This window comes from Sulfitobacter sp. JL08, from assembly GCF_003352045.1.
Taxonomy (GTDB): Bacteria; Pseudomonadota; Alphaproteobacteria; order Rhodobacterales; family Rhodobacteraceae; genus JL08.
In genome coordinates this window covers 4,098,889-4,323,690 of record NZ_CP025815.1, presented here as the reverse complement: position 1 = coordinate 4,323,690, position 224,802 = coordinate 4,098,889, and the positions used below count along the sequence as shown (strand labels likewise).

Genomic DNA, 224,802 nt, shown 5'->3' with positions numbered 1-224,802 from the left:
AAAGTCGCCCGTCCAAGCCCTTCTATTCTAATCGTTGCCATCAATGAGCCCCCAAACAGACCGTCCCAATCGGCCTTACCCATTACCCAACACCACGCGATGCGACGCACCCCGCAGAAGGAGCACGATCACCAACAGGTGCCGAACCAAATCATCACTGCTTGACGCCGGTTTCTGGTGTTCCGGTTCGCCCGGTTTGTACACCAATCCACCGCACGCCGCGCGCGCACAACAATTTTGACAGGACCGAAAAGCTGGTTCTTCAACCAGAAATCCGGCAGGGTGTGGTTATGCAATCGGGTTGCACCGCCGACACATCCGCACCCTTACGCGATCCGTGCAAATAGGATCTATCCGGTGTGGAGCCTGTCCCCCCAAGGCGAAGTGAATCGCTGTACTGTTGGTAGCAACTTCGGAACGGCAGCGGCAACTGAACTCTAAACTTGACTCATCTTTTTGTGAAAAGAATCTGTCAGCCGGGCAGACCCATGTCACGATCGGGTCTGCGAAAACCGCACAACAAAAAAAGGCGCCCCGGTCGGGACACCTTTATCGGTCAATCGCTTAGTCGGTGCGGCTTAGGCTTGGCCCAGCGCTTTTACCCGAGAAGACAAGCGTGACATTTTTCTCGCAGCTGTGTTTTTGTGAAACACGCCTTTGGAGACACCGCGCATCAGTTCTGGCTGTGCTTCTCGCAATGCGTTCACAGCAACCGACTGGTCGCCCGATGCGATCGCTTCTTCCACTTTGCGCAGGAAGGTGCGGATACGCGAACGACGCGCTTTGTTGACTTGAAAGCGGGCCTCGTTCTGGCGCGCGCGTTTTTTTGATTGAGGCGTATTGGCCATGTTATGTCGTCCCACGGTTTGGGTAGGGTGTAATCTGAATTCGCGTCTTTAGGCCCGAGTCGCCGCCCTGTCAACAGGGTGCGCCCGATGAATGGGCCGCAAATCGCATTCTGGCCCGATATTCCCCGGAAAACTGTCGTGTCTGCCTATTTGTCGCGGAACTGCGCAGTTCTTTTTTCCAGAAACGCCGCCATACCTTCGGATTGATCTTCAGTGGCGAACATCGCATGAAACATGCGCCGTTCGTACAAGATGCCTTCGCTCAGCGTGGTTTCATAGCTGCGGTTGACCGCCTCTTTCACGGCCATGGCTGTCAGAACCGATTTCTCGGCAATCTTGCCAGCAGCGCCCATTGCCTCTTCCATCAATTTCTTGGCGGGAACGACGCGGCTTACCAGCCCGGCGCGTTCCGCTTCGGCTGCGTCCATGAAACGACCGGTCAGGTTCATATCCATTGCTTTGGACTTGCCCACAAAACGTGTCAGCCGCTGGGTTCCGCCAATACCGGCCACGACGCCCAGATTGATTTCGGGCTGTCCGAATTTGGCGGTGTCGGCTGCGATGATGAAATCACACATCATGGCAAGTTCGCATCCCCCGCCCAGCGCATAGCCTGCAACGGCTGCGATAACAGGTTTTCTGGTCTTGGTGATACGCGTGCCTTCGGAGCCGAACAGGTCTTTCAGAAAGACTTCGACATAGGACATCTCGGACATTTCCTTGATGTCGGCACCCGCAGCGAACGCCTTGTCCGATCCGGTGATCACGATACACCGGACCTTGTCGTTCTGGTCTGCGTCTTCCAGCGCCGTGCACAGTTCGCCCAATAGTTTGGTGTTCAGGGCATTCATTGCGTCGGGGCGGTTCAGCCTGATCAAGGCAACGTGGTCTTCAACTTCGACGATGATCGTCTCAAAGGCCATAATTCTGCTTTCTCTTGTTCCGGTCAGGCGCAAAGGATTAGCACGACACGCGGCGGGTTCAAGTCATCTTTGGCATTGCGGACAATAGAAAGACGAGCGCCCCGATTGCACAAGTCGCGCGATGGTTCCGGTACAATCCGGTGTCCGGCACGGGGCGCCTTCGCGGCCGTAAACATCAAAGGAATGCTGAAAATATCCCAGTTCCCCATCAGCTTGGCGGAAATCGCGCAATGAAGATCCGCCCGCTTTTATCGCATCGGCAAGAACCTGGCGGATGACAGGAACCAGTGATGCGACTCGCCGCGCCGAAAGCTGGCCGGCGCGGCGTTTGGGCGAGATGTGGGCGCGAAACAGGGCTTCGCAGACGTATATATTACCCAGACCCGCAACGATTCTCTGATCCAACAAGGCGGATTTGACGGGTGTATTCTTTCCTTTGAACGCTGCGACCAGATAAGGTTCGTTAAAATCATTACCCAAAGGTTCGGGTCCCAAAACCGCCAAAAGCCGGTGAGAGTCGGCGGTTGCGGTATCCAGCAGGTCCATTGCACCAAAGCGGCGTGGATCATTGAAGGTGATGCGCGCACCGTTTTGCATGTGCAAAACAACATGGTCGTGTTTTTCCGCTGCGGGGTGGTCATGTACGAATTGCCCAAGCGGATCGCCGGAAATCAGCATGCGCCCGGACATACCCAGATGGATCAGCAGCGTTTCGCCACTTTTCAGATCAGCCAGAATATATTTCGAGCGGCGTCGCAACGCGACAATTTTCTGCCCCGTCAAACGCTGCGCCATATTTTCGGGAAAGGGCCAGCGCAGATCTGGGCGGTTGACGTCTGCACGCGCGATCGTTTGCCCTTCAATCACCGGAAGCAGCCCACGGCGCACAGTTTCAACTTCGGGGAGTTCAGGCATCATATGTCCTTTGTGCAAAAGGGGCGCATTGTGCATGGCGACATGCGCCCTATAACAAGGGCGATGTAACACAGCGGTCAGGCCAGATGACAGACAGCGACGACAAAACAACCCATTTCGGTTTTGAAACAGTGCCCGAGTCCGAAAAGGCCGGACGGGTGAAGGGCGTTTTCAGCTCTGTAGCCACAAAATATGATGTCATGAACGATGTGATGTCAGCAGGGGTTCACCGGATCTGGAAGGACGCAATGATGGATTGGCTGGCCCCGCGTGCCGGACAAAAACTGCTGGACGTGGCCGGCGGCACTGGTGACATCGCCTTTCGATTTCTGAAACGGGCCGGTTCCGGGCATGCAACGGTGCTGGACCTAACAGAATCGATGCTGGTCGAAGGGCGCAAACGGGCAGAAGCGGAACAAATGGCCGATAGCCTGGATTGGGTTGTCGGTGATGCGATGGCGCTGCCGTTTCCTGATAACAGCTTTGATGTCTATACAATAAGTTTTGGCATCCGCAACGTGACCCGTCCGCAAGAGGCCCTGAACGAGGCCTATCGTGTCTTGCGCCCGGGCGGGCGGTTGATGGTGCTGGAGTTTTCGCAATTGCCGAACGACGCACTGCAAAAGGCCTATGACCTTTACAGTTTCAACGTGATCCCCCGCATGGGCAAGCTGATCGCCAATGACAGCGAAAGCTATAAATATCTGGTCGAATCGATCCGGAACTTTCCGGATCAGGAGACGTTTCTGAATATGGTTCGGCAGGCCAGATTCGAAAACGCGAAGTATCGCAACCTGACAATGGGTGTTGCCGCGCTTCATTCCGGATGGAAGATCTAGACCATGCGAGGACCGCACAACATCTGGCGGCTGGTCCGCACCGGTGCAACGCTGGAACGAACAGGTGCAATGAATGTCGTTCTGGATGCGTTCGAAGCCCCCAAATCACTGCGGTTTGTAGCCCGTGCGCTGGGCTGGCCGTTTAAATGGCTGGGTCTGAAAGGTGATGTTACGATGCCGCCCGCGACCCGCGCGCTGACAGCTTTGGGACCCGCCTATATCAAATTCGGACAGGTTCTTTCGACCCGCCCGGATGTGGTGGGGGATGAGCTGGCTGTTCAATTGCGGGTCTTGCAAGACAAGCTGCCGCCGTTTCCAACCGACAAGGCTCGCACCGAGGTTGAAAAAGAGCTGGGCCAACCCGTAGACAGCGTGTTTTCCGAGTTCAGCGAGCCGGTGGCGGCCGCTTCGATTGCGCAGGTGCACAAGGCACGGCTGATCAGCAATGGCGAGGCCGTGGCCGTTAAAGTGCTGCGCCCCGGAATTGAACGCGCCTTTCGCAAGGATATCGACGCATTCTATCTTGCGGCACGCATGGTCGAAGTGTTTTCGCCGGGGTCACGGCGTTTGCGCCCGATGGAGGTTGTCGAGCATTTTGACGGTGTGGTGCGTGGTGAACTGGACCTGCGACTGGAAAGCTCCGCAGCGTCGGAATTTGCGGCAAATACAAAGAACGATGCGGGTTTCCAGCTGCCCCCGATCAAATGGGACCTGTCGGCGCGGCGGGTGATGACACTGGGCTGGGCCGATGGTGTCCCGATGGGGGACAATGCGGCAATTGATGCTGCGGGGCACGATCGAAAAGCACTGAGCGAGCGGGTGTTGCAATTGTTTTTGCAGCACGCCTTACGCGACGGTTATTTTCATGCGGACATGCATCAGGGCAATCTGAAAGTTGCGCCAAACGGCAACATCATCGCCTATGATTTCGGGATCATGGGCCATATCGATGAATATACCCGCCGGGTTTATGCCGAAATTCTGTTCGGCTTTATCCGGAAAGATTACAAACGTGTCGCAGAGGTGCATTTCGAAGCCGGGTATGTGCCCGCAGACAAGGATGTCGATGAATTTGCCCGCGCCCTGCGCGCTGTTGGCGAGCCTATTTTCGGAATGGACGCAACGCAGATTTCCATGGGGCGTTTGTTGAACTATCTGTTTGAGGTGACAGAACGGTTTGGTATGGAAACCCGCACCGAACTGATCCTTTTGCAGCGCACCATGGTGGTGGTGGAAGGGGTTGCCCGTTCGCTGAACCCACATATCAATATCTGGCAGGTCGCGCGCCCGACAGTGGAAGATTACATCAAGCAATCAATCGGTCCGAAGGCCATTGTGAGTGATCTTGCCAAGACCGCGCGGGTGATGGCGCGTTTCGGCCCACGATTGCCCGGATTGGTCGAAGCGGCGTTGATCCGGCAATCGAACGAGGCCATGGCGCCCGCGGAGGCGAAATGGCCCGCAGCCGTGTTTTGGGCGCTGCTGGGCGGCGGGCTGGGTGCACTGTTGTTCTGGGTTTTGCAGAATTGGACGCATTTGCCGGATTTCTGATCGGTAGCGGCCCGGAACGGACTTACTGGTTTGTTGTACTTGGCGTGCTTGTACCGCCGGTGCCAGCCAGCGCGCCGGCGACGGCCAGGCCGATCAACGGCGTCAAAAGCGGTATGAGGTTTGTCGGGTTCCCCAAGGCAGGATCGGGCGGGACGCCAAGGCATTCATCATTTCCCAGATTGTCCGGATTCTGGCAGTCAAGCGTTTGCGCGCTTGTCGTTATCGGCCAGATTGCAAGCAGAGTTGCGCCAATCAGGCCGGACCTGAAGGCCGAACCGACCCTGTAATACAGGTTTGATCCCGATGGTACGGGCAAGTGTTGTGTCCTGTCAGCATTGATGCGCATGAACATCACCTTTCTTAATCTGGCGTTAACCCAATCGTTGCAATTTGAACGAACCAAATTTCAAACCGATTGGTCTGAGTATTCGCGACATGACACAACACGAACCGCGGTTCCTGCCGGACCCGAATGGCCCTGCCGAACAAACGACCGCACCTTTCCGGGCCGATTTTCGAACGCTGCTGCTGACACTGTGGCGGGGCAAGATGATCATATCGGCCGCAAGTGTAGTCGCGGTTTTATTAACAACTTATTACGTTTTTGCCGTTGCAACGGCACTTTACACATCAAGCGTTGTGGTGATTTTCGATACCCGCCAAACCAGCGTTGTGGCATTGCCCAGTGTCATCGCAGCCGTATCCGGTGAACCGTCATCCGTAACGTCAGAAGTGGAAGTTTTGCGCGCGCGCACCCTCATGACAGACGTTGCGCGCCACTTGCACCTGATGTCCGATCCGGAATTCAACGCCGATCTGCGCGAACCAGGGCTGAAAACGCGTTTGCGCAGCGGAATTGAATCCGTCCTCGGTGGCGGCCAAAGTTTTGGTCCGCCGGCAACGGATGATGACAGGACGGGGCGCGATCTGGACAGGATCGTAAACGTTTTGCTGTCCAAGGTTTCGGTGCGCAATATTCCGGGAAGTCATGTCTTCAGGATTTCCGTGACGACCCAATCGCCTGAAAAATCGGCGATAATCGCCGATACCATCGCCAGATTGTACATCGACAACCAGATGAATGAAAAACAACACGCCACCGAGCACGCGGCGAAATGGCTGGCAAGCCGCGTTGCTGAACTGCAATCGCAACTGGAAGATGCAGAAGCGCAGGTGGCGCAGTTTACCGCCGCAACTGCGTTGATTTCTGCCCCTGCCCTTCAGGTTCTTGAGCGGCAGTTGAAGGAATTGCGGGCGCGCATTGCTGCGGCGCATACGCGGAAGGCAAAAATGCAGGGACTGTTGGGCAAGATGGTGGATGCGCAAACGCCACATGACAAGGTCGCAGTGGCAGATGATGTTTTGTTGACGCAAATGTTGTCATCAGGGCGCCTAACCCCCGATCGTATTGCCGAATTCGATGACCGGTACCGCGATATCCTGTCACGTGTCCGGATTGAAGCTGACCGGGCAACGCTACAGCTTGCGGCTTTGCAAGCGTCCGAAACCAAGCTTGACCTGCAGATCGATCAACAAGGTCAGGACCTTATCGCTTTGCAGCAATTGACCCGCGAAGCCGCCGCAACGCGCCTTTTGTACGAGCATTTTCTAAGCCGTCTGAAGGAAACATCAGCGCAAAAAGGTATTCAGCAGGCGGATAGTCGGGTGTTGTCGCATGCCGTTGTCCCAAGCTTTGCGCATAGCCCGCGAAAATCGTTGATCATCACGATGGCGGCCCTTTTCGGTCTCACCTGCGGAGCGCTTTACGTGCTGGTGCAAGAAGCCGCCAATACGTCATTTCGCACGGCTGCGGCATTAGAGACGTTTTCCGGCCTGCCTGTTCTGGGGCAAATACCTGCACTTGATGTGGGGCGCGTTCAGCCTGCCCGTTTGAACCTAGCCTGTGATGCACGCCGCATGGAAGCCATGCGGGGCCTGCGCACATCTATTCTTCTGTCCCAGAAAGAAAGTCAAAAACAGGTCATTCTGGTCACTTCCGCAATGCCCGGCGAAGGAAAAACCACAATCGCGTTGAGCATGGGCGAAGTATTGAGCGGTTTGGACAAGAAAGTGCTGGTTGTCGAAGGCGATGTCAGACGGGGCAGACTGCGCCAACAATTCAAAGATCTTCCTGAGGCGGGAATCGTGTCTATCCTGAACGAAACGGCACAGATCGGGGAGGGAATCCATCGCCCCGAAGGGTATGGCGCGGACATTTTGGCGGCGAATTCAACACGCAAGAACCCGGCGGATCTGTTTTCTTCACGGCGCTTTCGCGATCTGGTGCAAACGCTTCGCGCGCAATACGACTACATTATCATTGATACGCCACCGGTTCTGGCGACCCCCGATGCGTGCATTCTGGCGAAACAGGCCGATACCGTTCTTCTGACTGTGAAATGGGACAGCACATCTGATGTGCAAATCCGTGAAACGCTGAGGCTGTTCCGAAGTACCGGTGTGAACGTTTCCGGGCTGGTGCTGACCCAAATCAGTCTGAAAGGCATGAAAAGATACGGTTTAGGCGGCAAACACAGTTGTTATGCCGATTATGCGGCACGGGGTGCGCCCGTATCTTAAAAACTTGGCCGTGATCAGGAAAAACGACCGTCCAACGCCTGATAGGTTTGTTCAATACCATCGCGCAGGGAACGCACGTTGTTCCATCCAAGGGCGTGCAGTTGCGAAGAATCCATAAGCTTTCTTGGTGTGCCATCGGGTTTTGACGGATCAAAAACCAGTTCGGCCTTGTAGCCGACAACATCGGCAATCGTTTCGGCCAGTTCGCGAATGGTGACCTCGGAACCTGATCCCACATTCAGAGGGACATCGCCGGAGTAGGATTTCAGCAAGAACACAAGCGCATCCGCAAGATCATCGACATGCAGGAATTCGCGCAACGGTGTTCCGCTTCCCCACAGCGTTACGGATTTGGCGCCGCTTTCCTTTGCTTCGTGAAACTTTCTGAGAAGTGCGGGCAAGACGTGGCTTGTTTCAAGATTATAGTTATCGCCCGGTCCGTAAAGGTTGGTTGGTTGTGCGGAAATGAAATCACAGCCGTATTGCTTGCGATACGCCTGACACATCTTGATACCCGCGATCTTGGCGATCGCGTACCATTCGTTCGTGGGTTCAAGAGGGCCTGTCAAAAGAGCATCTTCGCTGATCGGCTGTGGCGCCAATTTGGGGTAGATGCAGGACGACCCCAGAAACAAAAGTTTTTCGACCCCGCATTGATAGGCGGCATGAATAACGTTTGTTTCAAGTACCAGATTATCGCGCAGGAATTCCGCCGGCATCGTATTGTTGGCATGAATTCCGCCAACTTTCGCCGCCGCCAGAACGATGGCATCCGGGCGGGTTTTTTCCATCCAGCGATCAACGCCAGCCTGATCCGTCAGATCGACAACATCGCGCCCGGCCGTGATTATTTCACAATCTTCACTTGCAAGGCGACGGACAACAGCGCCACCAACCATGCCGCGATGCCCAGCGACCCAAACACGTTTGCCGGACAGATCAAACATCATCCTTCGCGGTCCTTGCGCGATTTTTCACGCGCCACGACTTTCAGATCGCTTTCAACCATTTCACGCACCATTTCCGACAGGGTGGTTGTATAGGTCCATCCCAGTTTTTCACGCGCCTTGGTCGGATCGCCAATCAACAGGTCAACTTCGGTCGGACGGAAATACCGGGCATCCACTTCGACCAGAACCTGACCGGTTTTTTCATCGATGCCTTTTTCGTCAACGCCCGTACCGCTCCATCCTATGGAAATACCAACGGCTGCAAACGCGGCGTCAACAAAACTGCGCACGCTTTGGGTTTCCCCTGTTGCCAGAACGAAATCTTCCGCTGTCTCCTGCTGAACGATGCGCCACATGCCTTCCACGTAGTCACGTGCGTGGCCCCAATCGCGCTTGGCATCCAGATTGCCAAGATAAAGTTTGTCTTGCAGTCCAAGGCTGATCGCTGCAGCAGCGCGGGTGATTTTGCGGGTTACAAAGGTTTCTCCGCGCAACGGGCTTTCATGATTGAACAAGATACCATTGGACGCGTGCATCCCGTATGCCTCGCGGTAGTTGACGGTGATCCAGTAGGCATAAAGCTTTGCCGCTGCATAGGGCGAGCGCGGGTAAAAGGGTGTTGTTTCGCTTTGCGGGACTTCCTGAACCAGACCGTAAAGTTCGGATGTAGACGCCTGATAGAACCGGCAGGTTTTTTCCATGCCCAGAATCCGGATTGATTCAAGCAGACGCAGGGTGCCCATACCATCGGCATTGGCTGTGTATTCCGGGGTATCAAAACTGACCTGAACGTGGCTTTGGGCCGCAAGGTTGTAAATCTCGTCAGGTTTGATTTCCTGCACGAGACGGATCAGGTTTGTGCTGTCGGTCATATCGCCATAGTGGAGCTTGAATTTGACTTCGCGGTCATGCGGATCCTGATACAGGTGATCGATACGCGACGTATTAAAAGACGAGGACCGGCGTTTGACCCCGTGTACCTCGTAGCCTTTTTTAAGCAAAAGTTCTGCCAGATACGCACCATCCTGTCCGGTGACGCCCGTTATCATTGCACGTTTTGTCATCAAATTTTCCATTCTTTCAGGCGCAAAAATCTGTTTGAAGCCTGTGCTAAACCGCGAGTGCCCGGATGTGAAGGCGGCAATTCATTCGCGTCATTCGCGCGCGTAGACGTCCTCATACCGCACAATGTCGTCTTCACCGACATAGGCACCGGTCTGAACTTCGATCAGGACCATCGGAACCTTGCCGGGGTTTTCCATACGGTGAACAGCGCCCAGCGGAATGTAGACCGACTGGTTTTCTGTCACCAGTTGCACCTTATCGTCAATCGTGACCTTTGCAGTGCCTTCCACAACGATCCAGTGTTCGGACCGGTGAACATGCGATTGCAGCGACAACGCCGCGCCCGGATGGACAACGATACGCTTTACCTGAAACCGGTCACCGACCACCAGACTTTCGAACCATCCCCAGGGGCGGTGATCCTTGGGAAAGGCCACAGCCTGCGTCGCACCCTTGGCCGAGAGCGCCGAAACAGCAAGTTTTACATCCTGCGCCCGGTTCATATCTGCGACCAGAACGGCATCATTCATGGCAATTGCCATTATGTTCTTCAGGCCGATACCGACCACTTCCAAGGTTTCGCTTTCGGATCGCAAAAGCGTATTTTCACAATCAATGGCTGTTGCCGGACCGCTGGTAGACACACCATCCTTGTCGGGATTGGTTTCGCGCCAGACGGCATCCCAGCCGCCAAGATCAGACCAGGCACTGGTGAAGGGAACAACCGAGAGGTTGTCGGCCCGCTCCATCACGGCATAGTCGATCGAAATGTCATTGCAGTTTGACCAGTCATCCGGTGCAAGCCGCAAAAAACCCAGATCTGTTTTGGCGTTGTTTATCGAGGCCTGAACAGGGTCGATCAGGTCAGGTGAATGGGCTTTGAAGGCAGCGATGATTTCGCTTGCCCGACACAGGAAAATGCCGCCGTTCCAAAGAAAGTTTCCGGCTTTCAACATCTTTTTTGCGGTGGTGGCATCTGGTTTTTCGACGAATTTCGACAGGGCAATCGGGGCACCGGACCCGTCTGGCTTTTTGGACAGTTCCAGATAGCCATAGCCGGTTTCGGGACGATCCGGTGTGATACCAAAGGTAACAAGCTGGCCTTTTTCCACAGCGGCCAATCCCTGTTCAACGACCCCGTGAAATGCGCCCGCGTCAGGCACCACATGGTCTGACGGCGCGATAAGCATGATTGCATCGGGATCGGATTTTGACAGGTAAAGCGCCGCCGCAAGGATGGCCGGGGCCGTGTTTCTGCCTTGTGGTTCGATCAGAATTGCACCGGGGTCAATGCCGACTTCGGTCAATTGTTCTGTCACGATAAAGCGGAAATCCGAATTTGTAAGAATGACGGGTGCATTGAAAGACAATGACTGCGTCTTTCCCGACATGCGCACGGCCGATGCCTGAAACAAGGATTGCGCGTCGATCAATGGTGAAAATTGTTTGGGATAGCTTTTGCGCGACAATGGCCAAAGACGGGTTCCAGACCCACCGCATAACAGAACCGGATAAATTGATTGCATGTTCTAACCCTGACAAATCCGTCTATTTCAAAAACGTCCGCCTTCGTGATCGTACGCCTATTCCGAATAGCAGATTGGCACCGATTTGAAAGGTATCGACAGGCGCAATGCTGGCTGCGGTGCATCGAAAATACAACGCAACGCCCACCGTCACGGTCCGGTTATGTTTTGGACAGGTTCGCACTGCATGTTTGGCGCTGATTTTGCAGGAGTTAGAAATGCCAATCCTTGACCACTTTTCAAGTTTCCAGCCCGGATTATCCGCCCCTGCGACCGGCGGTTTTTCGATTGTACCGGATGATAACACTGATCTTGGCGTCTTGCCGCGGGCCATCATGGTTGCCGCAGGAGGTGACGTAGGCGCAATTCTGATGGATGGCAGTACCGTTGTCTTGCCGGGGCTTGCCGCCGGCGTCGTCTATCCTTTTCGGGTAAGGCGTGTTCTTGGCAGTGCAGGCGGTACAACCGCGTCCGGCATTATCGGGTTATACTAATGATTGGCCTGGGGTTTGATTGTACGTCGCGCGCGCGCCAGCAGTCTTTTTTCGGTCCGCCGGACGGATTGGGATGGGACGGTTCTGTTCTTGCGCTGGATGTGCGCATGTCCGCCGGTGGTGCCTTTCGGTTGAATACGGACCCACGTCAACTGGTTGATCCCTTGATCTGGGACGGTGCGGCCCTGCATGTGGACGGCGTTGATGGCGATGATGGCAACAGCGGCTTTGGCAGCATGGATGGCGATTTCACAAATGCAAAACGTTCCATTCATGCCGCTTTCAGCGCGGGCAATGCAACAGGCGCGGCGTATCGCATTCTGATCAAATCAGGTGAATTCGAGGGCAGCGCCTTTACCAAAAACGGACAGATCGAACCTGCCTATCCGGTTGCCGTGATCGGTTGGAATGGCCCGGTTTGGTACCGCACAGGCCCGTTTGAAGCCGAATGGAGCGATGCAGGCGGCACATATTCCGCCGGAATTACATCCTTGAACAGGGTGTTTCGCACCGATGTGCGAACCGAAAACGGGCTTTATTCTGAACTGGTGCAAGCCAACGATCTGGTGGCCTGTCAAGCGACGGTCAACACCTGGTTCAAGGACGGATCCGTTTTGCACGTGAACATCGGTCGCGCACCCGGCCCGCGCGATATTGCTGCAATCCGAAACTTCAACGGGGCGCGATTTCTGGATCATTCCGATGATCTTTATCTGGAGAATATCCACATCGAAGGTGGCATTACAGGGGCTTTGCACTGCGATGCAGCGGCAGATCGCAACGTTGTTGGTGTGTCCTGTTCCTTTCGGTATTCATCGCCTTCAAATACAGCGTCGCCTCTGGATGCGGTGCGGATACGACGGACAAACGGATTAATCGCGTTTTTTGATTGTGATGCATCATGCGGAGCGAAAGACGGGTGGAGCTTTCATCAGGATGACGCCAACGCGATGCAGGTGGTCCTATCCAATTGCACAAGCTTTGAAAACGGCGCGTTTTCGGCAACGTCCTGCAATGCCGTGACAGCGCATGACAGCGTTATCGCGGCCATTGTTGGCGGCCGTTTCGGGTATTCGCGCAACGGAGCCGAGGTGCATGTGGTGCAAAACGCCAGAATGTGGGTGATCGGAGCCTATGTGACGGCGCGGGATCCGGATGGCAGTTGCGTGACGTTCAAATCTTCAAACGAAACAAACCTTTGGCTGGAACAAACGCGGGCCGATGCCGCGGGAGGCGCGATCGAAAATCTGGATATCGAAGCAAATGGCGGCAGCGTCTTTGTCAGGGGCCACATTGCCGAAGCGGGCGTGAACGCGATTTATGGCGGCGGGTCAATTTTGGCGTTCTGACAGCCACGGCCCGGTCTTTTCCGGGTCGACACAATGGAAAGGTAAAGATCGTGCCAGTCGGGCAACGGGTCCGAACATACACGCTTGTGCATTTCGGCCTTTGTCAGGGTCGATTCCAATGTCTGATCTGAGATGTCGGAATATCCGTATATCGACGGAACAGAAGGATGACACAATCGTTGCGGGCCTATGATGGGCAGGCCGAAATACCTGTATTGCAAAATTCTGTTGCTTTGGTGCGTCTGGTATTCAACCCCCGGCCTGTCAAGATAAGGGGCAAGCCCGATGTCGGCGTGCCGGATATATCCGGCGGTCAATTCAAAGGGTTGTTCATGATGAAAGATCAGGTTTTCCGGACAATCCGGGGGCGGATCGCCCCGCAAGCGGCCCAGTATGTGCAAGCGCCAGCCGGGCCTTAATCGAGCGATGGCCAGAACCGCCCCGATATCGAATTGCGTGGTGCCCGCACATACCGCTTCATAGCTTGCGCGATTTGGCCCGTACGGGTTTGGCATATCAGTGTCGTAGAGTTTCTTGGGAATTCCGATCGGATCAATCGCGACCGTTTCATGGGTTGGAAACTTCCGCGCCAGGATCGGGCTTGCCATACTAATCCGATCAAACAGGTGGGCATGGCGCACTTCGGCCTGTCGCACAAAAGGCGGAAGCCCCAGCAGATCGACATCGTCGCTGACCCGATAGACAAGGGCCGCGTGCGGCGCATAGCGGGAAACAATATCTGCCAGGACAATGGGTGGCCCGCTTTCAACGATAACAAGATCGGCACCGGGCAAGGATGCGCGCAACCGTGACCGCCAATAGGTATGAAACGCCCGGTGCAGGGGGCGCGCAATTCTGTCCAGCCGGACATTGCGCAGGCTGAACGGGTGGATCGGCGCGTAGCGGAATATTTGTGTCAGAGTGTCGTCAATGATCTGTGTTCCGGTTTTTGGCGGCGCATAAAGCGATTGAAACCGCCGGTCCCCGCGCAGACGCGAAACCCAACTGTACCCGGTGGTGATGATCGTGACATGCCAGCCGTGCGCACGCAGTTCATCTGACAGCCACAGAATATTCGCGCGTCTTTTCTGAACCGCGAAATGGCCGGTCAGAATGACAGCTTTCTTTTTTGGCACCGTCATGGGCGGCTTTCCTGCGATTTAAAGACAAACGCCAAATCCGTGATGGATTCCTTGGCCATCAAGCGGATCAGAATTGCGTAGATCGAAAGGCCCACCACCACGAGCAACCCCAATTGCAAAGGGTCCGAGAGGTTTTGCAGCGCCGGTGTCCGGGCCAGCGCATGTATCATGAACCCCATGGATAAGGCCGCCATCACGGGCCATGCAGCGGCGCGCGCTGTTGGTTTGACCGGAACGTCTATTTTGGGCGGTACGGTGCAGAACATGCAAATTGAAATGCACATGCCTGCCACAGCGGCACTGCCCGCGACAGCCGTTGCAGAATATCCCAATGCCGGCCAAGCCAGAACAGCAGACAAGATCAACAATCCAAGACTGCGCCACAGCGCGACATCGGCCCGACCCGCTGCAACAGACGCCTGAAGCAGTATCATCGACACGGCATTTGCCAAACCCAGGAAACACAAAAACTGAAACATGGCGGCGCTGGATCGGGCATGATCGGGCCCCACAAATACCGCCAGTATCAGCGGCGCGGTGCATGCAGCACCCAAATAGACGGGCGCCGAAACAAGCGCAGACAGGCGCACAGCGCGGGGAACCGTGCGTTCAAACCAGCCGTTGCCACGACCGGACCCCGACAAAAGCGGCAAGGCCAGATACCGCGCCGGAGCCACGGCAATTGCATCCAGCAACCCCAGAAACCGCATTGCGATCTGAAACGCACCCGCGTCTGCCAGACCTAACCAGTAGCCAACGGACAATTGCAGCAGGGGTTGCAACGCATTGGACACCAATGCCTGCCCCGACAAAACAAGAACCGAACGCGCAGGGCCAAAAAGATGCTTTGGCCGTGGCAGGCATGACGGACGCCATCGTGCAATGAATAGGGCACTCACTGCCCCCAGAACTGCATTTGCAATCAAAAACAGGACCAGCGACCAGGGGCCAAGGCCATGGCTGGCCGCAACAAACGTCAATCCGGCGGAAACCGATTGAACGGCCATGGTACGCAGCGCCAATGCCCTGACCCGCAGAGAATGGCGCAAGATACCTTCTGGCACTGCAGCCAATCCATTGAACAGCGGAACGATTGCAAGTGATGCCATCATCGGGCCAACGGGCAGTTCACTTTCAGAGAGAAAACCGACCATCCGGGATGCAAAATAAAGCAAAGCTGCCAGTGCAAATGCAACACAGATCGAGATAACAAAAAGCGCATCGGTTTCCTTGCCATGTGCAAGGTTCGAACGTGCGACAATGTCAGCATCCGTTATGCCCGTCCGGTGCACCACCTGAAGAAACCGCAGCGGCGCGGCGGCCACGGCAAAGGCCCCGATTTCAGCCAGCGACAACCAGTTGGCGATACAAATGAAAACGAGGGCCGCAATGGCGAACCTGCTCCACTGCAGAACGATCGACCACAGACCAAGCGATATGTTGGAACGGTTCACCGCCACTGCTCTGCCCATCGCAACATTGGCTTTTCGATCCTATAATAGACACAAACACTGGCCAAAATCGCTGCCCCACAGACCAGAACAGTGAACAGCAAGGCAGCGAGCGGCGAAGCCGGTAGAAAGGGAAGCAGTATCAAGGTGGCGGCACGCAGCACAAAACGATGCGACAGGTAGAGGGCATAAGACGCATCGCCCAACACGATGCCAATGCGCGGCGCCCATGTCTGTTCACTGAAAAGAACCGGAGCAGCAACAATGAATGCGGCGGGTATCCCGCTGCTGATGAACCTCGGCAGACCGGATACCATTGTGTTCAGAACCACCAACCCGCCCAATCCGATGGCAAAGACAACCACGCCGCCTTTTTTGCGCGTCAGTCCCGCAATCTGGGCGCGGGCGATCAGTATGCCAAACACAAAAGTCAGAATGATCGGATTGGTCCAAAACGCCAGCATCGTTTGATCCGGTCGAATGATCAGGCCGATCACGCTCAGGCCGGAAAGAACGCCAAGGGCAGCAACAAAAGCCGCACCGCGCGGCAACGCCAGAGCAAGCGCCATGATCCCGTAAAAGAACATCTCGTAATTCAGGGTCCAGCCCAGCGACAGGATCGGGGCGATACGACCGTCATACCGTTCATAGGGAACGAACAAATAGGACGAGATGACCTGTGCAGGATCAAGAACAGTGTCTTTTACGCCCCCCGGAACAAAGACAAGCGCAGCAAGCATGAGCGTTGTGAAGAGATAATAAAGTGGCACGACACGCAGAATCCGGTGCCAGATAAAACGCAGCGAAGCGTGCCGTGTTCCCCAGATCCGCGATGCCGAAAGGGTTATGATGAACCCGCTGATGACAAAGAAGATATCTACGCCGCGCGTCCAGGGCAGACCGCTCAACGCAAAGCTTTGATCGAAATAGTGTTCCGCCTCGGCCAGAACATGGCCGACCAGCACCATGATCGCGGCAAGAGCACGCAGCACTTGAATGCCCGGATGCCTAGACATGGTGTTGCGCACCATACCGGGGGCCGTGCCGTGCCTGTCGCGACAGATGACAGAGGGAGGCCAGAATGATCAGTGAGAAAAAGAAATTGTGATGGGTAAAGTAAGTTCCATGCATGGAGAACAACAAGGATGCCGCGATTTGTCCGTATACCAGCGCGCCAAGCGGGCTTTGCGATCCGGCCCAATAGGCATAGCGGAACACGGCCGCCATCAGGGCCACGCAAAGAACACCGATGACCGGGCCGAAATCAACGTAAGGTGCGGTGAAAATCGAAAAATCGCCGCCGCCGCGCACGTCTTCAATTGCGATCAGACGGTCGGACAGAAGCGTGGTAAAATACCCGTCGGTAAATGAAAAAAACAACAGACCGCGTAACGAGAACATACCGAATGTGTGGCTGATCTCGGATTTCAGGGGACGGTACGAGTTCCACAAATCATTGACGAAGTAGAACGCAAGCTTTTGCAGCCCGATATCAAAGGCAGAGCGATCAAGGCTTGGGTTGGTGATGGCTTCGCGCAGGACCCATGTGGCCAGAAACAGGAAAAGACCCAAAGGCAGGTAGGCCAAGCCCACAAACCGGCCGCGCACCATGCAAACACCGATATAGGCCGACAGCAGGAACTGTAGCAAAAGCAACCGCTGCGACATCACGATGGGGAGCACCAGTAGCGCAATCAGATTGATGGCGAAGGTGATCTGGCACAGGCGTCTGCTTTTTTGGCTTAGCGGGCAACGGGCCTGCAACGCCAGCAATATGGCCGCCATGGCACCGGTCGCCGGCAAAGCCGCATAGAACAGCCGCATCCCGGTGAAGAGTTTATTTTGCAGCAGAAGATCGCGCGCGCCCAGCGAGTCTAAATAGACAAGGGCGGCCAGCGCCCTGATCCCGCCGACAGACTGCGCCGTGGTTGCGATCCAGATGGCCGTGACCCCCAAAAGCAGCAGATTGGTGCGAAAACACAATAAGGCTGCACGGTCTACATCAAGCGGGACATGGGCCGTTGGATTTGGCGAAAGAACGGTTTTGACAGCAAAATCAACCGTCAGGTAAACAAACAGGCATAGCGCGATCCAAACACTGCCCAGAACCGAAAACCCGTCTGTAGACAGGTCTTCGCGCGCCATGAAAACCGGCAGCAGATCAAACACATCCGGTAAAAGCAGGGCGCATCCCGCCACGAAAAAAGTAAGCGTCCAACAAAAGCAGATAAGCGCAGGCGGCGACAACAGGGATACGTTCTTGCGCATCAGGCGCAGTGCCTCAGCGTCTGGGCATGTTCATAAATCGCGATGTCGGGGCTGCAAATGGCGCACAGACGGCGCAGCAGATCACCATCTGGCAGGTGCCCGGGCCTTGGTGCCCTGTTGCGATGAAGCGCCGGAACTGGAATGCCTGATAACGCGTTCAGCGCCTTGTGAAAGGATCGCGCACGCGACAGATCGCCGATCAGCGTAAACTGCCCCAATGCGGATTTTGCGGTTTCGATGGCCTGATCCAGATCATTGGTTTCAAAAGGAAGGGTTCGGCCAAAGTAGAACAGGTACTGTGCGCCCAGCCGGGCCGCATCCGGACTGTCCAGAAACGCATCAAGTGTTGCCGCGCGATCCGCGCTTGGGTGATGGCGCTGCAAGTAATGGTAATGCGACAGGAACCGGTCCACCGGATGGCGCAGCAGCGTCACGTATGCGCTGGAGCCACGGTATCTGTCATGCAGATCCGGATGATAGCGCGCATGAACACTGATGCATCGGTAATTCTGCGCCAGTAAATGTGCCAGCATCACATCACGCACGGCGTATTCCGCCTTGATCCGGGCCAGCCCGTGCGCTGCGGGATAAAGCGCGCTTTGCACCGCACGGCTTTCGCCCAGCGCAATGGTCGCCTGCGAATAAAAGAACCGCAATCGCAACGCAGACCCGAAACTGGTTCCGCCGCATTTGGGCACATGAATGTAAACGAGGCTATGCAACAACAGGCACCCTTTGACAGACCAAAGCGGTCTTGGATGAACCCGGTTTAGCCTCGGGATCGTTAATCATCAGTTAACCAAAGTGACCGTAGGGTTTTTTTGACGCAAACTGGCGCGGGCCCATTGAATGCATCTGGTTCATGTTGTGACGCGCCTGTTGCAGGCCGGATCCGAAGAGAACACGATCGCCACCTGCTTGTGGCAGGCGCGGGCTAGGCACCGCGTGACGTTGCTTTACGGACGTGACTTTGATCCGGTCTGGAAGCACAGACCACTGCCGGGTGTCACGCTTGTTTGCGTACCGGATATGGTACATCCGATCAGCCCGGTTCAGGATGCCCGTGCCATTTTCGCATTGCGCCGACTCTATGCGCATTTGCAACCTGATGTCATTCACACCCATCAAAGCAAGGCTGGTATTCTTGGCCGGATTGCTGCGCGGGCGGTTCCAAAAGCGCGCGTGGTGCACGGCATTCATATCGTGCCTTTCCAAGATGCGAACTGGTTCAAGCGAAAGGCCTTTGTAATGGCCGAACGGATCGCAGCGCGAAATACCGATCTGTTTATCGCCGTGTCACAAAACACCGCTCAGCAATATGTTTCGGCAGGAATCTGCGAAAACAAATCCGCGCATTGCGTCTATTCGGGCATGGCACTGAACGCATTTCAAAACCCGAGCATCCCAGCGGACTGGCGCGAAATCTTGGGGCAGAAAAACCGTCCACCCGTTGTTTTGATGATGGCCGCGTTCGAGAAACGCAAACAGCATATCGCTTTTCTCAACGCCTTTCGCATCGTGTTAGAGCGCTCGCCGAATGCGAAATTGTTGCTGGCGGGGGCTGGCCCGCTGGAAGGTGCAGTGCGCAGCGCTGTCGTTGATTTAGGATTGTCGGACAGCGTTGTTTTCTGCGGGCACCGCCCTGATCCACATGCGCTTTTCGCCTTGGCAGATGTCAGTGTTCTGACCTCTCTGCGGGAAGGTTTGCCGCGGGTTGCGGTACAATCTGTTGCTGCGAACTGTCCGATCGTCATCAGCGCCTTGCCCGGGATCGAGGAAATCGTGAAGCATGACGTGAACGGGTTGATTACACCGGCATCCGATGTTGTGGCTGCGGCACAGGCCGTTTCACGGATATTGACCAATGCGCAGTTGCGGCACCACCTGCAAGACGGTGCACGCGCCACGGATGTCAGCCACTGGGATATGGACAGGTTGGGTGAACGCACAACGGCGCTTTATGGCCTTACGCAATGACACCGGTGTTCGTGAACGCGCGATTTCTGACACAACCGCTTTCCGGTGTTCAACGCTACGCCCTTGAAATCTGCCGGGCGCTTGACGGGCTTGCCGCGCAACGGTCCGTCGGACCCATCGTTGCGCTTTATCCCGCCCGACAGAAAGTGGTTGATCCCGGATGGCAGAATATCGAACTGAGGCGCGTGCAGGGCGGGCGCGGTCATTTCTGGGAACAGACCGCGTTGTGGCAGGCCAGCCGCACCGGGCGGCTGATCAGTCTTTGCAATTCGGGCCCCTTGCGGCATGACAACCAGATTGTGGCGCTGCAGATGCCAATATTTACGCCATTCCCGGCGCATTTTCACATTCATACCGGATTTTTCACAGCTGGATGCGGCCCCGTTTGGCACGGCGGGCCCGTCGATTGATCACGGTCAGCGCGTTTTCCGCCCAGGAACTGGCGCGCTATTGCGGCCTGTCTGCAACTGATTTCAGGGTCATTCCCAACAGCGCGGATCATCTGGCAGGCACTGCACCCGATCTGGCCCGTCTCCATCGGTTCAACCTGAAACCCGATCAGTACCTGCTGGCCGTGGGCAATCAAAGCCCGAACAAGAACATTGCGCGTTTGATTGCGGCCCATGCCCAATGCCCCGACGCCCCTGTTTTGGTCATTGCCGGGGGCGGGGCAAACGGATTGACACATGCGGACATCAAGGTCAATGACCGCATCCGCAATCTGGGACGGATACCGGACAATGATCTTGTCGCTTTGTATAAAGGCGCAAAAGGGTTCGTGTGGCCGTCCCTCTACGAAGGTTTCGGTATCCCGCCCCTTGAAGCGATGGCACTGGGCACGCCCGTTCTGTCATCATCCAGCAGCGCGATGCCAGACGTGTTGGGCGACGCTGCAATGTATTTTGATCCGTCCGACACAAATGACATTTTGCGGTGTTTGCGCGCGTTTCAAAACCTTGATCCCGTCAAACTGGACCAGATAACGGCATCCGGCTGTGCACAGGCGCGGCGCTATTCATGGATGGACAGTGCCAACACCCTGCTGGACATCGTGGAAGAGATGCCGATACCGGCATCATCTGCCCGTGCCCAAAAATTGATCAGCTTCCGGTCATCTTCAGAACACTGAATGCCGTTTGCCCGATCAATGCCAGATCGCGGCGCAGGCTCAGGTCTTCTACGTAGGACCGGTCCAGCGCGACGCGGTTCACATAACAGCCCGTGGTTCGCCCGTGGATTTGCCATGCCCCTGTCACCCCTGGCCGCACGGAAAGATAGGCCGCTTTGTGGGGTCCATACATGCCCAGTTCCGGCGCGGTTACAGGGCGCGGCCCCACGAATGACATATCCCCCCGCAAAACGTTCCAGATTTGGGGCAATTCATCCAAACCTGTGCGGCGCAGAAACAGGCCGACCGATGTGATCCGCGGATCATCTGTTAACTTGAACCGCATTTCCCATTCACGCGCCGCATGTATGTTCGCTGCTAGATACGATTTCAGTACGGTTTCCGCATCCGGCACCATCGATCGTATTTTCAGACAGTTGAACCGCGCTCCGTTTCGCCCGATCCGTTCGTGCGCAAAGAACACAGGGCCACCATCCATCCGGATCAGCGCACTCAGGACAAGGATAACCGGAGCGAGAACCGGCAAAAGCAGCAGCGCCAGTACAATATCAAAAAGCCGCTTTCCCGCACGCCCATAGAGATGGGCCGATGCTGTGCGTTCGGTGGCTTCAGGCCGCAGGTATCCGCCGGCGAAAGTGTGAATGTCGCGCATGGTAAAAATCCAGAATTCGGTGATTTGGCAATCACGGTTACTGGCAGATTAACGGTGCGCAGGGTTAATGAAGCGTAAATGGAAGAGCTAAAAATTTCGTTAATACTTATTAATAACAGTGGGATAGATCGAATGATCTACGCAGAACGGGCATCCGGATTTGCGATGACGGGTAGGAGGGTGTTTTCGTGTTTGTTGTATTTCTACCCCAGAATTAGCTAAATTCGTCAACAACCATGGGTTGTTAACCATTTGGCCGAATCGCCCATGTTAAGGCTTTGCCGTTGTGTCAACGAAAGGCCGCCCTTTATCGCAATGCCGTGCCTCATACCCCGATATGTTCTGGTTCTGGCCGGTGTTTTCGTCTTGCCTGCGTCCGGTTCAAACGCGCAGCAGATGTCACTTTTCGGGACGCCCGGATTGATTGACATGCCAACTGCGCGGACCGCGCAGGATGGGATCATAGGGATAGGTACCGCACAATTTCGCAACACTGGCCGCAATACACTGACGTTTCAGATCACGCCCCGTATTCAGGGGGCGTTTCACTATTCCACGCTGAACGGCTATGATGCCGATGGCGGTACACGATACGATCGCAGCTTTGACATTCACATGCTACTGGCCGAGGAAACCGACGCGCGCCCCGCCATTGCGCTTGGGCTGCGTGATTTTGGCGGAACCGGAATTTACAGCGGTGAATATGTTGTCGCGACCAAGGAAATCAGTCACGGGATCAGCCTGACCGGCGGGATCGGATGGGGACGGTTGGCGACCCGCAACAGTTTCGGATCGCCGTTTGCCTTCATCTCGGACAGCTTCAAAACGCGCCCAAAGCAGGGCAGCGGCGGTGGTGTACAAACCGGGCAGCCGGATTTTGACAGCTGGTTTCGCGGGGATGCCGCGTTCTTCGGAGGCATCCACTGGCAGGCAACGGACCAATGGTCCTTCGCGGCAGAGTATTCAAGCGATGCCTATCTGGACGAAGCGGCAAAAGGGGTGACACAGCAGGAAAGCCCATTCAACCTGAGCGCCCAGTACAAATGGGGCAATGGCGTTACGCTGGGCGCCTATTATTTATACGGAACTGAAGCGGGCGTTTCGCTCAGCTACACACTCGACCCGGCTTTGCCCCCAATCCCCGGTGGCATCGGGCCCGCCCCGCCCGCGATACTGCCACAACACCACGTTGCCGCAGCAAGCTGGAACATGCCCGAAGCCAAGACTGGGCCGCGCGAACACCTGACCCGCATTCTGGCGCAGGACGGTCTGATCCTGCACCGGTTTCACGTAGATGCCAAAACCGCCCGGATCGCGGTTGCAAACACACGCTTTGACGCCGGGGCACAAGCCATCAGCCGCACAGCGCGGGCAATGGCGAACACGCTTCCGCCCCACATCGCCATATTCGAAATCACCCTGATCACCCAAGGCATTGAAGTGACTAAAATCACGATTGACCGGACCAATCTGGGCGCATTGGAATTTTCACCCGATGCCGCGTGGCAATCTTATGCACGCAGCCGGATCAAAGATGCGTTCGGCGCAGATCAGGGCGATCCCGTTCCTGATCTTTACCCGATTTTTGACGCAGGATTGGGCGGGTATCTGGAAGTCGCCTTTTTTGATCCAGACAACCCTGTCCGCATCGAATTCGGGATCGAGGCCGAAGCGGAATACAGCCCAGCGCCGGGGTGGTTTTTGTCAGGCCGTATCCGACAACCGGTTGCCGGAAACCTTGATAACGCAACAAGGGTGTCCAATTCGGAATTGCCCCCTGTGCGATCAGACGTTTTTCGCTATGCGCAAGAATCCGACCTCAGGCTGTCCTATCTGACCGGCGAACATTTTTCCCGCCCGGCCAAGGATGTTTTTGCGCGTATGACGGTCGGGTATCTTGAACCGATGTTTGGTGGTGTTTCCGGTGAAATCCTGTGGAATCCGGTAAACAGCGCTTTTGCCTATGGCGCAGAAATCAATTACGCCGTGCAGCGCGATTTTGATATGCAATTCGGCTTTCAGGATTATGGCGTCGTCACCGGGCATGCATCAACTTATTATGATTTCGGAAACGGATTTCTGGGCCAATTGGACGTGGGCCGCTATCTGGCCAAGGATTGGGGCGCCACGTTCACGCTGGACCGTGAATTCAAGAACGGTTTCAAGCTGGGCGGTTTCGTTACGCTGACCGATGTGCCGTTCGACACCTTCGGCGAAGGATCGTTCGACAAAGGCATACGGCTGGAAATTCCGGTGTCGTGGCTGACCGGGCGGCCGTCAAAAGACACTGTCTCGCAAACCATTCGCCCTGTGTATCGCGATGGCGGTGCGCGGCTGGATGTGCGCAACCGCCTTTATGATGTGACGCGCGACTTACGACAACCGGCTCTTGCAAATCAGTGCGGGCGGTTCTGGCGATGATCGGGCGGATGGTACTTGTACTCTTTCATGTTTTCATGCTGACGGCGTGCACGCCCGGCCAATATGTTTTGGTTGACGCCATGCTGCCCGGCGACCAATCCGTCGCGCCGCCATCGCCACGTTTTTCGCAATTGGTCCGCGATGATGCACCTGCCCTTCAGGTAGGGATTGAAGCGTTGGACGTGGCCGGGGTGATGCGCCGCGATGCCATACGGGACGGATTTGAAACCTGGATCAGCCAGGACAGTGCAACCGTAACGCTGGCCCAGGGGATGCTGGTCGCAACACGCGGCTTTGGTGGCGATTTGATGGGATCGGATGTGTCGATGTCTGCCGCACTTGTTAAAGATGTTCGCGCCGGGCAGGCCACGCGATTTCACAGTTTTCTGGGTGGGAACGATCAGGTCGAAACGCGCAGCTATATTTGCACCGTTTCGTCGCGCGGGTGGCGCAGTTTGCGCATCGGCGATGCCGCATTTGACACCCGTCTGATGCAAGAGGACTGCGGCAATCCGGATCAAACCTTCATCAACCTTTATTGGGTCGATCCCGCGTCCGGTGACATTGTGCAATCCCGTCAATGGGCCGGTTCCTTTATCGGGCCGCTGGCGTTGCGGATGGTTCCAAAATGAGTCTGGAGAATTGAAAATGCGAAATTCGATAGTGTTTGGCGTGCTCCTCGCGCTTGGCGGATGTGGGGCGATCTACAAAAGCCCTTCGATATCCACACAGACGGCTTCGCAAACCCCTGTGCGTGTCCTGGCCATTTCGGGGGAAAACCTGTTGCTGGCGAATTCATCACCCTACAGGCCCAAAACCCTGCCTGCGGTTTTCAGCCAGACGGCCGGCACCGGCTCGGGCTTTGCAGGGGTGCAGACATATCCCCAGGGTGCGATAAGTGCTCAACCGCGGCCCGGTTCGATCGAAACACGTTTGCCGCCACAGGTGAAACACAGCCCCTACCGGTTCGGAATTGGCGATGTCGTTGTTGTGGCGACGCAAGGCGGATTTCTGTCAGAGGGTGGCGCATCGGATCCCGGTGTAATGCAAAATATCCGGCGCGGGCATACCGTTCAGGATGACGGCGCGGTTGCGATCCCCAATGTGGGCCGCGTCAGAATTGCGCATATGACCGTGGATCAGGCCGAAGCGACGCTGTTTCAGGCGTTTGTGGGAAACCAGATTGACCCGACATTCAGTCTTGAGGTTGCAGAGTTCAATGCGCACCGCGTTTCCATCGGCGGGGCCGTCGCCAATCCGGCAATCGCGGCGATCAAACTGACGCCCCTCTATCTGGACGAGGTCATTGCCGCCGCAGGCGGTATCACTGCAAGCGATCAGGATCACGCTTCGGTGCGGCTCTACCGCGACGGAAGCCTGTACCAGATTCCGTTGCAGCGCCTTTATTCCGATCCCAAATTGATGAAAACGCCACTGCTGGCAAATGATTCCATTTTTGTTGATACCGAATACGATCTGGCCAGAGCGCAGGCTTACTTTGAACAGCAGATATTGCTGGATGATGCGCGCCGCCAGTCCCGAGAACTTGCTGTACAGGAATTGCTGACGGAAGTGTCTTTGCGCAGGGCCAATCTGGAAGAGGCGCGATCAAATTTTCAGGTGCGCAGTGATTTCGGCGCAAATGATCAGGATCACGTTTATCTGACGGGCGAAGTGAAATCCCAGATGCGGTTTACACTGCCTTACGAACAACGCGCATCGCTGGCGGATGCGCTTTATGGCGCCGGCGACGGCGTTCTTGTCCGGACCGGCGATATCTCCGAAATCTATGTGTTGCGCGCATCGCCCGACCCGCGCGAATTCGGCGCGGTCACAGCCTGGCATCTGGATGCCCGAAATGCGGCCAATCTTACACTGGCAACGCGGTTCGAATTGCGCCCCGACGATATCATCTTTGTCGCCGAACAGCCGGTTACCCGCTGGAACAGGGTGATCCAGCAAATCACGCCATCGCTGCTGACCACTTCCATGGTGGCGGCCATCAACTAAGGTTTTCGCCCGGTCCTGAGCAGTTTAATCAAACCGACCGTATTTCGCGGGGCCGGGTCAATTTCCTGTTAGTTCTTGTCTGTTGTGCTGTCCGGGCGTCGTGGGGGCGCGGGCATTCGGCGTGCGTTTTAACGCCGGTCAATGGTGAGGTGATGTATGATGGGCAATGGGTGCGCCGGCACAACGCGCTGCGTGCGCAAATTTGGCCAGTGGATGCGGTGTTTCGCAGCCTGCCTTTTGTGTCTTGTCGGTCCGTCGTTTACGGGATCGGGACTGATCCGGGCGCAAGAGATTTCGGCGCGAGAGACGGTTGTCATCGGCAATGACCGAGGCGGGAAAATCCGGACCAAACTGGCCAAGCTGGCTGTGATCCGTGCCAACGGTCAAAAAATCGAACTGCGGGGGCGGGTCTGTTATTCAACCTGCACATTGTATCTGGGTCTGCCGCAGACCTGCGTATTGCCGGACACCAGTTTCGGGTTTCACGGGCCTTCGAATTACGGGGTTCGCCTGCGTCCGGAGGCGTTTGAATACTGGTCCCATCTGATTGCGGCGCATTATCCGGAACCATTGCGCGGATGGTACCTGAAAACCGGGCGGGCGCGGATCAATACCTACTACCGGATATCCGGAACAGAACTGATCCGCATGGGGCTGGCGCAATGCGCACCAACCCCGAAACAGTCTTAGGTTGATATCAAAGCCGCTCGATCGCCAGCGCGATGCCTTGCCCGCCACCAATGCACATCGTGATCAGCGCCCTTTTCCCGCCGATACGTTCCAGTTCGTACAGCGCCTTGATCGTGATGATCGCTCCGGTTGCGCCAACCGGATGGCCCAGCGCGATCGCGCCACCGTTGGGGTTTACCTTGGCTGGGTCCAGACCCAAGCCCTTGTTCACGGCACAGGCCTGAGCAGCGAACGCTTCGTTGCTTTCGATCACATCGAAATCCGCAACCGACAATCCTGTGCGCGCCAGCAGGTTTTCCACAGCAGGCACCGGCCCGATCCCCATCACCTCGGGGCGAACACCGGCGTGGGCATAGCCCAAAACGCGTGCTTTGGGTTTCAGACCTGCCTTGGCTGCCGCATCGGCTGTGGCCAGTACAATTGCTGCCGCGCCGTCATTGATACCGGATGCGTTGCCCGCCGTGACAGTCCCGTCTTTCTGGAACACGGTGCGCAATCCGGCCAGTGCGTCAGCGGTTGTGGCTTTGGGGTGCTCGTCAACTTCGAACGGCACGGTATCGCGTTTTACGCGTACTTCGACCGGCGTGATTTGCGATTTGAAATATCCGTTCTGCAATGCATTGGCCGCCCGGTTCTGGCTTTCCAAGGCAAAGGCATCCTGTGCGGCACGCGAAATATCATGTTCGGCGGCCACATTTTCGGCCGTCACACCCATGTGGCCGGTGCCGAACGGGCAGTTCAGCGCGCCCAGCATCATATCCAGCGTTCGGATATCCCCCATTTTCGCGCCCCAGCGCTGATCCGGGATGATGAACGGAGAACGCGACATGTTTTCCGCCCCGCCCGCCAGCGCAAATTCCGCATCCCCCAACATCAGGGATTGCACCGCCGACACGATCGCTTGCGCGCCGGACCCGCAAAGGCGGTTCACGTTCATCGCCGGGGTTGTGTCCGGAATTCCGGCCTGCATTGCGGCGACCCGCGACAGATACATGTCACGTGGTTCAGTATTGATCACATGGCCAAAAACGACATGGCCGATCTGGCCACCTTCGACACCGGACCGGCTCATCGCCGCTTTGGCCGCCGCGGCGCCAAGATCAATTGGGGGCGTTCCGGCCAACGCACCGCCAAAAGTGCCGATTGCAGTGCGGGCGCCGTCAAGAATTACGATATCGGTCATTTCGGGATTCCTTTGAAAGTTTTCAAAGCCAATAATAAGCAACGCAAGCCGGATGTCAGCCCAAAGATGCCAACTGAGCATTTTGCCACATTCGACCCACATCAGGCGACGTTGACAGCGCGGGTGGAACCGGCCAAGTTTCCGCCATGACGGAGAAAAGCGACGCTATCTTGACGAAACTGCCCGCCCGCCTGAAAGAAGCGCGGCGCGCACAAGGCCTTTCGCTGGACGCGGTGGCCAAACTGTCCGGCGTGTCGCGATCCATGGTCAGCCAGATCGAACGGGGCGAAAGCAGCCCGACCATCGCAACATTATGGAACCTGACACGCGCATTGCAGGTCGATTTCGCGGGCCTTCTGGATGCGAATCCCCTAAGCGACCAAATTGAAATCTTGCGTGCGGACCAGGTGCCTACGATCGACAATATGGGCGAAGGATGCCGTATTCTGATCCTGTCCCCACCCGATCAGGCTGGCCGGAATGAGGTTTACGAACTTCGCCTGGCACCCGGCGGCGTTCTGGACAGCCAACCGCACACGCGCGGTGCGCGCGAACATATTTCGGTGATCGAAGGGTATATCGTGGTGACATCCGGGGACGCCACCGAAGAACTGGGCGCTGGCGATACCGCCTATTACGCGGCAGATGTTGTCCACCGGATCACCGCGCCGACCGGTCCGGCCCGTGCGTTTTTGTTGGTCCAGAACGCCTGATTCCGGTATTACGGATTTTTTCCGTGATACTGTATTCTTTCGTTTGGGAATCGGTTCCGTCATGTTAGGATGACCGAAAGGAGCCTTTCATGACCGATGCCTTTCTTTCCCATATCCGCGACAGCCTGACCCAGATTGAAACTGACGGCATGACCAAGCGCGAGCGTTTGATCACGTCCCCTCAAGGTGGAAAGATCGCGGTTGGCGGGCGGCAGGTCATCAATCTTTGCGCCAACAACTATCTTGGGCTTGCCGATCATCCTGACCTGATCAAGACGGCGAAATCCACGATGGATACAAAAGGGTTCGGGATGGCCAGCGTACGGTTCATCTGCGGCACGCAGGATATCCATCGCGATCTGGAACAGGCACTGGCCAGATTTCTGAACAAGGATGACACGATCCTGTTTGCAGCATGTTTTGATGCCAATGGCGGTTTGTTCGAACCGCTTTTGGGTCCGGAGGACGCGGTTGTTTCCGACAGCCTGAACCACGCGTCGATCATTGACGGTATCCGGCTGTGCAAGGCAAAACGCTATCGGTACCGGAACAACGATATGGCAGATCTGGGGGCGCAGCTTGAAAAGGCGCGCGCAGATGGTGCGCGCCACATCATGATTGCAACCGACGGTGTGTTTTCCATGGATGGAACACTGGCCAATCTGCCGGAAATCACCACAATTGCAAAGAAATCCGGCGCACTGGTCATGGTGGATGATTGCCACGCAACAGGGTTCATGGGCCCGCGCGGGGCAGGAACGCCTGATCACTTCGGTCTGGATGTCGATATTCTGACAGGCACTTTGGGCAAGGCGCTGGGCGGGTCTATCGGCGGTTACATCGCAGGCCCGCAGCCTGTGATTGATCTGCTGCGCCAACGGGCGCGGCCCTATCTGTTTTCCAATTCGTTGCCGCCCGCAATTGTAGCCGCAGCGATTGAGGCGATTCACCTGGTGCAAGACGGGGCAGATTTGCGCCGGCAATTGTTCGAAAACACAGCCTATTGGCGCGCCGGGCTGGAACGGCTGGGGTTTGATCTGTTGCCCGGGCAGCACCCGATCGTGCCAGTGATGCTGGGTGAAGCAAGGTTGGCACAGGACATGGCTGCGCGATTGTTCGACGAAGGCGTCTATGTTTCCGGGTTCTTTTTTCCAGTGGTCCCGCGCGGTCAGGCGCGGATCAGAACGCAGATGAATGCGGCTCTGACTCGGGCGGATCTGGATCATGCGCTGACAGCATTCGAAGTTGCCGGCAAGGCGGTGGGGGTTCTGACATGAGCAACGAAATGAAAGCGCTGGTCAAAGCGCACCCGCGTGAAGGACTGTGGATGCAGCGTGCGCCAGTTCCCGAGATCGGACCGGATGATGTTCTGATCCGCATCAAGAAAACCGGGATTTGCGGCACTGATATCCACATCTGGAACTGGGATGAATGGGCCCGGAAAACCGTACCTGTTCCACTGATCACCGGCCACGAATTCGCTGGTGAGATCGTCGAACTGGGTCGTGATGTGGAAGGGTTGGACATCGGGCAACGGTGCAGCGGGGAAGGCCATCTGATCGGCAAAAACTCTCGTCAAAGTCGCGCTGGCAAGTTTCATCTTGATCCGCAAACACGCGGAATCGGGGTGAATGAACAGGGGGCGTTTGCCGAATACCTGCGCCTGCCCGCATTCAATGTCGTGCCCTTGCCCGATGAGATTTCCGACGATATCGGCGCTATTCTGGATCCGTTGGGCAATGCGGTTCACACCGCGCTCAGCTTTGATCTGGTGGGCGAGGATGTGTTGGTGACCGGGGCAGGCCCGATCGGGATCATGGCCGCGGCAGTGGCCCGCCATGTGGGTGCGCGCCATGTGGTCATTACAGACGTCAATCAGGATCGGCTGGATCTGGCCGCGCGGGTTGCCGATGTTGTGACAGTCAACGTGGCGACACAGGAACTGGCCGAAACAGTGTCGAAACTGAAGATGCGCGAAGGGTTTGACGTGGGTCTGGAAATGTCCGGCAACCAGCGCGCGCTGGATCAGATGGTCGAAGCGCTGGTGATGGGCGGGCGCATTGCGTTACTGGGCATTCCGCCCGGCAAATCACCTGTGGATTGGTCACGCATCGTGTTCAAGGCCATCACCATCAAGGGCGTCTACGGGCGCGAGATTTTCGAAACGTGGTACAAGATGATCGCAATGCTGCAAAACGGACTGGACGTTTCAGCCGTTATCACACACCGGTTTGGGGTTGATGATTTCGAACAGGGCTTTGCCGCGATGAAATCGGGCCAAAGTGGCAAGGTTGTTCTGGACTGGACCTAGACAGGTTGTGCGCGACAGTCACGGCCCAAACGCAATACGACCCTTTGGTGTCAGCAACCAGCAATCCCGCCCCTCGAACACCGCAGTGGTAAGGGGCCGCCCAAAGCCCGCGCCACTGTCAAGATTGACCCTGTTGCCATAGTGCTGCGGCGCATCCAGCGCGGTGTGGCCATGCACGATCAGATATCCGTGGTCCCGCGGATCGCTTAAAAACGGCTCTCTTATCCAGATCAGATCGTCTTCGACCTGATCGGCCAATGGCACGCCGGGGCGAATTCCGGCGTGAACAAACAGCAGCTTGTCGTGGGTGTGGGTCAGATCAAGATCGTTCAGAAAATCAAGATGCGATTGGGGAACGGCTGACAAAGCGGCGGTATGTGTATTGCTGACCGATGCGCCATCCTTTGCGTAAACGCCATAAGACAGCATTGTCTTGTCACCCCCCAGGATCGGGTTGAACCACATCAAGTCAGGCCGGGTCCGGCTGTCATGCACATTCTTGTCGCTCATGAACCGCAGCAGATAGCGATCGTGGTTGCCCTTGAGGGCCCTCCAGTTGCGGCCCTGTGCGTAGCCTTCGATCAGCGTCTGCACGACGGCACAACTGTCCGGCCCGCGATCAATATAGTCCCCCAGAAACACCACCTTGGCATCAGGCCCGCCATCGGATTCGATCAAAGCCAGCGCGGCCTTCAACATGTCGATCTGGCCGTGGATATCGCCGATGGCGTAAACTGGTTTTGTCATTCCGGCGCTCCTTTGGGGTGTTGGATGTTCCATAAAACAAATAACGCCGCCCCGACAGGGCGACGTTTTGGGTTTCGGCGGTTAAACTAAGTCAGGCAACGTCAAACTCCAGTGGTTTGACCTGAGTGAATTTTCCTGTGTCCGACAGCTTCTTGAGGATCGGGGCAGGCACAGCGGCATCCACATAAAGCAATGCAATCGCCTCGCCGCCCGCTGCCGATCGACCCAGGGTAAAATTGGCGATGTTCACGCCGTTTTCACCCATGGTTTGCCCCAAAAGACCGATAATTCCGGGAACGTCTTCATTCGTGGTGTAAAGCATATGCGATCCGATTTCGGCGTCGATATTGATGCCCTTGATCTGGATAAAGCGCGGCTTTCCATCGCTGAACACAGTGCCCGCGATTGATCTTTCGCGTTTTTCAGTGACGACCGTCACTTTGATATAGCCATCGAAACTGCCGGATTTGTCCTGATTGGTGGTACTGATCTGAATACCGCGATCTTTCGCAATCACAGGCGCGCTGACCATGTTCACATCCGGGTTTACCTTTTTCATAATGCCCGCAATCACCGAACAGTTCAGCGCCTCCAGGTTCATCGCCGCGACCGATCCGTCGTAAAGGATGTTGATCGCCTTGATCGGTTCGTCTGTCATCTGGCCGATAAAGGCACCAAGATGCGCGGCCAGTTTCACCCATGGCCCCATCACTTTGGCCTCTTCCGCAGTCACGGACGGCATGTTCAGCGCGTTGGTTACTGCGCCGGTCAGCAAATAGTCGGACATTTGTTCCGCCACCTGCAATGCAACGTTTTCCTGCGCTTCGGTGGTTGCGGCCCCAAGATGCGGTGTGCAAACGACATTGGGCAGATTGAATAACGGGTTTTCAATCGCAGGTTCGGTTTTGAACACATCAAACGCCGCGCCGGCAACGTGGCCCGATTTCAGTGCATCTGCCAGCGCTGCTTCGTCCACCAATCCGCCACGGGCACAATTGATGATACGCACTCCCTTTTTCATCTTCGCAATAGCCTCGGCAGACAGGATATTTGCGGTCTGATCGGTAAAGGGAACGTGCAGGGTGATGAAATCAGCGCGCTTCAGCAGATCATCCAGTTCCACCTTTTCAACGCCCATCTTGTCGGCTTTTTCCTGACTTAGGAACGGATCATAGGCGACAACCTTCATTTTAAGACCGCGCGCGCGATCACAGACGATACCGCCGATGTTGCCCGCGCCGATCACACCCAGCGTTTTGCCTGTCAACTCTACGCCCATGAATTTGGATTTCTCCCATTTGCCCGCGTGGGTCGATGCGCTGGCCTCGGGAATCTGGCGCGCGACGGCAAACATCATTGCAATTGCGTGTTCGGCCGTTGTGATCATGTTGCCGAAAGGTGTGTTCATGACGATCACACCCTTTTTCGAAGCAGCCTCGCGATCGACATTGTCCACGCCGATCCCGGCGCGTCCTATGACCTTCAGGTTGGTCGCTGCGTCCAGTATTTTTTGGGTCACTTTTGTAGCGGACCGGATCGCAAGCCCGTCATACTGGCCGATCATCGCCTCAAGCTTTTCCTTGTCCTTGCCCAGATCAGGCATGAAATCCACTTCGATGCCCCGGTCACGGAAAATTTGTACGGCGGCGTCTGACAGCTTGTCAGAAATAAGAACTTTGGGGGCCATTTCGGCGCTCCTTGATGATATTAATTGTGGGAACGGGGGGCGCAACGTGGCGCACCCCAATGGTGTTCGATTCCGGGATTGCTCGGTTATGCAGCTTCCATTTGCGCATCTATTTCCGCGTCAAATGCCCAGGACAACCAAGGCAGCATGGCTGATATGTCGGACGTTTCTACCGTTCCGCCACACCAGATGCGCAGGCCGGGGGGGGCATCGCGATAGGCCCCGATATCATAGGCGACACCTTCGGCATCCAGCCGTTTCGCAACGGCCTTGGCGAAAGCCGCGCCATCAACGATACGGGCGTCGGTGAATTTCAGGCAAACGGATGTATTGGACCGCGTCGCCGGATCTTCTGCCAGATAGGCGATCCAGTCATTGGCATTCACGAAGGCCTCGATCGCGGCGGCGTTTGCGTTGGCACGGTTGATCAATCCGGTCAGTCCACCAACCGAACGCGCCCAGTCCAGGGCAACCAGATAATCTTCCACCGCCATCATCGACGGTGTATTGATGGTTTCCCCCCTGAAGATGCCATCAATCAGTTTGCCGCCTTTTGTCAGGCGGAAAATCTTGGGCAATGGCCAGGCCGGTGCATAGTTTTCCAACCGGGCGACCGCGCGGGGCGACAGGATCAGCATGCCATGTGCACCTTCGCCGCCCAGAACCTTTTGCCAGCTGAATGTGGTTACATCCAGTTTATCCCAAGGCAGGTCCATCGCGAACGCGGCCGACGTGGCATCACACAGCGTCAGACCTGCGCGATCCGATGGGATAACATCCCCGTTCGGCATCCGCACGCCCGAGGTTGTGCCGTTCCAGGTAAAGCAAACATCGTGATCGTAGTTCAATGCCGCCATGTCCACGATCCGCCCGTAATCGGCTGTGTGAACCGTCGCGTCGATTTTCAACTGTTTGACAGCATCGGTGACCCAGCCAGCGCCAAAACTTTCCCATGCGACCATTTCAACCGGGCGTTCCCCCAACAGGTTCCACATCGCCATTTCAAAGGCGCCGGTATCCGATGCCGGCACGATACCGATGCGATAATCGGCAGGTATGCCAAGCAGGTCGCGGGTCTCTTCGATTGCGGCCAGCAATTTGGCCTTGCCAACTGCGGCACGATGGCTGCGCCCGAACGGGGCGTCAGACAGTTTTTGCAATTCGAATGTAGGGATTTTGGCACAAGGGCCAGACGAAAACCGCGGATTAGCCGGCCGCGATGCCGGTTGTTTAATAGCCATTTCTGCTATCCTTCCAGATAAGCGCCCTTCGTTGGGGAAGGGTGTCCCACCGCTGGAAATACGGGCGCAATCGGGGTGGTGCAAGCGCCAAAACGCCGCTATAGCGCCGCTTGATGAATTAAATGCGACCTTTTTGAAGTGGATCGGAAACTTGGCAGGCCCGTTTGTTGCCACACTCCTTACCTCGCCCCAAGGCCGGAAACTGGATCCAAGCCTTGTCGACTCATTGCGCAATGCGTGGGGCGGCGGGGGTGCCCTGTGGCTCGCCGCGGATGAAGCAGCAGAATTCACCTTTCCGGTGATGCCTGACAATCACCCGCAGGTCTGGGATGATCTGCAAAAGCTGGGCGTCGATCTGGTGGTACAGCAAGCTGACAATCGCAAAAAGAAAATGCTGCTGGCCGATATGGACAGCACCATGATCCAGCAGGAATGCATTGACGAACTGGCAGACGAGGCGGGTGTGGGTGCGCATGTGGCGGACATCACCGCGCGGGCGATGAACGGAGAGCTGGATTTCAACGCAGCGCTGGTTGAACGTGTCGGTCTGCTGGCTGGGCTGGACGCAAATGTGATCCATCACGTTCTGGCGACACGCATAACGTATATGCCGGGCGGGGCCGAACTTGTCGCGACGATGAAGGCCAATGGCGCTTACACGACACTTGTTTCGGGCGGGTTTACGACGTTTACGCATCAGGTTGCCCGGCATCTGGGCTTTGACGAAAATCGCGCCAATTCCCTGATGATCGACGCCGGCAAACTGACCGGGCATGTCGCCCTGCCGATCCTTGGGCGGCAGGCCAAGGTTGATGCTTTGGTGGATATTTCGAACAGGCTGGGATTGCCGGAAACAGACGTTATGGCGGTGGGCGACGGCGCCAACGATCTGGGGATGCTGACACGGGCCGGAACCGGGGTCGCGTTGCATGCCAAGCCAGCGGTTGCCGCGCAATGTGATGTCCGGATCAATCACGGTGACCTGACTGCGCTTTTGTACATTCAGGGATACAGCAAAGCTGAATTCATACGAAATAATTAACGTTGCATTTAATTAACATTTACGTTAATTATTGTACATGTCGAACCTGATCAAGATATTTGCAGCCCTTTCGGATGAAACCCGTTTCACGCTGGTTACCCGATTGATGGAGAAAGGCGAACAACCTGCCGGTGCGCTGGTGGCCACGGCAGACATGACAGCGCCCGCCATTTCAAGACACCTGAAAGTACTGCGCGAAGCCGGCGTGATCCGGCAACGCGCCGAGGGAACCAAACGCTATTATTCCGTGCGGCCCGAAGCCATACAGGCGATTTCGGGATGGACACTGGACCACAAGGCATTCTGGGAGGCTGGCCTTGACCGGCTTGATGCCTTTCTGGCCGCAGAGGGAGAAAACGAAGATGGCTGATATCCGTCTGGAACGCAAATTCAAGGTAACAGCCGAACGACTGTTCCGGGTGGTCACCGAACACGCGCAGCTTTTGCAATGGTGGGGTCACGACGGGATGGTTGTTCAGAAAGAACATATCGATTTCTCGAAAACCGGGCCGTGGTTTTTTGATATGTCGGATCAGAACGGCCAGCGGTTCAAGATGTCAGGTCAGGTCACCCATGTGGATTCACCCAGATCCGTCGGGTTCACGTGGGGCTGGCACGACGATACCGACCAACGCGGCAAGGAAAGCCATGTCACGTTCACCATCGTTCCAACGGCATCTGGGGCACGATTGATTGTGGATCACCGGGAGCTGCCCGACAGCGAGATTGCGACCCGCCACGAAGCCGGTTGGAGCGCGACTCTGGTACGGCTTGGCCGGATATTGAATTAACCAAAGCAACCACAAAGGGAGAGTATTATGACAGATTTCATTTTCGCCTATCATGGCGGCAAAATGCCGGAAACACCGGAAGAGGGCGCCAAGGAAATGGCCAAGTGGCAGGCGTGGTTCGAAAATCTGGGTGACGCAGTCGTAAATCCGGGGAATCCCGTGGGTATGTCAAAAACCGTAAGTGCCGCAGGGGTCGCAGATGATGGCGGCGCAAATCCGCTTTCGGGGTTCACCATTGTCCGTGCGAAAGACATTGATGCTGCTGTCGCCATGGCCAAAGGCTGCCCGATGGTCAGCAGCGGTAATGGCAGTGTCGAAGTTGCGCCAGTGGTCGAAATGTAAACGTCAAAGTAAAGTCGCAGCGGGTTTGATTGAACCCGCTTCGATCCCCCGCCGGTTCAGAATCGGGGCAAAACGCCGTTTGCGTGTCGCGGGGTGTTCCGCGTCCAGCACACCCAATTTGACCAGAATGGATGCAATCGCGCATTCACTGGCGCGCGTGGTGCCGTCAACGATCTTTAGCGCGACACCCAGTTTCTTTTCGGGAATGATGGCCACAAAGAACGCTTCGGCACCGGTTTTGATCGCAACCTTGCCGTTCATCGCGCGCATCAGTTCCGTACAGGCACGGCCTTCGCCAGCCACCAGATCAGGATGCAGCATCATGGCTTGCGACAATCTTACAGCGGCCTGACTTGTCGTGTCGGTCCGCTCGTGCGCAGAGGCGAAAAAGGCCATCGCGCGGGCCATTCCGTGCAGGGTTGTTGCAAAATTGGGGGCAGAACAGCCATCTACCCCGAAACCCGGACTGGCCTGTTGCGTGGTTTGTTCAAACGCTTCCAGACAGGCGGTTTGAACCGGATGATCGGGATCAACATAATCCGGCCCGGCACCAAGATGCTGGGACAGGGTCAGAAACCCCGCATGTTTGCCCGAGCAGTTGTTGTGCATCTGACACGGCTTTTCATATGCCCTGATCAGGGCGTGATTTGCCGGCTTGTCATCCGGCCATTGGGGGCCGCACCGGAAATCGTCATCGCCAAGTTCAAGGTCTTTCAGCCACGCCGCCACACGGTCGGTGTGAATGGCCGCGCCGTTGTGGGATGCGCACGCCAAAGCCAGTTGTTCCGTCGTCAAACCGGCCTGATCTGCGGCACCTGATGTGATCAGCGGCAGGCCCTGAATCATCTTGGCGGAACTGCGCGGCAGCACGACGGCTTCGGGATCACCCCATGCCTGAACGATCTGTCCTGCTTCGTCACAGATCACGGCGTGGCCGGCATGAATACTTTCCAGAAAAGGACCGCGCCAGATTTCCACCATGGGAACGGGTGCGGATGCGGAATTGTTCATTATTTTATACTCACGGTTGCGCGAATTCCTGCCAATCGGGCTTTCGCCTGTGGCAGGTTTCAGGCTAGTGTGCTTCTGTCGAAAAGAAAACGGGTTGATACGATCAGACAGCCGGAACAAGGCTGCAAAAACGCGTTTGAAGTTGAGGATTAGGACGGCTGGAGGCTGGACAAATGGGAATTAAGTTAGCGGGCGCAATTTCGGGGCTGTGTTTGGCGGTACTGGGCAGCAGTGCCTGGGCGCAAGAGCAAAGCACAAACCGCGTCGCGGCCAAAACGGACTGGAGCGTTTTTGTAGAAAGCGACCCAAAGGAATGCTGGGGCGTGTCATCCCCCAAGGAAACGGTCAATACGCGCGATGGCCGCATTGTTGCTGTACGCCGTGGCGATATCCTGTTGTTCGTGTTCTATCGTCCGGGTGCCGAAGTGAAGGGCCAGGTTACATTCACGGGCGGATATCCGTTCAAACCCGGTTCCACGGTCAATCTTGATATCGGTGGCACCGAATTCGAACTGTTCACCGAAGATGAATGGGCATGGCCGGCATCAACGGCGGATGACGCGAAAATCATCACGGCGATGAAGCGTGGCGCACAGGCTGTTGTCACGGCCGTATCGTCAAAAGGCACCCAGACCAAGGACACCTTTTCGCTTTTGGGTTTCACCGCCGCACTGGAAGATGCTGAAAAGCGGTGCGAGGGCTGATCCAGCCCGGCTACCAAAAGCTATGACCAGTCTAGCAAAAAATGAACGCGGCTGATGCCGCGTTTTCTTTTGATATTTCAGTCTGACCCTATATAGAGGCACATTGCTGAAAACGGAGAGTCCCGATGTCTGTAAAGGCGCCGATCACACAGGATGTACATACGATCCCGCGGAAACTGCCCGAGGGGCCGATAAACCTTGTCGGGCTGACCCGCGCGGCATTGGCGGACACACTGGTGGCCCACGGCACGCCGGAAAAACAGGCCCGGATGCGCACGCGCCAGATCTGGCAGTGGATTTACGAAAAGGGCGTGCGTGATTTTGACCAGATGACCAATCTGGCAAAGCCCTATCGTTCAGAACTGGCCCAGCATTTTGTTATTGAAGTTCCCGAGGTGGTAACCCGTCAGGTCAGCAGTGACGGCACCCGCAAATATCTGGTGCGCATTGCCGGCGGTCACGAGGTCGAGGTTGTGTACATTCCCGAAGAAGGGCGCGGCACGTTGTGCATCAGCTCTCAGGTCGGGTGTACGCTGACCTGTTCGTTCTGCCATACCGGCACGCAGAAACTGGTGCGCAACCTGACTGCCGGGGAAATAATCGGCCAGGTGATGATCGCACGCGATGATCTGGGCGAATGGCCCGAGCCGGGCAAAAGCCCCAATGTCGAGGCGCGGTTGCTGTCCAACATCGTTCTGATGGGCATGGGCGAACCGCTTTACAACTTTGAAAACGTGCGCGACGCGATGAAAATCGCCATGGATCCCGAAGGCATTCAACTGTCGCGCCGCCGCATTACACTGTCGACTTCGGGTGTGGTGCCGGAAATCGCCCGCACCGCGCAGGAAATCGGCTGCCAGTTGGCGGTGTCCTTTCATGCAACAACGGATGAAGTGCGTGACACGCTGGTTCCGATCAATAAACGCTGGAACATCGCCGAGTTGCTGGATGCATTGCGCACCTATCCCAAGGTCAGCAATTCGGAACGGATCACGTTTGAATACGTCATGCTGCATGGCGTGAATGACAGCGATGAAGACGCACACCGTCTGGTCAAACTGATCGAGGGCATTCCTGCCAAGATCAACCTGATCCCGTTCAACGAATGGCCCGGCGCGCCCTATAAACGATCCTCGAACAACCGGATCCGGGCGTTTTCGGAAATCGTGTATCGGGCGGGCTATGCCAGCCCCGTACGCACGCCGCGCGGCGAAGACATCATGGCCGCCTGCGGACAATTGAAATCCGCCACCGAACGGGAACGCAAATCGCGCAAGCAGATCGAGGCCGAGGCCGGGCTTTGACCGGTGGCGCTGCGCAGACGGGATATTCTGGGGTCCACTGCGGTTCTGCTGGCAGTTTTTGGCATACCGCCATTGTGGCGACGCGCATTTCCGTCTTTTGATTTTGTACCGCTGGACGGGTTTCCCGGATTTCGGAAACTGGATCAGGGGCCGGTTTCATCAGGGCCGGTTGCCCTGATCGGGCTGGATGCACCGGACCCATCGATTGCAGCGGAACGGGCCGAATTGCTTCAGACGCCCTGCGCCGCGCTGTACGAAAATCACACTCCGGAAGACGGTCTGCCGATTGCCGTGTTTTCGGATTACAACTGCCCCTATTGTTTTGTGCTAAGCGAACGATTGATCCGACTTGAGGAAAGCGGAGCACCAATCCGGCTGGTCTGGTACGAACTTCCATTGCTCGGGGACCGTTCCGACAGGTCGGCCAAAGCTGCGCTTGCGGCGGCTGAGCAGGGGCAATACATCGCCGCGCACCGTTACCTGATGCGCAAGGTGTTACCGCCCGGTCCTTTTGGTTTGCGCCAAATGGCGCAAGAGCTTGATCTGGACCCCGATAAACTGCTGCGCGATGTCGGCGGTGAACCTGTTGCAAGCAGCCTGCGTAAATCCAAGGCGCTTGCCAGTGCCCTGGGCGTGATCGGAACACCGGCAACCGTGATTGGCCGGACACTGGTTCTGGGTTCGATCAGTCCCACAAATCTGGATCAGTTGATTACACTGGAAGCGCAAGACGGCCCGTTTCGTTGCCTTAATTGATTGCAGGATGCCCCTGAATTGCCCTGTTCGCGGACGATAAAGGCCATTGTGAACCGCAATGCTGTGCCCAGTAAAAGGTAATCAAAGGACCAAACCTTATGTCGATGGTAAACAAAAACGAATCGTTCGAAGCCGAAAAAATCCTGAGCCTTGTCACGCAGGAACGCTCCAAGGCCCTGTCGCCCCGCGAATGGCGCCACCGTTTGGCCGGCTATGGATATGGCATCGAAAACACCACCGAGGGCATGATCGTTACCAAACTGCCCTTCGGAAACGCGCTTTGCATGGTGCCGCACGCCGCCGCAGCCTGATCTGGCCTAACGACCGGGCAGGTTGTCGCGCGCGGGCGCTGGCTCCCAGTTCTCGATGAGGTCTACCGCTTCGGTCGCGGTTTCCACAAAACGGAACAGATCAAGATCTTCGGCGGAAATCGTGCCGGCGTCAGCCAGCGCTTCCCAGTTGATGATCTTTTCCCAGAATGCGCGGCCAAACAGCAGAAACGGCACGCGCTCCATACGCCCGGTTTGGATCAGCGTCAGGGATTCGAACATTTCGTCCAAAGTTCCGAATCCGCCCGGAAAAATGCAGATTGCCTTGGCCCGCATGAGAAAGTGCATCTTGCGGATCGCAAAATAATGGAAATTAAAGCACAGATCCGGCGTCACATATTCATTCGGGGCCTGTTCGTGTGGAAGCACGATGTTCAACCCGATTGATGCGCCGCCTGCGTCGATGGCACCACGGTTTCCGGCTTCCATCACACCGGGGCCACCACCGGTGACAATCACATCCTCCCGGCCATAGCTCTGGACAGATTTCAGCGTCATCAACCGCGCGAATTCGCGTGCTTCGTCATAGAATTTCGAAAGATCGGCAAGCGTTTTGGTGCGGGCGCGGTCCTTGTGCGCAGGTTCGGGAATGCGCGCGCCCCCGAACAGTACAACTGTGCTTTCGATCCCGCGTTCATCAAGGATCATCTGGGGTTTGAGCAGTTCCAGTTGCAAGCGGACCGGGCGCAATTCATCCCGACACAGAAAATCGGCATCCGCAAATGCCAGTTTGTACGCCGGAGCACGCGTTTGCGGGGTATTGGGAATACCTTCGGCCGTTTCAATATCGGTATGCGCGTCCCGAAACGGGCTGTGGCGGTCTTCTTTCATTCTGTGCACCTATGTTTTCCAGCCTGAGAACCTATCGCGAAAGAGGTGAATTGCCCAGAGTGTGATTGCAAGGTTTCACATGATGGTGTCTAAGCCGTTCGCAGCACAACAAGGGGTTAACCATGTCCAACGCTCAACTGGAAACCGCAATCGAAGCCGCATGGGATGCGCGCGATACAATTACGCCGACAACAGGCGGTGAAACGCGTGAAGCGATCGAAGACACGCTGAACGCCCTGGACAGCGGCGCGTTGCGTGTCGCCGAACGCGGGACAGACGGCAACTGGCACGTCAACCAGTGGGCCAAAAAGGCCGTGTTGCTTGGGTTCCGGATCAAGGACATGGAACAGCAGGATGGCGGCCCGCAGGCCGGCGGCTGGTGGGACAAGGTAGACAGTAAATTCAAAGGCTGGGGCGACAACCAATGGAAAGCCGCAGGATTTCGGGCCGTTCCGAACTGCGTTGTCCGCAAAAGCGCTTATATCGCGCCGGGCGTCGTGTTGATGCCGTCCTTTGTAAACCTTGGGGCCTACGTGGACAGCGGTACAATGGTGGACACATGGGCCACAGTGGGGTCATGCGCCCAGATCGGCAAGAACGTGCATTTGTCGGGCGGCGTGGGCATTGGTGGTGTACTTGAGCCGATGCAGGCCGGACCAACCATCATCGAAGACAACTGTTTCATTGGCGCACGATCCGAAGTTGTCGAAGGGTGTATTGTGCGCGAAGGATCGGTTCTGGGCATGGGTGTGTTTATCGGGCAGTCCACCAAGATCGTAGATCGCGAAACCGGCACCGTCACTTATGGCGAGGTGCCGCCCTATTCCGTAGTGGTCGCAGGGTCTATGCCGTCGAAAAACGGGATCAATCTGTACTGCGCGGTTATCGTCAAAAGAGTAGATGCGCGGACACGGTCAAAAACCGGTATCAACGAATTGCTGCGCGACTAGAATATACCGGTTGCGCCACAGCCGCGACCGACAGGAGTAGAAAATGGGCGATAAGAAACCAAGCCGGCAGCAGGTTTACACTCTTGTCGTGCAGATCGGCCGCAAAGAAGGCGATGGCCTTCCGGATAAGGCGACAGGTGCCGCACTCATGTGTTTTGCATCCGGCATAGACGAGGCGGAAGCTGTTCGCGAAACTGTCGCCATTCTGAAACAAGCGGATACAGCGCCACTGGATGTCACCGGCTATGGCACTTTGTCAGAGCGAGAGGCCGAAGGGCATGACATTGATGAGGATGAGCGGCAACTGATGCAACGCGCGCTGGACGAAAACGCCGTGATCATTGCGCAAGTCACGCCATTTTTTGACTAGTTGGACAAGCGCCCCTTAGGGGCTTTTACCGAACCATTTGCGGTAAATTTCTTCATATTCACCGTTTTCCCGCAGGGTCAAAAGCGCCTGATTCACATCTTCGACCAGCGCACTGCCGGATGGCAGGGCAATGCCGTAGTTTTCCCGCATGAACACCGCACCGGCCAGTTCGCCGACAGAGTTTGTTTCAGTCGCGATATAATAGGCCAGAACAGGCGCATCGAAAACAACGGCGTCCAGTTCCTGCGCTTCAAAGGCGGCCAGCAGATAATCAAGCGTTGTAAACGCAACATAGTCCAGATCGCGCCGTTCCATGAAACTGGCCGACGTCGAATTTTCGATTGTGCCGACCTGCTTGCCATAAAGATCATTAAACGAATTCACCGACCCGTTGATGGCCTCGACCGTCATGGCCGACGTGATGTGGGCCACGAAAATCGACACGATGAAAAGCGAGGAAATCACCAGAAGAACGCCAAACAACCGGCCGAAAACCGTTCGCGGCACCCGTTCTTCGAACCCGCCGTTCACGACAAGGTTCAGCGCCCACCAGAACGACGGAAACAGGGCATCGGATGCGCTGCGATCAAAGTAAGGCTGCGCACGGCGTTCAAACCGCCACATCAGCATTCCACCCGCCAACAACATGGCAAATGCCGCCAGCACGGCCAGGACAAGTTCGACCGAGGCGACAGCCCGCCAGATGGACGGGCCTGTTGACGCCTGCTTTTGCGTCATGATCTGCAAACCGGATTCAAAAATCGGGTGGCTGAAATCCATTTTGGCTTCGCGCGCGGATGTGATCGAAATGTTGGCGATCGCGGCATCCGCTTCGCCGTTCTGGACTGAATCGAGCATGTCCGAGAACCGATCATGGCGCGTGATGGTAAATTCCTGCCCGATGGTTTCAGAAAGAGCCTGCCAGAGATCGATGGAAAAGCCGGTCTGCGCCCCATCGATGTTCATGGAGAACGGTGGCCGTTCAACAGTGCTGATTGTCAATGACTGCGCCGAGGCCCAAAACGGCCAGATCAGAACAAATGCCAAGACTTTGAAAAACATGAACCGCATATTGCCCCGTACGTCAAAGCTGATGCGTAATCAAGACGGTCGAAACTATGCCGCGCGTTGTTCCGCCAATGTAATTGCGTCGAACCATCGTAGAACCGGAAATGCGGCCTGTCCGTGTTCAGGCAAATCATTGCGGTTCACGTTTGCAAGCACACTGGCCTTCAGCTCATCCGGCTTACGACGCAAGCGCCCGATATAAAGGCTTTCGGCTGATGCACCCGCAAGCATCATGGCTTCGTGTTTTGGCAGGATCACTTGTGTGTAGGTTATTGTTTGGGAAAACTGCTGTGGCAAGGCAACCGTACCGTTCACAAGATGCCGCGCGGGTACAAGAACCGCTTCACGACCAAAAAGGTATTCCACCTCTGATCCGCGGATCACCAACCGTTGGTCCGGGGCCACGATGATATCCTGCTGAAGCCCGAAATAGGGCGCGCGCAGGCGGATGGGCGCGAAACTTCCCCGTGCGGGCACGGTGCGTTTTACGGTATGCAGCACCGGCACAAGGCCTGTCTGCTCTGTCCGAACAAGATCACCGCGCTTCAGGTTGCCGGCACGCACATGTCCTTTGGATGTTTCAATCGGCGCGGATCGGGTGAGTGTTGGCATCGGACCGATTGGTTCAATCTGGTCTGACAGCGCGAAAAACACCACGTCTTCGGAAATATAGCGCTGGTGATGTGCAAGAAACAGATCGTGCAAATCCGCAAGCGGAAGCGGTTTCGGGTTCGCCACGCTGACCATGTGAACATCAATACCTTCCGGTCGTTCAATTGCGAGCCGTGCCCAGCGTTTCGGCGCATCCCATGCATAGGTTACGCGCACAACATCCGTGCGCACCGCGCTGTTTTGCAGGATCGTCGCATGGGTGATTTCCCCGTTCTGTGCGATCACGAGGGTCAGCCCGCCGCCGGGAATGGCCTTGAGCGTCAGCGCTGTCAGCCAGCCATCCCGCCCCCTGAATGCAAACAGATCCTGTGGTCTGCCATCCGGCGAAAGCCGTGTTTCGATCAGCAGGGTTCCCCTTGCCAACAACCCATCCGGTTCAATTCCAGCCTTTGGCCCATCAGCGGTGCCAAGACCGGTCAGCGTGAATTCCTGACCGTCATGATCTGCAAGTGCCAGCCACGCCATCGTCTTACGCCGCCTTCTGTCTGGACATCAGAACCTGCGCTTCGAACTGGCGCAGCGTGCGGCGCGCGGCCGCGCTGTATCCAGAGCCGGTTTCGGGGTCAATCTCGGGGAACAGGGCACAGATTTCTTCTACAATATCCCGTTCAAAACTTTTCGTGGTCTGTGGCCCCGGTAGAAAGCTTTCCGTTGGTAATCCTTCGGAAAAGACCACTTGATGTTCATCGAACAGGATGTGCACGTACGTGACTGTTCCGCCGGTTCGGGGGCGCACAGAGTAGTCGTTGACCAGATCCTTGGCAGCAACCAGCACCTCGGCATCTCCGAACAGAAGTTCGGCCAGACTGTCACGGATCAGAACCCGGTGTTGCGGAGACACCAGCAAATCCTTGTGCGTTCCAAAGGTATTCGCCCTTATGTGAATGGGGGCAAACGCGCCTTCGGAGTCGACGGTGCGCTGACCGACCCACCGTACCGGCTGATGCCCGTTGTCATGGGTTACAACCAGCGCGCCGGGCGCAAGGGATTCTACCGGTACCTCACCGTCCGGTGTCAGGATCAAAGTGCCGGCCACAAAGCACGGGATTGAACTGACATTGACAAAAGCAATATCAGAATTGGTTCCGCTGTCGGCTTTGTAGGTAAACGCGAAGTCTTCGGTATCGCCGTCACCCACAATTTCCAGAGTGCCGTCCGCATTCAGAGACACTGTTTGCCCGGACGTCAGCGTCACGGTGTCACCCACACCGACAGGTTGGCCGTTGATCTCGGTTATCGTCAGCGTGCTGCCATTGTCGATATCGTTGGCCAGCACGTCCAGCGTTCGCGTCCCTGTCGGAAACAGATTGGTGCTGTCATCCTGCGCGATAATGTCGGTCTGGATGCTGTTGCCCGCGATCAGAAGATTGGAATCGTAGCTGTTGTCCGACACATCGGCGATACCGATGCGGATCGAATTGATCTGGTTCGGCACCACGTTCATTTTCAGGGTCATGGTAACGGTGAAACCGTCCATTTCCGTGTTGAACTGATCGCCTGTATTGTCTTGGTACAGGTTGGCGTTGCTGTTGGAATTGACATTGCCCGGGTCGGCATCACCGTTGCCCAGTGACAGTTCTACCTGTGCGCCGTTGACCCATACGCCAACGAAATCCTGATATACCGAATTCTGGAATTCCGGGTATTCTTCGGACGCAAACACAAACTGCATCGTCATCACGCTGCCTGTGGGAATGAAATCAACATCCAGATAAGCCGCATCAAACGTATTGGCGCCGGCCGCGGCGTTGAACAGCGGGTCGTTGTTGTCGCCGCTGGTATTGGTTGACGTATTGCCGCGCACGTTGGTGTTTGAAGACCCATTAGAATTCGTAAAATCACGCACGCGACCGGTGGACAGGATCACGCCACTATCGCCCGGCGTAACACCCGGTGACGTCGTGTTCCCGCCGGTAAAGATACCCGAAGACCGGTTGTCGCCATCATAATCAGGGGCATCGCCACCCGGTACCGACGCGGTGATGATCGTTACGCCCGTGCCAAAAATAGCTTGCGCCATTTGCAGGGCAGACGCCGATTCATTGATCGAAAGCTCTGTCGCCGTTGCCATGTCTGCCCCTACTCGAACCAACAAGAGACAGCACACGCATCAGCACAGGGTTTCTTCCCCGTGGTTTCGAATAGAAAACAACTGTGTTTTCAACGGCTTGTTTCGGCCTAACTGCTGATTGCCCTGCCTCGGGTCATATTATTGCCAGAATCCTAGCACGAAGATTCCCGCTCTGTTAAGGGCTTGTTGACCATCAGGTGTGATTGCACGCGCCATTTTGGCCACAATTGCATCATGCGCGTTACGGATTTACCCACGGCGTTGGAAGAAAGAGGATATCCATGACAGATACAGACGCTGCCGACCTGACCGCAAAACTGATCCGGTGCCCATCTGTAACACCCGTTGAAGGTGGCGCGCTGGTGTTGCTTGAAAGCGTTCTGAGCGAGGCCGGTTTCGAATGCACGCGCGCAGATCGCGGTGACGTCAGCAACCTGTTTGCCCGCTGGGGTCCACGTGGTCATGCCCGCACTTTTGGCTTCAACGGCCACACCGATGTCGTTCCACTGGGTGATGAGGCCGCCTGGTCGATGGCGCCTTTTGGCGGTGAGATCAAAGACGGGTTCATGTATGGCAGGGGCGCGACAGATATGAAATCAGGCGTCGCGGCCTTTGCAGCGGCGGCGATGGATTTCGTTCGAAACACACCGCCGGACGGCGCGATCATTCTGACCATAACCGGCGACGAGGAAGGCGCGGCCATCGACGGCACGACTGCCTTGCTGGACTACATGAAATCATCCGCAGAACAGATGACGGTGTGTCTGGTCGGCGAACCGACCTGTCCGGATGTATTGGGCGAAATGATCAAGATCGGACGCCGCGGTTCCCTGACGGCATTTTTCACCGTGACCGGTGAACAGGGCCATTCGGCATATCCCCATCGCGCCAACAATCCATTGCCGGCTATGGCCAGGCTGATGGATCGCCTGTCAAGCCACACGCTGGACACCGGAACACAGCATTTCGACCCGTCCACGCTGGCCGTAGTCACAATCGACACCGGAAACCCGGCAACGAACGTTATTCCCGCGTCGACACGATCAACCGTCAACGTGCGCTTTAATGATAGCCATACAGGACAAGGCATAACCGACTGGTTGTTGCAGGAAGCCGAAAAGGTTGCGCAGGAATTCGGCGTGACGATCGACACGATGGTCAAGGTTTCGGGCGAAAGCTTTATTACGCCGCCGGGCGAATTGTCGGACCTCGTTTCCGGGGCAGTCGCGTCGGAAACAGGTATCACGCCGGTCTTGTCCACCACCGGCGGCACGTCGGACGCCCGGTTTGTCAAGGATCACTGTCCTGTTGTTGAATTTGGCCTTGTCGGAAAAACCATGCACCAGGTCGATGAACGGGCCGAGGTGGCGCAAATCCATCAGCTGAAATCGATCTACACCCGGATTTTGAAGGATTATTTTGGCTAAAGCACGCGCCTTTCAAACGCGCTGTCGTTCGGCATCTGGACAGTAAGCAATGCGGCGAAAAACTCTGGTTGTCATGGTCAAGGAACCGCGCCCGGGGCGCGTGAAAACGCGGCTGGGGCACGAGATAGGGATGACAAGGGCCGCATGGTGGTTTCGCCATCAGGTTGCGTTCTTGTTGCGGTCGGTTGCGGACCCAAGATGGGATATCGTTTTAGCGGTCACACCTGATAGGGCTGGATTGGCCAGCCGGGTCTGGCCGGCGCACCTGCCGCGTCTGGCGCAGGGCGCGGGCGATTTGGGCGACCGGATGCGTCACATATTTCGCAGCGCGCAAAAAGGCCCCGTTTGCATTATCGGTGCCGACATTCCCGGCATTCGGCGCCAGCATATCAATGCCGCATTTCGCGCGCTTGGCAATCACGATGCTGTCTTTGGGCCGGCCACTGATGGCGGGTTCTGGCTTGTTGGTCTGAAACGGCCCGCCCCTGTTCCGCCAGCCTTGTTTGCCAATGTGCGCTGGTCCACTGAACACGCCTTGTCTGACAGCCTGACAGGATTGAAAGATGCGCGCGTTAGCAAAATAGATGTCTTGCGGGACGTCGACACAATGGCCGATCTGGCGTGTTTTGCGCATGACGGCGCGATTAGGCCGTGATACGCAAGCAGCATGGCTCGTATCCCCACAAAACCCGAGATTCTGGAATGGATTTCCAACAATCCGACCCTGACCGCCAAGCGCGATATCGCCAAGGCATTCGGGATCAAGGGCGCTGCCCGAATTGATCTGAAACGGGTGCTGAAAGAACTGGAAGCCGAAGGGCATCTGGAAAAAAGAAAAAAGACCTATCGCGATCCTGATCGTCTGCCCCCGGTAAGTGTTTTGCAGGTTCTTGCCCCTGATGCTGACGGAGATTTGTTTGCACGCCCTCTGGAATGGCACGGTGAGGGCGTCGAACCCATCGTATTGATGGTGTTGCGGGCATCCGATCCGGCGCTGGGCGAAGGTGATCGCATTCTGGCCCGTCTGACCCACGTGCAGGAAGAAGACCACAATTACGAAGCCCGTTTGATCCGCCGGATCGGAAGCAACCCCAAAAGAATACTGGGCGTGTTTCGCAAGAAAGCGGAAGGCGGGCGGATCCTGCCCATCGATAAAGGCCGCGAAAGCGAATGGGTTGTCCCTGACGGCGCGACCAACGGCGCCAAGGACGGTGAACTGGTCGAAGCTGAACAATCGGGCCCCAAGGACAGGTTGGGGCTGCCGCGCGCCCGCATTGTCGAACGGTTGGGCGATCCTTCCGCGCCGCGCGCAGTGTCGCTGATTGCAATCCATCAGCACGGAATCCCCGATGATTTTCCGGACGAAGTGATTGCCGAAGCGGATGCTGCCAAACCGCAAGGTTTGAACGGGCGACAGGACTTGCGGGATTTGCCGCTGATCACCATTGATCCATCCGACGCGCGCGATCATGACGATGCTTGTTTTGCGCAGGCTGATGACGACCCCAAGAACCCGGGTGGTTATATTGTCTGGGTGGCGATTGCAGATGTTGCCGCCTATGTCACATCAGGATCGGCGCTGGACCGCGAGGCGCGAAAGCGCGGCAATTCCAGCTATTTTCCGGACCGCGTTGTTCCGATGCTGCCAGACCGTTTGTCGGGCGATTTGTGTTCGCTGCACGAAGGTGTCCCGCGCCCTTGCGTGGCCGTTCGGATGGTTCTGGATGCACACGGGCGCAAACTGAGCCATCGTTTCGTGCGGGGATTGATGCGGTCGCCCGCGTCGCTGAATTATCAGGAAGTCCAGAACGCCATTGACGGAACCCCGAACGAAAAAACCGCGCCATTGCTTGATACGGTTCTGAAACCGCTATTTGCCGCCTACCACGCGTTGGACAATGCCCGGAAACTGCGCCAACCACTGGATCTTGAACTGCCGGAACGCAAAGTTGAGCTGGGCGAGGACGGCACCGTCAAGTCAGTTCAATTCCGCGCACGTCTTGATGCGCACAAACTGATCGAAGAATTCATGGTGCTGGCCAATGTCGCCGCAGCAGAAACCCTGATCGCAAAAAAATCGCCGCTGCTGTTCAGGGTACACGAAGAACCGACACCCGAAAAACTTGAAAGCCTGCGCGATACGGCGCAAGCGGCAGGTTTCAATCTGGCCAAGGGTCAGGTCCTGAAAACCAGCCACCTGAACCGGCTGCTGAATGATGCTGCGGGAACAGAAGAAGCCGAACTGATCAATCTTTCGACCCTGCGTTCGATGGCGCAGGCCTATTACAGCCCTGCAAATTTCGGCCATTTTGGTCTGGCATTGCAACATTACGCACATTTTACGTCACCCATCCGGCGCTATGCCGACCTGATTGTGCATCGCGCTTTGATCAGTGCGCACAAGTGGGGTGATGATGGCCTGACACCGGATGACATTGAACGACTGGATGCCACCGCTGCACATATTTCGGATACCGAACGCCGGTCGATGATGGCGGAGCGGGATACCAATGATCGCTATCTTGCATCCTATCTGTCTGAGCGCGTGGGTAACGAATTTACCGGACGCATCAGCGGGATTGCGCGGTTCGGCGCTTTTGTGAAACTGGATGAAACAGGTGCTGACGGGCTTGTGCCGATCCGTTCCTTGGGGCGCGAGTTTTTTCATTTCGATGCCAAGAACGGCACATTGATGGGGTCGGATACCGGATTGACGATCAGCATAGGGCAACGCGCCACTGTACGCCTGACCGAAGCCGCCCCTGTGACCGGTGGAATCGGTCTGGAACTGCTGACGCTTGATGGAAAAGCACTGCCGAAAGGGGTTTCCCCCGCAGGTCGTTCACCCCGCCGCAAGATCAGCAAGGCCAAACGCAAAAGCGACAAGACAAAGCGCAAGCTGACGCGGTCGCGCCGCTAAAGGTGGTAGGTCAGCGCGTGCCGGATCAACAGCCCGTGCCGGGCAGGATCAATCTGGTGAACAGCGTCAAAAAGCACCGCGCGATTGCCAACAATCCGGTCAAGCCCGGGAAACGTTGCCGCGAACCCCGAAATGATATCGGTCTGGCAATGCGCGAATAGTGCAAAGCTGGCCGACTTTGGCACACCAAGACGCAGGGTAGAGCCTGATTTTGTAACCGGCGTCAGATAGGCGGGCTGGCCCCATTTCAGCGTTTCTTCTATCGGGCCGACTTCGGGCAGGCGTGCAGCCGTCTTGAAGATCAAAGCGCGCAATTCCATCAGACCGGCCACGGCGCTTTCGGGCATGGATTGAAATGCTGCTGCAACTGCGTCTGTTGAAAACGGTTGGGTCACGGGACGCGCCACCACTGTTGCACATGAACGGCAAAAGGAACCGAATGAAATCCCTTTTGACAAGTGTAAATGATCACCACCTGCATATCAAATTCCGGCTTCGGCAAAGGACCGCGCTTGATCATAATTGCGCCTTTCGCGATTCAGTAAGGCGCGCTAGCATTGGGCCGAGCAGAAAAAAACGGTGCAAAAATGCGTTGGACGATATGTGGAATCGCGGTTCTGTCGGCGTTGGCAGTGCAATCAGTTCACGCTTCGGCGGTAGAACAGTCAATTCGCCCCGAAAGCAGACCTGATACCAGAACAGCCGCGAAAATGGTCAGTTTGGCGTCTGAAAAGGCGCCCGATCAAGGGTTGGGCGAGAGTGGATCCGAGGCCGGGTTTCAAAACTGGGTCGCGGCATTCAGATCAAGAGCAGTCAGCCAGGGCATTCAAAGTGATGTTCTGAACCGTGCATTTGACGGCGTGCGCTATGATGGCGCGGTGATCCAGCGCGACCGAAACCAATCGGAATTCACCAAGACGATCTGGGATTATCTGGACAGTGCTGCGTCTGAAACCCGCATCGCCAATGGAAAAAGCGCGCTGCGCGACAACCGAAAGATTCTTGAACAGATCGAGGCCAAATTCGGTGTCGACAAGGAGATCGTTGTAGCGGTCTGGGGCCTTGAAAGCGCCTATGGTCACTTTCGCGGAGAGAATGACATCATCCGGTCGCTTGCAACACTTGCCTATGACGGTCGGCGCGGTGCGTTTTTCGAAGAACAACTGATCGCGGCCCTGAAAATATTGCAAAGTGGAGATACCGACCCAAGGCAGATGACCGGCAGTTGGGCTGGCGCCATGGGGCACACGCAGTTCATCCCAACATCCTATCTGTCTTATGCGGTTGATTTTACCGGTGACGGCAAACGCGATATCTGGTCAGAAGACCCCAGTGATGCGCTGGCATCCACGGCAGCGTATCTGGCAAGATTCGGTTGGGTAAAAGGCCAGCCCTGGGGGGTCGAAGTAAAACTGCCGCGCGGGTTTGATTATGCGCTGGCGAACCGCGAATTATTGAAATCCCCGTCGGCTTGGGCCCGGCTTGGCGTTGTCAGCATGGCCGGGACGGCGGTTCCCGACTATGGGCAGGCCTCCATCCTGTTGCCTGCGGGCGGGCAAGGTGCGGCCTTCATGATCTTCAAGAATTTCAGCGTTATCGAACGCTATAACACCGCAGATGCCTATGTGATCGGCGTTGGCCACCTAAGCGATCGCATCAAAGGCGGCCCTGCAATTCAGTCAGACTGGCCCAGAGGCGACCGCGCGCTGACCTATGATGAGCGCAAGGAAATGCAACAGCGCCTTACCGGCAAAGGCTTTGATACCAAAGGTATCGACGGAAAAATCGGGCCGAAAACAATTGATGCCGTCCGAAGCTTCCAACGCAGTGTTGGAATGGATCCGGACGGCTATGCGTCTTTGGCCCTGCTTGAAAAGCTGCGTTAGGACGCAGCTTTTAGCAGGCCGTCCGCTTTGATCCGGCTGTAACATTCATCCAGCGCAACCGTCGCACGTGCGACCAGCGTATCAATCTCGTCCGGTGTCATGACCAGTGGGGGCGAAATGATCATGCGGTCGCCGACATGGCGCATCACCAGATTGTTGGCAAAGCAGCGCTCGCGGCAGATATATCCGATTGTACCTGCTTCGGATGCAAACCCGGCGCGGCTTTCCTTGTGTGGGGTCAGTGCGATTGATCCCATCATGCCGACGATGTTCGCTTCGCCGACCAGCGGATGATCCAGCAACGCTTTCCATTTCGTTTCAAGATGCGGGCCGGCAACGTTGCGCACATGCTCAAGAATTTTTTCTTCTTCAAGAATACGCAAATTCTCGAGCGCGACCGCTGCTGTGACCGGATGGCTGGAATAGGTGTATCCATGATTGAATTCGCACGCCCCGATCACTTCGGCGATGTCATCGCTGACGATCGAGCCGCCAATCGGCTGATACCCCGAACTCAGGCCCTTGGCGATTGTCATGATGTCCGGACGAATGTTCAGGGTCTGGCTACCGAACCAGTTACCGGTCCGGCCAAAACCGCAAATCACCTCGTCGGCGATCAGCAGGATATCATGGGCATCGCATATGCGCTGGATTTCCGGCCAATAGGTTGACGGAGGAATAATCACGCCACCAGCACCCTGGATAGGTTCAGCGATAAACGCCGCGACACGGTGTTCACCCAGTTCATGAATGGCCTGTTCCAATTCGCGGGCACGGGCCAGACCGAATTCTTCGGGGCTCATGTCGCCGCCTTCGGCCCACCAGTTGGGTTGTCCGATATGGTGCACATCGGGAATCGGAAGACCGCCCTGGGCATGCATGCCTGACATGCCGCCAAGGCTTGCGCCCCCCAGCGTTGAGCCGTGATAGGCATTGTGGCGGCTGATGATCACCTTCTTGTCGGGATGACCCTTTTGCGCCCAATAGGTGCGCACCATGCGAATGTTGGTGTCGTTCGCTTCAGATCCCGAACCGGCATAGAACACATGGTTCAGATGTTCCGGCGCCAGTTCGGCCAGCTTTTGCGACAGTGCGATTGCCGGCACGTGCGTGGTTTGAAAAAACGTGTTGTAATAGGGCAGTTCACGCATTTGCCGCGCCGCCACGTCAGCCATTTCCGTCCGGCCGTATCCGACGTTGACACACCAAAGACCCGCCATTCCGTCTAGAATTTCGTTACCTTCACTATCCGTCAACCAGACACCGTTGGCCCGGGTAATGACGCGCGCGCCCTTTTCTGCAAGTTCGTCCTGCGTCGTGAAGGGATGCATATGGTGGGCAGCATCCAGCGCCTGAAGTTCTGCAGTTGGCATGTGATTCGAAATTACGGGCATGGGAAAAGCCTTTCTAGATTCGGGGGCATCGCGTTGTCAGTTACTCTAGCTGACAGCCAGAATATGATCAAATTAATAAGTGTCAATCGAATCAGCTTCGGAGGGCAACGGCCTCTAGAACGTCGCCGATCTGGCTCATTCCCTGCTCAACATCATCGCTCATGGCCTGCGCGGCGCGTTCGGAATCCCGGGCGCGCAGCGCATCCAGCAGTTCGTGATGTTTGTCCGGCAGATTCTGCGTTCCGAATCGGCCGCACACAACACGAAGCGAAGGACCGAACCGCAGCCAAAGCCGGTCAGCCACCGCCGCCATAACCGGCGCATCCGCCATGGCATAAAGCGTCGTGTGGAACCGGTAATTATGCTCCAGATATCCGTTTACATCGCCGTTCGAAATGGCCAGATCCAACCCGTTATCGATCTTCATCAACACCTCGACCTGCGCTTCATCAACCCGGCAAACGGCGCGGCGCGTCAGTTCCGGTTCAAGAGATTTCCTCATAAAAGCAATCTCTTCTATACTGTCGGGGGTCAATTTAGGGACGCAGACACGGCGATTGCCCAAAAACTCAAGCGCGCCATCCGATGTCAGGCGCCGAATGGCTTCGCGCACCGGAGTCATGCCGGCACCCAGCGTTTCGACCAGGCCCTGTATCGTGACCGCCTGACCGGGCGCGATATCACCGAACAAAATTCGGCGGCGCAATTGCCGGTACACCACTTCGTGCGCAGGCAGGTTTGCGCCCGTCGCCATCTGCGTCTGTGCCTGGTTTTTAAGCATCGTCATTTCGGCCTGCCCTGTCTTGCTGCAACGTGTATTGCGCATCGCTGCACTGCATGGAAACATAAATCATCTTGCCCCAAGACGCAAAACTTGATCAAATATAATCTGATCGGGCAAAAAGTCCTGCAACCCAATGGGAGTATATCATGAAAAATGTGACACTAACGCTGACAGCATCGCTATTGCTGAGCGCCGCGGCTGCGACGGCCGAGGAAGTGCGAGTTTACAACTGGTCCGACTATATCGACGAAGCCTTGCTGACCCAGTTCGAAGAAGAAACCGGCATCAAACTGATTTATGATGTTTTCGACAGCAACGAGGTTCTGGAAACCAAAATGCTGTCGGGTGGTTCGGGATATGACGTTGTCGTTCCTTCGGGCACCTTTCTGCAACGCCAGATCGTTGCCGGTGCTTTCCAGCCTTTGGACCGTTCGCAACTGCCCAACATTGAAAACATGTGGGACGTTGTTGAGAAAAGAACCGAACAATACGACCCCGGCAACACGCATTCCATCAACTACATGTGGGGCACCACAGGTATTGGCGTGAACGTTGGCAAAGTAACCGAAATTTTGGGCGACGATGCTCCGATCGATTCTCTGGAATTGGTCTTCAACCCGGAAAACATGTCCAAACTGGCAGAATGCGGCGTGCATTTCCTGGATGCACCGGCGGAAATGATACCGGCGGCGTTGAAGTATCTTGGCGAAAACCCCGATAGCCAGGACCCCGATGTCATTGCCAAGGCTGAACCGGTGCTGATGGGTGTGCGCCCCTATGTGCAGAAATTCCACAGCTCGGAATATATCAACGCACTGGCAAACGGCGATATCTGCGTCGCATTCGGCTGGTCAGGTGACATTCTTCAGGCGCGTGATCGCGCGGCCGAAGCCGACAATGGTGTGGAAATTGCCTATAACGCCCCGACCGAAGGTGCGCTGATGTGGTTTGACCAGATGGCCATTCCGGTTGATGCGCCAAACCCTGCCGGAGCGCACAAGTTCCTGAACTTTATCATGGACGCGCAAAACATGGCTGCTGCATCGAACTACGTTTACTATGCAAACGGCAATGCGGCGTCCAAAGAGTTTCTGGAAGACGATGTGATCGGCGATCCGGCGATTTACCCGAACGAGGCAACGCTTGAAAACCTGTATACAACGACGCCTTACTCCGCCAAGGTTCAGCGCGGCGTGACGCGTCTTTGGACCAAGGTCAAATCCGGGACCTGATACGGTCTGACAAGAAAAGGGCAGGCGACACAAGAAGCGCCTGCCCCATACTGACCAAAGGGGACAAAGATGAATAACAAAGTGTTCGCGCCTTGGGACGATCCCGACGCAAAACCTTTGATCCGGTTTCAGAACGTTACCAAAAGATTTGGCGATTTCACCGCGATCGAAGACCTGACACTGGATATCTTCGAGCAAGAGTTCTTTGCCCTTCTGGGCCCGTCCGGATGCGGAAAAACCACCCTGATGCGGATGCTGGCCGGGTTTGAAACAGCCAGCGAAGGGGCTATTCTTCTGGCCGGGCAGGATATCGGACCGGTGCCGCCGAACAAGCGGGCGGTGAACATGATGTTCCAGTCCTATGCGCTGTTTCCCCACCTTACGATCTTTGAAAATATCGCCTTCGGATTGCGGCGCGGCAACATGCCCAAGAACGATATCATCGACCGTGTCGAAGAGATGCTGAAACTGACCCGGTTGGAAAAATTCGCCCAGCGCAAACCGCACCAGATTTCCGGCGGACAGCGACAGCGTGTGGCGTTGGCGCGATCGCTGGCCAAGGCGCCAAAGCTTTTGCTGCTTGATGAACCTTTGGGTGCGCTGGATAAAAAGCTGCGTCAGGATACCCAGTTCGAACTGATGGATATCCAGGAAAAAACCGGCACGACCTTTGTGATTGTGACCCACGATCAGGAAGAGGCCATGACAGTGGCCAGCCGCGTTGCTGTCATGGACGAAGGCCGCGTGGTGCAGGTGGCAACCCCGGACCGGATCTACGAGACACCCAATTCGGTCTATGTGGCCGACTTTATCGGTGATGTGAACCTGATCAAAGGCACTGTCAGCCCTGCCGGTAAAAACATGTTCCATCTGAACTGGAGCGAGTCACAGCCGCCTTTGAACGCATCTTCAACCCTTTCCCTTTCGGAAGGTCAGGAATGCCATCTTGCCATCCGGCCCGAGAAGGTGACGATTTCAACAGAAAAGCCCGCAGAAGCCGAGAACGCAGTTCAGGGCAAAATTCTGGACATCGCCTATCTGGGCAACCTGTCCACGTATCACGTGGAATTGCCGTCAGGCGACATCATCAAATCGCAAATGGCAAACACAAGACGCATCGCGCGGCGCAGCTTCACTTGGGAAGACCCCGTCTGGATTTCATGGACCGCCACCGCCGGCGTTCTTTTGGATCAATAACGCCATGCGCCGCTTTTTCTTGATTTCGGTTCCGTACTTCTGGCTTCTGGCCCTGTTTCTGGTGCCGTTCCTGATAGTTCTGAAAATCTCGCTGTCCGATACCGCACTGGCGATCCCGCCTTACACCCCGACATTCGACTGGAGTGCAGGCATAGGCGCCTTTCTGGCGGAATTGGATTTCGAAAACTTTGCCTTTCTCACGTCTGATGATCTTTATTGGCGCGCTTATCTGAGCAGTCTGCAAATCGCGGTATTATCAACGATCTTCACGTTGATTATCGGCTATCCCATTGCTTATTCGATGGCCCGCGCCCCAGAGGAGTGGCGTGCAACGCTGATGATGCTGGTGATCCTGCCGTTCTGGACCAGCTTCCTGATCCGGGTCTATGCGTGGATGGGCATTCTCAGTCAGGAAGGGTTTCTGAACCAGTTTCTGTTATGGGTGGGGATCATCAATGATCCCTTGACCATCCTGAACACAAACACGGCCGTCTACATCGGTATCGTCTATACCTATCTGCCCTTCATGATCCTGCCGATCTATTCGGCGCTCGACAGGTTGGACGGGTCCCTGATCGAAGCCGCCGAAGATTTGGGGTGTTCCCGTATCAAGGCGTTCTGGCTGGTCACCGTTCCGCTGTCCCGAAACGGAATTATTGCGGGTTGTTTTCTGGTTTTCATTCCGGCGCTGGGCGAATTTGTCATTCCATCCCTGCTGGGTGGGTCGCAAACCCTGATGATCGGCAAGGTGTTGTGGGAAGAATTCTTTAGCAACCGTGATTGGCCGGTGGCCAGTGCCGTAGCGGTTGTTCTTCTTCTGATCCTGATCATTCCGATTGTTCTGTTTCAGCGGAACCAGCAAAAGCAGGCGGAGGCAGAAAAATGAACCGTTTTTCGTGGTTTAATGTCACCGCCCTGACGCTTGGCTTTGCGTTTTTGTACATCCCGATGCTGATCCTGATCATCTTCAGTTTTAACGAAAGCAAACTGGTGACAGTCTGGGCGGGCTTCAGCACAAAATGGTATGGCGAACTGATGCAGAACGAAGCATTTCTGGATGCTGCATGGGTCACCATCAAGGTTGCCGTTCTGTCATCCACATTTGCAACCGTACTGGGCACGATGGCGGCCTATGTTCTGGTGCGTGGTGGCCGGTTTATGGGCCGTACCCTGTTTTCCGGAATGATTTACGCGCCGTTGGTGATGCCCGAAGTTATCACCGGCCTGTCCCTGCTGTTGTTGTTCATCGGTATCGGATTGGATCGCGGCGTTCTAACAATCGTTTTGGCCCATACTACGTTTTCGATGTGCTATGTTTCGGTTGTTGTGTCGTCCCGCCTGATCACATTTGACCGGTCGCTGGAAGAAGCGGCCCTTGATCTGGGATGTTCAGCCTTAGATGCCTTTCGTCTGGTGACACTTCCGATCATCGCCCCGGCTGTGATTTCGGGCTGGTTGCTGGCCTTCACATTGTCGCTGGATGATCTGGTGATTGCATCCTTCACTTCCGGTCCGGGCGCGACAACGCTGCCGATCAAGATCTTCAGCGCCGTGCGCCTAGGGGTCAGCCCCGAAATCAACGCCTTGTCGACCATCATGATCGGAATTGTAACCGTCGGTGTTATCACTGCATCGCTTGTTTCAAAAAGCGCAAGCGTGCGCCAACAACGCGACGAGCAAGCAGCCGCCCGGACGGCATGAAACGAATTTACCCCACGCACACGTACGGGGCGGGGCCACGTCACAGCTGCTGGTGGGATGAAACCTGCGCGGCACCTGAATGGCCGAGCATTGACGAAAACAAACAGGTCGATGTGGCTATAATCGGGGCCGGATTCACTGGCTTGTCTGCCGCGCTTCACCTTGCCGAAGCAGGCGTAAGCGTTGCAGTTATGGATGCACAGCACCCGGGATGGGGAGCGTCAGGGCGCAATGGCGGGTTTTGTTGTCTGGGTGGCAGCAAGCTGAGCCACAAGGAACTGGTTTCCAGATTTGGCACGGAGCACGCCCGGGAATTTCATCAGGCGGAAATGGACTCGGTTCAACTGGTCGCTGGCCTGCTTGATCGTTTGGGTATCGATGCCGACACACATTCCCATGGCGAAACGCTTTTGGCACACCGCGCCAAGGATATGCACGATCTGCAAAAACAGGCGCAGTTCATCCGTGATGAATACAAAGTAGAACCAACCCTGATTGAAAAAACCAAGCTAAGGCAAAGTGGCATGGGCGGCCCGTTTTTCGGGGCTTTGACCAACCCGGTCGGCTTTGCCCTCAATCCATTGAAATACCTGACCGGCTTGGCCAAGGCCGCGGCGCAAGCGGGTGCACAGATTTATGCCAACAGCCCAGTGGCAAAGCTGCAGCCATCCTCGGGTGGGTGGTGCCTGAACATAAACGGTCACGAAATTCGGGCCGAAAATGTCCTGATCGCCACAAACGGCTATTCCAGTGACGATCTTCCCGACTGGCTGGCATCGCGATATCTGCCGACCCAGTCGAATGTAATTGTCACCCGCCCGCTCAGCGATGAAGAACTGAACAATCAGGGCTGGACATCGCATCAGATGTGTTACGACACACGCAATCTGCTGCACTATTTTCGCCTAATGCCTGATCGCCGCTTTCTTTTTGGCATGCGCGGCGGTTTCCAGTCTTCCCCGTCCGCCGATCGGCGATCCGCACAGCGAAACCGCCGGGATTTTGAAACCATGTTCCCGGCCTGGGCCCATGTTGAAACCCCAAACAGTTGGTCCGGAATGGTCTGTGTATCCCGTAACCTGACACCCTATATCGGGCCCGTTCCGAATATGCCGGGTGTGTTTGCAGGGCTGGCGTTTCACGGCAACGGGGTTGCCATGGGCAGTTATACCGGAAAAATGCTGGCGGAACTGGTGCAGGGACACGGGGTTGTCCCGCACGTCATGCAAAAACCGATGGCGACATTTCCATTTGGCCGTGCCCGCCGGGCCGTGATGCTGCCGATGTATGCTACGTATACTCTGGCCGATCTTTAGGCGCTGGTGCTGTCGGGTTCGCAACCCGGCAACACGCCCTGACATTCGATCTTTCTACGCGTTGACAGGCCAGTTTGCATCGCGCATGCCTTTGGCAGAACGTAAGGTAAAGGTAAGCCAATGAAAATTGCGATGATTGGGACCGGCTATGTCGGGTTGGTTTCTGGCGTTTGTTTTTCCGATTTTGGCCATGATGTTATCTGTGTCGATAAAGACCCCGCGAAAATCGAGAAGCTGAACAAAGGTGTGGTTCCGATTTATGAACCCGGCCTGGATGAATTGATGGCCAAGAATGTCAGCGCTGGCCGTCTTTCGTTTTCAACGGAACTTGCCGCGGCAGTAGATGGGGCCGATGCGATCTTTATCGCCGTGGGCACACCGACGCGCCGCGGAGATGGCCATGCCGATCTGACTTTTGTAATGGCCGCCGCCCAAGAGATTGCACAAGCGTTGACCGGATATGCCGTGATTGTCACAAAATCGACAGTCCCTGTCGGTACGAACAGACAGGTCAAACAGGTGATTTCTGCAGCCCGTCCAGAGGCCGATTTTGATGTCGCATCAAACCCCGAGTTTTTGCGCGAGGGCGCGGCAATCGATGATTTCATGCGGCCGGACAGGATCGTCGTAGGTGTCGAGAATGAAAAAGCGGCCGACGTCATGGCGCAGATATACCGCCCGCTTTATCTGCGCGAATTTCCGATCATGAGCACCGATCTGGAAAGCGCCGAAATGATCAAGTACGCGGCCAATGCTTTTCTGGCGACCAAGATCACCTTTATCAACGAAATCGCTGCTCTTTGTGAACGCACCGGCGCGGATGTAAAAATGGTGTCCAAAGGCATGGGGCTAGACAACCGGATCGGAAACAAGTTTTTGCATGCCGGTCCCGGCTATGGTGGATCATGCTTTCCCAAAGACACAAAAGCGCTGGCACGGATCGGGCAGGAAAACGCGGTGCCGATGCAGCTGACCGAGACGGTGATCAAGGTAAACGATGAAATCAAGCGGCGGATGACCGACAAGATCATGGACCTGTGCGGGGGGTCTGTGAATGGCAAGATCATTGCTGTGCTGGGCGTGACCTTCAAACCGAACACGGACGACATGCGTGATGCGCCCTCGCTTACAATTGTACCTGCGCTGGTGGGTTCGGGCGCCAAAGTACGGGTCGTTGACCCGCAAGGCCGGCGCGAAGGCGAAGCCCTGCTGCCCGGCGTGAACTGGATGGAAGATGCCTATAAGGCCGCCCAGAATGCAGATGCCTTGGTTCTCTTGACCGAATGGAATGAATTCCGCGCGCTTGATCTGAAACGGCTCGCGAACCGCATGGAAAATCCGATCATGGCGGACTTGCGTAACATCTATTCAGAAAAAGATGCCCAGCAGGCCGGGTTTGTAGGATACGTATCGGTCGGGCGGCGCGATTATTCCGCCTAGCGGATGCAAACCTTCGGGTCCAAGGTAACGGCGATCAGGGTCCGGATCGGAGAGCCGTAACCTGCTGTGGCGTCACTGTCTGGCCGCCACGCAGGACCAGTTCCATCTGGCCCCCTGAATTGCGCGCCTCGACAATCGGCGCATGGGTTTCAAGAGTATCTGACAAGACCAGCTTCCCGGCCGCAAAGCTTTCGACGGAAAAGCTGTATGCCGCGTAAGGCACCTGCCCGCCATCGCCGGTCTTTCCTGTCCATTCAATCGGGTTGTCCGAGACGGCAATTTCAATCCGTTGCGTTTCTTTGCCCTCTTGGTCACGCACGACAAGAAACGCCTGATCCGCAATCGCCACCGGTTTTGGGTTCAAAACGATGTGCTGGCCGTCAAACATCGCAGGTGCGTCACTGCGCGCCTGCATCCCGACCCATCCGGCAAGGCGAGACAAATCAGACCCCCCCATTTGCCCGACAAGGGCCGTCAAAAGATCATTGCTCAGCACCTGTTGTTCGACTGCGGAAAACTGCGCAAGCTGCGAAGCGTACTGTGTCGAGTCGATCGGCTCGAGCGGATCCTGATACTGGGCTTGCGCAGTCAGCATTTTCAGAAAGGTTTCAAAATCCGATGAGAGAACAGAGCCGGATTGTGGCGCTGACACCGCCCTTGAACTGAAAGACTGTTGTTGTGAAATTACGTTCGTTTCCATCTTGGTTCCTTATAGCCGAAGATCCAGCCCGCTTGTCTGGATCAGGAGTGGTGAATCTGGCGGTGCATTCGAAGTGATCTCCGCCTGTCCGGCGAATGATGAATTTTCTTGCGATCCGTCGCTTGCACCCCATGACCGGTTATCCTGAGCAAACGAAAATTCCGCACCAGAGTATCCCAAGGCCTGAAAATCCTGAACCAACTGATCGATATGCCGTTTGAGCAACGCCAGCGTTTCCGGGCGTTCAGCCGCAATTGTCACGGAAACAACGCCAGTGTCCTGCGCCGATAATGCCACCCGCACGCGTCCCAGTTCTTCGGGGTTTAGTGAAACCTCAACCGGTGTATCCGGGCCGCTTCTTATCACCTCGATCAACTGTCTTGTGACCGTCTGGGGCAGGTCTGCCCTGGCCACCGGGGGCATTGCCAGCCGCATGTCTGACGAACCTGTCGGTGCTGTATTTGCAATTAATCCCAGCTCTTCCGTCGCAATGCCTCCAAAAGCCGCTGCTTCTGTCATCAAGTCAGCTGGCACCGGCGCGGTTTGTGCAAAAATGATCGGCAAAGCCGGTCTTGCCTGTTCGAATTTACCTGTCTCTGTCGGTTGCGCCGGATGACCCGCTTTTTCATCGGGGGGCGTGGACAGTTCAGGACCTTGAATATCCCTGATGTCGGGAGACAACCGATGTGTCTCGGTCTGCGAAGACTCGACAGGGAACTGCGCCGATTCGGGTTTTCCCGAAGCCTGCAACCGGGTTGCTACCTTTTGCACCGGCGGACCGTTGGAAGGGATCATTTCCTGATGCTTCACAATCTGTGGATCAGGTGGGTCAATTTGCAAACCATCTTTGCTTTGGTTGATCACTGGCAACATTGGTGCACCTTCAGCCGTTCGCAGGATCGGAGCAGTCTTGGCATCCTCAAACTGCGCCATTGGCGATCGGTTACGGGGTTCTTCCTGCAAGGACCGGACGATGGTTTCCATGTCCAATTTTACTTTGAAACCGGCCTGCCCAAACGGTTTTGTATCATCTGTCTGTGACGCTGGTGTTTCCGGCGCAATCCTCTTGCCTGCATGCCGGTTTTCTGTACCTGCCTGCGCCGAATGGGCACTGTGAATTTCGGCCAAAGGCTGGTCAGTCTGGCTTTGTGGCGGCTGCAACCCGACGGAACCTGCATCGCTTTTGCCATGAAAACCTGTGGTGCCGCTGGAAACCCCGGTAATTGAATGCGCCACGCCCGAACGGGTCTGGCTTCCGGCGTTTTGCGGACCCGCGGGGATGAAAGAACCCGTCGGCATTTCATTTTGCATCAACTTGGGCTCGTGCGAGCGTGATGACATCTGAGTACCTGCATCGGCATTTTCCAAAGGCTCGACCGGGTCATCCGAAAGGTCAAAGGCCGGCAAGGCAGGATCCGTTTTATCGCCCTGTTCCGCCAGCTCCAACGCGGCGAAAAGCCGGCCAAAAACCGCATCAAGATGTTGGCCGGTATTTGGCGTATCGCCCTTATCAATGGGCAGTCCGCTGTTCATCGCAGCTTGTCTGGATGGGTCGATATGCATGAAAGCTCCGCGCTGGTCTTTCACCAATAGACACATCACCCGTTACGACTTCTTTACCGATTGTCATGCAGAGTCGGGAAAATCGATCTAATTCGAGGGATCAGATGTCTGATATCGTTACAGCGGCCCAATCAGCGCCCGTGAAAGCCGCAGCGCGTCAAGACGCAGCTTTGCGCGAAGCCGCCCAGAAACTGGAAGCTGTGTTTCTGGCGGAAATGCTAAAGGCGTCCGGTTTTGGAAAGACACAAGATGCGTTTGGTGGAGGCGCGGGAGAAGACCAGTTCCAGTCTTTTCTGGTGCAGGCACAGGCCGAAGAAATGGTCCGCGCAGGAGGTATCGGATTGGCCGAATCCTTGTTTATGGCGCTTCGGGACTCTGCGACATGAACAGCGCCGCTTGTGAAAAGGATCTGTCGGATCTGCAAACGGTGATTTTGACCGAACGAACCGCCCTGCTGACCGGCGATCTTGAACAGCTTCGCGCACTGGCGAACCGGAAAAAACACCTGATCGGCAGGATCAATGCGCACCCGCCGGCAACATCCGCACGCATTGAACAGATACGTGAAGCCCTTTTGCGCAATCAAACTCTTCTGCGGCAGGCGATGAACGGGGTGCGTTCCATTTCCGAACGACTCTTGGACTTGCGACGGGTACGAAATTCCCTTGGCACATACGATTCGCGCGGAAACAAGGCTGTTTCGGTATCCGGCACACCGCCCTCCTTTGAAAAGCGGACCTGACGACCGGCTGTTGCATCAAATGCCACGTAAAAGAGTTTTGTGCCTTAAGACTCCTTTAGCGCGTCAGGGTTCATTCATGGCCTGCATCCGAAAACGGGTGGCGCACCGACGGGGTAATCCGCTGGTCGCAGTGCTCAGAATGACATCCCATTTGCCCGAAAGGGTGGAAAACCAATAGGCGCAAAGCGCCTGACTAGAAAGGAAATGCGAATGTCCAGCATTCTTACAAACAACAGCGCAATGGTTGCGTTGCAGACCCTAAAATCAATCAATGCCAATCTGGGCCAGATTCAGGGTGAAATTTCAACCGGTAAGTCCATCGCCAGTGCCAAAGACAATTCCACTGTCTGTATGACCTTGGCGTTGGACGAATAGGCACGTTGCGTCTGGATCATGGCCGTCAGTTCACCGGCAACATCGGTTGCGGATTCTTCACGCGCATAAGAAACGATATCGCCGGTCGGGCCATCACCCGCATCCCACAGAAAATACGACCCACTTTCCGGCGATGGCAGATAGGTCTGGTGATCAAGGGCAACCATGCCGTTTGGGTTTGGTAAATCGACCAAAGGCACCTGATAGATCGTGCGGGTGATGCCAGTATCAAAAAACGCGTGAACGAACCCGTTTGCATCGACTTCCACGCTTGTCATGTTCCCGACGGGTGTTCCATCTTTCGAGATGGAAACAGGAGCGAATTTATCCGATAGCTGGGTCAACCCGTCGCTTTGCCCCAATTGTCCGATGTTGATTTCCATCGGGCCCCCGCCGACTTTCACGATGATTGTTCCGGTGGCCGGATCATAGGCCCCACCGGTTGTCGCGGTGATTGCTGCAAGGGTGCCACCGGCGGCGCGGCTGTCATCGAATGTCAGGACATATTCCCCGATCGTCACGCCGGGCGATGCGGTATCGGTAAGCGTCATTGTCCATTCATTTGTTGAGCCGATTGCAGGGACAGTCGGTTGAAAACTGACCTGTATACTTTCCGAAGTGCCAAGGTTGTCGAAGTATTCAACCGCCAGATTCTGGACATCCCCAGATGCACCCGCCTCTGTTTCGGTTGCCGGCAGGTTCACGCCAAGGGACATCCGCGTTGTCGGTTCACCGGAAAACTGGTTCACGTTGATCTGCACCGGCTCCAGACCATCAGCCGTATCGCGCGGAAAGGTCGGAACGGTACCATCCGGCAATGCAGGCCAGCCCAGCAGGATCAATCCTGATTCAGACCGCAGATATCCTGCGGCATCCGTTCGGAACGATGCCGTAGTGGTCAGGAACATCTGGGTTTCGCCATTGCCGACCTCAACCTCGGACGCCTGAGCGACAGGCAGCATACCGCGCCCGCGCACGGCAAGATCGGTAGCGTTCGACGTGGAAACCAGCGCGCCGCGCTGATCAATCAGCCTTTGGGTTGTGGACCGGACACCCCCCGCCGAATAGGTGCCCCCCGATGATGAAATCACAAGGGAATGAAAATCCGTTTCGACACGCTTGTACCCGTATGTAGACGAATTGGCGATGTTGTCGGAAATCGATGCAAGACGTGTCGCATTGGATGACAACCCTGCGACACCGGCATTCAAAGCTGAAGAAATGGTCATGGATACGCCTTTCTGCTGCACCACCTAAAGAATGGCGCAACAGATACCGGCCTTGCCATTAACATCGGGCTAACAGCTAAAATCCTATCTGGTTGGGTCCGGCCTAAGCAAAACCACTTCGATTCTGTTGTTCCGTGACCGCATCGGATCACGAATGGCCGGCGCGCTATCCGCATGCCCCGTAACACGGTGAATGCGGGGGGCGTGCAGGCCTGCCTGTTCCATCAACACACGCATTTCGCCTGCCCGGCTTACGGACAATTCCCATACAGTGTTGCGGACGACAACGACCGGTTCGGCCGCTACATGCGCCTCGATCGCAATCGGGTTCGTAACAATTTGACTGGCTTTCACGATTATGCCGGAAATATCGCGCAGCAATTGTGTTGGCTGGGCCGTCTTTGCAAGGAACAGGGGCGCTTCGTCAGTTTCGAACACTTCGATGACCAGACCCTGATCAGTGACCCGTGTAACGATCTGGCGCAGTGCGTTTTCCAACACTTGCGATTCACCGCCATACCCGGTCAGCGCCGCCTGCACAGAAGCAAATTCCTTGTCCTGGGATATCTCTTGCCCGTCCGCATCCAGGCCGCGCGCGCCGCGTGCCTGGGACTGGTCGGTCGGGCGATCACTGGTCGCCCCTGTCCCGTTCTGGGGCAATGTTTCTTCTGAAAACACACTGTCGCCACCAAACGCTCCATCACCGCCGCCCGAGACTCGCGCGATTGCAATTGTTGGCGAAAAGTAATCGGCCAATCCCTTGCGTTGTTTTTCGGTTGTCGCGTTCAACAGCCACATCAACATGAAAAATGCCATCATCGCAGTTACGAAATCCGCATAGGCGACTTTCCAGGCACCCCCATGATGCCCGCCACCTTTGACAACTTTTTTACGTTTGATGATTGTTGGCGCCGCATTGTTTTGCGCTGCCATTCGTCACCACCTTTATTCACCCAAGCGAACAGGTAGCAGCCAACGCGTTACGGGCAGCTTAACAGATCGAAATGTAGGCGTTTTGCCAACATCGGTGCCATAGGGTTAGGGTTTTGCATTACCTTCGTCAGTGGCATCGTCCTCGACCAGTTCCGCATCCGGTATTTCAGAATCTGTTTCGTCCGCATCTGTGCTGGTGTCTTCCAGCGCGCCCACAATAAGCGGCAGCATCTGCAATCCCGACGGGGATACGATTTCCGACATTGGCGGCGTTTTCCAGCTTAGCGTGTCAAAGCTCTGGCAGTTTTCGCATACCGGCGCCCAATCCCCGTGGATGTGCTGGCAATTGTCGCAAACCCAGTGTGGGCCACGCGGGACGCGAAGCGCTTTGGCCAACCAGCCGCGGACCACCGCATCAGATGCGCCTTCGCCCCGTTCGATCGCGGCCATGATCGTCACGTTCCGTGCATCTGGTGCGACCTCAACCAAATCCCCCAGGGTCCGGCGGGCTTCGGGAAAATCTTCGGCGGCAAGATGCAATTCCGACGCTAGCATTTGGGATTCAGGATGATCCGGTTTCAGTCGCAACAAGGGCGTGAAACGTTTGATCCGTTCCTGCGGGGTTTCATCGGGCGCAATGGCCGCAAACGTGGCGGCCAGATCGGGATGGGGTTGTGCCTCCCACGCTTTTTTCAAAACGCGGGTCGCGTACCGCATTTTACCCTGATCGATATAGGCCGTTGCCGCCATCACAGCGGCAGGAATCAGATCGGGCGACTGCCGGTTCGCGACAATTGCGGCCTCCCTCGCCTCGATCGAATTGCCTTCGTCAACAATATCCTTCGCTTCGGACAGGGCCAGAACGGCATCGCGGCGCTTGTACACATCCCTTGGCATAGAGCCGTGTTTCAGCTTGGCGCTCAGCGTCTTGCGTGCCCCGGCCCAATCATGGTGGCCGGCCTGCAGTTTCAGCAGAACATCCTGGGTTTCTTCGTGCCGCGGCTTGAGTGCGAATGCTTTTTCGGCAAGCTTCAGGGCGGTGTCGGTGTCGCCGGCTGCCAGTTTTTGTTTCATGATGCCGCGCACGCCGACAAAGCGTGTCGCTTCATCGGTAACGAGTTTCTTGTAGACCTCTTCGGCCTTGGTTCTGTCGCCAGCCATTTCCGCGGCCTGAGCGGTCAGCAGGTTCGTCAACTCGGGTTTGCGCAGATATTTTTCGGCTTTGTCCGCCTTTGACATGGCTAGCCGTGCCTCTCCCGAGGCGAGCGCCATCATGCCTTCGGACAGGGCCTGAAACCCCTTTCGCTCTCGGTTGCGATCGAAATAGCGCGACATGGCAGTTTCGTCACCGTTCAGAAACCGCCAGAAGGCCACCAGCAACGACAACAGTTTCAGCACAAGCCACAAGGCAACAATCAGCACACCCACGGCAATCACGGAGTTCAGCGGCCCAAGGGTGTATTCGGCTCCGCCGACAGTGATTTGCACCCCGCCTTCGGTCTCAAGAAGAGACATCGCCGCCAGCGCCAGGCCCGCTACGACGACAACAAACAAGACAATCTTAATCAATGACCAAAGCATAATGGGACCCTATTTGCTGTTCAGGCTTTGCGCCAATGATTCTGCCGCATCCTGTGCATCGCGTCGTGCCCGGGCGCGTGTAACCCAAGCGTCCATTGCAGCGCTCGCCTCTGGCGGCAGTGTTTCGATTTCGGCAAGTGCATCGTTCAATCGCCCTTCTTTCAGGGCCGCTTCTGCCCTCGACAATACCGCGTCAGGGTCCGCGCCTTCCTTGGGTGTTACAGACCGGGCGCTAAGTTGCCGCTGAAGAAAAGAACGCAGGTTGTGTTCGGAATCGGGCTCGGCCAAACGCGCTGCCGATAATGCCTCTCGTGCGGCATCGGGAAACGCGTCTTGCAACTGAATCATCGGTGTAACGCCGGTTTGCGCCACCGAAGCCAGTTCTTCGGGTGCTTGCGTACCTGTCACAGCTTCAAGATCACCAAGAGCGGCGTCAAACGCGCCGCCGCTGTCGATTGCGGACAAGACGCGGGTCAGTGCAGCCCGTGCCAAGGCCTCTTGGGCCGTCATCTCGGCGTTTTCTTCCATGGCGCGCGCATCTGTCAGTAGCGACTCGATCTCGCTTCTTTGGGCGGCCACCGAATCCTGCAGTGCTTTCAACTCGCGCTCGTAGGCGTCGATTGCGCCTTGCGATACACCTTGGGAAATCGGCTGTTTTTCCAGTGCCGTCAAACGCGCATCAAGCGCATTCACAGTACCTGCCAGATTGTCGATCTGCGCTCCCAATTCTGAAATCTTGTCCGCCTGCGCTGCGATGGCGCCCTCGACACCGGACAGATCGGGCACTGGCACTGCCGCCAGTTTGTCCGAAACATCGGAAATCCGTGCGTTTTGGGCTTGGACGGATTGTGAAAGATCGTTCAGGTCACTTGCGCTGACAGTTCGCCAGTTTTCGGGTAAAAACGTCTCGAACATTGGGCTTTTTGCCACCAAAACGCCGATGCATACAGCAAGGAGTCCGCCCAGAAGCATCGGAAAGAAACTAGATCTGGATGTCTGTTCGGGGGCATCGGATTGCGGCACAGCTTCATTGCTTTCCGCAACAGGTTCCGAAGCATCCTGACCTGTTTCGACGATGTCTTGGGTATCGTCCGATACGTCATTCTGTTCCGTTGGGGCATCAGGTTCGGGCGTATCAATTGCAGACGCAGCAGAGCTTTCATCTGTCTGGGCATCATCAGCTTTAGCGTCCGTTTCTTTTGAGGATTTTGTCGCCTTTGCCACTGTGCCGCACCTTTTCGATTCTGTTTATTCGTCAATCACTAACACTTGAACCTTACTGTGCGACCTAGCGCGCCTCAAGCGGACAGACCTTGTTGATCAACTTTTCTGTTTCCAAAGCCAGTGCTTGCGCGCCCGGACTGACCGCCACGGGGCATTTATCGCGCAATTCGTCAGCAACCGCCTGACTTAGCGCAACAGGATATACGGGCGCTGTCCCCGACACCTGACGTTGAAAGCTTGCCGCGGTTCTGGGGGAAAACAAAGGAACGAACACCGCGTCTGATCCTGACAGCAAGGTTTTGGCGTCCTGGTTCAATTCCAGTTCAACCTGATCGTAAACAATCGTCTCGGAAGTCGGAACGCCCACCTCTGTCAGGTTTTTTGCAACATCGCCGCGGCTGTGGACACCCCTGATGTGCATCAGCGGCCCTTTGATCCCTGATGCCGAAACGCCTGCGATCAATGATTGTGCATCCTGACCCGAAACCGTAGCCACCCATCCATGCGTGCGCGCGGCCTCACAAGTGGCCGCTCCAACGCAATACGCCGGCAATGTCCGATCCTGTGTTAACCTCGACAACGCAACAACGCCATTTGCAGACGTGAACACCAGACCGTTCGCATTGCCAAAATCAACCGCCTGCGAAACAGGCACAATGTCCAAAAGCGGGGATATGCAGATTCGCACCGCTCGGCCCAGTCTGTCCTGCATCAGTGTCGCAAAACGTTGTGATGCGTCCAGTGGTCTGGTCAGTAACAGGATCGGTTCAGACACACGCATCAAAAGGCCCGGGATTGTTCGCCACGAACTAGGGTGATACCTCCGCAGACAACACGTTGCAACGGATCCGGACCGCTTCTGAATATGACGCAAAGCCTGACCATTCTAGGAATAGAAAGCAGTTGTGATGACACTGCGGCCGCCGTAGTGCGTCAGGAAAACGGCAATCCGCCTGAAATTCTGTCTTCGATTGTTTATGGTCAGACTGAACTGCACCGTGATTTTGGCGGTGTGGTTCCCGAAATTGCGGCCCGCGCGCACGCTGAAAAGATTGATATCTGCGTAAAAACGGCCCTTGAAACGGCGAGCGTCGATCTCAAACATCTTGATGCAATCGCCGTAACAGCAGGGCCCGGCCTGATTGGCGGCGTATTGTCCGGCGTGATGTGCGCCAAAGGCTTAAGCGCCGCGTCGGGTATGCCTTTGATCGGCGTCAATCACCTTGCCGGACATGCGCTGACACCCAGATTGACGGATCAGATCCCTTATCCTTATCTCATGCTTCTTGTATCCGGCGGTCACTGTCAGTTTTTGATTGTACGCGGTCCTGAAGATTTCCGCCGGTTGGGCGGCACCATTGATGATGCCCCAGGCGAAGCGTTTGATAAAACCGCCAGACTGCTGGGCCTGCCGCAACCCGGAGGCCCGTCTGTCGAAATCGAAGCAAAGTCCGGAGATGCCGATCGCTTTGCGTTTCCAAGACCGCTATTGGACCGACCGGGATGTGATCTTTCGTTTTCCGGCCTGAAGACGGCACTGCTGCGAACGCGTAACAGTATCGTAGACGAAAAGGGCGGACTCACCCGGCAGGATCGCGCAGACATGTGTGCAGGGTTTCAGGCCGCAGTTTCTGATGTTCTTGGGGAAAAAACACGGCGTGCTCTTGCGCTTTATCTGGATGAAAACCCGGATCGGGCGAAGTTCGCCCTTGCTGGCGGAGTGGCGGCAAATACCGCAATTCGCGCTGCATTAGAGACTGTTTGCGATGATTTGAAGGTCGAATTCTTTGCACCCCCCCTCGCGTTATGCACAGACAACGCAGCGATGATCGCCTATGCCGGGCTGGAACTGTTTCAGGCGGGCCATCGCGATGATTTCACGCTTTCCGCGCGGCCGCGCTGGCCGCTTGATACGGCAAGCCCTTCCATGTTGGGCAGCGGCAAAAAGGGGGCCAAGGCATGACTGTTGGTGTCATCGGCGCGGGCGCTTTTGGGACAGCATTGGCCATATCGCTGGCTCAGACCCAACCTGTTACGCTTTGGGCGCGCGACACCGATCAGGCGCGCAAAATGCAAGCCGCGCGGATGAATGCACAGTATCTGTCCAGCTGTGTTTTCCCCGATATTTTATCCGTAACTTCGGATTTTTCCGATTTGTCAGAACACCAGACACTGTTGCTGGCGGTGCCGTTGCAACGCTTGCGGGGCCTGCTGTGCGACCATGCAAATGATCTGCAGAACAAGGTTCTGGTGGCATGCTGCAAGGGGATTGAACTGAACACTGGCACAGGTTCGGTGCAGATCATCATGGATGAGGTTCCAACAGCTGTACCCGCCATTCTGACCGGCCCCAGCTTTGCCTTGGATATCGCAAGGGGTCTGCCCACAGCCCTGACGCTGGCTTGCGCATCCCCCAGCACGGGGCAAAGCTTGCAACAACAGCTGACAACACCGAATATCCGACTGTATCGCACATCAGACACTATCGGCGCGGAATTGGGCGGGGCGCTGAAAAACATTATTGCCATCGCATGTGGCGCGACAATTGGCGCCGGTCTGGGTGATAGTGCGCGCGCTGCGCTGATGACACGCGGCTATGCAGAAATGCAGCGCATCGCTGCATCATTCGGCGCGCAGCCAGAAACACTGGCCGGGTTGTCGGGGTTCGGCGATCTGGCGCTGACCTGCACGTCAGAACAGTCGCGCAACTACCAATTGGGTCTGTCGATCGGCTTGCAAACCGGGTTTGATCCAAAGATCACCGTAGAAGGCGCGGCAACTGCACGCGCAGTACACAAGGTTGCAACAGATCGCGGTCTGGATATGCCGATCACAGATGTGGTTGTGCGTTTGCTTGACCAGACGATAGATATTCGGGATGCGCTGGCAATGTTGCTGGCACGACCGCTGAGGGAGGAATGATATGCTGATCGCTTTGATCGCACGGGATAAAGACGGCGCATTGCAAACACGCAAAGACAATCGTGCAGCGCATCTAGGCTATATTGAAGAAACCGGTGTTGTTGTTCATGCCGGGCCACTGCTTGACGAAAACGGCGCCATGGCCGGATCGCTTGTGGTGCTGGATCTTGAAGATCTGGCAGCAGCCGAACGATGGGCCTCAAATGATCCTTATGCCAAGGCTGGTCTGTTCAAATCGGTCGAACTGATCCAGTGGAACAAGGTGATCGGCTAATGGCCTACTGGCTTTTCAAGTCTGAACCCAGCACCTGGAGTTGGGATCAGCAAGTGGCCCGCGGCGACCGGGGCGAAGAATGGGATGGTGTGCGAAATTATCAGGCGCGCAATTTCATGCGCCAGATGGCCGTTGGCGATAAAGGGTTCTTTTACCACTCGCAGACTGAAAAGGCCGTTGTCGGCATTGTCGAGGTAATCACCAAGGCACACCCCGACAGCACGACAGATGATGACCGTTGGGAATGCGTTGATATCAAGGCTGTGGCGCCCTTTGCCAAACCCGTGACGCTGGACATGATCAAGGCGGATGGGCGACTGGACGGCATGACGCTCGTGCGCAATTCACGTCTGTCAGTGCAACCGGTCAGCGAAGAAGAGTGGGCGATTGTCTGTCACCTCGGTGGTGTTTCCCCCTAGTCTGATGCCCAATTTTTAGGCAATCTTCCCCCTGTGAAAGAGGGAGGTGGATATGGAATTTCTGAACGTTGTCGCGGCGGCAATCGCATCTTTTGCATTTGGGGCTGTCTGGTACACTGTTTTTGCAAAACCCTGGATGTCGCTGTCAGGGGTTGAACTGGATCCCACAGGGCAACAACCTGCAAACCGGTCTGACCCGGTTCCCTATATCACCAGCTTTCTGGCATCTGTTCTTGTTGCAGGCATGATGCGGCACATCTTTGTGCTCAGCAGCATCGACAGCGCTGGCAAAGGGATCATGGCCGGGTTTGGCATCGGGCTGTTTCTGGTCACGCCGTGGATTGCAACGTTTTACGGGTTCGGCGGCAAGCCACGACAATTGCTTTTGATTGACGGCGGATATGCCACGCTGGGCTGCACGGTCATCGGCCTTGTCCTGACCCTGTTCTGACGCTTGGTCAAATAATGACGAAGGGTTCCGGCGCAAACCAGAACCCTTCGTACCCCACGTGCTCCCAAAGCCACCACACGTGTATCGAAATTCGGTTCTGGCCTTACTGGCCGGATGTCTGCAGGTCTAAAGCAATGCGTTCGCACGGGCAATCATCGAGTATTTCAAATGCCCGCCAAAAAAAACGCCCGCTTAACAAAGCAGGCGTTCAGGTTGTTTTTCGCTGCATTCAGCCGTAAACGGCTTCTTTGCCAAAATGCTTTGTCAGCATGTAATAGACGACCGCGCGGTACTTGTTCCGCTCTGACTGGCCGTATGTTTCAATGACTTTCTGGATCGCCGCCATAAGCTCTGGTCCGTCTGCCAAACCCAGCTTTTTGACCAGAAAATTGTCTTTTACGGTTTCAAGCTCACTTTGTTGCGACGCCGCAACCGTAGATGCATCCGCATTGTAAATCGCAGGACCACAACCAATCGTGACCTTGGTCAAAAGGTCCATGTCCGGTGTCATACCGCATTTGTTTCTCAGATCATCCGCATATTGCGCGATCAACTCGTCACGTTTACCCATCTGGGATCTCCCGCCTATTGTGAACGGCCCGCAGGCCAAGTGATGGAAAGGTAACAACCAAACGGGCCATGACAAAGGGGAAATTATCCGTCGGCCAAGCCATGCCTGACTATTTCGGAAACAGGAAAGTCACGACCAGCCTTGCGGCCCAATCATCCGCAGCACCGGTTGGCGATTCCGCCCAATAGCGCACACCGCCACCTACACTCACCGGTTGGCCTGCGATCGTGACCACTTTTGCCACCACAAAATTCAGCGGGACAGACCATTGATCCGCTTCCCAATCATATGTGGATTCCGAGTTTAGCGTGAATGACCAGGCATCAGGCGTTGTATAGGAAAGGAAAGGCTGAATGAATGTGGCGTTGATTTCCGTCGATCCGCCGCCGACATCCCACAGGTGATTGCCCAATGCGCCGTAGGTCCAGGGGCCGCTTTGACGTAGCACAACGCCCGTCGGGCCAGCCGCAAACTGATCTGCGCCCAATGCCGAAGACGTGGCTGTTGGCAGCAAGAAAGCCGGGCCGGCGCCCCAGATCAACCCGTTTGCTGTCGGTTCCTTCGGAGAGAAGAAAAAGCTTTGAACGATATCGCCGATACCTGACTGCGATGTTCCGGGGATCACGTCATCCTGGGTGATAAACGGAACGATCGTTCGTGAAATCAGGTTCCAGTTCTTGCCGATACTGATCGGCACGACGGGTTGAACATTGACCGTTGTGCGCGACCCGTTGCCGTTCGGGCCAAACCCTTCGTCATAGTTATACTGGAACGGAACGCTGATCAGCGACGCAACCGGGTTTGAAAGGCTTTTCGCCAATTCCTCTGATGCGGTACCCTGGGCCGATGCGGTGGTCCATCCGGCGCACGTAACACCGGCCGCCAGAGCAAAAAACCTGAACAGACGTCCCATTTTCAAACCTCCGAATTGACCTGCCTTATCCTAACAATAGACCTTATCAGATGTTTGTCACATCCCGAGATACTCAGTACCGGTAATGTTCCGGCTTGAAGGGGCCTTCCGGTTTCACGCCGATATAGGCCGCCTGATCAGCGTCCAGTTGCGTCAGTTTCACGCCAATACGGTCCAGATGCAGGCGCGCAACTTTTTCGTCCAGATGCTTGGGCAGGATGTAGACATCGTTTTTATACTGATCGCCTTTGGTCCAAAGTTCGATCTGGGCCAGTACCTGATTAGTGAAAGACGCCGACATCACGAAAGACGGGTGGCCTGTTGCGTTGCCAAGGTTCAGCAAACGACCTTCGGACAGCAGGATCAGGCGATTGCCATTCGGCATCTCAATCATGTCCACCTGTTCCTTGATATTGGTCCATTTGTGGTTTTTCAGCGCCGCAACCTGAATTTCATTGTCGAAATGGCCGATATTGCCAACGATCGCCATGTCTTTCATCGCCCGCATATGTTCGATGCGGATGACGTCCTTGTTGCCAGTGGTCGTGATGAAAATATCTGCCGACCCGACAACGTCTTCAAGCAGAACAACTTCGAACCCGTCCATGGCCGCCTGCAACGCACAGATCGGATCGACTTCGGTCACTTTAACGCGCGCACCGGCGCCGCGCAAAGACGCTGCTGATCCCTTGCCAACATCGCCATAGCCCATCACGACGGCAACTTTACCGGCCATCATCGTGTCTGTTGCGCGCCGGATTCCGTCAACCAGCGATTCTTTGCAGCCATATTTGTTGTCGAATTTCGATTTGGTGACTGAATCGTTCACGTTGATGGCAGGAAAAGGCAGCCGGCCTTCGCGTACCAGTTCGTAAAGACGGTGCACGCCGGTTGTTGTCTCTTCCGATACGCCAACGATCTGGTCGCGCATTTTGGTGAACCAGCCCGGGCTGGCCGCCATCCGTTTTTTGATCTGCGCCTTGATGGCTTCTTCTTCTTCGGATGTGGGCACCGGAATAATTTCTTCGCCCGCCTCTGCGCGCGCCCCCAGAAGAATATAAAGCGTGGCATCGCCGCCATCATCCAAAATCAGGTTTGGCCCTTCGGGAAACATGAACGACTTGTCCAGATAGTCCCAATGCTCTTCCAGCGCCTGGCCCTTGATCGCAAAAACTGGTGTGCCACCTGCCGCGATTGCTGCCGCCGCATGATCCTGCGTTGAAAAGATATTGCATGACGCCCAGCGCACATCGGCACCCAGCGCGACAAGGGTCTCAATCAGAACCGCCGTTTGGATGGTCATGTGCAGGGATCCGACAATCCGCGCGCCTTTCAGCGGCTTTGTCTCGCCGTATTCGTCGCGCAATGCCATCAGCCCCGGCATTTCGGTTTCCGCAATATCCAGTTCCTTGCGGCCAAAGGCAGCCAGAGCGATATCTTTTACGATGTAATCCTTCGGCATTGGCCGGTCTCCTTGCAGATGATTTAGCGGGTCAGATAGCACTGTCTTACTGTCTCGACAATGGCAGCGCGCCTTGCGTAGTGTCGCGTCAAAACCCAGAGGTATTCATGAAACAACCACGCGCATGGCAACGCATGTTATCCGGCCGCAGACTGGACCTGCTGGACCCGACCCCGTTTGATATCGAAATCGAAGATATCGCGCATGGTCTGGCCTTTGTTGCGCGATGGAACGGGCAAACACAGGGGCAGTTTGCCTATTCTGTTGCTGAACATTCACTGCTGGTGGAAACGCTGTTTGGTCGTATCGCTCCCAACGCCCCGGCAAAATGGCGCCTGGCCGCCCTTTTGCATGATGCACCGGAATACGTGATCGGGGATATGATTTCGCCGGTAAAATCCGCAGTGGGGCCGGGCTATGGCGTCCTGGATGATCGATTGACCGCCGCCATACATATCAGGTTCGGGCTGCCGGCGACGATTCCATCCAACATCAAGAAACAGATCAAGAAAGCAGACAGAATCAGCGCCTGGATGGAAGCGACGCAGATCGCTGGCTTCACCACTGACGAAGCCAACAAACTGTTCGGCAAACCCGAATTGAACCTGACCGAAGGGTTGGACATTACATTGCGGCCGCCCGTTGAAACACGCAATGCGTTCACTGCCCGCTATCAGGTCTTGCTGGGCGCAATGGCATGATGATCCGCACGGCTGAGTATTCCGATGCGGCTGATCTTGCGGCCATTCTGAATGAAATTATCGCGCTTGGCGGAACAACTGCACATCTGACACCCGTGTCTGGGCCAATCATAAGGCAATGGATGGATCATGATCCCGAAGCGTCATCCTGGGTGCTGGCAGAGCAGGACGGCGCGGTGATCGGCTTTCAATTCGCCGAACCTCACTCACAACTGCCGCCCGATGCGGCCGATATCGCCAGTTTCGTCAAACCCGGCATCACAGGTCAGGGCACCGGACGGGCGTTTTTTGCGGCGACCCGCGATGCATGCAGAAATCTGGGATACAAGTGGATCAACGCCACGATCCGCGCCGACAACCAAAGCGGGCTGACCTATTACAGCGCCATGGGATTCAAAGACTGGCACATCGACCCGGCTGCCGAATTGTCAGACGGGCGGATCACCGGAAAGATCAGCAAGCGGTTCGATCTTTAGCGTGGTGATCGTTTCGCCAATATACGCTGCAATGTCCGTCGGTGCATGTTCAGACGTCGCGCCGTTTCGCTGACATTCCGGTCACATAGCTCGTAAACGCGCTGGATATGCTCCCACCTTACGCGGTCCGCACTCATCGGGTTTTCCGGCGGCGGCGGCATTTCATCGCCGTTGGCCAGAAGTGCATTGGTAATGTCGGTGGCATCCGCAGGTTTGGACAAATAATCTGTCGCGCCAATCTTTACTGCGGCAACGGCGGTCGCAATTGCGCCATATCCGGTCAGAACCACTATACGGCTGTCGGGGCGTTTTTCACGCAGCACCTCGACGACATCAAGGCCGTTACCGTCCTCTAGTCGCAAATCAACCACTGCATAGGCTGGCGGACGCGCTGTTGCGATAGCTTTGCCCGCAGCGACAGATCCGGCCGTTTCGATTTCAAAACCGCGCTTTTCCATCGCTTTTGCCAGACGTCGAAGAAAGGGCTCGTCATCATCCACCAGCAGCAATGACTTGTCTGCCCCGATATTCTGCGACGTTGGTGCGCTCATACAGTCCTCTCCCCGTCAGACCTTATTGGTTTTCAGAGTATTAACTGGCGCAGTGCAAACGTCAAACACTGCGTCAATTTTGCGCAGCATCAACGAAACATTGTATCTTGTCAGCGATTTCCTGTGGCGAAATCTCGCGCCGGAAAAATTCGACGAACCCAGCTTCCGGAAGAACGAGATAGCTGAATGTGGAATGATCGACGAGGTAGTATTCGTCTTCGGCGTCATGCGCCTTGTAATAGGTTTTGTAAGCCTGACTTGCCGCTTTCACCTGTTCGGGGGATCCGGTCAATCCGATCATCCGTTCGTGCAGGTTATACGCAAAATCCCCAACAACTTCGGGCGTGTCGCGTTTTGGATCGATCGAAATGAAAACGGGCGTGACCATCGTACCGCGTTCTTCAAGGATATCGATCGCTTCCGCGTTGCGTGCCGTATCAAGGGGGCAGACATCCGGGCAAAACGTGTATCCAAAGTAGATCAGCGAAGGCTGCGTGATCACATCTTTGTCCGTCACCGTTTCGCCTGCGAAATTCACCAGTTCGAAAGGGCCACCGATTGAACCCGTTCCGCCCGCAATCTGGGACGTGCGGCACTGCGCAAACTGATCCGCTTCTGAACCAGAGCGGCTTACGAACCAGACCGCGCCCAAAAGGGCGACAGTCGCTAAAACGGCTGCAACTGCAAAAGCGCGAAGCATATGGTTTCCTTCAATCCGACATTCATTACCTTGGTGACGCAAGACACCTATCAATCCATCCGGCTGATGCAATAGACTTAGGGCACAAATGACCGATTCAAACACTGGCATCTTATTCGGGGACGATCGCAGCAACTGGATCAGGTTGCGCACGATGATCCTTTTGCGCTGGGCAGCCATTGTCGGGCAGTTAACGGCCATTACAGTTGCCCAGCGCATGTATGGCCTACAGCTTGAGCTTGGTCTATGTTACATGGCCGTCGGTGTCTCGGTGATCGGAAACCTGATCGCCATCTTTGTCTTTCCGGAAAATAAACGGCTTTCGGAAACCGAAAATTTCCTGATGGTGCTGTTTGACCTGCTTCAGCTCAGCTTTCTTTTGTATCTTTCCGGCGGGTTGCATAACCCGTTCGCCCTTTTGTTACTGGGTCCGGTCACGATCTCGGCTGCGGTTCTTGCGCCACGTTCAACCATCGTTCTTGCAGGTACGGCAATTGTGATCGCTACGCTGCTTACGGAATTTCATTTGCCGTTGCGCACGGAACAGGGGTTTATCCTGCGCATTCCGGATGTGTTTGTTTTCGGCAACTGGGTCGCGCTGGTGATCGCGATTGTGTTCCTGTCTGTCTACGCGCGCAGCGTCACGTCCGAAATGCATTCGATGTCGGATGCGTTGGCGGCCACGCAAATGGCCCTGTCCCGCGAACAGAAGTTGACAGATCTGGGCGGGGTTGTTGCAGCAGCTGCCCACGAACTGGGCACGCCTTTGGCGACAATCAAACTTGCCAGCGCCGAACTGATTGAAGAACTGCACGACCGTGATGAACTACGCGAAGATGCGGAACTGATACGACAGCAGGCAGACCGGTGCAGGGATATCCTGCGCGATATGGGGCGGGTGGGAAAAGACGATCTGCTGTTGCGACAAGCGCCTCTGGTAACTGTTCTGCAAGAAGCCGCCGAGCCTCATATGAGCCGCGGAAAGACGATCCACTTTCAGGAAGGCGATCATATAAACGATGCGCTCCAGCCATCGATCCTGCGCCGTCCGGAAGTCATTCACGGGCTGCGCAATCTGATTCAGAACGCAGTCGATTTTGCCAGTGCGAACATATGGATCGAAACCCGCTGGAATGATGAAACGATATCAGTGCGGATCGTTGATGACGGGCGCGGTTTTCCTTCACATCTTATCGGCCGGATCGGCGACCCGTTTGTGAAAAACCGCCGTGCCGACGGGCGCTCTCGACCGGAATACGAAGGTATGGGGCTTGGCCTGTTTATCGCCAAGACATTGTTGGAAAGGTCGGGTGCCGAGTTGAGCTTTGCCAACGGATCCAACCCTGACCGGCCGTCAAAATCATCTAAGCAGAAACGCGGCGCGATTGTGAAAGTCACCTGGCCACGGGGCCGGATCGACGCGAAATCCGTTGAAAACATCTCTCTCACGACGGGTCGCAATCAACCTATCGAAATCTGATCCGGTCTATTTTGACCCTGAATTTCCCTTGCATTTTTTCGACATTAACCCGGCATTAACCATTTTTGGACAGGTTGGGATTGGCGACCGTGTCGAGGGAAGGCTGATCCGTGACAGGACTGTATTGGGGTGACTTGGTTTTGCTTGTCTTGGTGTGTTCGGGCGTTGCAGCGCTGGCCCTATTGTGGATCGCCCGCACCGCTTCCGAACCGGCGGCACCTGTCGAAAACATCCGTTCCGTTTCACCGGACGGTTTGGTGTTTTTGCTGGATGGAACAAATCTGCGCGATGTATCCCCTGACGCAGAAGCCCTGATCGAAGATATCATCGACGATGACGGCTGGACCCGGATAGGCAAGGTGCTGCGCCCCCGTTTCCCGGAATTGCCACGAAGCATCGAAACGTTTTCCGGTTCTGGCCGTTGTGACTATGCGGACGGAGATCATGGTGATCCGGCCAGGCTGTCGGTTGAATGGAATAACGGAATCATCCGGCTTGAAGTGATCGAACCATCTGACGCAAGCGGGAATGCGATACGTCAGCATGTTGAGGCCGTTCAAATCACCGAACAATCCATGGCGCGCGAGGCGATGGAAAGCGCACCCTATCCTGTTTGGCAAATCGGTGATGACAGCATGCCAAGATGGCACAATCCGGCCTATGATGTGCTGCGCAACAAACTGGGGATTTCAGAAAACGAACCGGTGTTTGATCTGGGCGAAATTGACAGGGTCAAGACAGGCAAGATCCGGACCTCGGTTAGTGTTGACAGCGGAAAACAAACGGCCTGGTTTGATGTTTTCGTGTCGCGGGCTGAAGATCGCAGCTTTTGTTACGCTGTTAACGTGGACATGGTTGTGAATGCCGAAGTCGCGCGGCGGAATTTTGTCCAGACGCTGACCAAAACCTTTGCAGAGCTATCCAGTGGGCTGGCTATATTTGACCGGAACCGACAATTGGCGCTGTTTAATCCGGCCCTGATCGACTTGACGGCACTTTCAGCCGAGTTTTTGAGCGCGCGCCCGAATCTTTTGTCTTTCTTTGACCGCTTGCGCGACAACAGAATGATGCCCGAGCCCAAGGACTATAAATCCTGGCGCGAACAGATTGCCGATCTGGTGGCGAGCGCACGAAACGGCGACTACGTCGAAACCTGGACCCTGCCCTCTGGTCCGACTTACAAGGTCAGCGGGCGGCCCCATCCGGATGGTGCGATCGCATTCCTGATCGAAGATATCAGCGCCGAGGTTTCGCTGACCCGCCGGTTCCGGTCGGAACTGGAACAGGGGCAATCCCTGCTTGATGCTTTGGACGACGCGCTTGTCGTTTTTTCCTCGACCGGCATTCTGACCCTGTCCAATACCGCATATCGCGATCTTTGGCGGACGGACCCGGACAGCAGCTTTGTCGACATGACAATTCTGGACGCCATACGGCATTTTCAGACGCAGTGCCAAGCAACCCCCCTGTTTGGAGAGTTGCGCGACTACGTTCTGGATTGTACCGAACGCGCCGAATGGGACGGGCTTGTGCGTATGAACTGCGGCCATGAATTGGTGTGCGGCGTCCATCCGATTTCAAATGGGGCAACGCTTGTCAGGTTCCAGAAGAATTCGGAAACGCCCCTCATCCGGAAAGCACAGCGAACGATAACAGCCGAGACCGCATGATCCCACTTGCGAGCGCTGTCACAGGCGATAGTTTGGCGGCATGAATGAACACTCCCTGATTTTTGATCTGGCGACCGAAGCTGAAACTGCCGAACTGGCGGTCAGATTGGGCAAACAGCTTGAAACGGGGGATGTTGTTCTTCTTGAGGGGGACATTGGAACTGGTAAAACCTGTTTCGCGCGGCATCTTATCCAGTCACAGCAACGCCTGACAGAAGATGTACCTTCGCCAAGTTTTACTTTGGTTCAGGTCTATGACACCAAACCCGGACAGATATGGCATGCCGATCTGTATCGTCTGTCATCCCCGGATGACGTTGAGGAGTTGGGATTGTCAGACGCGTTTCAAACTGCAATCTGCCTGATTGAATGGCCGGATCGTCTGGGCGAACTTGCGCCGGAAGATGCGCTTTTGATCCGGTTTGAGCTGGGCGACACCGAAACAGCCAGAACCTTGACCTTCAGCTGGCAGAATGATCGATGGGCAAACCTGTCAAAGGCCATAACCAAATGACACCGCGTGAAGAAAAGGCAGCTGTTTTCATTTCCGGCACGGCCTGGGCCGGATGTGACCGCGCTGCACTTGCGGGGGATGCATCAAGCCGCCGCTACGAACGCCTTAAGGCAAAGAACGGCACGCCAGCAGTCTTGATGGACGCACCCCCGGAAAAAGGCGAAGATATCGCGCCGTTCATTCGCATCGCGCGTTATCTGCGCGACATCGGGTTAAGTGCGCCGCGCATTCTGGCGGAAGACAGGGAAAACGGATTTCTGCTTCTTGAGGATTTGGGGGATGATCTGTTTGCCAGAGTTGCGATGGCAAAACCCGAGCTGGAAGGCACGCTTTATCAGGCTGCAACAGACACGCTAATCACCCTTCATGCTGCGAAACCGCCAGCTTTGGTTGCTTATGATTCGATCCTCATGACGGAAATGGCGGCCCTTGCGTTTGACTGGTACCAGTTGGGGGCACTGGGTCAGACGGATGAACAGGCAAAATCTGATTTCCGATCCGCGTTTCATGCTGCACTGAGCGAACACGTTGCCGCACCGACGGTTCTGATCCAGCGTGATTACCACGCGGAAAACCTGCTTTGGCTTCCCGACAGACACGGCGTTGCTCGGGTCGGCCTGCTGGACTTTCAGGATGCGATGTTGGGGCATCCTGCTTATGATCTGGTGTCTCTTTTGCAGGATGCGCGCCGCGATGTTCCGCCCGCGCTGGAACAGGCAATGTTGTCGCATTACATCGAACGCGCCCGGGTCGAACCCGAAAGTTTCCGCATCAGTTACGCTCTGCTGGGCTTGCAACGGAACCTGCGAATCCTCGGCGTTTTTTCAAGGCTGTGCCTCAAGTCCGGAAAACCGGGATATATCGAAATGATCCCGCGCGTGTGGGAGTTTATCGAGCGCAATCTGCGTCATCCTGTATTACAGCATCTTGGTCCGCTTGTTACGGTCCCCCTGCCCGTCCCAACCCCTGAAATCCTTGCAAAACTAAGGACGCAATGCGCGACACACCAACCAGCATAATGTTGTTCGCGGCAGGGTTTGGAACCCGTATGGGCAACCTGACCGCCGAGCAGCCAAAGCCCATGGTGCCCGTCGCAGGCAGGCCACTTGTTGATCATGCGCTGGATCAGGTAAGCCCCATGGGGTTCGAAAAAGTTGTTGCGAACCTGCATTACAAGCCCGACGTGCTGGCCGCGCATCTTTCACAACACGGCGTTATTTTGTCCCGCGAAAGCCCCGACATTCTTGAAACCGGCGGCGGTTTGCGGGCGGCGCTGCCGTATCTTGGGGGCGGACCGGTGTTCACGATGAACACGGATGCAATCTGGGTTGGTTCAAATCCGCTGCAAGCTTTGTCACAAGCGTGGGAACCGGACAGCATGGACGCGCTGCTGATGTGTGTTTCCCCCGAAAACGCAGTTGGACATTCCGGTGCAGGGGATTTTTTTCTGGCCGGATCGGGGCGTCTTTCGCGCGGCAAGGGCCTGATTTATTCTGGTGCGCAAATCATCAAGACGGACATGCTGCACGATGTCCCGCAGGCCGCATTCTCTTTGAACATTGTGTGGGAGGAAATGCTGAAGCATCAGCGCCTGTTTGGTCTGGAATACCGCGGAAAGTGGTGTGATGTGGGCCAACCCGAAAGCATCCCACTGGCCGAAGCCGCCCTGACGGCCCGCAATGTTTGATCCGACAGACCGCCCAAGGGTTTTTGGCCTGCCATTGGGTGCAGATTTTCCCAAGGCGTTGGTTGATGGCCTGATTGCACGCCACAAAGACCAACCACCCGAAAAGCTGACGCGCGTCACAGTGATCGTGAACACACAGCGGATGGCCCGCCGTATCCGCGATCTGTTTGATGCCGGACCACCGATGTTATTGCCGCGCATTCAGGTCATCACAGACCTTGGGCAAGGCGCTGTTGGTGCGGGCATTCCGCCGGCTGTTCCCGCTTTGCGCCGGCGGCTGGAGTTGTCGCAACTGATTGGCACTTTGCTGGAAAAAGAACCTGATCTTGCATCCCGCGCTGCCTTGTTCGACCTTTCCGATAGTCTGGCCGCACTAATGGACGAAATGCACGGCGAAGGCGTTTCCCCCGATGCCATATCGGCACTGGATGTTTCTGATCAGTCAGGACACTGGGAGCGCACTAAGACATTCATTTCCATTATCAAAAAGTATTTTGACGGAGCCACATCCGAACCCGATGTGGAAACCCGCCAGCGCCTTGTCGTTTCCGCGCTGGCCGCGCATTGGGCGTCAAACCCGCCCAAAGACCCTGTTATCGTCGCCGGTTCCACCGGATCGCGGGGAACGACGATGATGTTGATGCAGGCCGTTGCAAAGCTCTCCCAAGGCGCGCTGATCTTGCCGGGATTCGACTTTGATCTTCCGGAAGACGTGTGGACCAAGCTGGACGATCCGCTGCTGTCCGAGGATCACCCGCAATACCGGTACCGCAAGCTGATGCTGGCATTGGGATTGCGACCTGCCGACATATCAAACTGGGGTGCTGATATCGGGCCGGATGTCGCAGCCCGCAACCGGTTGGTTTCCCTGTCTTTGCGCCCTGCCCCGTTCACCGATGCCTGGCTGGCCGAAGGCCCTGCCCTGCCGGATATCGCTGGCGCGACACAAGGCGTGACCCTGGTTCAGGCCCGTCATCCCAGAGATGAGGCGCTGGCCGTTGCGTTGCGCTTGCGTCAAGCCGCCGAGGATGGCCAGACCGCCGCGCTGATTACGCCTGACAGAATGCTGACACGACGTGTTACGGCGGCGCTTGATCAATGGAACATCGCACCTGATGACAGTGCGGGCCAGCCCTTGCACCTTTCGCCGCCGGGCCGGTTCTTGCGCCATGTCGCACAGCTTTTTTCACAGAAAATGTCTGCGGAACTCCTGTTTACACTGCTCAAGCATCCCTTGTGTCACAGTGGCGGAAGCCGCAATCAGCACTTGTTGTTCACGCGGGATCTTGAGCTTTATTTGCGCAGGACTGCCCCGCCCTACCCCAAGGAATCCGATTTCAGGGCCTGGGCGAGCCAGCACGACCATCCCGCCGCGCCGGACTGGGCCAACTGGCTGGGCAACACGGTGCCGGGCAATGCCACCGGTGACGCACGCCCCTTGTCCGTCTGGTCACAGATACACATCGATCTTTCCCAACGGCTTTCGGCAGGGTCCGCGCCGGAAGATTCCGGCGAACTGTGGCTTAAGAATGCGGGGCAGTCGGCGCTTCAGGTCATGCAATCGGTCGAGCGCGAGGCCGCATCTGCCGGGGATATGTCGGCCTTTGATTACAACAATCTGATCGGCAACCTGCTGTCTCAGGGCGAGGTGCGCGACAGGGATGACAACACGCCCGGCATCATGATCTGGGGTACGCTTGAGGCGCGGGTGCAAGGCGCCGAACTGCTGATCCTGGGCGGTTTGAACGAAGGCATCTGGCCTGCCGCCCCGACCCCCGATCCCTGGTTGAACCGGACATTGCGCGATCGCGCCGGATTGCTACTGCCGGAACGGCGTATCGGCCTGTCCGCACATGATTATCAACAAGCCGTTTCGGCAAAGGAAATCTGGCTGACACGTTCAGTGCGGTCGGAAGACGCTGAAACCGTTGCCTCCAGATGGATCAACCGCCTGACCAATCTGATGCGGGGTTTGCCGGAACAGGGCGGTCTGAAATGCCTGGCGGACATGACCGCACGCGGCGATGAATGGCTTGCCAGAACACGAGAGTTGGAGCGTGTTTCACCCGTTGCCCCCGCCCCGCGCCCATCGCCAAGACCCCCCGTTGCAGCAAGACCGCGCAAGTTGGCCGTGACTGACATTAAGCGTCTGATCCGGGATCCTTATGCGATTTATGCCAAACATATTTTAAAACTGCGTCCGCTTGATCCACTGGTTCAGTCCCCCGATGCGCCGTTGCGGGGGACATTGATACACACGATTCTGGAACAATTCGTACGCCAGACGGTGCAAGACCCATCCAGCTTGACCAAAGACATGTTGATGCAGATTGCAGATCAGGTGCTGGATGAAAAAGCGCCGTGGCCCGCAACGAAACTGGTTTGGCGTGCGCGGCTGGAACGCGTCGCCGACTGGTTTCTGGAGCGTGAAGAAGAACGGCGCCGGCACGCGACGCCTTTGGTTTTTGAAAAGGACGCCCGCGGTATCGTTGTGCTGCCGGAACTGGGTTTTGAAATAAAGGGGTTTGCAGACCGGATTGATCAGGACGAAACCGGCACTGTCTATCTTTATGATTACAAAACCGGCCAACCGCCCAGCGCGGCCGAACAGCGGAAATTCGATAAACAGTTGCTGCTGGAAGCCGCGATGATCGAAGCCGGTGGTTTCGAAAGCGTCGGGCCGGCAACTGTTGCGCGTGCCGTTTTCATCGGTCTGGGTTCCAAACCGACCGAAGTTGAAGCGCCGCTTCAGGACGAACCGGCGGCAAAAATCTGGGAAGAGCTCAAAGAACTGATCGCTGCCTATCTGGATCCTGCCCAAGGGTTTACGGCGCGGCGCATGCTGCAAAAAGACACTGATAAAGGCGATTACGATCAATTGTCGCGGTTTGGTGAATGGGACAACAGCGACGATCCAACACCCGAGGATTTGACGTGATGCGCCGGAACGAAGCAACCGAACGACAGGTACAGGCAGCAAACCCCGTTGAATCGACCTGGCTTGCAGCCAATGCCGGTTCAGGAAAAACACGGGTTCTGACGGATCGTGTGGCGCGTCTTTTGCTAAACAATGTGCAGCCTCAGCACATCCTGTGCCTGACCTATACGAAGGCCGCAGCAAGCGAGATGCAAAACCGGCTATTTGGTCGTCTGGGCGAATGGGCGATGCTGCAAGATGCGCCCCTGCGTGCAGCGCTGCTAGATCTTGGGTTGGAAGGCACGCTTGATACGGAACGTCTGCGAAGCGCGCGTACCCTGTTTGCCCGCGCAATCGAAGCCCCCGGCGGGCTGAAAATTCAGACGATCCATTCTTTTTGTTCATCTTTGCTGCGAAGGTTTCCGCTGGAAGCAGGGGTAAGCCCGCAATTTGCAGAGATCGAAGACCGGGCAGCGGCTTTGTTGCGCGCCGAGATTGTCGATGAGCTGGCAGAGGCTGATGTAGACGGCTGCGTCAGCAAGGTCGCCCAGCATTTCACCGGTGAGGATTTTACAAAACTGACCGATGAAATCGTGCGCAACCGCGATCTTTTCCAAGCCGGTGTCAAATTCAAAGACTTGCTGGGCCTGTTCGGTCTGCCCGCCGATACTACCGAAGACACCGTGCTTGCGTCCGTCATGCTTGGGTCGGAACAATTATTGCTGGACGCGCTGATCGGGCCCCTTCTGAACAGTTCGACAAATGATCAAAAGACCGGGCGGTTGCTGCAATCGGTAACGCGTCTGGATTGGTCGGCTTTGCCCGTTCTGGAATCGGCTTTTTTGCTGAAAAAATCACCATTTTCGGCCAAGTTAGGCACTGTTCCGACAAAACCTCGACAAAAGGATCTGGCCCATGTCATGCCGGAACTTGATGCTTTAATGCAGCGCGTTGAGCGCGGGCGGCAGATGCGGTTGGGCCTGATGGCCGCACGCAGAACGCAAGCGCTTTACACATTTGCCCGCCAGTTTCTGCCAACCTACGACATGCGCAAGCAACAGCGCGGCTGGCTGGATTTCGACGATCTGATCATGAAAGCGCGCCAGTTGCTGCGTGATTCAGACGTCGCACAATGGGTGCTTTATCGTCTGGATGGCGGGATTGATCATATCCTTGTGGACGAGGCGCAGGATACAAGCCCGGCGCAGTGGGATGTGATTGAAAAACTGGCGCAGGAATTCACCAGTGGGCAGGGCGCACGAACAGATGCGACCCGCACCATTTTTGTGGTCGGGGACAAGAAGCAATCCATTTATTCGTTTCAGGGCGCAGACCCGAACGAATTTGACCGGATGCAAAACGAATTCAAGGCGCGCCTGAACGGGGTCGGGCTGGCATTACAGGATCTGACGTTAGAGCACTCTTTCCGGTCTTCCGAAGCGATATTGTGGCTTGTTGATAAAACCTTTGACGCGCAGGGCGCTGCCGGTTTTTCCAAAGACGCCCTGCACAAGGCGTTCAAGACGGACTTGCCAGGTCGGGTTGATCTTTGGCCTGTGGTCGAAAAAAGCGATGAGAGCGAAGAGCGGGCTTGGTATGATCCGCTGGATCAGAAAAGCGAGAAACACCACACCGTTGTTCTGGCGGAACAGATTGCACGCACCATTCGTGGGATGATCGATGATCAAACCGTGATACCCGACGAAACCAAAGGTGCGTTTACAGGTGCCGGTCGGCTTGTCCGGCCCGGTGATTTTCTAATTCTGGTGCAACGCCGTTCCGCTCTGTTTCACGAAATTATCAGAGCCTGTAAAGGGCAAAACCTTCCTATCGCAGGTGCGGACAGGTTGCGGGTCGGGGCAGAAACCGCCGTCAAGGATCTTGGGGCCTTGCTGTCATTTCTGGCCACGCCGGAAGACGATCTTGCCCTGGCAACCGCACTGCGTTCTCCGCTGTTCGGCTGGAGCGAACAGAATCTTTTCAGCCTTTCACATCGTCGCACAACCCACTTTCTGTGGCAGGCGCTGCGTGAAAAACCCGAAACCTATCCTGAAACGCTGGCAATCCTGCAAGACCTGCGCGATCAAACGGACTTCTTGCGCCCCTATGATCTGATCGAACGTATTCTGACACGGCACAAAGGCCGGAAAAACCTGTTGGCGCGTCTGGGGCACGAGGCCGAAGACGGGATTGATGCGCTTTTGTCGCAAGCCCTGTCTTACGAGCGCAATTCCGTGCCCAGCCTGACCGGTTTTCTGGTGTGGATGCAAACGGATGATCTGGACATCAAGCGCCAGATGGATGGGGCAAGCAACCAGATCCGGGTGATGACGGTGCATGGTGCAAAAGGTCTGGAAGCGCCCATTGTCATCCTGCCCGAAACGGCCAGATATGCACCACCCCTCCGAAAGGAGATCATCCCGGTTGGCCAACATGCAATCTGGAAAACGGCCGCCGACACAGCCCCCGAAGTCCTGACATCGGCGCTTGACGATTTGAAGAACGCCGAACTGAATGAACGGCTTCGCCTGTTGTATGTTGCCATGACGCGGGCGGAAAAATGGCTTATCGTAGCGGCGGCTGGCGAGCTGACAAAGGATGACAGCAGCTGGTACGAAATGATCCAGAATGCGATGAAACAGGCCGGTGCGGTGTCTCATGATTTTGAAGGCGGGCAAGGGCTTCGGTTGTCGCACGGTGATTGGGCCGGCTTGCGGATTGAAACCGAAGACGAAACCGATACACCCGATCCGGTGCTTGAAGCTTTCTTTGAAACTCCGGTGCCGACCTTGCCGCCAGCACATAAAACGATCAGCCCGTCTGATCTGGGCGGCGCCAAGGCATTGCCCGGCGACGCTGGCGCTGACGAGGAAAGCGCCTTGAAAAAGGGGCGGCAAATCCATCTGTTGCTGGAACACCTGGAAGATATCGCGCCCGCCCAGCGCGCCGCGCTTGCCGCGCAGTTGTTACAGAACGGTCCGGATGCGGCCACGCCGGAAGACGCGCCCGGCCTGATCGGCGAAGCGTTGAATGTTTTGAGTGAAGAGAACCTGTCAGGCGTGTTCACGCGATCAGCGCTGCGCGAAGTACCGGTTACCGCCGAACTGGGGCGGCATCGATTGCACGGAACAATCGACCGCCTGATTGTCGCCGATGATCGCGTAACGGCTATTGATTTCAAAACCAACGCCACAGCGCCGGGCACAGCCAGCGAGGTTCCCGAAGGCATTTTGCGTCAGTTGGGGGCCTATGCGCATGCGCTATCGCAGGTCTTTCCGGGTCGTGAAATTGAAACCGCAATTTTGTGGACCGCCACACCAACTCTTATGCGATTACCGCACGATCTTGTGACAGATGCCCTGAAACGCACACCATATCTTGACGATGCTTCTGCCGCTACATAGGTTCAGGCCTCAAACGCATTCCTGCCAGGAGATCCGAAGATGGCCACCGTTGCTGTGACAGATGACACATTCGATGCTGAAGTGAAAAACTCAGAAATTCCCGTAGTGGTCGATTTCTGGGCTGAATGGTGCGGCCCGTGCAAACAGATCGGCCCCGCACTGGAAGAATTATCCGCAGAAATGGGCGGCAAGGTCAAAATTGTCAAAGTTGACGTTGACAGCAACCCCAACTCTGCTGCGGCGATGGGCGTTCGCGGTATTCCGGCTTTGTTTATCTTCAAGAATGGCGAAGTTGTTTCGAACATGGCGGGCGCGCGGCCCAAGGCTGCATTGCAAAGCTGGATCGAAGGCGCGATCTGAACATCGCTAAAAATAGCTTGAGTTGAAAGGGCGCCTTGTCGGGCGCCTTTTTACATTGGCCAACCGGCGCGGGTGAACGCTGAACGAATGTTGGCCTCGGCCTCGGGCCGCCCGGCATTGATCGACATAATCTGCCAAAACCAGTAAATGTATTTCTTGAATTCCGGTCGTGATTGCGGCGCGGCACAAATCGCGTTTTTCACGCCCACCTTGTTCACGTTCTGGGCAATGTGGTGAAAATCAATTTTCGCGAACAGAACGCTGGGTTTTTCAAAGAAATGCCCGAAAAAGGCAGCGCTTGAATTTTGCGTGACAACGTAGTCACAGGCCGGCAGATAGCGCGCCATCTCTCCGGTCCTTACGATCAGCCTGTCGGTTTCTTTTTGCAAGGCTTGCAAGGCATCCAGTTCAGCCGGTGCATAATGTTCGCGCGGATGCAGGGTCGCGACAACAGGGCGGTGCGGATCGTATTCCAGAACAGAACGTATCATTTCAAGTGGGGAACAGGCCTGAAATGATCGGTGATCCAGCAATTTGCCCTGCAAGGGTACATAGACGAATTCGTCCATCCCGGCCGGTTCGACGGGCGGGTTGAACAATCTGTTTTTCCAGAAGGCGTGAAATTTTTCTGCGGCTTCGCCGGCTATTTCGTTTGGTTCGAACGCCGATTTCGCCACATGCCAGTCCCATCGCGCCGGACTGTGTTCTATCGCCCAGAACGGATAAGCATAGACGCGACGAAAGACGAGCGAACGATCACCAACCGGGCCATCCATGTGAAACATGCAGTATCCATCACGGCGCGTCGCCTTCACATGATTTGACGCGGTGTTTGGCAGATACTCAACCCGGTATCCTGAATCATGTAAAACAGTGGAAACCTTGCCCAGAAAATTGTGTTCTCCGTGCTTTGCGCTTTGCCGCAAATCATCGTCCAGATAAATCCTGAGAATTTTAGGTTCAGCCATGAACAAACGCTAACTGGGGCAGGGGGGCTGGACAAGCCCGGGTCTTGTACCTGTGGCGTCACCACTTCATATAAGACCAAAGCGACAGGAGGCAGGCATGTCAAAGCAGGATTTTCCGGGGTGGCACGGCACCACGATCATCGGTGTCAAAAAAGACGGCAAGGTTGTGATTGCCGGTGACGGTCAGGTCTCGTTGGGTCAAACCGTGATAAAGGGCAGTGCCCGCAAGGTGCGCCGCCTTTCTCCGGGCGGGTTTGATGTAGTTGCCGGTTTCGCCGGTTCGACAGCCGATGCATTTACCCTGCTTGAGCGTCTTGAAAGCAAGCTTGAGGCGACGCCCGGGCAACTGGCGCGCGCCAGCGTGGAACTGGCCAAGGACTGGCGCACCGATAAGTATCTGCAAAAGCTTGAGGCGATGCTGATCGTTTCGGATGGATCGGAAATGCTGGTCATTACCGGCGCCGGTGACGTTCTGGAACCGGAACATGATGTGGCTGCGATTGGGTCTGGCGGCAATTATGCCTTGGCCGCCGCGCGCGGCATGATGGATAGCAACCGCACCGCCGAACAGGTCGCCCGAAATGCAATGGCCATCGCAGCCGATATTTGCGTTTACACAAACGGTAATCTGACTGTCGAAACCATTTCCAGATAACGCGCGGCCCAGCGCACCAAAGTACCGCTTCGGGAAGGACAAAACATGACCGATCTTACCCCACGAGAAATCGTATCAGAGCTTGACCGGTTTATCATTGGCCAGTCCGATGCGAAACGCGCAGTTGCGGTGGCTTTGCGAAACCGCTGGCGGCGCAAGCAATTGCCTGATGATCTGCGCGATGAGGTGTATCCAAAGAACATCCTGATGATCGGCCCGACCGGCGTTGGCAAAACCGAAATCAGCCGGCGGTTGGCGAAACTTGCCCGCGCACCTTTCATCAAAGTTGAAGCGACGAAATTTACCGAAGTCGGCTATGTTGGCCGGGACGTTGAACAGATCATTCGCGATCTGGTCGACAGCGCCATCGCGATGACGCGCGATCAGATGCGCGAAGACGTCAAAGCCAACGCGCATGCCGCCGCCGAGGCCCGTGTGATCGAAGCAATTGCCGGAGAAGACGCGCGGGAAGCCACCCGCGAAATGTTCCGCAAAAAGCTTAAATCGGGGGAACTGGACGACACTGAAATCGAACTGGAGATTGCGGATACATCAAACCCGATGCCGATGTTTGATATCCCCGGACAGCCCGGCGCCAATATGGGAATGTTGAACCTTGGCGATCTGTTCGGAAAGGCGATGGGCGGGCGCACCGTAAAACGCCGTATGAAAGTTTCGGAAAGCTATGATGTTCTGATCGGTGAAGAGGCCGACAAGCTTCTGGATGACGAAGCGGTAACGCGCGCCGCGCTAAACGCGGTAGAGCAGAACGGCATCGTCTTTCTGGATGAAATCGACAAGGTCTGTGCCCGCTCCGATGCGCGGGGTGGTGATGTAAGCCGCGAAGGCGTGCAGCGCGATTTGCTTCCGTTGATCGAAGGCACCGTTGTCAGCACCAAACACGGCCCGATCAAGACCGATCATATTCTGTTCATAGCCTCGGGCGCGTTTCACATCGCCAAACCATCCGACCTGCTGCCAGAGCTTCAGGGCCGATTGCCAATCCGAGTCGAGTTGCGCGCCCTGACAGAGGCCGATTTTGTGCGCATCCTGACAGAAACCGACAACGCACTGACCCTGCAATACACTGCTCTGATGGGCACCGAAGACGTGACGGTCGAATTTACCGCTGAAGGTATTGCTGCGCTTGCCAAAATTGCAGCCGATGTGAACCAGTCGATTGAAAACATTGGTGCGCGTCGTTTGTACACGGTCCTTGAGCGTGTTTTCGAAGAGCTTTCGTTTGCCGCGCCCGACAGGGCAGGTGATCGCGTAACGGTCGACGCAGATTTCGTAGATGCGAACCTTGGCGCTTTGACAAAGTCAGCCGACCTAAGCCGATACGTGCTCTAGCGATAAATGCGCCAATCGGGTACGGCTTGACGATGAAATGTTCGAAAGTACCTATGATGCGCAAATCATTCTGGTTGGCCCCGTTGCTGGTACTGGCCGCGTGTACGAATGTCATTGATGAACAACCCGTGCCCGAAGCTATAAATATCGGGAAAATGAACGGGTGTTTGTGGTGACAAACCGATCAATCGACACCAACGGCCAGTTCACGATTGAGCGGTCGCGTTCCGTTCAATATCTTGATCTGACAGTGTCCGTTCCCCCTGATCGTGCCGTCGGGCAGGTTCCGACAGGGGGCGAGCGCGCCGATCCACAGAAGGATTTTGTGATCGCCGAACGCAGGCCCATCGCTTCGCAATCATCATTCATATCTGACCTGAAAAAAGGTCTACGGTCGCAGCCACCGCTAGAGCGAGAGGTAACGGTATTTGTCCACGGATATAACAATGGGTTTTCCGAGGCTGTTTTCCGCGCTGCCCAGCTGAAGCACGATCTGGAGATAGAGGGTGAGTTTCTGACCTTCGCGTGGCCCAGTCGCGGCAGCGCGTTTGGATATGAATACGACAAGGATTCGGTTCTGGCGGCCCGGACCGAATTGCAAAACCTGCTCGTCACGCTCAGCAAAAGCGGCATAGGACGCATCAATCTGGTCGGCCACTCTATGGGTGGTTTTCTGACGATGGAAACCTTGCGGCAGATTGATCTGCAAGATCGGGGATGGTCGGCGCGGTCTTTGGACAGGCTTGTGCTGATTTCGCCGGACATTGATGTTGATGTATTCCGCGATCAGGTTTCGTATCTTGAACCGGTGCCGCAACCGTTTGTCATCTTCGTGTCCAGTCAGGATGCTGCATTGCGTTTGTCGGCCAGAATTACCGGAGAGCCGGCGCGCCTGGGCAATATCAGCAACACGTCTGACATATCAGACTTGCCCGTGTCCGTGATCGACGTAACCGCGTTTTCGGATGACAGCAGCACCAGCCACTTTGTCGTCGGAAGCTCTCCTGACCTGATCGCACTGATCGAAGGCGCCCGAAAACTGGACCGGGGGTTCATGTCTGGTGATTCCGGGATGTCAGATTTATTGCCGGTCAGCCTTAATTCCACAGGTGGCTTTACAGAAATCACCCTTGAACCCGGGCGTTAAGCAATGCTCGCGGTACCGAACCGGGTTTTGGCTGCATGAAGCTGGGCCCGTTTTTACGCCTGAATGCGCCGTGGCTGGCTGCGGGCGGGCTGCTGACATTTCTGTCCAGTTTCGGACAGACGTTTTTCATTTCCATTTTTGCCGGCGAAATCCGGTCTGAATTCGGACTGTCCCACGGCGAATGGGGCGGCATCTATTCGCTGGGCACAACCACATCGGCCATTGTGATGATATGGGCTGGCGCGCTGACCGACAGGTTTCGCGTGCGCGGTTTGGGCGCGCTGATCCTGTTGGCGCTGGCAGGTGCCTGCATCGCGATGGCTTCGGTCAAAGCAGCCTGGGCGCTGGTATTTGTCATTTTCGCGCTGCGCTTTACCGGGCAGGGCATGACAAGCCACATAGCGGTCGTCGCGATGGCGCGCTGGTTTGTTGCGACACGCGGGCGGGCCCTGGCGATCGCAACGCTGGGGTTTTCCGTGGGCGAGGCGCTGTTGCCTGTTCTGTTTGTCGCGCTCATGGCCTTTGTTGACTGGCGGGTGTTGTGGATTATCGCAGCGATCATCGCGCTGGCAGGTATTCCGGTTCTGTCCTTGCTGTTGCGCAACGAACGCACGCCCCAATCCATGGCGCATGAAAACCCCAGCCTTGGCATGTTCAGGCGGCATTGGACGCGAAACCAGACTTTGCGGCACCCGCTGTTCTGGTTCATGGTTCCGGCCCTGTTGGGGCCATCTGCTTTTGGCACCGCACTGTTTTTCCATCAGGTACATTATGCCGAGATCAAAGGCTGGGAACATGTCCAGCTGGTATCCCTGTTTCCGCTTTATACCTTGTTTGGAATCGGGTCCATGTTGATATCCGGCTGGGCTCTGGACAGGTTTGGAACACCACGCCTGATGCCCTTTTTCCAACTGCCGATGGTGCTGGCCTTTGTCGCATTCGGCATGACAACCAGCATTTCAGGTGCGTTGATCGGGTTCTTTTTCATGGCGCTGACAACAGGGGCCAACTCGACCCTGCCAAATGCGTTTTGGGCCGAGTTCTACGGAACGCAGAACATTGGTTCCATCAAGGCGATGGCTGCGGCTGTCATGGTATTCGGATCGGCCATAGGGCCGGGCATTACCGGAGTCCTGATTGATCTTGGCATGGGATGGGACACGCAAATGGTTGCAATCGCTGCGTATTTCGTTCTTACGACAGTTATGATGACGGTCGGGATTACGCGCTACAAGACAGCGTTGATCGCCTAGCGCGCACGGCGCAGATAGACGTAATAAGCACCGTCACCACCATGGCTGATATGTGCCGGCGTGACCTGCATCACGATCTGACCCAAGGGCGGCATTGTCAGCCATTGCGGAACCTGGTGTTTCAAGACACCCTTTCGCAAAGGGATCGGCCCGGTATCGCGCCCGGATTTCCCCTTGCCCGTAACCACCAGAACCAGCCGTTTTCCGGCACTGTGGGCCGACATGATAAACCGGTTCAGCGCCGGATGTGCTTGTTCCAATGTCATTCCGTGAAGATCGATTTTGCCTTCGGGGCTAAGCTTGCCGCGTTTCATACGGCCAAACGCCTTGCGGTCCATCTGTACCGGTTTGCTGGCCAACCTGTCCGACAGAGACGGAAGAATGTCATGGGCAACCGGTTGTTTGCGCGGCTTGCTGCCCACTTCAAACGCCGGAAATCGTGGCGCATCAACACGAACCTGTTTCTTTGACTGTGGCGTAAACAGTTCTGTTGGTTTTTTAGGCTGCGTGCGGCGGGTCTGTTCCGTTACCTTGCGCCAAAGCTCCAGATCTTCGGCGCTTAGCTTTTTTCTGCTCATAGATCGCCTTCCGGCAACATGGCATATGCGCGCTGAATGGGCATCAGAACAACCATGCGGCCCGGATCCTTGAGTTTACCGGCTGCTTCACCGGCCGCATCACCGGTTCCAAAGAATACATCTGCCCTCTGGGCGCCCTTGATCGCAGATCCGGTATCCTGCGCGATCATCAACCGCCTAAGCGGGTTTTCTCCGTCCTTTTCAATCCAGACGGGGGCACCCAGCGGGGTAAAGGCCGGATCTACAGCAATTGTTCGCATCGTCGTGATGGAACGGTTCATCGCGCCCAGCGGCCCCTTCTCGGCAGGTACGTGGCTGACCTTGCGAAAGAAAACATATGACGGGTTGTGAAACAGCAGTTCTTCGCCTTCTTCTGGGTTCCGCCGGACCCAGTTCTTGATCACTTCGGCACTGACCTGATGTGCATCGTAGATTCCACGCCGCACCAGTTCGACCCCGATTGACCGATAAGGGTGTCCGTTCGCGCCGGCATATCCAACACGAATTGTTTGACCGCCCGGCAGTTTGATCCGCCCGGATCCCTGAATTTGAAGAAAGAACAGTTCCACAGGATCATCGACCCAGGCGATTTCAAGCCTTCTGTTCTGCATCGCGTCGCCATCCAGAATTTCGCGACGCGTCAGCCAGGGATTGGACAGCTTTGCCTCGGGTGGCATTGAATAAACCGGATATCTGTAACGCGATGAATACCGCAGCGACCCGTTAAGTTCCGGTTCGAAATAGCCGGTGAACAACGGCGCGTTTCCATCAGAAATCTGGATCGGACGAAAGAACAATTCAAAGAACGATTTTGCGTCTTTCTGGTTTTGCGCCACGGCGCAAAGAGATCGCCAATCAGGCTCTTTCAGATCCGCGCATGTATTCAGGAACGTGGCCAAAGCGGCGGAATGATCATCATTTTCCCAGCCATCCAGGTCCTGAAACGTAAGGATATCATAGGACGGTTCGGCGCCAGTGGCAGTTGCGGACATAATCCACCCCGCTACTGCAATTGCACGAACCGCCCCAATCATGCGTCCGTGTCGACAAGGCGCCAGTTGGGATCATCGGTGCCCATGACACGCGCAAATGTCCAATTGTCTTTCTGACGCTTCACTTTCGTCGGGCTGCCTTCCACGATGTCGCCACCCTTGTCCCGCACAACCGAAGTCAGCTCTCCGACAAAGCGGATTGTCAGTTCTGCCATGTTGGTTTCAGGATCAAGCGTTGCGTCTGTCAGAGTCAACTCTCGCACACCGACAAATTCGGCCTCAATGGTCAGGCCCTGATCTTCCCGCGCGCTTACACCGTCGACAAAAATTTCGAAAACATCTTCGGCCAGAAACGGCTGAATCGCAGAAAGGTCGCCGCGCTCGTAGCCCATCAATATCATTTCATAGGCGCTGCGGGCGCCCTGAAGAAAATCACTGACCCCGAAAGAGGGCTCGATCCGCTTCATTTCTGCCAGGGCGGCCGCGGCATCGCTGTCTTCGGGAACATGATCAATGATATCCCTGTCCGGCCCACCTTCGATCACTTCGAAATCCCGGCGGGCTCCTGTTTCGGTTCCGCCCTTGGGCACCGGCGGCTCTTCAAAGCCTTCGCGGGTTCCCAGCACGTTTTTCAACCGCAGAATCAGAAATACCGCGATAGCGGCAAGCACCAGCAACTGGATCATGGGTGAATTCATAGGAACCTCATTTTGCGCAAAAGGCATGGTATCATACAACTGTCGCTCTTATGTAGGTGAGCGATAGGGGCAAGTCCACTATGCCCAAGTCGAAAGGACGCCGATCATGTGGTTGTTATTAGCCTTTTTAGCCATTCCACTGGTCGAGATCGCGCTGTTTATCCAGATTGGCGGTGCTATTGGTCTTGGCTGGACGCTTGCGATTGTCGTTTTTACCGCAATTCTCGGGGCGTGGCTTGTACGCACCCAAGGGCTCATGGCGATGGGGCAGTTGCGGTCTTCTTTTTCGCAGATGCAGGACCCGACAGAGCCTTTGGCCCATGGTGCCATGATCCTGTTTGCCGGGGCATTGCTGCTGACTCCTGGTTTTTTTACGGATGCGGTGGGGTTTTCTTTGCTGGTTCCGCCCATACGGTCTGCGATTTACCAGTTTCTCAGATCGCACATTAAAGTACAAAGCTTTGATATGGGCGGCGACACGCATCCAAGGCCGCGCGACCACTCAACAGGCGGCGACGTGATCGATGGCGAATTCGAAGAGGTCAAAACCCCGTCAGATCAGCCCGACAACCGGAAGAATACACGTATACCCAAGGATTGAGACTGCCCGATCAAGCTGATAAGGCGCGGGCAAACAGTTTATCAGGAGATCATCATGGCCGAGAATGGCACAACCGCAGGAAAAGACGAACAAGCACAACCGCCGCAGGTACAAATGCGTATTCTGGGCCAGTTCATTCGCGATTTGTCGTTTGAAAACATCATGGCCCAAAAGGGCGTAAGTGGCGATGTACAACCGGACATTCAGGTTCAGGTAAACCTTGATGCCAAGAAACGCGGCGTCGAGCATCAGTTTGAAGTTTCGATCAAACTGAATGTCACGTCAAAGGCCAAGGAAAGCGGCGCGGAGTTGTTCCTGCTGGAAATCGACTATGTCGGCATTTTCCACGTCGAAGGCGTTCCGGAAGATCAGATGCACCCGTATCTTTTGATCGAATGCCCGCGGATGATTTTCCCCTTCCTGCGGCGCGTCGTCAGCGATGTGACCCGGGATGGCGGTTTCCCACCCCTCAATCTGGAAAACATCGATTTTCTGCAGTTATATCGCAGTGAAATCGCGCGCCGTCAGGCGGCCGAGGCCGCGCCCAAAGCCGACGCTTAAGCTTTCGACCACAAACACGCGTCGCCCAGCGCCTTTACAAACTCTGCGTGGGCGGCGCGTTCTTCTGGTGTCACCCTTGATGCAAGCCGATGCGGGCGCGCCGTCGGTCGCCAGACCTGCTCTGATGCGTCTGACTCCGTTTGCGAAGCTGCGGTATTCAAGCCGAAATCAGGCTGCCGCCCGCCGACCAGTTCAAGATAAACCTCGGCCAGAATTTCAGAATCAAGAAGCGCCCCGTGCAGTGTGCGCGACGAATTGTCGATGTTGAACCGGCGGCACAAGGCATCAAGCGACGCCGGTGAACCGGGGAATTTCTTTCGGGCAATTGCAAGGGTATCAATCGCCCTTTCCCACGGCAGAGCCTGCTTTTTGACCCAGCCAAGCTCTGCATTCAGAAATTTCATATCAAAAGCGGCGTTGTGAATAACCAGTTGGGCATCTCCGATGAAATCCAGAAAATCTTGGGCGATAAGCGCAAAAACCGGCTTGTCGCGCAAGAAATCGTCGCCCAGACCGTGCACTTCGAAGGCCTCATTCGGCATTGCACGTTCAGGATTAATATATTGGTGAAACGTAGCGCCCGTTGCGACGTGATTGAATAGTTCAACGGCCCCGATTTCCACGATACGGTCCCCGCTTTCGGGATCAAAACCTGTGGTTTCGGTATCCAGTACGATTTCACGCATCAGCCTGTTTTCCCCGTATGTCTTTCAGAATATCGTGCACCTGTGCGGCGGCATGTTCAACCGTATCCGTGATCACAACGTAATCGGCACGCGCGCGCTTTTCAGCATCCGGCATTTGTTTGGACAGGATATGTTCGAACTGGGCTTCCGTCATGGTCGCGCGCTGCAAGACCCTTTCGCGCTGCTGCTTTGCCCCGATCGAAACAACAACGACCGCATCCATCTGTGCATCTGTCCCGTTTTCAAACAAAAGCGGAATATCAAAAACCGTCACATCAGCATCCGATTTTGCCAGAAAGGCCGCGCGGTCCTGCGCGACAAGCGGATGCACGATCTGTTCGATCTTTTTCAGCGCGCCGGGGTCTTTTTCGATAATCTGCTTCAAAGCGGCTCTGGAAACCGCACCGTCCTTGATGGCATCAGGAAACACTGCCCCAATTGGGTCCACGGCATCGCCACCCACATCATAGAGCCGGTGCACAGCCGCATCTGCATCCCAGACGGCGCACCCTTCTTTTTCGAACAGCTTTGCCGTTGTGGATTTTCCGGTTCCGATTGATCCGGTCAGACCCAGCCGGAACGTCATTTCAGAACGACCGCTCTGGTTTCGCTGTCGACCTCCGGTCGCTTTCCAAACCAGCGTTCAAACGCGGGCACGGCCTGATACAACAACATACCCAGGCCATCCACCGTTATGCATCCCGCCGCTTCGGCCTCGGTCAGCAGGTTGGTTTTCAAGGGGGTGTATACCAGATCCGTCACCACTGTGCCCTTTCTCAACCCATCCAGCGGAACCCGCAATTCCGGTTTTCCGATCATCCCAAGAGACGTGGTATTGATGACGATTGCCGCGTCTTCCATAAGGTTGCCCGCCTGCACCCAATCCACCACAGTCACGCGTTTTCCGAAATCATCGCGTAGTTTTTCAGCGCGAACGCGGGTTCGGTTGGTTAGCAGGATTTCCGGAACACCGCTATCGGCAAGAGACGCAACAACTGCTCGCGCAGCCCCGCCTGCACCCAGAACCACAGCTGGCCCCGATTTCGGGTTCCACGCCGGCGCGCCCTGTTTCAGGTTTTCGATAAACCCGAAGCCATCGGTGTTATCGGCGTGAATTTTTCCATCTTTTCTGAATATCAGAGTGTTTGCAGCACCGATCAGCGTTGCCCTGTCTGTCACCAGATCAGCGACTTTCATCACGGTTTCCTTGTGCGGTATTGTAACGTTCACACCGACAAATCCCATTTTTGGCAAGGTTCTGATAACCTGTTCCAGGTTATCTGTCGCGACGTCCATGGGAATGTAAAACCCGGGAATACCGTATTTTCGGAGCCAGAACTGGTGCAGGGCAGGTGATCGGGAATGTGCGATCGGGCTGCCGATAACGCCAGCCAGCGGAATTCTTGGATGTGTCATTGTTCCAGGTCCCCTCGCAACATCAGAAAAGCCAGCAACTCCAGCAGGGGCAGGCCCAGGACATTAAAATAGTCGCCATCAACCCGGGTGAAAAGACGCACGCCTTCTTCTTCCAGTTTGTAGCACCCCACCGCGTGGCGAATGCTTTGCCAGTTCCGGTCAACATATGCGTCGATATACGCATCGCTGCTTTGGCGCATCAACATGCGAACCTGTCCGACATGTCGCCAGATCGGGCGACCGTTTTCATAAATCACGGCCGCGGACAAAAGCATATGCCGCTGTCCCCGCATCATCTTGAGCTGTGCGCGCGCCGTATCCCGACTGTCGGGCTTGGCCAGTATTGTGCCCTGAAAATCCAAAACCTGATCGCACCCCAGAACCAGCGCGTCAGTGTGTTTTTCGCTGACTTTCCGTGCTTTCATCTCTGCCAGCGCGTCCGCGATGTCGCGTGGGCTGGCCAGTTCGGCCTCTAGCGACCGTCGCACCATATCTTCGTCCACGCGCGCCACCTGTTTAACGAACGAAACTCCGGCATTTTTCAGCAATTGCGCCCTGATTTCGGACCCTGATGCCAGCACCAGCGTGGTGTTCATGTGGATAACCCTGTTTGCATCTGTCGGGATGCCTTTGTTTTGCTGCATGCCTGTTTGCCGGAAATTCCCATCGCGGACAATAGATCGAACAAGTGACGGATTTTCAGGGATCCTTTCATGTTTTGTTAAGCATGGAACAAGAACAACGGCATCTCTGTGCGTGGCATGTGGTTTCCACCGGTTATACCAAATTCGTCCACAGTGCTTCTGCTGGCAATTTTCTCATAAACATCTGATAAATAATAATAATACTCTGACACTCACCACGCCTTGGTATCATGCAGAAAGTTATCCCGTTGAGGATGAAACATGGGATAAGAATATGATCCACAGGTTTTGCGATCCCTACTTAATCATCATCCTTTTTCTTTTCTTTATTTATTATTAAGTAAGCCAAAGCTTAGAACGGGACTGATGATGACAGATTTACTGGCCAGCCTTTACCCATGGACAAAGTCTTTTCACATTATCGCAGTGATCGCATGGATGGCAGGTTTGTTCTATCTTCCAAGACTGTTTGTTCATCACGTTGAACAGGCCGACAAGGTTGACGGCCTTTCCCCAGTGTTTGAAATGATGGAATACAAGCTGCTTAGGCTGATCATGAATCCGGCAATGTTCGCCGTCTGGATCGCCGGTCTATGTCTGGTGTTCACGCCCGGTATTGTTGATTGGTCATCGGTCTGGCCCTGGACCAAGGCAATCGCCGTACTGGCCATGACATGGTTTCATCATTGGCTGGCGTTACGCCGCAAGGATTTTGTGGCAGGCAAGAATGTTGTAACCGGCCGCACCTACCGGATCATGAACGAAGTTCCGACAATCCTGCTGATTGTGATTGTCCTGTCTGTGGTTGTGAAATTCTAGCCAGAATTGACAGATCTTGCTGGCCGGATTACACAGCAGGCAATCCAGCCCGTCCGGGCACCGGTACTTTCCGAATTTTCATCTTTGCGCTCACGAAAGTGGTGCGACTTAAGGACTGTTTATAATGACAGATGTTGTTGATCCTGTTTCCGACGAAACACCAGAAACGCTTAACCTTGCCGATCTGAAGGCAAAAACACCCAAAGACCTTCTTTCGATGGCGGAAGAGCTTGAGATCGAAAATGCATCGACCATGCGCAAAGGCGACATGATGTTCCAGATCCTGCGCGAACGCGCGGATGAGGGATGGGAAATTTCCGGCGATGGCGTGCTGGAGGTTTTGCAAGACGGGTTTGGTTTTCTGCGGTCGCCCGAGGCGAACTATTTGCCGGGTCCGGATGATATCTATGTGTCCCCTGATATGATACGTCAGCACTCCTTGCGCACCGGTGATACAATCGAAGGCGTGATGAGCGCGCCGGGCGACAACGAGCGCTATTTTGCGCTGACCAATGTGACGCGGATCAATTTCGAAGACCCCGAAAAGGCCCGGCACAAGATCGCGTTCGACAACCTGACGCCGCTCTACCCGGACGAGCGTCTGACAATGGAAATCGAAGACCCGACGATCAAGGATCGTACAGCGCGGATCATCGATCTGGTTGCGCCGATCGGGAAAGGCCAGCGATCATTGATTGTTGCTCCGCCAAGAACGGGTAAAACGGTGATCTTGCAGAATATTGCCAACTCGATCGAAAAGAACCATCCGGAGTGCTATCTGATCGTTCTGCTGATCGATGAGCGGCCTGAAGAGGTCACCGATATGCAACGCTCTGTGAAGGGCGAGGTGGTGTCTTCGACATTTGATGAACCAGCGACACGACATGTTGCGGTATCCGAAATGGTGATCGAAAAGGCAAAGCGTCTGGTCGAACACAAGCGCGACGTAGTTATCCTGCTGGATTCGATTACCCGTCTGGGGCGTGCGTTCAACACGGTTGTTCCGTCATCGGGCAAGGTTCTGACCGGTGGTGTGGATGCCAATGCGCTGCAACGACCGAAACGGTTTTTCGGTGCGGCCCGCAACATTGAAGAGGGCGGATCGCTTACAATCATTGCCACCGCACTGATTGATACTGGCTCGCGCATGGATGAAGTTATCTTTGAGGAATTCAAGGGTACCGGTAACTCTGAAATTGTTCTGGATCGCAAGATTGCTGACAAACGCGTATTCCCTGCGATCGACATTTTGAAATCGGGAACCCGAAAAGAAGAACTGCTTGTCGATAAGGTAGACTTGCAGAAAACTTTTGTGCTGCGTCGTATCCTGAACCCGATGGGAACGACAGATGCGATCGAATTTCTGCTTTCGAAACTGAAGCAAACCAAGTCAAACTCAGAGTTCTTTGACTCGATGAACACGTAATAACTGTTTAATAACAGTGTGTTAAGCTGATGGATACAATTTTTGCCCTGGCAACGGCGCCCGGTAAGGCGGGCGTTGCTGTTGTCCGGATATCGGGGCCTTTGGCGCATCAGGCAGGTACGCTTTTATGTGGATCTTTGCCTGAACCAAGGCATACGGCTTTGCGTGATGTGCGCGACAGCCAAGGAAATTTGATCGATACTGCTTTGGTTCTGTGCTTTCAGGGGCCGGCCAGCTTTACCGGCGAAGATGTGGTAGAGCTTCAAGTGCACGGCAGCGTCGCGGTTACATCTGCCGTGCTGCGGCTTCTGTCACAGCAACCGGGGCTGCGTATGGCCGAGCCGGGGGAATTCACCCGGCGCGCTTTGGAAAACGGGCGGCTTGATCTGGCGCAGGTCGAAGGCCTGGCCGATCTTATTGATGCGGATTCAGAAGCGCAAAGACGGCAGGCGCAGCGTGTCCTGTCGGGCGAACTGGGCCGACTGGCGCAGGACTGGCGCCAGAAACTGATCCGCGCTGCCGCATTGCTGGAAGCGACAATAGACTTTGCCGATGAAGACGTTCCTACCGACGTGACGCCGGAGGTGAGCGCGCTGCTGACTTCTGTGCAGACCGACATGGAAAAGGAAATTGTCGGGGTCCAGATCAACGAACGCATTCGCTCCGGGTTCGAGGTGGCTATTGTTGGCGCCCCGAATGTTGGTAAGTCCACGTTGCTGAATGCGTTGGCCGGACGGGATGCGGCGATTACTTCAGAATATGCCGGCACCACGCGAGATGTTATCGAAGTTCGGATGGAACTGGGCGGGCTGCCTGTGACGCTTCTTGATACCGCTGGCTTGCGGGAAACAGATGACTTTGTCGAAGGTATCGGAATTTCGAGGGCGGTCCAGCGCGCTGATCTGGCTGATATCAGGGTTTTTCTGGGCGAGACTTCAGAAGATTTGGGGATCTCGATCAAACCGGAAGATATCGTTCTTCGACCCAAGGCCGACATGTTGTTTGACCGAACCGATGCTGTTTCGGGTAAGACGGGCGAGGGGATTTCCGAACTGGTGACGCGCTTGACGAGCACCCTATCAACCAGAACGGCGCAGGCCGGGATCGCAACCCGCGAACGGCACCGAATAGCGATGGAAAGAGCAAATGCGGGGTTGGCCAAGGCGCAAGAAGTTCTGGGACAGGGCAGTGATCAATATGATATTGCCGCAGAGGAGTTGCGATCGGCGATTCGAGCCCTTGAATCTCTTGTCGGGCATGTCGATGTAGAAAACCTGCTGGATGAAATCTTTGCCAGCTTCTGTCTTGGTAAATGAGGGGATGTTTCACGTGAAACATTCGGATTTTGATGTAATCGTGATTGGCGGAGGGCACGCAGGCGCCGAGGCCGCCCATGCTGCTGCGCGTATGGGCGTAAGAACCGCGCTCGTTACGCTGACACGAATCGGTATTGGCGTAATGTCCTGTAATCCTGCCATTGGCGGGCTAGGAAAAGGTCATCTTGTACGCGAAATCGATGCAATGGATGGTGTTATGGGCCGCGTTGCGGACCGGGCAGGCATCCAGTTTCGGCTGCTGAACCGGCGCAAGGGGCCAGCGGTGCAGGGGCCGCGCGCGCAAGCGGACCGCAAGATTTACCAGACAGCGATGTTGCAGGAAACTGAAAGCTGGGAAAACCTTTCTATCCTGATCGGCGAGATTGTTGATTTCGTGATGCAGGGCAACCGTGTTTGTGGCGTCGTGCTTGATGACGGCAGCCAGATTTCATGTGGCGCGGTCATTCTGACGACTGGAACATTTTTGCGCGGCGTCATTCATATCGGGAACGTTTCGCGCCCGGGTGGGCGAATGGGCGACAAGCCGTCTGTAAAGCTGGCCGAAAGGATTGATTCATTCGGACTTTCGATGGGCCGGCTAAAAACGGGTACTCCGCCGCGGCTGGATGGTCGGACGATCCGGTGGGACGCGCTTGAAATGCAACCGGGCGATGAAGACCCGACGATGTTCTCTTTCCTGTCTGACCGACCCGAGGCGGCGCAGGTGTCTTGCGGGATCACGCACACAAACGCACAAACGCATGAAATCATTCGTGAAAACCTTGATCGTTCTGCGATGTATGGCGGGCATATCGACGGGATCGGGCCAAGATACTGCCCGTCTATCGAGGACAAGATCGTTCGCTTTGCAGATAAGGAATCGCATCAGATATTCCTTGAACCTGAAGGTGTAGATGATCCAACCGTTTATCCGAACGGCATTTCAACTTCGCTGCCCCAGGATGTTCAGGAAGCATATGTGCGTTCGATCTTTGGCCTGGAACAGGCCGTCATTCTGCAGCCGGGCTATGCCATCGAATACGATTATATCGATCCCCGGGCGTTGACGCCGCGTCTGTCTCTCAAGGATGTCGAGGGGCTATATCTGGCCGGACAGATCAACGGCACAACAGGATATGAAGAAGCTGCAGCGCAGGGGCTAGTCGCAGGCCTGAATGCGGCGCTTGAAGTGACTGGCAAAGAGCCGACTGTTTTCAGCCGTTCTGACAGCTATATCGGTGTGATGATCGATGATCTGACAAGCCGTGGTGTGTCAGAGCCCTATCGCATGTTTACATCGCGGGCGGAATTCCGGCTTTCTTTGCGCGCAGACAATGCGGACCAAAGGCTGACACCTGTTGCGCAGGCACTTGGATGCGTGTCGGACCGGCGGAATGCGGCGTTCAACACAAAAATGGACAAACTTGATCGGGGAAGAATGGTGCTTTCTGCGCGGACATTTACGCCGAAGGAAGCAAACAAGGCTGGCCTGACCGTAAAAGAGGACGGTTCGAAGAGGACCGGCTTTGATATTCTGGCCTTCCCCAATGTCGGTTGCAAAGATCTGGAGGCGTTGATCCCAGAACTGTCAGATCTGGATATCCCGACAAGGGTACAGTTGGAGCGGGACGCTTTGTATGCGCATTATATCCTGCGGCAAGAACGGGATGTTGAGGCGCTGAAACGTGATGAAAATCAAAAGCTTCCGCCCGATATGAGCTTTGAGGGCATCAGCGGATTGTCAAATGAACTCAAGGCCAAATTACAACAGGCGCGGCCGACAAACCTTGCGCAGGCCGCCCGGATTGACGGGATGACACCGGCCGCACTGGCGTTGGTGCTGGCCAAGATCCGTCAGGTTGATCGGGCAAAGCGCGCCCTATGACAGATCAGGACCGGGTCTTGCAGGAGTTGAATGTTTCACGTGAAACATCCGATAAACTACGTTGCTACGCCAATCTGTTGGAAAAGTGGAATCCCAAAATTAACCTCGTCTCGCGGGCCAGTCTTTCCGAGATGTGGACGCGGCATATGCTTGATTCCGCTCAAATGTTCGCGCTGTCCGGAGAAGTTGGGCATTGGGTTGATCTTGGGAGTGGCGGGGGCTTTCCCGGACTGGTCGTCGCGTGTATCGCAAGCGAAAAATCACCCGCTACACTGTTTACCCTGATCGAAAGCGATCAAAGGAAATCGGCATTCCTGCGCACTGTGATCCGCGAAACCGGCGTGAACGCGACCGTTCTGACCGAGCGCGTGGAAAGTGCCGCGAAGCAGAATGCAAACACGCTGTCAGCGCGCGCGCTTGCCGATCTGGACCAGCTGTTGGAGTACACAGAGCGCCATCTTGCAGAAAGTGGCACGGCCCTGTTCCCAAAGGGGCAGACGTGGGAAAAAGAAGTCGAAACCGCACGATCCAGATGGTCATTTGAGTGTGAGGCGATTAAAAGTATAACGGAATCCGGAGCCGTCATTCTGAAAATCAAGGGAGCATTGCGTGTTTGATCCAACCCGTCCGGCAGGTCCGAAAATAATCGCAGTTGCCAACCAGAAAGGCGGTGTCGGAAAGACAACGACGACAATCAACCTGGCTGCGGCCCTTGTTGAAAAAGGCTGCCGTGTTCTGGTTGTTGATCTGGACCCGCAGGGAAACGCATCAACCGGGCTGGGGATTGATGTGGATGACCGAGACCTGACAACATACGAGCTTTTGCTGGAAGATGTTGATTTGAATGAGATTATTCAAACAACATCGAATGAGGGTCTGTATGTGATTCCAGCAACGGTAGACCTCAGTTCGGCTGATTTAGACCTGATGGCGAATGAAAAGCGCAGCTTTTTGTTGCATGATGCCTTGCGCCAGACAGCCATGGATGCATTTGCATTTGATTTTATCCTGATCGATTGTCCGCCATCGCTCAACCTGTTGACGGTTAATGCAATGGTGGCCGCGCATTCTGTTCTGGTTCCTTTGCAGGCGGAATTTTTTGCGCTGGAAGGGCTTTCGCAATTGATGCTTTCTGTGCGCGAGGTCCGCCAGACGGCAAATGCGAATTTGCGGATCGAAGGGATCGTTCTGACAATGTATGATCGCCGAAATAATCTGTCGCAACAGGTCGAACAGGACGCACGCGATAATCTGGGCGATCTGGTGTTTTCCACCAAAATCCCGCGAAATGTCAGGGTAAGCGAGGCACCATCCTATGCTGTGCCGGTGTTGAACTACGATACGACATCCAAGGGTGCCGAAGCGTATCGTGCCTTGGCGCGGGAAATCTTGAAAAAACATGCAAGCGTTGCAGCGTAAACTCCGGAGGCAGGAATATGGCAGATGAAAAAAACAAAAGAAGGGGCCTGGGCCGGGGGCTGTCTGCGCTTATGGCGGACGTGTCTGCGCAACCTGACGGAGATGCACCCGAACAGCCGCGCCGCCCGGAGCTGTTTGTTCCGATTGAACGGATTGTGCCCAATCCGAACCAGCCGCGCCGCCGTTTTTCCGAAGATGATCTGAATGATTTGGCCGCATCAATTTCCGAAAAGGGAGTTATCCAGCCGCTGATCGTGCGCCAACAGGGCGGCGGCAACTATGAAATCGTTGCTGGTGAACGTCGCTGGCGCGCTGCGCAACTGGCAAAACTGCACGAATTGCCCGTTCTGGTTCGCGATTTTGATGATGTCGAGGTTCTGGAAGTCGCAATTATCGAAAACATCCAGCGCGCTGATCTTAACCCAATCGAAGAGGCGGCGGCTTTTCGGCAGCTTATGGATAAATTCGGACATACTCAGGAAAAGCTGGCAGAGGCGCTGGGAAAAAGCAGAAGCCATATTGCGAACCTGATGCGGCTTTTGCAGTTGCCTGATGATGTTCTGGATCTTGTCCGGGGCGGCTCTCTTTCGGCGGGGCATGCGCGCGCATTGATTATGGCGGCCGAGCCATCGAGGCTGGCCGCACAGATCGTAAAAGGCCAGCTGTCGGTGCGCCAGACAGAAGCCCTGGTGAAAAAAGCCAACACAAAAGACGCTGACGGGTCGAAGCCGAAACCACCCAAGGTTTCCGGATCGGCGGAAAAAGACGCAGACACCAAAGCGCTTGAAGGGGATCTGTCTGCGGCACTTGGAATGAACGTGGCGGTTAATCACAAGGCAGACAGCGAAATGGGTGATGTGGTGATTTCGTACAAGTCTTTGGACGATCTGGATGAAATTTGCCGGATTCTAAGCGCCCGTTAGGTGGGCAAAAGTTCACGGATTACCGCGTTTAGAACCATAAGTCCTTGTTTTGTAATGGAAATATTTGATCCCGTGTCGGCAATCATGCCAAGATGAACAAGAGATGAACGTGATTCAGCATCGGGTGGATGCCCGGCAAGGGCCGTATAACGATCAACATCAAGGCCGGACCGGATGCGCAGTGCCATCATCAGATATTCGCTGGCCTGATCTTCAAGAGAGATCAGATCGCGGGTTTTTTCACCGGTTCCCCGGTCAACAGACTCCAGCCATTTCTGCGGATTGCTCCAGCTTTCTGTAGCCAAACGCTGACCGCCTAGCGTTATGCGCCCATGCGCGCCCGGACCGATGCCGGCGTAATCACCGTAGCGCCAGTAAATCAGGTTATGGAGTGATTCAGAGCCGGGGCGTGCGTGATTGGACACTTCGTAAGCCGGGAGGCCGTGCGCTTCGCAAATGTCCTGAGTGATCTGGAACATGTCGGCCGCAAGGGTTTCATCGGGCAGGCCCCGCAATTTTCCAACGGCATACCGATCGCCAAAGGCGGTGCCGTCTTCGATCGTCAGCTGGTACAGGGAAAGATGATCGACGGCCATGGACAGCGCCAGGGTCAATTCCTGTTCCCAATCTGTCAGGGTCTGATCCTGTCGTGCGTAGATCAGATCAAAACTGACCCGCTCAAAGGTCTGGTGCGCGATATCAAAGGCTGCGCGAGCGTCGGCAACTGTATGGATGCGGCCCAGTCTTTTCAGATCCAGATCGTTCAAGGCCTGAATACCCATTGAAATCCGGTTTACGCCGCCATCGCGGAATGCCGTGAAACGACCCGCCTCTACCGAGCCGGGGTTGGCCTCAAGCGTGACTTCCAGATTATTTGAAGTTGGCCAGAACTTGCGTGCTGTTTCGATAATACCGGCAACAGTATCGGGATTCATCAGGCTGGGTGTGCCGCCGCCAAAAAAAATGGTGTTCAGGACACGGCCGGGCAATTCGGTTGCGATCCGTTCCAGTTCCTTTTGATACGCCCGCGCCCACGCCTTTTGATCGATGTTACGCGAGACATGGCTGTTGAAGTCGCAATACGGGCATTTTGCCTCGCAATAGGGCCAATGCACGTAAAGGCCGAAACCGCCCTGTTGCCAGTCTTCAGTCAAAACAGCCTGCGACAAGTTTTTTGAACGCGTCGGCCCGATGGCTGATCTTGTTTTTCTCCCACCGGTCCATTTCGCCGAATGTCACATCATACCCGTCCGGTACAAATATCGGATCATATCCGTGGCCTTGGTTGCCCCGCATCGGCCAGACCACCTGACCCGGCATTACGCCGGGAAACACTTCATCGTGACCATCCGGCCATGCAAGAACCAGAGTGCAGCAAAACCGTGCTTTTCGCGGGTAGGGTGCGTTGACGGCTTCAAGCTCGTTATGTGTACGGGTCATGGCCATGACAAAATCGCGGCCCGAAGGTGTTTCGGCCCAATCTGCGGTGTAGACGCCGGGCGCGTTACCCAGCGCCTCGATCTCGATTCCGCTGTCATCTGCCAAAGCAGGTAAGCCGGTTGCGCGCGCTGCGGCGTGCGCCTTGATACGGGCATTGCCGACGAAAGTCGCCTCCGTTTCATCAGGCTCTGCCAGATTCATTTCAGCGGCCCCGACAACGGACACGTCAAAAGGGGCAAGCAAAGCGGCGATTTCTTCCAGCTTTCCCTGATTGTGGGTCGCAACCAAAAGCGTTTTGTCGGTGAATTTACGCGTCATGCGGCAGCAGATTTTTGCAGCGCGACAAGTTCCGACACGCCTTTTTCCGCCAGATCCATCAGGGCATTCATCTGATCGCGCGAGTAGGTCGAGCCTTCCGCGCTCATCTGGACTTCGATCAACTGGCCCGATCCTGTCATGATAAAGTTTCCATCGACACCGGCTTCTGAATCTTCGGGATAATCAAGATCAAGAACCGGCTGTCCCGCGTAAATACCGCAACTGATCGCGGCCACAGGATCAATCAACGGATCACTGGTAACATCGCCGATTTTCATCAGTTTGTTGACTGCCAGTTTAAGAGCAACCCACCCCCCTGTGATTGATGCACAGCGGGTTCCGCCATCTGCCTGGATAACATCACAATCAATTGTGATCTGCCGTTCACCCAGGGCAACGCGATCTACACCGGCGCGCAATGACCGCCCGATCAGGCGCTGGATTTCAACAGTGCGCCCGCTTTGTTTCCCGGAAGCGGCCTCGCGGCGCATGCGGGTGTTTGTGGCGCGCGGCAGCATTCCGTATTCGGCCGTGACCCACCCCAGTCCGGATCCCTTGATAAAAGGCGGTACGCGGTCTTCGATTGTGGCTGTGCACAGAACATGGGTGTCACCCATTTTGATCAGACAAGAGCCTTCGGCGTGTTTTGTAACACCGGTTTCGATTGAAACGGCACGCATTTCGCTTAAATTTCTACCAGAGGGGCGCATTTTGTAATCCTTTTTGGGTTCCATCGGGATACCGCCCCAGCCAACGCAGATGCAACCCCGATTGACGTTTCGTCCGGGCCCGTTTTAATGGCAGCCCATTCAAGGAAGTAAGAATGTCTGAAAGTACACAGTTGCTGGACGAACTGAATGACCGGTCCCGAGAGGTGTTTCGACAGGTCGTAGAAGGCTATCTGGCCAGCGGCGACCCTGTTGGAAGCCGGACGCTGACGCGCACGTTAAGCGAAAAGGTCAGCGCGGCTACGATCCGCAACGTCATGCAGGATCTGGAGTATCTGGGCCTTCTGAACAGCCCGCATATCAGCGCCGGTCGGGTTCCGACGCAACTGGGCTTGCGGATGTTTGTGGATGGATTGCTGGAAGTCGGCGATCTTGATCAGGCGGACCGCCAGAAAATCGATGCGACGATGGGGGGAAACTCACCCGACGTTGCCGGGTTGCTGGATCGTGTCGGGTCTGCGCTGTCAGGTGTTACACAGGGCGCATCCCTTGTTCTGACGCCAAAGCACGAGGCCCCGATTCGGCATATTGAATTCGTGTCGCTGGGCCAGGATCGAGCGCTTGTGGTGCTTGTCTTTGCGGACGGTCATGTCGAAAACAGGATATTTGCGCCCCCACCAGGACAGACCCCCAGTTCAATGCGGGAAGCCGCGAATTTCCTGAACTCGTTGATTGAAGGCAAGACGCTGAGCGATTTTTCCACAGTCATGCGCCACGAAATCGCAGAGCGGCGACAGGAGATTGACGTTCTCGCGCGCGCGCTGGTGGAAAGCGGCGTTGCCCTTTGGGAAAACGAAGGTGAACGCAGCGAGCGCTTGATTGTAAGGGGTCGCGCCAATCTTCTTGCCCGAGAGGAAGAAGAGGCGGACCTTGAGCGGATTCGCACACTGTTCGACGATCTTGAGCGCAAGCGCGATATAGCCGATTTTCTGGAAGGCGCCGAAAGCGGTGAGGGTGTGCGCATTTTTATTGGCTCTGAGAACAAACTTTTTTCACTTTCGGGTTCCTCTTTGGTGGTTTCCCCATATATGAACGCAGACCGAAAGATAATTGGTGCGGTCGGGGTAATCGGACCGACCAGACTGAACTATGGACGTATTGTGCCGATTGTGGATTACACGGCGCAACTGGTGGGAAAACTGATTTCCGACCGGAGTTAGAGGTGAAAAATGGCAGAGCCGAAAAACGAAGACTTTCTTGACGATATTGATACGGCAGAGGCAGAAGAATATGCCGACGAGATGCTGGAAATTGACGACGAGGCATTGGAAATCGACACATTGAGAGCGGAGCGGGATGCGTTTCGTGACCGGTTCATGCGCGCGCTGGCTGATGCCGAAAATTCCCGCAAACGGTCTGAAAAAGACCGGCGTGAAGCGGAGCAATACGGCGGATCAAAACTGGCACGGGATATGCTGCCGGTTTACGACAACATGAAGCGCGCGCTGGAAGCGGCGACGGACGATCAGCGCGAGGTTTCCGCGGCGCTTCTGGAAGGTGTGGAGCTGACGATGCGCGAGCTTTTGAATGTTTTCAAAAAGCACGGAATCGAACTGATTTCGCCGCAGGTCGGTGACAGGTTTGACCCGCAAAATCATCAGGCCATGTTCGAGGCCCCTGTTCCCGGAACCAAGGCGGGTGACATCATTCAGGTGGCGGCCGAAGGGTTCATGCTGCACGACCGTTTGCTGCGCCCGGCGCAGGTTGGTGTGTCATCGACCCCGGCAGGGTAAGTGGCGCAGATTTATCGGAGCCTCCGGCGGAAGTATTTTTGAAAAGATGAAAGCGGGGCGTTGCAGTCAGGACTGTGACGCCTCTTTCAGTTTATAGAGAATCTGCAATGCTTCTCGGGGCGACAACTCGTCAGGGTGGATGTCTGACAGCGTCTCTTCAAGTTCGGACGATTTTTGAACGGGCGGCGGTGGTGGCGTGGCTGAAAACAGCGGAAGATCGTCAATCAATGCCTTCTGCGTCGGTCCACCTGTACGTTCGCCTTTTTCCAGCGCGTCAAGCACAACCCGGGCGCGTGCAACGACAGACACGGGCAGGCCGGCCAGTTGTGCGACCTGAACCCCATAAGACCTGTCGGCAGCGCCACGTTTGACTTCGTGCAGGAAGATAACTTCGCCTTCCCATTCCTTGACCGTGACGGTCGCATTTTCGACTCCGGCCAGATTTGCGGAAAGGGCCGTCAGTTCATGGTAATGGGTTGCAAACAGCGCGCGGCATTTGTTGACGTCGTGCAGGTGTTCCAGCGTGGCCCAGGCAATCGACAGCCCGTCATAAGTTGATGTACCACGACCGATTTCATCAAGTATAACCAGCGCGCGATCATCGGATTGATTGAGGATCGCTGCCGTTTCCACCATTTCGACCATGAATGTCGATCGCCCGCGGGCCAGATCATCGGATGCGCCGACGCGACTGAACAACTGGCTGATCATACCGATATGCGCCGAAGCGGCAGGCACATAGCTGCCCATTTGCGCCAGCAGCGCAATCAACGCGTTCTGGCGCAGGAACGTGGACTTCCCGGCCATATTGGGGCCGGTCAGAAGCCAGATGTTCGACGTATCGCCACCCGACAAATTGCAATTATTGGCAACAAAGGGCGCGCCGCCCTGCGTGCGCAAGGCCCGTTCGACAACCGGGTGGCGCCCGCCAGTGATTGAAAAGGACCGGCTGTCATCTATTTGTGGTCGGCACCAGTCTTCACCCAGCGCCAGATCCGCCAGCGCTGCGGCAAGATCGATCTCTGCCAACCCGCGCGCGGCCGTGTTGATGGCTGCAGCCTTGGCCAAAACGGCCTGACTAAGGCTTTGATAGAGACGCTTTTCAATCTCCAGGGCGTGACTGCCCGCGTTCAGGATCCTGGTTTCCATTTCCGACAGGGCGACCGTTGTGAACCTGACCTGATTGGCCGTTGTCTGGCGATGTATGAAGCTTTCCGAAAGCGGTGGCGACAACATCTTGTCAGCATGTGCCGACGTGGTTTCGATGAAATACCCCAACACGTTGTTATGTTTGATCTTCAGCGAAGGAATGCCTGTTGCCGAAACATAATCCTGCTGCAAAGCCGCAATAACGGAACGGCCCTGATCGCGCAGGGTGCGGGCCTGATCAAGATCGGGATCATAGCCGGACGTGATAAACCCACCATCACGCGCAAGTAGCGGGGGATCTGCAACCAGCGCATTGTCAAGCAGGGCGATAAGTTCATCCTGTCCGACAAGATCTTTCGCAGCGGTGGCCAGCAGATCCGGCGCATCCGTTGGGGGTAGCAGGCCGGCAATCGCCTGCGCGGCAATCAATCCGTCGCGGATTGCCGCCAGATCGCGGGGTCCGGCACGATCCAGTGATACGCGTGACAGCGCCCGATCCAGATCCGGCGCTTTGCGCAAGTGTTCGCAAATGTCGCGAAACAGCGGGCGATGGGCTAACCCGAAATCGATGGCGTCCAGCCTGCGCTGAATCTCTGAAAGCGATCTTGACGGGCTTGACAGCCTTCGTTCCAGCAGGCGCGCACCACCCGGTGTGACCGTGCGATCAATGACAGACAAAAGCGATCCGGCGCGCCCGCCCGACAAGGCGTGCGTCAGTTCCAGATTTCTGCGGGTCGCCGCATCAATCTGCACTGTGCGGTCCGTCGTTTCCCGTACGGGTTTTGCCAAAAGCGGAAGTTTGCCCTTTTGGGTCATGTCCAGATACTGAACAATTGCGCCCATTGCCGCGATTTCTGCGCGGTCAAATGTGCCGAATGCGTCCAGCGTGGCGATGCCAAACACGTCACATATCTGTTTCTGCGCGCCTGCGCTGTCGAATGTGGCGCGCGCAAGGGCTGTCAGGGCAATCCCGAAATCAGAGACTAAACCGTATAAATCGGCCTCTTTTGATTCTGACACAACCAGTTCTGCGGGGGCCAGCCGTGCCAGTTCAGGGCCCAGCCGCGCGGGATTCAACGGCATGACGTGAAAGGCGCCGGTTGAAATATCGACCCACGCCAAGGCAGCAATGTCGCGGATTTCCGCATAGGCGGCCAGATAATTGTGGCGGCGCGCCTCAAGCAATGAGTCCTCGGTCAGCGTGCCCGGCGTGACCAGACGCACAACATCCCGTTTGACAACAGATTTGTGACCGCGCTTCTTGGCCTCTGCCGGGCTTTCCATCTGTTCGCAGACGGCGACGCGAAATCCTTTGCGGATCAGTGTCAGCAGATATCCTTCGGCGGCATGGACAGGGACACCGCACATCGGAATATCCTGATCGTCGTGTTTGCCACGCTTGGTCAGCGCGATATCCAGCGCTTGCGATGCCGCGACAGCATCGTCAAAGAACATTTCGTAGAAATCACCCATGCGATAGAACAGCAGCGCGTCCTTGTGCGCCTGCTTGATGCCCAGATATTGCGCCATCATAGGCGTTGTCGTTGACACGCGATTTCCCCACACTTGGCCGTGGCGAACCTTACAAAGGCCGTTCATCGGGCGAAAGGCGAAAACGCAATCTGATTGAGGCGCGCGCGCCACTGGGGTAAGACGCCCAAGCCCGCAGCAGGAAAGAACCCGAAATGTCCAAGAACAAAGTGACAGCAGAAGAGGCGCTTGCCTTTCATCTGGAGCCAACGCCCGGAAAATTCGAAATCACCGCAACTGTCCCGATGACAACGCAACGCGATTTGTCGCTTGCGTATTCTCCTGGCGTTGCGGTGCCTTGCGAGGCTATCGCAGCCGCCCCTGAAACCGCCTATGACTATACGAACAAGGGCAATCTGGTTGCTGTCATTTCCAACGGGACGGCAGTTTTGGGTCTGGGCAATCTGGGCGCACTGGCCTCCAAGCCGGTGATGGAAGGCAAGGCGGTGCTGTTCAAGCGTTTTGCGGACGTCAACAGCATCGATATCGAGCTGGACACCGAAGATCCGGATGCGTTCTGTGCAGCGGTCAAGTTGATGGGTCCCACCTTTGGCGGGATCAACCTTGAGGACATCAAGGCGCCAGAGTGTTTCATCATTGAACAACGGCTGAAGGAAGAAATGGACATTCCGGTGTTCCATGACGACCAGCACGGAACGGCGGTGATCTGTGCTGCCGGCCTGATCAACGCGCTGCACCTGTCGAACAAGAAAATCGAAGATGTGCGGATTGTTCTGAACGGTGCGGGGGCTGCGGGTATCGCGTGCCTTGAGCTGTTGAAATCCATGGGGGCCCGGCATGAGAACTGCATCATGTGCGACACCAAAGGCGTGATCTACCAGGGCCGGTCCGAAGGTATGAACCAGTGGAAATCTGCCCATGCGGTGAAAACGGATCTGCGATCGCTGGATGACGCCATGAAAGGCGCGGATGTCTTTCTGGGCGTGTCTGCCAAGGGGGCCGTGACACCTGAAATGGTGGCAAACATGGCGGATAATCCGGTGATTTTCGCAATGGCAAACCCCGATCCGGAAATTACGCCCGAAGAAGCACATGCCGTGCGCGAAGACGCGATTGTTGCGACCGGGCGCAGTGACTATCCCAACCAGGTCAACAACGTGCTTGGCTTTCCGTATCTGTTTCGCGGCGCTCTGGACATTCACGCGCGTGCGATCAATGACGAGATGAAGATTGCCTGCGCGCAGGCATTGGCAGAGCTTGCCAGAGAAGATGTCCCTGATGAGGTTGCGCTGGCATATGGCCGCAATCTGAGCTTCGGGCGTGATTACATCATTCCCACGCCATTTGATCCGCGTTTGATTCACCGCATCCCTACAGCTGTTGCGCGCGCGGGAATGAACACAGGCGCTGCGCGCCGTCCGATTATCGATATGGATGCTTACGAACTTTCGCTTAAATCGCGTATGGATCCGACGGCCAGCATTCTTCGCGGTCTGAATGCGCGTGCACGTGCGGCGCAGGCGCGGATGATTTTTGCGGAAGGTGACGACCCAAGGGTTTTGCGCGCTGCTGTCATGTATCAGCGATCGGGTCTGGGGCAGGCGCTGGTCGTTGGGCGCGATTACGATGTGAAAGCTAAGCTGGAAGCCAGCGGTCTGGGCGATGCCGTTCAGGAACTGGAAGTCGTGAATGCGGCGATCACTCCGCATCTCGAGACCTACAAGGAATTCCTTTACAACCGTCTTCAACGCAAAGGGCATGACCGGCAGGATATCCACCGACTGGCCGCGCGCGACCGGCATGTTTTTTCTGCCCTCATGCTGGCGCATGGGCACGGCGACGGGCTTGTAACCGGGGCGACGCGCAAGTCGTCGCATATTCTGGACAGGATCAATTCGGTATTTGATGCCGATGCGGCACACGGCGCTGCGGGCGTTACCGCTTTGCTGCACAAGGGCCGCATCGTGCTGATTGCCGATACGCTTGTGCACGAATGGCCGGACGAGGAAGATCTGGCAACAATAGCTGAACGCAGTGCCGCTGTCGCGCGGCACATGGGGCTTGACCCGCGTGTTGCATTCGTCAGCTTTTCGACGTTCGGGTATCCGGTATCAGAACGTGCGCACAAGATGCATCTGGCGCCCAAGGTGCTGGACCGCCGCGGGGTTGATTTCGAATATGAAGGCGAAATGACGGTTGATGTTGCGCTGAATACGGCAACCCAGGCCCAATACCCGTTTTCCCGTCTGACGGGACCAGCCAACATTCTGGTCGTTCCGGCGCGCCATTCGGCCAGCATTTCGGTCAAGCTGATGCAGGAAATGGGCGGTGCAACGGTCATTGGCCCGATTCTAAGCGGGGTTGGCGAATCGATCCAGATTTGCGGTTCCAATTCGACGGCGAACGATATTCTGAATATGGCGGTTCTGGCAGCGTGCAAAGTCGGCTAGCGCAGCTTGCTGGCGAAAAGGGGAGGTTGAGTTGGCGATTTACAATCTGGGATCAATCAACGCTGACAATTTTTACAGCGTTCCCCGTATCCCGGTCGCTGGCGAAACGCTGGCCGCAAGCCGGCTGACCCGCGGACTGGGCGGCAAGGGAACTAATATGTCCGTGGCCGCTGCGCGAGCGGCGGCGCGGGTGTTTCACATCGGTGCCGTAGGACAGGACGGGCGCTGGGCCCAGACCCGATTGCTGGAATACGGTGTTGACGTGACGCATATCGCAGTCAGTGATCTGCCGACCGGACATGCCAATATCTGTGTTGCGCCGGATGGGGAAAACCAGATTGTACTGTTTGCCGGTGCAAATCATTCCATCACCAAGGATCAGATCGGAACTGCGCTTTCGGGTGCGGATATGGGCGATTTTCTGGTCTTGCAGAATGAAACCAATGGCCAAACCCACGCCGCTGAAATGGGCGCACGTCTGGGGCTTCGGGTGGCCTATGCCGCCGCACCTTTTGAAACTGCGGCGGTTCAGGCTGTTTTGCCGTTTATCGAGTTTCTGTTTCTGAATGCGGTTGAGGCGGAGCAGCTGGAAACCGCACTGGGCGTTGCGCCGGATCAACTGCCGGTGCGCCACGTGATTGTCACGCTTGGCGCGGATGGATGTCGTTGGATCGACACTGTTAAAGGCAAAACCAGACATTTTCCGGCGTTTCACGTCACACCTGTCGATACGACCGGTGCGGGTGACACGTTTACCGGTTACGTTATCGCCGGTGTGGATCGGGGCAAGCCCATCGCGCAAGCGATAGAAACGGCAAGCGTTGCTGCAGCGTTAATGGTAACGCGGGAAGGGACGGCGGATGTCATCCCTGATCTGAAAGACGTGCAAGAAGCGAAAAGCGCGATTTAGCTGTTTACAAACGGCGCTTGTGATCCCCACAATTCTTTGACGCGCTCATCGCGCCCGCAGGCCTTGCGATACGCCTTGTATGCGCTGGATTGTGATTTCGGGCCAAACCGGGTCAGTACAAGGCTTGATCCCTTGTAGTAGTCCTGATGGTAATCCTCGGCCAGATAAAACCGTGATGCCGGGAGAAGTGGCGTTACAACCGTTTGACCCAACGCTTTTTCAGCGCGCGCCTTTTCCTGTTCTGCGGCGGATTGCTGGCTGGCGTTGTAATAAAACACGGCTGAACGATAGCTTTCGCCGCGATCGCAGAACTGCCCTCCGGAATCTGTCGGGTCGATTGAGCGGAAAAACTTGGCCAGCAATGCGTCTCGGGTGACGATTTTCGGGTCGAAAGTGATCTGGACCGCTTCATAGTGACCGGTTCCGCCGCGCGTGACCTGTTTATAGGTCGGGTTTTCCACATTTCCGCCGGTATAGCCGGATACAACCTCCTTAACACCATCGACGCCTTCAAAATCGGCTTCGACGCACCAGAAACACCCGCCGGCGACTGTAAGTATTTCCTGACCCGAAGCATGTGCCTTTGAATGGGACGCGGCAAAGCCGATCACGATCAGAATACCAAGAACGGCAATCTTTGCATTTTGCAGGACAGACATGTGAAACCCTCCATCGTTATGCTTATCGTGTCTTGCGTTTACGGTTGTGACAACGGGATGAAACGGCTTTTCACAGTGAGGTGACAGGAATTTACCTCTTGGCAGCGCTGTGTGGCTTGCCTAGCGTCCGCGCAACAGGAGGCTGAAATGACCGAGCATGTAACGACCCACCAAGCCCAGGAAGACACCCGTAACGAGGACATCCTGATTTATGTAAACGGCGCCTTGCGGCCAAAATCCGAAGCGACGGTCAGCGTTTATGACAGCGGCTTTATGTTGGGCGACGGCGTGTGGGAGGGGTTGCGCCTGTATAACGGGCGCTGGGCATTTATGGATGCCCATATCGACCGCTTGTTCGAAGCTGCAAAAGCGATTGATCTTGATATCGGGCTAAGCCGGAAAGGCGTGGTTTCCGCCTTGTTAGAGACACAGCAAGCCAACGGATTCACAACAGATGCGCATGCAAGGCTGATGGTCACACGGGGCGTGAAAACCCGGCCGTTTCAGCATCCTTCGCTTAGCCGGTCCGGCCCGACGATGGTTATCATCATGGAACATTCAAAGCCCAGGATACCGCGCCCGATCCGGTTGGCGACGGTTCCGCATTTGCGTGGCCTGCCGATGACACAGGATCCGAAACTGAATTCGCATTCCAAACTGAACTGTATTCTGGCCTGCATCGCGGCGGAAAAGGCAGGGGCCGACGAGGCGTTGATGCTGGATGTGCATGGATTTGTGAACACGACGAACGCCTGCAATTTCTTTATCGTCAGGAATGGCGCGGTTTGGACCAGCACGGGCGATTACTGCATGAACGGGATTACGCGCCAGAAGGTTATCGATCTGTGTGTCGCCAACGATATCCCCGTTTTCGAGCGGAATTTTTCGCTGGTCGACACCTATGGCGCGGACGAGGCTTTTTTGACCGGCACGTTCGGTGCGCAAACCCCGGTGGGCGAGATTGACGGGCGCCAGATCGGGTCGGGTGAGATGGGGCCAATGACCGAAAAACTGCGCGATCTGTACAAGGCGCTGATTGCCAGGGAATGCGCATAATGCGGATTGCCATGTGGTCGGGGCCGCGCAACCTTTCGACGGCGATGATGTACAGTTTTGGTGCACGCGCGGATTTTCACATCGTGGATGAACCGTTCTATGCCCCGTTTCTGGCGCGCACCGGGGCGGATCATCCGATGCGTGCCGAAATTTTAGCCGGGCATCCGACAGATCCCAAGAAAGTGGCACAGTCCTTGATTGGCCCGATCCCCGAGAACAAGCTGCATTTCTATCAAAAACATATGACCCATCATATGGTCGAAGGGATGCCGCGCGACTGGATTTCCAAGGTCAGAAATGTGTTTCTGATCCGCCATCCTGCCTATGTGGTTGCAAGCTATGCCAAGAAACGCGAAGGGCCTTCGCTGGACGATCTTGGGTTTCTGCAGCAGGCGGACCTGTTGGAAGAGGTCAGGGCGCTGGGCCAGACGTCAATTGTAATTGATTCTGCCGATATCCGCGCCGATCCCGAGCATATGTTGAAACTATTGTGTGCCGCTTTGGGCCTGAACTGGGATGCCAGCATGTTGCACTGGCCCGTTGGGGGCCATGTGCAGGATGGCGTCTGGTCAAAACACTGGTACGAGGCGGTGCACAACAGCACCGGGTTTGCCAGGGCAGAAGACGGAATCCCCCTGTTAGAGCCTGAATACGCCGCGCTGGCAGAACTTGCGCTGCCGAGTTATCAAAAACTTGCCAAGCTCAAATTGGCCTGAACAGCGTTACTTCAGTCGGCGATCGCGCGCCGCGATCAGCTTTAACCGAAGTGCGTTGAGCTGGATAAAGCCTGCGGCATCCTTTTGATCATAAGCGCCTGCATCATCTTCGAATGTCACATGTGCTTCGGAATATAGCGAATAATCAGACCAGCGCCCGACAGTGCGCGCCAGCCCTTTGTAAAGCTTGAGGCGCACGGTTCCCGTTACATGTTCTTGTGATTTGTCGATCAGGGCTTGCAGCATTTCGCGTTCGGGGCTGAACCAGAAGCCATTATAGATCAGCTCGGCGTATTTCGGCATCAGCTCGTCCTTGAGATGCGCCTGCCCACGATCAAGCGTGATGGATTCAATTCCGCGATGCGCCTCAAGCAGTAATGTTCCGCCTGGTGTTTCATAGATGCCGCGGGATTTCATACCGACAAAGCGACCTTCGACAAGATCAAGCCGGCCACAGCCGTGTTTGCCGCCAATTTCGTTCAACGTGGTCAGAATTTCCGCCGGCGACATGGCTGTGCCATTGATCGATACTGCATCACCGCGCAAAAACCCGATTTCGATATATTCGGGTGTGTCGGGCGCGTCTTCGGGGTTGACCGTGCGCTGGTACACGTAATCGGGGGCCTCATCCGCCGGATCTTCCAGAACCTTGCCTTCGGACGAGGTGTGCAAAAGATTTGCGTCGACGGAGAACGGTGCTTCGCCGCGTTTGTCCTTGGCAATCGGTATCTGGTTTTTTTCCGCAAAATCAATCAACCGTGTGCGGCTGGTCAGATCCCATTCACGCCAGGGCGCGATGACCTTGATATCGGGGTTCAGCGCATAGGCGGCCAGTTCGAACCGCACCTGATCGTTGCCTTTTCCTGTGGCCCCGTGCGCAACCGCATCCGCGCCTTCGGCGGCTGCAATTTCAACAAGACGCTTGGAAATCAGCGGGCGCGCGATGGACGTTCCCAACAAATACAGACCCTCATAAAGGGCATTTGCGCGAAACATCGGGAATACAAAGTCACGAACGAATTCCTCGCGCAGATCTTCGATATGGATCGAAGAGGCGCCCATCATCTCGGCTTTCTTGCGCGCCGGTTCCAGTTCTTCGCCTTGCCCAAGGTCTGCGGTAAACGTGATCACCTCACAGCCGTATTCGGTCTGTAACCACTTCAGGATGATTGATGTATCAAGGCCGCCGGAATAGGCGAGAACAACTTTCTTTGGGGCTTGCATTTTTGGTTCCTTCACACGGGATTGATCGGGCGATATCGGGTTTTCATAGTCGGGGCAAGATTGGCAACGCGCGTTGACGCCGCATTGTTGGCTGTCTACTGCTTAAACAGGTGTTCAAAGCAAAGATTGGAAACAAAATGGGCTGGCAAATATTCACGCATTCCGTGCGTCTGGTTTGGGCGAATTTAGGCGTCGCGCTCCGAATATCCGCGCTTTTGTACATCATCTCGGCAGCGTTTCAGGTTTGGGCGCAGGTTTCCGGGTTTGGAACGATGGAAGACGGCGTGCCCAACACAGAGGGCGCGGGCATTCAGTTTATCGGTACAATCGTTTCGGTCATGACCAGCCTTTGGATCGCGGTGGCCTGGCACCGGTACATCCTGCTGGAAGAAGAACCGGACGGGTTTCTGCCAAACTGGAACGGAGGGCGCATGGCCGCCTATTTCGGGCGTTCGATCCTGATCGGTCTGGCGATGGTTGCCGTAATTATTGTGGCATCTCTTCCGATTGCAATCGGGCTTCAGGGGCCGTTGGCGGCGGCGATCCTGTCGGTCGGATCAATTTTCGCGGTGTTTCTGTTCTATCGTCTGTGCGCGATACTGCCGTCTGCCGCCGTGGGCGAACCGCTAACCATGTCTGCTGCCTGGAAGGCGACCGAAGGAACCACCGGAACCATATTCGTGATCATATTGTGCATGATCGGCGGTTTGATTCTTCTGGTTCTGCCCGGTGCCATTCTGGCGTCGATCAGCTTGATGCTGGGGATCATATATATGGTGGCGGCACAATGGTTCATCACGATGTTCGGTATCAGCCTGTTCACAACGTTCTATGGCTACTTCATCGAAAAACGCGAACTGTCCTAAGAGAATGACCCAATTTCAGGCAGCGGCCCGCGCTGCAACGCAAGCCATGAGAGATGTCTTTCCGGCAACGCCGTTGCAGCGCAACGTGCATCTGTCTGACCGGTTTGAAGCAGATGTCTTTCTGAAACGCGAAGATCTGAGCCCGGTGCGGTCGTACAAGCTGCGCGGCGCATTCAATGCCATGCGCAAGCTTGCGGGGCAGGCGCAATTTGTCTGCGCCAGCGCCGGCAATCATGCGCAGGGGGTTGCCTATATGTGCCGTCATTTCGACGTGCAGGGGGTGATTTTCATGCCGGTCACGACACCCCAGCAAAAAATCCAAAAAACGCGGATGTTCGGCGGTGACAACGTCAAAATCCGGCTGGTGGGTGACTATTTTGACGATACGCTTGCTTCGGCGCAGGCGTTTTGTGCGGAACAGGGCGCGCATTTCTTGTCGCCGTTCGACGATGAAGACGTCATCGAAGGCCAGGCATCGGTCGCCGTCGAAATCGAGGAAGAGCTGGGGAAGGCCCCGGACCATATCATCCTGCCTGTCGGTGGTGGTGGTTTGTCAGCGGGCACATACAGCTACTTTGGTGACAGCATCAGTTACACCTTTGTCGAACCGTCAGGCGCCCCCAGTTTGAAACGTGCGCTGGAAGCAGGGCAGCCGGTGGATGTTTCGCCCATCAACAGCTTTGTGGATGGTGCGGCAGTGGCCAAGATTGGCCAGCGCACTTTTGCGCGGCTCAACTCCATCGCCGCATCCCGCGCGATTACCATTTCGGAAGATCGTATTTGCGCGACGATTATTGAAATGCTGAATGTCGAAGGCATCGTGCTGGAACCCGCCGGCGCGCTGTCTGTCGAAGCGTTGGTGGATGTTGCGGACCAGATCAGGGGCAAGACCGTTGTCTGTGTCACATCAGGTGGGAATTTCGATTTCGAACGCCTGCCAGAGGTGAAAGAGCGCGCCTTGCGTTACTCTGGCGTCAAGAAATACTTTATTCTGCGGCTGCCGCAAAGGCCGGGCGCTCTCAAGGAATTTCTGAACCTGCTTGGTCCGGACGATGATATTGCGCGGTTCGAGTATCTGAAAAAATCCGCGCGAAATTTCGGGTCGGTTCTGATCGGGATCGAAACAAGCGATGCTGCGAACTTTAAAGCATTCTGCGCAAAACTGGATGCCGCCGGATTTACCTATACTGACATCACGAATGACGAAACTCTGGCGCAGTTCGTGATCTAATACGTCATATGCGCGGCCCGATCCGATAGAAAGACATGTTTGGAATTCTGATAGCTGTTCAGGATTGCAGCGACATCGACAGTGTCCGCGCGCCCTTGCGAGGCTTCGGTTTCGCCTGTCTGGCATAAGTCTGACAGATCGCGAAACCCAAGAGTAAGCGCGCTGCCTTTGAGAAAATGAAGATCATCTTCCAGCGTGGCGGTGTCGGGGGCAGACCGCAGCTTTTCGACCGCATCGTCTACCTCGTCCAGAAAAAGGGCAACGATATCCTCAAACTCTTCTGCGCCAACCTCGTCGCGAAGATCCTTGAGGCGGGTCCAGTCAATCATGTGACACCTTTTCCATCTTTGACAAAAGAATGGCAGCCAAGCCTTTAACCGAACATGACTAATACCGGCAAAACCGGGTCGAATTTTAGGGTTTAGCAATTGTTAAACAGCGCGGTTTAGTCCGGCCTTGGATTCCTTGAAACGTGGTCTTTGGTGCAGGAACAATGCTGGCTTCTTATTCGACAGAAATACAGGGCGCAGACCCGGCAGGCAGTGCTGTTCAGCGCGTTCTTGTGGTTGATGACAGCAGGCTGCAACGCAAAATCGTGTCCGGCGCGCTGAAAAAATGGGGGTTTGACGTGGCCGAGGCAGAATCCGGCCATGACGCATTGAACCTGTGCAAAAGCTACGTTCCCGATCTGGTTATCAGCGACTGGATGATGCCGGGTATGGACGGGCTGGAGTTTTGCAGGGCTTTCCGCAGTTTGCCCACGGACCGGTACGGGTATTTCATTCTGCTGACGTCAAAAAGTGAAAAGAACGAAGTGGCGCGCGGGTTGGACGCTGGTGCCGATGATTTCTTGACCAAGCCCGTCAATTCGCACGAGTTAAGGGCCCGTATTGCCGCGGGAGATCGTATTCTGCGGATGGAGCGGGAGCTTAAGGGAAAAAACCGGCTGATTTCCGATACGCTCAGCGAATTGCAAACGCTCTATGACTCTCTTGATCGCGATCTGGTGGAAGCCAAGAAACTGCAACAATCCCTTGTTAGAGACAGATATAAGACGTTTGAAGCCGCTGAATTATCCTTGTTGCTGCGCTCGTGCGGGCATGTGGGCGGTGATCTTGTCGGGTTCTATCCGGCTGGCGAAAGCCATTTGGGACTGTTTGCGATAGACGTTTCAGGCCACGGGATAAGTTCTGCTTTGATGACGGCGCGGCTTGCCGGATATCTTTCGTCTGCATTGCCCGAACAGAACATTGCGCTTGGCGTTGGTGCAGGCGGAAAAATAGTCGCGCGACCCACAGCAGAGGTAATGCAGAACCTTAACAGTCTGGTCCTGAATGAAATGGACACAGAGCATTACTTTACGCTGCTGCTTGCGCATATCGATCTGACCAGTGGGGTCGTGGAAGTCGGGCAGGCGGGGCATCCCCACCCGATCGTTCAGCGGGCCAGCGGCAAAATCGAACAGACCGGACCGGGCGGGTTTCCGGTAGGATTGCTGCCGGAAGCAGAGTTTTCGCAGTATTCCCTGCATCTGAAACAGGGGGATCGCCTTTTGATTCTGTCGGACGGGGTTACGGAATGTCCGAACCCGGCAGGCACCCATTTGGGCGAAGCGGGGTTGGAGAAAATGATACAGAACCTCGCATCTACAAAAGGCCCCGCCCTGCTGGAAGCGCTGGTCTGGACCCTGACGGACTATGCCGGGGGCCGTGCCTTTCCCGATGATGTTTCCGCAATACTTTTTGAATTCGGCACGACAGCTAAGTGAAAAACCGTTTTACAAAATGCCTGTCGCCATCATTGCCCAGAACCTCTGCCGCGTCAGCGGGCGGAAGCCACAGGGGATGATGGTCTTTTTCCGCAGGAGGCCCGACACGTCGCACAGGGCGCGCCGTGTAGATCATGCACAGCTTTTCGGCCCATAAATCGTATTCCGGCATGAACACAAAACGGCGGAATGCACCGACACGTCGCGGTGCTGCGATGGTCCAGCCGGTTTCTTCGAAAACCTCGCGGTGAAGGGCAGCTATGGGGGATTCGCCGGCATCAATTCCACCGCCGGGAAGCTGGATATCAGGGGCGGGTGACATCTGGCAAGTCAGCAAAATTGAGTGTCCGAGAGGCAGAATTGCATAGGCACCTGCGCGGCGCGTATAAGTTTGCCCGGCAACCGGCGTATCCCCGAACCTTCGTATTGTCACTGCAGATGCCCCTTTTTACCTGACTTGCCGCGCCTATATAGACGCGGTATGCCAACCTCTGGCGTTTAAGGAAACCCCATGACACTCGGATCAAAACTCGTGTGGGACGACACTGTTCTGCCATTTCAACTTGATAATTCTGATATCCGCGGCCGCGTGGCCCGTCTGGATGGCGTCTTGGGCGGTATCCTGAAACAGCACGACTATCCCGAAAAGGTAGAGGCGCTGGTCGCGGAAATGGCGCTTTTGACTTCGCTGATCGGACAAACGATCAAATTGCGCTGGAAGTTGCAGTTGCAGGTGCAATCCAACGGACCAGTGCGCATGATTGCCACCGATTACTATGGTCCGACGGAAGAGGGCGCGCCTGCTCGCATCCGTGCATATGCCAGCTATGATGCAGACCGTCTGACCGATTCAGCCCCGTTTGATCAGGTCGGCGAAGGTTATTTCGCGATCATGATCGATCAGGGCAACGATATGACACCCTATCAGGGCATTACGCCTTTGACGGGGCAGTCTTTGACAGAGTGTGCGCAAAGCTATTTCGCGCAGTCCGAACAAATTCCGACACGGTTTTCGCTGAGTTTCGGGAAATCGACCGAAATAGACGTGCCAGAGCACTGGCGCGCCGGCGGGATCATGTTGCAGCACATGCCAAAAGCTTCGCCTTTTGTCGCGCGCGGTGAAGGCACTGGCGAGGTTTTGACAGCTGATGACATCATTGATGGTGAAGAGGGCGAGAACTGGAACCGGGTCAACCTGTTGCTGGATACAGTCGAAGACATTGAACTGATCGGGCCGGCATTGCCGCCGACCGATCTGTTGGTCCGGCTGTTTCACGAAGAAGCGCCGCGCGTGTTTGATACGCAGGCGGTTCGGTTCGGATGTACCTGTTCCGAGGATCGCGTGCGGCAAAGTCTGTCGATCTACTCGGCCAAGGATATCGAAAAGATGACAACAGAAGATGGCCGTGTGACCGCGGATTGCCAGTTTTGCAGTGCGCATTATGATCTGGACCCTGCAACGCTGGGGTTTGAGGCCGATCAGCCAGACGATGGATAATCTTGTTCAGCAGTTAACAGATGCACTGGCCCGAACGGGGGCCAGTTCTTCTGATTTTGACCTGAATAAGGATTTCGAATTGCCAAAGAGGCGTGTTCTAAGGCCGGCCGGCGTATTGGTCGCGTTGGTGCAAGGGGCGGATCGATGGAACGTTGTCCTGACCAAGCGATCATCGGCGCTGAAACATCACCCGGGCCAGATCGCATTTGCGGGCGGCAAACAGGATCAGGCAGACGCGGATGTCGTGGCTGCGGCCCTGCGCGAGGCGCGTGAAGAAATTGGTCTGACGTCTGATTCCGTCAGGATCATTGGTACATTGCCCGACCACGAAACAGTCACCGGTTTTCAGGTTACACCCGTTTTGGGCCTTGTCAGAGATTGTTTTACGCCTGTTGCAGAAGTGGGCGAAGTTGACGAAGTGTTCTTTGTGCCGCTGGAACATGTGATGGAACCGGGCAATTATCTGATACAATCGCGCCTGTGGCAGGGGCGCCGTCGCCACTATTATGTGGTTCCCTACGGGCCCTATTATATCTGGGGTGCTACGGCACGCATATTGCGTGGATTGGCAGAACGGATGGCAAAATGACAGTGCTCAGGGCGGAATGGATCGCGTTTGATCAAACACAGGCCGTTTGCCGCGCGCTGACAGATGCCGGGGCACAGGCGTTGTTTGTTGGCGGATGCGTTCGTGATGCCCTGTTGGGCGTCAACGTCAGCGACATTGACATCGCAACCGACGCAATTCCCGAAGATACAATTGAATTGGCTGTGGCGGCCGGATTAAAGGCGATCCCGACCGGAATAGACCACGGCACAATCACGGTCCTCTCCGGGGGGCGGCCCTACGAAATCACAACCTTTCGCAAGGATATTGAAACGGACGGGCGCAAGGCCACCGTCAGGTTTTCCAAAGACCTGAAAGATGATGCGCGCCGCCGCGATTTCACAATGAACGCCTTATACGCGACGCCGCAAGGCAAGGTGGTCGATCCTTTGGGCGGGATGGATGATCTGAGGGCGCGCCGCGTGCGATTTATCGAAGACCCTGCGCAGCGCATTGAAGAAGATTATTTGCGCATTCTGCGTTTTTTTCGGTTTTCGGCCTGGTACGCTGAACCGGAAAACGGGTTTGATCTGGACGCGCTGGCCGCGATTGCCGGGCATCTTGACGGGCTGGATCGGCTGTCGAAAGAACGAATTGGCAAGGAAATGCTGAAATTGCTTAGCGCGCCGGACCCCGCGCCAGCCATTGCCACCATGAACCAGATGGGCATTCTGGACCGCATTCTGAGCGGCGCACAGGATCGGGCGCTGGCCCCGCTGATCCACATTGAAAACAGCGCAAGGCAGCAACCGGATGCGTTGCGGCGATTGGCGGCGCTAAGTGCGGCAACGCCCGCGGACGACCTGCGGTTAAGCAAATCTGATGCGCGCGCGATAATGCTGTTGCGCGAAAGCGCAGCGTCAACTGCCAGCGCAACAGAGCTTGGTTACCGGCTGGGAGAGCAGCAGGCCATAGATGCGATCTTGCTCAGAAACGCCTTGTTTGAGACTGAATTTGACGAATCCACCCTTCTGTCCGCAAAAGTTGGTTCGCAGCAGGTTTTTCCAGTCAAAGCCGCAGACCTCATGCCGGAATACACCGGGAAAGCACTGGGAAAAAAACTGGAGACCCTTCAATCGGCGTGGATCCGGTCCGGGTTTACATTGACGCGTGATGCGCTGCTGAGCGGTAGTTATTGAGGACCGCCAAGGGGTGACAGCCCCGAAGAACTGCGATACCTTCCGGAAAATTCACACATGGCGACGTGGAGGACTACGGTATGTATTGCGGGATCTGGTACGGCTTTAGCTGAATTCACCGCCCCGTCGGGACGGCCGCGCCTTCTTGCAGTCGTCTTTATGCTACCCTGTTCCCTGTCGGATTGCCGCCATGTTCAAATTTTTCGAAAATCTTGTCGATCCTTATGTAGAATACACTGAAACGGACCACCCTCCGCAAACGCTGTGGCTGTTTCTGAAGGATTACGCGCAGCCATTCCGGCGCGTTTTCGCATTCACGGCCTTCATGTCAATCGTTGTCGCCGCGATCGAAGTCGGCCTGATCTATTACATGGGCCGGGTTGTTGATTTGATGTCGGGCGATCCGGCCAAAGTGTGGGACAATTATGGCACCGAATTGATCCTGGTTGCCGTGTTCATCGTTTTCCTGCGGCCAGTTCTTCAAGCGCTTGATGTGGTGCTGCTGAACAATACGATTCTGCCCAATTTCGGAACGCTGATCCGGTGGCGCGCGCATAAACATGTTTTGCGTCAATCTGTTGGCTGGTTCGAAAACGATTTCGCAGGTCGCATTGCAAACCGGATCATGCAAACCCCGCCTGCCGCCGGCGAAGTGGTTTTTCAGGTGTTTGACGCGATATCGTTTTCGCTGGCCTATCTGATCGGCGCGGCGGTTTTGTTGATGTTTGCGGATGTGCGGTTGCTGCTGCCATTGCTGCTGTGGTTTGCGCTTTATGCTGCTTTGGTCCGCTGGACCGTGTCGCGCGTCGGGCCCGCATCCAAGGCGGCGTCGGATGCACGTTCGGCGATCACCGGGCGGGTGGTGGACAGCTATTCCAACATCCATTCGGTCAAGATGTTCGCTCATCACAGCCGTGAACTTAATTTTGCGCAGGACGCAATCGAAGAAAGCCGCAGAACGTTTCAGGCGGAAATGCGGATCTTCACCAAGATGGATATCGCACTTGTGACGCTGAACGGGCTGTTGATCGTTGGCGTTGTGGGCATGGGCGTTCTGTTGTGGGTTCAGGAACAGGCAAGTGTGGGCGTGGTGGCCGCCGCAATCACGCTGACCTTGCGGCTGAATTCGATGACGGCGTGGATCATGTGGGCGCTGACATCGTTTTTCCGAGAGCTTGGCGTTGTTGCGGAAGGCATGGAAACCATTGCGCAACCCATTGCCCTGAAAGACACGATCGGGGCAAAGCCGCTTGTTCTGACAAACGGAAGGATCGAACTGCAATCGCTAAGTCATCACTATGGTCGCGAAGCAGGCGGACTGGACCGGATAGATCTGACCATCGAACCCGGTGAAAAAATTGGCCTGATCGGGCGATCAGGGGCAGGAAAATCGACACTGGTAAAGCTCTTATTGCGGTTTTACGACCCTGACAGCGGTCGCATTCTGATTGATGGCCAGGACATCACAAAGGTGACGCAAGACAGTTTGCGTTTGAACATCGGAATGGTGCAGCAAGACAGTTCGCTGCTGCACCGGTCAGTGCGCGACAACATCCTTTACGGGCGCCCCGAGGCGACCGAACAGGAAATGCTGTCTGCGGCCCGTCAAGCCGAAGCGCATGATTTCATTCTGGATCTGACCGATCCGGAAGGGCGCAGCGGATATGATGCGCATGTCGGCGAAAGAGGGGTCAAGCTTTCTGGTGGGCAACGGCAACGGATCACACTTGCGCGCGTCATTCTGAAAGATGCGCCCATCCTGCTGCTGGACGAAGCAACCAGCGCGCTGGACAGCGAGGTGGAAGCCGCGATTCAGGACACATTGTATGGAATGATGGAAGGCAAGACGGTGATCGCAATCGCGCACCGGCTGTCCACAATTGCCCATATGGATCGTATTCTGGTGCTGGATCAGGGCCGCGTTGTCGAAGAAGGATCACATGACGCGCTTTTGGAAAAAGGCGGCCTATATTCATCATTCTGGGCACGCCAATCCGGCGGGTTTCTGAATGTCGAGGCAGCCGAGTGAAAATCGAGACGATGATAGATGCGTTTGAAGAGGCGGATGGTGCGCCCCCCGAAACGCTGGGCGCGTTCTTTCGATGGTGCCTTTCGGGAGCATGGCCTGCCTTGTGGCTTGCAGCGTTTTTGTCCGCCGCCGCCGGCGCGCTTGAGGCCGGAACCGCCCTGATTCTGGGTTTGGTTATAGACAGCGCGGTTTCAAGCACACCCGACACTTTCTTTGACGGTTCCAACACATGGATGATCATTGGGGCGATTGCGTTTTTCATTCTTGCCCGTCCCTTATTGTTCGGGCTTAGCGCGTCGGCCAACGCAATTATCGTTCAGCCCAATGTGAATCCGCTTGTTTTGTCCCGGTTGCATCGCTGGACACTGGGCCAGAGTGTCGGGTTTTTTGATGACGATTTTGCGGGGCGCATTGCCCAGAAACAGATGCAGGCGGCGCGTGCGGTAACCGAAGTTGCAGCGGAAATGATCAATGTGGTTGCCTTTGCACTGGCATCGCTGCTGGGATCTGTCGTGCTATTGTTTGCGATCGACTGGCGTGTCGCGGCAGCATTCGTGATCTGGCTGGGCCTTTATTTTGCAATGATCAACTGGTTCTTGCCCCGGGTTCGCACCTTGTCGGCCAGTCGCGCGGGCGCACGTGCGATGGTATCCGGCCAGGTGGTTGATACGATTACGAATATCAAGACCGTAAAACTGTTCGCACATGCCGATCACGAAGACCGTGCGGCGCTGGGCGCGATGCAATATTTTCGCGAAAAGGCGTTGCGGTTCGGGTACCTATCAGCAGGTTTCCGGTTTTGCCTGATGACCTTGGCAGGTGTTCTGCCCGTGCTGATGATTGGCGGGGTTTTGATGTTGTGGCGGTCGGGTCTGGCAACAGAAGGCGACATTGTCGCCGCCGGGGCGGTTTCGATCCGGATTGCCCAGATGACAGGCTGGGTCAGCTTTACGCTTATGGCGATTTATTCCAATGTGGGCGAAATCGAAGATGGTATGCGCACCCTGACACCGCGCAACCGGATTGATGATTCCGATGAAACACCCGACCTGATCGTAACCAAGGGAGAGGTTGCGTTTGATCACGTCGGATTTGCCTATGGCCGTCGGACGGGCGGCATCGATGACATAAACCTGGCCGTACGGCCCGGCGAAAAGCTGGGCATCGTAGGTGCGTCCGGTGCCGGAAAATCGACGCTGGTTTCGGTCTTGATGCGGCTCTATGACGTGGAAAATGGCCGTATCCGCATTGATGGACAGGACATTTCGAAGGTGACGCAAGAAAGTCTGCGCCGACAGATTGGAATGGTCACGCAGGAAACGGCAATGTTCAACAGATCGGCGCGCGAAAACATATCTTATGGTCGTCCGGATGCATCACAAGACGAGCTGATCGCTGCCGCCAAGCAAGCCGAGGCGCACGAATTCATTCTGGAGCTTCAGGATCACAAAGGGCGCACCGGGTACGATGCCCATCTGGGCGAACGTGGCGTGAAACTGTCCGGTGGGCAACGCCAGCGGATCGCCCTGGCGCGCGCCATTTTAAAGGACGCACCAATTCTGGTTCTGGACGAAGCGACCAGCGCGCTGGACAGCGAGGTTGAGGCATCCATCCAATCGGCGCTTAGTCGTGTGATGCAGGGCAAGACGGTTCTGGCCATCGCCCACAGGCTGTCGACCCTTTCGGAAATGGACCGGATCATCGTTCTGGACAACGGCAAGATCGTCGAATCCGGATCGCACAAGGCCTTGTTGGCGCGTGATGGTCTGTACGCGCAGTTCTGGAGCAGGCAATCGGGTGGCTTCATCGAAACGCGGGCGGCGGAATAGGTGCTTTTGCAACAAGCGTTCTACGGGTATCAGACCTAAATGAACCAGTTCACAATCAAGCGTTTGGGCCATCAGGGCGATGGCGTGGCCGATGGCCCGTTTTACGTACCTCTTACGCTGCCAGGCGAGGTGGTGACGGGGGTGGCCGAAGGGGCGCGCGTGACAGATGTGCGCATTCTGACGCCATCCGCTGATCGCGTAACGCCCCCGTGCCGTCATTTCAAAACCTGTGGCGGGTGCCAGTTACAGCATGCTTCTGACGAGTTTGTTGCAAACTGGAAGACTGACCTTGTCAGGGAATTGCTGCTTTCGCACGGAATAGACACTGATTTTCTTCCCATCCACACATCGCCCGCCCAAAGCCGCAGGCGTGCCACACTGGCGGTGCGGCGTACCAAGAAAGGTTCGCTGACAGGGTTTCATGCACGCGGATCAGACGTGATCGTCGAGTTGCCCGACTGCAAACTTTTGCACCCTGACCTTATTGCCATCCTACCGGATTTGGGTGGATTGGCAGGCGCCGGGGGCAGCCGCAAAGGGCATCTTTCGGTTACGCTGACGCAGTCGTCAGCTGGCCTTGATGTGGCCGTTGCCGGCGGCAAGGATCTGGATGGGGCGCTGCGCATTGCGCTTGCCGCCTGGACCGAGGGGCGCGGCGTTGCGCGGCTGAGCTGGGATGACGAGGTGGTCGCAATGCAGGCCCCCCCGGTGCAGCCATTCGGCCACGCACAGGTTGTTCCGCCGCCCGGTGCGTTCTTGCAGGCCACCGCTGACGGAGAGGCAGCATTGCTTGCTGCTGTTCGTGCGGCTGTTGGCGATGCAGGTAAAATAACGGATCTTTTTGCCGGATGCGGAACGTTTTCGCTCCCGCTTGCCGATCAGGCAGAAGTTCATTGCGTGGAAGGCGAAGCGGCAATGATGGCCGCGCTGGATCAGGGTTGGCGCCGCGCGACAGGATTGAAAAAAGTCACACATGAAACCCGCGATCTGTTCCGGCGGCCGCTTTATCCTGATGAATTCAGGCATGTTGAGGCCGTTGTTCTTGATCCGCCGCGCGCCGGAGCGGAAGCGCAGGTGGAGCAGTTGGCAAAAAGCGATGTTCAAAAAATCGCCTATGTATCGTGCAACCCGGGTACGTTCGCGCGCGATGCCGCCTGTTTGACGAAATCAGGGTTTCAGCTTGTCTGGGTGCAAGTTGTCGATCAGTTCCGCTGGTCACCCCATACAGAGCTTGCCGCAGCGTTCACGCGAACCCATATGGTTTGAAATCGTTAAAAGGGAACATGATGGATTTTCGCAGCAGGCTCGCGGACTGGCTGGCTAGCCCGATGGTCACAAACGGCGTGATCGCCGTGATTATTTTCAATGCGATCCTGTTGGGAATGGAAACTTCGGCACCTATCATGGCGCGTTTCGGCCCGTTGATTCTAGCGCTTGATCAGACGTGCCTTGCCATATTCGTGATTGAAATCAGTTTGAAGCTTGTGGCGCATGGAGGCCGGTTTTTCAAAAGCGGCTGGAACCTTTTTGATTTCGTAATTGTCGGCGCGGCTCTTGTGCCGGGGGCGCAATCCATGTCGGTTTTGCGGGCGCTGCGCATTCTGCGGGTCTTGCGGGTCATTTCCGTTGCGCCACGTTTGCGCCGTGTTGTCGAAGGTTTTGTTCTGGCTCTGCCGGGCATGGGCAGCGTTTTCCTGCTTATGGCGATCATCTTCTACATCGGTGCGGTTATTTCGACCAAATTGTTTGCGGCGTCTTTCCCGCAATGGTTCGGGTCTTTGGGGCAATCGGGATACACGCTGTTCCAGATCATGACCCTTGAAAGCTGGTCGATGGGCATCGTGCGCCCCGTGATGGAGGTTTATCCCTTTGCCTGGGTGTTTTTTGTGCCGTTTATAATGGTTACCACGTTTGCCGTTGTGAACCTTCTCGTCGGTCTGATCGTGAACTCAATGCAAGATGCACACGCCCAAGAAGACGGCGTGCGTACTGATGCCTACCGTGACGAGGTTCTGGCCAGACTTGCCGAAATCGAAAGGCGGCTCGATCGGAAATAACGGCTGCGTTACGTCTGTTCGAATGTGCTTTGCGCAAACAGCATCTCGGGGTAGGAACGGGATGAGGCAAACATAAAGAGCAAGAAATGCGCAGTTTACAGTTCCTATTGGTCATTCTGGCTGCACTGGGCCTGACCGGGTGTGCCAGCAAATTCAAGACATATGACGGGCCGGAAGTCACCTCGGTTGTCGTGAACAAGGAAGCGCGGAAAATGTACCTGCTGCACCATGAAGAGGTGTTGAAGGACTACCAGATTTCGCTTGGCTTTGCGCCGACGGGCCACAAATCGATCGAAGGCGACGGCAGAACGCCCGAAGGCACCTATGTGATCGACCGGCGCAACCCAAACAGCAAGTTCCATCTGTCGATCGGAATTTCCTATCCCAATCAGGATGATATCGCCGCGGCCAAAGCCTTGGGCAAATCACCGGGTGGTGACATTTTCATTCATGGGCGTCCAAAGAAATGGCGCAACGGCGTGGATGATTGGACATGGGGCTGCATTGCGGTAACGGATCGCGAAATAGAAGATATTTACGCAATGGTTCGAAACGGAACGCCGATTACAATCCGACCATAAGGCCGGATCAGCTTCCCATCACCATTGTCCACCAGATCTTTCCGTTTGATTCCTGAAACCACGAGAATCCCATGTTCCGCGCCTCGGGGTTCAGGATGACGGCGCGGGTATCGGGTTGTTCCATCCAGGCGGCCAGTGTCTGAACTTCGGTTTCATAGGTTTCCGAAATGTTTTCGCCGGTCAAACGCCCGGGATATCCGACCCTTTGAACGCGATCGATGGGCGAGGATCCGTCAGATCCAAAATGCCACGGACGGTTCTGCACCGACATATCGCGCGAATGGGTGGCCGCCGCGGCGTTCAGCTTGGAATCAAGTGCAACAGGTGGTGCACCTGCCGCCTGCCGCAGGGCGTTTACAGAATCAAGCACCCGAAACTGGATTTTTGACGTATCCAGATTACCGATTCGGTACAGTTTCGGCAAAGGCTGACCATCGGCACCCAGCTGCGGCTCGGATGGGGCGCACGCAGCCAAAGCGACCAGACCGGCAAAGAGCAGTGCAATTATCCGCATGAGACTTCCTATATACTATGTTTACACCCGAATACCGCGAGATGACGCATCTTACAAACCTACTTCGCGTGTCTGATATCAAATAACTTTGGTTTGATTTGCGACTGCGTCTTTCTCGCCATATTATGAAACCAACTGCTCAGAGTCCGAATCCGGAGAATTACAATGACGAAAACGCCGTTTGACATGCCAACGCGCCGCGCCTTTCTGGCTGGAACTGCTGCCCTTGCTGCAACGCCTGCGATCGCACAATCAACCAGTTCCGATGGTACGTACGAAGTTGAACGCGATCTGTCCGAGGTCGTACGCCGCAATATTTCAAGTTTCAGAACGCTGGATTGGCAGCCCTATTTCAGCAACACCAGAAATGGGGCCATTCTGGTCGATATTTCATCACGAGCGCTGCATTACTGGTCAGAAGATCAATCGATCTATAAATTGTACCCGTCCAGCGTTCCGTTAAGCGAAGAGTTGACCCGGCGCGGCAGGACTTCGGTTGTACAGAAGGTCGAAGGACCCAGTTGGCGGCCGACACCGTCGATGCTGCGGCGCAATCCTGAATGGCCCGAATATATCGGCCCAGGGCCGGACAACCCATTGGGAACACACGCGCTTTATCTGGGCTGGACATATTACCGTATTCACGGAACGCACGATACGCGCAAAATCGGCAGACAATCGTCCAATGGATGCATTGGCTTGTACAATGAAAACATTGCCGAGCTGTTCGCGATGGCGAAAGTGGGCACGCAAGTGTTGCTAATTTGACGACATTTTGGGTTTTAAGAGCGCGGGAACAGTAAGTTAAGTTTGCAATCCGCCATGTTTGCTGGTTAGACAAGAGTACGAGGTAAGTCTTGGGTGCGTGCCGGTATTTTTCCGCCACGCGAATTCTGGAGGTTAATATGAAGAAACTTGTACTCGCCGCTGCTCTGACAGCTGCTGCTTCGACTGCATTTGCCGGCACAATCGCCGAGCCTGTTATCGAAGCTCCTGTGGTCGTTGAAGAAACAACCGGTTCGTCCGGTGGCATTTGGTTGCCACTGTTGCTGCTGGTTATCGTTGGTGCCGCTGTTGCAGCCGACTGATACGTACTGACAGTTTTACAAGGGAAAAGGCGATGGGGTTCCATCGCCTTTTTCTTTTGTGCGGCATTGTTTCGGTCGCAGGTGGTGTGCCGGACTAGTCCAGCCAGCCACGTGTGTTTTCAAGGATGATCTGTTCCAGCGCTGCAATATGCGCATCATCATCGTTCAGGCAGGGAATGTAGGTAAAGTCTTTACCGCCCGCCTCTTCAAAGCTTTCCTTGATCTCTTCGTTTATCTCTTCCAGCGTCTCGATGCAGTCGGCCGAAAAGGCCGGGGCGCAAACCGCGATGTTTGTTTTTCCGGCTTCCGCCAAACGGGCCACTTCCTCAACCGAGTAGGGTTGAAGCCATTCTTCCGGTCCGAAACGGGATTGAAAGGTTGTGGTAATCTCGCTGTCATCCCAGCCCAGACGCTCTTTCAGCAGGCGCGTCGTTTTCTGACACTGGCAGTGATAGGGATCACCTTCGGTCAGATAACGCTTTGGGACACCGTGATAGGAACAGACAAGAAGGTCCGGTTTTTTGTCTGCCTCATCGTAGGCCCGTTCAATGGACTGGGCCAGCGCCTCGATATACATCGGATGCTGGAAATAGGGTTCAACTGTGCGCGTGACCGGTTGCCACTTTTCTTCCATCAAAGCGCGGAAAAACGCATCATTTGCGGTGGCCGATGTGGCGCCCGCATAATGCGGATAAAGCGGGAAAAACAATATCTTGCGGCAACCGGCATCGACCATTGCGCGTACTTTTGATTTTGTCGACGGGTTACCGTAGCGCATGCAGAAATCGACCATGACATCATCCCCGAACCGCGCCTTCATCGCCGAAGATATTTTGGCGGTTTGCTGTTTGGTGATGGTCATCAAGGGGCTTTCGCCAGCTTCGTGGTTCCAGATCGATTTATAGGCGGCGCCACTTGAAAAGGGCCGCTTTGTCAGAATCACAAGTTGCAGCAACGGCTGCCAAAGCCACGGGCTGTAATCAATAACACGCTGGTCTGACAGAAATTCACCCAGATACCGCCGCATGGACCAGTAATCGTAATTGTCCGGCGTTCCCAGATTGGCGATCAGGATCCCAACCTTTTCCTGCGGCAGTTTCGGGTGATCTGACGGCGCATGTGCGGGGCAGACTGCTTTAGGGGTTGCGTCCAACATTTGATATTCCTGTTCTGGCGTAATCCGCCTGAGATAATTGGTTTTCCCGGATGGTCAATCAGGTAGTTTTATTTCCGGAACCGCAAGGGCATCTGCCAGACGCTGGCGGGCAGAGCCGGGTCGCAGGGGTTTTTGCTGCGATTCATCGGGCGCCCAACCCGTCAGCGTGACAAATTCGAAGGTTGCAAGGATCCGGCCCTGCGGATTTCCGTAATGTCTGGCGTAGAGCGTGCTGGCGTGATCAAACAGCTTTGAACGTGTCGGTGCGCGGGTGCGACCGGCCAGGGCATTGCCTTCACCCATACCCCGCAGTTCCTGCATAAGGTGGATCATTGAAGGATAATCGCCCTTTATCAGGGTCGAATCTGCGACCGGTAATGCGAAATCTGCTCTTTGCAGCAGGGCGCCAAGGTCACGGATTTCACCCATCGGTGCGATCCGGGGTGACAAACCCCCGGTCAGCGCGACTTCGGCTTCGGACAGACAGACGCGCAATTCATTCAGGGTTTGCCCACCAAACAAAGTTGCGATCATCAACCCGTCGGGTTTCAACGCGCGCCGGCACTGGATCAGTTGCCCGACCGGATCGTTGGACCAATGCAGACACAGCCCGTGAACCACCAGATCATGCGCGCCAACCTGCAACGCCAGTGTTTCCGTGTCTGGAATGAAATGCGCATCTGGCCATGCGTCTTTCCAGATTTCGGGAAACGGCGTGACAATCGCCACCGACGTAAAGCGTTTGTTAACCAGACTTAGCCGATCCTGAACATCCTCGGCCGCAGCGTGATGCAGGTACAAAAGATCAGGGTTCGCACGCGCCCTGTTGCGCCTTAGTGCGTCTGTATCACTCAGGGGGGAATGTTTGGTCATGGGCGGATATTAGGATGGCGGATGGCAAGTTTCAAACGGCACTGAAGCTTTTGTATCCGCCGCGCTGCATAGGGTGCGGCGCCATGGTCGAGAGTGATTTCGGGCTGTGCGGGTCGTGCTGGCGAGATACGTCCTTTATCGGGGGCACCATCTGTGACACGTGCGGCGTGCCGTTTGCGGGAGAGCAGGGCCAGGACGCCCTGCATTGCGATGATTGCCTTGTGATTGCCCGGCCATGGCGCAAAGGGCGTGCGGCATTGGCGTATAATGACACAGGGCGCAAAATGGTTCTGGCGCTGAAGCACGGTGATCGCGCCGATATCGCGCGCCCTGCAGCTTTGTGGCTGATTGCGGCAGGGCGGGACATTTTTGATCACGACACCCTGTTGGTGCCGGTGCCGTTACATTGGCGGCGTTTGCTGAAACGGCGTTACAATCAGTCTGCATTGCTAACGCGTGCACTGGCGCGGGAAACCGGCATGGAAGTCTGCCCCGATTTGTTGGTGCGGACGGTGGCCACCAAATCTTTGGAAGGATTGGGCAGAGAGCAGAGATTCGAGATGTTGCAGAATGCGATCCGTATCCATCCGAAGCGTAAAAACCTGATCAAGAACCGCAAGATCGTGCTGGTTGACGATGTGATGACATCGGGCGCAACCTTTGCCGCCGCGACCGAGGCGTGCCAGCGTGCCGGTGCGGGTGACGTTTGTGTGTTGGCACTGGCACGCGTTGCAAAGGATGCCTAAATGCCTGACAACGGATTAGTTGAAAGGCCAGATCATGCAACCAGTCGAAATTTATACATCGCCGACCTGCGGCTTTTGTCATGCCGCCAAACGCCTGCTGTCCCAAAAGGGCGTAAACTTTAGTGAAGTGAACATAAGCGCCCATCCCGAGCGGCGCGCAGAAATGGTGCAGCGCGCCCAGGGTGGCCGCACCGTCCCGCAGATTTTTGTCGGCGATATTCATGTCGGTGGATGTGATGATCTTTATGCGCTGGAACGGGCGGGCAAGCTGGACGCGTTGTTGGCGGTGTCATGAAAGCGGGCCTTATCCAGTTGAACTCAAGCGACGATCCGGCAGAAAACCTGATTGAAACGCAAGCCTTTGTGGCAGAGGCCGCCGCGCAGGGCGCCCGGTTTGTACTGACACCCGAAGTCACGAATTGCGTTTCCGCCAGTCGTTCGCACCAACAGACGGTTTTGTGTTCGCAGCAGAACGATCCAACGCTGGCGGCGCTGCAATCACAGGCTGGTGCGTTGGGTATATGGCTGTTGATCGGATCACTTGGGCTGAAAACAGATGATCCGGACGGGCGGTTTGCGAACCGGTCCTTCCTGATCGATCCCGACGGCCGCATTCAGGCGCAATATGACAAAATCCATATGTTCGACGTTCAGGTGACACCAGAAGAAACCTATCGCGAATCAGATGGGTATCGCCCGGGCGAAAGGGCCGTTCTGGCACAGACGCCGTTTGCGACGATCGGTATGACGATCTGTTACGATATCCGGTTTCCCCATCTTTATCAGAAACTGGCGTTGGCGGGTGCCAACATCCTGACGGTGCCGGCTGCGTTTTCGCATGTGACCGGCAAGGCGCACTGGGAATCACTTTTGCGGTCCCGCGCGATCGAAAACGGGTGTTTTGTGATGGCACCGGCGCAAACCGGCACGCATAAAGCCACTGTTGGAAAGTCGCGAACAACACACGGCCATTCGATGGTAATCGCGCCGTGGGGCGAGGTTTTGCTGGATGCCGGGACAGAACCGGGCGTGCACATGGTTGATTTTGATATGTCAGAGGTGGCAAAAGCACGTAAGCGCGTTATGTCGCTTACCCATATCCGACCCTTTGACGGACCAGAATGACCGAAGAAAACAATGCCCTTGCGGTGACTCTTGTCAGTGAAATCCTGACCGTTGACCAGTTGTTGCGAAACCGGCTAAGCCGCGTGTTGCCCAAGGGCATGGAAATTTCGCATTTCTCGGTTCTGAATGCGCTGGCATGGATCAGCGACGAACGCAGCCCTGCGCAACTGGCAGACCAATTCCACGTTACCCGCGGCGCAATGACAAATACGCTGAACAAACTGGAATGGGCCGGATACATCCATATCCGCCCCGATTGGGATGATGCGCGCCGCAAAATGGTTGCGATCAGCCCGGCAGGGCGCCGGGCGCGCGATCAGGCCCTGTCGGCGATCACGCCGCTTATTCAGGAAATGGTTGGATCCCTTGGCAGCGACAAGGTCAAGGCGACCGTTCCCATCCTGCGGGAAATGCGCTCGAAACTTGAGGGTTAGAGCCTGTTCAGGCCGGTTTTATACTGGCGGTCACGTAGTTCACGCTTAAGTCGCGATCAGACAATGACCAACTCCAGCTGATCGGATTGAAAACAAATCCCTTGCGATCCACGGGCGTGACACCGGATTTTTCGAGCAAAGCAAAAAGCTCATCTGGGGTGATGAATTTTGACCATTCATGCGTACCCTTCGGCAACCAGCGCATGACGTGTTCCGCGCCGATTATGGCCATCATGAATGATTTCGGATTGCGGTTCAGGGTGGAGCAGATGTGCAATCCACCCGGTTTCAAAAGGGTCTGGCACGCGGTCAGGTATGCCAGCGGTCCTTCCACATGTTCGACAACCTCCATATTCAGAACGACATCGAATTGCTCGCCCGCGGCGGCCATCGCTTCGGCTGTTGTGTGACGATAATCAATGTCCAGACCGGATTGTTCGGCGTGAACACGGGCCACAGGAATATTGCGCTCGGCCGCATCTGCACCCACAACCGTGGCCCCAAGGCGCGCCATCGGTTCCGATAACAACCCGCCGCCACAACCGATATCCAGAATACGCAATCCTTTGAACGGCCTGATCGTTTTCAGATCGCGATCAAACTCGCCCGCAATCTGGGATGTAATATAGTCCAGCCGGCAGGGATTAAGCATATGCAACGGCTTGAATTTCCCTTTCGGGTCCCACCACTCTGCCGCCATTGCTTCGAATTTGGCGATCTCGGCCGGATCAACTGTGCTCTGAGGCGCTTGCATTCTGGTCTCCATATGCTCTTGTGGGTCACGAGCGTTATATAGGTCAGTAATGGACAAATTCTTGGATCAAAAGCGCGCAGTGCAATATCTGTATCCTCCGATCGACCCGTTCGATCAGCGGATGATGGATATGGGCGACGGCCATCTGATTTATGTCGAACAGTGCGGCAACCCGAACGGCATTCCGGTTGTTGTTCTGCACGGCGGTCCGGGCGGGGGCTGCAGCCCGGCCATGCGGCGGTATTTCGATCCCAAAATCTATCGTGTTGTTCTTTTCGATCAGCGCGGATGTGGACGGTCGCGCCCGCACGCATCGGTCAAGGATAACACCACATGGCATCTGGTGGCCGATATCGAACGGATCCGCGAGGATCTGGGTATCACGTCATGGATCGTATTTGGTGGCAGCTGGGGCGCGACCCTTGCCCTGATTTATGCCCAGACCCACCCCGTAAGGGTTGCACAGCTTGTACTGCGCGGTGTTTTCCTGATGACACAGCGCGAACTGGACTGGTTCTATGGCGGTGGCGCGGGCGCATTCTGGCCGGAAACCTGGTCGCGTTTCGCATCTCTTATCCCCAAAGCCGAGCAGGACGACATGATTACAGCCTACCACCGAAGGCTGTTTTCCGGCGATCTTGGTACGGAAACGCAATTCGCGCGCGCATGGTCCGCCTGGGAAAACGCATTGGCCTCGATCCATTCGTCGGGATCGGCAGGCGAAAGCCCCGGAGATTACGCCCGTGCGTTTGCCCGATTGGAGAATCACTATTTCATAAACGCAGGTTTTCTGGAGTTTGATGGCCAAATTCTCGCGCACATGGACAGAATCGCCCATATTCCGGGCTATATCGTGCAAGGCAGATACGATATGATCTGCCCGCCGCATTCGGCGTGGGCACTTGCCGAACGCTGGCCCGCTGCTGATTTGAAAATGGTGCGCAATGCCGGGCACGCGCTGTCAGAGCCGGGTATCAGCGCCGAACTGGTGCGTGTTATGGACGGGATTGCCGAAGAATGAGTACCGTTGATCGCCGTGCGCTTTTCACTTCGGGCGCAGCCGCCGCATTGCTGGCCGCAACCGGGGTGTCGGCGGCCGGAACCGGGCCGCAACCGGGTGGACGTTTGCGTGCCGCCCTTTCGGGTGCAAGCCGGGGCGACATGTGGGGCGAACCGAATCCGGGCCTGTTCATGCGGGCTGCGGCACAGGGCGCTGTATTTGATACGCTGACCGAAATTGCGGCCAAAGGCACATTGCGCGGTGAACTGGCCACGCGCTGGACAGGCAGTGCCGACGCGCGCGAATGGATATTTGATCTGCGCGAAGATGCGGTGTTTCACAATGGCATTCCGTTCGGGGCCGTTGATGTTGTCGCCTCTGTTCAGCGCCATCGCCGGAATGGGTTGTTGCAGGACGTGACGGAAATTCAGGTGGCAGGGCCCGCCTGTGTCAGAATCGTGCTTGCCCGCAGCAACGCGGATTTCCCGTTTCTCTTGTCTGACCCAAGCTTGGTTATTTACCCCGCGCACGAAACCGAAGCGGCGGTGAAAGCCGGCGTTGGAACCGGGCTTTACCGGGTGAAAAAGTTTCTGCCGGGTCGCCAGTTTCTGGGCGTGCGGGTCGAAGAACATTACAAGGATGGCAAATCCGGCTGGTTCGAGACTGTTGAATTCACGTCGGTTCCGGATGCACGGGTTCGCGCGCAGGCGCTGGAAGGCGGGTATGTCGATGTGGCGGACCAGATTGACCCGTCCGGATTGACCGGAACAGGCGACGCCGTGAAGATCGTTCACCAATTCGCGGTCCGGGTTGAGGCATCGCTGGCCATGTCCGACGCGTCCGGCACAAGATGGCCGCTGGACAATTACCGCATGGCCGAGCGTTGGTGGCTGACCTAAAAGCGCCAATGGTTTTGTTGCCCCTTGCAGAACCGCGCTGACATCCGTATATCCCTATCAACAGCGGCGCGCTGGGGTCCAAACCCGGTGCCCACCGAAACGATGTAACGGGCCGCGCGCCCGTTTTTTTGTGCTTGGAAAAATGACAAACGATTTGATTGCCAAAGCTGCGATGGACCGCCGGATGGCCGAGATCATCACCCCCGTGATCGAAGACATGGGGTATGAACTGGTGCGCGTCCGGCTGATGTCGGGCAAGGAAAGCACATTGCAGATCATGGCAGACCGGCCGCAAGGCGGGATCGAAGTCGATGATTGCGCCAAGATCAGTCAGGAGGTCAGCGCGGTTCTGGATGTCGAGGATCCGATACTGGATGCCTATACTTTGGAAGTCTCTAGCCCGGGTATCGACCGGCCCCTGACCCGCCTCAAGGATTTCGAGATGTTCGAAGGCTACGAGGCCAAGATCGAAACCGCCGATCTGATTGACGGCCGCCGCCGCTTCAAAGGGACGCTGGCAGGTGTCGAGGGCGAAGAGGTTTTGATCAACATTGAAGAAGGCACGATCGGCCTGCAATTTGACTGGCTGGTAGATGCCAAGCTGGTGCTGACGGATGACCTGATCAAGGAAATGCTGCGCCAGCGCAAAGCGTCGGGCGCTTTGAACGAAGATGATTTTGATGAAGTGGTCAATGAAACGTCCGATACGGACGACACGACCGAACAATCTGTGGAGAACAACTGATGGCCATTACATCCGCAAACCAGCTTGAGCTGTTGCAAACCGCCGAGGCCGTGGCCCGCGAAAAGATGATCGATCCCGGTCTGGTCGTCGAAGCGATGGAAGAATCCCTGGCCCGCGCCGCCAAGTCCCGCTATGGCGCGGAAATGGACATTCGTGTTCATATCGACCGCAAGACCGGCAAAGCCACATTCACCCGCGTGCGCACCGTTGTGGAAGACGAAGAGCTGGAAAACTATCAGGCCGAATTCACTGTCGAGCAGGCCAAGCAGTATATGGACGATCCCAAAGTGGGCGATACTTTCGTCGAGGAAGTTCCCCCCGTTGAAATGGGACGGATCGCGGCGCAATCGGCAAAGCAGGTTATCCTGCAGAAAGTGCGCGAAGCCGAACGTGATCGCCAGTACGAGGAATTCAAGGATCGCGCGGGCACCATCATCAATGGTCTGGTCAAGCGCGAAGAATATGGCAACGTCATCGTGGATGTTGGTGCGGGCGAAGCGATTCTGCGCCGTAATGAAAAAATCGGGCGCGAATCGTATCGCCCGAACGACCGTATCCGCGTCTATATCAAGGATGTGCGCCGCGAGCAGCGCGGGCCGCAGATTTTCCTGAGCCGCACTGCCCCCGAATTCATGGCGGAACTGTTCAAGATGGAAGTGCCGGAAATCTATGACGGCATCATCGAGATCAAGGCGGTTGCCCGTGATCCGGGTTCGCGCGCCAAGATCGCGGTGATCTCGTATGACAACTCGATTGACCCGGTTGGTGCCTGCGTCGGTATGCGCGGCAGCCGCGTTCAGGCCGTTGTAAACGAATTGCAGGGCGAAAAGATCGATATCATTCCGTGGAACGAAGACCAGCCGACTTTCCTTGTGAATGCCTTGCAGCCCGCCGAAGTGTCCAAGGTTGTTCTGGATGAAGAAGCCGGAAAGATCGAAGTGGTCGTACCCGAAGAACAGCTGAGCCTTGCCATTGGCCGCCGTGGCCAGAACGTGCGTCTTGCCAGCCAGCTGACGGGTCTGGATATCGACATCATGACCGAGGAACAGGAAAGCGCGCGCCGTCAGGCCGAGTTTGAACTGCGGACCAAACTGTTCATGGACAATCTGGATCTGGACGAATTCTTTGCCCAGTTGCTGGTGTCGGAAGGTTTCACCAATCTGGAAGAAGTGGCCTATGTCGAAGTTGACGAACTGCTGGTGATTGACGGTGTCGACGAAGACACAGCCAATGAGCTGCAGGCGCGTGCCCGCGACGTTCTTGAGGCGCAAAACAAGGCCGCACTGGAAAATGCCCGTGCGCTGGGCGTCGAAGACAGCCTGGTTGAATTTGAGGGTCTGACACCCCAGATGATTGAGGCGTTGGCGAATGATGGCGTTAAAACGCTGGAAGATTTCGCCACCTGTGCGGATTGGGAACTGGCCGGCGGCTGGACCACGGTAGATGGTGAGCGCGTAAAAGACGATGGCTTGCTGGAAGCATTCGATATGTCCCTTGAAGAGGCGCAGCATCTGGTCATGACCGCACGGGTCATGCTTGGGTGGGTTGACCCGGCAGAACTTGAAAAGGCAGGCGAGGAAGACGGCGAATCCGATCCGGACGCAAACGTGTTTGCCGAGGAGAGCGAGGCCTGATTTCAGGCCTCGTGGCACGCACATGGGACGCGGTGGCGCCTCGAAAGACCGATCTGAAGGTCCTGAACGCAAGTGCATTGCCACGGGCGAGGTGCAGCCGAAGTTCGGCCTGATCCGCTTTGTGGTGGGGCCTGACGATCAGATCGTGCCGGACATTGCCGGCAAACTGCCCGGTCGCGGTATCTGGGTTGCGGCAGATCGGTTGGCTTTGCAAAAAGCAGTTGATAAAAAGCTGTTCGCCAAGGCGGCAAGGCAGGCGGTGCAGGTGCCTGAAGGGTTTGCAGACCTTGTTGAAGCGCTTTTGGTACGACGCGTTGTCGATTTGTTAAGCTTGTCACGCAAATCAGGCCACGCGGTGGCCGGATATGAAAAGGTCAAGGACTGGCTGATCAAGGAAGAAGCGCAGGTTCTGATCCAGGCAATAGACGGATCGGGGCGCGGAAAATCGAAACTGAGCACGCCGCACTTTGGGACATATATCGGCTGGCTGACAGCCGGTGAATTGGGTTTGGCATTCGGACGCCAAACTGTGATACATGCAGCGCTCGCCTCTGGTGGACTCACGTCGCGTGTAGTAGAGGAAGCGCAAAGGCTTAAGGGCCTGCGAAGAAATGACGGCGGCGATGCCCGCCTGAAAGGATAAGACAGCTTTATGAGCGATAGTGATGGCAAAAAGACGTTGGGGCTGCGCCCCGGTGGATCCCGCCCCGGGAATGTAAAGCAGAGCTTTAGCCATGGGCGGACCAAGAACGTCGTTGTGGAAACAAAACGTAAGCGGGTTGTCGTGCCTAAACCGGGCGCGGCAAAACCTGCCACGCCGGCCACCGGTCCGGTCACGGGTGATCCGTCGCGTCGTCCTGCCGGCATCACCGATGCGGAAATGGAACGGCGTCTGAAGGCGGTTCAGGCTGCCAAAGCACGCGAGACAGAAGACGCGCTTCAGCGCGAGGCTGAAGAAAAGGCGCGCGAAGAAGAGCGTGACCGCCGCCGCGCCGAGGCGGAAGCCAAGGAAAAAGAAGAACGCGAACGCGAAGAACGTGCTGCTGCCAAAGCCAAGCAGGAACAGCTTGATGCGGAAGCCGCGGCCAAGCGCGCCGCCGCAGCCGCGGCCGCCGAGATCGCGCCAAGTGCAGAAGCGCCGACACCACGCGGCCCGAGCAAGAGTGCAGGAGGCGCACCCGCGCCATCACGCAAGACGGACCGTGAGCAGGATCAGCGCCCGACACGGAACAAACAAGGCTTTGATGACGGACGCCGTTCTGGAAAACTGACCCTGAACCAGGCCCTTGCCGGTGGTGAAGGCGGGCGTCAACGTTCCATGGCGGCGATGAAGCGCAAACAGGAACGCGCGCGTCAAAAGGCGATGGGCGGCAGTGTCGAGCGCGAAAAGATCGTGCGCGAAGTACAATTGCCCGAAGCGATCGTCGTGTCCGAACTGGCGAACCGTATGGCGGAACGCGTTGGTGCGGTAATCAAATCCCTGATGAACAACGGGATGATGGTGACGCAAAACGAAACCATCGACGCAGATACAGCCGAACTGATCATCGAGGAATTCGGCCACAAGGTTGTCCGGGTGTCCGATGCTGACGTGGAAGATGTGATTGCCCAGGTTCAGGATAAGGAAGAAGACCTGTTGCCGCGGCCTCCGGTTATCACTGTCATGGGTCACGTTGACCACGGCAAGACATCGTTGCTGGATGCCATCCGCAAGGCCAAAGTTGTTTCTGGCGAAGCGGGCGGGATCACGCAGCATATCGGTGCCTATCGTGTAAAAACGGCTGACGGGTCTGAAATGACCTTTCTGGATACACCCGGCCACGCCGCGTTTACATCCATGCGGTCGCGCGGGGCACAGGTGACGGACATTGTTGTTCTGGTTGTTGCGGCAGATGATGCCGTGATGCCGCAGACTGTCGAAGCAATTGCGCACGCGAAAGCGGCGGGTGTTCCGATGATCGTTGCGATCAACAAGATCGACCGCCCCGAAGCAAATCCTGACAAGGTGCGTACAGACCTGTTGCAGCACGAAGTGGTCGTGGAAAAGATGTCTGGTGACGTTCAGGATGTCGAGGTTTCGGCCATCAAGGGAACCGGTCTTGACGAATTGCTCGAGGCGATTTCGTTGCAGGCTGAAGTTCTGGAACTCAAGGCCAATCCGGACCGCGCCGCCGAGGGTGCGGTGATCGAAGCGCAACTGGATGTGGGTCGCGGCCCTGTGGCAACGGTTCTGGTTCAGACAGGTACGCTGAAAAAGGGCGATATCTTTGTTGTAGGCGAACAGTGGGGCAAAGTGCGCGCACTGGTCGATGACAAGGGCGAACGCGTGAACGAAGCCGGACCATCGGTTCCGGTGGAAGTGTTGGGCCTGAACGGAACACCCGAAGCGGGCGACGTTCTGAACGTTGTTGCCACCGAAGCTCAGGCCCGTGAAATCGCGGAATATCGTGCAAGCGCTGCCAAAGACAAACGCGCAGCAGCCGGCGCGGCGACGACGCTGGAACAGTTGATGGCAAATGCCAAGGCGGATGAATCCGTCAATGAAATGCCAATTCTGGTCAAGGCGGACGTTCAGGGTTCAGCCGAAGCAATCGTGCAGGCGATGGAAAAAATCGGCAACGAAGAGGTGCGTGTTCGTGTGCTCCATTCCGGAGTGGGCGCGATTACCGAAACCGATGTCGGGCTGGCCGAGGCATCCAATGCCCCGATTATGGGCTTTAACGTGCGTGCAAACGCATCAGCCCGTAATACCGCGAACCAGAAAGGTGTCGAAATCCGGTACTATTCGGTGATCTATGATCTGGTCGACGATGTAAAAGCAGCCGCTTCCGGCCTGCTGAGCAACGAGATCAAGGAAAAATTCATCGGGTATGCCGAAATCAAGGACGTGTTCAAAGTGTCCAATGTCGGCAAGGTTGCCGGGTGTCTTGTGACCGAAGGCGTTGCACGCCGGTCTGCGGGTGTTCGTCTGCTGCGCGACAACGTTGTCATCCACGAGGGCACATTGAAAACGCTGAAGCGCTTTAAAGACGAAGTCGCGGAAGTGCAGTCCGGCCAGGAATGCGGCATGGCGTTTGAAAATTACGAAGATGTTCGTCCCGGTGACGTGATCGAGATTTTCGAGCGCGAAGAAGTGAACCGCACACTGGATTGATAAAATAAAAGGGACAGCATTGGCTGTCCCTTACGTCTTCTGGTCTTTGGTTTCATTCCTTCCGGTCAGGCAACCGGCATTCCGGAATATATCGTCTGCCCGTCCCTTACCGCAATTCTGCCATCTGGAAACGTCCGGACGTATATGCCCTGGATCGACACGCATGTGCCGATGATGATTGTCCTTAGCAAATCAAATCTCCCCAAAAAATTTGATAGGCTTTTTGTAGCGGACCCTTTGGAAATAATCATCTGTCAATTCTTAACCAGGGCAGCAACATTGCGCAGTAACCGGCCCAAAAGCAGCATTTGGGCGAGTTTTCGCCTATGGGTTGATTGATCAGCCCCGAAGACCCAATGCAATTACAACCAATCCCGCAAAATCGAGATGAGCGGGATATCGGCGGGGGGCATCGGATAGTCGCGCAGCGCATTGGCGCGCACCCATTTCAGCGCCTGTCCTTCCCGCGAAGTCGGCACTCCATCCCATTTGCGGCAGGCAAAAAGTGGCATCAGAAGGTGGAAATCATCGTAAGCGTGGCTGGCAAAGGTCAACGGCGCAAGACACGAGGCCCATGTATCAATACCCAGTTCTTCCTGAAGTTCGCGGATCAGGGCGACCTCGGGTGTTTCTCCGGGTTCAATCTTGCCGCCCGGAAACTCCCACAATCCGGCCATTGATTTGCCGGGTGGGCGCTGGGTGATCAACACACGCCCGTCCACATCGATAAGCGCGACGGCAGAGACAAGAACCGTTTTCAAGTGACCGTCTCCGTCACGATCTGTAATCGCCGTTGATCGTGATGTAGCCATGGGTCAGATCGCAGGTCCACACAGTGGCGGCCCCTGATCCGATGCCGAAATCCACGGAAATCGAAAGAGACTGGCCTTTCATATACTCTGACGCTGCCTGTTCGTTGTAGTTCGGGCTGACCCATCCGTTTTCAGCGACGATGTGTTCCCCGAAGCGGATCGAAAGTTTATCACGGTCGGCGGGCGCGCCTGATTTCCCAATCGCCATAACGACACGGCCCCAATTGGCGTCTTCCCCCGCAATGGCGGTCTTGACCAGCGGCGAATTTGCGATGGACAGAGCATGTATCCTGGCATCGGTGTCACTTGTCGCGTTGGTGACGCTGATCTCGACGAATTTGGTGGCCCCTTCTCCATCGCGCACGACTTGATGCGCCAGATCAAGCATGACCTCGCGCAGGGCGTCACGAAACACCTGTTGGCCGGTAACATCTATTCCGGATGCCCCCGTCGCTGCGACCAGAACGCTGTCCGAAGTGGATGTATCGCTGTCGACGGTGATGCAATTGAAAGTTGCATTGTTCAATTCCGATACGATGGCCTGAAGCTCGGGTTGCTGGATTTTCGCATCGGTAAAGATGTAAACCAGCATCGTCGCCATATCGGGTGCGATCATTCCGGACCCTTTTGCGATGCCCGCAATGGAAACGGTGTTGCCGCCAATGTCACAGCTTGCCGCCGCGCCTTTGGGAAATGTGTCAGTCGTCATGATTGCGCGCGCGGCATCCTGCATTCCGTCAGGGCGCAGATGGCTGGCAAGTTCGTCAAGAACACCAACGATCCTGTCATGCGGCAAAGGCTCTCCGATCACGCCTGTCGATGCCGTAAAGACGCGTTCCGCAGGAATTGCCGAAGCTTTGGCAACGGCATTGCAAATTGTGCTGACCGAGTCCGTTCCGTGACGTCCGGTAAAGGCGTTGGCGTTTCCGGAATTCACCAGAAACGCGGCGCCATCAGATGAGTCTGTTCCGATCTTTGCCTGACAGTCCAGAACCGGTGCAGACCGCGTGGACGAGCGTGTAAACACGCCCGCCACTGCCGTTCCGGGTGTCGTGACAGCCAACATCACATCGGTGCGGCCGGCGTATTTTATCCCGGCGGCAGCGGTTGCAAACGATACGCCATCAATCACCGGCAATTTCGGAAAGGTTTTGGGCGCCAAAGGCGAAAGGGGTGGCGTACCGGCCATGTTATCAGTTCTCCAGCAGGTCCAGATTTTTGATTATCGCAGGATCAACAGCGGCACCTGCCTCGCGATCAACCTCTGCCGCCGCAGTCAGTTCGGCAACCCGCTCGTTCACGGCTTGCTGCTGAATTTGCTCTACAATCTGGTCGCGCGCCTCGTCCAGCGTAGGGGCCGGTTTCTTGCGGGTTTCGTTCAGTTTGACGATATGCCAGCCAAATTGTGTCTGAACAGGCTCTGATATCGTGCCGGGCTCCAGCGCGACAACTGCCGCTTCGAATTCGGGAACCATCATGCCGGGGCCAAACCATCCCAGTTCGCCGCCGCCGGGGCCTGACGGTCCGGTTGATTTTTCGCGCGCGGTGTCGGCAAAATCTGCGCCACCGTCCAGCGCGGCTTTGACGGCTGCCGCTTCTTCCTCGGTTTCGACCAGAATGTGCGATGCGTTATATTCGTCGCCACCATCGGCATTGGCAAACTGCGCATCGTACACGCCCTGAATCGCCTCGTCTGTCAATGCGTCCGCCAGAACGCCTTCGATTGCTTCTGCGGCTAGCAGCGAACGGCGTTCATTTTCCAGCGACAGCGTCACACGTTTGGGCGGTTCGGTTGTCAGGCTTTGTTCAAGCGCGGTTTGCTGGATCAACTGATCCAGAATTCCGGTAAACAACACTTCGTCGGGCAGTTGCTGATATTGTTCCGGCAGCGTGGCGCGGGCAACAATCATGTGCCCCAGCTTGATTTCTGTTCCATTCACAGTGGCGACAACAGTATCGGCTGTTGGTGTGTCCTGGGCGGCGACTGGCAGCGCCATCATCGACATAAGGGCAACAGCGGGCATTTTACGTAACTTATTTAGCATAATCCATCCTATGTTAGCGTCTCGGACGCCCGAACTGGCCGGGTGACGTTGACACTGTTTGACGGGAACCTTACATCGCCTCATGGCTATGCGGAGCCGTCTATCACCCCAATATCTATGGGCTGTGCGCGGGGCGGGCAAGTGAATGCCGCACAAGAACACGTCAGATCGGCTGGAGAGAGCATGCTGGGTTTTGGAACCATCACAAAAAAGGTGTTTGGAACGCCAAATGACCGTAAGATCAAGGCAACGCGCCCGCTGATAGACAAGATCAATGCGCTGGAGCCGGAGTTTGAAAAACTTTCGGATGAAGCGCTGATCGAAAAGACGCAAGATTTCAAGAAACGGCTGAGTGAGGGTGAAAGTCTTGACGACTTGCTGCCCGAGGCGTTTGCAAACTGCCGCGAAGCGGCCCGCCGCGCCCTGGGCCTGCGCGCCTATGATGTGCAGTTGATGGGTGGGATTTTCCTGCATCAGGGCAATATTTCCGAAATGAAGACAGGCGAGGGCAAGACCCTTGTGGCGACATTTCCTGCCTATCTGAATGCGCTGCTGGAGCGGGGCGTTCATATCGTCACGGTCAACGACTATCTGGTCAAGCGCGACGCGGAATGGATGAGCAAGGTTTTCAGCGCTCTGGGTCTGACCACCGGTGCAGTCTATCCGGGGCAACCCGGTTCGGAAAAAGGCGCGGCCTATGGTTGCGATGTGACCTACGCCACCAATAACGAACTTGGCTTTGACTATCTGCGCGACAACATGAAGTCGGACCTGAAAGAGATGTTCCAGCGCGATCATTATTACGCGATCGTGGACGAGGTTGACAGTATCCTGATCGACGAGGCGCGCACGCCGCTGATCATTTCCGGCCCGTCTCAGGACCGGTCAGATCTGTATCAGACCATTGATGCCCTTATCCCTTCGCTGACGCCCGATCATTACGAACTGGACGAAAAGACCCGTAATGTGACATTCACAGATGACGGGAACGAATTTCTGGAACAGCTGCTGACAGAGCGTGGTTTGCTGGAAGAAGGGCAAAGCCTTTATGATCCGGAAAGCACGACGATTGTGCACCATATCAATCAGGGTCTGCGCGCGCACAAGCTTTTCCAGAAGGACAAAGATTATATCGTGCGCGATAATGATGTTGTCCTGATTGATGAATTCACCGGACGCATGATGGCAGGACGCCGCTTGTCGGACGGACTGCATCAGGCCATCGAAGCCAAAGAAGGTTGTCCGATTGCGGCGGAAAACGTGACGCTGGCATCGGTAACGTTCCAGAACTATTTCCGGCTTTATGAAAAGCTTTCGGGTATGACGGGCACGGCCGCCACCGAAGCAGAAGAATTTCAGGAAATTTACAAGCTTGGTGTTGTCGAGGTTCCGACAAACCGGCCAATCGCGCGGATTGATGAAGATGACGCGGTGTACCGGACCGCAAAGGAAAAATACGAAGCGATGGTGGTTTCCATCAAGGAAGCGCATGCCAAGGGGCAGCCCTTGCTGGTTGGAACCACGTCGATCGAAAAATCGGAAATGATCAGCGAAATGCTGAAAGCCGAAGGTATTCCACACAACGTACTGAATGCCCGGCAACACGAACAGGAAGCCAAGATTGTCGCGGATGCGGGCAAATTCGGTGCGGTGACAATTGCAACCAACATGGCCGGTCGCGGTACCGATATCCAGTTGGGTGGTAACGTCGAGATGCAGGTGCTGGACGCACTGAATGCCGATCCGGATGCCGACCCCGAAGCGCTTCGGGCAAAAATTGAAGGCGAACACGCGGAAGAGAAAGAAAAGGTCAAACAAGCCGGTGGTCTGTTTGTTCTGGCGTCCGAACGGCACGAAAGCCGCCGGATCGACAACCAGTTGCGCGGACGTTCAGGCCGCCAGGGTGATCCGGGCAAAACAGCATTCTACCTGAGCCTTGAAGACGATTTGATGCGCATTTTCGGCGGTGAGAAACTGGACAAGGTTCTGTTGTCCATGGGGATGAAGGAAGGCGAGGCCATCGTTCACCCGTGGGTCAACAAATCTTTGGAACGGGCGCAGGCCAAGGTTGAAGGCCGGAACTTTGACAACCGCAAACAGGTTCTGAAATTCGACGATGTGATGAACGATCAGCGCAAGGTCGTGTTTTCGCAGCGTCGCGAAATCATGGAAGCAGAAGATCTTTCGGAAATCACCCGCGACATGCGCCACGAAGTGATCGAAGATCTTATCCACGAATTCATGCCCCCCAAAACCTATGCAGACCAGTGGGACACCGAAGGGTTGCATGCGCAGGTCGTTGAGAAGCTGGGTATGGATTTGCCCGTTGTTGATTGGGCAAACGAAGAAGGCGTGGACGACAACGAGATTTGTGAACGTCTGGTCAAGGCCAGCGATGACTTCATGGCGAAAAAGGCAGTGTCCTTTGGCGCAGAAAACATGCGCATGATTGAAAAGCAGGTGCTGCTTCAGACGATCGATGCGAAATGGCGCGAACACCTGCTGACGTTAGAGCATTTGCGCTCGGTTGTCGGGTTTCGGGGCTATGCGCAGCGTGATCCACTGAACGAATACAAGAATGAATCGTTCCAGTTGTTCGAGGGAATGCTTGATTCCCTGCGCGAAGACATCACGCGTATTCTGGCAACTGCCCGACCGCGCACACCCGAAGAGCAACAGGCTTTGATGGAAATGATCGCGGCGCAGCAGGCTCAGGCAAAATTGGCCGAGACTGGTGGCGCTCCGTCGCCGGCACCCAATCCGCAAGCTGCGGCTGACGGCTTTGTCGAAGATGATCCGTCAACCTGGGGCAATCCGGGGCGTAACGACAAATGCCCGTGCGGATCCGGCAAGAAATTCAAGCATTGCCACGGCAGACTGGCGTAACTGTTCGGTAACACGTTGGCGATTTGCCATGTTCTTGCCTGATTCACACCTATAGGCCGTCATAACTCGGCCCTTTTTTGGTGCCACTCTGATCTTTGCCCATGGTGGGGATGGAGACGGATTATGTCCTATTTGAATCAGATAGCCTTGGCGGGAGGGACGCTCGCCTGTGCGGTTGGTATCGGTTTTGTCATGCAAAGCTCTGAAACGGCTCAACAAAGGTATGGCGGATCGTCAGAGATCCCGGAAATCGAAGTCAAACCTATTCAGGCCGAACTGGGAGTCAAACTTCCAACGCTTGACGATTCGCGGCTTGATATTCAATCCATTGCACTGACCTCTGCTTTGCCGGAAGGCATTGTCGGTCTGGGGCAGGCACTTTCGCTTGAGGCTCCTCCGGTTGATTGCGAAATCACCGCTTCCGCACAGGTTCTGGCGGCCGCGATGGTCGATATATCGCTGCGTGCGCCCTGTCTGGGCAACGAACGCGTCACGATTCACCACAGCGGCATGATGTTTACGGAAACCACTGCGGTAGACGGATCTTTGAACGTCACGGTTCCGGCGCTCAATCCACGCGCATTTTTCATGCTGGCCTTTTCAGAAGGCGACGGCACATCGGTTCAGGTTGATGTTGACGGGTTAGAATTTTACGACCGTGTGGTTGTCCAGTGGAAAGGCGATCTGGGCTTTGAATTGCATGCGCGTGAATATGGCGCCGAATACGGATCAACAGGGCATGTCTGGCAGGACGCCGCCCGCGACCTGAGTGTTGCAGCAAAGGGCGAGGGCGGATTTCTGACGGTTCTGGGTGATCGCAGCGCACCAGAGCCATTACTGGCGCAAATCTATACGTTTCCAACCGGCACAGCGCGGGAAAACGGCGTTGTGTCCCTAAGCGTTGAATCGGCTGTGACCAAGATCAATTGTGGTCGTGATATTCAAGCGCAGTCGCTTGAAATGCGCGATGCCGGGCAACTCAAAAGCCAGAACCTGTCCCTGTCTGTGCCGGGATGTGACGCTGTCGGTGATTTTCTGGTGTTGAATAATCTGCTCGAAGACCTGAAAGTCGCTCGGAACTGATTTGCGACGTTAGGACATTCGAATGTCATTCAGGTGCGCGGCGGTGTTCGCCGCGTTTCTTCTGTTCTGGAACTGTACAACTGCGTGGGCGCAAGACGTCACGTTAACATCGCGTGATGGTGCGGTAGAAATCAGCGGAAACTTGTTGGGTTTTGACGGAGAATTTTATCGTCTGGAAACGGTCTATGGCGAATTGACCGTCGACGGATCGGGCGTGTTGTGTGACGGGCCCGGATGCCCCAATCTTGAAGATTACGTCGCAGAGCTTGCGATTTCAGGATCCTCGGCGATGGGTGAAGTGCTGGTGCCGGCGTTGCTGGAGGCATTTGCCCAGCGCAGCGGATACAAAACGACGCGAGAAACGATAGATGATTCGCATTTCGTTTATCTGATCACCGACCGGCAAACCGGAAAACCGGCGGGCCGCTTTGCCTTTCGCGTCAGCAATACAGATGAAGGCTTTGCCGATCTTCTGGCAAACGAAGCCGATATTGTCATGGCACAGCGCGAAATTCGCCCGAACGAACAACAGCGCGCGCGCGAGGCCGGGATGGGGGATATGACACGCGCCAACCGCAGCCGGGTTCTGGCGCTGGATGCCATGGTTCCGGTGGTCTGGCCGGGTAATCCTGTTCGGTCGATTTCTACTACAGAATTGGCGGCGGTCTTTGCTGGCCGCCTCACCAACTGGTCAGAGCTTGGCGGCCCGGATGCGCAGATATCGCTGCATCTGCCCGCGGCGGGTTCGGGCTTGCATCAGGCTGTCGAAGACCGGTTGATGAAGCCCGCGAAACTGACCCTTGGCGAAGGTATCAAGCGCCACGCCCTAAGCCGGTCTGTTCCCGAAGCTGTGCTGACGGATCCTTTTGCGCTGGGCATTGCCAGTTATGCAGAAGCCGGCAACAGTCAGGTTTTGACGCTGACGGGCCGTTGCGGGTTTTCTCTTAGCGCCAACAGGCGTTCGATAAAAACCGAAGACTATCCACTGACAGCGCCGATGTTTCTGTATCAACCAGCGCGGCGGTTGCCGAAACTGGCGCGCGAATTTCTCGCGTTTACGCGTGGTCCTACGGCACAGACTGTTATCCGTCGCATCGGCTTTGTGGATCAGTCGCCCGAAGAAATCGGGTTGAACGCGCAGGGCGACAGGTTGGCAAATGCGATCCTGATCATGGGCGATGATAATTCCGGAGAGCGGTTGCGCCAGATGGTTTCGGTTCTGGCGCCTATGAAGCGGCTGACGACATCGTTCCGGTTCGAAGCAGGGTCTGTGCGTCTGGATGCGCAATCACGATCGAACGTGCAACAACTGGCAACTGCCCTGGAGGCAGGCCAATACGATACGCGCAGGCTGTTGTTTGTGGGTTTCAGTGACGGTGATGGCCCTTCTCTTGCCAATCAGGCAATAGCCAGACGGCGCGCCGAGGCGGTAAGGCAAGCGGTTGTTGCGGCTGCGGAAACCGCCAATCTGGACCGTGTGACACTTGATGTCGATGCGTTCGGCGAAGCATTGCCAATGGCCTGTGACGACAGCGACTGGGGCCGTCAGGTGAATCGCAGGGTCGAGGTTTGGGTACGTTAGCAGCAGGCCGCGATTACAACAGCCCCTGTGCGCGAAAGCTGATCTCTTTTGATTTTCCGACGATCAGATGATCATGCAACCTGATCCCCAGCACATCGGTTGCGGTCGCGATCTGGGATGTCATTGCAATGTCTGCTTCGGACGGCGTTGGATCTCCGGATGGGTGATTGTGAACAAGAATCAAAGCCGATGCGTTTAATTCAAGCGCGCGTTTGGCAATCTCGCGCGGGTAAACCGGAACATGATCAACAGTGCCTTCCGCCTGCTCTTCATCCGCGATCAACGTGTTCTTGCGATCAAGGTAAAGAACCCGAAACTGTTCGGTTTCGCGGTGCGCCATTGTCGTATGGCAATAATCCAGAACGGCATCCCAACTGGAAATCACTTGTCTGTCCATCACGCGGCTTCGGGCCAGACGATGAGCTGCGGCTTCTACAATTTTCAATTCGGTGATCACCGCCTCACCCACGCCCTTGACGCGAATCAGACGTTCCGGTGCGGCGGTGATGACGCGATTGAAATCGCCAAACTCTGTCAGCAAAAGATTCACCAGCGGTTTTACATCCTGGCGGGGTATCGCGCGAAACAGTACCAGTTCCAGCATTTCGTAGTCAGGCAATGCGTGCGCGCCGCCCAGCCTGAATCGGGCGCGCAGGCGTGTGCGGTGATTTGCGATGTAAGACGGCATCTTGCCCGCCGAAACGGGCACAGGCGATGCCTCGTCCGTCAGAAACGGCAGGGGCTGATCAGCGAAAGAGCTTGAATTATATGCCATGCAGACAGCCTGTCGCAGGCTGGTTACAATATGATTAACAGCTGCCGCGCAGGATCGATTTTCGGACCCGTAAAAAGAGACCAGACAGGCGGTTCTACCCTTTCATCGAGTCCCAGAAAGACTTTACCGATGAAAAGAAGCTGCTGCTTTCGGGATTGTTGTTCTCGGACAGATCTTCGAATTCCTTCAACAGCTCTTTCTGACGGCTGGTCAGGTTCACAGGCGTTTCAACCGCCAGTTCGATGAACATATCGCCAGTGCCGCCACCGCGAAGCGCGGGCATGCCTTTGCCGCGCAAGCGCATCTGCCGGCCCGACTGGCTGCCTGCCGGTATCTGCACCCGGCCCCGTCCGCCATCTATGGTCGGCACTTCTATGTTTCCGCCCAATGCGGCGGTCGACATGGATACGGGCACCCGGCAGTAGAGGTTCGTGCCGTCGCGTTCGAACAGTTTGTGGGGCGATACCTCGACGAAAATGTACAAATCACCAGACGGTCCGCCGCGCATTCCCGCTTCGCCTTCGCCGGCCAAACGGATGCGGGTGCCGGTTTCAACACCTGCCGGGATGTTCACGTTCAAGGCACGGTCTTTTTCGACGCGGCCTGCACCGCTACAGGATTTGCAGGGGTTCTTGATGATCTGGCCCATGCCCGAACATGTCGGACATGTCCGTTCAACCGTGAAAAACCCCTGTTGGGCACGTACTTTCCCCATGCCCGAACAGGTTGGGCAGGCTGTCGGCTCGGCGCCGCCTTCGGCACCTGATCCTTCGCACGAACCACAACTGACCGATGTCGGGACGTTGATGGTTTTCTGAAGGCCGGAATATGCCTCTTCTAGCGAAACGCGCAGGTTGTAGCGCAGGTCTGATCCGCGCGCGGCACGGTTGCGACCGCCGCCGCCGCGCTGGCCGCCCATGAAATCACCGAACAGGTCATCAAATACGTCGGAAAACGCGCTGGAAAAATCGCCATGGCCGCCGCCAAAGCCGCCACCGGGTCTTCCGCCACCACCCATTCCGCCTTCGAAAGCGGCATGGCCAAATCGGTCGTAGGCGGCCTTCTTGTCAGCGTCTTTCAGTACTTCGTAGGCTTCGTTCGCTTCCTTGAATTGCGCTTCGGCCTTTGGGTTGTCGGCGTTGCGGTCAGGATGCAACTCTTTGGCTTTGGAGCGATAAGCCTTTTTAATCTCGTCGCCCGAAGCGCCTTTGCTGACGCCCAGCACATCGTAAAAGTCACGTTTTGCCATGGGAAACTACCCTTGTTGCGGAACGCATGTGGGCCGGTTCGCTAAATGAACCGGCCCACACATCACTCCATTCCGTGCTTAGGCACGTTTGTCGTCATCCAGATCTTCGAACTCGGCATCAACAATATCGTCGTCATGCGCCTCGTCGGCTGCCGAAGGCTCGTTGTCGGCTTCCTGACTGGATTTGTAGATTGCCTCACCCAGTTTCATGGCCGCTTCGGTCACGTTCTGGATGCCGGATTTGATTTTGCCGACATTGTCGGTTTCAATCTCGTCCTTCAGCGCCACAATGGCCAGTTCGATCGCTTCGATCGTGGTTGGGTCCACCTTGTCCGAATGCTCTTCCATCGACTTTTCGGTCGAATGGATCAGGCCTTCCGCCTGGTTCTTCGCTTCGATCAGTTCACGGCGCTCCTTATCGGATTCCGCGTTCTCTTCGGCGTCCTTGACCATTTTTTCGATATCTTCATCGGACAAACCGCCAGATGCCTGAATCGTGATCTTTTGCTCTTTGCCGGTGCCCTTATCCAAGGCCCCGACAGCCACAATACCGTTGGCGTCGATATCAAAGGTCACTTCAATCTGGGGCATGCCGCGCGGTGCCGGCGGGATGTTTTCCAGATTGAAGGCACCAAGGATCTTGTTGTCGGCTGCCATTTCCCGTTCACCCTGGAACACCCGGATGGTCACGGCATTCTGGTTGTCTTCGGCGGTCGAGAAAATCTGTGACTTCTTCGTCGGGATCGTCGTGTTGCGGTCGATCAGGCGGGTGAATACGCCGCCCAGAGTTTCGATACCAAGCGACAGCGGTGTCACATCGAGCAGCACAACGTCTTTTACGTCGCCCTGCAAAACACCGGCCTGGATGGCTGCGCCCAGTGCAACAACTTCATCCGGGTTGACGCCTTTATGTGGCTCTTTTCCGAAGAATTTAGTGACTTCTTCAACAACCTTGGGCATGCGGGTCATACCGCCGACAAGAACGATCTCGTCAATGTCGGACGTGCTGAGACCTGCATCTTTCAAAGCGGCCTGGCAGGGTTTCATCGACGATTTGATCAGATCGGATACAAGCGATTCCAGCTTGGCACGGGTCAGTTTCATGACAAGGTGCAAAGGCTGACCGCCTTTTGGATCCATCGAGATGAACGGTTGGTTGATTTCGGTCTGCGAGGACGAAGACAGTTCGATCTTGGCCTTTTCGGCAGCTTCCTTCAGACGCTGCAACGCCATTTTGTCCTTGGTCAGATCAACGCCGTTCTCTTTTTTGAACTCGTCGGCAAGATAGTTGACGATGCGCATGTCAAAATCTTCACCGCCAAGGAACGTATCCCCGTTAGTCGATTTCACTTCGAACAGGCCGTCGTCGATTTCCAGAATGGTGACGTCGAACGTACCGCCGCCAAGGTCATAGACCGCGATTGTGTGGGTGTTTTCCTTGTCCAGACCATATGCCAGCGCGGCGGCTGTCGGTTCGTTGATGATCCGCAGCACTTCCAGACCGGCGATCTTGCCGGCATCTTTCGTGGCCTGACGCTGGGCGTCATTGAAATACGCGGGAACGGTAATAACCGCCTGGCTGACTTCTTCGCCCAAATAGCTTTCAGCCGTTTCTTTCATCTTGCCGAGGATGAACGCAGAGATCTGGCTGGGGGAATATTTGTCGCCCTTGGCTTCGACCCATGCGTCGCCATTGCCACCATCAATTACGTTGAACGGCAGGTTTTTCTTGTCCTTGGCCAGATCCGGATCGTCGTTGCGACGACCGATCAGGCGCTTGACGCCAAAAATCGTGTTGTCGGGGTTGGTCACAGCCTGCCGTTTTGCAGGTTGTCCAACGAGACGTTCATTATCTGTAAAGGCGACAATAGACGGCGTCGTGCGCGCGCCTTCGGCGTTTTCAATCACACGGGGCTGAGAGCCGTCCATGATTGCAACGCAGCTGTTTGTCGTTCCAAGGTCAATTCCAATTACTTTAGCCATATTTGATCCCTTTTCTTTTCAAGGCGATGACACGAGGGCTGGACCCGTTTCGGCATCCTGACCCCGATCTGGTTGTGCGGCCCCGACATTGCCGTTTCCGCGCTTCCAGCCGTATATAAGGAGCGACTTTGACCCCTGCAACCGCTGAACCCACAGCATTTTTGTGAATCTTCAAGGTTTTTAACTTGGTTTCGTCAATGACAGGAAAACAGGCTATGAAAAAGCTGAGCTTTCACGGCTTTGATATATACAAAGACCTGTTGTCACCGGGGGCACAAGCGTCGCTGGTCGAGGATTTGCGGCAGGTCATTGCGCAAGCTCCGATGTTTTCGCCGCAGACACCGCAGGGCCAAAAAATGAGCGTTCGCATGACTTCGGCGGGATCTGTCGGATGGTATTCTGACCAAAGCGGATACCGTTATGCGCAAACCCATCCGGCGGGCACAGTCTGGCCCGAGATTCCCGATCAGGTGCTGGATATCTGGCGACAGGTTTCCGGAGTTGATCGCCTGCCGGACAGTTGTTTGATAAACTTCTATTCAGAAAATGCGCGTATGTCGTTGCATCAAGACAAGGACGAGGCAGATCTGAACTGGCCGGTTGTATCCGTATCGCTGGGTGATGATGCCCTTTTTCGGGTCGGCCAAACGAAACGGGGCGGGCAAACCCGATCTGTCTGGTTACAATCGGGCGACGTTGTGGTGATGACGGGCGATGCGCGCCTTGCCTATCATGGCATAGACCGGATCAGGTTCGGTTCGTCGCGATTGCTGCCCAAAGGCGGGCGCATAAATCTGACATTGCGTATAGCGACCTGACGCACGGCTGAGCCTGCGAATTCAGGCGTCAGCTACAGGCGCGCACCCCAACTGACAGATGCATGCCGCCGGGTGTAAAACTCACCCATCAATCCGATCATGATCAGGACCACCGCAACGATAAGCGGATATTCAACGGACGTGTATCGGGGGTTGTAGTTGATAAATGCAAATCCGCGCGATTGATCGATGCAATGAAACAGCGGGTTCCAGTCAAACAGGTTCAACATGAATGTTGGTAAAGAGTTGGCCACAAACATCTTGCCCGACGCGATCATGTTCGCGCGCTGGTAAATCGTACTGGCAATCGTGACAAAACCGGGCGCCCAGGGCTTGATCGCCAGAAACACGATCCCGACCGCCAGACCGGTGAACCACGACAGCAACAACATTCCGAATGTCGCGACAGGCTGATCAATCACCAGGGGCGTAAAGGCCACGTGATAAATGAACAGGATCGTGAAAAGCGACAGTACCTGTATGTAAAGCGCGCCGAATGCGGCGGCCGCAATTGCGACAATCGTATTCATGGGGGCGTGTTGCATCATCGGGCTTGCCGGGCCTTCAGCACCGACAACAGCCCCGACTGTTTTGATATGCGTCAGAAACAGGAAAATGCCTGTCATGATGTAAATCAGAAAATCACCGCGCAACGCCGCGCCGCGCAAACCGAGGATCGAAAACATGAAGAAAAAGGCCGCCACGAAAATGACGGCCTGAAGCATGTTCGTGGCAATCGCCAGAAACGCATTGCCGTGCGTTTTACGCACGCTGCGGACAACGGAATGATAGATCAGCTCTAACAGGGAAAGAGCGGACCCAAACATTGATTGCTTGCGTTCGTATTGAAACATGCCTGATTTGCCCTTTTGAGCGGGGAACGTGACACGGAATTCTTGATGTTCCGATATGTGGCAAGCATAAAGATCAAGTGAAGACATTTCAACAAGAGTGACAACAGGAGTATTCCTTTGAATTATGAGGTCCTTGTGCCTGTGATCCGTGAACTGGCATTGAAAGCCGGCGAGGTCATCATGGATATTTACGATTCCGACGATTTCGATGTGAAAGTAAAATCAGACGAAAGCCCCGTAACCGCAGCAGATGAAGCCGCCGACGCGATTATTTCGGATGGGTTAAGACTGGCATTTCCCGATATGATGCTGGTGACGGAAGAACAGGCAGCATCGCACAGCGCGAAAGGTGATACATTTCTGATCGTTGATCCGCTGGATGGCACCAAGGAATTCATCAACCGGCGTGGTGATTTTACCGTCAACATCGCTTTGGTTGAAAAAGGGGTTCCGACACGGGGTGTCGTATACGCACCCGCGAAAGATCGCATGTTCTTCACCCGCGCGGACGGTCAGTCTGTTGAAGAACAGGGGCCATTCAAGAAAGACAGTATCGGTCAGTGCAGCCCGATATCAGTCTCTAAACCTGACAATTCGGCTCTTTTGGTGGTCGCATCAAAGTCGCACAGGGATCAGGCAACAGATGACTACATCGGCAAATATGCCGTGAACGACATGAAAAGCGCAGGATCGTCGTTAAAGTTCTGTCTGGTTGCGACCGGAGAGGCCGATCTTTACCCACGGGTCGGGCGCACGATGGAATGGGATACCGCTGCCGGTCATGCCGTTCTGAAAGGTGCCGGGGGTGACGTTGTCAGGTTCGAAGACCATTCCCCACTGATGTACGGCAAAGACGGTTTTGCAAACCCGTTTTTCATTGCCTACGCACCGGGTGTAGACCTGAAAGCGCCATGATGTCCGTTCTGATTGTCATTCCCGCCCGCTACCAGTCTTCCAGATACCCGGGCAAGCCGCTGGTCGCATTGAAAGGGGCCGGTGGCGTCTCGAAAAGCCTGATTGAACGCAGCTGGGATGCGGCCCGCGCTGTAAAGGGCGTTGATCGCGTTGTTGTGGCAACCGATGATGATCGTATCCGGCAGGCCGCAGAAGCGTTCGGGGCCGAGGTTGTGATGACATCTTCGGATTGTCTGAACGGAACCGAACGGTGCGCCGAGGCGCACGCGGCGCTGGTCGAAAGCTATGAAATCGTCGTCAATCTGCAAGGTGATGCACCTTTGACACCGCCCTGGTTCGTCGAGGCGTTGATCGCAGGATTGCAAAACGCACCGGAAGCACAGGTTGCAACGCCGGTTTTGCAATGTGACGGCGCAACGCTGAACGGGTTTCTGAATGATCGCAAGGCGGGCCGGGTTGGTGGTACAACGGCCGTTTTTGCCCGTAACCATGCCGCGCTTTATTTTTCGAAAGAGGTGGTGCCCTATGTCAGCCAGTCTTTCGAAGAGTCCGAACTGACGCCGGTGTTCCATCATGTGGGCGTCTATGCGTTCAAACCCGATGCGTTAAGCGCGTATCCGGACTGGCCGGTTGGCCCGCTGGAGCAACTCGAAGGGTTGGAGCAGTTGCGGTTCATGGAAAACGGCCGCCCGGTTCTTTGCGTGGAAGTAGACGCGCGGGGGCGGCAGTTCTGGGAGTTGAACAACCCGCAGGATGTGCCCAAAATTGAACAGATGATGGCGCAAATGGGGATAGAGTGACCCCCATACCCGTCAGCGTTATCGTCGTCAGCCGGGATCGACCCAAGGCGCTGGTGCGCTGTGTTACGGCGCTGGGGCAGTTACGGTATCCCTGTTTCGAGGTGATCGTTGTTGCAGATCAGAACGGGGTCGCGGCGATCGAAAGCTCTGCCTTGGGAGCCGCGATCAAGTGCATTCCTTTTGACGAAGCCAACATTTCTGCGGCCCGAAACACAGGTATTCTGCATGCAGCAGGTGAGATCGTGGCCTTTATCGACGATGATGCCGTGCCTGAACCATCATGGCTGACCTATCTGACCGAACCTTTCAGATACCGTGATGTTGGTGCGGCAGGCGGATACGTCCGCGCGCGAAACGGAATATCCTATCAGTGGAAAGCCCGTACCATCGATGCGGAAGGGGTGGAGACAAGCCTTAATCTGAGCGCGGACCAACCGGTTGTTCTGACGCCGAAACCGGCGACGGCGATAAAGACCCAAGGCACTAACATGGCGTTCCGACGGCCTGTTCTGGCAAAGATGGGTGGTTTTGATCCGGCCTTTCGCTATTTCCATGATGATGCAGATGTGAACATGCGGCTGGCAAAGCAGGGCGTTCTGACAGCGCTTGTACCACTGGCCGAAGTCCATCACGGGTACCAAGGTAATTCGAGCCGTAAGTCCAACCGTGTGCCCCGTGATCTGTTCCAGATCGGGGCAAGTTGGGCTGTTTATCTGGGCAAGCATTGTGACACGGCAAAGCGGGCGCAGGTATGGGCCAGAGTACAGAATAACGAACGCAACCGGCTGTTGCGGCACATGGTTACCGGCGGGCTTGAGCCGCGCGATGTCAGCGCGATGATGCGCGGTTTGCGACAGGGGTATTCAGAGGGTCTGAGCCGCAAGTTGGCCGTGGTCCCCATCGCCGATTGCGAGGACACGTTCAGGCGTTTTGTCGGTAACGAAACTGCCAAATCAGAAGTCATATCCGGTCGCGTCTGGAGCGCGAAATCGCTGCGCACCAGGGCAATTGCCAAGGTAAAATCCGGACATATCGTGACCCTTCTGATGATGTCACCCACCGCCCTTTTTCACAGGATATGGTTTCATGATGACGGATATTGGGTGCAACGCGGCGGATTGTTCGGGCGGTCAGAACGCGATTCGCCGCTGTTCCGGATCTATCGCTTTTCCCGCAGAGTTCGGGTAGAATGTTTCCGAATACACCGTCAGAGGCTGTTGTGATTTCATGGCAGTCAGGCGAAAAAGGCACATCACTGCGGAATTTTCAACGAATGGCCGTGATTTTGTCAGAATGACATGTTCGATATGCTGTTTCACAGTATCATTATCGGTAACCTGCCCTTGATGAATGTGGTTGGACGAGTTTGAGGATTAAAATGCGTAGAAAAGTTACCAAAGCTATTTTTCCTGTGGCCGGAATGGGCACACGTTTTCTACCGGCGACAAAGTCGGTTCCCAAAGAAATCATGACATTGGTGGATCGCCCCCTGATCCAGTACGCCATTGACGAGGCCCGCGCTGCCGGGATCAAGGAATTCATTTTTGTCACGTCCCGCGGCAAGGGTGCGCTGGAAGATTATTTTGACCACGCGCCGCAGCTGGAGCAGGAGCTTCGCAAAAAGGGCAAGGATGACCTTCTCGAAATTCTGAAAACGACGAATATGGAAAGCGGCGCCATTGCCTATATCCGCCAGCACAAGGCGCTGGGTTTGGGGCACGCTGTCTGGTGCGCGCGGCGTCTTATTGCTGACGAGCCTTTTGCCGTGATCCTTCCGGACGATGTGATCGCTGCCGAAAAACCCTGCCTTCAACAAATGGTCGAGGCGTATCATGAAACCGGCGGCAATATGGTTGCTGCAATGGAAGTTCCGCCGGAAAAGGCATCTTCTTACGGTGTTCTGGATGTACAGGACGACATGGGTTCGATGGTTTCGGTCAAGGGTATGGTTGAAAAACCGGCAGCGGGGCAGGCCCCTTCCAATCTTGCCGTAATTGGCCGTTACATTCTTGCGCCCAGTGTTTTGCAAAGGCTGAACAAGATGAAAAGTGGCGCCGGCGGCGAAATACAGCTGACGGATGCAATTGCTGCTGAAATCGGGTCCAAACATGGCGTTTACGGATACCGGTTCCGCGGACAGCGTTTTGATTGCGGTTCAAAAGCCGGGTTTCTGCAGGCCACGGTTGCCTTTGGTCTGGCGCGCGAAGAATTGCGTGACGATCTGGCCCAGTATCTGCGCGAAATGATTTCGGTCGATAAAGCCGCGGAATAGCCGTTTCTGAAAGGGCAATCCTTGACTTACGTGTTGGTGACGGGCGGTGCGGGCTATATCGGTTCGCATGCGTGCAAGGCATTGCGCGCTGCCGGTTTCACTCCGGTGACTTTTGATAATCTGGTCACCGGCTGGCAGGATGCCGTGAAATTCGGCCCGTTCGAGCGTGGCGATCTGATGGATCGCGCGCGCCTGGACGCTGTGTTTGAACAGTATGAACCCGTTGCGGTCATGCATTTTGCCGCCCTGTCGCAGGTCGGAGAAAGCATGGCAGAGCCTGGGCGCTATTGGTCCAACAATGTTGCCGGTTCCCTGAACCTGATCGAAGCGGCTGTGGCCGCCGGATGTCTCAGGTTTGTTTTTTCGTCTACATGCGCCACCTACGGCGATCAGGACAATGTGGTTCTGGATGAAGACAGCGCGCAACATCCCATCAATGCCTACGGCGCGTCCAAGCGTGCGATCGAAGATATTTTGGCGAATTTCGATGCAGCCCATAACCTGCAGAACGTCATTTTCCGGTATTTCAATGTTGCGGGCGCGGATCCCGAGGCCGAAGTCGGAGAGTTCCATCAGCCGGAAACGCACCTTGTTCCTTTGATGCTGGATGCAATTGATGGCAAACGTGATGCGCTGACTGTGTTCGGAACAGATTATGACACGCCTGACGGAACCTGTATTCGTGATTACGTGCACGTCTGCGACCTTGTGGATGCGCATGTTCTGGGTTTGAAATGGTTACTGGATGGCAAACAAAGCCGAGTGTTCAATCTGGGTACCGGCACGGGCTTTTCGGTGCTTGAGGTGATCGAACACTCCAGCGCTGTCACGAACCGCCCCGTGCCTCATAATATCGGAGAACGTCGCCCGGGGGATTGCACAAAGCTTGTTTCGGGGTCGGTGCGTGCCAAGAAGGAACTGGGTTGGTCGCCCAGCCGGTCCGACCTGAAAACGATGATCTCGGATGCTTGGAGATGGCACCAAACTGGCCACTACGACACATAAAACCGCACCCGCGGCCCGCCTGCTGGATTTGACCCGGCTGGTCAGTCGTGTGGGCCGCCCAATGACCGGTATTGATCGGGTCGAATGGGCCTATCTTAATCACCTGACCGATGAAAGCACCCCGGTTTTTGCGCTTATCCGTACAACCTACGGATATATATTGCTGGAACGCGGCGGAATGCTGGCCTTGCGGGCGCGGATTTCAGGTGCTGAACCGTGGGGATCGATTGATACATTGTCCCGCCTCGTGCGCACCAAACCGGATAGCGTGCGCCGTGCGGAATCCGATGTGCGCCGACTTGCGCTGGATCGGTGTCGCCCAAGGCGTTTGCCCGACATGCTGCACCGGCATTTACCCGGCGGGACGGCGTATCTGAACATCGGGCATACCAACCTGACCGACCGGGTCTTGTCCGCTGTCCGGCACAGTATCAACGGGCGCGTTGCGGTTTTTGTTCATGATACCATTCCCCTGGATTTTCCGCAGTTCCAACGGGAAGGCAGCGTTGACCGGTTTCGCGCTTTTCTGCGGCAGGCAGGCGCATGGGCGGACCTGATCATTTACAACTCTGCCTGTAGCGCAGAACGTGCCGAACACTGGCTGTCTATGTGGGGTAACCCGCCGCAAGGTATCGTGGCGCATCTGGGCGTTGAGGTTCCGGAGCTTGCCGACGTGCCAGAGGGTATTGTTCCTACGCAGCCCTATTTTGTCACGGTGGGCACAATTGAACCCCGCAAGAAACACGCGCTTTTGCTGGATATCTGGGATGGTTTTTCCGACGGTGCGCCACATCTGATGATCTGCGGAAGCCGGGGCTGGAATAATCAGGATGTGTTTTCAAGACTGGACAAGGCAGCGGACAATCACCGCATTTCAGAAGTGGCACCGTTGACAGACGGGCAGGTCGCCACAGTTCTAAGCGGGTCATTGGGCCTGCTGTTTCCCAGTCTTGCAGAAGGGTACGGCCTGCCACCGATTGAAGCGGCAGCGCTGGGCGTACCTGTTCTGTGCAACGATTTGCCGGTTTACAGGGAAACACTGGGCGATATTCCCGTTTACGCAGAGGCATCAGATCGGTATTTGTGGGAAACAAAAATAAGGAACCTTGCCGAGATCCCGAAACCGAAAAAGACAAACATGGCAAACGCGTTTGATCCACCAGACTGGAAAACGCATTTCAACACTGTCTTAAGGCTGACGTAATAGCGTAATTCCGGGGCGCGACTGGCAAGACGACAGAGGTAAAGTTGGGCGTTTGGCAGTCATATCGGCTAAGGTTGCTTAGAAAGCGTTGGCGTTTGCGTGCACTGCGCAAACGGCGCGAGATTTCATCGGTCGTCTTGCGGACTGATCAGATCAGGTCAAACGATATTCTTCTGTTTTGCACGCAGCGGAACGAACGGATCAGGCTTCCGTATTTTCTTCAGTATTACCGAGATCAGGGCGTGAACCACTTTTTCTTTGTGGACAACGACAGCACGGACGGATCGCTGGATTATCTGGCGGAACAAACCGATGTATCGGTCTGGCACACCAAGGCGAGCTATAAGCGCGCCCGTTTCGGCGTTGACTGGCTGAACGCTCTGCAGATGAAATATGCTGACGGCCACTGGGCACTGGTTGTCGACCCAGACGAGTTTCTGATTTATCCGTTTTGTGATACCCGCCCATTGCGGGCGCTTACCGACTGGCTGGATGCATCTTCCATAAAATCCTTCAGTGCGATGCTTTTGGATATGTACCCCAAAGGGCCGATTGGCGAACATCCTTACCAGGAAGGGCAGGATCCGCTGGAAATCGCGGCGTGGTTCGACAGTGGCAACTATACTCTGAAAAGGAACAAACGCTTTGGCAACCTGTGGATTCAAGGTGGTCCACGGCGGCGGGTGTTTTTCCGCGACGCACCGGAAAAAGCGCCGGCGCTGAACAAGATACCGCTGGTGAAGTGGGAAAAACGATATGTCTATGCCAGTTCAACGCATATGCTGCTGCCGCGCGGCCTGAACCAGGTCTATGATGAATGGGGCGGAGAAAAAGCCTCGGGCATTTTGTTACACACCAAATTTCTGGATACATTTCCGCAGAAAGCGAAAGAAGAACTGGCGCGCAAGCAGCATTACGCCGCAAGCGTGGAATACAAGGCCTATGCCGAAACGCTTGAGGACAATCCGGAACTTTGGTGCAAATGGTCGGAAAAATATATTAACTGGCGGCAACTGGAAATATTGGGTCTGATGTCCAAAGGAAACTGGGCATAAAATCAAGGAGATGCATTGAGCGTCGGAATTGTCATGCTGGTGCACACCGCACTGGGAAGGGCCGAACAGGTGGCCCGACATTGGGCGGCTGCCGGCTGCCCGGTTGTGATCCACGTGGACAAGAACGTCGCGCACTCTGCCTATAACAGCTTTGTGCAATCGCTGGCCGATGTGCCGCATGTGCTGTTCAGCAAAAGGTTCCGCTGCGAATGGGGAACATGGGGCATTGTGGCCGCATCGCAATCCGGATCAGAATTGATGCTGGCGGAATTTCCGCAGGTTCGGCATGTCTATCTGATGTCGGGGTCGTGTTTGCCGCTGCGCCCGGTGGACGAATTGATCGAATACCTCGAAGACCGGCCGCAAACCGATTTCATCGAATCCGCCACAACATCGGATGTGCCCTGGACGGTTGGCGGGCTTGATCAGGAACGGTTCACCTTGCGGTTTCCGTTTTCATGGAAACGGTACCGGTTTCTTTTTGATGCCTATGTGGATCTGCAACGCCGATTGCATCTGACACGCAAGATGCCGCGCGGGCTGGTGCCGCATATGGGGTCGCAATGGTGGTGCCTGACCCGGCAAACCCTGTCTGCAATTCTGGAAGACCCTGAAAGGGGGCAGATCGACAGGTATTTCCGACAGGTCTGGATTCCGGATGAAAGCTATTTTCAGACATTGGCCCGGCAATATTCGATCAATATCGAAAGCCGGTCGCTGACCCTTTCCAAATTCGATTTTCAGGGCAAACCGCACATATTTTACGATGATCACCTTCAGTTGCTGCGCCGTTCGGATTGCTTTGTTGCACGCAAAATCTGGCCGCGCGCCGGAAAACTCTATCAGGCGTTTCTGACCGATGCGGCCACGGCCCTGAAACGGACAGAGCCTAATCCGGGGAAAATCGACCGGATATTTGCAAAGGCGGTTGAACGCCGGACCAGAGGACGCCCGGGTTTGTATATGCAAAGCCGTTTTCCAAATCAGGATTGGGAAAACGGGGCTACCGCTGGTCCGTATTCAGTATTTCAGGGGTTTTCAGAGCTGTTCGAAAACTTTGAACCCTGGCTGGAAAAAACAACGGGTGCGCGGGTGCACGGACATTTGTTCGCACCTGAACGTGTCGAATATGCGGGTGGCCAAACGGTGATAAACGGCGCGCTGAGTGACAGTGCGAAAGCCCGCGATTACGATCCCAACGCGTTTCTGACCAGCCTGATCTGGAACACGCGGGGTGAACGGCAGTGTTTCCAGTTCGGTCCTCGGGACCGGCAAAAGATCAACTGGAAAATAGCGAAGGATTCGAATGCGCAGGTGTCCGTAATCAGCGGCGCCTGGTCCGTTCCCTTGTTCAAATCCAATCGCAATTTTGCGGATATCCGAAAAGAAGCGGCGCTTTTGCAAAAGATCGAAAACAAGCATCTGGATCTTCTGAGATCGCCGCAGAACAAGGCACGGGTGCGCATCTGGACAATGGCCGAGTTTATCGAGGCGCCGATGGAGCCGCTGCAAAGCATTCTGGACGAAATCGGACACGCGTCGTCGCGGCGGTTGTCCGAAGTGCCGAAAATGGTTGATCTGAACGGGTTTGGCCAGTTCCTGCAAAATCTGAAAAATCAGGGAATGCATCCGCACCTGATGGGCGATTTTCCGGTTGAACACGGGTCAAACCAATCGCCGCCTGCGCCGCGCAAACCCTATCTTGTTCAGTGATGGCGGGAAATTTCGATTACTTCGTTGTGCTGGCGGAAATGCGCACAGGGTCCAATTTTCTTGAATCCAATCTGAACGCGTTTGCGCGCCTTGTTTGCCACGGTGAGGCGTTCAACCCGCATTTCATCGGGTACCCCAAATCCAGCGAAATTCTGGGTATCACTCAGGATGTGCGTGACCGGGATCCGGCGCGTCTGATCAACGCGATCAGGACCAAATCGGATGGATTGGGCGGTTTCAGGTTCTTTCACGATCATGACCCGCGCGCATTCGATCTGTTTTTGCCTGATCCGCGCTGTGCCAAAGTAATTCTGACGCGTAACCCGCTGGACAGTTATGTTTCGTGGAAGATTGCGCAGGCAACCGGCCAATGGAAGTTAACCGATTTAAAGCGCCGAAAGGATGGCAAGGCCGAATTCGACGCCGAAGAATTTGCGGATCATCTGAACGTATTGCAGACGTTTCAGATGAAAATCCTGCACGGTCTGCAAACTACAGGGCAAACTGCATTCTATCTGTCCTATGCAGACTTGCAGGATCTGGAGGTCGTGAACGGCATAGGCCGCTTTCTGGGACAGGATGATGTTCTGAAAGGGCTGGAAAAAAAGCTGAAAAAGCAGAACCCGGAACCCACGGTAGACAAGGTCGTGAACAGGAAGGAAATGATGTCCAGTATTGCCGGGCTGGATTGGTTCAACCTGTCGCGTACCCCGAATTTTGAACCCAGACGCGGGCCGGTCGTGCCCAGCTATGTTGCAGCAGCCAAGGCACCGCTGCTTTACTTGCCGATACGCGGATCGTGCGAAGCGGTTGTGACAGACTGGATGGCCGGGCTTGATGGCGTTTCGAAGGATGATCTGACCACCGGAATGAACCAGAAAAACCTGCGTCAATGGAAACGCCGGAACACCGGACACAGAAGCTTTACCGTCCTGCGGCACCCTGTTGCGCGTGCTCATTCCGTATTCTGTGAACGCATTCTGAACACCGGTGAAGGAAGTTTTGCGCAAATACGCCAGACATTAAAGACCCGCTACAAGGTGCCCTTGCCCCAAAACCAGCAACAATCCGGATATGACCGGGCTGCGCACCGGACCGCGTTTGTTGCGTTTCTGGAATTCCTGCGCGGGAATCTGGCTGGCCAAACGGCCATTCGTGTGGATGCCACCTGGTGTACTCAATCCCAGGCCTTGCAAGGTTTTGGCGAATTTGTCCTGCCTGATTATGTCCTGCGAGAAGACGAGCTTTCCAGCGCTTTACCGGCGCTTGCGATGCAATATGGATATTCGAATCCACCCGCACCACATGCGGCCGCTGCCGACACTCCGTTTGCGTTGGCGGACATTTACGATGAACAAATCGAACAAATGGTCGCCGATATCTATCAGCGAGATTACATGATGTTCGGATTTTCGGAATGGGGCGGCGGTCACGCCGCCTGAACTGATTGCGCTTCCGTCAGGATTGCATAAATCGTAGCCGCATCGGGGTTGGCCCGAAGTTTCGCGCATACGGATGCGTCACGCAATGTACGTGATACCAGCGCCAGTGCCTTCAAATGCTCGACACCGGCATCCTCGGGCGCAAACAACGCAAACGCAAGATCAACAGGCTGCCGGTCTATCGAATTGAAATCTATCGGTTTTTCCAAAAGGATAAACGCCCCGACCACAGATTCCACGCCCGGCAGGCGCGCGTGTGGCAATGCCACGCCGTTTCCCACGCCTGTCGGGCCAAGGGTTTCCCGTTCCATCAATGCTTCGACCGTTTCGGCGGCGGGAAGGCCGTAGGCGACAAAGGCAAGATCGGAAAGATCATGCAAAAGCCGCTTTTTGCTTGAGGTCGAAGCCACCACCTTTACCGCCTGAGGGGCGAGGATCTTGGACAATTCCATGTTTTCTCCAATGGCTTTATGACGGCGCGGGTTTCACATTCAGGGGTCGATCCATCCGATGTTGCCGTCATCGCGGCGATAAACGACGTTGACCCCGTTCTTACTCTCGTTTCGAAACACCAATACAGGTGCGCCTGCCAATTCCATTTGCATTACGGCCTCTCCAACCGAGAGAGACGGTATTTTCATTTCCATTTCAGCAACGATCATCGGCTGGAGTGTTTCCGGCTCGATCGCATCCGAGTCTTCTTCCGACGCGAGGATATAAGAGGATGCTCCAAACAATTCAACCGGTTCCGCACGGTCGCGATGATGATCTTTCAGTCGCCTTTTGTAACGGCGCAACTGTTTTTCCATTTTCTCGCGGCAGGCATCGAAAGCGGCATAGATTTCGTGGGCATGTCCCTTTGCCTGCGCAGTCAGTCCGGTGGATAAATGCACCGTCGATTCACATACATATTCGCTGGCGGATTTGGAAAACACGACGTTTGCGTCTGTCGGACGTTCGGCATATTTTTTGACGGCTTCGTTCAATTCGTCCTTCACATGTATTTGAAGGGCTTCGCCGATATCGATTTGTTTTCCGGTGATTTGATAGCGCATTATCTCTCCCTTTTTATTTGACACGCGGACACAGCTTGCCAGTGGTTTTCCGTCAAGGTTTATGGCCGAATGCAGGATAGGACGCCGGAGTTTGACATTGCAAAGTCCGGGCCCCGACAAACGGGCGGACGAACTTCCGAGTCAAAGAACACAAGATCCATACCCTATTTGAGGCGAAATACGGGGGGGCTGTCAATCAAAAGCGGTGACTTGGTAGGCGGAAAATTGGTTAACGAATTTTGAACCATTTTAGGATATTTTAAAATTGTCACCAAGATAGACCCGGCGCACATTTTCGTTCTGCACCACTTCGTCCGGTGTGCCTGACATCAGAACCTGACCATCATGCAGGATATAGGCTCGATCAACAATTTCTAATGTTTCACGAACGTTATGGTCGGTAATCAGAACACCGATGCCGCGTATTTTGAGATCTGCCACCAGATGTCTGATATCGCCCACGGATATCGGATCAACACCTGCAAACGGTTCGTCCAGCAGAAGATATTTTGGGTTGGCGGCCAGACAGCGGGCAATCTCGACCCGCCGGCGCTCGCCTCCTGACAATGCCAGCGCTGGGGCGCGTCGCAGGTGTTCTATCGAAAACTCTGACAGAAGTTCTTCGAGGCGTTCGCGCCGTTTGTGCCGGTCCTTCTCGGTGATATCCAGTATGGCCGAGATGTTATCTTCGACATTCAGGCCGCGGAAAATACTCATTTCCTGAGGCAGGTAACCTATGCCCAGTTGGGCGCGGCGATACATGGGCAGATGTGTGGCATCCTGACCATCTATCAGTACACGACCGCCCTCTGGCATCACCAAACCTGCAACGGCATAGAACGTTGTTGTCTTGCCCGATCCGTTGGGGCCCAGCAGGGCAACAACCTCACCCCGTTTCAATTGCATGCTAAAGTTTCTGATCACAACTTTCTTGCGATAGCTCTTGCGCAATTGTTCGATGCAAAGGCCGGAATTTCCGTTGGTCAGACTCAGAATCGGCTTTGGCATCAATCGGTTCCAGTCCGAAAGATGGTTTTAACCCTCCCGTTCATTTGCGCTGTGCCATCGCGCAGGTTCACGGTCATCTTGTCTGCGGTCAGCGCATTCTGGCCCTGCGTCAGCAGGACATTTGTGGTCATGACGATGGTGCCGCTGACAATGTCATAATCGGCGCGCTTTGCCTCGGCGGCATCCGCACCGCTGACCAGTGTCACGCCACCGGTTGCCTCCAGGCGCTGGATTTCAGAATTTTCTTCGCTGTAAACGACCAGAACTGAAGCAGCCGCCAGACGCATTTCGCCCTGAACCACCAGAACATCGCCATCAAAAACAGCCGTTCCGTCCAACTGGCTTACGGAAAGCGTATCTGATGTCACTTCAACTGGTAAATCGGGGTCTTGTTTGATGACGCCGAACGTGACCTGCGCACTTTCGGCTTGGGCAACTGCCCAATCCGGCGCAAAAGCGGTTATCACGACACACGTGACTATTGAAAAAAGACGCAAATACGCCACCGGTTATCTGTCCGTTTGTTTGGGGCGGTATATCAGCTTTACCCCGTTTGTGAAAACCATTTGAACAACCTCGCTGTCGGGGTCGGATCGCAACTGCATTTTGCCGGCCTGCAAGTCCCCCAAAGGGCTGGTGGCAGACACGGATGACAATGTATCAGCTTCGATTCGCGATAAGGAAGACCGCAGATGTTCGGTGCGGATTACGTAGCCTTCGCTGTTTTCGATGACGACAGACCCCCTGAAAACAACAACTTCACCTGCTGCATCCAGTTCTCCGCTTTTGGCAGTCAGCTTGATCTGCCCGCCCTCGTTCAGATTGATCTGACCGACCAGATTATCCGCCTCCGGACGCTCTGAACCGGCTGTGCCGGGTCTGACCACACTGGCGCTGACACTGATTTGGTCGCCTGCATCAGTGGTGCCTGCGAAAACCGGCCCGGTGATCTGCTGCGTGCGCAAACGTTCCTGAACCTCGGTATCGGCGAAGGGAATGGTGTTTGTCGGGTCCACACTGCGCGACAGCAGGAACATCGTCGACAGCAGGGCAAGCGCCGTCAGTGGCAGCAAAACCTTTAGCCAGGCGATCAGGCGCGAATAGCGATCTACGCGCTTGGCCATTCTAGCCCAGCCCGACCCGCAAACAGTCGTGAATGTGCAACAGCCCGATCGCTTTGGGCGGGCCGGCCGGGTCTACGACAAACAGGCAGGTGATCTTGCGCTTGTTCATGATCGCCACGGCCTGTTCGGCAAGTGCATCGGGGGCAATTGTCGTTGGATTATGCGTCATGACATCGTCAGCGTTCAGCGACAAAAGGCCATCCATGTGGCGGCGCAAATCACCATCTGTGATAATACCCGTCAGGATGCCCTGATCATCGCACACACCAACAACGCCAAACCCCTTTTGGCTGATTTCGATCAGCGCATCGCCCATTTTGGCAGAACCAGCGACTGTCGGTACTGCATCGCCCTTGTGCATCAGGTCACGTACACGACTTAGTTGCGCCCCAAGTTTTCCGCCTGGATGAAATTCGCGGAAATGTTCGGGCGTGAAAGCGCGATGTTCCATCAGGGCCACGGCAAGAGCATCGCCCAGCGCCAGGGTCATCGTGGTTGAAGATGTCGGTACCACGCCTGTTCCGCAGGCCTCTTCGGCGCGCGGCAGGATCAAGCCGATATCGGATTGCCGGATCAGCGTCGATTCTGCGCGGCTGGCAACGCCAATCATGGGGATATCAAAGCGGCGTGTGTAGGCAATGACATCGGCAAGTTCCGGCGTTTCGCCCGAATTTGACAGAACCAGCGCCACATCCCCCTGCGCAACCATGCCCAGATCGCCATGGCTGGCCTCGGCCGGGTGGACAAAATGCGCCGGAGTTCCTGTGCTTGCAAAGGTTGCGGCAATCTTTCGTGCGATGTGGCCGGATTTTCCCATGCCCAGAACGATAACCCGGCCTTTTGCATCCAGAAGCATTTGCACCGCCGCTGCGAAAGACTCATCAAGACCCGCTGACAAGAGCGCAAGCGCTTTGGTTTCGGTATCAATCACCCGGCGGGCGGTGCTCAAAAACTGTTCAGGCCCGGTCATGTCTGTGATCTTTCAGGAATGTGCAAAAATATCGGTTTCGGGCCAGCCTGCCAAATCCAGCTTTGCCCGCATTGGCAAAAAGTCAAAGCACGCCTTGGCGATGTCGGCACGCCCTTCACGGACAAGCATCGTATCCAAAGCATCCCGCAGCTGATGCAGGTACAGAACATCCGACGCAGCATATTCAATTTGGGCATTGCTAAGGTCACGTGCACCCCAATCGCTGGATTGCTGCTGTTTGGACAGGTCAACCCCAAGTAATTCCTGTGTCAGGTTTTTCAATCCGTGCCGGTCGGTATAGGTGCGCACCAGTCGGCTTGCGATTTTCGTGCAGTAAACCGGCGCGGTTATTACCGCGAATGCGTTGTACATGGCCGCGATGTCAAATCGACCGAAATGGAACAGCTTCAGCACATCGGGGTTTTCCAACAATGCACACAGGTTGGGTGCCGTCGTCTGACCAAGTTCGATCTGAACGATATGCGCGTTGCCGTCGCCGCTGCTAAGCTGAACAACACACAGGCGATCACGATGGGGATTCAACCCCATTGTTTCACAATCGATAGCCACAACCGGCCCCATATCCAGCCCGTCGGGAAGATCGTTTTGATAAAGATGATTTGTCATGGCGCACCTATATCGCGGCTTTGATGAATGGGAAAGTGGCGGTTTTTTTAACCGTCAGCGCGCCGGACCGCCAATACAGGTTTCCGGTAGTCTAATTTACAAGAGCGCAGTATGCTTGGGTTTCGTGATCAGGGTTACACCGTTCTTTCCGGGTTCTTTTTTGTTATCATTCCGTTATCGGATGGCCCGGTTGATCGTCATTGGTCGCAAGACAAACAAGGATACACCAAATGAAACTATTTGTTCCTTTTGCAATTGTTCTGCTTCTCTGCGCCTGTGAGCCGGGACAGAATTCAACTTCGATCAATGGCGAACAGCTGTCTTCGATCCCGACCTATACTTACGACGGGCGTTAGAAGGTACCGGTTCTCGCAGGTTGCCACGCAGACGCATGACATTCACGTGCCGCGCCTGACACAGCGCCCCTCGCTCGCAGCCAAAGCTGTTCTCGGATCTATTCCGGTGCTGGGAGTTTTTCTAAAGTTTCGCGCGCAACATCAAATTGCGGAAGCGGCCTGTCACCTGCAATTTCCAAAGCGCGTGTCAAAGTTTCCCGTGCCTCCTGGGTTCTTTCAAGGGCGGCATAGGTCATGCCAAGATGGAACTGGACCAACGGATCTTCCGGCAATCCGGCTGCTGCCGGCTCCAGATATGCCAGAGCTTCTTCGTAATTGCCGCGTCGGTATTCGATCCAGCCATAGGTATCCTGAAGCGGCGGAAACATTGTGCCCTTCAGGCGACTGGCGATTGCAAAACCACGTTCAAGGCTTTCGGGATCTGTGCGATGCGTGGTGATCAGGCTGGCCAGGTTGTTGGCAAGAATGACGCTGCTGCTGTTCTTCGCATACAAGTCTTCGTAAATCGCGATTGCGCCTTCAAAGTCCTGCGCTTTTTCAAGCCGTTCTGCTTTGAGCAAAAGCGCACTGCTGGCATCCGGTCTTTGTGCAATGACCTTGTCCACAAGTTCACCGGCTTCGGCATCGCGGCCTTCGGCGATCAGCAGGCTGTAATAGGTTCTCAGGACACGATCGTTTCCGGGAAACTCTTCCAGAAGTTTCTTGTATTCTTCCTCGGCGCGGGCGCGATCATCTTCCAGAAAATAAAGGCCGGCCCGCAGGAACCGCAAAGAAGGGTCGTTGGGTCTGGCCACAAGCTGTTCTTCCAATAGCGCGGTTGCTTCGTCCAGTTGACCATCCCGCACCTGGGTTTCAACCAGTGCGGCAAGAGCGCCGGTGTTTCCAGTGTCTTCACTCAGCATGTCCTTGAGGAAAGAAATCGTGTCTTCGGTGCGTTCCTGACGTGACAGAACTTCTGCCTCGATACCATTCGCAACGTTGGTTGCCTGATCGGTTCCCAGTGCGCGCAAGGACCAAACAATGCGTGTCGCCCGGTTCCAATCCTGCTGGGCAATATAAATCATCGCCATATTGCGAAGCAGCTCGATGTTCTGGGGCGCTTTGTTCAACGCTTCCTGAATAACCGACTGGGCGGATTCAATGCGGTTGTCCGCCATAAGGAATGACGCATAGCGCAGCGATTCAGCCGGGGCAGCGCCAGACACGTCCACCGCAAGCGCATAGCGTTCGCCGGCCAGTTCACGGGCACCTTCCCGTTCATGTGCCTGGCCCATCAATGTCATGATCGAGGCATCGTTGGGCGCGCCCGCCAACGCGGTTCTCAGGGCGACGATGGCCTCGCTCGGCTTGTCTTCGTCGATCAGCCATGCCGCTTGCATTTTCAGCGCTGCAACGTGGCCGGAATCTTCCGCCAGAATTTCCTCTACCAAAGAACGCGCGCCAACCGGATTATTGGTCTGGATCAGCATTCTGGCCAGCAGGATCTGCGAATTGCGCCGGTCATCGCTTGGTTCGTTCTGCTCCAACACCTGTTCAAGTTCGGCGATGGCCTCGTCCTGCTTGCCCTCTTCAAAGTCCATCGAGGCAAGAAGGGCGCGGTACACCAGATTTTTTTCTTCTGATTCAACAAGACGGGCCAGTTCAGCGCGGGCGGCTTCCGGCCCCTGAGTTTCTGTCAAGAACTGTACGACAACGATTTTTGCTGCTGGTTCCGCGTCGGGGCGGTTCGCAAGTTCGCGCAAGAATGCTTCGGCGCCTTCCAGATCGTTGCGTTCCAGATACCAGGCGATCAGCGTGCGTTGCAGATCGATGTTTTCAGGAAACTTCGATACCATTTCCTTGAGGGATGCTTCGACGCCTTTGTTGTCCCCTAGCTCGTACTGAACCTGCAGGCGCGCCATCAAAAGCTCGAATGAATCGGGCTCGAATTCTATGCCCTGATTAAGCTGTACCAGCGCCTGATCAAATTCCTGACGGTTTACCAAATGCTCGACAACGATGCGGCGTGCGATTCCGTCTTCCGGGTTTGTCTCCAACACGTCTTTCAGAATTTCGGCCTGTTTGCGCGCTTCGGGTTCGTTCGAATCGCGGCGTGCCTTTACAAAATCAAGCGCTGCAATCAGGGCCAGAACATCTGCGTTATCCGGCGCCAGTTCATATGCCGCACGTCCGTGGCGTTCGCCTTCTTCCCAGTCGCGGTTCAGCATTGCCATGCGTGCAAGCTCGATCCGGCCTTCCAGATTCTCGGGATAAAACTCGACCAGCGTGAGGTACTGCTTGAAAGCGCCCCGGATCTTGCCTGCATCACTTTGAGTGCGCGCATAGGCCAAACGGGCTTCCTTGTGACGCGGATTGAGTTTGAACACGTTGCGAAACTCAACTTCGGCACGGGTAACATCCCCCTGCTCCAACAGTGACATGCCGCTTTCATAATGTTTTTGCGCCCGCTCTTCAGAACTTTCGCAAGCAGTTAGAAAGAGAGTGGCAGAAAGCAGGGCCGCAGTGATTCCCGGAATACGAAGCATCTTGATTGGTTCCATCCTGTTTGGCAGGTCAGTCGACCCGTTTTCCTAGACGTACAATGTTATCATAAAGTGTAACATCGAAAAGGGTCGCAGATGAAGGCGACCCTTTGTTGTATGATCATTGTCGGTTGTTTGCCATCGTGACAATGCCGTGCCGAGTTCAGTACCCCGTTCCGCGCAAAACCACACCGACGGTTTTGAACAGAATCTTGATATCCGTAATCAGGCTCATGTCATTGAAGTAACGCGTATCAAACCGGGCGCGCGCCGAAAAGCTGCTCTCGTTACGGTCAGAAATCTGCCAGTATCCGGTCAAACCAGGACGCATCGAGAAATACGCAAGACCAGGATAAAGATCGCGCTGATCGGGCATCATCGGGCGCGGTCCGACAAGGCTCATTTCGCCTGTCAGAACGTTCCACAGCTGGGGAAGTTCATCCAAAGAGCTCTTGCGTAGAATAGAACCGAACGATGTAATCCTCGGGTCATTTTTCAGTTTTTGCGATTCTGCCCATTCCTTGGCGGCTTCGCCGTTTTTGGCAAGGTAGCCGCTCAGGAACTTGTCAGCATCGGGGATCATCGTCCGCAGTTTCCACATCGAAAAGACGCGGCCATTACGTCCGATACGGTTCTGGCGGTAGAAAGGGTTCGCGCCATCCCGCGCGATCAGGGCGCACAGGATCAGGATTACCGGGACGACAAAAGGCGCGGCGATCAGCACCAGAGCCAGGTCGCACACACGCTTGAAAAAGGATCCATACCAACCGTTCCGAACTACAGAAGGTTCAAGGACGAATTTTCCGGATACATCCGCTACAAAAGCGGCATCGCGCTTAAATTGCTTATCTTGAATGGTCATTTCAAATCTTTCAATCAGTACAAACACAGAACCACATTTCAGCAACGCGTAACAAACGACGCCGCCGTCAAGTCGAATTTAACCGCTCTAGCTTTTTTTATTTGCGCAACAAACAGATCAGCGTGCACTTTTTATTAACACTGAATTAACATCTGAACTGCCAACATGCCAGAGAAAAATCCAACGATTGCCGAATCTTGGCCTGAGGTGCTTTGAATCGCTTAAAATGTGGCCGTATTGTCCAGCAGGGTTCAAAAATAAATCTCAAAATCAGTCTTTAGTTCCGTTTCGGGGACAATGTGTGTGGTCAAGACTCCGTTCAAAACTAATATCGAATCGAGCATTTGTGCTGCAAATCCCCTAAATACGCCGATGCATCATGCAAAGGCCGGATTGGTGACTTTTTTTCGCCAGATATGACTGTTTCACTGCGCGCCAGAAGGTGAAAGCCGTGGCGCGACGTGCGCGCCCGATCAATAAGAGCTGAAGCCAGGGTCTGGCTTGCGGTAGTCAACGAGAGGCAGCGATATAGTGTCTGACGTCGCAACATACACACACTCTTCACGGTGGCGCGTGGGGGTAAAGCCACCGTTTGATATTGTGCGCGCCAACCATAGCAGCGTTCTGAGGCATGACACATCACCTGAAGATCACAGGCGAATAGTGCGCAGGCTTCGTGAATCACAAGCGAGCCTGAAGTTTTCCAGACGCGATGAAGGTGACCGCGCGAAAGACTCTATTTTACGGACCGTGCGCACGTCGGTTAAGGCACGGCACACGGGCCCTCAACTTTCGTCAAAAGATGACTACATAAATGATCAATCCGACACGATCGAAACAGGGTATGCAGGACTTTTAGTCAATTCGATAGAACCCGCACTCAAATCGGGATACACCCGCGCCATGGACAGTACGCTTGACATCTATACGGACCACTTCGGGCTCAAAAAGCGCCCGTTTTCCTTGGTTCCTGATCCCAATTATCTGTATTGGTCCGCGTCGCACAGACGCGCGTATACCATGCTGGAATATGGAATTCTGACAAGTGCGCCGATCACCCTTATCACAGGCGAGGTGGGCGCGGGCAAAACCACGCTTTTGCAGCATCTTCTGAAGAATCTGGATGACGGTGTCAAAGTCGGCCTGGTGTCCAACGCACACGGTTCACGCGGCGAACTGCTGCAATGGGTGCTGATGTCGCTTGATCAGCCGGCTCCGCAGGAAGCCAGTTATGTTTCGCTGTTCGATTCCTTTCAGAAATACCTGATCAAGGAATACGCAGAGGGAAACCGTGTCATTCTGATTTTTGACGAAGCCCAGAACCTAAGCCGCGAATCTCTGGAAGAGTTGAGAATGTTCACCAACATCAACTCGAACAGCGATGTTCTGCTTCAACTGGTTCTGGTCGGACAACCTGAATTGCGCGATATCGTGCGCCGCCCGGACTTGCGGCAATTCGCACAGCGCGTCGCAGCGAGTTTTCACCTTGATGCCATGGACGCGACAACTGTCAATGCCTATATCGGGCACAGGCTGCGGCTGTCGGGTGCGGAGCGTAACCTTTTCAGCGAGGTTGCCAGTAATCTGATCTACGAGGCGACCGGTGGTGTGCCAAGACTTGTGAACCAGTTGTGTGATTTGTCGATGGTGTATGCGTTTACCAAGAACCAGAAAACAGTAACGCTGGCGACTGTTCGCCAAGTTCTGGATGACGGTGCGTTCTTTGGTGCAGGTGCCTTTGGGCACGGAGAAGAAACAACCCAATGATTGCCGATATCAAATTCTACCTGTCCTTGTTCTTGCGACGGTTTCATTACTTCCTTCTGGTGGCAATGGCGGTATCTGCCGTTGGCATAACAATGGCGTATACGCTGCCTTCTGTGTACGAAGCCGAAGCGCGCCTGCTGGTTGAATCCCCGCAAATTCCGGGCGATCTGGCAGAATCGACGGTCCGGGCCGAATCCTCCGAACTTCTTCAGATCATCCGCCAGCGTATTCTGACGCGAAACAACCTGATTGATATGTCGCGCAGATATCAGGTGCACGAGGCCGGGCCCGACATGAACCCGGACGCCATCGTGCAGGATATGAACAAACGGATCAAAGTCAGCTTGCCCAATTCGCGAGACGCCGCATCATTCGTGAATGTGTCGTTCGCGGCCCCGGATGCCAGAACATCGGCGGCCGTAACCAACGATCTGGTGACTCAGATATTGCAAGAAAACGTCGCGTTGCGCACAGCTGTCACCAGCCAGACCCTTGATTTCTTCAGGCAGGAAGTTGCGCGGCTTGATGATGAACTGGCGCAGCAGGGCGCGAAGATGCTTGAATTCAAGCTGCGCAACAAAGACGCGCTGCCCGATAGCATGGACTACCGTCGCACCAGGCAGGCGTCGCTGCAGGAAAGATTGCTACAGATTGAACGGGATCTGACCGGGTTAAGAGACCGGCGCGAACGGCTTGTAGAATTGTACGAAAGAACTGGAACAATTGATCTGACCGGCCAGACGCTTACGCCGGAACAACGCAGATTGCAGACACTACAATCCGAACTTGCATCGGCTATGGTCATCTATTCGGATCAGAATCCGCGTGTAAAGACATTGAAGGCGCAAATTGAAGCGTTGGAAAAAGCGCTGGCAACCCAACTCCAGCCGAATGAAAACAATGGTCAGGAATTATCGGTTTACGATCTGCAACTTGCAGATCTGGACAGCCAGACCGAATTTCTGGAGCAGCAAAAGCAGACGATCGAAGGCGAGTTGGAAGAACTTAACAAGTCGATCGAAGCAACCCCGACAAACACGGTCACGCTGGGAACGCTTGAACGTGATTATGAAAACATCAGAATCCAGTATAATCGCGCAACTGCGGATTTAGCCGCTGCACGAACCGGTGACCAGATCGAAGCGCAGTCGCGCGGGCAACGTATCACGGTGATCGAACAAGCGGTTGAACCGCGCGAACCGACAAGTCCGGACCGCCCCAAAATTGCTACGGCATCCGTTGCTGCCGGTATACTTCTGGGCGTTGGTCTGGTCGCACTGATCGAGATGATGAACGGTGCGATCCGTCGCCCCAGCGAAATCAGCACACGGTTGGGAATAACGCCGTTTGCGACCATCCCGTTCATCACAACAAAACGGCAGCGCACACGGCGCAGATTGATCATAGGCAGCCTGCTGGCCCTCGTGGCCATCGGCATACCGCTTAGTCTCTACTTGTTGCATGTCTATTATCTGCCCATGGATTTGCTGGTGGAACGGGTTCTGGAAAAATCCGGCGTTGCCGGTTTAATCGAACGGCTTCGGTAGGGTACGAGTAGGAAAACAGATGGAACGTATTCAAACAGCGATCGACAAGGCACGTAAGGCAAGGGAAGGCCATAGCGATCCCGCGGCCGCGCGCGCCCCTGCGCAGGTGGGAAAGCCAAAGTCCGCATCGCCGGTTGCCGAAGACCGTGAAGCAAAGAAACCCCTTGTCCTGTCTTCGGACATGTCGTTCAAGCAGCGGGATGAAGCCTGGGCTGCTCTCAAGCGGTTCGATCCCAAACAGGTCCATCTTGAACGCAATCGTATCGTTGCATATCAAACCGGTCCCGAGGCCGTTCCTTACGATGTTTTGCGGACCCGGTTGTTGCATCAGATGCGCGCGAACAACTGGCGCAGGGTTGCCGTTACCTCTCCGACAGCAGGCGCTGGCAAGACAATGACATGCGTCAACCTGGCGTTCAGCCTTGCGCGCGCTCCGGATCAGCGGACAATGCTGATCGAGCTGGATTTGCGACGGCCTTCGATGGCTGCGCTGCTTGGTATCGAGGGAAACCAGCAGTTTTCCAAAGCGCTGAGCGGGCAAGACGCACCGGAAGATCACATCCTGCGATATGGCCGCAACCTGGCATTTGCTGTCAACCAGACAACGGCGCGTAACCCTTCTGAGCTGTTGCAGGGTGTAACAACCGGCAAGGTCATAGACGAACTCGAGGAACGGTATCTTCCGGAAATCATGATGTTCGATACGCCACCCTTGTTTGCCAGCGATGACACGATGGCGTTTCTGGATCAGGTGGATTGTGCCCTGCTTATCGGCGAGGCAGAGAAAACTACGATTGAAGAGATCGACAAGTGCGAACAAGAGCTTGCCGCGCGCACAAACGTTCTGGGTGTCATGCTGAACAAGTGCCGGTATCTGGTTAGCCACGAAGGGTATGGCGAACAGTACGGATATTGAGTGTTTGTGCGATAGAAGGCGTCAGCGGTATCGCGCAACGACTTGATCAAACCTGATGGTCGTGACGGGAGAATTGTGAAAACAGCCGTAAATGCGGCCAGTTGTGCGAATCAGCTCTGGCTGCCCTGCATGCCGAATTCGAACTCTTCGTTATTGCCGGATGACGTCACAAGTTTCTCGCGGATTGCGACCCACCCCACAATCGCAAGCAGGGTCGTGGTGCCGGTGGCAACATAGATCAGAATGGCAAGCCAGATCGGCAATCCGTAGAAAAGCGCCGTCGCGGTGGCACCGAAACTTGCAACAACCCCCAGAAAAACGAAACCTAGCATTCTATTTTCTTTCTTTGATTTGCGACACGGTCCAACAAAGCAGTACTCATCTTGGCAGATGGACTGACGTTGGCGCGCAAATGTGGTCTTACTAAGGCACAATTATGACTGCGCGGAATGAAATGAGGATTAAGGCGCCTGTCGGCGAGCGATTGCCGGCTCTGTTGATATTTCATCAATAAAAGGCGTCTGTCATCGGAAACGCTGTTGCATCATCGGCACGGCTTGGCGGTATTTGTATGCGCTATTTGCAATATTTCCGCGTTTTTGCTTTCTGCAAAGCCGTGTTGTGCTTATGCTCATGCGAAAGGGCCTGTTGCCCGGAACGAGAGAAAGATTAGCATGAAACATATTTTCACGCTCGCTACGGTATTGTTTGTTTTGCCGTTTTTTGTGGCTTCGGCGTCCGCTCAGGACAGTTACCGTGTTAAGTCAGGTGATGTCCTGCAAGTGGAAGTGCTGGAAGATCCCAGCATCAACAGGCAGGTTCTTGTCACGCCGGATGGGCGCATTTCCTTGCCGCTGGCAGGTACGGTTTTGGCGTCCGGACGCAGCGTGGATCAGGTTCAGGCTGAAATCGCGGGAAAACTGGCGCCGAACTTCGCAGCACCGCCGACGGTTTTTGTGTCGGTGAACAGCGTCGCCGCACCGGACCCTGCAACCTATTCCGGAACGTCGACAATTGATGTTTACGTCTTGGGAGAAGTTGCAAACGCGGGCAAGGTTTCGGTTTCCAGCGGGACAAACATTTTGCAGCTTCTTGCCGAAATCGGTGGCTTTTCTGATTTTGCCGCCACCAAGCGGATTCAACTGCGACGCAAAGACAAGTCGGGCACTGAGAAGGTGTACAATATCAACTACCAAGACATACTTGCAGGACAAAGCAGCATCGGTACAACCACGTTGGCATCTGGCGACGTGATTATTGTGCCGCAAAGAAGGCTGTTCGAATAACAAAAAAATCACGAGCGGGGCGCAATCGTGAGTAGAAAGCTGTATTTGGGAACGACGGCCTTGTGCGGGCTGGTTGTAACGTTGATGCCTGCGTTCGCGCAGGAGCTTGAAGGGCTGCAGGCAACGTTTGGTGTCGAACAACGGTTCGAGGCGGGGGATAACCTGTCTCTGGATATCCCGGAATCCGGGTCGTCCGCGTTTTCCACAACGGCGTTTGATCTGAACGTGCTCAGCCAGACAAGAACGCAAAGCCTGCGTTTCAATCTGGGTGCGGCGCTGCGATATGGTGATGTAGAGCAAGGTGTCGATACCGGTTTGGTCGACCCGAACATCGGTTTCAACTATTCAACAACGGGTGCCAACGCGCTTCTTTCATTCGGCGCGAGCTATGCCGAAAGCGACGTTTCTTTTGACAGATCATTGTCCGACTTCGAGGACGAGAACGGCGTCATCGTATTGCCGGAAGATTTCGAGAGTCTGAACGGTACGGGAACGCGCGAAGTGGCCCGTGCCAACGCGCGGATCGAAACCGGATTACAGGACCCGATCGGGTTCGTCCTGTTTGCTGATGCAGCCCAAACGATGTATCGGAATTTGTCTGCTGGTTCCACCCTTGACGATTTTGAACGCTTGGGTGCCGGCGGTAGCGTCCTGTTCCGGTTTTCGCCGGTTACAACGGCGTTTATCGACGCTGAATACAGCCGCTTTACCTCGGACGATACACAACAGACGGACCGACGCACCACATCTGTTAGCGTTGGCGCCGATCATGCGATTTCGGCAACGACCCGCATTGTGGGATCTATCGGTTATTCTGAAACAGACACCGAGGAATTCGGTGTTACGGAAGTGGACGAAGGTGTCATCGGCAGCCTGACCTGGTCTCGGGATTTGTCTTCCGGATCGGTCGAAACCTCTTTCGACGTGACACAGAATGAAAACGGCCGCCGCGCGACCTTGTTGTTTGCGCGGATGATGCCAATCCCGCTTGGCTCATTGTCTTACAGCATTGGTGTTACGGACAGTGATACCTTTGATGCCAACGTCATAGGCAGCTTGAACTGGCAGCGTAACCTGCCAACGGGCCGCGTGTTTGCACGACTGAACCGGCAGATCTCAAGCAACAGCGAAGATGATGAACGACTGTTCACAACGCTGGCTCTTGGGTACTTGTACGATATCAATTCGGTGTCGAGCATCGGGTTTGATGCAAGTTATGGCGCATCGGAATTTGATAACGCGAATGATGTGAACCGGACGGACCTTTCGATCAGTTATAATCATGCGTTGACGCAGGATTGGACGCTCAGTTCCGGCGTGAGTTACCGTATCCGGGATGAACAGAACGTTGGTGAAGCGGATTCGCAATCCATCTTTGTAACGTTGCGGCGTGAATTTGATCTGTTGCGCTGACGTGCAAAAGCGCGGTGGCCCTGCTTCAATCACTTCATGACGGATCAATCCCCCCTCTCTGAAGGCCGCCCGTGGATGGTGTTCCTTCTGATCGTCCTGTGCGTCCTTCCCGAACTGGTCTTGCAGGGCGCGGACTGGGGACTTTGGGCAAGTACCCGGCTTCGCTCGCTGACCTATCAGAACGGCGCGTTCTGGTCGGGGCTTTTGCAAGGCTGGCGTCCGAACTATGCGGTACAGCCCTACTCCATGTTTGTGACCTACGCGTTTCTGCATGCCGGTTTTGGTCATCTGGTGGTCAACATGATCACCTTGTTTACCCTGGGCGGGTCGATTTCTGCCTCGCTGGGTTCCTGGCGGTTCCTGCTTGTCTATGTTGCCGCCGTTTTGGGAGGCGCGCTTGGCTTCGGTCTGTTCGGAACGACCATCCAGCCGATGGTTGGGGCGTCCGGCGGGTTGTTCGGGCTTGCGGGGGCCTGGATCGTGATTGATGTGTCTGCAACTCTGGCCGAACGGTCGGGCCTCAAGACTTTGGCCTTTGCCATATTGTGGCCGATCACGCTGCTTATTCTGCTGAATGTTGTCATGTACTGGAGCACGGGCGGCCAGCTCGCCTGGGAAACACATCTGGGCGGATTTTTCGCCGGATGTCTTGCAACCTTCCTGCTTGCCCGCCCCAGCACACCTGAGCGTTTGCCATAATCTTGCTCCGGTACCCGAAACAGGGCTCGTGCGCGGCATTTTGCATCGCGTGAAATGGTGAGCCCGTCCGGGTTCGAACCGGAGATCTGCTGGCCAACAGTCAGAGTGCCGAATTATATCATGACGGCAGACCGCTCCATTCAGCATTTCTCAACCAGACTCTGAAGTCGGGGCGCATTGACGATGCCGATCTCTCCATAACTGACATCGATCAGCCCTTGCGAATGCAGACTGCGCAATAGACGCCCGGTCGCGGATAGGGACAGGTTGGCGGCATCAGCCAGATCCGACTGGGTCAGCAGCAACCGATCTATCGGGGCCACGGATGGATGCGATCCGAGGCGCGCCGACAGCCGCAACAGCGTCGCTGCCAGCCGCTTACCTGCATCCCGGATCATAAGGTGGTCGGCCACGGTCATGGCCAGACCCAGGTTGCATGCGGTGCAGAACGCCAGCCACTTCCAGGTTTCGGGATGATCGTGGGCAAGGCGCAGGACCGCCCCGCGATCAATCCGCAGCAGTCGTGCCGCTTCCGAGGTCCTGAGTTCGAACGCGCGCGGCTGGTTGGACAGGAAAGCAAAATCGCCGGTCCACATACCGGGACCCATCAGATGTACAAAGCGCAGCGCTCCGTTTTCACCCGCAAAACTCAAACGCAAGGTGCCGCCGAGACACCCGTATAAACTGTTCGCTTCCTCACCGGCGGAATACACAATCTCGCCGGGCCCAAAGGAAACCTGCTGACCAAGAGCGCAGAACCGGCGCCCTAATTGGACGGGAAGATCCCCCACCCAACCCTTTGAGAGAATTCCGATGGCGGACATGTAGACTCCATTTCCCAAGATTGTGGACGAAAGCGCAATCATTGACGCGAAGCTACCCTAGCTTGGCGATACTTGCGATTGGAAACCGATTCGAGCCGGCAGTTTGCCTGGAACCTGCTAAAGGAACACCTTGATGAAAACCGTCTTTGCAGCAGCGGCCGCCGCTTTTTTTGCCATGCCCGTCATGGCGCAGGACCCCCCGCCTGACGGTGCCGTGGACGTGTTGAAAGGGCAGCCTTATTCGCCGAACGCAAACCGCGGCTTTCCAACGCAAGTGCTGTTTGGCGACACGCATGTCCATTCGGCGCTTTCGGCGGATGCCGGTGGCGGCGGCACCACGCTGATGCCACGCGACATGTATCGCTTTGCAAGAGGTGAGCAGGTGACATCGAACACCGGACAACCGGTCAAGCTGCCCCGCCCGTTTGATTTCTACATGCTGACAGAACACACCGACGGCATGGGAGTAATCACAGACATCATGCGCGGCGCGCCCTTCGACCGGGAATACCTCGAAACCCGCGCCCGCTGGGAAAAACTGCTGGAGATCGGCCAGACCAAGGGAGACAGCGAAACACACCCGCTGCTCTCTCCCACCGACGAGTTTGCAGATTACGAGCAGTGGGACTGGGCCAATCTGGACGTGTCCGAGGCCAAGACGCCCGAGATGCTGCCCTTCGAATACGCCCGTTCGATCCTGAAATACGGCCTGCAATTTCAGGCCAACGAGGGGGTCAATCCGTTCAAGCTGGACCCCGAAGTGGTCATGATCACCCAGGAACGCGCCTATACGTCGCCCATCTGGTATACACCGAACTAAGGATGCAAAGATGAACAGACTGATTTCTACCTGTTGCGCACTTTTGCTGGCCAGCGCCACGCTGGCGCAGGAAAAACCCGCCGTTCCGCAACCGGCCTCGACGCTTAGCCGAGCGGTGGCAACGTCAGTCAACCGCCAGCCCGCGATTCCACGCCCCGAGCAGGAGGCCGCGGCGGCGAAAAAACTGGCCGATTTCGAGGCCCGCACCGGGCAGAAACCCAATATCGTGATCTTCATCGTCGACGACATGGGCTATGGCGATCCGGGCGCCTTTGGCGGCGGCGAAATGATCGGAGCGGCGACGCCGAACATGGACGCGCTTGCAGCCGAGGGGCTCAAGCTGACCTCGACCTATTCGCAATACACCTGCACGCCGACCCGTGCTGCCGTCTACACCGGGCGACTGCCGGTGCGCACCGGACTGATCCGCCCGATCCTGGCCGGCGACGACATCAAGCAGAACCCGTGGGAGGGCGAGCTTTCGGTTGCGGGCCTGCTATCGGATGCCGGATATCACACGATGCTGGTAGGCAAGTGGCATATCGGCGAAGGCGAGGGAATGCGCCCGCATGACGTGGGCTTTGACGAATTCTATGGCTTCTACAAGGCGCAGAAGGAATACACCCAGGACGTCTATCAAGGGCGGTTCCCCGATCTCGTCCTCGATCCCGACAAGCTGGCCCGCTATCGCGCGATCGGGTCGAACAACGATCTGATCTACGGGCTTAAGGACGGCACCACCGAAACCGTCGAGACCATCGACAGCATGGAAAAGATGGCCGAAGGCGACCGCAAACTGCGTGACTATACCCTCAAACGGATCGAAGAACTGGCCATGGGCGACAAGCCGTTCTTCATCAGCCACAGCTTCATGAAGGTGCATGCCGACAATTTTCCTTCCGAGGCATTCAAAGGCGCAAGCGCGTCTAAATACCCCTATCGCGACAACATGGTCGAGGTGGACGCCTATATCGGCGACATCGTGGCCAAGCTGGATCAGGTGGGAGAGCTGGAGAATACCATTATCTTTGTCACCTCCGACAATGGCCCGCAAATGGATAGCTGGCCCGACAGCGGATACACCCCGTTCCGTGGCGCCAAGGGCACCACATGGGAGGGCGGCGTCCGGGTGCCGGGCATTGCCTACTGGAACGGGATGATCGAGCCGGGCCGGGTGTCGGACGGGTTGTTCGACCTGATGGACCTGTTCGACACATCGCTGGCGCTGGGGGGCGTGTCTACCGACAGCCTGCCGGATGACAAGTATTATGACGGCATCGACCAAAGCTCGTTCCTGATCGTCGAAAACGGCGAAAGCCGCCGCGAACATGTCTATAACTGGCTTGGCGCGCAACTCGCCGCGATACGGATGCTGGAATACAAGGCGCATCTTCTTGTGTCCCTGCCACAGGAGAAGTTCCTTTATATCGACATGGCGGCCGTCGTACCTACGGGTCTCGCGCCCTGGCTGTTCAATCTTTATGTCGATCCGAAGGAAGAGTACCCGGTCGGCCATCGCATGAACGCCTGGACCGCCTCGCTTGGCGCCGAACTCAAGGCACATGGCGCCACTTTCAAATTGTTTCCGCCGAAGGATCTTGGACTATGAAACTCAAATCTGCATTCAAAGGTGCAACTGCGCTTGTGGCTCTGGCCCTTGCCCCGATCATCACTCAGGCCGAGCCTAACCCGTTGCGTAATGCCTATTTCGGCGAAACCCACCTGCACACGGCCTTCTCGCTGGACGCCTATATCGGTGGCACGCGGCTGATGCCGGCCGACAGCTTGGCCTATGCCCGCGGCGAGTCTGTAACCCTGCCGGACGGCACCACCGCCCAGCACAAACGACCGCTCGACTTCGCCGCCGTGACAGATCACGCGGAATACCTGGGCGAGATGTATTCGACCATGTACGAGGACGCCCCTGGCCATGACAACGCCGATCTCGTCGCGCTGCGCGGGTTGGAAAGCCTCGAGGATAGGCAGGAATGGTTCATCAAGTATGTTGTTTCCTCGAACCGTTCCGCCACGCCACAGCATCCGCCCTTTTTCGCCGGCCCGGCGACGGCCAAATCTGCCTGGCAGGTGATCGTCGATGCCGCCGAAGAGGCCAATGATCCCGGCACCTTCACCGCGCTGATCGGCTTTGAGTGGTCCGCGGCGCCCAACGGGGCAAACCTGCACCGTAATGTGCTGTTCCGCGACAACAACGTGCCCAACAGCGTGCCGAGCTATATCGACATCAACGAAGAGGAAAACCTCTGGAAGTGGATGAAGGGGCAGGAAGCTGAAGGTCGCCGCCTTCTTGCCATCCCCCACAATTCCAATGCGTCCAAGGGGCGGATGTTCCCCGACATCGACAGTTTTGGCGATACAATGGACCTAGATTATGCCCGCACGCGCCAGCATTTCGAACCGCTGATCGAGATGATGCAGGTGAAAGGCAATTCCGAGGTACATCGCAAGTTCTGGGCCGCGGACGAGTTTGCCGGGTTCGAGAACGCGGATTCGATCCAGAAGAACTCAGGCCGTATCTTCCGCCAGCGCGATTTCGTGCGCGGGGGGCTGATCGACGGGCTGGGTTATGAATTCGCACTGGGCGTGAACCCGTTCAAATATGGCTTCATCGGTGGGACCGACAATCATAACGGGATGATGTCGGCCGTGGCCGAAGACAGTTTCATCGGCGCGCATGGACCCGAGGATGGAAGTGTCGAGCGTCGCCGCACAGGCAGCGTGGCCGGCTGGATCGACGGCAAGGATCTGTCCATCGGTTCGCTTGCCGGGGTCTGGGCGATCGAGAACACCCGCGCCGCAATCTGGGACGCGATGAAGCGGCGCGAGACCTTCGCAACCTCGGGGCCCCGCATCAAGATACGGATGTTCGGCGGCGTCGGCCTGTCCGAGCCGACCGATCCGGTGGCAATGGCCAACGAAGGCTATCTGCTTGGTACCCATATGGGGGGCAACCTGCCGCCGCTGGGCGATGCACCCAGCTTCACCGTTCATGCCGAGAAGGACCCGATGGGCGCCAATCTTGACCGCATCCAGATCATCAAGGGCTGGATTGACGAATATGGCGACGCCAACGAGAAGATCATCGATGTTGTCTGGTCAGGCGACCGCGAGATCGACCCGGCCACCGGCAAGCTTCCGGCGGTTGGCAACACGGTGGACCTGAAAATGGCGATGTTCACCAATGAGATAGGCGCGCCGGTGCTGATGGGGCGCTGGACGGATGTCGACTATGACCCGCAGGCAACGGCCTTCTATTATGCCCGCGTCCTCGAAATCCCGACACCGCGCTGGTCGACATATGATGCCGTGCGCAACGATCTTCCCCTTTTGGAAGACGTGCCAGCCACTATCCAGGAACGCGCCTGGGGCTCGCCGATCTGGTACTCGCCCGCAAGATAGGACACGACGATGATCCGCTACGCAATCGCCGCAAACCTTGTGCTCCTTGCCTCAACGGCGATCGCACAGGAAAGTGGGCAATCGCTTGATCAGGCGGCGAGCGATCCGACCGCATCGCTGATGTCTTTCCAGCTTCAGGATTTCTACAGCTACCGGTTTCACAACCTGCCGGGCGAGTCGGCGAACCGGGTGCAGTTCCGTGCTGCGATTCCGTTCACGCTGGCAGGCACCAGAAACATCGCAAGAGTCACGGTGCCCTACATCACTGACAGTCCGGGAGGTGTTGATGGCCTGTCTGACATAACCGTCTTCAACCTCACGACCTTCGATGCGCCCTGGGGGCGATGGGGGGTCGGCGCGGTGGCCTTGTTTCCGACAGGCACCTCGGGGTTGTCGGCCGAAAAGTGGGCGATCGGGCCGGCAGCAGGATTTTCGGCTCAGGCCGGCAAGGTTCTGTGGGGGGCTTTCAACCGGAACCTCCTGACCGTTGCGGGCGACGACACGAGGCCGGATGTGAATCTGTCCACCTTCCAGCCAATCCTTAATATCGGGCTGGGCAACGGCTGGTCGACCGGCCTGTCCGAAATGGTGTTCACCTATGACTGGGATGCCGGAGAATTTACATCCCGGCCGCTGGGCGTCAAACTGTCCAAGCTCACGCGTTTCGGCACCACTCCAGTTCAGTTCACCGCCAGCTACGAACATAATTTCTACGACAAGGGCGCGGCGGAATCCGACACGGTGAGTTTCACCGTGAAGCTGCTGCTGCCCAAGTCCTGACACGCGAAATGTGCCACGAGTGCATTCGGGAAACATCGGAAGGAACACCATGTCCAAAGGGATCAAGACCTGCCTTGGCGCCACCGCGATAATGTTAAGCGCTACTTGCGCGGACCGCGCGGCCGCGGTCGAGGGCGGGGTCGGCGCCTATCTACTCGGCTCGCGCGACAGCTTTGCCGGCATCGTGCCGGGGCCTGGGCAGTATTTCGGGATCGATATCATCAATCTGCAAGGCAACGTGCAAGGCCTGTCGGTTGGTGGCCTGCCGATCCGGGCGGATACAGAGCTGAACCTCAATTTGCTCAAGCTCAGCTACACGCATGTTTTCGACTCTGTGCTCTGGGGCGGAACCCCGGCCGTCAACCTCAACATTCCGTTCCTTGACGCCAGCCTGTCCTATGTCGCGATCACCCCGCCTCTGGCGGGATCATCGATCAAGGACACGACCTCGGGGATAGGTGACATCACCGTCACGCCGATGGTCGGATGGCACCGGCAGAAGTTTCATTACAGTGTCGGCATGTCGGTCTTCGTACCGACCGGGAACTACGACCTTGCAACAGTCGACATCTCGTCCGGAACCATTGATGCATTAAGCAACGGCAAGAACGTCTGGTCGTTCCAGCCGGTCATTTCAAGCACGTATTTCGATCCTGGCACCGGGTTCGAAGTGTCCGGTGCGGCCAGCGTCCTGTTCAGCACCCGCAACAAGGCGACCGACTATCAGACTGCCCCGGCGTTCATGTTAGAGGCTGCAGCACTCCAGCATTTCAAGTCCGGTTGGGCGGTCGGGTTGACGGGCTATACCTATCAGCAACTCGAAGACGACAGCGGCAGCGGCGCGGCAGCAACCCGCGCAGCGCTGGGGGCGCAAAGTCTCAAGGCGCGGGTCAGCGGGCTGGGGCCGATTGTAACCTTCAGCGGGGGAAAGGTGTTCGGCAAATCCACGAATTTCAAACTGAAGTATACCCATGAATTTGACGCCAAAAGACGCTTTGAAAGCGATACGCTTTGGTTCAATATGACGATGACATTCTGATATCGAAAGACCGCGCAATGACAGACGTGACGTTTCACGGTTTACTGAAATCTTCGTTCGTGCATTTCATCGCTCTGGGCGGTCTGATCTTTGTCGTTTTCGCGATGCTTGACGACACGCCCTCGTCGCCGCCGCCCGATGCTATTGTACTGACCGCGCCAGAGGCCGCCAGGTTGGTGGATCAGTTTACGGCTACGTGGCGCCGTCCGCCGACGGCGCAGGAGTTGGAGGCATTGATGCAGTCCTGGGCCGTTGAGGAAGCCAATGTCCGGGAGGCGCTGGAGCTTGGGCTGGATCGCGGGGACGCGGTGATCCGGCAACGGTTGAACTTGAAGATGCAGTTCCTGTCGGAGTCGGGCGCCGCCGTGCTGGAGCCGGAAGACGCAGAGTTGCAAGCCTATCTCGATGCGAATCCGGAACGGTTCATGCAACCACCAGACATCGCATTCGAGCAGGTGCTTTTGCCCGAGGAAGGGGCTGCGTCCGAGATCCGGGTATTGCTGGAAAACGGTGCCGATCCCGCGACGCTCGGGGTTGCCAGCTTGCTGCCATCAAGCTTCCCGATGACGCCCGCACCGGTCATTGACCGGACCTTCGGGGCGGGATTTGACGCGACCCTGGCCGCGTTGCCGCTGAACTCGTGGCAGGGGCCGGTTCCAAGCGGTTATGGCCAGCATCTGGTGCGCGTGACCGACCGGTCGGACCCAACCCTTCCGCCGTTGTCCGAGATCCGAAATCGGGTCGAGGCCGAATGGCGTGCTGACCGGACGAAGACACTGCGTGAAAGCTACACTCAGGCCGTGCTCGCCCGATACTCGGTCACATTGCCGGATGCTGGTGAGGTACTGAACCAGTGACACGGCTCGCGCTGATTCTGGTGACGGTTTTGGTCACCTGTTTCCCGGCTGTCCTGCGCGCACATGCCCTTGATCCCGGCTATCTCAACCTCGAGGCAATGGGGCAGGAGCGGTGGCGCGTGACTTGGCGAATGCCCGATGTGAACGGGCGACCCATGCCGATTGAACCACGGCTGCCCGATGTCTGCACAAATGACCCGCCGCCGCCGGTTTTCGATGGGCGCGCATGGACAACCGGCTGGGTCGCCGTCTGCACCGGCGGCCTTGTCGGCGGTGTGATCCGGATCGACGGGCTGGAGAACACCCGAACCGAAACCCTCGTGCGTTACGAGTTGACTCCGGGACGAACACAGGTTCACCGATTGACGTCAGCAGAGACAGCCTTCACCGTGCCCGACGATCCCGGCGTTCTGGACATCCTTTCGAGCTATGTCGCGCTTGGCGTCACCCACATACTTGAGGGCGTCGATCATCTGCTTTTCGTCTTTGCGCTGCTGTTGCTGATCCGCGGATGGCAGCGGCTTCTGTGGGCGATCACGGCCTTCACACTTGCGCACAGCATTACTCTGGCCGCCGCCACGCTGGGCTGGCTAAGCATTCCACCGCCGCCCGTCGAGGCGGTGATCGCGCTGTCTATCCTGTTTCTCGCCCATGAACTGTCCTTGCCGCCAGAAGCCCGCGACCCGCTGGCCGAACGCATACCCTGGGTCTTGTCCTTCGCATTCGGTCTGATTCACGGTTTGGGCTTTGCTGGCGCGCTGCGCGAGATCGGCCTGCCGGAAGGTGATGTTCCTCTGGCTCTGTTTGCGTTCAACATCGGGGTCGAGTTGGGCCAGATTCTCTTCATCGTGCTGGTTCTGGCTGTTGGCTACTTGGCGCAGCGTCTCTATCCGAAGTTCCGGACTATGGCCGCTCCGCTGACAAAAACCGCAAGTTATGGCATCGGCAGTCTGGCCGCTTTCTGGGTGATTGAGCGGATCGCGGCGTTTTGATCCAATAAAACTTCGACCGTTGCAGAAGCGGCGATGGCAGTGTCGCTGTCCACGAGCAGACCGGTTCGAATTGGTCTGCTCGTATCCGGCGCAGACTTTAGCTTTGCCCAGACGTGTTTTCGACATGCTTGCATAAAACGCGCACCATCGCGGCAGGATCACTGACCGCGATAATCGTCCCTCCAGAAAACACCGAGGCAAGCATTTCCTGCTCTGATGTTCCCTTCAATGCGATGGCCGGGCCACGCACCTGCTTTGCGATGGTCCGAAGACCTTCGACACATTGCGCTGCCTTTGCCGTGGCTGACAAAACAATCAGCCCGTCGATTGTTTCAAAAGGGCATCCATCACGGCGCAATTCCGCAATTGTGCATTGTGCCAACACACCTTCCGCCGACTTTGACATCAAAATGGCGCGTGCTCCGTGCAGCGGCGTTTCCCGAGCGATGCCGCCTTTTTGGCCGCCTTTCCATTGCATGCTGGATGTGGTCACCCCGAACGCGGGTTGCGCGGCCAAGATTTTTTCCGAGACCTCCTGTGCAAAAGGGTCATCAGGCTCTGCAAGAACAAGGAATGCCGGTATGCGGCCTTTGGACGGAACATATTCGTTCAGGATCTGGCGAAAGACGTGTGGATAGGTCAACCCTATTTGCGGTCGCCCGTTCACTTCGCATATTCCGCCCCCCTTTTCGCGCCATGACCGCGCGATATCCGGCACAATCAGATCCACCCCGGCGATATCAAGGCCGACAGCAGTTGCCGCGGCTTCACAGATGTGCCTGTTATCCGGGTGTAGGACGTCCAGCACCGGTACCGTGTGACCGCCAGTGCTGACGTTGGCAATGCGCTTGAGCTGGACGAATGTGCCGGTGTCGGGCACGGACGTACGAGACAGCCCTGCCAGTTTCAATAACTCATCCGCCTCGTCGTCCAGCAGGATCGGTTTCATCACGGAAGAGCGTCTGGTGCTTCTGCGCGGGTCTTCATTGGCGCGAGCGACCAGTTCCTGAACAGTGCTGGTTCCATCACCCGTCACACCCGCCGGCACCCTGTGCACCGCGCCGATGACCTTGCCGCGCAAAACATTAAGCCGGTAATCGCATCCGGGAAGAAACGATTCAACCGCGATGGATTTTGATGCTTTTGCCACGCGATCATAGGCAGCGCACAGTGCTGTTTCATCCTGCAAACCAGCTTCGATGCCCACACCCTGATCAAGATCAAGCGCTTTTACCACAGTCGGGTAGCCCGTTCTGTTTGCTGCCGCGACCGCTTCGTCCCTGTTGCGTACGGGGAACTGGCGCGGAACCGGCAAACCGGCCATGTGCAACAGCCGGTTTGTCCAGTCTTTCCGCCGGGACAGGTTCATTGCAAGGGTTCCGGTTTCGTCACTTGTGCTGCTGGAAAAGCGGCGTGAAGCCTGGCCCCATCCGATTTGAAACGTCCCGCCGGGCAGAGGGATGACCGGCAGGCTGGCAGCATAAGCCGCCTCCAGCAGGTTACGCGCGTTCGAACCTGACGGCGCGCGGCGCACCAAGTTATCCAGCAGCAAATCGAATGCAGCAGCCTCATCATCCGTAAACGCGTCGCGGGTGCCCGAAGACGACAAGGCAGCGGCCATCCTGCATACCCATCTGAGCGTTTGCTGTGCGGCAATTTGCGAAAAGGCGGGCAAGACAAGTTGCCATTTACGCGTGTCTTGAGCCTGCGAGCGGCGGCAAACAAAGCGCCTGTCCACGGGGTGGCCTGCCGTTTGCAGAACTGCGTGCACCGCATTCGCCAGATCGCCCACAAAAAGTCGTTCCGGTGAAAGGCCGGTATTCTCCGGTTCGCTCTCGCTCAACAAGATCCGCGTGCTCAGCAAGGTTCTGAACCGCCTGCGAAGGGACTGCACATTGACGGTGTCGGACATCACTATCGCAGCCGAGATCGCAGGCTGCCTGAACCCAAAAACGAAGCCGTCAATCAAGGACATTTCGCGCACTGCAACATCCATGTTGTCTGACGGTGACGGATCGCCTTGTCGCATATCTACACCCGCTTCAAATACCCACGTCCCATCACGAAACTTGCAGTCGAAACCACTCAGTTTCGACAATCCTATCTAGTAAGTCTAACCGCATGCCGGACATGCAGCCACGAAAAACGCCCGTGTCTGACGTTAATGCCCCGACACTTGTTCACGGGCTGGTTAAACTGATAACGAGTTTCCGGATGTGTTCATTTGATTAAGCCTTCAACCTTAGCTGGACTTTGCAAGCGTTCGGCCGATCTCGGCTTGCGCGACCGAATAGAAAGCACTTCGGTATGAGGCTGCTAAAGTTCCGTTTCTATCGGAAGATGTGCAAAAAACCATTCCTCCATCTTTTGGAATCCGTGACTCGCCGGCTCGGAAACCAAAATACCGCCGTCCCCGATCCAGTTTATTTTACCTTCAGAGGTCAGCGTTAGTTGCCACGAACTAGTCGCCGCGAAATCGGGTTCGGTCAGCTTCAGCAGCCTCTCGCTCAGTGCACGGCTTTCGACGACCAAACCAATCTCCGTGTTAATCCGTAAGGATCTTGGGTCCAAGTTAGAGCTGCCTACAAAAACGCGACTGCCGTCCACAATCATGTATTTGGCATGCAGGCCCAGTTTCTTTTCACTTATCGGTGGCAGAATGTATCGTGATCTACCCTTCCCATCTGCGCGCAATTCATGAATCTGGGTACCAAAAGTCATTAGCTCTGCGACGTGAGTTCGATAGGCCGCGTATGCCGATACGTGATTGTTTGAGTTGATGGAGTTTGTCAGAATCCGCACACTTACACCCCGTTGCGCGGCGTTTCGTAAGACAGCGGTGATGGTCGGAGTCGGAATCAAGTATGCTGATACGATCACAACTTCCTGACGCGCACTGTTTATCAGTTGCGCAAGTTCGCCAGCGACCTGAACAGGTCTGTCCTCTGCCGCGTCTGGAGCCACACCGGGCGGTTTGTCCACGTAGAGCATCGTAGTCCCTCGGAATGATTGCCGAACGGTCTGACGCCAAATTTGATCCCGTTGCGCATCATCCAAAACTGGGAAGAAAGAGGACAAGGTCTGTGCTCTTTGGCTGATCGCGCTTCGCGCAGTGTTTCGTGTCCTCAGGTGACTAACGGCATCAATTGGAAAGGACCATTGATCATTCCAGTAGTTGTCAAAAGACATTGATATTTCTGGAACGACCGGACCGCCGATTAGCAACTCCATATCCCGGAAATTATAATCCTGATCTATACCAAAGTATTCGTCGGCAAGGTTGCGACCGCCAATAATTGCGACCTGATTGTCGACAACCATGGTTTTGTTGTGCATCCTGTGATCCAAGCGATGAAACTCTGACAGGTTAAGGATTTGTCTGGTGATTGCATTGGTGGATCGACGCTTGTACGGATTGTACACTCGGTATTGGATGTTTTCATGTTCGTGAAGCGCGAGTGTTTGTCGGTCCGCTCCTGCAAGGAAGGAGTCGTCAATCAGGATTTTGACGTCCACTCCGCGGTCTGCAGCCCGAATTAGTCGATCATGGATTAGGCTTCCTGACTTGTCCAACGTCCATATGAAACTTTGCAAATCGATAGATTGCGTTGCGGAATCAATCGCGCGAAGACGCCACTCAAGCGCTACTCGCCCTTCATTCAAAGGCAGCTGCCAGTCACCCGCATAAATACTGTCAAGTTCCGGCCAGACGCCGGTTGTCGATGGTGAACTCGTAGATTGCGATGGCAAATCTACGGGTCGTAGTTCTGTACACGCTGTCAGGAAGCCCGAAAATGCAAGCAAAAGAAGTCTCGAAAACAATTTCGGTTTCATGGCAATTTCTTTGTCCTTCAAACCTATACACCGTAACTTCGGAGACCACCTGCGTAAACCGTGGTGGGGACGGAGAGCGGCCTGCAGTTTAGACTACAAAACTAGGGGCACATCAAACTATTGATCCAGGGGGATTTGGAAACGATTGCTGACAGGCATTTGACATCACACGGAGAACGCCAGCTCAGGATGGGCGCCAATTGGCTCAACAATGGGCAACACCTAACACGCAATAGCGACTCAAAGCGCTTTACCTAGCGGCAACGCTTTCCTGTGAAGTGGTACAACTGAAACGAGTAAATGATCTGGAATTCCAGATTTTTGAAGCTAAGTTGAGAAGCTAGCGAAAGTGAAAAAGACGAGTGTTGGTTTGACTTTTTCTTGAGAAGCAGTGGGATTGTAAAGACGTTGTCGAAATTCAAACGTATTTCATGCTACGACAATCGGCCGGGCCGTAATTCTAGGGCAAGTCTGTTTTCTAGTCCGGACGTGTTTCGCCTGTCCGACAAGGCTCAAGGCAAAGCGACGATATCAAAATACTCAATCGGTAATATGGTTGTCGGTCAAGTGCGATCTACCGGTCACGAGGTTGAGGTAAGAGAGAGTTTCGGTGTTTCCATTGTGGTGCCGCTTCAGGGGTATCTCAGGTCTTCTGCAAATCGTAAGGAGCACGAAGCCCTTGCCAACGTAAGTGCTCTATTGTTTTCGCCTAATCGCCGCAAAACTGAAGTTTTTTCACCGAATGGAGATGAGTTCTTAGGTGTACCGGTAGTCGTCCCCTTCTCGGAAATCGCCAATGCAGCAGAGCGCATGGGCATTCCACTTCGTCAGGCAAATCGCACGAATTCTTTTAGCTTCGCACTTAGCCATCAGAAGCATCAACTGTCCGGTGAATTAGTCCATGGTTGTATGGCGATGTATTCCGAGATTGCTCGGGGTTCGCGGCGGCTGGACTTGCCGGGGGTCCACACGCAGTGGAGCCAGTTTGTCTCGGAAAAAGTGGTCGAGTTGTTGGACGACGCAGGCCTATTCCACCTTCCTCAGATTGCGTCACTTTCAACCAAAGGTCGGCATGTTAAGCGTGCGATGGAATACATGCGGGCGAACTTGTCTGACATCGTGATGATTACCGAAGTTGCCAGAGCCTGCGGTTTAAGCAACCGAACACTGGAACAAGCCTTTAAGGATGCAGTGTCCATGACACCGTTGCAGGTTTTGACTTCGTTCCGGCTTGATGAGGCGCGTGCTATGCTGCTGGCGCCCGATGACGGCAAATCTGTGACGGATGCGGCGCTCGCCTGCGGGTTCCGGCATCTTGGCCGCTTCGCGCGCGTTTATGGCGAGCGTTTCGGGGAATTACCCTCCGAAACGCGTGCACGCCGGTAGGAAAACTGACAGTGCAAGAAAGTGAGATTGCCGATCTCCGTCTTTCCAGGGACGCGACAATTGTAACTGGCTGTTCTGACTGCGTAAACCGTGGCGCGTGTGACCATCCCGATTTCCTGTTTTTCATGATATACCGATGCATTTAGACGGAAAAATACTGGCAACTTTATTTCTATGAATAGCGAAGCAACCCAAGCTGCTGTACTACCTGAAATAGATTGACGCCGCGATGCATGGCATTTTGAATGCAGTCGGGTTAGCCTGTAAATATTCTGCCCCACTAGCTTTTTGCCAAACGCGCATTTCTTTTCGAACGGCAGAGAAAAATGGACTATTTATGAGGAAAAAGAACATGAAAACATCATTAAAGCCGATACTTGCCGGACTGGCACTGACCGGGCTGGTTGCTTGCGTCGAAGATTCCGGAAGCGGTTCGCAGTCAGCCACGCCAAGTCTGGCCGAACAAGGCTGTCTCCGCGATGTTACTCAGGTCACGAACAACCCTGAGGTGGCTCTTTTGTCTTCCAGCTTCTCGCAAGCGGGTACAGAAGTGATTGTCGGCGTTGGCCCCGACAGGGCGCCTTGGCGTTGCATCGGCTACAGCGATGGAACGACGGCAGACATCTCGTCTCTGACGAATGAAGGAACTCTGTAAACTGCAAATGAAGCCACCGCTTTCCGCCCGATCGGCTGAAAGCGGTGGATGCAGGATGGTATGTCGCCGGGGTTCTTTTCGACTGTTCAGGCCGTACAGGATTTTTGATGGTCTCGGCGGCTGATCCTTCCAGTGTTTCGAGCCCCCGTGACTTGGACAAGGTCATAAGTGTTATGGTCGATTGCGGAAGCGTCGTGGGAAAACTTCAAGAGGTGTCCGCGTCTTGATCTCTGGCCAGTCCTCCGCGCGTACTGAGATGTGCTTTGCCGATGGACGCGACAGCGGAAGGTTATGTCTTCTTGACCTTGCCCGCGCAATCGCGCTGTCGCAGATGGTCGTGTTCCACTTTGCAAGAGATTTAGAGCTTTTCGGATTGATCGCGTCTGGAACCACCCTGACTGGGGGTTGGGCGCTTTACGCGCGCGGCATCGCCGCGAGCTTTCTGTTCTTATCTGGCATTAGCCTTGTTCTGGCCAATGAGCATGGTTTCCGCAGCAGAGCATGGTTTCGGCGGTTCCTTCTTATTGCAGGTGCCGCGTGCTTGATTTCTCTGGTGACTTACGCCGCTATACCATCGCGGTTCATCTATTTTGGCATTTTACACGCGATTGCTGCCGCGAGCCTTTTGGGTGTTCCGTTCCTTTTCTTGCCTGCCTGGGTATCCGCTGTTGCAGCGGTATTGGTCCTGATTGCAGATGCAAGTGTAGGGCGGGATGTGTTCACCGCCCCCTGGTTGGCGTGGACCGGTTTGGGGGCACAGGTGCGTGCTTCGTTGGATTTCATTCCGCTGGTGCCATGGTTCGCCTCGTTCCTCTTCGGCATTGCTTTTGCCCGGACCATTCATTTGCGGCGGTTGGAACCCGCGTGGCCGCAATGGTTTCCCGTTTATGCCGTTTCTTGGCTCGGCCGGAATAGTCTGGCCATCTACTTGCTGCATCAGCCCATACTGTTGGCTCTGGTTTGGACGACGATGAAGATAGCATCATGATGATGTGGCCGTGGGCCGTCCCTTGCCGCAAGAGGGGTTCCACAACACCCGATGAGGCGCTACGTTTTGCTAGAATATCGCTGCCAGAAGGGCCAACCAGCGTGAGGCATGATAAGAAGGAATACAAAAGATTGATCACGCATCCCACTGTTTACAAAGGATTACTAGCAGCTCTCGTCATTTCGTGCCTTTGTGTCGCGACAGGTGCCGCTCATGCGCAGATCATTGGAGAAGCGGGGGGCGCGCTTCAGGAAATCGATGTCCGCGGGCGAGGGTGGAATCAGATTTTCAATCCTGAAGAGCTCTGGCAATTCGCATTGGCGCTGATCGAAACGACCGCGATGGCCGCCATAATCGCCTATCATCCCGTTCATCTCGCCTCGCGCCGGGTCAAGGCGGATTTCGATGCTCCGCGCGATCTATTCGTCTATGGCCTTATCGGTATGGTCGTAGGTTTCCTGATTATGCATCACGGTTATCTGATCGGCTTTGTGCTGTTTGGTCTTGGCGGTTTGCTGCGCTTCAAGTCCGACGGCGGCGCGGCCGATACGATGCGCCTCATTCTCGTTACACTGATCGGGCTTTGTGTCGGGCTTGATCTGCCCGTCGTTGCCCTGATCACATCGGCCAGCGCGTGGATTGTGATCTATGCATTTGGCGGCCCGGTCAATTTCGAGCTTGAGGTTAAGTTCTCCGAAGAGCAGGTCGGCCCCGATGCAATGCTAGCACTGCGCGAACTTCTTGCGGAACGCGGGTTCAAGTCCGTGTCGATGAGCAAGAGCAAGTTCAAACCGATTGTAAGCTATGTCGTGTCTGGTCCGCGCGGGCAACGACGCTCCACACTTGAACGAGAGATGGCGGAACTGGTGAAACAAGGCGACACGGGAATTTCCGATTGGCATGTGGATTGATGAATATAGGGGGGGCCGTGACCGTGCTTTGGACGCGCAGAACGCGGACTGCGGTGAAGGTCGCAGCAATTCTCAGCGCGATTTTGTTCGGTTTTTCTGCGTTCGGATCCTCTGAAAGCATCCAGATAAGATTTGAAAGCTCTGAAAAGATTGCGGATCGCGGCCATGGCTTCACCGAGGTTTCGGGCCTCAGTCTGGCTCTAGACGGCGGGTTCTGGGCTGTAAGCGACAATACAGCAATGCTTTTTCAGCTAGATGAGGCGGGGTATGTTCAGCCGAGATCGTCCCTTGATGCTGACATGGACCTTGAAGGGGTGGCCATTGATGTCGGCGGCGGACGTATTCTTGCCGTGCGTGAAGACACGAACGAAGTGCTGGCTTTTTCAAATGCAGGCCATTTGACCCGTCATTCGCTTTTGTCGATGAGCGGGGCATCCGGTCTCGCGCCCCATTTTTCCGCCAATGACACGAAGGACGGATTGGAGGGGATCAGCGTCGATCCCGAGACCGGTATCGTCTACGTCTTGAAGGAACGGCGCCCGAGACTTTTGATTGCACTATCGCCGGATCTTGCGCAGGTGCGGCAGGTCATTGCGTTGACCGGATCTGCCGGTTTTGCATCGGACAAGGCGGAAGACGATCATCTGGATGTCTCGGGCCTCGCCTGGGACGCAAGGCGGCGGGGACTTTGGATAACCAGCGATACCGGAAAGGCGTTATTTTTCTTTGATATCGACAGGATGCAGGCACAGGGCTGGGTGCTAGTGGATGAGGCCCGGGGGCATCCACGTCGTGTCTCGAATGCCGAAGGCGTAGCGCTCAGCTCTGATGGGCAGACCATCTTTATCGTCACCGATGACGGTAAGGACTCTCGCCTACTGACCTATCGAATAGACTGAATCCGGCGCGCACATCGGGTGCCGCCTCTCATACTTCGAATGGAGGACCGAACAATGACGAAATCAACTCAAATAGCGGCGCGCTTTGTGGCTGCAATATTCATGGCCGTGGTGGGGATGCAGGCGGCGGCCGAGGATTTCACGACCAGATCGGGGGGGCCTTCCGAGAAGCAGATGCTCGCGCGGTCGGGTGCGACGCCTGCTGAAGGTCTGGCCTTTGTGCGGCCGGTCCTGACCGGCGTCCTTTACCGTGCGGGTTTCAAAGGGGGCGACAAATCCCGAACCGGCCTGTCTTCGTCGCAGCGAACCCAACTGTGCGAGGCGGGCTTTTCCGGGGCTTACTATGCGGATTTTGGAAAGAACACGGACTACGGCACGACATCCTGCGGATCCGGCACGCTCGACTATCAGTCGGCGCGCTCTTCCCGCCCATCCGCCGTCATGAAGTCTGTTCATGACCGGATCACTGGGGGCGGCGGGCCGGTGCTGGTGCATTGCATGTGGGGCGTACATGCCTCTGGCGCGCTCTCGGCGATGGCGCTGGTGCAATTCTGCGGCTGGTCCGAGGCGCGGGCAAAGGCCTATTGGAACGAGGCCCGCAATGGTGCGCCCTGTTCTGGGGGCTGCGATGCCTGGATCAATAGCAAGTTCGACAAGTTCAAACTTGATCCGGCGCTAACGATCTCGGCCGCGCAGCAAGCAGCGGTGTGCCCGAAATGAACGCGATGATGAAACCTAGCCTTGCCTTGGCCCTTATCATGATTGCCGCTCCGGTTCTTGCGTCAGACGCCGTTCGCGGTACCGAGACAACCTTTGGCAGTCCGAACGGCATTACCGAGCGCTGTGTCCGGATTCCGCCTGTTCCGGGTGGTGTGTATGACAACGACGATCTCGAACAGGAAGCGGCCTATTGTGCGATTGATCTTTATGCCGCCGATACCGCCTTGTGCCCAAAGACCTGGAGTACCAGTCCGGGAACGATGGTTCACGACATCAGCGAAGGACCCTATGCCGGGAACCGAGTGGAGTTCGAGCGCAATGCCTGCAAGGAGGGCAAGTCCGCCGACCGCCTGGCGAAGGATACGCTGGCCAAGTTCAAGCCGACCATGAATGCCAAGGGGACCAGCGGCACGTTTTCGCCCTCTCCGCTGCTGTATTACCATTTCTCGCGCTATTTCGACATGACGGTCAAGGTGCCGGTCACGGTCTGGCGGTCGATTGACGCCAAAGCACATCTGGGCGATGTCGCGCGTTCGGGTCTATCCCTTTCCGGGGGAAAACACGGTGGACGCATGAACCATGCCGGGTGGGCAGCGTTGGTTGCCGCCGAGGAAAACCCCCGCAGCTATCAGCCGACCGATGACTTGTTTACAGCGGATCGCAGCCAGATATTCGGCGTGCTGACCAGCAGCCCGGGGCACCGCTACGGGTCCGAGATCAACGGGACGCGCGTCTCGGGATGGGGCAAGGGACAGAACGAGGATTTCCAGAAAACACCGCCGTTCCTTGCCCTGCGCTCGGATAAGGCGCTGGTGGAAGCGATCGAACATGGGCTGAGCGAGGGACGAAAGGACCGGCAGATCGCCAAGGATATGGGTGCGTCCGTAACGCCGCAACAAATGGTCTTCTGGATGACAGAGCTTACGGAAATCATCCTTTTGGATTTCATCTTCAGCCAGCAGGACCGCGTCGGAAATATCGATTTCACGCCCTACTACTATTGGCTTGAAGGTGGCAAGCTCAAGCACAAGAAGGCAAAGCACCACGAACCCGGCGACGGATCGGTACCTGCGGATGCCATCCTGCTGAGGCGCACCAATCTGAATGACAATGATGCCGGCGGGCGCGTGCAATATGCCAATTTTGCCAAGAGCACACAGATGCTTGAGAAGCTTCGTCACCTGAATGCGGCGACCTATCGAAAGCTGATCGCGTTGAACTCGGATTTCCAGGGCTATGGTCCAATCGCGCAATGGTTGGCAACGTCATTTGGGTTGAATGAGCGTGAAGTCGCTCAGGTTGTGACGAATACCGGACTGGCCACCGGAATCTTGCGCGGGAACTGCGAACAGGGGCGGTTGATCTTCGATCTCGAACCCAAGGAGTTTTTTGAAACCGGACGTGTTGAAGCAAAGGAAATCGCTTGTGATGGTAGTTAAGTCGCTTCTAAGCGCGATTTTACTGCTGTTCATTTCCGGGTCGGCCTTTGCCCAGTCTTTGCGGGTTGCGGTCATTTCCGACCTTAATGGCTCTTACGGATCGACAGACTACAATCCGCGCGTCAACGCCGCGGTCGAACGTATCATCAAGTTGGCTCCGGATCTGGTGATATCCACGGGCGACATGGTGGCAGGACAGCGCCGACCGATTCTAAGTGAAACACAGGTGAAGGCGATGTGGCAGGCGTTTCATGCCGGGGTCACCGACCCGCTGCGCAGTGCCGGCATCCCCCTGTTGGTCACACCCGGTAACCATGACGCCTCTGCCTATGGTGGCTTTGAAGGGGAACGCCGGATCTTTGCCGAACAATGGCGCGCAAGGAAACCGGCGGTCGATTACATTGATGACGCCGACTATCCGTTTTTCTACGCATTCCGGATGAAAAATGTCACATTCGTATCTTTGGATGCCACTGTCATCGGGCCACTGCAAGGCGGGCAATCCAAGCGGTTGCGCGCTCTTGCGGCGCGCGATGAGACGCTGATCGCTTTCAGTCATTTGCCGCTTTGGCCCTTCGCCATCGGGCGGGAAACAGAAATCATTGGTGACACGGGGCTCCAGGATATCTTCCGGTCCATTGATCTTGATCTGCACTTGTCGGGTCATCATCATGCGTTTTATCCTGGTTGGAAGGATGAAACGGTCTTTGTCAGTCAGGCTTGTCTGGGAGGTGGGCCGCGCCGATTGCTTGGCACAAGCACCCGAAGCGCACATGCGATCACGGTTCTGGAAATTTCCGCACAGGGTGAAATTGACATTACCGCTTATACGGGTGACGCGTTCTCTTTCCCGATTGACTGGACTAAATTGCCAACGCAGGTCGGCAGTGGTTCCTCCGCCTTGAAACGGCTTGATCTGGTGCCCTAGTCACACTGATACGCCACAGAGTCCGAAGCAGATCGGCGTTCAGTAAGACGTTTCCGAAAATTAATGATTGCTGCTTCGGTTAATGGATGACGGCTTCGCAATCCGGATAGCCAGACGAATCCGGTGGCGATACACATATCTCATATGAAACGATAATTTGTCGAAGGTAACTCGATTGTTGGAAACTGCTTTAGGATGTGTCCGCCTGAAACTCGTGGAGATTAGGGTTGCAACATCATGAGAAAGACTTCCGTTTCAGCAGTTGCGGCTCTCGTGGTGGCGACCGGACCATTGCTCGCGAAGGCAGAAAAGGACGAGGAAACCGTGGTCGGCGTTCAGGCGGTTCTAGGCTTCGAAGCGTTGACGCAAAACGAAAATTACTACCGGAAAAACCATAGACATTCGGACACTGCCGAGACGGCAGACTTCGAGCGTGGCCTAAGACCAGGACTACGATGCTGGGCACGACAAGCGTTCCAATCGTCTGTCTTACCGGCCGGCGTATACGGTGGCAAAACAAAGTGATCGTGATGCCACCGGTCTTAAAGAGTAACACGTCAACCTCGTCGTGTAGAATATCGTTTCTCGTGAACCCGCGTTGGTCAGTAGATGATTGGCGCGGGTTTTCAGAAGGTACGGCGGGTGACTTTTCAACCAGAAAGAGCAGGGCATTGTCATGAAATATCCGGGTACTCTTCGCCTTAAGACGCCATGTTGTAAGCCACCTATGCCGTCAGGTCTTGATCTTTTCAGCGGACTATCGGCCCGCAAAGGCATTCCTGGCTTCGGGCCATTTTACGTGTCCTTTCCCCTCCAGAAGGCTTTCGCCGCCTTGTTCTGCCTTATTACTCTGGCTATTTCGCCCGGTCCGGTTGCAGCAGATCAAGTAACACCAATCGCCTGTGTCACAGATCAGGCAGTTCCCGATGCAATTGCCGCCAAGCTCGATTCAACCCTTCTGACAGTGATCGACGGCGACGCGGAATCAGCAGAAGTAGTGGGATTTGCGCCAGGCTCTGAATTGTTCGTCCGGTCGCCAGACTGGACTTACCACCGTTCCGCCGGCACGGCAGATATCGCGACGAATGCACCTTTGGACTGTGGCCGGCCGTTTCAGATCGGCAGCAATTCGAAGATGATAACAGCGACCATTCTGATGCAGCTTGTCGAGGAAGGTGAACTTTCGCTTGACGATCTTCTTGCCGTGCATTTGCCAGAGGTCGCCGCCGCACTTCCTTTCGGCGACATGATTACGATCCGGCAACTGTCCAATCACACCTCGGGCATCTTCAGCTATACCGACAACGCCCCGAACGGTGTGCCGGGTATCATGGAGGGTGCGCTGTCCGATCAGGATCTTCTGGCCAGAAGCTATACACCTGAAGAGTTGATCCGCTTTGTGATCGACAACGGGGCGCCGAATTTCGAACCGGGTGCGCAGGGCCAGTGGTCATATAGCAATACCGGCTACATTCTGATCGGCATGATCCTTGAAAAGATCACCGGCAAGCCTTTGGGCGATCTGTTTCGCGACCGGATATTCGAACCGCTGGGGATGCAGAACAGCTTTCTTTGGAACGGGGTGCCGCAGCCAGAATTCAACTTGCCCCGCTCTTACTATCAGCCGCCTTTCGACTTGGATACGACCGACTGGAACATGTCACAGGCCTGGGCCGCAGGTGGTGTCATATCGACGGCTCAGGACATGGACCTGTTCATACGCGGCCTGATGGCGGGTAGGCTCTTTAACGATCCGGCGACGCTTTCGGCAATGTTGGAAGGTGTCCCGACCGATGGCGGTTTCATGACATATGGCATCGGGATCGGCGAAAAGCCCGGCGGCTTCTGGGGGCATGGTGGCCAGACCTTGGGCTATGAATCCGACATTGGCCTGTTTCGTGATCAGGATATATCGCTGGTAATCTGGACGAATTCGGCGCGCAACCTCGCAGCTCTGGGTTCTAGCCTTGTGTTTGGGGCCCTTGCCGAATCTGGGGCTCTGGAAAAGCGCGCCGATGCTGCCCAGTCTTTGACGGGAACCCGGTGGGTCTGGGCTTCGGCGACGGATGCCAGTGGACACACCACGACAGTCGAGGATCCGCAACGCTACGCGATCTTCTTTCAGGACGGCGGTGATCTGGCCGTAAAGGCAGATTGCAACCGTGTTTTGGGCAAATACGATCAAAAGGACGACGCATTGTCGATGGTGACCAAAGTGTCGACCAAGGCGCTTTGTGAGCCCGACTCGTTGGAAGACAAATTTCTGAAGGCGCTGCAAGAAACAACCGGATTCCAATGGAATGACAAAACCCTTGTCCTTGTTTTGGGGCAGAACGCTGGAACTATGGAGTTTGCACATGACACAACCAACTGATCTTTTCCTGACCATGCAATCGCGCCGGATTTCTTCTGGTTTCTTGCGATGGGTGGTGCTCGGCTTTTCTGCGCTTATCCTGCTTCTGGTTCTGACTGTTACCCGGGTGGCAGCGCAGGACGACATGCGCGAAGAGCAGGTCCGGTTCCCGGCAGGCGCGACAGGTGCAACGATCAAAGGGCAGATCACCGGCCGCGAATTCGTTGTTTACAAACTTGGCGCCGAAGCCGGACAGGTGATGAACATCAGCCTGACATCAAACAACACCGCGACCTATTTCAATGTTTACGCACCCGGCAGCGGCCCTGGTTATCGAGCGCTTGCGGTAGGCAGTCTCACCGGACCACTCATGCCGGACTTGAACCGGTTTTCGGGTGCTCTGCTGCTTTCAGGCGAATACTCGGTCTCGGTCTATCTGTACCGAAACGCCGCGCGAAACGGGGAGGTGTCGGATTACACGCTTGAAGTTTCGATCACAGGAGAGACGGGCGAGATCGTTCAGGGCGACTTTGCTGATGGGCTGCAGGGCGGGCCCGACTATTGGGCCGTGGAAACTGGCGGAGGCACCCTCAACATGCGCCAAGAGCCTTCCGAAGGCGCCGGAATTGTCACCCGCTTGGTCAATGGCACACCGCTGCGGAACCTTGGCTGCCGCATCGCCGAAGCGCGCAGATGGTGCCGCGTCGCGACGCTGTCTGATCCCGGTTTTGACGGATGGGTCGCGGGTGATTTCCTGATTGAAGGAAGCGGTGAAGGGGCAGCCACACAGCTTCCTGATCTGATCCCCGTTCCGGCAGGTAACGAAGACGTCTTGATTCCCGGCATCGACTATCACGCCACAGGACAGGTTCAATGCGTGCGCAACGCAGATGCCCCTGATCAAAGCTGCGATTTTGGAGTCAAAAGACAAGGCAATGGGACCGGAGCGGTAACGATCGAATGGCCAGAGGGCGGCAGCCGGACCATTTTCTTCCAAGGTGGTACTGCCGTATCCTACGATCAGTCGCAGGCAGACCAGGGACGCGGCATGACTGTCACGCGCGATGGCGACAACAGCATCGTTTTCGTCGGCGAGGAACGTTTTGTCATTCCTGACGCGGTCATCTGGGGCGGATGATCTTCGAAGCATCATACTGGCCGGATCAGCCAGAACAGCCCGAAACTAGTCAACTTTTATTCAAAAGGAAGGTAATCATGAAACAGAAAACAGCGAGGATTCTTGCATACGCTGTCGTTGCGCTTGGCGCTGGGCAGGCGGCGACCGCTGCTGACCAGTCGCAGATGATGAGCAATTGTAACAGCTATGCAGCGCATCATCTGCACATTTCCACAAGCGACATCGCATCCTTGTCTTACCAGGGTCAGAGGGTTGACGGCACCCACGCCGTTAATGGCAGCACGACCTCTGGCCAGACATTCCAATGCTCTTTCAATCGGGGCGGAACGCATGTCGTAAACTGGTACCATTCTGGCGGCATCAGTTCCGGCGGGGCAGTTGATGAATCTCAGATGTTGAGCTCCTGCAATACCTATGCTGCGCATCACCTGCATGTGTCGCCAAGCGAAATCGCCTCCCTTTCCTACGAAGGGCAAAGGGTCGACGGTACACATGCCGTCAACGGAAGTGCCGCCTCCGGTCAAACATTCCAATGTTCGTTTGATCGGACTGGTACTCGTGTCGTGCATTGGTATCACTCCGCTCCGACTGATTGTCCGGCAGATGTGTCCGAAGCCGACCGTTACCGCTATCCTGACTGTAACTGAGACCTGCATTACAACAGAGGAAGACTTGAACAATGAAAAGAACACAGCTTTCATTTTTAGTGGCTTTGGCCGCGGGGCCGGCGCTGGCACAGGAAGGCGCTGCGGAAGCGGTTGGTACGGGTCTGGGATTGGTGATCGGTCTTTTGATCATGATCGTTGTCGGTGCAGTTGTCGGCTGGCTTGCAGGCCTTATCGTTAAGGGCAGCGGACTGGGATTTTGGGGGGATGTCGTGGTGGGGATCGGTGGATCGATCCTGGCGGGGTTTCTGTTCCCAATGCTCGGCATCACGATCGGAACCGGTTTCCTGGCGACATTCGTTCCTGCGGTTATTGGTGCCGCGCTTCTTCTTCTGATCGTCCGAATGATCCGCCGGTCAACCTGATTTGAGGCGCATCAAGAAGAGACGCCCAAACCCTGTTTCTTGTTCGTGTTTGCGCATGGACATGAAAAACAACCTGAATCGTCAACAAACCAATGAAAGGAAATACAATGACGTTTAAACTGAAAGCTGTGGCGATCGCCGCTGCAACGCTCTCCCTTACGGCGTGTGTGGAAGACACCGGATCATCTGAGGCCGGCCGTCCAGCCGTGGGAAGCGAATATGATCTGAGTTCGTTTCAGGGCGCCAAGGCTGGGCAGGCCGAATTGGGCATCCAGAACCTTGGGTATGAGCTTATCCGGACCCAGGGCTTGACGCAGTACTGGTTCAACCGGTCGACAGGCGCTTGCGCCGAAATGACGGTTGGCGATGGCCGCTATCAGACTGTCAGAATGCTGCCTGCCGAAGACTGCTAAGCGAAAGGCCCTCTCTCACGGGGGAGGGGGCGATGTTCGTTTCAGACGAATGCGAAGTACTTCTGATTCAAGGTTGCAAACAGAGGAGAGCAGCCTTGACCCGAAGAGTCCTGACCGATGCGCATTGGACAATCATCGAACCGTATTGTCTTGGAAAACCCACTGACCCGGGACAAACTGGGCGCGATCCTCGCCTGTTTGTGGAAGCCGTCCTTTGGATCGTTCGAACTGGGGCACAATGGCGCGAGTTGCCGGACGAATTCGGCAAGTGGAACTCTGTGTTCAAGCGGTTCCGCAGGTGGGTTAAGGCAGATATTTTCTATCATATGTTCAGAGTATTAGCCTCAGACGCCGACCTCGAATACGCCATGATCGATGGCACCATCGTCAAGGTTCACCGCTCTGGCCAAGGCGCAAAAGGGGGACTCTTTGCCAGGCCATCGGGCGCTCTCGCGTGGGGATAACCACGAAGATATCCAAGTGGAATTTCTCACCATCTAACTGAATGGTTTCTCCGCCATACTGATACAGTTTAACCTTTATGAGGCGAGTGGGGCGCCCCTCGACTAGCTTGCTCGGTCTGAATATGGTGTTCGCTTTCGCTCGGACCCTGAAAAATAAGATATCCGGTGCAAGCCACATACGCGTGGCAAATCTATAGTCGTTCCCCGCACAGGCTGCTGAAGCTAGTTCGTATGTTTCGTCGGTTATCTCACGCCAAATTGCTCGCGCCTGATCTGGCGGCAAATCAAAAGTATTGACGTAGTAAGATGCAGCCATTCCGTACTCCGACGAAGCGATCTCAGCAGACTTTAGGCAAACACACCGAGGCGAATTCAGTGTTCGGATAACATTATTCTTGGAAAGGCACAGAACTCTCCCGGCACTATTCGGATTAAGCTTCACCATCAACTATTTGGAGTTGCCATCACTTTTCGCGTGGCAATACCCATTGCGGTTGTCGCGCGTCCAGGCAGCTCAGGTCAAGGTCAGCGCCTGGATCCTGGATAAAGGCGCCGGCAATCTGGCCCACACAGTCACCCGCGTAGCTCCAAACCTCATGCCCACTCTGCGGAACAAGGACGTAAGTGCTGTTCTCCAGTTCGCGGGCGGCACGCTTGCCCATGAAGACCGGCGTCCGCCTGTCGTATGCGCCTTGCAGGATCAGCGTCGGAACCGTGCTGCTCACCGGGTCTTTAACTTGGATGGGCGCAGCTGCCACAGGCCAGTTACGACAAAGGTCTGCCATCGTTTGCGATAATGCTAGGTTGCCCAATTGTGGAAATGCCAGATCGTTGTAGCTGTTGACGGCATCCTCGAAGCGCTCAAACGGGATGTCCTCGATGCAATGGATCGTGTTGAACAATGGCTGAGCGAGCCTGCCGGCAACGGATAGACGCTGTTTGGCCAATTCAAGCTTTGCCAATTCCGCGGGATCGCCAATACCCATCTCAGCCGCGAAGTCCGCCTGGATCTGTGCGACGTAAGGCGATTCAGCGATCGCCTCGGCGGTCAGCGTTGCCAGTTTTGCATTGAGTCGATCACCTGTTTCGCCGCTGAAGGTTTCCGCGACAACGGTCTGCATGGCTGCCAGTGGATCCGCTTCAACAAGGGAAAAATTGAGATAGACGATCAATTCCAAGCCTGAAACGCCGCCGAGGGCATCATAGGCATCGCCGATAAAGGCCTGCACCGGGTCGCTCCGGTCGAGGTCGCCTGCATAGTTTCGGGGGGGATCGTTGCCAACAATCCCATCGCGCAGCGCCAGATAGGTGTCCAAAAGACCCGCCTCCAGTTCGACGATCATGCTGGGCAGGTAAGCGGCCTGAGAGGCACCGACCATCATCATTTGCTTGGCCACATCACCCAAGGTGACCGACTCCCCACTGGCGATGAGCGGTTCGTCCTCAAGCCTGTTTAGCAAAGCAGACAGCCGCATGTCCAAATTGGGGTACGCTTGGCGACACCCGGCATCCGCCCGGCACTCCGCCAGCAGCTGCAGCATAAAGTCATGATCTTTGCGCGGAAACGCGGCGATCGTGTAGATCGAAGGCGGAAAGGCTGAATCCAGGACAACGGAACGCAGTGTGGGCGCGTCATCGTATGTGGGCAGTTCAGCCATGATCGTCATGGCCAGACGTGTGCCATAGGAGACGCCGTGGACCGTGAAACCCTCGTAGTCCAACGCCTTGAGGAGTTCCACGATGTCGCGAGCACCGGCAGCGGTCGTGAATTGACTAAGATCGAGCCCCTGTGCGGTAAACTGCGCCCAGCAGATCTCGTTCAGAACCGGGATATCTAGCTCTTCCAGCTTCGGCGTGGTTGAACCTGCCGCCAACGGGTTGAAGGACGCTGCTTGCAAGGCTTCGATCTGGGCCGGCGGCGCATCATTCTGCAGCGCCAAGACCAGGCACTCTTCATAGCCCAGGCGCTGGCTGAAGCCCGTTCCGCGCTGATCCATGCGAATGATGTCGTGGTTTTCCCGCAGACGCTGATAGCCATCAATGGGTTTGGTCAGTGAACTCTGGCCGGGACCGCCGGCCAGAAAGATCAGGGCATTGGACGCAGGATCTTCGCCAGCCGCCTTGACCGTGACAAAAGCCAGGTCGAGATATGGGCCGTCCGGCTCGCCCCAGTACTGCGGCACGGTGAAGACGCCGCAGTAGTAGTCCTCGCCCTCCACCGCGTTGATACCCGGCGACTGTGTTGGTTCGCAGGCTTCAATATGGATACCGGCTACTCGACCGGATAGACGTGGAGGGGAGATGACCCTTGCCAGCCGATCGACCTGTAAATCCAATTGTGAGGCAAATGCTTTATGCGTCTCGCCCTGATAGGAAGCGATCAGCATGACAAGCACTATCAAGAGAAACGACGTTATTCTGTTCACAGAAGTTTGCACCTTAGAGGATAGTAATTGAACCTTCATTTTCTTGGTATCGGGCCCGCTGTCGTCGGGAGGGCGGTAAGGTTTGCGCCCCCTGCGCCACTTCCAGTCGAATTCGCCAAGCTTGGTGGGGCTTCTCCAGCCAGTGCTGAGTCGATCCGTCGTGCAAGTTCCGCATAATGGCCCGAAACTGCAGGATCGTCGCTATCCCCTGAGGCCGCGCGCAGTCTCGTAGCAAGCTGCGGCAGCCTTGCACGCGCCCAGGCTGGAAAGGCCGTCTCTGCTCCAGTCGATGCGGTGACATTCAAGGCGTCTGGGTCGGAGCTCAATAATCCTGCAAGAAGTGTCAGAACTCCGCGCGGGGCTGGGGGAGCGACAATAATTTCCCAGGCAGACTGAATGAAGGCGCTCTGCATCGCGCGTCGACGCGGATCAGTTTCGCCGAGGTCGCTGAATAGCACTGCAAGCATGTCATCACCAAGGTCGACGGGCCCATACGCATCCGCGTCGCGCCTCTGCTGCTCGTCGAGCGCCCCGAGCAGCTTCCCATTGAGCAAGAGAATAACAGCTTGTGAGGCGGCACCATCTAGAGTCAGGCGAGCGCCGGCTGGTTCCAACCGGTCGATAAGGCTGGGCATCTCGAACATACTAAGAGTGTCAGGCGCCTCCTCAAGTACGAAGCGGACGGATCTGCGTTGTTCGGGTGCTGGCACAGGACGATAACGCTCAACGTTCGCGGGTTCGTCGTAGACGCCGCCAACATTGGTCAGAACACTCTGAACGAAAGACAGATAAGTGCTCAAAGCCTGATCGTAAGCCGAGCGAATTATGTCTTCGTCGCCGCCTGCTGCGGAGGGGAGATTAGAGAGTGCCTCCCTCAATCGTATTGCGACGAGCCGCGTTGCCTCCACCCTGTCGTCCGCCGTATTCTCTCTTTGCAGACGCGGGTCACTGCCTTGCCGAGACTCCGATGGCATCTCGGCGGCTGCCCATCGAAGTGTTCTGTCCGACTTCGATCGCTCGATCAATGACGCGAGGCTGGTTTCGGTCGCCTCGGCACCTCCAAAATCGCGATAACCGTATTCGATAGCCAGGCGGTCATATGCCGAGATTTGGGGGTAGAAGTCTTCGACGCCATCCCCCGGTTGTGCCGCCTGGTTAAAGCGCCCATATGCCATTATGGACCCATTCGGGCCGTTCTCAGCCATGAAGGCGGGGTCTCGTTGCTGGGCGATGCTCCATACCGTCGAAGCAATGTGATTGTGGCGTAGGCCCAGTGTGTGCCCAACCTCGTGCGCCACCACGTAACGCATCAATTCGCCTTGTTTCTCGGGTGAGAGAGGCAGGGTGTTCGCCTCTGGGTCTACGGCGTTGTGCAGAAGATAGTAATAGGTTTCGAAGTATGGGATCACCTTGGGCCAGACAAGGATGTGGGCTGACAGGATTTCACCCGAACGGGGATCGTAGAGAACCGGTCCCATGGCATTTGCCATTTCCTGGGGGAGCCAGCGCACGACGTTGATGCGCGCATCTTCGGCCGACCAGTCGGGGTCTTCTTCAGGCGTCGGCGCGTCGCGTGCAACGATTGCGTTCGAAAAGTCCGCCGCCTCGAAAGCGACGTTCCACATTTCGATACCCTCGCGGATATAGGGCCGCCATCGATCGGGAACCCCCTGACCGATGTAGTAAACAAGCGGCTCGACCGGGTCGGTCGGCCCGGTCGCATCGGGGTCGGCTTTCTCGAGCCTGTGGCGCAGAATGTAGGTGACATCGCGCACCGGCGCATCGTTGCCGTACTCGACAAACGAGGTATTGAAATGCCCCATTAGCGGGTCAGCCTCTCGTGGGGTCATAAGCTCTTCGGGAAGGATGACAAGCCAATGACCGACGATCATCGACTTTGCACCTTTGGGCGTGGGAAAGGTCAGATGCGAACGGATGGAGATATTCTCTGGAAAGGACCGCGCACGGTCTATCCATGATCGCGCGGGGTCGGCGGCTGCGGCACCGATGGCCGAGCCTGCCGTCAGAGGACCGCCAATGTCAGTCGAGAACACGTCCGTCACATCGAGAAGTAGCTCACCCTCAGGCCCTTCGGCCGTGATAGGAAGGCCGAACAGGACAGGACCCAGCGTTACGCTTCCGACAGCGATCTGAATCGGTGCCAGTTTGGCGTCGAGATGGTGATCGCTGTCAGCTACCGCCGCGCGACGTACATTGTGGCCAGCGAGGTCTCTTACGAAAACTTGGTTGCCCCTTCGTTCAAGCCTGACAATGGTCTCCCCGATCGCGTTACCAGAGTAGCTAATGACCCCTGCAGGTAGGCTAACAGCCTCTGCATACCACATGAAGACGCGGTCGAGCAGGATCGGCGGTATTAAGATAAGCGTTCTGCCGTCCTTTTCCCAAAGTTGCGCCGGGCCCTCGCCTAACTGCGTCGCTCCGTCGAGGGCGGCCTTATAGGGATCAGTTTCGGCTTCTGCAGTTTCATCAGTCTTGGTTTCTGAAGTCTTCACAGAAGAATTCTCCACAGAATTGGACGCATTGGTGGCTTGACTTGCATCCTGCCCAATGGCGGCGCTAGCAGCAAAAAGTACGAGCACCATTATCACATTGAAGGTCATCTTAACGAGGATTCCACCTACGAACCGCCCGCCCAAGCCGATCAGATCTTTGCCCAACTGATCCTCCTATTCATAGACGTCCTATTTTTTCCTGTGACGCCAAGCAGATCACGGTTGCTATCTGTTGGCGAGCCAACCGTCGTTATAGACACGTGCGAAATACGGTTCGAACCTGGAATCGTATCCCCCGTGCCGCTCGTAGGCCATACTCATTCCCACGCCTGTGTCGTTGGCGCCGAGACGATAGCCATCCTGATAATACT

Annotated in this window: 213 protein-coding genes and 2 pseudogenes; 136 read left to right on the top strand and 79 right to left on the bottom strand. The window is 55.8% G+C overall.

Annotated elements, in window-relative coordinates:
- Positions 1 to 578 precede the first annotated feature (578 nt).
- The 3 genes from rpsT to mutM all read right to left on the bottom strand — a co-directional run bounded on the left by rpsT (position 579) and on the right by mutM (position 2,686).
- Complete coding sequence (gene rpsT / locus C1J05_RS21200) at positions 579 to 848, bottom strand: 30S ribosomal protein S20 (protein WP_114872005.1); 270 nt, start codon at positions 846 to 848, stop codon at positions 579 to 581.
- Between the two features lie 146 nt (positions 849 to 994).
- Complete coding sequence (locus C1J05_RS21195) at positions 995 to 1,771, bottom strand: enoyl-CoA hydratase (RefSeq protein ID WP_114872004.1); 777 nt, start codon at positions 1,769 to 1,771, stop codon at positions 995 to 997.
- A gap of 63 nt (positions 1,772 to 1,834) precedes the next feature.
- Positions 1,835 to 2,686: a bifunctional DNA-formamidopyrimidine glycosylase/DNA-(apurinic or apyrimidinic site) lyase gene (gene mutM, locus C1J05_RS21190; protein WP_114872508.1), complete on the bottom strand. Its 852-nt coding sequence runs from the start codon at positions 2,684 to 2,686 to the stop codon at positions 1,835 to 1,837.
- A gap of 86 nt (positions 2,687 to 2,772) precedes the next feature.
- On the opposite strand from mutM, the gene ubiE reads away from it, so the two are divergent.
- Both ubiE and ubiB read left to right on the top strand, forming a co-directional pair.
- Positions 2,773 to 3,525 carry a bifunctional demethylmenaquinone methyltransferase/2-methoxy-6-polyprenyl-1,4-benzoquinol methylase UbiE gene (ubiE, locus tag C1J05_RS21185; RefSeq protein ID WP_114872003.1) on the top strand — a complete coding sequence of 251 codons (753 nt, stop codon included), beginning with the start codon at positions 2,773 to 2,775 and terminating at the stop codon, positions 3,523 to 3,525.
- 3 nt (positions 3,526 to 3,528) lie between these two features.
- Positions 3,529 to 5,076, top strand: coding sequence for a 2-polyprenylphenol 6-hydroxylase (gene ubiB / locus C1J05_RS21180; RefSeq protein WP_114872002.1), 1,548 nt, complete (start codon positions 3,529 to 3,531; stop codon positions 5,074 to 5,076).
- A gap of 22 nt (positions 5,077 to 5,098) precedes the next feature.
- Here ubiB and C1J05_RS21175 read toward each other — a convergent pair whose 3' ends face one another.
- Positions 5,099 to 5,422 carry a hypothetical protein gene (locus C1J05_RS21175; RefSeq protein ID WP_162798181.1) on the bottom strand — a complete coding sequence of 108 codons (324 nt, stop codon included), beginning with the start codon at positions 5,420 to 5,422 and terminating at the stop codon, positions 5,099 to 5,101.
- Between the two features lie 89 nt (positions 5,423 to 5,511).
- Here C1J05_RS21175 and C1J05_RS21170 point away from each other — a divergent pair, with 89 nt between their 5' ends.
- Positions 5,512 to 7,656, top strand: coding sequence for a polysaccharide biosynthesis tyrosine autokinase (locus C1J05_RS21170; protein ID WP_162798180.1), 2,145 nt, complete (start codon positions 5,512 to 5,514; stop codon positions 7,654 to 7,656).
- 14 nt (positions 7,657 to 7,670) lie between these two features.
- Here C1J05_RS21170 and fcl read toward each other — a convergent pair whose 3' ends face one another.
- The 3 genes from fcl to C1J05_RS21155 form a co-directional block, all read right to left on the bottom strand.
- The gene (gene fcl, locus C1J05_RS21165) at positions 7,671 to 8,606 is read right to left on the bottom strand and encodes a GDP-L-fucose synthase (RefSeq protein ID WP_114871999.1); all 936 of its coding nucleotides are present in this window, start codon (positions 8,604 to 8,606) and stop codon (positions 7,671 to 7,673) included.
- Positions 8,603 to 9,670 (bottom strand): GDP-mannose 4,6-dehydratase, encoded by a 1,068-nt coding sequence (gene gmd, locus C1J05_RS21160; RefSeq protein ID WP_205389012.1) that lies wholly within the window; start codon positions 9,668 to 9,670, stop codon positions 8,603 to 8,605. Before gmd ends, fcl begins: the two co-directional genes overlap by 4 nt.
- A 90-nt stretch (positions 9,671 to 9,760) precedes the next feature.
- On the bottom strand, positions 9,761 to 11,197 hold the full coding sequence (locus C1J05_RS21155; protein ID WP_114871997.1) for a mannose-1-phosphate guanylyltransferase/mannose-6-phosphate isomerase: 1,437 nt from the start codon (positions 11,195 to 11,197) through the stop codon (positions 9,761 to 9,763).
- 218 nt (positions 11,198 to 11,415) lie between these two features.
- On the opposite strand from C1J05_RS21155, the gene C1J05_RS21150 reads away from it, so the two are divergent.
- Together C1J05_RS21150 and C1J05_RS21145 are read left to right on the top strand one after the other, a co-directional pair.
- Entirely contained in the window at positions 11,416 to 11,691 is a 276-nt protein-coding gene (locus tag C1J05_RS21150) for a spike base protein, RCAP_Rcc01079 family (protein ID WP_114872507.1), read from the top strand.
- Positions 11,691 to 13,040 (top strand): hypothetical protein, encoded by a 1,350-nt coding sequence (locus C1J05_RS21145; RefSeq protein ID WP_114871996.1) that lies wholly within the window; start codon positions 11,691 to 11,693, stop codon positions 13,038 to 13,040. The genes C1J05_RS21150 and C1J05_RS21145 overlap by 1 nt, the downstream gene beginning before the upstream one ends.
- Here C1J05_RS21145 and C1J05_RS21140 read toward each other — a convergent pair.
- The 5 genes from C1J05_RS21140 to C1J05_RS21120 are packed head-to-tail and all read right to left on the bottom strand — an operon-like array spanning position 13,010 to position 18,626.
- Complete coding sequence (locus tag C1J05_RS21140; protein ID WP_114871995.1) at positions 13,010 to 14,182, bottom strand: GumK N-terminal domain-containing glycosyltransferase; 1,173 nt, start codon at positions 14,180 to 14,182, stop codon at positions 13,010 to 13,012. The two genes, C1J05_RS21145 and C1J05_RS21140, sit on opposite strands and share 31 nt — an antisense overlap.
- Positions 14,179 to 15,642, bottom strand: a complete 1,464-nt coding sequence (locus C1J05_RS21135; RefSeq protein ID WP_162798179.1) for an oligosaccharide flippase family protein — start codon at positions 15,640 to 15,642, stop codon at positions 14,179 to 14,181. Before C1J05_RS21135 ends, C1J05_RS21140 begins: the two co-directional genes overlap by 4 nt.
- Complete coding sequence (locus C1J05_RS21130; protein ID WP_162798178.1) at positions 15,633 to 16,649, bottom strand: acyltransferase family protein; 1,017 nt, start codon at positions 16,647 to 16,649, stop codon at positions 15,633 to 15,635. The genes C1J05_RS21135 and C1J05_RS21130 overlap by 10 nt, the downstream gene beginning before the upstream one ends.
- A complete protein-coding gene (locus tag C1J05_RS21125) occupies positions 16,642 to 17,901 on the bottom strand; it encodes an O-antigen polymerase (RefSeq protein WP_114871992.1) in 1,260 nt (419 codons plus the stop codon). The genes C1J05_RS21130 and C1J05_RS21125 overlap by 8 nt, the downstream gene beginning before the upstream one ends.
- Positions 17,901 to 18,626, bottom strand: a complete 726-nt coding sequence (locus C1J05_RS21120) for a sulfotransferase family 2 domain-containing protein (protein WP_162798177.1) — start codon at positions 18,624 to 18,626, stop codon at positions 17,901 to 17,903. The genes C1J05_RS21125 and C1J05_RS21120 overlap by 1 nt, the downstream gene beginning before the upstream one ends.
- 124 nt (positions 18,627 to 18,750) lie before the next feature.
- Between C1J05_RS21120 and C1J05_RS21115 the strand changes: the two genes are divergently transcribed.
- The 3 genes from C1J05_RS21115 to C1J05_RS21105 are packed head-to-tail and all read left to right on the top strand — an operon-like array spanning position 18,751 to position 21,007.
- Entirely contained in the window at positions 18,751 to 19,878 is a 1,128-nt protein-coding gene (locus C1J05_RS21115; protein ID WP_114871990.1) for a glycosyltransferase, read from the top strand.
- Positions 19,875 to 20,288, top strand: coding sequence for a hypothetical protein (locus C1J05_RS21110; RefSeq protein WP_114871989.1), 414 nt, complete (start codon positions 19,875 to 19,877; stop codon positions 20,286 to 20,288). The genes C1J05_RS21115 and C1J05_RS21110 overlap by 4 nt, the downstream gene beginning before the upstream one ends.
- On the top strand, positions 20,252 to 21,007 hold the full coding sequence (locus tag C1J05_RS21105) for a glycosyltransferase family 4 protein (protein WP_114871988.1): 756 nt from the start codon (positions 20,252 to 20,254) through the stop codon (positions 21,005 to 21,007). The genes C1J05_RS21110 and C1J05_RS21105 overlap by 37 nt, the downstream gene beginning before the upstream one ends.
- Here C1J05_RS21105 and C1J05_RS21100 read toward each other — a convergent pair.
- Positions 20,979 to 21,659, bottom strand: coding sequence for a sugar transferase (locus C1J05_RS21100; protein ID WP_114871987.1), 681 nt, complete (start codon positions 21,657 to 21,659; stop codon positions 20,979 to 20,981). The two genes, C1J05_RS21105 and C1J05_RS21100, sit on opposite strands and share 29 nt — an antisense overlap.
- A gap of 429 nt (positions 21,660 to 22,088) precedes the next feature.
- On the opposite strand from C1J05_RS21100, the gene C1J05_RS21095 reads away from it, so the two are divergent.
- From C1J05_RS21095 to C1J05_RS21080, 4 genes are all read left to right on the top strand, one after another.
- Entirely contained in the window at positions 22,089 to 24,080 is a 1,992-nt protein-coding gene (locus C1J05_RS21095; RefSeq protein ID WP_254684671.1) for a YjbH domain-containing protein, read from the top strand.
- An 8-nt stretch (positions 24,081 to 24,088) separates the two neighbouring features.
- On the top strand, positions 24,089 to 24,712 hold the full coding sequence (locus tag C1J05_RS21090; protein WP_162798176.1) for a YjbF family lipoprotein: 624 nt from the start codon (positions 24,089 to 24,091) through the stop codon (positions 24,710 to 24,712).
- A 16-nt stretch (positions 24,713 to 24,728) separates the two neighbouring features.
- Positions 24,729 to 26,090 (top strand): polysaccharide biosynthesis/export family protein, encoded by a 1,362-nt coding sequence (locus tag C1J05_RS21085; protein ID WP_205389010.1) that lies wholly within the window; start codon positions 24,729 to 24,731, stop codon positions 26,088 to 26,090.
- A gap of 156 nt (positions 26,091 to 26,246) precedes the next feature.
- Entirely contained in the window at positions 26,247 to 26,780 is a 534-nt protein-coding gene (locus C1J05_RS21080) for a hypothetical protein (protein ID WP_114871985.1), read from the top strand.
- Between the two features lie 7 nt (positions 26,781 to 26,787).
- Here C1J05_RS21080 and C1J05_RS21075 read toward each other — a convergent pair whose 3' ends face one another.
- Positions 26,788 to 27,963 carry an acetyl-CoA C-acyltransferase family protein gene (locus C1J05_RS21075; protein ID WP_114872504.1) on the bottom strand — a complete coding sequence of 392 codons (1,176 nt, stop codon included), beginning with the start codon at positions 27,961 to 27,963 and terminating at the stop codon, positions 26,788 to 26,790.
- A gap of 146 nt (positions 27,964 to 28,109) precedes the next feature.
- On the opposite strand from C1J05_RS21075, the gene C1J05_RS21070 reads away from it, so the two are divergent.
- The 3 genes from C1J05_RS21070 to tdh all read left to right on the top strand — a co-directional run bounded on the left by C1J05_RS21070 (position 28,110) and on the right by tdh (position 30,987).
- A complete protein-coding gene (locus tag C1J05_RS21070; RefSeq protein ID WP_114871984.1) occupies positions 28,110 to 28,676 on the top strand; it encodes a helix-turn-helix domain-containing protein in 567 nt (188 codons plus the stop codon).
- Positions 28,677 to 28,765: 89 nt separating this feature from the next.
- Positions 28,766 to 29,953 carry a glycine C-acetyltransferase gene (locus C1J05_RS21065; protein WP_114871983.1) on the top strand — a complete coding sequence of 396 codons (1,188 nt, stop codon included), beginning with the start codon at positions 28,766 to 28,768 and terminating at the stop codon, positions 29,951 to 29,953.
- Positions 29,950 to 30,987, top strand: a complete 1,038-nt coding sequence (gene tdh, locus C1J05_RS21060) for an L-threonine 3-dehydrogenase (protein ID WP_114871982.1) — start codon at positions 29,950 to 29,952, stop codon at positions 30,985 to 30,987. Before C1J05_RS21065 ends, tdh begins: the two co-directional genes overlap by 4 nt.
- An 18-nt stretch (positions 30,988 to 31,005) precedes the next feature.
- Here the strand turns inward: tdh and C1J05_RS21055 are convergent, their stop codons facing one another.
- The 3 genes from C1J05_RS21055 to C1J05_RS21045 all read right to left on the bottom strand — a co-directional run bounded on the left by C1J05_RS21055 (position 31,006) and on the right by C1J05_RS21045 (position 34,662).
- Positions 31,006 to 31,734, bottom strand: coding sequence for a metallophosphoesterase family protein (locus tag C1J05_RS21055; RefSeq protein WP_114871981.1), 729 nt, complete (start codon positions 31,732 to 31,734; stop codon positions 31,006 to 31,008).
- A gap of 91 nt (positions 31,735 to 31,825) precedes the next feature.
- Entirely contained in the window at positions 31,826 to 33,421 is a 1,596-nt protein-coding gene (gene serA / locus C1J05_RS21050; RefSeq protein WP_114871980.1) for a phosphoglycerate dehydrogenase, read from the bottom strand.
- 86 nt (positions 33,422 to 33,507) lie between these two features.
- Positions 33,508 to 34,662: a phosphoserine transaminase gene (locus C1J05_RS21045; protein ID WP_114871979.1), complete on the bottom strand. Its 1,155-nt coding sequence runs from the start codon at positions 34,660 to 34,662 to the stop codon at positions 33,508 to 33,510.
- 151 nt (positions 34,663 to 34,813) lie between these two features.
- Between C1J05_RS21045 and serB the strand changes: the two genes are divergently transcribed.
- Genes serB through C1J05_RS21025 form a run of 4 tightly spaced genes read left to right on the top strand, consistent with a single transcriptional unit; the run spans position 34,814 to position 36,837 of the window.
- Positions 34,814 to 35,704 carry a phosphoserine phosphatase SerB gene (gene serB, locus C1J05_RS21040; protein ID WP_114872503.1) on the top strand — a complete coding sequence of 297 codons (891 nt, stop codon included), beginning with the start codon at positions 34,814 to 34,816 and terminating at the stop codon, positions 35,702 to 35,704.
- Between the two features lie 37 nt (positions 35,705 to 35,741).
- Positions 35,742 to 36,074, top strand: a complete 333-nt coding sequence (locus tag C1J05_RS21035) for an ArsR/SmtB family transcription factor (RefSeq protein WP_114871978.1) — start codon at positions 35,742 to 35,744, stop codon at positions 36,072 to 36,074.
- On the top strand, positions 36,067 to 36,495 hold the full coding sequence (locus C1J05_RS21030) for an SRPBCC family protein (protein ID WP_114871977.1): 429 nt from the start codon (positions 36,067 to 36,069) through the stop codon (positions 36,493 to 36,495). Before C1J05_RS21035 ends, C1J05_RS21030 begins: the two co-directional genes overlap by 8 nt.
- A 27-nt stretch (positions 36,496 to 36,522) precedes the next feature.
- The gene (locus tag C1J05_RS21025; protein WP_114871976.1) at positions 36,523 to 36,837 is read left to right on the top strand and encodes a YciI family protein; all 315 of its coding nucleotides are present in this window, start codon (positions 36,523 to 36,525) and stop codon (positions 36,835 to 36,837) included.
- A 3-nt stretch (positions 36,838 to 36,840) separates the two neighbouring features.
- On the opposite strand, the gene C1J05_RS21020 is transcribed toward C1J05_RS21025, so the two are convergent.
- On the bottom strand, positions 36,841 to 37,848 hold the full coding sequence (locus tag C1J05_RS21020) for an asparaginase (protein WP_254684670.1): 1,008 nt from the start codon (positions 37,846 to 37,848) through the stop codon (positions 36,841 to 36,843).
- Positions 37,849 to 38,021: 173 nt separating this feature from the next.
- Here C1J05_RS21020 and C1J05_RS21015 point away from each other — a divergent pair, with 173 nt between their 5' ends.
- The 4 genes from C1J05_RS21015 to C1J05_RS21000 all read left to right on the top strand — a co-directional run bounded on the left by C1J05_RS21015 (position 38,022) and on the right by C1J05_RS21000 (position 40,923).
- Entirely contained in the window at positions 38,022 to 38,552 is a 531-nt protein-coding gene (locus C1J05_RS21015) for an invasion associated locus B family protein (protein WP_114871975.1), read from the top strand.
- Between the two features lie 125 nt (positions 38,553 to 38,677).
- On the top strand, positions 38,678 to 39,856 hold the full coding sequence (rlmN, locus tag C1J05_RS21010) for a 23S rRNA (adenine(2503)-C(2))-methyltransferase RlmN (protein ID WP_114871974.1): 1,179 nt from the start codon (positions 38,678 to 38,680) through the stop codon (positions 39,854 to 39,856).
- A 3-nt stretch (positions 39,857 to 39,859) separates the two neighbouring features.
- Positions 39,860 to 40,612: a DsbA family protein gene (locus tag C1J05_RS21005; RefSeq protein ID WP_114871973.1), complete on the top strand. Its 753-nt coding sequence runs from the start codon at positions 39,860 to 39,862 to the stop codon at positions 40,610 to 40,612.
- Between the two features lie 98 nt (positions 40,613 to 40,710).
- Entirely contained in the window at positions 40,711 to 40,923 is a 213-nt protein-coding gene (locus C1J05_RS21000) for a hypothetical protein (RefSeq protein WP_254684669.1), read from the top strand.
- A gap of 6 nt (positions 40,924 to 40,929) precedes the next feature.
- Here C1J05_RS21000 and C1J05_RS20995 read toward each other — a convergent pair whose 3' ends face one another.
- The gene (locus C1J05_RS20995) at positions 40,930 to 41,772 is read right to left on the bottom strand and encodes a TIGR00730 family Rossman fold protein (protein WP_114871972.1); all 843 of its coding nucleotides are present in this window, start codon (positions 41,770 to 41,772) and stop codon (positions 40,930 to 40,932) included.
- Positions 41,773 to 41,894: 122 nt separating this feature from the next.
- Between C1J05_RS20995 and dapD the strand changes: the two genes are divergently transcribed.
- Both dapD and C1J05_RS20985 read left to right on the top strand, forming a co-directional pair.
- Entirely contained in the window at positions 41,895 to 42,722 is an 828-nt protein-coding gene (gene dapD, locus C1J05_RS20990) for a 2,3,4,5-tetrahydropyridine-2,6-dicarboxylate N-succinyltransferase (RefSeq protein WP_114871971.1), read from the top strand.
- Positions 42,723 to 42,765: 43 nt separating this feature from the next.
- Positions 42,766 to 43,092, top strand: coding sequence for a hypothetical protein (locus tag C1J05_RS20985; RefSeq protein WP_114871970.1), 327 nt, complete (start codon positions 42,766 to 42,768; stop codon positions 43,090 to 43,092).
- Positions 43,093 to 43,107: 15 nt separating this feature from the next.
- Here the strand turns inward: C1J05_RS20985 and C1J05_RS20980 are convergent, their stop codons facing one another.
- From C1J05_RS20980 to C1J05_RS20970, 3 genes are read right to left on the bottom strand one after another with little or no spacing between them, the layout of a single operon-like run.
- Positions 43,108 to 44,163 (bottom strand): transporter substrate-binding domain-containing protein, encoded by a 1,056-nt coding sequence (locus tag C1J05_RS20980; RefSeq protein ID WP_114871969.1) that lies wholly within the window; start codon positions 44,161 to 44,163, stop codon positions 43,108 to 43,110.
- A 45-nt stretch (positions 44,164 to 44,208) separates the two neighbouring features.
- Complete coding sequence (locus tag C1J05_RS20975) at positions 44,209 to 45,297, bottom strand: Hint domain-containing protein (protein ID WP_114871968.1); 1,089 nt, start codon at positions 45,295 to 45,297, stop codon at positions 44,209 to 44,211.
- A gap of 4 nt (positions 45,298 to 45,301) precedes the next feature.
- Positions 45,302 to 46,903, bottom strand: a complete 1,602-nt coding sequence (locus C1J05_RS20970) for a Hint domain-containing protein (RefSeq protein WP_114871967.1) — start codon at positions 46,901 to 46,903, stop codon at positions 45,302 to 45,304.
- A 281-nt stretch (positions 46,904 to 47,184) separates the two neighbouring features.
- Here C1J05_RS20970 and dapE point away from each other — a divergent pair, with 281 nt between their 5' ends.
- The 3 genes from dapE to rnr are packed head-to-tail and all read left to right on the top strand — an operon-like array spanning position 47,185 to position 51,250.
- A complete protein-coding gene (gene dapE / locus C1J05_RS20965; RefSeq protein WP_114871966.1) occupies positions 47,185 to 48,330 on the top strand; it encodes a succinyl-diaminopimelate desuccinylase in 1,146 nt (381 codons plus the stop codon).
- A 49-nt stretch (positions 48,331 to 48,379) separates the two neighbouring features.
- On the top strand, positions 48,380 to 48,985 hold the full coding sequence (locus C1J05_RS20960) for a TIGR04282 family arsenosugar biosynthesis glycosyltransferase (protein ID WP_114871965.1): 606 nt from the start codon (positions 48,380 to 48,382) through the stop codon (positions 48,983 to 48,985).
- 12 nt (positions 48,986 to 48,997) lie between these two features.
- On the top strand, positions 48,998 to 51,250 hold the full coding sequence (gene rnr / locus C1J05_RS20955; RefSeq protein ID WP_114871964.1) for a ribonuclease R: 2,253 nt from the start codon (positions 48,998 to 49,000) through the stop codon (positions 51,248 to 51,250).
- Here rnr and C1J05_RS20950 read toward each other — a convergent pair.
- Entirely contained in the window at positions 51,247 to 51,645 is a 399-nt protein-coding gene (locus C1J05_RS20950; protein ID WP_254684668.1) for a DUF1801 domain-containing protein, read from the bottom strand. The genes rnr and C1J05_RS20950 overlap by 4 nt on opposite strands.
- Positions 51,646 to 51,837: 192 nt before the next feature.
- On the opposite strand from C1J05_RS20950, the gene C1J05_RS20945 reads away from it, so the two are divergent.
- The gene (locus C1J05_RS20945; RefSeq protein WP_114872499.1) at positions 51,838 to 53,136 is read left to right on the top strand and encodes a lytic murein transglycosylase; all 1,299 of its coding nucleotides are present in this window, start codon (positions 51,838 to 51,840) and stop codon (positions 53,134 to 53,136) included.
- On the opposite strand, the gene C1J05_RS20940 is transcribed toward C1J05_RS20945, so the two are convergent.
- Both C1J05_RS20940 and C1J05_RS20935 read right to left on the bottom strand, forming a co-directional pair.
- Positions 53,133 to 54,530, bottom strand: a complete 1,398-nt coding sequence (locus C1J05_RS20940) for an aspartate aminotransferase family protein (protein WP_114871963.1) — start codon at positions 54,528 to 54,530, stop codon at positions 53,133 to 53,135. The two genes, C1J05_RS20945 and C1J05_RS20940, sit on opposite strands and share 4 nt — an antisense overlap.
- Before the next feature lie 91 nt (positions 54,531 to 54,621).
- On the bottom strand, positions 54,622 to 55,317 hold the full coding sequence (locus tag C1J05_RS20935) for a GntR family transcriptional regulator (RefSeq protein WP_114872498.1): 696 nt from the start codon (positions 55,315 to 55,317) through the stop codon (positions 54,622 to 54,624).
- 143 nt (positions 55,318 to 55,460) lie between these two features.
- Here C1J05_RS20935 and C1J05_RS20930 point away from each other — a divergent pair, with 143 nt between their 5' ends.
- The 6 genes from C1J05_RS20930 (at position 55,461) to C1J05_RS20905 (ending at position 62,200) form a co-directional block, all read left to right on the top strand.
- Entirely contained in the window at positions 55,461 to 56,546 is a 1,086-nt protein-coding gene (locus C1J05_RS20930) for a polyamine ABC transporter substrate-binding protein (protein WP_205389009.1), read from the top strand.
- Positions 56,547 to 56,615: 69 nt separating this feature from the next.
- Positions 56,616 to 57,743 carry an ABC transporter ATP-binding protein gene (locus tag C1J05_RS20925; RefSeq protein ID WP_114871961.1) on the top strand — a complete coding sequence of 376 codons (1,128 nt, stop codon included), beginning with the start codon at positions 56,616 to 56,618 and terminating at the stop codon, positions 57,741 to 57,743.
- Between the two features lie 4 nt (positions 57,744 to 57,747).
- The gene (locus C1J05_RS20920; RefSeq protein WP_114871960.1) at positions 57,748 to 58,629 is read left to right on the top strand and encodes an ABC transporter permease subunit; all 882 of its coding nucleotides are present in this window, start codon (positions 57,748 to 57,750) and stop codon (positions 58,627 to 58,629) included.
- Complete coding sequence (locus C1J05_RS20915; RefSeq protein WP_114871959.1) at positions 58,626 to 59,444, top strand: ABC transporter permease subunit; 819 nt, start codon at positions 58,626 to 58,628, stop codon at positions 59,442 to 59,444. Before C1J05_RS20920 ends, C1J05_RS20915 begins: the two co-directional genes overlap by 4 nt.
- Positions 59,441 to 60,760, top strand: coding sequence for an NAD(P)/FAD-dependent oxidoreductase (locus C1J05_RS20910; protein WP_114871958.1), 1,320 nt, complete (start codon positions 59,441 to 59,443; stop codon positions 60,758 to 60,760). Before C1J05_RS20915 ends, C1J05_RS20910 begins: the two co-directional genes overlap by 4 nt.
- A gap of 120 nt (positions 60,761 to 60,880) precedes the next feature.
- Positions 60,881 to 62,200 (top strand): UDP-glucose dehydrogenase family protein, encoded by a 1,320-nt coding sequence (locus C1J05_RS20905; protein ID WP_114871957.1) that lies wholly within the window; start codon positions 60,881 to 60,883, stop codon positions 62,198 to 62,200.
- 34 nt (positions 62,201 to 62,234) lie between these two features.
- Here the strand turns inward: C1J05_RS20905 and C1J05_RS20900 are convergent, their stop codons facing one another.
- Complete coding sequence (locus C1J05_RS20900; protein WP_114871956.1) at positions 62,235 to 62,900, bottom strand: flagellar hook capping FlgD N-terminal domain-containing protein; 666 nt, start codon at positions 62,898 to 62,900, stop codon at positions 62,235 to 62,237.
- A gap of 9 nt (positions 62,901 to 62,909) precedes the next feature.
- Positions 62,910 to 64,463 carry a flagellar hook-length control protein FliK gene (locus C1J05_RS20895; RefSeq protein ID WP_162798175.1) on the bottom strand — a complete coding sequence of 518 codons (1,554 nt, stop codon included), beginning with the start codon at positions 64,461 to 64,463 and terminating at the stop codon, positions 62,910 to 62,912.
- Between the two features lie 104 nt (positions 64,464 to 64,567).
- Between C1J05_RS20895 and C1J05_RS20890 the strand changes: the two genes are divergently transcribed.
- The 3 genes and pseudogenes from C1J05_RS20890 to C1J05_RS21970 all read left to right on the top strand — a co-directional run.
- Complete coding sequence (locus C1J05_RS20890) at positions 64,568 to 64,849, top strand: rod-binding protein (RefSeq protein ID WP_114871954.1); 282 nt, start codon at positions 64,568 to 64,570, stop codon at positions 64,847 to 64,849.
- Entirely contained in the window at positions 64,846 to 65,205 is a 360-nt protein-coding gene (locus C1J05_RS20885) for a hypothetical protein (protein ID WP_114871953.1), read from the top strand. The genes C1J05_RS20890 and C1J05_RS20885 overlap by 4 nt, the downstream gene beginning before the upstream one ends.
- A 210-nt stretch (positions 65,206 to 65,415) precedes the next feature.
- Positions 65,416 to 65,553 (top strand): annotated as a pseudogene (locus C1J05_RS21970) (flagellin N-terminal helical domain-containing protein); the annotation flags it as partial.
- Here the strand turns inward: C1J05_RS21970 and C1J05_RS20875 are convergent.
- The 5 genes from C1J05_RS20875 to C1J05_RS20855 all read right to left on the bottom strand — a co-directional run bounded on the left by C1J05_RS20875 (position 65,496) and on the right by C1J05_RS20855 (position 71,328).
- Positions 65,496 to 66,809, bottom strand: a complete 1,314-nt coding sequence (locus C1J05_RS20875) for a flagellar hook protein FlgE (RefSeq protein ID WP_205389008.1) — start codon at positions 66,807 to 66,809, stop codon at positions 65,496 to 65,498. The pseudogene C1J05_RS21970 and the gene C1J05_RS20875 overlap by 58 nt on opposite strands.
- A gap of 84 nt (positions 66,810 to 66,893) precedes the next feature.
- On the bottom strand, positions 66,894 to 67,742 hold the full coding sequence (locus C1J05_RS20870; protein ID WP_114871951.1) for a flagellar motor protein MotB: 849 nt from the start codon (positions 67,740 to 67,742) through the stop codon (positions 66,894 to 66,896).
- Between the two features lie 105 nt (positions 67,743 to 67,847).
- Entirely contained in the window at positions 67,848 to 69,323 is a 1,476-nt protein-coding gene (locus tag C1J05_RS20865) for a heme biosynthesis protein HemY (RefSeq protein WP_114871950.1), read from the bottom strand.
- A gap of 9 nt (positions 69,324 to 69,332) precedes the next feature.
- Positions 69,333 to 70,547 (bottom strand): COG4223 family protein, encoded by a 1,215-nt coding sequence (locus C1J05_RS20860; RefSeq protein ID WP_114871949.1) that lies wholly within the window; start codon positions 70,545 to 70,547, stop codon positions 69,333 to 69,335.
- A gap of 64 nt (positions 70,548 to 70,611) precedes the next feature.
- Positions 70,612 to 71,328, bottom strand: coding sequence for a uroporphyrinogen-III synthase (locus C1J05_RS20855; protein WP_114871948.1), 717 nt, complete (start codon positions 71,326 to 71,328; stop codon positions 70,612 to 70,614).
- An 84-nt stretch (positions 71,329 to 71,412) separates the two neighbouring features.
- Between C1J05_RS20855 and tsaD the strand changes: the two genes are divergently transcribed.
- Genes tsaD through C1J05_RS20830 form a run of 5 tightly spaced genes read left to right on the top strand, consistent with a single transcriptional unit; the run spans position 71,413 to position 74,613 of the window.
- Positions 71,413 to 72,510, top strand: a complete 1,098-nt coding sequence (gene tsaD / locus C1J05_RS20850) for a tRNA (adenosine(37)-N6)-threonylcarbamoyltransferase complex transferase subunit TsaD (RefSeq protein WP_114871947.1) — start codon at positions 71,413 to 71,415, stop codon at positions 72,508 to 72,510.
- The gene (locus tag C1J05_RS20845) at positions 72,507 to 73,469 is read left to right on the top strand and encodes an NAD(P)H-dependent glycerol-3-phosphate dehydrogenase (protein WP_114871946.1); all 963 of its coding nucleotides are present in this window, start codon (positions 72,507 to 72,509) and stop codon (positions 73,467 to 73,469) included. The genes tsaD and C1J05_RS20845 overlap by 4 nt, the downstream gene beginning before the upstream one ends.
- Position 73,470: 1 nt before the next feature.
- The gene (locus tag C1J05_RS20840) at positions 73,471 to 73,743 is read left to right on the top strand and encodes a YciI family protein (RefSeq protein WP_114871945.1); all 273 of its coding nucleotides are present in this window, start codon (positions 73,471 to 73,473) and stop codon (positions 73,741 to 73,743) included.
- Complete coding sequence (locus C1J05_RS20835; RefSeq protein WP_114871944.1) at positions 73,743 to 74,162, top strand: EVE domain-containing protein; 420 nt, start codon at positions 73,743 to 73,745, stop codon at positions 74,160 to 74,162. The genes C1J05_RS20840 and C1J05_RS20835 overlap by 1 nt, the downstream gene beginning before the upstream one ends.
- 52 nt (positions 74,163 to 74,214) lie before the next feature.
- Positions 74,215 to 74,613 (top strand): DUF1761 domain-containing protein, encoded by a 399-nt coding sequence (locus C1J05_RS20830; protein WP_114872497.1) that lies wholly within the window; start codon positions 74,215 to 74,217, stop codon positions 74,611 to 74,613.
- Positions 74,614 to 74,842: 229 nt separating this feature from the next.
- Here the strand turns inward: C1J05_RS20830 and C1J05_RS20825 are convergent, their stop codons facing one another.
- From C1J05_RS20825 to ahcY, 3 genes are all read right to left on the bottom strand, one after another.
- Positions 74,843 to 75,184 carry a DUF2853 family protein gene (locus tag C1J05_RS20825; RefSeq protein WP_114871943.1) on the bottom strand — a complete coding sequence of 114 codons (342 nt, stop codon included), beginning with the start codon at positions 75,182 to 75,184 and terminating at the stop codon, positions 74,843 to 74,845.
- Between the two features lie 109 nt (positions 75,185 to 75,293).
- Positions 75,294 to 76,097 (bottom strand): transporter, encoded by an 804-nt coding sequence (locus C1J05_RS21965; protein ID WP_114871942.1) that lies wholly within the window; start codon positions 76,095 to 76,097, stop codon positions 75,294 to 75,296.
- A 73-nt stretch (positions 76,098 to 76,170) separates the two neighbouring features.
- Positions 76,171 to 77,559, bottom strand: a complete 1,389-nt coding sequence (gene ahcY / locus C1J05_RS20815) for an adenosylhomocysteinase (protein WP_114871941.1) — start codon at positions 77,557 to 77,559, stop codon at positions 76,171 to 76,173.
- 107 nt (positions 77,560 to 77,666) lie between these two features.
- On the opposite strand from ahcY, the gene C1J05_RS20810 reads away from it, so the two are divergent.
- Together C1J05_RS20810 and C1J05_RS20805 are read left to right on the top strand one after the other, a co-directional pair.
- The gene (locus tag C1J05_RS20810) at positions 77,667 to 78,260 is read left to right on the top strand and encodes an HD domain-containing protein (RefSeq protein WP_114871940.1); all 594 of its coding nucleotides are present in this window, start codon (positions 77,667 to 77,669) and stop codon (positions 78,258 to 78,260) included.
- Entirely contained in the window at positions 78,257 to 78,736 is a 480-nt protein-coding gene (locus C1J05_RS20805; protein WP_114871939.1) for a GNAT family N-acetyltransferase, read from the top strand. Before C1J05_RS20810 ends, C1J05_RS20805 begins: the two co-directional genes overlap by 4 nt.
- Here C1J05_RS20805 and C1J05_RS20800 read toward each other — a convergent pair.
- Positions 78,733 to 79,287, bottom strand: a complete 555-nt coding sequence (locus tag C1J05_RS20800) for an ActR/PrrA/RegA family redox response regulator transcription factor (protein WP_114871938.1) — start codon at positions 79,285 to 79,287, stop codon at positions 78,733 to 78,735. The genes C1J05_RS20805 and C1J05_RS20800 overlap by 4 nt on opposite strands.
- 73 nt (positions 79,288 to 79,360) lie before the next feature.
- Entirely contained in the window at positions 79,361 to 79,987 is a 627-nt protein-coding gene (locus C1J05_RS20795) for an SCO family protein (RefSeq protein WP_114871937.1), read from the bottom strand.
- A gap of 88 nt (positions 79,988 to 80,075) precedes the next feature.
- Between C1J05_RS20795 and regB the strand changes: the two genes are divergently transcribed.
- The 8 genes from regB to trxA all read left to right on the top strand — a co-directional run bounded on the left by regB (position 80,076) and on the right by trxA (position 92,019).
- Positions 80,076 to 81,467, top strand: coding sequence for a sensor histidine kinase RegB (gene regB, locus C1J05_RS20790; protein WP_114871936.1), 1,392 nt, complete (start codon positions 80,076 to 80,078; stop codon positions 81,465 to 81,467).
- A gap of 110 nt (positions 81,468 to 81,577) precedes the next feature.
- Positions 81,578 to 83,137, top strand: coding sequence for a PAS-domain containing protein (locus C1J05_RS20785; protein ID WP_114871935.1), 1,560 nt, complete (start codon positions 81,578 to 81,580; stop codon positions 83,135 to 83,137).
- Between the two features lie 40 nt (positions 83,138 to 83,177).
- Complete coding sequence (tsaE, locus tag C1J05_RS20780; RefSeq protein ID WP_114871934.1) at positions 83,178 to 83,651, top strand: tRNA (adenosine(37)-N6)-threonylcarbamoyltransferase complex ATPase subunit type 1 TsaE; 474 nt, start codon at positions 83,178 to 83,180, stop codon at positions 83,649 to 83,651.
- The gene (locus C1J05_RS20775) at positions 83,648 to 84,670 is read left to right on the top strand and encodes an aminoglycoside phosphotransferase family protein (protein WP_114871933.1); all 1,023 of its coding nucleotides are present in this window, start codon (positions 83,648 to 83,650) and stop codon (positions 84,668 to 84,670) included. Before tsaE ends, C1J05_RS20775 begins: the two co-directional genes overlap by 4 nt.
- Positions 84,646 to 85,338: a nucleotidyltransferase family protein gene (locus C1J05_RS20770; protein ID WP_114871932.1), complete on the top strand. Its 693-nt coding sequence runs from the start codon at positions 84,646 to 84,648 to the stop codon at positions 85,336 to 85,338. Before C1J05_RS20775 ends, C1J05_RS20770 begins: the two co-directional genes overlap by 25 nt.
- The gene (gene addB, locus C1J05_RS20765) at positions 85,331 to 88,276 is read left to right on the top strand and encodes a double-strand break repair protein AddB (RefSeq protein WP_114871931.1); all 2,946 of its coding nucleotides are present in this window, start codon (positions 85,331 to 85,333) and stop codon (positions 88,274 to 88,276) included. The genes C1J05_RS20770 and addB overlap by 8 nt, the downstream gene beginning before the upstream one ends.
- Entirely contained in the window at positions 88,276 to 91,659 is a 3,384-nt protein-coding gene (addA, locus tag C1J05_RS20760) for a double-strand break repair helicase AddA (RefSeq protein WP_114871930.1), read from the top strand. The genes addB and addA overlap by 1 nt, the downstream gene beginning before the upstream one ends.
- A gap of 39 nt (positions 91,660 to 91,698) precedes the next feature.
- Positions 91,699 to 92,019 carry a thioredoxin gene (trxA, locus tag C1J05_RS20755; RefSeq protein ID WP_114871929.1) on the top strand — a complete coding sequence of 107 codons (321 nt, stop codon included), beginning with the start codon at positions 91,699 to 91,701 and terminating at the stop codon, positions 92,017 to 92,019.
- A 50-nt stretch (positions 92,020 to 92,069) separates the two neighbouring features.
- Here trxA and C1J05_RS20750 read toward each other — a convergent pair whose 3' ends face one another.
- Positions 92,070 to 92,987: a hypothetical protein gene (locus tag C1J05_RS20750; RefSeq protein WP_114871928.1), complete on the bottom strand. Its 918-nt coding sequence runs from the start codon at positions 92,985 to 92,987 to the stop codon at positions 92,070 to 92,072.
- Between the two features lie 97 nt (positions 92,988 to 93,084).
- On the opposite strand from C1J05_RS20750, the gene hslV reads away from it, so the two are divergent.
- The 4 genes from hslV to C1J05_RS20730 all read left to right on the top strand — a co-directional run bounded on the left by hslV (position 93,085) and on the right by C1J05_RS20730 (position 97,395).
- Positions 93,085 to 93,642, top strand: coding sequence for an ATP-dependent protease subunit HslV (gene hslV / locus C1J05_RS20745; protein WP_114871927.1), 558 nt, complete (start codon positions 93,085 to 93,087; stop codon positions 93,640 to 93,642).
- 45 nt (positions 93,643 to 93,687) lie between these two features.
- Positions 93,688 to 94,995: an ATP-dependent protease ATPase subunit HslU gene (gene hslU / locus C1J05_RS20740; RefSeq protein ID WP_114871926.1), complete on the top strand. Its 1,308-nt coding sequence runs from the start codon at positions 93,688 to 93,690 to the stop codon at positions 94,993 to 94,995.
- A 172-nt stretch (positions 94,996 to 95,167) separates the two neighbouring features.
- A complete protein-coding gene (locus C1J05_RS20735) occupies positions 95,168 to 96,142 on the top strand; it encodes an alpha/beta hydrolase (protein WP_162798174.1) in 975 nt (324 codons plus the stop codon).
- A 35-nt stretch (positions 96,143 to 96,177) separates the two neighbouring features.
- Positions 96,178 to 97,395 carry an MFS transporter gene (locus C1J05_RS20730; RefSeq protein WP_114871924.1) on the top strand — a complete coding sequence of 406 codons (1,218 nt, stop codon included), beginning with the start codon at positions 96,178 to 96,180 and terminating at the stop codon, positions 97,393 to 97,395.
- Here the strand turns inward: C1J05_RS20730 and C1J05_RS20725 are convergent.
- Genes C1J05_RS20725 through C1J05_RS20715 form a run of 3 tightly spaced genes read right to left on the bottom strand, consistent with a single transcriptional unit; the run spans position 97,392 to position 99,663 of the window.
- Positions 97,392 to 97,973, bottom strand: a complete 582-nt coding sequence (locus tag C1J05_RS20725; RefSeq protein WP_114871923.1) for a Smr/MutS family protein — start codon at positions 97,971 to 97,973, stop codon at positions 97,392 to 97,394. The genes C1J05_RS20730 and C1J05_RS20725 overlap by 4 nt on opposite strands.
- On the bottom strand, positions 97,970 to 98,965 hold the full coding sequence (gene mltA, locus C1J05_RS20720; RefSeq protein WP_441351678.1) for a murein transglycosylase A: 996 nt from the start codon (positions 98,963 to 98,965) through the stop codon (positions 97,970 to 97,972). Before mltA ends, C1J05_RS20725 begins: the two co-directional genes overlap by 4 nt.
- A gap of 38 nt (positions 98,966 to 99,003) precedes the next feature.
- On the bottom strand, positions 99,004 to 99,663 hold the full coding sequence (locus C1J05_RS20715) for a Tim44/TimA family putative adaptor protein (RefSeq protein WP_114871921.1): 660 nt from the start codon (positions 99,661 to 99,663) through the stop codon (positions 99,004 to 99,006).
- Positions 99,664 to 99,769: 106 nt separating this feature from the next.
- On the opposite strand from C1J05_RS20715, the gene C1J05_RS20710 reads away from it, so the two are divergent.
- Positions 99,770 to 100,264 (top strand): FxsA family protein, encoded by a 495-nt coding sequence (locus C1J05_RS20710; RefSeq protein WP_114871920.1) that lies wholly within the window; start codon positions 99,770 to 99,772, stop codon positions 100,262 to 100,264.
- A gap of 54 nt (positions 100,265 to 100,318) precedes the next feature.
- On the top strand, positions 100,319 to 100,825 hold the full coding sequence (gene secB, locus C1J05_RS20705; RefSeq protein ID WP_114871919.1) for a protein-export chaperone SecB: 507 nt from the start codon (positions 100,319 to 100,321) through the stop codon (positions 100,823 to 100,825).
- Here secB and dnaQ read toward each other — a convergent pair.
- From dnaQ to C1J05_RS20685, 4 genes are read right to left on the bottom strand one after another with little or no spacing between them, the layout of a single operon-like run.
- Complete coding sequence (dnaQ, locus tag C1J05_RS20700; protein WP_114871918.1) at positions 100,822 to 101,511, bottom strand: DNA polymerase III subunit epsilon; 690 nt, start codon at positions 101,509 to 101,511, stop codon at positions 100,822 to 100,824. The two genes, secB and dnaQ, sit on opposite strands and share 4 nt — an antisense overlap.
- Positions 101,504 to 102,097: a dephospho-CoA kinase gene (gene coaE, locus C1J05_RS20695; protein WP_114871917.1), complete on the bottom strand. Its 594-nt coding sequence runs from the start codon at positions 102,095 to 102,097 to the stop codon at positions 101,504 to 101,506. Before coaE ends, dnaQ begins: the two co-directional genes overlap by 8 nt.
- Positions 102,094 to 102,927 (bottom strand): shikimate dehydrogenase, encoded by an 834-nt coding sequence (locus C1J05_RS20690; protein WP_114871916.1) that lies wholly within the window; start codon positions 102,925 to 102,927, stop codon positions 102,094 to 102,096. The genes coaE and C1J05_RS20690 overlap by 4 nt, the downstream gene beginning before the upstream one ends.
- Positions 102,924 to 103,523 carry a Maf family protein gene (locus C1J05_RS20685; protein WP_114872496.1) on the bottom strand — a complete coding sequence of 200 codons (600 nt, stop codon included), beginning with the start codon at positions 103,521 to 103,523 and terminating at the stop codon, positions 102,924 to 102,926. Before C1J05_RS20685 ends, C1J05_RS20690 begins: the two co-directional genes overlap by 4 nt.
- 417 nt (positions 103,524 to 103,940) lie before the next feature.
- On the opposite strand from C1J05_RS20685, the gene C1J05_RS20680 reads away from it, so the two are divergent.
- From C1J05_RS20680 to C1J05_RS20650, 7 genes are all read left to right on the top strand, one after another.
- A complete protein-coding gene (locus C1J05_RS20680) occupies positions 103,941 to 104,390 on the top strand; it encodes a CopD family protein (protein ID WP_205389313.1) in 450 nt (149 codons plus the stop codon).
- A gap of 124 nt (positions 104,391 to 104,514) precedes the next feature.
- Positions 104,515 to 105,816, top strand: coding sequence for a transcription termination factor Rho (gene rho / locus C1J05_RS20675; RefSeq protein ID WP_114871915.1), 1,302 nt, complete (start codon positions 104,515 to 104,517; stop codon positions 105,814 to 105,816).
- A gap of 29 nt (positions 105,817 to 105,845) precedes the next feature.
- Complete coding sequence (gene mnmE, locus C1J05_RS20670; protein WP_114871914.1) at positions 105,846 to 107,132, top strand: tRNA uridine-5-carboxymethylaminomethyl(34) synthesis GTPase MnmE; 1,287 nt, start codon at positions 105,846 to 105,848, stop codon at positions 107,130 to 107,132.
- 4 nt (positions 107,133 to 107,136) lie between these two features.
- Positions 107,137 to 109,017, top strand: coding sequence for a tRNA uridine-5-carboxymethylaminomethyl(34) synthesis enzyme MnmG (mnmG, locus tag C1J05_RS20665; RefSeq protein ID WP_205389007.1), 1,881 nt, complete (start codon positions 107,137 to 107,139; stop codon positions 109,015 to 109,017).
- Positions 109,014 to 109,634, top strand: coding sequence for a 16S rRNA (guanine(527)-N(7))-methyltransferase RsmG (gene rsmG / locus C1J05_RS20660; protein WP_114871913.1), 621 nt, complete (start codon positions 109,014 to 109,016; stop codon positions 109,632 to 109,634). Before mnmG ends, rsmG begins: the two co-directional genes overlap by 4 nt.
- Positions 109,627 to 110,436 carry a ParA family protein gene (locus C1J05_RS20655; RefSeq protein ID WP_114871912.1) on the top strand — a complete coding sequence of 270 codons (810 nt, stop codon included), beginning with the start codon at positions 109,627 to 109,629 and terminating at the stop codon, positions 110,434 to 110,436. The genes rsmG and C1J05_RS20655 overlap by 8 nt, the downstream gene beginning before the upstream one ends.
- Before the next feature lie 17 nt (positions 110,437 to 110,453).
- Positions 110,454 to 111,359: a ParB/RepB/Spo0J family partition protein gene (locus C1J05_RS20650; protein ID WP_114871911.1), complete on the top strand. Its 906-nt coding sequence runs from the start codon at positions 110,454 to 110,456 to the stop codon at positions 111,357 to 111,359.
- On the opposite strand, the gene hemW is transcribed toward C1J05_RS20650, so the two are convergent.
- Genes hemW through rph form a run of 3 tightly spaced genes read right to left on the bottom strand, consistent with a single transcriptional unit; the run spans position 111,356 to position 113,827 of the window.
- Positions 111,356 to 112,513 (bottom strand): radical SAM family heme chaperone HemW, encoded by a 1,158-nt coding sequence (gene hemW, locus C1J05_RS20645; protein ID WP_114872493.1) that lies wholly within the window; start codon positions 112,511 to 112,513, stop codon positions 111,356 to 111,358. The two genes, C1J05_RS20650 and hemW, sit on opposite strands and share 4 nt — an antisense overlap.
- The gene (gene rdgB, locus C1J05_RS20640; protein ID WP_114871910.1) at positions 112,506 to 113,117 is read right to left on the bottom strand and encodes an RdgB/HAM1 family non-canonical purine NTP pyrophosphatase; all 612 of its coding nucleotides are present in this window, start codon (positions 113,115 to 113,117) and stop codon (positions 112,506 to 112,508) included. The genes hemW and rdgB overlap by 8 nt, the downstream gene beginning before the upstream one ends.
- Entirely contained in the window at positions 113,114 to 113,827 is a 714-nt protein-coding gene (gene rph / locus C1J05_RS20635) for a ribonuclease PH (RefSeq protein WP_114872492.1), read from the bottom strand. The genes rdgB and rph overlap by 4 nt, the downstream gene beginning before the upstream one ends.
- A 113-nt stretch (positions 113,828 to 113,940) precedes the next feature.
- Between rph and hrcA the strand changes: the two genes are divergently transcribed.
- Both hrcA and C1J05_RS20625 read left to right on the top strand, forming a co-directional pair.
- Positions 113,941 to 115,005 (top strand): heat-inducible transcriptional repressor HrcA, encoded by a 1,065-nt coding sequence (hrcA, locus tag C1J05_RS20630; protein WP_114871909.1) that lies wholly within the window; start codon positions 113,941 to 113,943, stop codon positions 115,003 to 115,005.
- 9 nt (positions 115,006 to 115,014) lie between these two features.
- Positions 115,015 to 115,578 carry a nucleotide exchange factor GrpE gene (locus tag C1J05_RS20625; RefSeq protein ID WP_114871908.1) on the top strand — a complete coding sequence of 188 codons (564 nt, stop codon included), beginning with the start codon at positions 115,015 to 115,017 and terminating at the stop codon, positions 115,576 to 115,578.
- Positions 115,579 to 115,644: 66 nt separating this feature from the next.
- Here the strand turns inward: C1J05_RS20625 and mutS are convergent, their stop codons facing one another.
- On the bottom strand, positions 115,645 to 118,260 hold the full coding sequence (gene mutS, locus C1J05_RS20620; protein ID WP_114871907.1) for a DNA mismatch repair protein MutS: 2,616 nt from the start codon (positions 118,258 to 118,260) through the stop codon (positions 115,645 to 115,647).
- 152 nt (positions 118,261 to 118,412) lie between these two features.
- Between mutS and C1J05_RS20615 the strand changes: the two genes are divergently transcribed.
- Both C1J05_RS20615 and C1J05_RS20610 read left to right on the top strand, forming a co-directional pair.
- Positions 118,413 to 120,668 (top strand): NADP-dependent malic enzyme, encoded by a 2,256-nt coding sequence (locus C1J05_RS20615; protein WP_114871906.1) that lies wholly within the window; start codon positions 118,413 to 118,415, stop codon positions 120,666 to 120,668.
- 31 nt (positions 120,669 to 120,699) lie between these two features.
- Positions 120,700 to 121,578, top strand: coding sequence for a ribokinase (locus C1J05_RS20610; protein WP_114871905.1), 879 nt, complete (start codon positions 120,700 to 120,702; stop codon positions 121,576 to 121,578).
- Here C1J05_RS20610 and msrA read toward each other — a convergent pair.
- A complete protein-coding gene (gene msrA / locus C1J05_RS20605; protein WP_114871904.1) occupies positions 121,575 to 122,237 on the bottom strand; it encodes a peptide-methionine (S)-S-oxide reductase MsrA in 663 nt (220 codons plus the stop codon). The two genes, C1J05_RS20610 and msrA, sit on opposite strands and share 4 nt — an antisense overlap.
- 147 nt (positions 122,238 to 122,384) lie before the next feature.
- Between msrA and C1J05_RS20600 the strand changes: the two genes are divergently transcribed.
- Both C1J05_RS20600 and C1J05_RS20595 read left to right on the top strand, forming a co-directional pair.
- Entirely contained in the window at positions 122,385 to 123,293 is a 909-nt protein-coding gene (locus C1J05_RS20600) for a D-amino acid aminotransferase (protein WP_114871903.1), read from the top strand.
- A complete protein-coding gene (locus tag C1J05_RS20595; protein ID WP_114871902.1) occupies positions 123,293 to 124,009 on the top strand; it encodes an HAD family hydrolase in 717 nt (238 codons plus the stop codon). The genes C1J05_RS20600 and C1J05_RS20595 overlap by 1 nt, the downstream gene beginning before the upstream one ends.
- A gap of 6 nt (positions 124,010 to 124,015) precedes the next feature.
- On the opposite strand, the gene C1J05_RS20590 is transcribed toward C1J05_RS20595, so the two are convergent.
- Positions 124,016 to 125,233 (bottom strand): argininosuccinate synthase, encoded by a 1,218-nt coding sequence (locus C1J05_RS20590; RefSeq protein ID WP_114871901.1) that lies wholly within the window; start codon positions 125,231 to 125,233, stop codon positions 124,016 to 124,018.
- Between the two features lie 137 nt (positions 125,234 to 125,370).
- Between C1J05_RS20590 and C1J05_RS20585 the strand changes: the two genes are divergently transcribed.
- Complete coding sequence (locus C1J05_RS20585) at positions 125,371 to 126,099, top strand: hypothetical protein (protein WP_162798173.1); 729 nt, start codon at positions 125,371 to 125,373, stop codon at positions 126,097 to 126,099.
- A gap of 4 nt (positions 126,100 to 126,103) precedes the next feature.
- A complete protein-coding gene (gene ilvA / locus C1J05_RS20580; protein WP_114871899.1) occupies positions 126,104 to 127,330 on the top strand; it encodes a threonine ammonia-lyase IlvA in 1,227 nt (408 codons plus the stop codon).
- Here the strand turns inward: ilvA and C1J05_RS20575 are convergent.
- Positions 127,327 to 127,659 (bottom strand): Hpt domain-containing protein, encoded by a 333-nt coding sequence (locus tag C1J05_RS20575; protein ID WP_114871898.1) that lies wholly within the window; start codon positions 127,657 to 127,659, stop codon positions 127,327 to 127,329. The two genes, ilvA and C1J05_RS20575, sit on opposite strands and share 4 nt — an antisense overlap.
- Before the next feature lie 164 nt (positions 127,660 to 127,823).
- Between C1J05_RS20575 and C1J05_RS20570 the strand changes: the two genes are divergently transcribed.
- Entirely contained in the window at positions 127,824 to 129,098 is a 1,275-nt protein-coding gene (locus tag C1J05_RS20570) for a PP2C family protein-serine/threonine phosphatase (RefSeq protein WP_114871897.1), read from the top strand.
- Here the strand turns inward: C1J05_RS20570 and C1J05_RS20565 are convergent.
- On the bottom strand, positions 129,091 to 129,531 hold the full coding sequence (locus C1J05_RS20565; RefSeq protein WP_254684667.1) for an NUDIX hydrolase: 441 nt from the start codon (positions 129,529 to 129,531) through the stop codon (positions 129,091 to 129,093). The two genes, C1J05_RS20570 and C1J05_RS20565, sit on opposite strands and share 8 nt — an antisense overlap.
- A 78-nt stretch (positions 129,532 to 129,609) precedes the next feature.
- Here C1J05_RS20565 and hslO point away from each other — a divergent pair, with 78 nt between their 5' ends.
- The 8 genes from hslO to C1J05_RS20525 all read left to right on the top strand — a co-directional run bounded on the left by hslO (position 129,610) and on the right by C1J05_RS20525 (position 138,838).
- Positions 129,610 to 130,596 carry an Hsp33 family molecular chaperone HslO gene (hslO, locus tag C1J05_RS20560; protein WP_114871896.1) on the top strand — a complete coding sequence of 329 codons (987 nt, stop codon included), beginning with the start codon at positions 129,610 to 129,612 and terminating at the stop codon, positions 130,594 to 130,596.
- The gene (locus tag C1J05_RS20555; protein WP_114871895.1) at positions 130,589 to 131,185 is read left to right on the top strand and encodes a CoA pyrophosphatase; all 597 of its coding nucleotides are present in this window, start codon (positions 130,589 to 130,591) and stop codon (positions 131,183 to 131,185) included. The genes hslO and C1J05_RS20555 overlap by 8 nt, the downstream gene beginning before the upstream one ends.
- Complete coding sequence (locus C1J05_RS20550; RefSeq protein ID WP_114871894.1) at positions 131,182 to 132,342, top strand: CCA tRNA nucleotidyltransferase; 1,161 nt, start codon at positions 131,182 to 131,184, stop codon at positions 132,340 to 132,342. Before C1J05_RS20555 ends, C1J05_RS20550 begins: the two co-directional genes overlap by 4 nt.
- Positions 132,343 to 132,532: 190 nt before the next feature.
- The gene (locus C1J05_RS20545) at positions 132,533 to 134,371 is read left to right on the top strand and encodes an ABC transporter ATP-binding protein (RefSeq protein WP_114871893.1); all 1,839 of its coding nucleotides are present in this window, start codon (positions 132,533 to 132,535) and stop codon (positions 134,369 to 134,371) included.
- On the top strand, positions 134,368 to 136,200 hold the full coding sequence (locus C1J05_RS20540; protein WP_205389006.1) for an ABC transporter ATP-binding protein: 1,833 nt from the start codon (positions 134,368 to 134,370) through the stop codon (positions 136,198 to 136,200). Before C1J05_RS20545 ends, C1J05_RS20540 begins: the two co-directional genes overlap by 4 nt.
- Positions 136,201 to 136,239: 39 nt before the next feature.
- Positions 136,240 to 137,466, top strand: coding sequence for a class I SAM-dependent RNA methyltransferase (locus tag C1J05_RS20535; RefSeq protein WP_114871892.1), 1,227 nt, complete (start codon positions 136,240 to 136,242; stop codon positions 137,464 to 137,466).
- Positions 137,467 to 137,483: 17 nt separating this feature from the next.
- Complete coding sequence (locus C1J05_RS20530) at positions 137,484 to 138,257, top strand: ion transporter (protein WP_433990106.1); 774 nt, start codon at positions 137,484 to 137,486, stop codon at positions 138,255 to 138,257.
- A gap of 86 nt (positions 138,258 to 138,343) precedes the next feature.
- Positions 138,344 to 138,838, top strand: coding sequence for a L,D-transpeptidase family protein (locus C1J05_RS20525; protein ID WP_114871891.1), 495 nt, complete (start codon positions 138,344 to 138,346; stop codon positions 138,836 to 138,838).
- A 7-nt stretch (positions 138,839 to 138,845) separates the two neighbouring features.
- Here the strand turns inward: C1J05_RS20525 and C1J05_RS20520 are convergent, their stop codons facing one another.
- Positions 138,846 to 139,352, bottom strand: coding sequence for a CAP domain-containing protein (locus C1J05_RS20520; RefSeq protein ID WP_114871890.1), 507 nt, complete (start codon positions 139,350 to 139,352; stop codon positions 138,846 to 138,848).
- A 165-nt stretch (positions 139,353 to 139,517) separates the two neighbouring features.
- Between C1J05_RS20520 and C1J05_RS20515 the strand changes: the two genes are divergently transcribed.
- The gene (locus tag C1J05_RS20515) at positions 139,518 to 140,120 is read left to right on the top strand and encodes a L,D-transpeptidase (RefSeq protein ID WP_114871889.1); all 603 of its coding nucleotides are present in this window, start codon (positions 139,518 to 139,520) and stop codon (positions 140,118 to 140,120) included.
- A 137-nt stretch (positions 140,121 to 140,257) separates the two neighbouring features.
- A complete protein-coding gene (locus tag C1J05_RS20510) occupies positions 140,258 to 140,440 on the top strand; it encodes a hypothetical protein (protein WP_114871888.1) in 183 nt (60 codons plus the stop codon).
- 94 nt (positions 140,441 to 140,534) lie between these two features.
- Here C1J05_RS20510 and hemH read toward each other — a convergent pair whose 3' ends face one another.
- Positions 140,535 to 141,596: a ferrochelatase gene (gene hemH, locus C1J05_RS20505; RefSeq protein ID WP_114871887.1), complete on the bottom strand. Its 1,062-nt coding sequence runs from the start codon at positions 141,594 to 141,596 to the stop codon at positions 140,535 to 140,537.
- A gap of 54 nt (positions 141,597 to 141,650) precedes the next feature.
- Positions 141,651 to 142,469, bottom strand: a complete 819-nt coding sequence (locus C1J05_RS20500; protein ID WP_114871886.1) for a methyltransferase domain-containing protein — start codon at positions 142,467 to 142,469, stop codon at positions 141,651 to 141,653.
- Between the two features lie 83 nt (positions 142,470 to 142,552).
- Between C1J05_RS20500 and C1J05_RS20495 the strand changes: the two genes are divergently transcribed.
- Genes C1J05_RS20495 through C1J05_RS20480 form a run of 4 tightly spaced genes read left to right on the top strand, consistent with a single transcriptional unit; the run spans position 142,553 to position 144,774 of the window.
- Positions 142,553 to 143,215: a ComF family protein gene (locus C1J05_RS20495; protein ID WP_254684666.1), complete on the top strand. Its 663-nt coding sequence runs from the start codon at positions 142,553 to 142,555 to the stop codon at positions 143,213 to 143,215.
- A gap of 34 nt (positions 143,216 to 143,249) precedes the next feature.
- Positions 143,250 to 143,510 carry a glutaredoxin 3 gene (gene grxC, locus C1J05_RS20490; RefSeq protein WP_114872488.1) on the top strand — a complete coding sequence of 87 codons (261 nt, stop codon included), beginning with the start codon at positions 143,250 to 143,252 and terminating at the stop codon, positions 143,508 to 143,510.
- Positions 143,507 to 144,340, top strand: coding sequence for a carbon-nitrogen hydrolase family protein (locus C1J05_RS20485; protein ID WP_114871884.1), 834 nt, complete (start codon positions 143,507 to 143,509; stop codon positions 144,338 to 144,340). Before grxC ends, C1J05_RS20485 begins: the two co-directional genes overlap by 4 nt.
- A complete protein-coding gene (locus tag C1J05_RS20480) occupies positions 144,337 to 144,774 on the top strand; it encodes a MarR family winged helix-turn-helix transcriptional regulator (RefSeq protein WP_114871883.1) in 438 nt (145 codons plus the stop codon). Before C1J05_RS20485 ends, C1J05_RS20480 begins: the two co-directional genes overlap by 4 nt.
- A gap of 7 nt (positions 144,775 to 144,781) precedes the next feature.
- Here the strand turns inward: C1J05_RS20480 and ubiG are convergent, their stop codons facing one another.
- Complete coding sequence (ubiG, locus tag C1J05_RS20475) at positions 144,782 to 145,528, bottom strand: bifunctional 2-polyprenyl-6-hydroxyphenol methylase/3-demethylubiquinol 3-O-methyltransferase UbiG (protein WP_114871882.1); 747 nt, start codon at positions 145,526 to 145,528, stop codon at positions 144,782 to 144,784.
- Between the two features lie 49 nt (positions 145,529 to 145,577).
- Here ubiG and pip point away from each other — a divergent pair, with 49 nt between their 5' ends.
- The 6 genes from pip (at position 145,578) to infB (ending at position 152,960) form a co-directional block, all read left to right on the top strand.
- Entirely contained in the window at positions 145,578 to 146,549 is a 972-nt protein-coding gene (gene pip, locus C1J05_RS20470) for a prolyl aminopeptidase (RefSeq protein ID WP_114871881.1), read from the top strand.
- Entirely contained in the window at positions 146,546 to 147,427 is an 882-nt protein-coding gene (locus C1J05_RS20465) for an ABC transporter substrate-binding protein (RefSeq protein ID WP_114871880.1), read from the top strand. The genes pip and C1J05_RS20465 overlap by 4 nt, the downstream gene beginning before the upstream one ends.
- 142 nt (positions 147,428 to 147,569) lie before the next feature.
- Entirely contained in the window at positions 147,570 to 148,172 is a 603-nt protein-coding gene (gene rimP, locus C1J05_RS20460) for a ribosome maturation factor RimP (RefSeq protein ID WP_114871879.1), read from the top strand.
- The gene (nusA, locus tag C1J05_RS20455) at positions 148,172 to 149,806 is read left to right on the top strand and encodes a transcription termination factor NusA (protein WP_114871878.1); all 1,635 of its coding nucleotides are present in this window, start codon (positions 148,172 to 148,174) and stop codon (positions 149,804 to 149,806) included. Before rimP ends, nusA begins: the two co-directional genes overlap by 1 nt.
- Before the next feature lie 22 nt (positions 149,807 to 149,828).
- Positions 149,829 to 150,449, top strand: a complete 621-nt coding sequence (locus C1J05_RS20450) for an RNA-binding protein (RefSeq protein ID WP_114871877.1) — start codon at positions 149,829 to 149,831, stop codon at positions 150,447 to 150,449.
- A gap of 9 nt (positions 150,450 to 150,458) precedes the next feature.
- Positions 150,459 to 152,960, top strand: coding sequence for a translation initiation factor IF-2 (gene infB / locus C1J05_RS20445; RefSeq protein ID WP_114871876.1), 2,502 nt, complete (start codon positions 150,459 to 150,461; stop codon positions 152,958 to 152,960).
- Between the two features lie 362 nt (positions 152,961 to 153,322).
- Here infB and mutT read toward each other — a convergent pair whose 3' ends face one another.
- The 3 genes from mutT to C1J05_RS20425 are packed head-to-tail and all read right to left on the bottom strand — an operon-like array spanning position 153,323 to position 155,817.
- Positions 153,323 to 153,721, bottom strand: a complete 399-nt coding sequence (mutT, locus tag C1J05_RS20435) for an 8-oxo-dGTP diphosphatase MutT (protein ID WP_114871874.1) — start codon at positions 153,719 to 153,721, stop codon at positions 153,323 to 153,325.
- Between the two features lie 13 nt (positions 153,722 to 153,734).
- On the bottom strand, positions 153,735 to 154,961 hold the full coding sequence (gene argJ / locus C1J05_RS20430; protein WP_114871873.1) for a bifunctional glutamate N-acetyltransferase/amino-acid acetyltransferase ArgJ: 1,227 nt from the start codon (positions 154,959 to 154,961) through the stop codon (positions 153,735 to 153,737).
- A gap of 4 nt (positions 154,962 to 154,965) precedes the next feature.
- Positions 154,966 to 155,817, bottom strand: a complete 852-nt coding sequence (locus C1J05_RS20425; protein ID WP_254684665.1) for a peptidylprolyl isomerase — start codon at positions 155,815 to 155,817, stop codon at positions 154,966 to 154,968.
- A gap of 183 nt (positions 155,818 to 156,000) precedes the next feature.
- Between C1J05_RS20425 and secA the strand changes: the two genes are divergently transcribed.
- From secA to C1J05_RS20410, 3 genes are all read left to right on the top strand, one after another.
- Positions 156,001 to 158,703 carry a preprotein translocase subunit SecA gene (secA, locus tag C1J05_RS20420; protein WP_114871871.1) on the top strand — a complete coding sequence of 901 codons (2,703 nt, stop codon included), beginning with the start codon at positions 156,001 to 156,003 and terminating at the stop codon, positions 158,701 to 158,703.
- A 123-nt stretch (positions 158,704 to 158,826) separates the two neighbouring features.
- On the top strand, positions 158,827 to 159,786 hold the full coding sequence (locus tag C1J05_RS20415) for a hypothetical protein (RefSeq protein WP_114871870.1): 960 nt from the start codon (positions 158,827 to 158,829) through the stop codon (positions 159,784 to 159,786).
- A gap of 22 nt (positions 159,787 to 159,808) precedes the next feature.
- Positions 159,809 to 161,368 carry a substrate-binding domain-containing protein gene (locus C1J05_RS20410; protein ID WP_114871869.1) on the top strand — a complete coding sequence of 520 codons (1,560 nt, stop codon included), beginning with the start codon at positions 159,809 to 159,811 and terminating at the stop codon, positions 161,366 to 161,368.
- A 13-nt stretch (positions 161,369 to 161,381) separates the two neighbouring features.
- On the opposite strand, the gene radC is transcribed toward C1J05_RS20410, so the two are convergent.
- From radC to dnaK, 3 genes are all read right to left on the bottom strand, one after another.
- Positions 161,382 to 162,143, bottom strand: coding sequence for a RadC family protein (radC, locus tag C1J05_RS20405; RefSeq protein WP_114871868.1), 762 nt, complete (start codon positions 162,141 to 162,143; stop codon positions 161,382 to 161,384).
- Between the two features lie 94 nt (positions 162,144 to 162,237).
- The gene (dnaJ, locus tag C1J05_RS20400) at positions 162,238 to 163,392 is read right to left on the bottom strand and encodes a molecular chaperone DnaJ (protein WP_114871867.1); all 1,155 of its coding nucleotides are present in this window, start codon (positions 163,390 to 163,392) and stop codon (positions 162,238 to 162,240) included.
- 78 nt (positions 163,393 to 163,470) lie between these two features.
- The gene (dnaK, locus tag C1J05_RS20395; RefSeq protein ID WP_114871866.1) at positions 163,471 to 165,375 is read right to left on the bottom strand and encodes a molecular chaperone DnaK; all 1,905 of its coding nucleotides are present in this window, start codon (positions 165,373 to 165,375) and stop codon (positions 163,471 to 163,473) included.
- Between the two features lie 215 nt (positions 165,376 to 165,590).
- Between dnaK and C1J05_RS20390 the strand changes: the two genes are divergently transcribed.
- A complete protein-coding gene (locus tag C1J05_RS20390; protein ID WP_114871865.1) occupies positions 165,591 to 166,193 on the top strand; it encodes an alpha-ketoglutarate-dependent dioxygenase AlkB family protein in 603 nt (200 codons plus the stop codon).
- Between the two features lie 32 nt (positions 166,194 to 166,225).
- On the opposite strand, the gene C1J05_RS20385 is transcribed toward C1J05_RS20390, so the two are convergent.
- Positions 166,226 to 167,047, bottom strand: coding sequence for an ABC transporter permease (locus C1J05_RS20385; RefSeq protein ID WP_114872487.1), 822 nt, complete (start codon positions 167,045 to 167,047; stop codon positions 166,226 to 166,228).
- Between the two features lie 117 nt (positions 167,048 to 167,164).
- Between C1J05_RS20385 and cysQ the strand changes: the two genes are divergently transcribed.
- From cysQ to C1J05_RS20340, 9 genes are all read left to right on the top strand, one after another.
- Positions 167,165 to 167,962, top strand: coding sequence for a 3'(2'),5'-bisphosphate nucleotidase CysQ (gene cysQ, locus C1J05_RS20380; protein ID WP_114871864.1), 798 nt, complete (start codon positions 167,165 to 167,167; stop codon positions 167,960 to 167,962).
- Complete coding sequence (locus tag C1J05_RS20375) at positions 167,962 to 168,762, top strand: 3-deoxy-manno-octulosonate cytidylyltransferase (RefSeq protein WP_114872486.1); 801 nt, start codon at positions 167,962 to 167,964, stop codon at positions 168,760 to 168,762. The genes cysQ and C1J05_RS20375 overlap by 1 nt, the downstream gene beginning before the upstream one ends.
- Positions 168,759 to 169,985 (top strand): glycosyltransferase family 2 protein, encoded by a 1,227-nt coding sequence (locus C1J05_RS20370; protein WP_114871863.1) that lies wholly within the window; start codon positions 168,759 to 168,761, stop codon positions 169,983 to 169,985. Before C1J05_RS20375 ends, C1J05_RS20370 begins: the two co-directional genes overlap by 4 nt.
- Positions 169,986 to 170,140: 155 nt before the next feature.
- Positions 170,141 to 171,034 carry a UTP--glucose-1-phosphate uridylyltransferase GalU gene (gene galU, locus C1J05_RS20365; RefSeq protein ID WP_114871862.1) on the top strand — a complete coding sequence of 298 codons (894 nt, stop codon included), beginning with the start codon at positions 170,141 to 170,143 and terminating at the stop codon, positions 171,032 to 171,034.
- Positions 171,035 to 171,055: 21 nt separating this feature from the next.
- Entirely contained in the window at positions 171,056 to 172,039 is a 984-nt protein-coding gene (galE, locus tag C1J05_RS20360; protein ID WP_114871861.1) for a UDP-glucose 4-epimerase GalE, read from the top strand.
- On the top strand, positions 171,999 to 173,243 hold the full coding sequence (locus C1J05_RS20355; RefSeq protein WP_114871860.1) for a glycosyltransferase: 1,245 nt from the start codon (positions 171,999 to 172,001) through the stop codon (positions 173,241 to 173,243). Before galE ends, C1J05_RS20355 begins: the two co-directional genes overlap by 41 nt.
- 44 nt (positions 173,244 to 173,287) lie before the next feature.
- Positions 173,288 to 174,298, top strand: a complete 1,011-nt coding sequence (locus C1J05_RS20350) for a glycosyltransferase family 2 protein (RefSeq protein WP_114871859.1) — start codon at positions 173,288 to 173,290, stop codon at positions 174,296 to 174,298.
- A 15-nt stretch (positions 174,299 to 174,313) separates the two neighbouring features.
- Positions 174,314 to 176,011, top strand: coding sequence for a DUF5927 domain-containing protein (locus C1J05_RS20345; protein ID WP_114871858.1), 1,698 nt, complete (start codon positions 174,314 to 174,316; stop codon positions 176,009 to 176,011).
- A complete protein-coding gene (locus tag C1J05_RS20340) occupies positions 176,011 to 177,453 on the top strand; it encodes a sulfotransferase family 2 domain-containing protein (protein WP_114871857.1) in 1,443 nt (480 codons plus the stop codon). Before C1J05_RS20345 ends, C1J05_RS20340 begins: the two co-directional genes overlap by 1 nt.
- Here the strand turns inward: C1J05_RS20340 and C1J05_RS20335 are convergent.
- The 7 genes from C1J05_RS20335 to C1J05_RS20305 form a co-directional block, all read right to left on the bottom strand.
- Entirely contained in the window at positions 177,441 to 177,905 is a 465-nt protein-coding gene (locus C1J05_RS20335) for a PTS sugar transporter subunit IIA (RefSeq protein WP_114871856.1), read from the bottom strand. The genes C1J05_RS20340 and C1J05_RS20335 overlap by 13 nt on opposite strands.
- Positions 177,906 to 177,944: 39 nt before the next feature.
- Entirely contained in the window at positions 177,945 to 178,508 is a 564-nt protein-coding gene (hpf, locus tag C1J05_RS20330; protein WP_114871855.1) for a ribosome hibernation-promoting factor, HPF/YfiA family, read from the bottom strand.
- Positions 178,509 to 178,757: 249 nt separating this feature from the next.
- Positions 178,758 to 179,516, bottom strand: coding sequence for an LPS export ABC transporter ATP-binding protein (gene lptB / locus C1J05_RS20325; protein ID WP_114871854.1), 759 nt, complete (start codon positions 179,514 to 179,516; stop codon positions 178,758 to 178,760).
- The gene (locus tag C1J05_RS20320; protein ID WP_254684664.1) at positions 179,516 to 179,983 is read right to left on the bottom strand and encodes an LptA/OstA family protein; all 468 of its coding nucleotides are present in this window, start codon (positions 179,981 to 179,983) and stop codon (positions 179,516 to 179,518) included. The genes lptB and C1J05_RS20320 overlap by 1 nt, the downstream gene beginning before the upstream one ends.
- A gap of 42 nt (positions 179,984 to 180,025) precedes the next feature.
- Positions 180,026 to 180,640, bottom strand: a complete 615-nt coding sequence (lptC, locus tag C1J05_RS20315; RefSeq protein ID WP_114871852.1) for an LPS export ABC transporter periplasmic protein LptC — start codon at positions 180,638 to 180,640, stop codon at positions 180,026 to 180,028.
- A gap of 1 nt (position 180,641) precedes the next feature.
- A complete protein-coding gene (locus C1J05_RS20310; protein ID WP_114871851.1) occupies positions 180,642 to 181,610 on the bottom strand; it encodes a KpsF/GutQ family sugar-phosphate isomerase in 969 nt (322 codons plus the stop codon).
- A 12-nt stretch (positions 181,611 to 181,622) separates the two neighbouring features.
- Positions 181,623 to 182,237 carry a ribonuclease D gene (locus tag C1J05_RS20305; protein ID WP_114871850.1) on the bottom strand — a complete coding sequence of 205 codons (615 nt, stop codon included), beginning with the start codon at positions 182,235 to 182,237 and terminating at the stop codon, positions 181,623 to 181,625.
- Positions 182,238 to 182,467: 230 nt separating this feature from the next.
- Here C1J05_RS20305 and C1J05_RS22035 point away from each other — a divergent pair, with 230 nt between their 5' ends.
- Positions 182,468 to 182,593, top strand: coding sequence for a hypothetical protein (locus tag C1J05_RS22035; RefSeq protein WP_302622783.1), 126 nt, complete (start codon positions 182,468 to 182,470; stop codon positions 182,591 to 182,593).
- 98 nt (positions 182,594 to 182,691) lie between these two features.
- On the opposite strand, the gene C1J05_RS20300 is transcribed toward C1J05_RS22035, so the two are convergent.
- Together C1J05_RS20300 and C1J05_RS20295 are read right to left on the bottom strand one after the other, a co-directional pair.
- Complete coding sequence (locus C1J05_RS20300) at positions 182,692 to 185,013, bottom strand: tetratricopeptide repeat protein (protein ID WP_162798172.1); 2,322 nt, start codon at positions 185,011 to 185,013, stop codon at positions 182,692 to 182,694.
- 265 nt (positions 185,014 to 185,278) lie between these two features.
- Positions 185,279 to 186,004, bottom strand: coding sequence for a sugar transferase (locus C1J05_RS20295; RefSeq protein WP_254684663.1), 726 nt, complete (start codon positions 186,002 to 186,004; stop codon positions 185,279 to 185,281).
- An 876-nt stretch (positions 186,005 to 186,880) separates the two neighbouring features.
- Between C1J05_RS20295 and C1J05_RS20290 the strand changes: the two genes are divergently transcribed.
- From C1J05_RS20290 to C1J05_RS20280, 3 genes are read left to right on the top strand one after another with little or no spacing between them, the layout of a single operon-like run.
- Positions 186,881 to 187,744, top strand: coding sequence for an ExeA family protein (locus C1J05_RS20290; protein WP_114871848.1), 864 nt, complete (start codon positions 186,881 to 186,883; stop codon positions 187,742 to 187,744).
- Complete coding sequence (locus tag C1J05_RS20285; RefSeq protein WP_114871847.1) at positions 187,741 to 189,291, top strand: GumC family protein; 1,551 nt, start codon at positions 187,741 to 187,743, stop codon at positions 189,289 to 189,291. Before C1J05_RS20290 ends, C1J05_RS20285 begins: the two co-directional genes overlap by 4 nt.
- A 19-nt stretch (positions 189,292 to 189,310) precedes the next feature.
- Positions 189,311 to 190,207 (top strand): CpsD/CapB family tyrosine-protein kinase, encoded by an 897-nt coding sequence (locus tag C1J05_RS20280; RefSeq protein ID WP_114871846.1) that lies wholly within the window; start codon positions 189,311 to 189,313, stop codon positions 190,205 to 190,207.
- Positions 190,208 to 190,317: 110 nt separating this feature from the next.
- On the opposite strand, the gene C1J05_RS20275 is transcribed toward C1J05_RS20280, so the two are convergent.
- Positions 190,318 to 190,539, bottom strand: a complete 222-nt coding sequence (locus C1J05_RS20275; protein ID WP_114871845.1) for a hypothetical protein — start codon at positions 190,537 to 190,539, stop codon at positions 190,318 to 190,320.
- 225 nt (positions 190,540 to 190,764) lie between these two features.
- Here C1J05_RS20275 and C1J05_RS20270 point away from each other — a divergent pair, with 225 nt between their 5' ends.
- Genes C1J05_RS20270 through C1J05_RS20260 form a run of 3 tightly spaced genes read left to right on the top strand, consistent with a single transcriptional unit; the run spans position 190,765 to position 193,605 of the window.
- Positions 190,765 to 191,493, top strand: a complete 729-nt coding sequence (locus tag C1J05_RS20270) for a polysaccharide biosynthesis/export family protein (protein WP_254684662.1) — start codon at positions 190,765 to 190,767, stop codon at positions 191,491 to 191,493.
- A gap of 27 nt (positions 191,494 to 191,520) precedes the next feature.
- Complete coding sequence (locus C1J05_RS20265; protein WP_162798171.1) at positions 191,521 to 192,906, top strand: hypothetical protein; 1,386 nt, start codon at positions 191,521 to 191,523, stop codon at positions 192,904 to 192,906.
- 36 nt (positions 192,907 to 192,942) lie between these two features.
- The gene (locus C1J05_RS20260) at positions 192,943 to 193,605 is read left to right on the top strand and encodes a rhomboid family intramembrane serine protease (RefSeq protein ID WP_114871842.1); all 663 of its coding nucleotides are present in this window, start codon (positions 192,943 to 192,945) and stop codon (positions 193,603 to 193,605) included.
- 140 nt (positions 193,606 to 193,745) lie between these two features.
- On the opposite strand, the gene C1J05_RS20255 is transcribed toward C1J05_RS20260, so the two are convergent.
- Positions 193,746 to 194,429: a Crp/Fnr family transcriptional regulator gene (locus C1J05_RS20255; protein WP_162798170.1), complete on the bottom strand. Its 684-nt coding sequence runs from the start codon at positions 194,427 to 194,429 to the stop codon at positions 193,746 to 193,748.
- 133 nt (positions 194,430 to 194,562) lie between these two features.
- Here C1J05_RS20255 and C1J05_RS20250 point away from each other — a divergent pair, with 133 nt between their 5' ends.
- Genes C1J05_RS20250 through C1J05_RS20220 form a run of 7 tightly spaced genes read left to right on the top strand, consistent with a single transcriptional unit; the run spans position 194,563 to position 202,334 of the window.
- Positions 194,563 to 195,249, top strand: coding sequence for a DUF3604 domain-containing protein (locus C1J05_RS20250; protein WP_114871840.1), 687 nt, complete (start codon positions 194,563 to 194,565; stop codon positions 195,247 to 195,249).
- 10 nt (positions 195,250 to 195,259) lie between these two features.
- Positions 195,260 to 196,858, top strand: a complete 1,599-nt coding sequence (locus C1J05_RS20245) for an arylsulfatase (RefSeq protein ID WP_114871839.1) — start codon at positions 195,260 to 195,262, stop codon at positions 196,856 to 196,858.
- 35 nt (positions 196,859 to 196,893) lie between these two features.
- On the top strand, positions 196,894 to 198,666 hold the full coding sequence (locus C1J05_RS20240; protein WP_162798169.1) for a DUF3604 domain-containing protein: 1,773 nt from the start codon (positions 196,894 to 196,896) through the stop codon (positions 198,664 to 198,666).
- A 9-nt stretch (positions 198,667 to 198,675) separates the two neighbouring features.
- The gene (locus C1J05_RS20235; protein WP_114871837.1) at positions 198,676 to 199,446 is read left to right on the top strand and encodes a hypothetical protein; all 771 of its coding nucleotides are present in this window, start codon (positions 198,676 to 198,678) and stop codon (positions 199,444 to 199,446) included.
- Between the two features lie 49 nt (positions 199,447 to 199,495).
- Complete coding sequence (locus tag C1J05_RS20230) at positions 199,496 to 200,485, top strand: SphA family protein (RefSeq protein ID WP_114871836.1); 990 nt, start codon at positions 199,496 to 199,498, stop codon at positions 200,483 to 200,485.
- A 17-nt stretch (positions 200,486 to 200,502) separates the two neighbouring features.
- On the top strand, positions 200,503 to 201,342 hold the full coding sequence (locus C1J05_RS20225; protein WP_162798168.1) for a peptidyl-prolyl cis-trans isomerase: 840 nt from the start codon (positions 200,503 to 200,505) through the stop codon (positions 201,340 to 201,342).
- Complete coding sequence (locus C1J05_RS20220) at positions 201,339 to 202,334, top strand: HupE/UreJ family protein (protein WP_254684661.1); 996 nt, start codon at positions 201,339 to 201,341, stop codon at positions 202,332 to 202,334. The genes C1J05_RS20225 and C1J05_RS20220 overlap by 4 nt, the downstream gene beginning before the upstream one ends.
- Positions 202,335 to 202,431: 97 nt before the next feature.
- Here C1J05_RS20220 and C1J05_RS20215 read toward each other — a convergent pair whose 3' ends face one another.
- Together C1J05_RS20215 and C1J05_RS20210 are read right to left on the bottom strand one after the other, a co-directional pair.
- Positions 202,432 to 203,955, bottom strand: a complete 1,524-nt coding sequence (locus C1J05_RS20215) for a hypothetical protein (protein ID WP_162798167.1) — start codon at positions 203,953 to 203,955, stop codon at positions 202,432 to 202,434.
- Positions 203,956 to 204,650: 695 nt separating this feature from the next.
- On the bottom strand, positions 204,651 to 206,168 hold the full coding sequence (locus C1J05_RS20210) for a phospholipase D-like domain-containing protein (protein WP_114872483.1): 1,518 nt from the start codon (positions 206,166 to 206,168) through the stop codon (positions 204,651 to 204,653).
- Between the two features lie 408 nt (positions 206,169 to 206,576).
- On the opposite strand from C1J05_RS20210, the gene C1J05_RS20205 reads away from it, so the two are divergent.
- The 14 genes and pseudogenes from C1J05_RS20205 to C1J05_RS20135 form a co-directional block, all read left to right on the top strand.
- Complete coding sequence (locus C1J05_RS20205; protein ID WP_162798166.1) at positions 206,577 to 207,554, top strand: helix-turn-helix domain-containing protein; 978 nt, start codon at positions 206,577 to 206,579, stop codon at positions 207,552 to 207,554.
- Positions 207,555 to 207,906: 352 nt separating this feature from the next.
- Complete coding sequence (locus C1J05_RS20200) at positions 207,907 to 208,209, top strand: hypothetical protein (protein ID WP_114872482.1); 303 nt, start codon at positions 207,907 to 207,909, stop codon at positions 208,207 to 208,209.
- A 256-nt stretch (positions 208,210 to 208,465) separates the two neighbouring features.
- Positions 208,466 to 209,197, top strand: coding sequence for a heparan-alpha-glucosaminide N-acetyltransferase (locus tag C1J05_RS20195; protein ID WP_114871832.1), 732 nt, complete (start codon positions 208,466 to 208,468; stop codon positions 209,195 to 209,197).
- The gene (locus C1J05_RS20190; RefSeq protein WP_162798165.1) at positions 209,170 to 210,108 is read left to right on the top strand and encodes a hypothetical protein; all 939 of its coding nucleotides are present in this window, start codon (positions 209,170 to 209,172) and stop codon (positions 210,106 to 210,108) included. Before C1J05_RS20195 ends, C1J05_RS20190 begins: the two co-directional genes overlap by 28 nt.
- A 17-nt stretch (positions 210,109 to 210,125) precedes the next feature.
- A complete protein-coding gene (locus C1J05_RS20185; protein WP_162798164.1) occupies positions 210,126 to 211,007 on the top strand; it encodes an SdiA-regulated domain-containing protein in 882 nt (293 codons plus the stop codon).
- Between the two features lie 54 nt (positions 211,008 to 211,061).
- Complete coding sequence (locus C1J05_RS20180) at positions 211,062 to 211,727, top strand: hypothetical protein (RefSeq protein ID WP_162798163.1); 666 nt, start codon at positions 211,062 to 211,064, stop codon at positions 211,725 to 211,727.
- A 260-nt stretch (positions 211,728 to 211,987) separates the two neighbouring features.
- Positions 211,988 to 213,166 (top strand): hypothetical protein, encoded by a 1,179-nt coding sequence (locus C1J05_RS20175; RefSeq protein WP_205389004.1) that lies wholly within the window; start codon positions 211,988 to 211,990, stop codon positions 213,164 to 213,166.
- Positions 213,156 to 214,094 carry a metallophosphoesterase family protein gene (locus tag C1J05_RS20170; protein ID WP_114871827.1) on the top strand — a complete coding sequence of 313 codons (939 nt, stop codon included), beginning with the start codon at positions 213,156 to 213,158 and terminating at the stop codon, positions 214,092 to 214,094. Before C1J05_RS20175 ends, C1J05_RS20170 begins: the two co-directional genes overlap by 11 nt.
- A 676-nt stretch (positions 214,095 to 214,770) precedes the next feature.
- Positions 214,771 to 216,468 carry a serine hydrolase gene (locus C1J05_RS20160; protein ID WP_114871825.1) on the top strand — a complete coding sequence of 566 codons (1,698 nt, stop codon included), beginning with the start codon at positions 214,771 to 214,773 and terminating at the stop codon, positions 216,466 to 216,468.
- Complete coding sequence (locus C1J05_RS20155) at positions 216,452 to 217,585, top strand: SH3 domain-containing protein (protein ID WP_162798159.1); 1,134 nt, start codon at positions 216,452 to 216,454, stop codon at positions 217,583 to 217,585. Before C1J05_RS20160 ends, C1J05_RS20155 begins: the two co-directional genes overlap by 17 nt.
- A gap of 77 nt (positions 217,586 to 217,662) precedes the next feature.
- Complete coding sequence (locus tag C1J05_RS20150; RefSeq protein ID WP_162798158.1) at positions 217,663 to 218,232, top strand: hypothetical protein; 570 nt, start codon at positions 217,663 to 217,665, stop codon at positions 218,230 to 218,232.
- A 32-nt stretch (positions 218,233 to 218,264) separates the two neighbouring features.
- Positions 218,265 to 218,615 (top strand): GlsB/YeaQ/YmgE family stress response membrane protein, encoded by a 351-nt coding sequence (locus C1J05_RS20145; RefSeq protein ID WP_162798157.1) that lies wholly within the window; start codon positions 218,265 to 218,267, stop codon positions 218,613 to 218,615.
- Positions 218,616 to 218,722: 107 nt separating this feature from the next.
- Entirely contained in the window at positions 218,723 to 219,028 is a 306-nt protein-coding gene (locus tag C1J05_RS20140) for a hypothetical protein (RefSeq protein ID WP_114872480.1), read from the top strand.
- Positions 219,029 to 219,123: 95 nt separating this feature from the next.
- A pseudogene (locus tag C1J05_RS20135) lies at positions 219,124 to 219,503 on the top strand (IS5 family transposase); the annotation flags it as partial.
- A gap of 453 nt (positions 219,504 to 219,956) precedes the next feature.
- Here the strand turns inward: C1J05_RS20135 and C1J05_RS20130 are convergent.
- Positions 219,957 to 221,918, bottom strand: a complete 1,962-nt coding sequence (locus tag C1J05_RS20130; RefSeq protein ID WP_162798155.1) for an alpha/beta hydrolase — start codon at positions 221,916 to 221,918, stop codon at positions 219,957 to 219,959.
- Between the two features lie 35 nt (positions 221,919 to 221,953).
- Entirely contained in the window at positions 221,954 to 224,596 is a 2,643-nt protein-coding gene (locus C1J05_RS20125) for a zinc-dependent metalloprotease (protein WP_162798154.1), read from the bottom strand.
- Positions 224,597 to 224,802: the final 206 nt, after the last annotated feature.

Coding starts and splice junctions, on each gene's coding strand:
- rpsT (WP_114872005.1), bottom strand. CDS start 848: ATGGCCAATACGCCTCAATCAAAAAAACGCGCGCGCCAGAACGAGGCC.
- C1J05_RS21195 (WP_114872004.1), bottom strand. CDS start 1,771: ATGGCCTTTGAGACGATCATCGTCGAAGTTGAAGACCACGTTGCCTTG.
- mutM (WP_114872508.1), bottom strand. CDS start 2,686: ATGCCTGAACTCCCCGAAGTTGAAACTGTGCGCCGTGGGCTGCTTCCG.
- ubiE (WP_114872003.1), top strand. CDS start 2,773: ATGACAGACAGCGACGACAAAACAACCCATTTCGGTTTTGAAACAGTG.
- ubiB (WP_114872002.1), top strand. CDS start 3,529: ATGCGAGGACCGCACAACATCTGGCGGCTGGTCCGCACCGGTGCAACG.
- C1J05_RS21175 (WP_162798181.1), bottom strand. CDS start 5,422: ATGCGCATCAATGCTGACAGGACACAACACTTGCCCGTACCATCGGGA.
- C1J05_RS21170 (WP_162798180.1), top strand. CDS start 5,512: ATGACACAACACGAACCGCGGTTCCTGCCGGACCCGAATGGCCCTGCC.
- fcl (WP_114871999.1), bottom strand. CDS start 8,606: ATGATGTTTGATCTGTCCGGCAAACGTGTTTGGGTCGCTGGGCATCGC.
- gmd (WP_205389012.1), bottom strand. CDS start 9,670: ATGACAAAACGTGCAATGATAACGGGCGTCACCGGACAGGATGGTGCG.
- C1J05_RS21155 (WP_114871997.1), bottom strand. CDS start 11,197: ATGCAATCAATTTATCCGGTTCTGTTATGCGGTGGGTCTGGAACCCGT.
- C1J05_RS21150 (WP_114872507.1), top strand. CDS start 11,416: ATGCCAATCCTTGACCACTTTTCAAGTTTCCAGCCCGGATTATCCGCC.
- C1J05_RS21145 (WP_114871996.1), top strand. CDS start 11,691: ATGATTGGCCTGGGGTTTGATTGTACGTCGCGCGCGCGCCAGCAGTCT.
- C1J05_RS21140 (WP_114871995.1), bottom strand. CDS start 14,182: ATGACGGTGCCAAAAAAGAAAGCTGTCATTCTGACCGGCCATTTCGCG.
- C1J05_RS21130 (WP_162798178.1), bottom strand. CDS start 16,649: ATGTCTAGGCATCCGGGCATTCAAGTGCTGCGTGCTCTTGCCGCGATC.
- C1J05_RS21125 (WP_114871992.1), bottom strand. CDS start 17,901: ATGCGCAAGAACGTATCCCTGTTGTCGCCGCCTGCGCTTATCTGCTTT.
- C1J05_RS21115 (WP_114871990.1), top strand. CDS start 18,751: ATGCATCTGGTTCATGTTGTGACGCGCCTGTTGCAGGCCGGATCCGAA.
- C1J05_RS21110 (WP_114871989.1), top strand. CDS start 19,875: ATGACACCGGTGTTCGTGAACGCGCGATTTCTGACACAACCGCTTTCC.
- C1J05_RS21105 (WP_114871988.1), top strand. CDS start 20,252: ATGCGGCCCCGTTTGGCACGGCGGGCCCGTCGATTGATCACGGTCAGC.
- C1J05_RS21100 (WP_114871987.1), bottom strand. CDS start 21,659: ATGCGCGACATTCACACTTTCGCCGGCGGATACCTGCGGCCTGAAGCC.
- C1J05_RS21095 (WP_254684671.1), top strand. CDS start 22,089: ATGCCAACTGCGCGGACCGCGCAGGATGGGATCATAGGGATAGGTACC.
- C1J05_RS21090 (WP_162798176.1), top strand. CDS start 24,089: ATGGTACTTGTACTCTTTCATGTTTTCATGCTGACGGCGTGCACGCCC.
- C1J05_RS21085 (WP_205389010.1), top strand. CDS start 24,729: ATGCGAAATTCGATAGTGTTTGGCGTGCTCCTCGCGCTTGGCGGATGT.
- C1J05_RS21080 (WP_114871985.1), top strand. CDS start 26,247: ATGATGGGCAATGGGTGCGCCGGCACAACGCGCTGCGTGCGCAAATTT.
- C1J05_RS21075 (WP_114872504.1), bottom strand. CDS start 27,963: ATGACCGATATCGTAATTCTTGACGGCGCCCGCACTGCAATCGGCACT.
- C1J05_RS21070 (WP_114871984.1), top strand. CDS start 28,110: ATGACGGAGAAAAGCGACGCTATCTTGACGAAACTGCCCGCCCGCCTG.
- C1J05_RS21065 (WP_114871983.1), top strand. CDS start 28,766: ATGACCGATGCCTTTCTTTCCCATATCCGCGACAGCCTGACCCAGATT.
- tdh (WP_114871982.1), top strand. CDS start 29,950: ATGAGCAACGAAATGAAAGCGCTGGTCAAAGCGCACCCGCGTGAAGGA.
- C1J05_RS21055 (WP_114871981.1), bottom strand. CDS start 31,734: ATGACAAAACCAGTTTACGCCATCGGCGATATCCACGGCCAGATCGAC.
- serA (WP_114871980.1), bottom strand. CDS start 33,421: ATGGCCCCCAAAGTTCTTATTTCTGACAAGCTGTCAGACGCCGCCGTA.
- C1J05_RS21045 (WP_114871979.1), bottom strand. CDS start 34,662: ATGGCTATTAAACAACCGGCATCGCGGCCGGCTAATCCGCGGTTTTCG.
- C1J05_RS21035 (WP_114871978.1), top strand. CDS start 35,742: ATGTCGAACCTGATCAAGATATTTGCAGCCCTTTCGGATGAAACCCGT.
- C1J05_RS21030 (WP_114871977.1), top strand. CDS start 36,067: ATGGCTGATATCCGTCTGGAACGCAAATTCAAGGTAACAGCCGAACGA.
- C1J05_RS21025 (WP_114871976.1), top strand. CDS start 36,523: ATGACAGATTTCATTTTCGCCTATCATGGCGGCAAAATGCCGGAAACA.
- C1J05_RS21020 (WP_254684670.1), bottom strand. CDS start 37,848: ATGAACAATTCCGCATCCGCACCCGTTCCCATGGTGGAAATCTGGCGC.
- C1J05_RS21015 (WP_114871975.1), top strand. CDS start 38,022: ATGGGAATTAAGTTAGCGGGCGCAATTTCGGGGCTGTGTTTGGCGGTA.
- rlmN (WP_114871974.1), top strand. CDS start 38,678: ATGTCTGTAAAGGCGCCGATCACACAGGATGTACATACGATCCCGCGG.
- C1J05_RS21000 (WP_254684669.1), top strand. CDS start 40,711: ATGTCGATGGTAAACAAAAACGAATCGTTCGAAGCCGAAAAAATCCTG.
- C1J05_RS20995 (WP_114871972.1), bottom strand. CDS start 41,772: ATGAAAGAAGACCGCCACAGCCCGTTTCGGGACGCGCATACCGATATT.
- dapD (WP_114871971.1), top strand. CDS start 41,895: ATGTCCAACGCTCAACTGGAAACCGCAATCGAAGCCGCATGGGATGCG.
- C1J05_RS20985 (WP_114871970.1), top strand. CDS start 42,766: ATGGGCGATAAGAAACCAAGCCGGCAGCAGGTTTACACTCTTGTCGTG.
- C1J05_RS20980 (WP_114871969.1), bottom strand. CDS start 44,163: ATGCGGTTCATGTTTTTCAAAGTCTTGGCATTTGTTCTGATCTGGCCG.
- C1J05_RS20975 (WP_114871968.1), bottom strand. CDS start 45,297: ATGGCGTGGCTGGCACTTGCAGATCATGACGGTCAGGAATTCACGCTG.
- C1J05_RS20970 (WP_114871967.1), bottom strand. CDS start 46,903: ATGGCAACGGCGACAGAGCTTTCGATCAATGAATCGGCGTCTGCCCTG.
- dapE (WP_114871966.1), top strand. CDS start 47,185: ATGACAGATACAGACGCTGCCGACCTGACCGCAAAACTGATCCGGTGC.
- C1J05_RS20960 (WP_114871965.1), top strand. CDS start 48,380: ATGCGGCGAAAAACTCTGGTTGTCATGGTCAAGGAACCGCGCCCGGGG.
- rnr (WP_114871964.1), top strand. CDS start 48,998: ATGGCTCGTATCCCCACAAAACCCGAGATTCTGGAATGGATTTCCAAC.
- C1J05_RS20945 (WP_114872499.1), top strand. CDS start 51,838: ATGCGTTGGACGATATGTGGAATCGCGGTTCTGTCGGCGTTGGCAGTG.
- C1J05_RS20940 (WP_114871963.1), bottom strand. CDS start 54,530: ATGCCCGTAATTTCGAATCACATGCCAACTGCAGAACTTCAGGCGCTG.
- C1J05_RS20935 (WP_114872498.1), bottom strand. CDS start 55,317: ATGACGATGCTTAAAAACCAGGCACAGACGCAGATGGCGACGGGCGCA.
- C1J05_RS20930 (WP_205389009.1), top strand. CDS start 55,461: ATGAAAAATGTGACACTAACGCTGACAGCATCGCTATTGCTGAGCGCC.
- C1J05_RS20925 (WP_114871961.1), top strand. CDS start 56,616: ATGAATAACAAAGTGTTCGCGCCTTGGGACGATCCCGACGCAAAACCT.
- C1J05_RS20920 (WP_114871960.1), top strand. CDS start 57,748: ATGCGCCGCTTTTTCTTGATTTCGGTTCCGTACTTCTGGCTTCTGGCC.
- C1J05_RS20915 (WP_114871959.1), top strand. CDS start 58,626: ATGAACCGTTTTTCGTGGTTTAATGTCACCGCCCTGACGCTTGGCTTT.
- C1J05_RS20910 (WP_114871958.1), top strand. CDS start 59,441: ATGAAACGAATTTACCCCACGCACACGTACGGGGCGGGGCCACGTCAC.
- C1J05_RS20905 (WP_114871957.1), top strand. CDS start 60,881: ATGAAAATTGCGATGATTGGGACCGGCTATGTCGGGTTGGTTTCTGGC.
- C1J05_RS20900 (WP_114871956.1), bottom strand. CDS start 62,900: ATGGAAACGAACGTAATTTCACAACAACAGTCTTTCAGTTCAAGGGCG.
- C1J05_RS20895 (WP_162798175.1), bottom strand. CDS start 64,463: ATGCATATCGACCCATCCAGACAAGCTGCGATGAACAGCGGACTGCCC.
- C1J05_RS20890 (WP_114871954.1), top strand. CDS start 64,568: ATGTCTGATATCGTTACAGCGGCCCAATCAGCGCCCGTGAAAGCCGCA.
- C1J05_RS20885 (WP_114871953.1), top strand. CDS start 64,846: ATGAACAGCGCCGCTTGTGAAAAGGATCTGTCGGATCTGCAAACGGTG.
- C1J05_RS20875 (WP_205389008.1), bottom strand. CDS start 66,809: ATGACCATTTCTTCAGCTTTGAATGCCGGTGTCGCAGGGTTGTCATCC.
- C1J05_RS20870 (WP_114871951.1), bottom strand. CDS start 67,742: ATGGCAGCGCAAAACAATGCGGCGCCAACAATCATCAAACGTAAAAAA.
- C1J05_RS20865 (WP_114871950.1), bottom strand. CDS start 69,323: ATGCTTTGGTCATTGATTAAGATTGTCTTGTTTGTTGTCGTCGTAGCG.
- C1J05_RS20855 (WP_114871948.1), bottom strand. CDS start 71,328: ATGCGTGTGTCTGAACCGATCCTGTTACTGACCAGACCACTGGACGCA.
- tsaD (WP_114871947.1), top strand. CDS start 71,413: ATGACGCAAAGCCTGACCATTCTAGGAATAGAAAGCAGTTGTGATGAC.
- C1J05_RS20845 (WP_114871946.1), top strand. CDS start 72,507: ATGACTGTTGGTGTCATCGGCGCGGGCGCTTTTGGGACAGCATTGGCC.
- C1J05_RS20840 (WP_114871945.1), top strand. CDS start 73,471: ATGCTGATCGCTTTGATCGCACGGGATAAAGACGGCGCATTGCAAACA.
- C1J05_RS20835 (WP_114871944.1), top strand. CDS start 73,743: ATGGCCTACTGGCTTTTCAAGTCTGAACCCAGCACCTGGAGTTGGGAT.
- C1J05_RS20830 (WP_114872497.1), top strand. CDS start 74,215: ATGGAATTTCTGAACGTTGTCGCGGCGGCAATCGCATCTTTTGCATTT.
- C1J05_RS20825 (WP_114871943.1), bottom strand. CDS start 75,184: ATGGGTAAACGTGACGAGTTGATCGCGCAATATGCGGATGATCTGAGA.
- C1J05_RS21965 (WP_114871942.1), bottom strand. CDS start 76,097: ATGGGACGTCTGTTCAGGTTTTTTGCTCTGGCGGCCGGTGTTACGTGC.
- ahcY (WP_114871941.1), bottom strand. CDS start 77,559: ATGCCGAAGGATTACATCGTAAAAGATATCGCTCTGGCTGCCTTTGGC.
- C1J05_RS20810 (WP_114871940.1), top strand. CDS start 77,667: ATGAAACAACCACGCGCATGGCAACGCATGTTATCCGGCCGCAGACTG.
- C1J05_RS20805 (WP_114871939.1), top strand. CDS start 78,257: ATGATGATCCGCACGGCTGAGTATTCCGATGCGGCTGATCTTGCGGCC.
- C1J05_RS20800 (WP_114871938.1), bottom strand. CDS start 79,287: ATGAGCGCACCAACGTCGCAGAATATCGGGGCAGACAAGTCATTGCTG.
- C1J05_RS20795 (WP_114871937.1), bottom strand. CDS start 79,987: ATGCTTCGCGCTTTTGCAGTTGCAGCCGTTTTAGCGACTGTCGCCCTT.
- regB (WP_114871936.1), top strand. CDS start 80,076: ATGACCGATTCAAACACTGGCATCTTATTCGGGGACGATCGCAGCAAC.
- tsaE (WP_114871934.1), top strand. CDS start 83,178: ATGAATGAACACTCCCTGATTTTTGATCTGGCGACCGAAGCTGAAACT.
- C1J05_RS20775 (WP_114871933.1), top strand. CDS start 83,648: ATGACACCGCGTGAAGAAAAGGCAGCTGTTTTCATTTCCGGCACGGCC.
- C1J05_RS20770 (WP_114871932.1), top strand. CDS start 84,646: ATGCGCGACACACCAACCAGCATAATGTTGTTCGCGGCAGGGTTTGGA.
- addB (WP_114871931.1), top strand. CDS start 85,331: ATGTTTGATCCGACAGACCGCCCAAGGGTTTTTGGCCTGCCATTGGGT.
- addA (WP_114871930.1), top strand. CDS start 88,276: ATGCGCCGGAACGAAGCAACCGAACGACAGGTACAGGCAGCAAACCCC.
- trxA (WP_114871929.1), top strand. CDS start 91,699: ATGGCCACCGTTGCTGTGACAGATGACACATTCGATGCTGAAGTGAAA.
- C1J05_RS20750 (WP_114871928.1), bottom strand. CDS start 92,987: ATGGCTGAACCTAAAATTCTCAGGATTTATCTGGACGATGATTTGCGG.
- hslV (WP_114871927.1), top strand. CDS start 93,085: ATGTCAAAGCAGGATTTTCCGGGGTGGCACGGCACCACGATCATCGGT.
- hslU (WP_114871926.1), top strand. CDS start 93,688: ATGACCGATCTTACCCCACGAGAAATCGTATCAGAGCTTGACCGGTTT.
- C1J05_RS20730 (WP_114871924.1), top strand. CDS start 96,178: ATGAAGCTGGGCCCGTTTTTACGCCTGAATGCGCCGTGGCTGGCTGCG.
- C1J05_RS20725 (WP_114871923.1), bottom strand. CDS start 97,973: ATGAGCAGAAAAAAGCTAAGCGCCGAAGATCTGGAGCTTTGGCGCAAG.
- mltA (WP_441351678.1), bottom strand. CDS start 98,965: ATGTCCGCAACTGCCACTGGCGCCGAACCGTCCTATGATATCCTTACG.
- C1J05_RS20715 (WP_114871921.1), bottom strand. CDS start 99,663: ATGAATTCACCCATGATCCAGTTGCTGGTGCTTGCCGCTATCGCGGTA.
- C1J05_RS20710 (WP_114871920.1), top strand. CDS start 99,770: ATGTGGTTGTTATTAGCCTTTTTAGCCATTCCACTGGTCGAGATCGCG.
- secB (WP_114871919.1), top strand. CDS start 100,319: ATGGCCGAGAATGGCACAACCGCAGGAAAAGACGAACAAGCACAACCG.
- dnaQ (WP_114871918.1), bottom strand. CDS start 101,511: ATGCGTGAAATCGTACTGGATACCGAAACCACAGGTTTTGATCCCGAA.
- coaE (WP_114871917.1), bottom strand. CDS start 102,097: ATGACGTTCCGGCTGGGTCTGACCGGATCAATCGGAACCGGAAAATCC.
- C1J05_RS20690 (WP_114871916.1), bottom strand. CDS start 102,927: ATGACACATCCAAGAATTCCGCTGGCTGGCGTTATCGGCAGCCCGATC.
- C1J05_RS20685 (WP_114872496.1), bottom strand. CDS start 103,523: ATGAACACCACGCTGGTGCTGGCATCAGGGTCCGAAATCAGGGCGCAA.
- C1J05_RS20680 (WP_205389313.1), top strand. CDS start 103,941: ATGACAGATTTACTGGCCAGCCTTTACCCATGGACAAAGTCTTTTCAC.
- rho (WP_114871915.1), top strand. CDS start 104,515: ATGACAGATGTTGTTGATCCTGTTTCCGACGAAACACCAGAAACGCTT.
- mnmE (WP_114871914.1), top strand. CDS start 105,846: ATGGATACAATTTTTGCCCTGGCAACGGCGCCCGGTAAGGCGGGCGTT.
- mnmG (WP_205389007.1), top strand. CDS start 107,137: ATGTTTCACGTGAAACATTCGGATTTTGATGTAATCGTGATTGGCGGA.
- rsmG (WP_114871913.1), top strand. CDS start 109,014: ATGACAGATCAGGACCGGGTCTTGCAGGAGTTGAATGTTTCACGTGAA.
- C1J05_RS20650 (WP_114871911.1), top strand. CDS start 110,454: ATGGCAGATGAAAAAAACAAAAGAAGGGGCCTGGGCCGGGGGCTGTCT.
- rdgB (WP_114871910.1), bottom strand. CDS start 113,117: ATGACGCGTAAATTCACCGACAAAACGCTTTTGGTTGCGACCCACAAT.
- rph (WP_114872492.1), bottom strand. CDS start 113,827: ATGCGCCCCTCTGGTAGAAATTTAAGCGAAATGCGTGCCGTTTCAATC.
- hrcA (WP_114871909.1), top strand. CDS start 113,941: ATGTCTGAAAGTACACAGTTGCTGGACGAACTGAATGACCGGTCCCGA.
- C1J05_RS20625 (WP_114871908.1), top strand. CDS start 115,015: ATGGCAGAGCCGAAAAACGAAGACTTTCTTGACGATATTGATACGGCA.
- mutS (WP_114871907.1), bottom strand. CDS start 118,260: ATGATGGCGCAATATCTGGGCATCAAGCAGGCGCACAAGGACGCGCTG.
- C1J05_RS20615 (WP_114871906.1), top strand. CDS start 118,413: ATGTCCAAGAACAAAGTGACAGCAGAAGAGGCGCTTGCCTTTCATCTG.
- msrA (WP_114871904.1), bottom strand. CDS start 122,237: ATGTCTGTCCTGCAAAATGCAAAGATTGCCGTTCTTGGTATTCTGATC.
- C1J05_RS20600 (WP_114871903.1), top strand. CDS start 122,385: ATGACCGAGCATGTAACGACCCACCAAGCCCAGGAAGACACCCGTAAC.
- C1J05_RS20595 (WP_114871902.1), top strand. CDS start 123,293: ATGCGGATTGCCATGTGGTCGGGGCCGCGCAACCTTTCGACGGCGATG.
- C1J05_RS20590 (WP_114871901.1), bottom strand. CDS start 125,233: ATGCAAGCCCCAAAGAAAGTTGTTCTCGCCTATTCCGGCGGCCTTGAT.
- C1J05_RS20585 (WP_162798173.1), top strand. CDS start 125,371: ATGGGCTGGCAAATATTCACGCATTCCGTGCGTCTGGTTTGGGCGAAT.
- ilvA (WP_114871899.1), top strand. CDS start 126,104: ATGACCCAATTTCAGGCAGCGGCCCGCGCTGCAACGCAAGCCATGAGA.
- C1J05_RS20575 (WP_114871898.1), bottom strand. CDS start 127,659: ATGATTGACTGGACCCGCCTCAAGGATCTTCGCGACGAGGTTGGCGCA.
- C1J05_RS20570 (WP_114871897.1), top strand. CDS start 127,824: ATGCTGGCTTCTTATTCGACAGAAATACAGGGCGCAGACCCGGCAGGC.
- hslO (WP_114871896.1), top strand. CDS start 129,610: ATGACACTCGGATCAAAACTCGTGTGGGACGACACTGTTCTGCCATTT.
- C1J05_RS20555 (WP_114871895.1), top strand. CDS start 130,589: ATGGATAATCTTGTTCAGCAGTTAACAGATGCACTGGCCCGAACGGGG.
- C1J05_RS20550 (WP_114871894.1), top strand. CDS start 131,182: ATGACAGTGCTCAGGGCGGAATGGATCGCGTTTGATCAAACACAGGCC.
- C1J05_RS20545 (WP_114871893.1), top strand. CDS start 132,533: ATGTTCAAATTTTTCGAAAATCTTGTCGATCCTTATGTAGAATACACT.
- C1J05_RS20535 (WP_114871892.1), top strand. CDS start 136,240: ATGAACCAGTTCACAATCAAGCGTTTGGGCCATCAGGGCGATGGCGTG.
- C1J05_RS20530 (WP_433990106.1), top strand. CDS start 137,484: ATGATGGATTTTCGCAGCAGGCTCGCGGACTGGCTGGCTAGCCCGATG.
- C1J05_RS20525 (WP_114871891.1), top strand. CDS start 138,344: ATGCGCAGTTTACAGTTCCTATTGGTCATTCTGGCTGCACTGGGCCTG.
- C1J05_RS20520 (WP_114871890.1), bottom strand. CDS start 139,352: ATGCGGATAATTGCACTGCTCTTTGCCGGTCTGGTCGCTTTGGCTGCG.
- C1J05_RS20515 (WP_114871889.1), top strand. CDS start 139,518: ATGACGAAAACGCCGTTTGACATGCCAACGCGCCGCGCCTTTCTGGCT.
- C1J05_RS20510 (WP_114871888.1), top strand. CDS start 140,258: ATGAAGAAACTTGTACTCGCCGCTGCTCTGACAGCTGCTGCTTCGACT.
- hemH (WP_114871887.1), bottom strand. CDS start 141,596: ATGTTGGACGCAACCCCTAAAGCAGTCTGCCCCGCACATGCGCCGTCA.
- C1J05_RS20500 (WP_114871886.1), bottom strand. CDS start 142,469: ATGACCAAACATTCCCCCCTGAGTGATACAGACGCACTAAGGCGCAAC.
- C1J05_RS20495 (WP_254684666.1), top strand. CDS start 142,553: ATGGTCGAGAGTGATTTCGGGCTGTGCGGGTCGTGCTGGCGAGATACG.
- grxC (WP_114872488.1), top strand. CDS start 143,250: ATGCAACCAGTCGAAATTTATACATCGCCGACCTGCGGCTTTTGTCAT.
- C1J05_RS20485 (WP_114871884.1), top strand. CDS start 143,507: ATGAAAGCGGGCCTTATCCAGTTGAACTCAAGCGACGATCCGGCAGAA.
- C1J05_RS20480 (WP_114871883.1), top strand. CDS start 144,337: ATGACCGAAGAAAACAATGCCCTTGCGGTGACTCTTGTCAGTGAAATC.
- ubiG (WP_114871882.1), bottom strand. CDS start 145,528: ATGCAAGCGCCTCAGAGCACAGTTGATCCGGCCGAGATCGCCAAATTC.
- pip (WP_114871881.1), top strand. CDS start 145,578: ATGGACAAATTCTTGGATCAAAAGCGCGCAGTGCAATATCTGTATCCT.
- C1J05_RS20465 (WP_114871880.1), top strand. CDS start 146,546: ATGAGTACCGTTGATCGCCGTGCGCTTTTCACTTCGGGCGCAGCCGCC.
- rimP (WP_114871879.1), top strand. CDS start 147,570: ATGACAAACGATTTGATTGCCAAAGCTGCGATGGACCGCCGGATGGCC.
- nusA (WP_114871878.1), top strand. CDS start 148,172: ATGGCCATTACATCCGCAAACCAGCTTGAGCTGTTGCAAACCGCCGAG.
- C1J05_RS20450 (WP_114871877.1), top strand. CDS start 149,829: ATGGGACGCGGTGGCGCCTCGAAAGACCGATCTGAAGGTCCTGAACGC.
- infB (WP_114871876.1), top strand. CDS start 150,459: ATGAGCGATAGTGATGGCAAAAAGACGTTGGGGCTGCGCCCCGGTGGA.
- argJ (WP_114871873.1), bottom strand. CDS start 154,961: ATGGCCGGTACGCCACCCCTTTCGCCTTTGGCGCCCAAAACCTTTCCG.
- C1J05_RS20425 (WP_254684665.1), bottom strand. CDS start 155,817: ATGCTAAATAAGTTACGTAAAATGCCCGCTGTTGCCCTTATGTCGATG.
- secA (WP_114871871.1), top strand. CDS start 156,001: ATGCTGGGTTTTGGAACCATCACAAAAAAGGTGTTTGGAACGCCAAAT.
- C1J05_RS20415 (WP_114871870.1), top strand. CDS start 158,827: ATGTCCTATTTGAATCAGATAGCCTTGGCGGGAGGGACGCTCGCCTGT.
- C1J05_RS20410 (WP_114871869.1), top strand. CDS start 159,809: ATGTCATTCAGGTGCGCGGCGGTGTTCGCCGCGTTTCTTCTGTTCTGG.
- radC (WP_114871868.1), bottom strand. CDS start 162,143: ATGGCATATAATTCAAGCTCTTTCGCTGATCAGCCCCTGCCGTTTCTG.
- dnaJ (WP_114871867.1), bottom strand. CDS start 163,392: ATGGCAAAACGTGACTTTTACGATGTGCTGGGCGTCAGCAAAGGCGCT.
- dnaK (WP_114871866.1), bottom strand. CDS start 165,375: ATGGCTAAAGTAATTGGAATTGACCTTGGAACGACAAACAGCTGCGTT.
- C1J05_RS20390 (WP_114871865.1), top strand. CDS start 165,591: ATGAAAAAGCTGAGCTTTCACGGCTTTGATATATACAAAGACCTGTTG.
- C1J05_RS20385 (WP_114872487.1), bottom strand. CDS start 167,047: ATGTTTCAATACGAACGCAAGCAATCAATGTTTGGGTCCGCTCTTTCC.
- C1J05_RS20375 (WP_114872486.1), top strand. CDS start 167,962: ATGTCCGTTCTGATTGTCATTCCCGCCCGCTACCAGTCTTCCAGATAC.
- galU (WP_114871862.1), top strand. CDS start 170,141: ATGCGTAGAAAAGTTACCAAAGCTATTTTTCCTGTGGCCGGAATGGGC.
- C1J05_RS20355 (WP_114871860.1), top strand. CDS start 171,999: ATGCTTGGAGATGGCACCAAACTGGCCACTACGACACATAAAACCGCA.
- C1J05_RS20340 (WP_114871857.1), top strand. CDS start 176,011: ATGGCGGGAAATTTCGATTACTTCGTTGTGCTGGCGGAAATGCGCACA.
- C1J05_RS20335 (WP_114871856.1), bottom strand. CDS start 177,905: ATGGAATTGTCCAAGATCCTCGCCCCTCAGGCGGTAAAGGTGGTGGCT.
- hpf (WP_114871855.1), bottom strand. CDS start 178,508: ATGCGCTATCAAATCACCGGAAAACAAATCGATATCGGCGAAGCCCTT.
- lptB (WP_114871854.1), bottom strand. CDS start 179,516: ATGCCAAAGCCGATTCTGAGTCTGACCAACGGAAATTCCGGCCTTTGC.
- lptC (WP_114871852.1), bottom strand. CDS start 180,640: ATGGCCAAGCGCGTAGATCGCTATTCGCGCCTGATCGCCTGGCTAAAG.
- C1J05_RS20310 (WP_114871851.1), bottom strand. CDS start 181,610: ATGACCGGGCCTGAACAGTTTTTGAGCACCGCCCGCCGGGTGATTGAT.
- C1J05_RS20305 (WP_114871850.1), bottom strand. CDS start 182,237: ATGACAAATCATCTTTATCAAAACGATCTTCCCGACGGGCTGGATATG.
- C1J05_RS22035 (WP_302622783.1), top strand. CDS start 182,468: ATGAAACTATTTGTTCCTTTTGCAATTGTTCTGCTTCTCTGCGCCTGT.
- C1J05_RS20300 (WP_162798172.1), bottom strand. CDS start 185,013: ATGTCACTGTTGGAGCAGGGGGATGTTACCCGTGCCGAAGTTGAGTTT.
- C1J05_RS20290 (WP_114871848.1), top strand. CDS start 186,881: ATGGACAGTACGCTTGACATCTATACGGACCACTTCGGGCTCAAAAAG.
- C1J05_RS20285 (WP_114871847.1), top strand. CDS start 187,741: ATGATTGCCGATATCAAATTCTACCTGTCCTTGTTCTTGCGACGGTTT.
- C1J05_RS20280 (WP_114871846.1), top strand. CDS start 189,311: ATGGAACGTATTCAAACAGCGATCGACAAGGCACGTAAGGCAAGGGAA.
- C1J05_RS20275 (WP_114871845.1), bottom strand. CDS start 190,539: ATGCTAGGTTTCGTTTTTCTGGGGGTTGTTGCAAGTTTCGGTGCCACC.
- C1J05_RS20260 (WP_114871842.1), top strand. CDS start 192,943: ATGACGGATCAATCCCCCCTCTCTGAAGGCCGCCCGTGGATGGTGTTC.
- C1J05_RS20255 (WP_162798170.1), bottom strand. CDS start 194,429: ATGTCCGCCATCGGAATTCTCTCAAAGGGTTGGGTGGGGGATCTTCCC.
- C1J05_RS20250 (WP_114871840.1), top strand. CDS start 194,563: ATGAAAACCGTCTTTGCAGCAGCGGCCGCCGCTTTTTTTGCCATGCCC.
- C1J05_RS20245 (WP_114871839.1), top strand. CDS start 195,260: ATGAACAGACTGATTTCTACCTGTTGCGCACTTTTGCTGGCCAGCGCC.
- C1J05_RS20235 (WP_114871837.1), top strand. CDS start 198,676: ATGATCCGCTACGCAATCGCCGCAAACCTTGTGCTCCTTGCCTCAACG.
- C1J05_RS20230 (WP_114871836.1), top strand. CDS start 199,496: ATGTCCAAAGGGATCAAGACCTGCCTTGGCGCCACCGCGATAATGTTA.
- C1J05_RS20225 (WP_162798168.1), top strand. CDS start 200,503: ATGACAGACGTGACGTTTCACGGTTTACTGAAATCTTCGTTCGTGCAT.
- C1J05_RS20215 (WP_162798167.1), bottom strand. CDS start 203,955: ATGGCCGCTGCCTTGTCGTCTTCGGGCACCCGCGACGCGTTTACGGAT.
- C1J05_RS20210 (WP_114872483.1), bottom strand. CDS start 206,168: ATGAAACCGAAATTGTTTTCGAGACTTCTTTTGCTTGCATTTTCGGGC.
- C1J05_RS20200 (WP_114872482.1), top strand. CDS start 207,907: ATGAAAACATCATTAAAGCCGATACTTGCCGGACTGGCACTGACCGGG.
- C1J05_RS20195 (WP_114871832.1), top strand. CDS start 208,466: ATGTGCTTTGCCGATGGACGCGACAGCGGAAGGTTATGTCTTCTTGAC.
- C1J05_RS20180 (WP_162798163.1), top strand. CDS start 211,062: ATGACGAAATCAACTCAAATAGCGGCGCGCTTTGTGGCTGCAATATTC.
- C1J05_RS20175 (WP_205389004.1), top strand. CDS start 211,988: ATGGTTCACGACATCAGCGAAGGACCCTATGCCGGGAACCGAGTGGAG.
- C1J05_RS20170 (WP_114871827.1), top strand. CDS start 213,156: ATGGTAGTTAAGTCGCTTCTAAGCGCGATTTTACTGCTGTTCATTTCC.
- C1J05_RS20160 (WP_114871825.1), top strand. CDS start 214,771: ATGAAATATCCGGGTACTCTTCGCCTTAAGACGCCATGTTGTAAGCCA.
- C1J05_RS20155 (WP_162798159.1), top strand. CDS start 216,452: ATGACACAACCAACTGATCTTTTCCTGACCATGCAATCGCGCCGGATT.
- C1J05_RS20150 (WP_162798158.1), top strand. CDS start 217,663: ATGAAACAGAAAACAGCGAGGATTCTTGCATACGCTGTCGTTGCGCTT.
- C1J05_RS20145 (WP_162798157.1), top strand. CDS start 218,265: ATGAAAAGAACACAGCTTTCATTTTTAGTGGCTTTGGCCGCGGGGCCG.
- C1J05_RS20140 (WP_114872480.1), top strand. CDS start 218,723: ATGACGTTTAAACTGAAAGCTGTGGCGATCGCCGCTGCAACGCTCTCC.